Source organism: Enterocloster lavalensis (assembly GCF_046603895.1).
Taxonomy (GTDB): domain Bacteria; phylum Bacillota; class Clostridia; order Lachnospirales; family Lachnospiraceae; genus Enterocloster; species Enterocloster lavalensis.
In genome coordinates, this window is sequence record NZ_CP176637.1 from 5,413,440 (window position 1) to 5,644,125 (window position 230,686).

Genomic DNA, 230,686 nt, shown 5'->3' on the forward strand with positions numbered 1-230,686 from the left:
GGGTTGGAGCTACCGCCCGGATAAGCTGCGAGAGTTCGACCCGGAGCGCAAGATAACCAGGAAAACCTATGTGTATGCGTTCTATGAGGATAATGTGCAGGAGGTGAACCGTGCCCGCGAGGAGCTGGAGAAGGCCATTTTAGAGGCCATTGGACTGAGCGACGACCATTTCCTGAAGCTGCAGGAGAGCAGAAAGCTAAAAGAGTTCATTGAGAAGGCCCAGGAGGTACTGGACCGCGAGCCCAAGGCCACAATCGGCCAGCTGGAAGACGCACTGGAGGATTTAAAGAAAGACACCGCACCCTACAGGGAGTTGCTGGAGGAACGCTATGACGATTACCACCACATCCAGGAGGATGGAAACAAGGGTGGAAGCGGAGGCGGCGGAGGCGGCGGAAGGGGAACCAAAAAGGCCCCGTTTAACGATACCGCTCCCAAGAGCTACCTGGTAGGGACAAACGGAACCTGGGTGGAAACCACAGGTGCCAATGGCGAGAAGCAGTATCAGTTCCGTCTGAACGGAGGAAATATTCTGAGAGGAATGTGGGCCAGGCTGGAGTACCCGGAGACAGGCCAGACCGGCGATGCCGGATGGTACAGATTTGACGGCGACGGAAACATGCAGTCGGGCTGGATCTGCGACGAGATGGGGAAATGGTATTACTGCAACACGGAGAAGGAGGGGAATTACGGAAGGATGGCCACGGGCTGGAAGCAGGATCAGGGTGACGGACACTGGTATTACCTGGATCCCGTAAGCGGGGAGATGGCCCTGGGCTGGAAACAGATGGACGGAAAATGGTATTACTTCTCACCTGTAGGCGGAGGAACATATACCTATGACCCCACAAAGGGAAAATGGATCTTTGGCGGGGGAAATGGACGCCCCTTAGGCTCCATGTATCAGAATGAAGTGACGCCGGACGGTTATTCTGTAGGTCCTGACGGCGCATGGATTCAGTAGGAGGAACCTGATGATAAAGAAAATAAATATGAAATCAAAGCTGGCAGGCATGCTGGCGGCAGCCATGGTAATATCCATGGCTGCCCCGGGATACCAGGCATACGCGATTGGTTATGGGGAAACTTCTAAGCTCAAGTTCGATCCCCAGGATGGCCCGGGTATGTCTAAGTCCAGCTACAGTACCGTGGCGGTGGGAGGCGCTGTGGAACAGGGCGTATTTACAGCCACCGGAAAGGCGGGCCACGCCCTGACCAGTTCCGTAAATTTTGCCGGAATTCCACAGGATACCTTTGGCTCGGGACCCAGACCTAAGGTGCCGGACTTTGATGGTGTTACCTGGGATGGATTCACCTTTGACGGTTGGTACGCGGCCTCAGGCAAGAAGGTTAAAACGCTTCCCTATGCCTTTCCCTATGAGGCTTCAACCACATATAAAGCGGTGTGGAGAGGAAATGACAATACGGCCTTTGACTTTTGGGTGGAGCATTACCGGGATTTCAACCCTGTAAGGGGGGAGGCATCGGACAGCAGCGGCTGGCCGGCTGATTACGACGACCCGGACCTCAGAAAATTTTATGAGACAAGCTGGAAAAGTCAACAGATGGCGAATAATCCCATATCGGCAACCTACCGCAGGGACATTCCGGGTTATAAGTTTAAATCCGTCCTTATAAAGAACAACAAGGTGCGTAAATTTGATGAACCACTGGGCGGGGGTACCATGGCCGAAGGCGGCGCAAGCATCAACAGCATGACACACGCCGTAAAGGGAAACATGCCCAATGATCACCTTACTGTTGCCTACCGGTATGAGCCGGATACAACCAAGAAATTCCCGATCACAATCAGGTATGTGGACAAGAGCGGGAATCAGATAAAAGCGCCGGACACCATAACGCTTCCGGTGGAGGCTGATTACACCATTGACCCACCTGCGATCACCTCCTATCTGCCGGAGTCCGTAGCCCTGACAAAGGCAGGGGTGACGGATCTGGATGGAAGAGGGATTATATCCGCAGTGGACGCAGGCTGTTCCGTAACCCCCTCGAATGGTGAAAACACCCACGTCACGGGCAAGATGCCGAACCAGGGGATTGAGTTTACCTACAAGTATAAGGACGACGATAACTTTGAAATTAAGCTTCAGGTAATTTATACGGATAACCATTCGAACTCAATGGAGGAAGCGGCAGGGCTAGAGGATGTGAACCAGATTGTAACTCCCAACACCCAGTATACAATTTCGGTGCCGGATCTGGAAGGATATGTTTATCCGCCCAATATCGTATGGGATCCGTCGCTGACCGTAAACTTTAACAAAGATGCACAGGAGCTTACGGTGACATCCGGCCTTCTGAGCGGAGCCATTAAAATTACCTATAACGAGGATCTTTCGGATACCGGTTACTGGGCCAAGGTAGAATTTTATAACGGACAAAACGGTTCCTTTGGAGAGAGCCCTTCCCCCAAATTTATAAAAAAGGCGGGAGGAATCACTCTGGCTCAGGTGACGGAAGGAATTGAATTAAATCCATCCCCCCACTACAGAGCGGACGGATGGTACGAGGCCACCTCCAATGGAAGCGATAAGCAGGGACCTAAGCTGTCAGAGGACATGGTGATCAACAGATCCATTAAGCTGTACGCTAACTTTGTGGAACAGGAAGGGGACTGGTTTGACTTGAAATTTGTAGCCGGCGACCATGGTTCCATATCGGGTAACAAGACAATGCATGTTGTAAAAAATACTTCGTGGACGGACCTGGATCTTCCTGACTGCACCCCGGAGGCGTACTACCAGTTTGACGGATGGTTTGATGAGATGGGAAACAGGGTGCTGGCCTCTCAGACCATTATGTCAGACCAGACTTTTACCGCCAGATTCGTACCTATCGGTGTAACGGATGACGGGATACCTGCCATGCCGGATGCATACGGCTCTGTGAACAGCGGCGGCAGCGGAAACGTGACGGTTGCAGGCGTAAACGAGGACAGAAGGTATGCGCTTACGAACATGGACCGTGAAGTTCTGGAAATCAAACCGGGAACTCAGTTAAAGAACAGCGGATTTACAGGATTAAAGCCCTGTACCAGCTATTACGTATATGAACTGCTTATGACAGCCAATCCCTTGCCGGGAGCAGTCTTGCCGGATCATGTGGATCCGGACACATGCAGCCCGCCTACCCGGGTAACGGTCCCGGCACTGGGGAACAACTACAAGGTAATGGATGGGGCGGACGGAACGATGCAGGTGATGATTAATCCTGCGGATTCCACAACCTTATATGCCATCCTGACCATGGAAGGAGATGTGGTCGACGTACCCGGCGCTGACGGGGAGGGATGGGTGACGCCGTCAGGCGCTCCCGGACAGGCAGTCCTTGGCGGACTGGAAGGAAACCAGCTTTATGTGGTAGTCGCAAAACAGCCGGGAGAGGATATTCAGGCGGCGGACAAGCTTCTTTTGGGGACCCAGGTCTCCGTTGTGGGCAGCGCCCAGGCTGCTGAGGAGTATACCATCACACTGACAAACGGGGGCTTTATTACAAAGATAATGAGGCGTGGTATTTCCATCGACTTTGACGATACGGCTACGGCTGTGGTGAGGGCGGGGGACAAGATTACGTTTGACACGGATCCTGTGGACAGCCAGGGCCGGACCTTTAAGCAGTGGAGCGGATTGATCGGTAAATTCACACTGGAGGACAAGACAAGAAGGAACCCAACCATTACCATGCCGGAGGGGAATCTGGTGATTCAGGCCGATTACAGTATGGCGGCTTCCTCCGCAACACCGGGAAATGCGTTTATTGACTATTCCCCGAAAAATGGTTCTGTGGCCCTTGACTTATCGTCGGATTTGCGTTCAGATTTGATTGACGGACTTACAGGCAACAGCAGCGATCAGGACGCCCTGGTAAATGGTATTGACGTGGGATATACTGTAAAATTCAACCAGCGCCCTCCAAAGGCGTCGGAATCCAATGCAGTCATGCAAGAAGTAGGGGACGAGGCCGTTAAAGTGCCCTGGACCCTGACCTCCTCTCTTACAAGGCAGGTGGGAGGCACCAACAAGGATATACCCACCGGAGTAAACACAACCCCGGATATCCGGGTGTACGCTTCCCTTGACCGCAGTATGCATGGATATATTGATTACCAGCTTTGGCGGCTGGAGAATCTGGACGACAATCCCGTATGTACATTTGTAGAAATGGAACCGGATCCCAATGATGAGGACTCGGGTTTTTCGGGAGTGGTATCCTTTGACGCCAATGTGGGGAGCACCTACGTTCTCACTTATCTGAAAGCTTACGGGGTGAAGATCATAGACCCCAAACGGGCTGCGCAGCATATGGTGAAGGTGAAAACCGATACTCCTCTGGAGGATGCGGACGGGTTCCTGGACCTGCCGATTTTTGAGGATTACACGGATCCCATAACCAATATCGTCTATGAATACAGAGGACTGGGAAGGACGCCTTCCTCCTCGAATGAATACGATGTTACGGATCCGGTGACAAAGAACATGACCCTTTATGTCCTTTACAGTCCTGCCGATGATTCGGAGTGGCAGGAAGCAAGGCAGAAGCTGATGGGCCAGATTACAATCGCCCAGGCTCTGAAGGACGGCCCAACTGTCAGCGAGGAGGAGCGGGAGGCATTAGGAGATGCCATTGATATTGCTATTGAAGTGGTGAACCGGGTATACCGGCCAACCGTGGATGAGATGAACGACACCTATGATATGCTGAAGGATCTGGTGGACTCCATTACCTCCGGAGGAGATAATCCCGATCATCCGGACAACCCGGACCAGCCGGATAACCCGGACACACCGGATCCCCCCGATAAACCCGATAAGCCGGATCATCCCGGCGGAGGCGGAGGCGGGGGGGGAGGGGGAGGCTCTACCCGCGGTACCGGAGGCAGCAGCCGGGTTTTGGGACCGGGCTTCAGCTTTAACGACTACAGAACCTATGGCGCCGGAACAGAGGGCTCCTGGCAGACTGTGGGCGGGGACCCCACCAAGTGGCAGTTCATCCTGAGGAGCAAAACACCGGTGAAGGACCAGTGGGCCAACGTAAAATACGGTGAGGCCGGACAGGCCTGCACCTATCATTTTAATGAAGAAGGCATCATGGATTACGGCTGGTATATGGATGCCCAGGGAGAATGGTATTACCTGAATGAAGAACCGGGACCAGACTTTGGGCGTATGATTGTGGGCTGGTATTTCGATGCAAAGGCGAATAAGTGGTATTATCTGAACGAATTTACCGGTGGAATGGCAACGGGATGGCAGAAACTGGGAAAGGACTGGTACTACCTTAACCCGACCTCCCGGGAAGGACGGCCCATGGGGACTTTATATGTAAATGAGATAACCCCGGACGGGTACCCGGTAGATGAAAACGGGAAATGGATCAGGGAGACACCGTAAACGCCGGCAAAGTGCAGGAACGGAACAAAAGGGGGCGTCGGAAAGCCCAGGCTTTGAGGGCGCCCTCTTATCAATTCGTTGTGAGGCCTGAAAGGATGATGGTATGTTGGAGGAAATGAATCCGGGCGGCTATGCGGGAGATTTCATATATCAGGACCGGGCCAGCGTCTTGCTGGTATGCATCAATGGCTGCCATGAGGATATGCTCTATGGAAATATTGTAAGCTACTACCTTGCGGAACCTGTATATTTTAAAGGAACCAGCCAGCTTATTCTGGGAATTGACCAGATATGCGAGACAGTGGGTGCGCCCATGAGAACGGTGGAACCGCGTTTTCTGAGCGCCATGACGGAAAATCAATACAGGGAGCTGTCAAAGATACAAAAACCGATTAATTCGCGCGACGCGGCGGAGTGTATTGCCCCTTATGCGTCAAAGGCAAAGGAAATCGTGATAATCCAGGTTTTATTCCGGCAGAACGCCTCCATGCAGGGCCGTATTCACTGCACCTATACCGGGAGGACGTTCATGTCTTTTCGCAGTGCCCTGGAGCTTATAAGGATGCTGGAGGAGATAGGCGCAAACCTGCAGGGAAAAGAGCGGACGAAAAATACCGTTGAGAAAGAGGAGTTGCAGAATGTGTAATCAATGTGAAGGGAGGAGGGGGAGAGAAACGGTTATGTGTGATATCTGTCAGGCCCTGCTCAGGGAACGGGAGGAGGAGACTTTGAACGTGATGGTTTCCAAAACCAGTGAATCCCATCTTGAGGATGCAAGAAGGATGTACAGGAATAGTGAATTTTGGGAAAGAGTCTTGATTATAGGCGCGACTGTAGTTATCCTGATTCTTCTTATGATTTATTTTCTTTGGAAGTAAGAAAAGGAGAAACTATGAAAAAAACGGATACCGGAATACCGGACCGCGCCGTGACCGGCATGGACCGGAACCTGTATACTGCGTGGCAGGCCATCAATTCCGGGATGGCGGGAAGCTTTTCAGTGGTGATTCTGGCAGTGTTTCCTTTGGTGTACCGGGATTACTACTTTGATATATTAAACCACAAAACGGAATTTTATTATAAATCGGTGTTGATATTTGCCGCTGTATTTGTACTGGTCAATGCGGTCATTGCATTTTTGGCGGCGTACCTCAATCGGGGAGCGGTACGCTTAGGCGGGCCGCGCCTTAAAGCCGCCGATTGGGCGATGCTTGCGTTTGTGTCGGCCGCCATTCTGTCAACTATTCAATCCGATTATGCGGAAGCTGCCCTTTGGGGAGGCGAGGGACGGTTTTCGGGGCTGATTCTCATTGCAGCCTATGGCTTCACCTACTTTGCCATAAGCAGGAATCTGAAGCTGAGGCAGTGGTATCTGGATCTGTTTCTGGGGGCGGGAATGCTGGCCTGCATCATGGGGATTTTGCAATATTTTAAAATGGATCCCCTTGGCTTTAAACGGCAGATGGACCCGGTTCAGTATCCCATGTTTACTTCCACCATTGGAAATATCAATACTTATACGTCCTACATCGCGATGGTGGTGGGAATGTCCGCGGTTTTGTTTTATCTGGAACGCGGAAGAGTAAGGAAAATCTGTTATTTGTTTTCCTTTATCATATCACTGTTTGCTCTGATTACCGGCATAAGCGATAATGCCTACCTGGCCCTTCTGGCCCTGCTTGCGATATTTCCCTTCTATGGGTTTAAAACCGTGAAGGGAGTAAGGGACTATTGCCTGATGGTGGCGGTCCTGTGTTCAGAGTTTTGGCTCATTGACTGGATAATCCGTACCTGGCCGGGAAGTACGCTGGAAATCAGCGGCCTGTTCCAGGTCATATCCGGTTTTCCCGGCCTTGCGTATATAGCGGCAGGGTTATGGATCCTGTGTGCGGGCCTGTATCTGACCCCGCACCGTCTGCTGCCGGAGCGTTTTCTTCGGGGAAAATACGGTGGAGGAAGGTGGATATGGGCGCTGGTCCTGGGTGTTGCTCTCCTGGGGGCATCCGTTGCCCTTTACGATGTGAACGTCCTGGGGAACGGGGAACGCTATGGCGGTCTGGCAGCTTACCTACGGATTAACGACGACTGGGGAACCCATAGGTGGTACAACTGGAGGATCGGTATGGAAAGTTTCCGACAGTTTCCCCTGATACATAAACTGTTCGGCTCGGGGCCGGACACCTACGGGATCATTACCATAAACGGTTATTATGACGAGATGGTGAACCGGTACGGCGAAATATTTGACAATGCGCATAACGAATATCTGCAGTATCTGGTCACCATGGGCGCTGTGGGTTTGGCTGCTTATGTGTCCCTTATGGTCCTGGCGGTCAGGGAAATGATCCGGAATGCCAAAGAAAAGCCTTATGTGATGGCAATAGTATTTGCCGTGATCTGCTACGGAGCCCAGGCGGCGGTAAACATCAGCGTTCCCATTGTGACGCCGGTTATGATGACCTTGCTGATGATGGGAGTATCGCCCGGGAGCGGTAGGAAGAGGGCGTAAAGAGAGCCGCGAAGCGAAGGAGAATTCGTTTCGCGGCTCTCTTTTTGGAGGCGGCGGGCCGTTGGCGCAGCCTGCGGCCGCTTCCGTCATCTCTCCAGGTTCTTCCCAGAGAATCCCAACGGCAGCAGCTCCGCCAGCGTAAACTCTTTCCAGGTCTTATCCCCCTTGCACAGCAGGACGAGGAAGTGGTCGGGATCGCAGAATTCCATCAATACCTGGCGGCAGACGCCGCAGGGAGGCGCAAAGTCCCTGGGCGGCTCTAAACCGGGGCCGCCTGCGATGGCGATGGCTTCAAAATCCAGAATGCCCTCGGAAACGGCCTTAAACACGGCGGTCCGCTCCGCGCAGTTGGTGGGGGTGTAGGAAGCGTTTTCGATGTTGCAGCCGGTGATGATCCGGCCGTCCTTTGCCAGTAGGGCGGCCCCGACCCGGAAACCGGAGTAGGGGACGTATGAAAATCTGCGGGCTTCCAGGGCTTTTTCCACTAAAATCTCTTTATCGCGCCCGGTCATACCTGTTCACCGTCCTGTCTGATCAAAATCCGAACCGCTTCCACCGCTGTTTTGATTGCGGATTCCGTGTCGTGCACAATGGGGTTCTCCAGACCGGCCTTGTCGCGCTCCTGGTTGCCCACCACCAGGAAGGTGGAACCGGCGCGGACGCGCAGGTAGGAGGCCACGATGAACAGGGCGGCGGACTCCATCTCCGACGCTTTGCAGCCGAGCCGCAACCACGCCTCCCACTTGTTCATCAGCTCATAGCTCACCGGCTTTGTCTCCGGTTCGTGCTGTCCGTAAAATGCGTCCTTGCACTGGACAACTCCTGCGTGCCAGGAATAGCCGTTCTTTTTGGCCGCCTGGATCAGGGCGTTGGTCACTTCCAGATCCGCTACCGCCGGAAATTCGATGGGCGCGTACTCCTTGCTGGTGCCCTCCATACGGATGGCTCCGGTGGCGATCACAACGTCGCCGCCCTTCACTTCCATGTCCATGCCGCCGCAGGTGCCGATGCGCAGAAAGGTGTCCGCGCCGCAGCGGACCAGCTCCTCCATGGCGATGGAGGCGGAGGGACCGCCGATGCCTGTGGAGGTCACGCTGACCTTTACGCCGTCCAGATATCCGGTGTAGGTCACATACTCCCGGCTGTCCGCCACCAGCCTGGCGTCGTCAAAGTAGGCGGCGATTTTGGCGCAGCGCTTGGGATCGCCCGGCATGATCACGTAGCGGCCCACGTCTCCCTGTCTGATCTGCAAATGATACTGTAATCCGATATCTCCCGAATAATTCTGCATGGCTGTCTCTCCTTTTTGGTTTAAATGGTTGAATCACTGTAATTGTAGTTTCCGGCCCGTCCCGACAAATCGCGCGGGCGGCCGCATTTTGTTTAAATGCAGCGGGCTGCTGGCGCAGCCTGCGCACACTTGCTCTTATCTTGTATGGTAACATTGAACTTGTCTAAAATCAATTAGGAAATCTACACAGTATTTTACCGGGATATTTGTGCAAAATATTGAAATATAGGCGATGAGACACCAGAATAAACGGCTGAAACTGCCGGATAACGCGGCATAAAATTATACAAGTTGAGAATAATTCGAAAGACAAGTCTAAAAAATACATAGCACCTGTCTTTTTTTGCCCTAAAACACTTGTATTTATCCCGCAGGTTGTATAAACTTAGACGTAGGTATGAGGAGGAGTGAATATGGCGTACGAGGCGAACAGGAAAAAGGAGACACGGTTGAAGCATGTGCGGGTTTACGATCAATTATACAGGCTGATTCAGGAGGGAGTGTTTCCCGCCGGAAGCCAGCTGCCCTCGGAGCCGGTGTTAGCCGGGCAGCTGTCGGTGAGCCGTATGACGCTGCGGCGGGCTCTGGCCTTACTCCAGGAGGATCATCTGGTCAAAAATATCCGAGGCAAGGGGAACTTTATCTGCGCGCCCTCCAGCTGCACGCCGCCCTTTGAGACGGGGAAGGCGCGCCATCCGATCTACAGCTGCTGCGCGCAGCCCTTCGGGGAGGTGGAGCTGGAATTTCGCATCGAGCCGCCCACGGAGGCCATTACCCAGAGCCTGGGGCAGAAGTCCGCGGCCGTGGTGATCGCGGACCGCTGGTACCGCCAGGGGGACACGGTGTCCGCCTACTCTCTGAGCTTTATTCCCATCGAGGTGATTGCCGGGCAGGGGCTGGACTTAAACCGGGAGCAGGAATTAAAAACGTTTCTGGAGACAGCGGTCTACAGCGGGGAATACGGCAGCGCCTGCGCCCTGACCTACACCACCACAGGGAATTTTACCGCCGTGAAATATGTGTTGTCCCACGATTCCGCCTTTATTCTGGTCCAGGAGACAATCTACGGCCGTGAGCGGCAGATTCTGGTGAGCAGCAAACACTATATCCCGGTGGAATTGTTTGAGGTCCATCTGGTATCGGGGGAGGTGTAGGGCAAAGAGAGAAGGGCCGCGTCCGGGAGGGCCTGTTGTGTAAAACCGCCGCGTCCCCGGTTGCGGAACCGCTCAGCCGCCCCCGTTAAAAACCGCTTGCGCTTTCCTTCTTCCCGAACTATAATGGAGTAAAAAGTGTTGTAAGCGCTTACACAAACGGCCTCCGCCCAGCCTGCCCGCCGCGCACCAAATGGCAGCCTGGGATACCGTTTGGTGCGCGGCGAGGAGAATGCAGACAATGGCAGCCGTAAACATGACGGAGGGGAGTATCCCCCGGCATTTAATCAACTATTCCCTGCCCCTGATTGCGGGGAACCTGTTCCAGCTCACCTACAATGTGGTGGACTCCATCATTGCCGGCCGCTTTATCGGCAAGGAGGCCCTGGCGGCGGAGGGAACCGCCAACCCGGTGATGAGCATCGTGATCCTGGGGATTTCCGGTATCTGTATGGGCGCATCTGTGCTGATGAGCGAGTTTTTCGGGGCGGGAGAGTACGGGAAGCTGAAGCGGGAGATGTCCACCACGGTGATCTTCGGCTGCTATTTCTCCCTGGCCGTGGCTGTCCTGGGCGTGCTGCTGGCAAAGCCCCTGCTGGCCGCGCTGAACGTGCCGGAGGAACTGCTGGACATGGCGTCCACCTACCTGCGAATCATTTTTCTGGGCGCGCCCTTCACTTATTTCTATAACGCGGTGTCCTCGGCGTTAAAGAGCGTGGGGGACTCCCGGACGCCCTTAAAATTTCTGGCGTTTTCCGCAGTATTAAACGCGGTGCTGGACCTGATTTTCATCGGCTGGCTGGGTTTTGGCATCGTCTGCTCCGCCACCACCACGGTGATCGCCGAGGCGGCCTCGGCCCTTCTATGCATCGGTTATGTTTACCGGAAGATTCCCATGCTGCAGCTGCGTTGGGGGGAATTCCGTATGGACGCCGGTCTGCTGCGCCAGACTCTGCGCTACGGCAGCGTGACCGCGCTGCAGCAGTCCTGCCAGCCCATCGGTAAGCTGTTGATCCAGGGAGCCATCAATCCCCTGGGCGTGGATATGATCGCCGCCTTCAACGCCGTAAACCGGGTGGACGACTACGCGTTTACGCCGGAGCAGAGCATCTCCCACGGCATCACCACCTTTGTGGCTCAGAACCGGGGCGCGAAGAAAACGGGCCGCATTCAGAAAGGCTTCGCCTGCGGGCTGCTCCTGGAGGCATGCTATTGGGTGTTCATTTTCACGGTGATCACGCTGGTGCGGGAGCCGGTGATGCGCCTGTTCGTCACCGAGGGCAACGAGGCGATTGTGGCCCTGGGCAGCAACTATCTGGCGCTGATGGCATTTTTCTACCTGTTTCCGGCCTTCACCAACGGAATCCAGGGATTTTTCCGGGGGATGGGAAATATGAGCATCACCCTGCTCGGCACCTTCACGCAGACCAGCATCCGGGTGATTTTCGTGTACCTTCTGACGCCGCGGATGGGGATGCAGGGCGCGGCCTGGGCCTGCGCGGTGGGGTGGAGCATGATGCTGCTCCTGGAGGTTCCCTACTACGTGTGGTTTATGCGCAGGCGGAGCGGGGAGGCGGAAAAACGGTGATATGACCTGCAAACCGCTAGATCGAGGAATCTTAAAAATTTGGAAACTGTTGCAAATGCCATAGTAAAAGCAACCGTATTATGATACAATAAGAAAACAAAACAGGTATTGCCTGCCACCCGCCAGACGGCCGGAGGCACGGTGAAATGGACCAACATTAGAAAATTCGAGGAGGTATGCAGATGTACGCAGAATTTGATGATACATTGGTGACGGGAGATGAGATGATCGATTCCCAGCACAGGGAGCTGATCGGCAAGATCAACGATCTTTTGAGAAGCTGTGAGGAGAACGCGAACCTGAGAGCTGCGGTGCAGATGTTGAACTATCTGGCGGATTACACGGAATTCCACTTTGGGGAAGAGGAAAAGCTCCAGGAGAAGATCGGCTATCCGGGCATCGCAGAGCACAAGGCAAAGCACGAGGAGCTGCGCAAGACCGTGGAGGAGCTTCACGGAATGCTGGAGGACCAGGAAGGCCCCACGCCGGAATTTGTGGAGCAGGTCAATAAGAACGTGACCGAATGGCTCTACTACCACATAAAGACCTTTGACCGGTCAGTGGCGGAGTACAAATTTATGAGAGATAACGGAGACCGTCTGTAACGGACGCTCTCCCCAAACGCAGGCAGCAGGACCGAAAGGCCCTGCTGTTTTACATTGTGTCCTCCGGAGACTCCCCTTCGCGGATCCGGGCGGCGGTTTGCGCATCCAGGAGACTTCGCAGCTCCTTCAGCAGCGGGTGGAAGGCAAAGTAAGACTTTCCATATTCCAAATTGAAGCCGTAATCGAAATCCGGCGGATTCTTCCCCTGATTGTGCTGCAAAATGGTCTCCGCCTTGTCCAGGGCCTTGACCAGCCGCGCCTCCTCTGTGGCGTTGACGTTGTATTCCTGCCACAGCGCCAGAAGATCGTCCCTCTGGCCGTCCGGCAGCAGCGAGAGCACACGCCGCACATCCCGCTCCTCATCCATATGTTTTTGAGTCTCGTCCGGGTGTGTGGCGGCGGAAATGTCGCCGATGTAGAGCTCGCCCAGGTCGTGGACCAGACACATCATCAGCGCCTTTTCCACATCCACGTGGAAGGACGGGGCCAGAAGTCCCACAAGCAGCGCCAGCCGCCAGGAGTGCTCGGCCGTGCTTTCACGCCGCCCGTCCGAGGTCCAGGCCTCCCGGGTAACGGATTTCAGCCGCTCCGCCTGACGGATAAATGCAATCTGTTTTTCCAGTGTGTCCATTTCATTCTCCCTGTTCTGTCTCATTTGGCGCGCAGCTGCATGACAAACTGTTCCACCGCCTGTTCGATGGTCTGGCAGGGCAGACCGTTGTTTTTGATGCCGTTTTTTTCGATGGCGATCACATGGAAAACGTAGTTGTTCACCGGCACATAGTCCATCTCGATCAGCATGTTGGCCTCCAGATCCTGAAGCAGAACGGCCGTGGTCTGGGTGCTGTTGATATGGCTTTGGATTTCGGATAAATACTTCAGGCAGTCCGTCTCCCGCTCAAACGCCTCGGACAGTTCGCCCAGGCGTCTGTCCCGGTCGGCTGCCGTACATTTTGTATAATGCCACATAAGTCATTCCTCCAATTCTTCTGTGATGGGCAGGCACTGCCCGCTTTGGGCCTGAACCTGCCGGGGTCGGGGGTTACATCCGCGCGGCCAGGTCAATCCGGCGGTGGATCGATCCGGCCAAGTGCCGCAGCTCTTCCAGGTCGGATTTCTTGCAGGGGAACAGGACGTAACAGTCGCTTTCAAGGTCCAGGGCGGCGGCGCAGATTTCCCGGGCGCTCCATTTTCCGTCGAGGATACGGCACCACTGGGGGATATCCCCATCCTCGTCAAACCACTCCCGTTCCAGGGAAAGCCGGTTGGCGGCCATTCCGGCCAGCTTCCCCATAAAATGCAGGAAATCCCCCAGCTCATCCTTCCAATCGCGCTCGCACACCCAGCCGCGGCTCTCCAGAATATCCACCAGCCCCAGCCACTGGATCAGCTCCAAGTCGTCCGAGTCCTCGATTCCGCGCTCCTCATACCGGTCAATGTGAACTTCAAAATATCGTTTGGGGTCGGAAACACATTCCGCGGCCTCGCCCATGACCTCCTGGTCGCCGTCGGAGATCAGGCGGGCGATTTCCAGAATCGGCTGGCGGTACCGGGCCTCCCCGCCCCCGGCCGGTTTCCGGGACTCCGCTTTCTCCAGCTTGCGGAACCGGTCTAAAAATCCCATGAAAGTTCCTCCGTTTCATTTCGCATTTCCTTAAGTATACCAGAAGCCCGGAAAAAAATACAGCACTGAATCCGCTGTCTGCGGTTTCAGTGCCGTAAGGGTTGCTGTTCACAAGGAATATCCCGCGAGGTGTTTTTTGTGAGTGGAGCGCAGCGGAAGTCACAGAAAACCCGAGGGCTGCGGCGCGAAACGGCGTTTTTTGCCGTTTCTGTGCATCGCGTAGCGCGTTACTGGGCACGGAGTGAACAGTAACCCGTAAGGGCCGGCGCCTTCATGCGGCGTCAGCGTGTGGATAAGCGGTTATTGGATCTGTTTCAGCACCTTTTCGCTGGCCCAGCCGGTGGCCGTGCGGCTGTCGTCCAGGTACAGCTCATACCACACGGAATCCATCTGCTGCCAGTTGCCGGTGCCCGTCAGCTGCCGGCCCTGGGGGGCCTGGGCCACCACCTCATGGCCGGTGCCCGGGCCGGAGCGGATGTTGGCGGCGGAGGCGGTGATCTCAAACAGGGGCAGGGCGGCCTCCGTGTTTTCGGTCTCGGCTTTGGTTTCGGCAAAGGTGGCGGAGGTCTCCTTGGCCGCTGTTTTCCGCTCCGAATCCTGTTTCATCTCCCAAAGGATTTGGCGCAGCTTCCAGGACAGGCCGCCGGATAAGTCACGGGCGTACAGGAACACGCCGGTGAACAGCACCGCGTTGATCAGGACCGCCAGAAGCATGCGGGTGAGGGTGAAAATCCTGCGCCGCTCAAGACGGTTTTTAAACTGCCGTTTGAACTGGTTTAGGATTATCCAGAAGGTGCGCTCGATGCCTTTCCAGTCAAATTCCTTGCGCAGCTTGGTGGCGGAATCCCACAGGCAGCAGACGCCCAGAATCACGGGCAGGACGATCACGGCCGCTATGAAAAACAGGGTGACCGCCATTTCAAGGGCGGCGGGCATCCCCATGCCGGCGCAGAGGAGGGCAGTAAACTCCCGGAGGCTGAACCGAGACCAGGACGGCAGCTCATAGCCCACGAACCGGAAGGTGGCCCGGGCCAGCCAGAGAACGGCCGGAACGGCGGCGGGTATTGCGATGTAGCGCAGGTTCCAGACGACTAACTTCACAAGCTCAAACACCCCAAAGGTCAGATAGACGGGCAGGTAGGCCAGGAAAAACAGCGGCATAAAGCACGGCGGCAGCGGCTCGGTCTTTTCACGGCCCAGAATCCGGTCCACCTTGTCAAGGAACTTCTGGCGTCCCTGTTTCCGCTCTGCGTCTTTCATCATTTTCCGGATTCCGTTGTCGTAGATTCCGAACTTGGAATACATGGGAAGAAAGTAGGAGAGGAGGAAATCGTACTGGTCCCGGAAGCCGTACTCCCGCTGGGCCACGCTGGCCAGATCGGCGATGGTGCGTTCCCTGGCCTCCACGATCTCATACATGTAGGGGGTGAGGTTCGGGAACTTGACTAACAGCTTGAACTCCTTAAAATTGTAAAATACATCGTTTTGATCCAGCAGTTCATCCAGCTTGTTGTACAGGTCCAGAACCGGCGTATATTCCTGCCCGCCGTCCAGGCGCAGGCCGGAAGCCTTTTCGCGCCCCGCCTTCACCAAAGTGCGGAGGGACTCGATGTCCCTGCAATTTTCCAGATCCAGGAAGCGGTAAAGGCTTTCCGACACGCCGGGGAAATGCACGGCTGTGGTTCCAATGGCTGCGGCTTTTGTCAGGTAAGCCTGACATTTGCGGATTCCCAGCAGGGTGGAGCGGTCGAACTGGTCCGCAACCAGCGCGCTTTTCTTTTTCTTTTCGTCCCGCTCATCCTCCCCGCCGTCCGCGCCGCGGGCGTCCAGCTTGGAAACCTTGAATTCGGTTTTGAGCATTTCCAGGATGGGCTGCCTGGACTTGCGCTGTTCCGGGAAATATTCGAAGAAGAAATCGATTTCCTGCCTGCGGATGCGCCGGGTTTTGCCCACGATGCCGAAGAATTCCCTGGCAAAGTCCAGGGAAGCGTCCCCGGTCCCGTCCCCGCTTTTCTGATAATAGGCGTACAGGGCTTTGCGCAGGGCGGGGTCCCGCAGCACGGCCTCATACCGGTCCGCGGCTTCCAGATGTTTCCTGGCCTGTGCGGCCTTGTCCTCCCTGGGACTGTTTAAAAACTGGTTCCAGCTTTTGCGTTTTTTCGCAAAGGCCTGTTCCAGCTCCTGGTCCGTCACGCCTGGACCGCTGATTTTGTAAAGGGAAAACAGGTTGAGTGTTTCGATGTCAATCCCGTACTTCCGTTTGATTTGTTCTCTGATATCGGCCATTTTAACGCGTTACCTCCTCCCGGACTGTTTTGCCATGATTCCCAGCATACCGTTAAACAGGCTCATGGACAGCTCTCCCAGCAGATCGGACAAAAACATGACGGCGGCGCAGGCCAGCGCAATCAGCAAATAGGCGAGGGAGCCGATTAGGGAGGCGAAGAACGCCGCCAGGCCCAGGGACAGGACCCAGAGGCCGAGGGAGAGCAAAAGCAGAAGAATATTGGCCCTGTGAATCAGCTCGATCACCATGCTGGCCAGGATAAACACCGCCAGACAGATGAGAGCCGTGCAGATCAGGATCACGCCGTACCGGACCACGATATCCAGAAATGCCTCCACCAGGGTGGTGACGACTTTCAACACCATTCCGACGGTCAGGGCGGTTACCGCGGCCAGGCAGCAGATAAACACAAGCAGACAGATCATTCCGTTTTCCTCCTTATTCCACGGTGGTCTCAGCGGTCCTGCGCACCGCCGTGATCCGCTCGTCCTCCGTCATCTGGTTGGAGAGGTCGAAGGTGGTCTCCAGCTTGCTGTGGCGGCACAGCTCCTCGGCCATCACGTGCAGAATCCCGGAATTGTCCAGAGCCAGCATAACCGTGATCTCCGTCCCCTTGGGCACCCGCTCGTTGAAGCGCATGTGGATCGTGGTGATGGGTTCGCGGTCCCCCAGGGGAAGAGTGGGCTCCATGCTTCTGGTCTCAAAGATGGGAAGCTCCGCTCCGGTCTGATTGTTCTGGCCGGTCCAGAAGGAGCGGGTGGTGGTGGCGGGCAGCTTGTCGTTGCTCATAAGCATGTTGCAGATGACCAGATCGTCGTCCTCGTTGTAGGCGCTGATGCCGTAGGTGCGGGAGAGCACGTTTGTGATGTTCATTTTTATGGCCCCGTATCCGGAGGTGGAGAGAGCGAATTTTTTGTCCAGAGCGCCGCCGGTCTTTAAATTCTCCTCGGTCAGCTCTTTTACGGTTTTACCGGTTTTCTGGGATTCCTCCAGCAGAAAATCGCTGTACTGTTTTTCGTTGCGGGCGTAGATGGCGGCTCCTTTGGCCACGGCCTCGTCGGGGTCCTGGAGCACCGGGGTAATGTGATAGTCCGCCTCGATCATTTTCGCCACCTGGGGCATCCGCGAGGAGCCGCCCACCAGCAGGATCTTGTCGATTTTCTCCTGGGGGCAGCCCTTCTGGGCGGCGTTTTTTAACACCTCGTCCAGCAGGTTTTTGGTCCGGCTGAGCAGGTCGTGGGTCAGTTCCTCATAGCGCTCGCGGGTCAGCTCCTCGCGGAAGCGCCCGCCGCTGCCGTTGACGGAAATGTTCACCTTTTCCCGGGCGGTCAGGGATTTCTTCCAGGTCTCTACATCCACGTACAGGGCGGCCACGGCGTCCGGATCCTCGGACAAGTCCTCGCCATTTTCCTCCTCATAGCGCTCCGTCACATAATCCATCAGCGTCTCATCCCAGTCCTTGCCCCCCAGGGTGTCGTCGCCTCCGGTGCAGACCACGGAAATATCGCTGCCGTTTATGTCCATCACCGTGATGTCAAAGGTGCCGCCGCCTAAGTCGTATACCAGCACGGTCTCATGTTTGGCGCTGCCCGCCGCGCCGTAGCTGATGGCCGCGGCCGTGGGTTCGTTGATGATGTTGAGCACGTTTAAGCCCGCCAGCTCCCCGGCGGTCTTGGTGGCCTGGCGCTCGTTCATGCCGAAGTAGGCGGGGCAGGTGATCACCACGTCCCGGACCTCCTGACCCTCTAAGATCACGCCGGTCTGGATCAGCTCGTCGTTGGCGTCCTTTACCAGCTTTTTTAAGATATAAGCGGAGATTTCCGGAGCGCTGTAGGTGATCCCGGCCAGCGTGACCTTGTCGTTCTCCTTACCCATTTTGCGCTTGATGAACTGGACGGTCCGGTCCGGGTCCACCTCGATGGAGCGCTTGGCTTCCATGCCCACCACCACGTTGTCTGCGGATTCCACCATGACCACGGAGGGGGTGGTGTGGTCCCCGTCGCTGTTCTTTATGACCACCGGTTTGCCGTACTCGTCCATGTAGGCGATGCAGGAATAAGTGGTTCCAAGGTCAATTCCAAAAACGTAATTCATCATCATATTCTCCCTTCAATCTCTGGTTATCGGTCGTAATTTTTCGGTTGTAATTCATCGGTTGTATGCCGGCGGCGTTCCGGCTGTGCAACGTCGGGGCTGCGGAAGGCGCCGGAGTATGCGGTCCATGCGGGGCCGCTGGTTTCAGCTCGTATCATGAGGGCGGTCCGCATCCGCCGGTTACTGGAAACGGTACACGGTCACGTGCTCGGGGATCAGCACCTTATCCCCCTTGGCGTAACCCGGGGACAGGCTGGCCTTCACCCTGCGGTCCAGTTCGGGGCTGTCTGCGGATACCACGTTCATGGCCCGGTGCCGCCCGCCGTCAAAGGGCTGGCCCGGCTGGGTGGTAAAGGGTTCGATGTTCTGGCGTTCCAGCAGGTCCAGAATGTCCTCGTCCAGGTAGGTGAATTCTTCCCGCAGCTTTTCGGCGTCAAGTTCAGCCCACTGCGGGGAGCTTTGGCGCTTCAGCAGCCGGCCCCGCAGCCCGATCAACTCCTTCATCGCCTGTTCCACCAGGCGGGCTGGCTGGTCTTGTTTGTAAGTCTCCAGCTCCTGGTGTAGGCGGTCGATCAGCTGGTCCTTCCGCTTAAGTTGGTTTTCGATGAGCTGCGCGGTCATCTGGCACTGCTCCCGGGTGTTTAAGAGGATTTCGTTCAGGCTTAAAAGCTCCTCCTGGGTGAGGTCGTCCGGGATTAAATTCATCTCGTTTTGGTTGGTCATATGAAACTCTCCTTTCAGGTCCTTTTTTGATTTCTGATTACAAGACGAATGGACGGGGCGTCCGGTTTTAAAATCATTTTATTTTTTTCGATTTTTTATTTTTCTTGTTCATTATACGCGGATATTCATACATATTCAACCGGAAATTTATGCAGAAAAAGGGGACGCGGGTGGGGTATGAAGTTGCGTTCGTGAAAATCAAGAGAGCGGAGGTGGAGGTTCCAGGTTCCCGCCTCAGACTCTTCGAACCGCTCCAAATGTCACTTCCACTTCCCTGACTCTCATCCACTGCGTTTTTATACCCGCTGGCGCTTCACGACTGAGGAGAAAATAGAAAAAGAAAACCCCGGTATTGCTGTTGTGCATTAAGGCAAACAACAATACCGGGGAACTCGAGTATCCCGTTGGTTTTGTTTGGAAAAGGCGACGACTGTGCGTATCAGCAAAGATCATCGGTCTGAAATCCTTTTTTCGATAAGGTTAAACGTTATGAACATACGATTGGGGGATATCGTTCAATCACTCATTAACCAGCCGTTTTAACTGCCATTTCCCGCTCCTCACCCGCAGGAAGGAGAAGATGGACCCAACGCCCCAGCCGATGGGAATGGACCACCAGATGGCGCTGGAACCGATAAAGTGGGCCAGGAGGTAGGCGATGGCCACGCGGGAGACCAGGTTGGACATGGAGCTGAGCATGAATGCGCCCATGTCGCCTGCGCCGCGCAGCAGGCCGTTGCCCACAAAGAGAAAGCCCATCAGTATGTAAAAGACGGAGACGGTTTTCATGTAGCTGAGGCCGTAGCTCATGGCGCTGCCCTCGGCGCCCTGGTTGAGGAACAGGCCCAGCAGCTGGGGGCCGAAGAGATAGATGATGGCCGTGATGATCAGGGAGAAGATGAATACCATAAACATACAGGCCTTGTAGCCCTGGTGTACCCGGTCGTCCCGGCGGGCGCCGATATTCTGGGCCGTGTAGCTGGACATGGCGTTGGAAAAGTTCATGTTGGGCAGCATGGCCAGGGTGTCAATCTTGGTGGCGGCGGTGTAACCGGCCACAAAGACCTTGCCGTAGGAGTTGACCAGACCCTGCATGAACATCATGCTTAGGGACACGATGGACTGCTGCAGCATGGAGGGGATGCCGATCTTGGCGATCCGTCTGGCCGCGGGCATCTCAAAGAAGGTGAACTTTAAGCCCCGCTTGGCCTCCTCGTTTTCCATGCGCACCAGGCGGCGCACCAGCACGAAGAAGGAGATGAACGCGCACAGGCCCTGGGCGATCAGGGTGGCCCAGGCTACGCCGGCCACGCCCATGTTGAACTTGATCACAAAGAGCAGGTCCAGGACGATGTTGGTCAGCGCGGATACCATCAGAAAACGCAGGGGCGTGTTGCTGTCGCCCAGGGCGTTGTAGATGCCGTTTAAGGAATTGTAGAGAAACAGGAACACCGCACCGCCGAAATAAATCCGCAGATAGGCCAGGGAGTCGGGCATAATGTCCTTGGCGGTGCCCAGCAGGTTGAGCAGGGGCTCGGCTGCCAGCTCGCCTAACCCCATGATCACCAGCCCGACCACGCCCAGGGAGATGAGGGCGGTGGACACTGTGATCTTCATCTCGCGGATCTGCCCGGCTCCGAAGAGCTGGGAGATGACCACCGTACATCCCATGGACAGACCGGCGGCCACGGCCACGGCGAGAAAGACCACGGGAAAGGAGGAACCTACCGCGGCCAGGGCGTCCTCGCCCACAAAGCGGCCCACAACCATGGAGTCCACCATGTTGTAGAGCTGCTGAAACAGATTTCCCACCACCATGGGCAGTGCGAAGAAAAACAGCAATTTGAGGGGATTGCCCTCGGTGAGATTTTTAACCATTTAAACATCCTCCGTTCTTGCGTCGATACTCGGCGGCGTTTTCCGCCATCCGTTTGATGAAATCCTGATACAGATCTTGTTCCTCTGCGGTGAATCCGGTGTAACAGATATTGTCCCATTTCCGGTAAATTTCCTCGATGTTTTTGACCATCTCCACTCCGGCTTCCGACAGGGATAACAGCTTCTGACGGCGGTTTTTCTCGTTCACCTGGCGGCATACCAGGCCTTTTTCCTCCAGCAGGGACACCGCTCTGGCGATGCGGCCCTTGTCCAGATTCATCATGTAACCCAGCTCTTCCTGGCTCATGCACTTGTCCTTGATCAGAGGCAGAAGCCGGCCCTCCAGCGACAGCAGCCCGTACTTCTCCAGCTCTTCCCGGATATAGTACAGTTCGCAGCGCCGGTAAATTCCTAAATAGCGGTTCATATTCCCTCCTATGCCAAAATGTTGCTTTATGCAACAGTTGTGTTTCCCAACCATTATAAGGGCGCGGGAAACAGTTGTCAATGTCGGCTTTGCATCTTTTGGAATACAATATCTAAGGACGCGTATACAAATATTGGGTTTTGCTGGAATCAAGCTTGTATTTTATGAGCGAATCAAGTATGATTAGAATAGTGAAATTTTGAGAATCGGCACGGAGGGCTGTCGACAGAGGAGCGCTTATGGGGAAGAAAATACTGATAGTAGACGATGCGATGTTTATGCGGAAGATGATCCGCAAGATCCTGGAGGAGGACGGCTATACGGATCTGGAGGAAGCCCGGGACGGGGAAGCCGCCCTGGAACTTTTCGAGCCCTTTGACCCGGATCTGGTGCTGTTAGATATCACCATGCCGGGCAAGTCCGGCCTGGAGGTGTTGGAAGAACTTCTGGCCAGGCGTCCCCAGACGAAGGTGGTCATGTGCTCGGCCGTGGGCCAGGAGTCGACGGTGCAGCAGGCATTGACGCTGGGCGCGCTGGATTTCATCGTAAAGCCGTTCAAACCGGATGAGTTCAAGCGCACGGTGGCGCATTACCTGCGGTGAGTGCGGCGGACGGGGGCATTACATGAGAGAATTTATTAGAAATCTGAAAATTGGAAAAAAGCTGACTATCTCCTTTGGCATCGTCATTCTGCTCTGCGGTGTGACCATGGTGATGACGATTGTCAGCCTGCGGAGCATTTCCCGCAGAATGGAGCGCCTTTACAGCGAACCCTTCGCCAATGTCCAGACCTCCCAGGAGCTGATCGGGAACCTGCAGTCCGTGGGGAAATACCTGATTATGCTGGTGGCCACGGACGGAGTGGTGGATGAGGAGTATTATTATAATGAAATCCAGTCCCTGATCCGGCAGGAGGATGAAGGGCTTTCCCGCCTGAGCACCGGCTATGTCAGCGGACCGGAGAAGGTACGGGAGCTGGAGGAACAGTTTGCACTGTTAACCGGCCCCAGGGACGAGGTTTTGAGGCTGTGGCGCGAGGGGAAGGAGCAGGAGGCCATGAGCCGGTACACCGCCGACTATGCGCCCCAGTCCAGCCAGGTCCGGGAAGTTCTGGCGGAGGTGGTCAAGCTCTCGATCCAGGACGCCCAGGGCAGTCTGGACCGCTCGAAGGAGATCAACGAGGGCATTATTGTTGCGGTGTGCGCCGCGTCCGTTGGAATCATCGCCATCTCCGTGGCGTTGTGTATGCTGCTCACCCGGAGCGTCACCCACCCCATCAACGAGGTGAGGCGGGCGGCGGAATCCATCGCCGGGGGGCAGCTGGCCATAGACTTGCAGTATACGTCCGGGAATGAGCTGGGCTTGCTTGCGGGGGATATCCGCAGCACCGCGGCCGCGCTGGAGTCCTATGTGTCGGAGATCCGGCGGGGGATGGCCGCGCTGGGGGCGGGGCATTTGAATTACCGCCGCCAGGTGGAGTTTAAAGGCGATTTTGTGGCCATGGGCAATGCTCTGGACGAGATCAGCTGTCTGCTGCGGGAGTCTATCCAGCAGATCAGCGCCAGCGCTACCCAGGTATCGGGGGGCGCCGCCCAGGTGTCCACCGGAGCGCAGACTTTGGCCCAGGGCGCTTCGGAGCAGGCGGGTTCCATCCAGGAGCTGGCGGCCAGGATCAATGAGATCGCGGACGGCGTTCAGCACAACGCCGACAGCGCGGTTCTCTCCAGCCAGGTAGCCGGCCAGGTGGGCGACAGCCTGAGGGAGTGCAGCAAGCAGATGGAGGAGGCGCTGGAGGCCATCCGCGCCATCCGCCGCAACTCCGATGAGATCAACAGCATTGTGTCGGAGATCGAGGATATCGCCTTTCGGACCAATATCCTGTCCCTCAACGCCTCGGTGGAGGCGGCCAGGGCAGGGGAGGCGGGCCGCGGGTTCGCCGTGGTGGCCAGCGAGGTCAGACGCCTTGCGGCGAAGGCCTCAGACGCCGCGAAGATGACGGCTGGACTGGTTGAGAAGAATTCTGTTGCGGTGGATTTAGGGCTGGAGGCGGTGGATGCCACGGCCAACACCCTGGGCGGTTCCGTGGAGAGCGCGGGGCAGGTGATCGGGATGATGACGAAGATATCTGGTCTCTCCGTGCAGCAGGCGGAGTCGATCAACCAGATCCGCAGGAGCGTGGAGGCGATCTCCGAGATCGTTCAGGGGAATTCCGCCACGTCCGAGGAGAGCGCCGCCGCCAGCGAGGAGCTGTCGGCCCAGGCGGGAATATTAAGGGAATTAGTAGAAAAATTTGAAATATAGCGGTCAAAAACCTGGCCGCACTGCGCGTCGGCAGGAGATTAACGGAGGTTTTGATGATGGAAGCAAATGACAATCGGATTGTTCTGGTGGTGGATGACAGCATGCTGATCTGCAAGCAGATTATATCCGCGCTAAAGGACCGGGGACCCCTGGTTTATGAAGCCCACAACGGTGATGAGGCATTGGAGATGGTGAGGCAGTATCAGCCGGACCTGATTCTTCTGGATGTGGTTCTCCCGGACACGGACGGCTACGAGCTGTTCAACAAGCTCAAGGCGGCGGGACAGGAGAACACGGTGATTATTTTCCTCACCTCCAAGGATACGGATGAGGATGTGATGCGGGGATTCTCCATGGGAGCGGGTGATTACATCAAAAAGCCCTTCGGCAAGGCGGAGCTGCAGTCCCGCGTGGCTGCGCACCTCAAGGCCAAGGAGATGAAGGATGAGCTGAAGCGCCAGAACAAGGAGCTGCGCTCCGACATGGAGAAGCTCAATTACATGGCTTTTCGGGACGGCCTGACCGGGCTGTACAACCGGCGCTACGTGGTAGGCGATCTTCTGGAGGATATACGGGGATTCCAGCAGGGCGAGCAGACCTGCAATGTGATGATCCTGGCGGATATCGATGATTTCAAAAAGGTTAACGATACCTACGGACACGAGGCGGGGGACCGGGCGCTGGTCTGCATCGCCCACATTCTGGAAGGCCATTGCCGCAAGCACAAGGTGGTGCGCTGGGGCGGTGAGGAATTCCTGATCGTGCTGTTGAACGTGACGAGGAACGAGGCGTTTGAAATCAGTGAACAGATCCGGCGGGAGGTGCAGAATTTCCCGATTTTCTACAATGGAATTGAGTTCCGCTGCACCCTCACCCTGGGCTTACACGCATACCAGGATCAGGAGGGAATCGAGGAGAGCATAGACCGCGCGGACAAAGCGCTTTACCGGGGAAAACGAAGCGGCAAGAACCGCAGCGTCTGGTATGAGAATATGATGGGCTGATAGGGGAAGCATATGGGGTATTTTGACGCGGATGCGCAGGAGATGCTGGATGTGTACCTGCTGGAGACACACCAGCTGATCGGCCAGTTGGCCGACGTGCTCCTGGAAACAGAAAAAAACGGCGTTTTTACCGGGGATGATATCCACAACATTTTCCGGGTGATGCATACAATTAAAAGCTCATCAGCGATGATGGGATTAAGCGGCCTGTCCTCCCTGGCTCACAAGCTGGAGGACTTGTTTGCGTTTTACCGGGAGATGGGGGGACGGATCGACCAGGCGGAGGCAGCGTTGTTTGATCTGCTGTTCGCAGCTTCGGATTTCGTGGAGCAGGAGCTGGAGGTCATGACCCGCCAGGACTACCGGCCCGCGGATACGCAGGTGCTGGAAGCCAGGGCCACGGAGTATCTGGAGCGTATCCGGAGTGCGTCCGCTGTAGACGGCGCGCCGGGCAGCAAAGAGACGGAGGAAAACCCGGAGGCGGAGGGGGATAAAGCGCGCAGCGAGGCGCCGGTGCCCGGAGAGCTTATGAACCGGGGCGGTACTGTGGTGCGCCTGCGCCTGGAGCCGGAGTGTCGGATGGAGAATGTCCGCGTATTCATGCTGGTGAGGCAGATTTCAGGTCTGTGCGGCCAGGTGGAGACATTTCCGAGGGACATTGAGCGGTCCGAGGCGACGGTGGATTACATCAAGGAAAACGGCGCCTTTATCCGTTTTGAGACGGATAAGCGGGACGAGGTTCTGGAAACGTTAAAGAACGGCCTGTTTGTGGAGAGCTGCAAGGTGGAGTGGGAAGCGCCTTTGCCGGAAGCGGAGAAAAAGGCGGAGACTCCGGCTGCGGAAAGCGGCAGGGAGGCGGAGTTCCTCAGCGTGTGCACGGAGCGGCTGGACCAGCTGCAGAGCCTGGCCGGAGAGATGATGATTCAGATGCTGTTGCTGGATGAGGCGCTGGATCAGAGCGGACTTCTGGAGGTCAAGGAGGGCATCGCCCACCAGATCAACCGGCTGGTGACCCAGGTGGAGCGCACGGTTATGACGATCCGCATGGTTCCGGTGGAGCGGATTGTGCCCAAGCTGCGGCGTATCCTGAGAGATATTTGCAGGGACCAGAAAAAAGAGGTGGAGCTGGTGGTGAACTGCGGGGATATCGAGGCAGACACCGGCGTGGTGGACATTATCTCTGAAGCCATGATGCATATGCTGCGCAACGCGGTGGACCACGGCATCGAAGCGCCGGAGGAGCGGGCCGCGGCGGGAAAGGACCGGAAGGGCAAGATCACTTTCACCGTGGAGAGTACGGTGGGAGAGCTGATCGTTTCCCTGGAGGACGACGGCTGCGGCATCGATATAGAGCGCGTGCGGGAACAGGCGCGGGCCAAGGGCCTGTTCGTGCGGCCGGAGGAGACTTACGACCGGCAGGAGGTAATCGGCATGATCCTCTGCCCGGGTTTTACCACCAGCGACGCGGTGACGGAATACTCCGGCCGCGGCGTGGGATTGGACGTGGTGAAAAATATTCTGGAGGGCGTGGGCGGCAATCTGTACATTCAGAGCGAGCGCGGTAACGGAACCTGTTTCACCCTGACCATGCCCCTGACCCTGGCGAACATGGAATGCGTCCGCTTCAAGGTGGGCGATTACCGGATGTCCGTGCCGGCCCGGCAGGTTTTCCAGTTTCTGGATTATGGCGCGAGCCGGGATTCGGTGCGTTTGATGGGGGAGCGGGAGTACATTCTGTACCAGAACCGCATGGTGCCGTTTATCGATCTGCGCAAGCTTTATTGCCTGGGCGGCGAGGCTCCGGAGAACTCCATCGTCATCTACGTGCAGGGGAAAAACCGGGAAGGCTGTATTCTGGCCGACTCCCTTTACGAGCAGAAGCGTATCGTGATCAAGCAGCTCCCAGCCCTGTTCGGCATCGATTTCCGGCGGAATACCGGAGTCAGCGGGTGCAGCATCATGGGAGACGGAAAGATCTGCGCCGCCCTGGATGTAGAGATTCTGATCAGCCGGTACGAGAAGGAGGGCGCGTATGCAAGCAGACTATGAGCGGGAACTTCTGGGATTTACGGGCAGGGAGCGGAATTACGCGGTGGAGCTTTCCTATGTGGAGGAAATCTGCTTTGACATCAAGATCTCCAAGATTCCCTGCCTGCCCCACTACTTTATCGGGATGTTCCACTACCGCGGCGCCATTCTTCCCGTGGCGCAGCTGGAGGAGCAGAGTAAAGACGAACAAAAACGCCAGGTTCTTCTGGTGCTCAGCTGCAACGGATACCGGCTGGGAGTGGTGATCCCCGGCGATCCCTACGTGATCTCATTTGAAGAGCTGAAACGGATCGAGCATCCGGAACAGCCGGAATTTGAAGGCGTCTGGAAGGTGCAGGATATTTTGAGAGCCGGGCGCGGGCTGACGTTTTTGCTGGACGTGGAGAAAACGGTGGAGGCAATGGTGATCTACAAATAAGGCTGCAGACAGGAGATGAAGAGTTATTTTGCGACAGACAGGCTCAGACATGATCGATGGAGGAATATTCCGCTCTATCTTGTTCTTTTCAATCCCACTGCTGATTGGGAATTTTTTCCAACAGCTGTACAATACAGTGGATTCCTATGTGGTGGGAAATTTTGTAAATACTAACGCCCTGGCGGCGGTGGGGGCGTCCACGCCGGTGATCAACATGCTGGTGGGGTTCTTTATGGGACTGTCCACCGGCGCGGGGGTCGTGATCTCGCAGTTTTACGGGGCGCGGCGCACCGGTGATATGCAGAGGGCGGTGCACAGCTCCCTGGCGCTCACCGGAGTTTTGAGCATCGGATTTACGCTGGCCGGCATGTTATTTACCGGGCCTCTTCTGAGGGGGATCGGGGTGCCGGCGGAGGTTCTGCCGCACTCATCCCTGTATCTGATGATCTATTTCGGCGGCATCACATTTTCTCTCTTTTACAATATGGGGGCCGGGATTCTGCGGGCGGTGGGCGATTCCACTCATCCGCTGATCTATCTGGCCGTGGCCAGCATTGTGAACATTATTCTGGATTTCCTGTTTGTCTGCGGCTTCCACATGGGCATCGCGGGGGTGGCCATCGCCACCATCATCGCCCAGGCGGTCAGCTCGGCCATGGTCATGGCCAAACTCATGCGCTCTCAGGAGGAATACCGGGTGGAGCTGCGCAAAATACGCTTCAACCGCAAGATGACCCTGCGCATCGTCTCCATCGGGTTTCCGGCCGCGCTGCAGCAGAGCATCACATCCTTCTCCAACGTGATTGTACAGTCCTACATCAACCGGTTCGGGGCGGCCGCCATCGCAGGGTATTCCACCACTCTGAGAATCGACGGATTTCTTCAGCTGCCGCTGCAGAGCTTTAACATGGCCATCACCACGTTTGTGGGCCAGAACATCGGAGCCCGCCAATACAAGCGGGTAAAGAAGGGGATCCGGGCCGCCTGGCTGATGAGCTCCGCGATCATTCTGGTGGGAGCGGTCTGCATGTTCTTCGGCGCGGGCTTCATGGTCAGAATTTTCACCAAGGACGCCCAGGTAATCGCCAACGGCACCGCCATGCTGCGCATTTTCTCAGCCGCCTACATCGTGCTGCCGGTGGTCCAGATTCTCAACGGGGCCCTGCGCGGCGCGGGCCTCTCCAAGGTGCCCATGTTCTTCATGCTGGGCTGCTTTGTGGTGCTGCGCCAGATCTACCTGGCCATCGCGGTGCCCAGAACCAACGATCTGTTGGTGGTGATCGCCGGCTGGCCGCTGACCTGGGTGGTGTGCGCCATTGGGATGTTCTGTTATTATAAGAAAGCGAACTGGCTTCCGAAGGAAGCGGAGTAACGAAAAAGGCATAATCTGCAGGTCGGGAGGATTTGCGGGTTATGCCTTTTTGGACGTGAGCCGGGGGGAGGTGCAGCCTAAAAATTGCGGCGTTTACCGGAGTTTTGGGCGTGCGTTATCCCTGGCCGGAGACCTCGTCCCTGTAAGCCTGAATGGAGTCCCAGACTCCGTCTAAGGCCGCGATTGTCTTGCAGTAGAGTTCATATTTCCGGTCGTAGACAACCGAGCGGGCCTTGTCCGGCATTGCGGTCCGGGATATGTGGCACATGGCCCGGGCTGCGGATTTTACGTCGGGATAATCCCCGCAGGCCGCTGCGCCCAACACTGCGCAGCCCAGGGCGCCGGTCTCTCCGGCAGCGACGCTCTCCACCGGCAGCTTCATCACGTCCGCGAACATCTGCGTCCAGACGGGGGAACGGGCCGCGCCGCCGGCCAGGCGGATGGACACGGGAGGCTCCTGCCTGGTTTTGAGGAGCTTTTCCAAATGCCAGCGGTGGGAGAAAGCCACCCCCTCGTAAACGCTCCGCAGCAGATGGTTTCTGGTGTGGGAGTGATTGATCCCCACAAAGCTGCCGCAGGCGTTGGGATGCACGTTGCTGCCCATGAGGAAGGGGAGGTACACGGGACAGAATTCATGGACCGGAATTTCCTCCACCCAGCGGTTCATGGTCTCGTAGAGGCTGAGACCCGTTTTGGCGCACGCTTGGCGCAGCTCCGGGAGCAGATTTTTTATGAACCACTCATTGTTGCCTGCGGAAGTGGGACTGCATTCTTCCACAAGGTAGTATCCCGGCAGGCAGAACAGGGAGTTCATCAGCACGTTGCCGTCGGTGATCGGCGCAGTTCCAATATACTCATTGATGCTCCAGGTTCCGGCGATCATACAGAGTCGTCTGGGATCGGTGAGCCCCACGCCCAGCGCGCAGGCGTCGATGTCAAAAGCGCCGCCAGCCACAGGCGTTCCCTCGGAAAGCCCGGTTTTTTCCGCGGCCTCTTTTGTGATATAGCCGCAGATATCCGTGGAATTGCGTAGCAGCGGCAGTTTGTCCGCGCATTGGGAAAGTCCGAACAGGGCCAGCAGTTCTCCGTCGTACTCTCCGGTGTGCAGATTCATCAGATTACAGCCGGAGTAGTCCGTACGCTCCGCAAATGCCTCCCCGGTGAGGCGGAAACGCACGTAGTCCTTGCAGGCGAAGATCCAGCGGGTATTTTCCAGGACTTCCGGCTCATGTTCCCTGAGCCAGGCCAGCAGGGAAACCGGCTGGCTGCTGAGAATGTGCTGGCAGGAACGCTGGAAAACCGATTGCGCCGTGCCGTCCCGCTCCCATTCCAGAGGATAGCGCCAGGCGCGGTTGTCCGTGGAAATGATGCCGTTTCGGGCAGGGCGGCCGTCTGTTCCCCACAAATACAGGCCTTTGCCGTGGCCGCAGACCGAGGCGCAGCGGATGTCCGTTCCGGACAGTCCGGCCTTTTCCAGGGCCTCACGGATCACCCGGCAGTTGGCCTCCCACATCTCATCCATATCCCGCTCCGTGAAACCGGGCCTGGGAATCAACATGGCGGTGTCCATCCCCGCCGAGGCGATTTCCAGGCCGTTTTCATCGAAAATGGCGGCTTTGGTGGAAGTGCCGCCGTTGTCCAGTCCCAGATAATATTTCATGATTCGTCCTTTCCGCATCGTGATGGGCTGCCTGTGCGGCCCGGCGTCTCCGCTCACGATCCATTGTCACCAGCCGGTTGGATTACCATAAGGGGTACGTTTCCCGGATGATACCCTGTTAAAAGCGGCCTGGGTGATGATAAGTGATACGTTTTTTGATTATATTATGTCACCAGCGGTCAGGCTGATGATAAGTGATACGTTTCCATATTATATCAAAAACGATTATATCAAAAACGCGGGAGGTTGTATAGTGGGCCGCTTCCGGCGGTCCGCCGCCGGTACTGGATCGGAATATAATGAAAATTGCCAAAGCGGGCCTAAGTTTATATTGATCCGGTTCCGATTTCATTGTATCCTGTTAGGTAGATAACAGGCGGTGATGGAAAATATGGCGCGTGTGAGAAAGGCAGAGGAATGAAGGATGGAACCAGGTGATAAAATCGCTATTGTAGGCTGTTCAAACGGCCGTCCGCCGGAGAGCCGGGAGGCGATCCGGCAGTTGAAAAACGTGCTGGAGGAGATGGGGCTGCGTCCGGTGTTTAGCGAGTACCTATACGCGGGGCGGTCTGTGGTCAGCGGCACCGGAGCGCAGCGGGCGGGCGCGCTGATGGACTTTTACCGGGACCCGGAGATCAAAGCGATCTTTGACATTTCCGGAGGGGATGTGGCAAATGAGATCCTGCCGTACCTGGACTTTGAAGTCATCGCACGGAGCGGAAAGCAATTCTGGGGTTACAGCGACTTAACGGTGATTCTCAACGCCATCTACGCCAAAACCGGGAACCCCTCTGTGCTGTATCAGATCCGGAATCTGGTCCGCGGCCAGGGGCGCTCCCGATGCGGAGAGTTTGCCAAGGCTGTTCTGGGACAGGAGCAGACGTTTTTTGAACTCCCATGCACCTTTGTCCGGGGAAGCCGGATGGAAGGCGTGGTTGTGGGCGGAAATATCCGCTGCTTCCTGAAGCTGGCGGGAACGGAATTTTTCCCGGAGCTGGAGGGCCGGATTTTGCTGCTGGAGGCGTTTAAAGGCGACGAGGCGCAGATTCGGACCTATCTCTGCCATCTGAAGCTGCTCGGGGCCTTTGACCGGGTTTCCGGCATTCTGCTTGGCACGTTCACGAAAATGGAGGAGGCAGGGCATCTGCCGGATCTGCTGGCCATGGTGAGCGAATACGCCGGGAATTTGCCGGTGGCCAGGACGGACCTGATCGGCCACGGCGCGGACGCACGGGGGATTGTGATCGGGGAGTACCGCGTGTTTGAAGCATAACCGCGGTAATCGCCTGTAGGCTGCGCCTGCGGACCATTACATTCAGCAATCGCCCCCAGGCTGCGCCTTTGGCCCATTACATTCAGCAATCGCCTCCAGGCTGCGCCTGCGGACCATTACATGCAATAAAACCTCCGGCCCGGAGAGAATTCTCTTTGGGCCGGAGGTCTTTTTTGTTTCCTTTTGCGCGCCGGACTGCAGGCAGGGCCCGCGTTCTACCGACTACCGCGAATAATGCTTCTCGATCAGGGCGATTCCCTGGTATAGTACCACGGACATGAGGCAGAGGACCACGATGGCGGTGACGACCATGGTCATGGCAAATACCTGGCTTCCATACGTGATCAAATACCCCAGCCCCGCTCTTGCGGAGAGGAATTCTCCGATGATCACGCCTACCAGACACAGGCCGATGTTCACCTTCATGTTGCTGATGATGAGCGGCAGGGAGCCGGGCAGGAGGACTTTTAAGAGCACATCCCTGCGGCTTCCGCCCAGGGAATAGATCAGCTTCACCTGCTCCCCGTCCATCTGGGAGAAGCCGGTGTGCAGGGTCAAGATGGAGCCGAACAGGGCCACGGAGATGGCCGCCACGATGATCGTGCGCATGTTGTTGCCCAGCCACACGATGAGCAGGGGAGCCAGGGCGGACTTGGGCAGGCTGTTGAGCATGACCAGGAAGGGTTCCAGGATCTCGGACAGGCTGCGGCTGCACCAGAGCATCAGGGCCACGGCCAGGCCGACCGCCACTACGAGGGCGAAGCTGACCACGGTTTCAAGCAGCGTCACGCCGGTGTGGAGAAACAGGCTTCCGTCCGCCGCCATGCCGAGCAGACATTTGGCGATCATGGAGGGGCTGCTGAAGATAAAGCTGTTGATCCAGCCGAAGTCCGCGGCCAGCTCCCAGAGCGCTAACAGCAGTACCAGCAGCATGAAGCGGACGATGACCACCTGCCTGCGGTGGCGGATTTCTTTTGCAATAAATTCCTGTTGGGCCAGAGAAGGGCGCAATTCAGTCATTTTCTTTCAGCTCCTTCCATACCAGATTAAAATAGTTGGAAAATTCCGGGCAGTTCCGCCGGTCCAGCGGGCTGGTGCAGCCGCTGTCGAAGGTGATCGGCAGGATTGCCTTCACCTTGCCGGGCCGGGAGGACAGAACCACGATGCGGTCCGCCACGGAAATGGCCTCGGACAGGTCATGAGTCACCAGGATGGCGGTTTTGTGGGCTCTGCGGATGATGGAGCTGATATCGTCACAGACCGACAACCGGGTCTGGTAGTCCAGGGCGGAAAACGGTTCGTCCAGGAGCAGAAGCTCCGGTTTTAAGGCCAGCGTCCGGATCAGGGCGGCTCTCTGGCGCATGCCGCCGGACAGCTCCGAGGGGTAGGCATTTTCGAAACCGCCCAATCCGTAGGTATTGATCATTGCCTGAAGTTCATGCTTGGCAGGTTCGTCCAATCGCTTTTGAATTTCAAGGCCCAGTGATACGTTGGAAAATATGGTGCGCCATTCGAACAGGTGGTCCTTCTGAAGCATGTAGCCGATGGCGGAGGCGTCCCGGGTAAGGGGGGTTCCGTCCAGAAGAATGGCCCCAGAGTCAGGCGTGGTGAGCCCGCACAGCATAGTCAGCAGCGTGGACTTTCCACAGCCCGAAGGTCCCACAATGGCCAGGAACTCACCGGTGTCTACGGTGAAGGATATATCAGAAAGGGCCAGCGTCTCACCATCTAACGAGTGATAAGAATAGCTGACCCCGCTCACTTCCAGTTTGGGAATCATAGGGGAAGCTCCTTTCAGATAAGAAATCATTTGCTTGATTTATTATATGACAGGGGATTTGAACCGTTCCACGGCGGCAGGCCCTGTGAAGCTTTTTTAGCGCATGGGGAAGGGAGCCCATTTGACAGCGACAATCGCCCGCAGGCCGCGCTAACGGCCCATTGCATTCAAAAAAACAGGGACAGATTCCGGGATCTGTCCCTGTTGTAAGTGTAAAGTCAAATCTGCCTCCCGGTGACTGGGACCGGTAAAATGGCGGATTGTGCCCGCCCCATCAATACCAGGTTACGGGCGTAGGTCTTGCGGAATCGAAAATGTCCCTGGCGTCGAACAGGTCGCTCAGACGCTTTTTCGCGGGATCCTCCTGAACGGTGTCCTGATACAGGCGGTAGCCGTCCAGATTCCGCCTGGCCATACGGAAGTAGTTGGTGCCCTTCTGCATCCAGTAGGGGGTGCTGGCGTCCACATTGCAGAAATAGCGGAAACCTTTGGACTCCAGATACTTGAACCTGGGATTGTCCTCGGTGTAGGCGTGGAAATCCGCGATGTCGTTGCCGAAGGGGTAGAGGATGATGTCCGTGGGCCCGATGAGGGATTCCACCTCGGCTTCCCAGCGGTCCGTGTCGTGCCGGAAGCGCTCATCCTCGATGGCAAAGCCGTTGAAGGACTTTTCAGGGTTGGTGCTGACACCCAGCTTCAGGTGACCGAAGCTGTGGGAGGCCAGCTCCCAGCCGTTATCCCGAAGCGCCTGGGCCACCTTGGCGGCCTGTTCCCGGTCCGCCTCATAGGTGGGACTGTCGCTGTAGTTGGATGCGGTGCGGTACCCCAGGATCCCCTGGTAGCCTGTGAGGGCGATAACGGCTCTGGCGCCCCGGTAGGAGAAATCCGGGTGCTCCTGGATGAAGTCCTCCAGCAGGGGAACCAGATCGTAGGAACCGGTGGACACGGTGCCATCGTCCAGCGTCAGCTCACAGGTGGGCTTTCCGTCCTCGCCGATTACCATGCGGGTGGCGAAGCCGTCGTCCAGCATATAGTCGTAATAGCACACGTCGTCCTGGGACATAACAAAGGGCTTTTTGCCCTCCGGCAGCATGATCTTGCCGTAGACGAAGCGGGGATTTCCATTCTCATCAGGCTCTTCGTAGGCCACGTCATGGAGGCGCACCAGCACGTAACCGCGCTCGTACATGGCGTTCAAAATGCGCTTAAACTCATCCGCTGTGGTCATCACGGAGTTGTAGCCCTTGGAATCTGCATCCCCGTCAAAGGCCTTGGCCGTGTCCATGATCAGGGTGTGGAAGAAAACGTGGGTGATCTGGGTGTGATCCGCCTCCACCATCGTGTCCTTGGTGGCCAGATAGCCGCTTATGGCCTCCTGACCGCGGGGGTCCGAGGAAGCGGCGGGATCGCTCTCCACCAGGGCTACGGCCCCGTCGTAGTCGTAACCGGCGGCCAGCCGGTCGGCCTGGGCGATCAGCCGGTCCACCTCATCCAGCGCCGGCTCTGTGGGCTGCGTGACTTCCGTGTTGGGGGCAGTGCCGGCGGTGGCCGAGGCGATCACCTCCGTGTCCTTGGGCGGCCCGCTCTTTTTATGGAACAGAAAACGGCTTACGGCGAAGATACATCCGCCGATCAAAACCGTCAGCACAAACAGTACGATAAAAGTGGGAAGATGCCGGCTGAATCTGCTGCGGCGCCGGCGGGATACTCTGCGTCTATAGTCATTTTTACTCATCATTACAACCTCAACTCATAACTTCATTCTTTATGCATGATCCTTAGTATACTTTGTCGTCAACCGCAGGTTCGCGATAAGGGTTACGTTTCCTTAATATACTTTGTCGTCAACCGCAGGTTGACGATAAGACCTACGTTTCCTTAGTATAACATAAAATATGAAAAGATGGTACATCATTCAGACAAAATTTGCGGGAAAATGACATTGGGAAAAAATAGAAACCTTTTCGTTGAATTAAGGGGCGGAACGTGGTATCTTATTGATATCACATGAGAGCGTGTCCCCAAATTCATTCCCGCCGTCCGGCGGAAGTGACGTTTCAGGCCCGCTTCAGGAAAAGGAGAGTTGACTTAAATTATGGAAGAGATGATGAGAGATCCGAATTGCGCGTACTGCATGCAGGGAGATTTGGTGGCCAAATTTGCCTACCCCGTAGGTCCCATGGATACGGGGTTTCTGTATGTGTTTAAGGAGCAGAGCAAAAGAGGCCGCGTGGTGCTGGCCCACAACAAGCATGTGGGCGAGCTGATCGAGCTGACGGATGAGGAGCGGAACGCATTTTTTGCCGATGTGGCCAAGGTGGCGAGAGCGGTTCACGCCGTGTTCCACCCGGACAAGGTGAACTATGGCGCTTACGGCGACACCGGACATCACCTGCATTTCCACATCGTGCCCAAGTACAAGGGCGGCGAGGAGTGGGGCGGCACCTTTGAGATGAACAGCGGCCGCACCATTCTCACCGACGCGGAGTACGAGGAGATGGCAGAAGCCCTGCGCAAGGCTCTGGCAGAGCTGTAATTCCGGCCGTTTCCGGGCAGGAGACGCATACTTTCACGGCTTCCGGCGTAAATTTGGTAGTAGAATGAATTTTCGCAGGAGATGCCATGAAAGGAATATGTACGCTGATACTGGCCGCACTGCTGGTCTTGCAGCCGGCGGCCGCAAATGTCGTGTGGGCGCGTGAAGTCAGGCTGGAAATGGGGAATGAGGACGGCAGCCGGATGAAGGCTGTGGCTGCCGCGGCGGATGCCGCAGGAGCACAGGTCCAGGGTGGGCCGGCTGCCGCCGACACCCCTGGCCAGGATGCGGGCGACGCTATAATGGCCGACGCCCCTGGCCAGGAGCCGGGAGATGCCGCGATGGCCGGCACCCCTGGCCCGGATGCCGGCGACGCTGTAATGGCCGACACCTCCGGCCAGGAGCCGGGCGACGCTGTAATGGCCGACACCTCCGGCCAGGAGCCGGGAGACGCTGTAATGGCCGATACCTCCGGCCAGGAGCCGGGAGACGCCGTGATGGCTGCTGCCCCGGCCGCCGCGGTGGAGGTGCAAGCGCCCTCGGCCCTGCTGATGGAGGCCAGCACCGGGCAGGTGATCTACGAGAAGGATGCGGACCAGAAGCGCAGCCCGGCCAGCATCACGAAGATCATGACCCTGATCCTTATTTTCGACGCCCTGGAGTCGGGCAAGATCAAGATGACCGACGAGGTGGTGACCAGCGCCTACGCCAAATCCATGGGCGGCTCCCAGGTATTTCTGGAGGAGGGCGAGAAGCAGACCGTGGAGACGCTGATCAAGTGTATCATCATCGCCTCGGGAAACGACGCCTCGGTTACCATGGCGGAATACATAGGGGGCACGGAACAGGAGTTCGTGCGCATGATGAACGAACGGGCCGCTGGTCTGGGCATGACCAACACCCACTTTGTGGACTGCTGCGGCCTGACCGATTCCCCGGACCATGTGACCACGGCCCGGGATATCGCGATCATGTCCCGGGAGCTGATCAACCGGTATCCGCAGATTCACAATTACTCCACCATCTGGATGGAGAACATTACCCACGTGACCAAACAGGGGACCAAGGAATTTGGACTGTCCAACACCAACAAGTTGTTGAAAATGGCAACCAATTTCACGGTGACAGGCCTGAAAACCGGCTCCACCTCCCTGGCAAAATACTGTCTGTCCGCCACGGCGGAGAAGGACGGCGTGCGGCTGATCGCCGTGGTCATGGCGGCCCCGGACTTTAAGGCCCGGTTTGCCGACGCCCAGACCATGCTGAATTACGGTTACGCCAACTGCCGCCTCTACGAGGACAAAGAGATGCTGCCGCTGCCGCAGATGGCCGTCACGGGCGGCGTTGCCGATCAGGTTCCACTGTATTATGAAGGAAGCTTTTCCTATCTGAGCTTAAGCGGCGAGGATCTGGACCAGGTGGAGAAGAATCTGGTGCTGGAGGAGTCGCTGCCCGCTCCGGTGACAAAGGGCCAGGCCGCCGGTGTGATCACCTACACGTTGGGAGGAAAGAAGCTGGGCGAGGTCCGGGTGCTGGCCGCCGCCGACGTGGAGGAAGCGGGATATATGGATTACTTAAAGAAGCTGGCGGGGGCGTGGCTGGGAACGGCCGGATGGTTGCCGCAGGCGTCAGATTAGGGAGAAAGAGAACGATGAAACACTACATTATCGTAAAGTTTAACCAGGAGGGAAAACAGCGGGAGAATCTGGTTCAAGAGATCGAAGCGCTGTTTCGGGAATCCGTGGATATAAAAGGGGTTCACGGGGTGTCCGTGCACACCTCGGTGATTGACTTGCCCAACCGGTACGACCTTATGATCTGCGTTGAGATGGAGCGAGAGTCCCTCCGCCTGTTCGACGATTCGGAGATCCATCTAAAATGGAAGGCCGGATATGCGCAATATTTGGAGTCTAAAACAATATTTGATTGTGATTAGGGTTCGGAGCGCGCGGTCCGTGAGACATTTTTACGGGAATCCTCCTGAATTTCGTGCACAATGATGTTTTTTATCTTTTTGACTCAAAAAAGTTGACAAATCCTTAACGTTTTTCTATAATGGGTTCCATGTTAAAGGATTGACAGGATTAAAAAGGATTGAAGAAATGATGAGGGAGCGCCGGTGCTTGCAGCCGGCGCTCCCTCGGCGTTTCCGGTATGCTTGGGCACAATGGGGTGTGTTTTGTTTGAAGCTGCGGCGGAGAACAGAGCGCACCCTTTGTTGTTGAAAAAGGCGAACCGCGGGCAGTGCCTGCGGGGGACCGCACATAAAACCAAAAGGAACAGGAGGAGACAATTATGAGTTTTTCGGCAGTCAACACAATCTGGGTTCTGGTAGGGGCGGCGCTGGTGTTTTTCATGCAGGCTGGATTTGCAATGGTGGAGACCGGTTTTACCAGAGCCAAAAACGCAGGGAACATTATCATGAAGAACCTGATGGATTTCGCCATCGGCACGCCGCTTTTCTGGCTCATGGGCTTTGGCCTGATGTTCGGCGGAACGGGAGCGCTGATCGGAGGCTTTGACCCGCTGGTTCTGGGGGATTATACCCAGGTGCTTCCGGAGGGGGTGCCGTTGCCGGCGTTTTTGATTTTCCAGACCGTATTCTGCGCCACGGCTGCAACCATCGTGTCCGGAGCCATGGCGGAGCGCACAAAATTCATTTCCTATTGCATCTACAGCGCGGCCATCAGCCTGTTCATTTACCCGGTTTCCGGTCACTGGATCTGGGGCGGCGGCTGGCTGGCGCAGATGGGATTTCACGATTTTGCCGGATCCACTGCGGTTCATATGTGCGGCGGCGTGGCGGCCTTTGTGGGAGCGAAGATCCTGGGGCCGCGTATTGGCAAATACGGCGCGGACGGCAGCTCTAAGGCGATCCTGGGCCACAGCCTGACGCTGGGGGCCCTGGGGGTATTCATTCTGTGGTTCTGCTGGTTTGGTTTCAACGGATGTTCCACGGTCTCCATGACCGGGGACGAGACCATCTACTCTGCGGGTAATATTTTCGTAACCACCAACCTGGCGGCCGCTACGGCCACGGTGGCCACCATGGTCATTACCTGGATCCGCTACAAAAAGCCGGATGTGTCCATGACCCTGAACGGTTCCCTGGCGGGCCTGGTGGCTATCACTGCGGGCTGCGACCTGGTAAATCCCATGGGCGCGTTTTTCATCGGCCTGGCTGCGGCTTTTGTGGTGGTGTTCGGCATCGAGTTTGTGGATAAAATCCTGAAGGTGGACGATCCGGTGGGCGCGGTGGGCGTTCACGGGCTGTGCGGCGCGGTGGGAACCATCCTGACCGGGGTGTTTGCGGTAAACGGCGGGCTGGCCTATGGAGGCGGTTTCCATATGGTGTCTGTGCAGCTTCTGGGCGTGGCCGCGGTGATCGCCTGGGTGGCCGTGACCATGACCGTGGTATTCAGCGTGCTCAAGCATACCATCGGCCTGCGGGCCAGCGCCGAGGAGGAGACCAGAGGTTTGGATGTGACGGAGCACAACCTGGCCAGCTCCTATGCGGATTTTATGCCCATGGTGTTTACCGGGGCAGAGTCAGGAGAGGCAGAGAAGCCGGTATCAGTGGAAAAGGCGGTGACGGTGGAACACTTCCCGGAGGAGACGCCGCAAGCTGGGGATCAGACAGAAAAGGCGGCCAGGGCTGCGGAGCTGACCAAGGTGGTGATGATATTCAACCAGGAGCGCTTTGTGCCTCTGAAGGAGGAACTGACCAGGATCGGCGTTTCCGGCATGACCATTACTCAGGTGATGGGGGGCGGAACTCAGAAGGGCCACACCAACTATTATCGGGGCGTCAAAATCGAGGAGGTGGCGCTGCTGCCCAAAATCAAGCTGGAGGTCGTGGTCAGCAAGGTCCCGGTTCGGGACGTGATCGATACGGCCAAACGTGTGCTCTACACCGGCCGTATCGGGGACGGAAAGATTTTCGTGTATGATGTGAGAAACGTGGTGAAGGTGCGGACCGGGGAGGAGGGCTACGACGCGCTGCAGGGCGAGTAAGGACGGCCGGAGCGGACTAAGCTGAATATTTTTCGATCTATAATAAAGCTGGAGATTCAAAAGCGGAACACCGCTTCCAATGAATTTCCGGCTTTTCAATTCTGCGCGCCTGATTCCCGACAAGCTGTGCAAGCGTTACGGTACACTCCGTTCCCAGTAACACGCTTCGCGATGCACAGAAACGGCAAAAAACGCCGTTTCGCGCCGCTTTCCTCGGGTTTTCTGTGACTTCCGCTGCGCTCCACTCACAAAAAACGCCTCGCGGGATATTACCTGTGAACAGTAACGTGCAAGCCCCCTCTCTGGGACAAATTGGGAGAAAGTGCTGACTTTAGAGCCGGTTCATGGTAAAATGGAAGGGAGTTTTAGGAAAATGACCGGCCGGATGCTTAGAGCGCGAGGGGGAAATTTGTATGAGAGAACTGGTTTGGGGGAAGACGCTGCGGTCGCGGCTGATCCGCTACAACTTCTTTATAATCTGCGTCATCGCCATTTTTGTCAGCGTGTGCAGCTATATTACGGCCAGCCGGAAGACGCTGGAGGTGGCGAAGAATTCGCTGCAGCATCACGTGGAGAGCATCTCCTACCGGTATCATCTGGCCTATGAGGAGATGATCAATATTGTCCTCAACTGCACGGAGCGCAAGACCTTTAACCTGGGAGAAATTGGAAGAGGACTGACGCCGGGGGCCAGGAAGAAGGGGCTGGATTACGCGGAGCTGATCAAGGATTACTGTGCGATCACGGAATATGGGGATTATATTGTGAAGCTGTCCGTGTTTGACGACCGGGGCGGCATGGTGCAGACGGGCTCTTCCTTTGGCAGCACGGATGACGCCCGGGGGATTCTGGAAAGCGGCTGGCTGGACCGGGAGCTGGACAAGACCATGGACAGCTATGAGCTGGATCTGGTGGAATCGCCCTTTTTCCAGCACGAGGGGCAGGTGCTTCCAATCGCCAGGACGCTGACCGGGAGCCGGACGAATCCGGGCGGCTGGGTGGTGCTGTGCCTGTCCACGGACCTGTTTCAGGATGTGCTGAGAGATACCACCGGGGGCCAGGAGGCCGTGGTGGTGACCAACAGCGGCAAACGGATCGCCTCACTCTATGAGCCGGAGGACCACCGGGCGGAAAATGACCGGGTAATTCGGGAATTGCAGCAGTCCGGGCAGGACAAGGGGCTTGTGGAAATGCGGCTGCACGGCAAAAACAGCCTGGTGGCCTTTGAGAAATACGGGCGCAGCGGAATTATGGTCTACGAGACCATCACCCTGGACAGCCTGAAAAACGACCGGATCATGATGATCCAGACCGTGATTATCATGTTTACGGCCTGCCTGATTTTCGGATTTATCCTGTCCGTGCTGATCACAAACCAGATCAAAAAGCCCATCGACCGGCTGGTGCGGCACATCGGAGACGTGGCCGCCGGGGACTTCACCCGGGACCCGGACATCGAGGGGGAGGACGAGATCGGCACCGTAGGCAAGGTGGTCAACGACATGTCAGAGCAGATCGACACCCTGATGGCGGAGCGGCTGGAGGTGGAGAAGGAGAAGGGGGATTTGGAGCTGAAAATGCTTCAGGCCCAGATCAATCCCCATTTTCTGTATAACACCCTGGATTCCATCCGCTGGATCGCCGTGATACAGAAGAGCAGCGGGATCGTCAAGATGGTGACGGCGCTGTCCGGGCTGTTGAAAAACATGGCAAAGGGATTTAACGAGAAGGTGACGTTCCGGAAGGAACTGGATTTCCTCAACGATTATGTTACCATTGAAAAGGTAAAGTATGTGGAGCTGTTTGACCTGGTGGTTCAGGTGGACGAGCCGGAGCTTTACGAGGCGTTGGTGATCAAGCTCACCCTGCAGCCCCTGGTGGAAAATGCGATTTTCAACGGCATTGAGCCGGGAGGCAAGCATGGAACCATCCTGATCCACGCATACAGGGACGGGGAGGACTTTGTCATCCGGGTGAGGGACGACGGCGTCGGCATCCCCAGGGAGAAGATGGCCACCATCCTGAATAATACGGAGAAAGTGAAGGGCAGCTCCATGAGCGGAATCGGCCTGCCAAATGTGGACCGGCGCATCAAGCTTAACTATGGCGATGAATACGGACTTACCATAGAGAGCGAGGAAGGCGGCTTTACGGAGATAACCATCCGGATGCCGCTGGAATTCGCGGCCGGCTAAGCCCGGCCCGCGCGGATAAGAACGCGGAGCCCGGCCCACGCGGTCCGGAACCGCCCGGTCCATGCGGCCTGGAACTGCAGACCCGACTCATGCGGCCCGGAACCGCAGACCCGGCCCATGCGAACCGAAACCGCGGAGCCCGGCTCACGCGGCCTGGAACCGCCCGGCCCGCACAGCCATAGAAACAGATGAAACAGGTAAGGGGAAAAGACATATGTATCGTGTGATGATCGTGGACGACGAGCCGCTTATTCTGGCGGGAATCGCGTCCCTGCTGGATTGGAAGGAATACGGATGCGAGATTGCCGGGAAGGCGGCCAACGGGCAGCAGGCGTTAAAGCTAATGGAGGAGCAGAAGCCGGACATTGTGATTACGGATATCAAGATGCCCGGAATGGACGGCATCGGTTTTATGAAGGCCGTGAAGGAGCGGGGCTGGGACGATGTGAGCTTCATCCTGCTGACCAATCTGGAGGAATTCAGCCTGGCCCGGCAGGCCTTGTCTCTGGGCGCGGTGGAGTACCTGGTGAAAATGGAGCTGACGGAGGAAAAGCTGGCGGACAGCTTACGGCTTGCCATGGAGCGGCGGGAGTTAAAGCGCAAGGCGGATACGGCCGGAACGGCGGGGACCGTTTCAAGGGAGGAAGCGTTAAAGGGATATATCGAGGGGCTGCTGGCGGGCGACGGCGGCAGCATGGAAGATGGGACCGGCGGCCGGGACGGGGAGTTCGATTCCTTTCTGCGGGAACCGGTATTGGCCATCGTCAGCTTTAATTACGGATACGAGGGATTTTCCGCTGATTTTACAAAGGAGGACCAGAAGAAGGTCATTTCCTTTGCGGAAAATATTATCGGACAGATGGTGAAGGGGTATTTTGACCACAGCTGTCTGGTGCGCCGGGAGCTGAACAGCCTGGTGCTGGTGGTGTCCACGGAGGGGATTGAAGATTACCGGGAGCAGATCCGCAGCCTGGGGGAGAAGATCCTGTCCGTGGTGAAGGACTATTTCGAGGTGTCCGTTTCCGTGGCTGTCAGCAGCAAGAAGGAGAGTATGGGCGAGTTCGGGGCCCTGCTGTACGAGGCCATGAGCGCCACCAACCACTACTTTTACCACTCCCTGGACCCGGTGGTGTTTTATTCCGGGGAATGCGAGACCAGCGCCAGGCACACGGGGAGCTTCCACATCGGATTCCTGAAAAAGGATCTGTCCCAGGCCGTGGCCTTAAACGACAGCGCGCGGCTGGAGGAGATACTGGACCAGGTGGCCTGCCTGTTAAGGGAGAACAACCCCTCCAGGCAGCAGGCGGTCAACGCCTGCGCCAACCTGTATTTCTTCCTGTCCTCCTTCTTTGAGGACGGGGAGGAGCCGGACTTTCCGTACGAGGTCAATATCATGGAAAAGCTGGGGCGGCTGGGGACCCTGGGCCAGATCATCCAGTGGATTAACTGGTTCAAGGAGGCGGTTTCCGCCATTCTGGAGCGCCGCAGGGATACCCGGGTGGACAAGATCGCGGAGATGGTCCGGGAGTACGTGATGGAGCACTACAAGGAGCGCATCACCCTGGGGCAGGCGGCGGAGGCGCTGAACATCAGCCAGGGGTATTTGAGCACCGCCTTTAAAAAGCAGTCGGGGGAATCCTTTACCAGCTATGTGTCCGCAATCAAGATCGAGAAGGCCAAGGAGCTGATCGCCGGGCATCAGTACATGATGTACGAGATATCGGATTTGCTGGGCTTTGACACGCCCTTTTATTTCAGCAAGGTGTTCAAAAAGGTCACCGGCATGTCGCCCAAGGAGTATGAGGCCCAGTGCCTGAAACAGAAAAAAGTGTAAAAATATGAAAATTTTATATAAAAAAATAAAATCCACCTGAAAATATTGCAAAAACCATGAAACGGGTCGATTCGGTTTTAATGCCGGTTCTGGTATAGTTATATCAGAATTTGAAACTGCAAATTTTAAAGGAGGGTCTTATTATGAGATTAAAGAAAACAGTGGCATTGGCGCTGGTAACGGCTATGGCGGCGACCATGACGGCAGGCTGCGGCGGCGGTTCATCCGACAAGGGATCTGCGGCTCCCGAGACCACAGCGGCGGGCAGCGAGGCTGCGGGAAGTGAAGCAGCGGAGAGCAAGGAGACCACGGCGGCCGCTTCCGGAGAGAAGCAGAAGCTGACCGTGTCTGTGTGGGACAACGACGCGACGCCCCAGTTCTCTTCCGTGACAAAGGCATTTATGGAGAAATATCCGGATGTTGAGGTTGAGTTCATCGACGCTCCGTCCGACGAGTACAACAACAAGGTGACGGTTATGCTGGCCGGTGGAGATTCCGATCCGGATGTCATTTTTGTAAAGGGCACTGAGAACCAGGTGACCATGAAGGACAAGAACCAGATCCTGAACCTGGATGAGTATATCGCCAAGGACGGCATCGACCTGACCATGTACAACGGCGTTGCGGATCAGTTAAAGATGGACGGCAGCAGCTACACCCTTCCCTTCCGCAAAGACTGGTATATGCTGTACTACAACAAGGATCTGTTCGACAAGGCCGGCGTTGAGTATCCCTCCGCTGACATGACCTGGGATGAGTACGAGGCGCTGGCTAAGAAGATGACCAGCGGCGAGGGCAGCGAGAAGGTATACGGAAGCCACAACCACACCTGGCAGGCGCTGGTAGCCAACTGGGCCGTTCAGGATGGCAAGAACACCCTGATGAGCGAGGACTACAGCTTCTTAAAGCCCTACTATGAGCAGGCGCTGCGGATGCAGGACGAGGGCGTTGTACAGAGCTACGCCAACTTAAAGACCGGCAGCATCCACTACATCAGCGTGTTTGAGCAGCAGCAGTGCGCAATGCTTCCCATGGGTTCCTGGTTCATCGGAACGCTGATTCAGGACAAGGAAGCCGGAAAGTATGACTTCAACTGGGGCGTAACCACCATTCCTCATCCGGCGGACACTCAGGCGGGAGCCACCGTTGGTTCCACCACGCCCGTAGCCATCAACGCCAAGACCGATGTTCCTGATCTGGCCTGGGAGTATGTGAAGTTCGTAACCGGTGAAGAGGGCGCCATGGTACTGGCCGACAACGGAATCTTCCCGGCGGCAGAATCGGATGAAATCAGCAGCAAGCTTGCGGCAATCCCCGGATTCCCCGAGGACGGCCAGGCTGCCCTTAAGACCACCAGCTGGGTTCTGGACCGTCCGCTGGATGCCAAGATGGCGGCTGTGAGAAAGGTGCTGGAGGAAGAGCATGACCTGATCATGATCGGCGAGGAGGATGTGGATACCGGTATCGCCAACATGAACCAGAGAGCTCAGGAAGCCAGAGAAGATTAATTCATTAAACCATAAGCGATTAAGATAACAAGCAAAGAGCGTCTGATTAACGTGTCAACGAGGGTTGGACGCTCTTTTTGCGCCTTAAAATAAGGAAAATGGTGATCAGAATGACGGGAAAACAGAAAAAAGCATTGAAGAGGAATATCATTGGTTACTCTTTCATCCTTCCCAATTTTATCGGATACTTTATATTTATTTTCGTCCCGGTTATATTGACCTTCGTCCTGTGCGTGATGAAGTGGGACGGCTCCAGCGCGCCCCTGGAGTTTGTGGGGCTTCAGAACTTTGCCAAATTGTTCCGCGACAGCGGATTTCGCATATCGGTGAAGAATACGCTGTACTACGCGGTGTTCACTGTTCCCTTAACCATGGTGGCGTCCCTGCTGATCGCAGTGCTGCTCAACTCCAAGATCAGGGGCATCGTGGTGTACCGCACCGCATTTTTCTTCCCTTACGTTGCCTCCCTGGTGGCGGTGGGCGCTGTGTGGAACATGCTGTTCCAGCCAGAATTCGGCCCCATCAATGAGTTCCTCAAATTCATCGGCGTCGCCAATCCGCCCAAGTGGTGCGCTTCCACGGACTGGGCCATGACGGTGATCATCATCGTCAGCGTGTGGAAATACATGGGGTATTACATGGTGGTGTATCTGGCGGCCCTCCAGGGCATTTCCCAGGATCTGTACGAGGCGGCCAGCATCGACGGAGCCACCGGCTTTAAAAAGTTCCGCTACATCACCATTCCCATGCTGACACCCACCACCTTTTTCGTCATCATCATGATGACCATCCAGTGCTTTAAGGTATTCGACCTGATTTACGTCATGACCGGAGGCGGTCCCGGCCGGTCTACCAACGTGCTGGTAAACCATATCTACAACGCGGCCTTTGTGGACTTCAAGTTCGGCTACGCCAGCGCCAGCGCCCTTGTGCTCTTTGCCATCGTGCTCGTGGTGACGGTGATTCAGTTCAGAGGCGAGAAGAAGTTCACGGACTATGTATAGGAGGGGCATGAGATGGAAACGAGAACGGTAAAAAGTAAAATATTCATCTATACGCTGCTGACCGCCATGGCGGTATTGGTGGTCATCCCCTTCGGGTGGATGCTTCTGGCCTCCGTAAAGACCAGCAACGAGGTGTTCAGCATCCCCATGAAGCTGTTTCCCAAGGAATTTCAGTGGGTGAACTACCAGACGATCTGGGATAAGATTCCGCTGTTAACCTTCTTTAAAAATACCTTCAAGATCGCAGTGTGCACCACCGCGCTCCAGGTGCTGACCAGCTGTTTTGCGGCTTACGGCTTTTCCAAGGTGGAGTTTAAGGGAAGGGATTTCCTGTTTCTGGTGTCGGTCACCACCTTTGCGGTGCCCTGGCAGGCCTACATGGTGCCCCAGTTCGCACTGATCTCCAGAATGGGGCTCACGGATTCCCATCTGGGACTGATCCTGATGCAGGCGTTTTCCGGCTTCGGCGTGTTCCTGATCCGGCAGTTCATGATCGGTATCCCCAACGAGCTTTTGGAGGCGGCCAGGATCGACGGGCTGACCGAATACGGGATTTTCGGCAAGATTGCGCTGCCTTTGGTAAAACCGGGCATCGCCACGCTGGTTATTTTTACATTTGTAAATATCTGGAATGACTTTATGGGGCCGTTGATCTACTTAAACAGCACCAAATTAAAGACCATCCAGCTGGGCATCCGCATGTTCATCTCCCAGTACGGGGCGGATTACGCCCTGATCATGGCGGCCTCCGTCTGCTCCCTGATCCCGGTGCTGATCGTGTTTATGGTATGCCAGAAATGGTTTGTGGAAGGAATTACGGCCGGAGGCGTGAAAGGCTGATAAAGAGGAGGGCACAGATGGAGATGCAGAAGATCGATATGAAGTGGTGCGCCCGGTATTGCAGGGAATTCTGGCCGGAGGAGTGCGCCCACATCCTGCGGATTGCAGACGATGCGGTAGAACAGCGCTTTCTGTTCGACCTGCCCTGGGATATGGAGCAGACCGCGGAGGCCGTGGAGTTTGCGGGGGACATTGACTGGCAGTATATGCCCAAGGGCGATCCGGAATTTATCTACCAGTTCAACCGCCACCGGTACTGGATCTGTCTGGGCCAGGCTTACGCTCTGACCGGAGATGAGAAGTACGCCGCGTGTTTTGTGGGACAGCTGACATCCTGGCTGGAGGAAAATCCCATAAATCCGGGGACGGTCAAAACCACCTGGCGCACCATCGAGGCCGGAATCCGGGGAGAAAACTGGGTGAAGGCCATGGAATACTTCCGGGACTGTCCGGTGGTGACGGAGGAGGTGCGGGAGCGGTTTCTGCACGGACTGCACCTGCACGGGCAGTATCTCCTGGACTGCAGGGTGCCCTTCAGCGATAAGAGCAACTGGGGCGTGCTGGAGAACCACGGCCTGTTCGACATCGGCGCGTATCTCATGGAGCACGGCAAAGACGGCCGGGGCGGCAGCTTAAGCGCCGGAACGGGTCTGGCGGAGGCCGGGGAAACGTACGTGGCGGAGGCCCTGGTGCGCCTGGAACGGGAGCTTGCCATCCAGGTTATGGACGACGGGGTTCACTGGGAGCAGTCTCCCATGTACCACAACGAGGTGCTGCGCTGCGTGCTGGAGGTGCTGCGGATGGCAAAACGCCGGGGAATCAGCCTGCCGCCCGCCCTCACCGGACAGGCCCGGGCTATGGCCTTAGCGGACCTGGCCTGGATGAAGCCGGACAGGACCCAGCCCTGCGGCGGGGACAGCGACCGGACGGACCTGCGGGACGTGTTCACCCTGGCGGCCTGGCTGTTAAAGGACGAGGAGCTGCGTTTTGCGGGATATGAGCGCCTGGATTTCGACAGCGTCTGGGACCTGGGGGAGGAGGCTGCCCTGGAGTATCGGAGTATGAAGTCCAAAGCGCCGGAACGGCTCTTTTACCCCATGGAGCAGAGCGGAAACTGGTGCCTGCGGTCCGGCTGGGGCTGGGATGGGGACTATCTGCATTTTAAATGCGGTTCCCTGGGAGGCGGACACGGCCACTTTGACAAGCTCCACGTGGATCTTTGCGTGGCCGGGGAGGACGTGCTCATCGATTCCGGCCGCTACACCTACGTGGACGGAAGCCTGCGCAGGCAGCTCAAATCCTCCTGCGCCCACAATGTGCCGGTGGTGGACTGGCAGGAATACACCCAGTGCGCGGGTTCCTGGGAGGTGAAGGGGCGGACGGCGCCCGCTGCCCGGGACTGGTGCAAAAAGGGGCCGTATACATTTTTACAGGGCTCCCATCTGGGGTATCTGCCAGCCGGAGTTCTGGTAAACCGCAGGCTCCTCTCCATCGGCTCCCGGATCCATGTGATTGCGGATGAGTTCTACGGGGCCGGAACCCATGTGTGCGGCCAGGTGTTCCATCTGAACCCGGCCGGAAGCGTGGAACTGGGGGAGGACGGCTTCCTCTACCGCGGAGCCAGGGCGGAAACCGCGTTTTACCGGTTAAAACCGTCCGAGGGCGGAGGAGCGGAGGGAATGGAGCTGGAGGAGACGCCGGTTTCATTTCACTACAACCAGCTGGAATACGCGCCCTGCGTCAGCCTGTGGAGGGAAGCGCCTCTGTTTGTCTCCATGATCACGGTGGCCGCCGGATACGAGGCGGGCGATCCCAATCCCTACACGGTGGAGCGGGTGCCGGTCACAGCCCCTGTCACGGGCAGACAGCTCGGGGACGGGGAAGCGGAGGGACTGCGGATCCGGGACGGCAGGCATTCCTGGCTGATCATCCTGAACCATCTGGAAACGGGTGCGGACGGCGAGTACATCGGCGCGGACGGCCATTACGGCCTGGGGCGCGTGATGGTTCTGGACGAGGCAGAGCCGGGAAGCCGGTTGACCGTTCTCCAGTGGTAACATGCGCATATAGTAAAGGAGCGGACAATGCAGACAAAGGACAGTTTAAAGACTTATAAAATCATGGAAAAGGGGGAGGCCGGGGCCTGCCTGGACCTGGCGGTGGATCTGGTGCGGGAAAATTTAAAGACCTTCACCCACTGTTTTCCGGACTCCAACAGCCGGAACAATTTCTATCCCCAGAGCGACAACCGGGAGTGGACCACAGGATTTTGGACCGGGGAAATATGGCTGGCCTACGAGCGGACCGGCGAGGCTGTTTTCCGGGAAGCCGGAACCATACAGGCGGAATCGTTCTTAAAGCGCATCCGGGAGCGGGTGGATGTGGACAACCACGACATGGGATTTCTCTACACCCCCTCCTGCGTGGCGGCCTACCGTCTGACGGGCAATGAGACCGCCAGAGAGGCCGCGCTGCTGGCGGCGGACAACTTGATGGGGAGATTCCAGGAAAAGGGACAGTTTTTCCAGGCGTGGGGCCAGCTGGGAGCCAGGGACAATTACCGCCTGATCATCGACTGCCTTCTCAACATGCCGCTGCTGTTCTGGGCCAGCGAGACCACCGGGGACAAACGGTACCGGGAAAAGGCAGAGGCCCACATCCGGACGGCCATGAACTGCGTGATCCGGCCGGACCACAGCACCTACCACACGTATTTCTTCGACCCGGAAACCGGGGCGCCCGTGAAGGGCGTCACCCACCAGGGCAACCGGGACGGCTCCGCCTGGAGCCGCGGCCAGGCCTGGGGGATCTACGGAAGCGCATTGAGCTACCGGATCGAGAAAAATGCAGCGTACATGGATGTGTTCCGGAAGGTGACGGACTATTTCCTGGCGCATCTGCCGTCGGATCTGATTCCCTACTGGGATTTCGATTTTGACGACGGAAGCGGGGAGCCGAGGGATTCCTCCTCCGCTGCCATCGCCGCCTGCGGAATGCTGGAGATGGCGAAGTTCATGGAGGCGGAGGAAGCCGCTTACTACCGGGATATGGCCGGGCGTCTGGTGAAAGCGCTCAGCGAGCGGTGCGCGGTCAAGTGCTCCGGCGAGTCCAACGGCCTTCTCCTTCACGGTACCTACGCCAGAGCCAGCGCCGGGAACCCCTGCACGGACCGGGGCGTGGACGAGTGCAACACATGGGGAGATTACTTCTATATGGAAGCGCTCACAAGGCTTGTGACGGATTGGGAACCCTATTGGTATTAGTTTTTAACGTCTCTGTCATTGCACAGCAGCGGTTGGTATGATAAAATGGAAGAAACAGGAAGGCCGTCCCGGTGTCCCGGGGCGGCTTTTTCGAAATTCAGGGCTCTTAAGCCCGGGAAAACGGCGGGGAAGGAATCATGAAAGCAGTTGTGTTTCAAGGCGTGGGAGAGATCGGGCTGGAGGAACGGCCGATGCCCGTATTACAGGAGCCGGGGGATGCGCTGGTGCGCGTTACCCTGACCACCATCTGCTCCAGCGATATCCACATCAAACATGGGGCAGTGCCCAGGGCGGTTCCGGGAGTGATTCTGGGCCATGAGTTTGTGGGCGTTGTGGAGCAGGTGGGCGCGGGCGTTTGCCGCTTCCGGCCGGGAGACCGGGTTGCGGTGAACGTGGAAACCTTCTGCGGGGAGTGCTTTTACTGCCGCCGGGGTTATGTGAACAACTGCGCCGATCCCCAGGGCGGATGGTCCCTGGGCTGCCGGATCGACGGCGGCCAGGCCGAGTACGTGCGCATCCCCTACGCGGACAACGGACTGATGGCGATCCCGGACAGCGTGACCGACGAGGCGGCCCTGTTTACCGGGGATTTACTTTCCACCGGCTACTGGGGAGCCGGGCTTGGGGAGATTCGCAAGGGGGACACGGTGGCGGTGATCGGCGCGGGTCCCACCGGGCTGTGCGCCATGATGTGCGCGAAGCTGTACGAGCCCGCCCACATCGTCGCCGTGGACGTGGATCCCGAAAGGCTTCGGCTGGCCCGGGAGAACGGCCTGGCGGACGTGGTTTTAAACCCCTTGGAGTGCGATGTGAAGCCGGAGATTCTGGCGCTTACCGGCGGCCGGGGCGCGGACTGCGTGATGGAGGCCGCAGGCGGAGAGCGGACCTTTGAAATGGCCTGGCAGATCGCCCGCCCCAACGCGGTGGTCTGCGTGATCGCCATGTACGAGGAGGACCAAAGCCTGCCGCTGCCGCAGATGTACGGTAAAAACCTGGTCTTTAAGACCGGAGGGGTGGACGGCTGCCGTTGTAGGGAGATCATGGAGCTGATCGCGGAGGGCAGGCTTGACACCGGCTGTCTGATCACCCACCGCACGGATCTGGACCACATTTTGGAAGCATACCGGGTGTTTGAGGAGAAGCGGGACAACGTGGTCAAGTACGCGGTGAGCGTGGGCCGTCATTGGGACCAGAACCGCCGCCCCTGACGGCGGTCTGACATAAATGCAGTACGGAAACTGAACATTGGGGAAAAGGAGGTTGGGATTTATGAACAGAGTGATTACAATCAGCCGCCAGTATGGCAGCGGAGGACGGGAGTTGGGGGAGAAGCTGGCAGCGCGTTTGGGGATTCCCTTCTACGACAAGGAGCTGGTGGGTATGATCGCCAGGGAGGGAAAGATCGAGACTGCGGTGCTGGAGGCTTACGACGAGGTGGAGCCGGATCTGGACAATTATTCGCTGCGGGACGTGCCGCCGGATTACCAGATCGCCATGACCCAGAAGCTGTACGCAGCCCAGTGCCGCGTGATTCTGGATCTGGCGGCCAAAGGTCCCTGCGTGATCGTCGGGCGCTGCGCGGATGCCATTCTGCCGGACGCCGTTCATCTCTTTATCTACGCCGGAATGGACCGGCGCAGGGAGCGGATCGCCGGGCTTCACCCGGAGCTCTCCGGGGATCAGGTGGAGAAACGGATCATTTCCGTGGACCGCAAGCGCAAGGCCTACCACGAATACTATTCCACCAAGGACTGGGGGGAGATGGAGGGGTACGACCTCTGTCTGAACACCGGCAGAACCGGAGTGGACGGCTGCCTGGAGGCGGCGCTGGCTTATATGGAACATGTGAAAGACTGATGAGCGGATGGGCGGCCCTGCCCCGCAGCTGGGGGGATTGGGGCCGCCCAAACTGAATGGAATGGCCTGCCGATTGTTTCGGCGGGCCATTGTTGGGATGCAGTGGGCCGTTGGCGGACCATTCGTTGAATGCAATGGGTCTCTGCGGCCCATTGTTTGACAAACGGCCTAAGGAACCCTATAATGGGTGTTATAGCGCCACAATCGTTTATCAAAAGTGAGGTACGGCAGATGGACCGAAATCGAAAAAAGCATAAGTTTTCCCTGCCGGTGACCGTCACGGTCGGTATTGCCCTGGCGCTGGTGTTCTATCTGGCGCTGTCCTACTTTCTGGGGGGCTACCGAAGCGATATCTATGACCGCATCATCGACTCCAATATCTCCGCGCTCAAGGAGACGACCAGCACACTGATTTCCAAAACTACAGAAGGTTTTGACCACTGCCGGCACGAGATACGCGTGCTGGGCATCGGCATGTCCGAGGAGCTGAAGGAGAACGGCTTTACGGCCGCGGACGAGATCAGCCCGGACGACCGCAATTACATCCGGGATTTCAACCAGATCTCGGTCTTTGACTACTGTGTTCTGTTAAATGAATCCGGCCGGGGAATCTACAGCCAGGGCAGTTATATCAAGCCCATCAACCTCTACTCCAGCCAGGCGTATGTGGACTGTATTTCCAGCCCGGACGGATCGGCCATCAGCTTTATCTCAGATCCCTTCAGCGCCTCCGGCAAGGATGTGGTGGCATTTTCCTGCCGCGCAGGCTCCGTGATTCTGATCGGTATCTACAGCCAGGATTCGTTTGAAGCACTGTACGACTCCGCCATTTTCGGGGACAACGCCTCCTATATGATCACCACGGATTCCGGCCTGATGCTCTCCAGCACCCATGTGTCAAAGGAGGTGGAGGAATCCCTGAACCTGTTCGCGTATTTCCGGGAAAATCCAAAAAACGCCGGTTTTTTCACGCCGGACGCCCAGGGCAAGAGCGGTTATGAACAGGTGCTCTCCGACTTTCAAGCGCAGCAAAGCGGCAGCGCGGAGCTGTATTTCGGGGAAGCGCGCTACGAACTCGTCTACGCGCCCATCCCCCAGACCGGCTGGAATTTCATTTCCTGCGTCTCCTACGACTACATCACCGCGGACGCGGCCCGGATCAACCAGAAAACCATTGAACTGACCATGTTTATCATTGTGCTGATGCTGGGGATGTTTGGGGTGATCGTGGTCATGCTGGTGTTCGTGGTGCGCGCCAACGCCTCACGGGAGGCTGTGCGCAGGGACCGGCTGTTCAATCTGATGACCCGCTATGTGCCCAATGTGATTGTCATTGCGGACAGCGGGACGGGCGCCATCGAGTACGCCTCCCGCAACACGGAAAAGGTGCTGGGGATTGAAGATACATTTGACAATATCATCGACGAGAGAACCCTGGGCTGCGTGGCTCCCCGGGACCGCCAGGCGGTTCTGGAGCTGGTGCGGGAGGTCCGCGAGGGCAGGAAGAGCAGCGGCAGTCTGAGCATGCATTTTACGCGGCCGGACACGCAGGCGGATATCATTCTGGCTCTGAACGCCTACCGGATCGCAGAGCAGGACAGCAGCCAGAGCTTTATCACCCTGACGCTGGAGGACATCACGGAAAGCGTGCAGTCGCGCAGGCGTCTGGAGGAAGCCCTGTTAAACGAGGAGCGCGCGGGCGCCGCCAAGAGCACCTTTTTGGCCAGCATGAGCCACGACATCCGCACGCCCTTAAACGCGGTGATCGGCCTGACCAATCTGGCCCTCTGTTCGCCAAATGACAGCAAAAAGGTGATGGAGTGCCTGCAGAAGATCGCCAACTCCTCCCAGCTGCTGCTGGGGCTGATCAACGACGTGTTGGATATGTCCAAAATTGAGTCCGGCAAAATGCAGCTGGCCGAGACGGAGTTCGAGCTGGGCGAGTGGCTGGCAGGCGTGGTGACGGTGACTCAGTCCCAGACCAGCGTGCGCGGACAGCATTTTGACGTGAACGCCTGGAACATTACCCATGAGCTTCTGTGCGGCGATACAGTGCGCCTTGGCCAGGTGCTCACCAATGTGCTGGGCAACGCGGTGAAGTTTACGCCCAAAGGCGGGGAAATCTACCTTGAAATCACGGAAATGCCCTCTCCGGATCCGGCGTCCGCCCGTTTTGTGTTCCGGGTCAGCGACACGGGCGTGGGCATGAGCCGGGAATATTTGAGCCATATTTTTGAAATGTTCACCCGGGAACAGAACGCCTACAGCCAGGGCGTCCAGGGCACGGGTCTGGGTATGGCCATCACGAAGCGGATCGTGGATCTCATGGGCGGCTCCATCCATGTGGAGAGCGAGCCCGGCAAGGGGACCACATTTACGGTGGAAATCTCCGTCCGGCTGAGCAGCCGTCAGATTCCGCTGGCCGCAGGCTGCCGTATGTTAGTGATCGGCGAGCCGGGCAGCGAGGAAAAATGCGTGGACGCGGTGCGCAAGCTGAGCGAAATCGGCGTGGACGCCGTCTGCAAGGTGGGGTACGCGGACGCAGTGGCCCTGGCGGCAGAGCAGCGGGAGGCGGGGAGGCCGTTTGCCCTGGCTTTTATCCCCTATAAGCTGCTTCGGTTCGACCGGACCCTGAGCGGCGACCGCCTGCGGACGGAGTTGGGCGGGGACACGCGGCTGCTTCTGGGGCTGAAGCCCGACGAACAGGAGCTGTGCGGGCAGATGAAGCGGGAAGAATTTACCCAGACAATCCCGCTGCCGCTCTTCCGAATGAGCCTTTACCGGAAGATCACCGCTCTGATGGGCCAGAGCGAGGACGCAGCCGGAAGCCTGAGCGGGGAATTGAGCGGCCTGCGCCTGCTGCTGGTGGAGGACAATGCGATGAATATGGAGATCGCCGTGGAGATGCTCACAGGCCACCTGGGAGCGCAGGTGGACAAAGCCCGCAACGGCGAAGAGGGCTGCGCGGCGTTTCTCCAGGCGCCGGAACACACCTACGACGTGATCCTGATGGATCTGCAGATGCCGGTTCTGGGAGGTCTGGATGCGGCCCGCAGAATACGGGGGAGCAGCCATCCCCAGGCGGCGGACATTCCCATCATCGCCCTGACGGCAAATGCCTTTGAGGAGGACCGGAGGGAAGCGCTGGCGGCAGGGATGAACGGCTTTGTGTCAAAGCCCATCGACTTTACCGTTCTGACCCGGGAAATAAACCGGGTCCGGAGGGAAGGGCGTCCCCTGCATCTGCTGCTGGCCGAGGACAATGAAGTCAGCCGGGAAATCGCCGTAGAGCTGATTCGGATGGACGGGCAGACCGTGGAGGCGGTGGAAAACGGCAGCCAGGCCTTAAGCGCCTACCTGAGCGCTCCCGATCACACTTATGACGCCATTTTGCTGGACCTGCACATGCCGGTGATGGACGGCTTTGAGGCCGCGGCCGCGATCCGGGGCAGCGGGAAACCCAGCGCCGCAGCGGTTCCGGTCATCGCGCTGACAGCCAGCAGCGAAGACGAAGTGCGCGGGGAGGCCGCCCGGGCGGGATTCGGGGCGGTTCTTTCAAAACCCATCGACATGGAAAAGCTGCGGGGTTTGCTGCTCTGACGGGCGCGGGCTAGGAATAAGGAAACGGACGCAGTGAGAGAGGAAGGTACAGTATGAGAAAACGGGTTGGAACCGGCGTTCTGCTGGCGCTGCTTGTGACGGTGGCGGCCGGGTGCGCGAAAGCCCCGGATGTTACGGAGACAAACCCGCAACATCAGAGTGGGGCCGGGCTGAACGAGACGCCGGTGACGCTTCATGTATACAATACCCTGGGGGAAACGGTCAGTATGGAGCGGGCGGAGGAGTATATCCGCCGCACCATGCCAAACGTGACCATTGAGAGCACCTACGAAATCGCCCCCAAGATGGAGAACGCCCAGCTGGCGGCGGTGCGCGGGGGAGGCGGGCCTGAAATTCTCTACACCCAGGACTATTACACTTACGTGCAGAACGGTTATCTGAAGGATCTGACCTCCGAGCCGTTTTTAAAGAATTATATGATCAGCGCCCTGAGCGATGCGGAGGTGGGCGGAAAGGTTTATGCGCTGCCGGTGGGCAACGGGTATATCTCCGGTCTGATGGTCAATCAGCGGCTTTTGACGGAGCTGGGCCATGAGCTTCCGCGGACTCAGGACGAGTTCGCCGCGCTCTGCGGCAGGCTTCAGGAGAGCAGGGAGGAGACCGGGGTGAGGGCTTACGCCTTTGGGATGCTCTACGATGAGAGGGCGGCTCTGGGGGCCATGCCGTTTTTTCTGGACGCGTACACGGACAGCGCTTATGTGCAGTGGCTGAGCCAGTACCGGCGCGATCCATCGGCGGTTTCCTTTCAGGATCCGGCCTTCGTCCGGGTGTTGCGGGAGCTTGAGGAGCTGAAGGCGATGGGGCTGTGCCAGAGCAGCGATTTTCTGACCAGCGATTCCCAGAATCTGCAGGAGGTAATCCGGGGGGACGCGCTGATGTGCTCGGTCAGCTATGTGGATTTTGCCGTCCGGTTCGAGGATAAGCTCACCGAAGTGAACGGCGTTCCCAGCTTCCGGGTGGCGAAGGACGGGCGGCAGATCTATGTGCCTGCGGAAGATTTTGTGTTTATCCCCTATATGGGGAAAACCCGCGGGGAAAGCTGGCTGGCCACCAACGGGGACTGGTATCTGGGGATTAACGCCAACGTCACCGACGAGGCCACCCTGCAGGCCAGCCGCCTGTATCTGGAGTACGTGGCCTCCACGGAGTTTGCGCCGGAGTATTACAGCGCCTCGGTTCCGGCCGGAGCCACCACCTATTACCGCCGGGACGACGCCCTGGAATACAGCTTTTTTCAGGAACGGCACCCGGAGGTTTACCAGTGCCTGACGGAAAACTCCGTGATCAAAACCCCGTACCAGTTTTACGGCTCAAGTCTTTTCACCTTCGCACTGCGCCATTCTCTCTGTGACCAGAAATATTACGCGGGGTTAAGCGGCGGTTCCGCCTACAAGGACATTGGGGCGGCGGAGGACATACTGGCCGTGCTGGAGGATTACCGGATTACGGGACAAAATCCGTACGAGGTGCCGGACCGGGTGGTGGGGTACACGGAAAAGGAATACGGATACGTTCGCATTTTCTCGCGCTCCAACGAATCGGCGCTGGGGAATCTGCTGGCCGATGCGATGCGCGAGTACACGGGCGCGGATCTTGCCGTTGTCAACGCCGGAGCGCTGACGGCGGGGCTGGAGGCGGGGGAGATCACCGAGTCCGACCTGGCCACGGCCATGCTCTACGGCCTGAGCAACCACGTGGTTACCGTGCGCTGCAAGGGAGCCAACCTCATTTCCATTCTGTCCACCAACAACCTGGTAAGCACGGTGCGGGCGGACCAGTCCGGCGTATACGGGGGGATGGTGATTCCCTCCGGCTTTACCTACACCATCGCCTACGAGCCGGTGGATGAGAGCGGGTACGGCGCAGGGGCGCAGATTCGTGATGTGCGCCTGGCAAACGGGGAACCGCTGGACCCAGAGGCATGGTACACGGTCACGACCACGGACTATGAGCTTGGGGGAAGGGACCTATGGGAGGCCTTCACCCTCATCCCGGCGGAAAAGCCCGGGAAGCTGCCGGACGGCATCGCCATCTACCGGACGTTCGACCCGGAGAGCGGGGCAGCCAGCCGGATGTTCGATCTGAACCTGGACACCTACGAGGAGCAGTACCGCCAGATCACGGACTGGGCCGTCGAACAGCCCAACATCATCGACGCGGTCATCGCCTACATTGAGCGCCACAGCGAAAACGGAGTTTTGGTCCCGGTCACAACCGACGGGCGGATCCGGATTGAGAATATGCCGGAGAGGCTGGATGTGGAGAAGAATGGGGTGGAGTTGAGGTGAGGAAAAGGAATTTGAACTGCATGTGACAGAGTTTTGGGGCGGACACGTAATATAAAACGCGTCCGCCCCTGTTTCTTGTAACAATTACCGTTATTTTACAAATAGAGACCGGTTGGTATTGGTAAACAGTTCGTGTCCGTTTTCTGTTATCACCAGGGTGTCCTCCAGATTGTAGGAGTTATATTTTGTGCTGTAATAAGGAGTTTCAAAGCAGAATACCATGCCGGGCTTTAATACCGTCTCGTTGTCCGGGCTCAGCATCGGGAACTCTTCGGTGGGACCAAGGCTTATGCTGTGCCCACAGTGTCCTCTCACATACTGGGGCAGCGCGCCTTCCACACAAACCTTCATGACCGTGTGGAATACATCGCACAGTCTTGTTCCCGGAACCATTCGGGCGATTCCGGCATCCCGCGCCGCCAGCAATGTGTCAAAAATGGCCTGCCGCTCCGGTGCGACTTTATTGCCTACCGCATACGTTCTGCCCAGATCGGACAGATAGCCGTAGAGGTTGATTCCGCCGTCCAGCCGGACGATATCCCCGTCCTCCAGCGGACGTTCCCTGGAAATGGCGCTTGCCCAGAATCCGGTTCCGGGGGGGTGTGCCTGGTATGCGTAGACGATCTCATGGCCGCCGGTAAATTCCCAGGCGCTTTGATGCCACATTTTATTTAAATCGGCTTCCGTCATGCCGGTTTCGGTGCGCTCCATCACATAATTCATCATCTTCTCGGCAATCTGGGCGGAACAGCGGAGAATGTCAATTTCCCAGGGGGTTTTGATGGATCTGACCTTTATCATCAGCCCGCTGGCATCCACCAGATTTTCCGTCCCCAGGTAGTCCTGTAAAAACAGGTATTTGTCATAGGGAATGTGCCCGGCTTCGATGCCCACTTTTCCGCCGTCCCGGTACTGTCGGGCTGCATCTGCCGCAAGGCGGTACGTTTTGTAGGCGTCGGGCTGAACATCCTTTTTTTTCTCATTGGGATTGATGTAATCTTCAATGAAAATCCAGGTAGGGTATCCGATGATTTCCACGGTTCCTTTTGTCTGCTCCTCGGCTCCGCCCTGGGAAAACTGGCCCACTACAAGATGAACCTTGCCGGTTCGGTTTACCACTGCAATGTCGGTTCCGGCCGGATTAGATCCATTGTACATGAAGGGAGACAAATAGCCGGTGGCGTAGTAAACATTCTGAGGAGTGGTGAGAATCAGCGAATCCAGGCCCTGTTCTTCCATGGCGGCCTGAAGCTTATTTTGAAATTCTTCCTGATTTCTGGTTTCTGAAAAACGTTGCATATTGATCCCCTTTCCTTGTGGTTCCGTGATTTTTATATGACAGCCTCCGCATGGCGTGAGGCGTGGCAGCACAGGTTGACCGCCACTGGAATACTGGCTATATGGGTGGGAAAATACTCGATATTGACGGCCAGGGCGGTGGTACGGCCTCCTAATCCCCCAGGACCGATTCCGGAATCATTGATCCGCTCAAGGGCTTCCCGCTCCAGACCGGCGTAGCGCGGATCCGGATGGCAGGTTCCCACACCGCGGATCGTCGCCTTCTTGGCCAGTAGAGCCGCCTTGTCCATACTGCCGCCCACGCATACGCCCACGATCACCGGGGGACAGGCGTTGGGACCAGCCAGTTGAACGGTCTCTAAAATGAAGTCCAACACGCCAGCCACCCCTTCGGCCGGAGTCATCATCCGGATTCTGCTCATGTTTTCACTTCCGAATCCTTTCGCGCTGGCAGTGATACGGATCCGGTCTCCGGGAACGATGTCCGTATAGATGATGGCGGGCGTGTTGTCCCGGGTATTTTTCCGGTCAAAGAGCGGATCGTCCACCACGGACTTGCGCAGATATCCTTGGGTATAAGCGCTTCTCACGCCTTCGTTGATGGCTTCCTCATAATGACCGCCGGTGATGTGCACATCCTGGCCGACCTGAGCGAAAATAAAGGCCATTCCGGTATCCTGGCAGATTGCCATCCGCTCGGCTGCGGCAATCCGGTTGTTATTTGCAATATCACGCAGGACTTGACAGCCGATGGGCGACTCCTCGTTTTTTAATGCCTGTTCAACCGTCCTGGATATGTCGTCGCCGATCTCATAATTTGCCTTCAGAAATAAATCACGCACCACTTCTTTAATTTGATCTGCACATACTTCCCGAACCATATGCCTTCCCTCTCCACATCTCGTCTATCTTACATTTAATTCGCGTTTGTACTGTTCCTGACCGGTCACATACAGATTGGCGCCCTTTGAGTCGATGGCGACAATCGCAGGAAAATCCTTAACCACCAGCCGTCGCAGCGCCTCCGGGCCCAAATCTGCATATGCTACGATTTCCTGGCTGACAATGGTTTTGGAGATCAGAGCAGCGGCGCCTCCTGTGGTGACCAGATATACGGCTTTAAACTGTTTCATGGCTTTAATCACGTCATCGGAACGCCGCCCTTTGCCGATCATTACCTTCAGTCCCAGTTCCAGCAGCTGGGGAGAATAGGCGTCCATCCGGTAACTGCTGGTAGGTCCGGCGGAGCCGCACATTTTTCCAAGAGGAGTGGGGGCCGGTCCCATATAGTAGATGGCCTGATTGCGCACGTCGACCGGCAGCGGTTCTCCGGCCGCCAGGGCCTGAATCATCCGTTTATGCGCAGCATCCCTGCCCACGTAGATGGTGCCGTTCACCAGCACCCGCGTTCCGGCCCTTAAGGTTTCAATGACAGAATCATCTGTGACAGGCAGGTTTAAGCGAATGATTTTTTCCATGTCCGCACCCTCCGTTTCCAAGTGTTAGTCAAATCTTATCACAGATTGAAGAATTATAAAAATACGGATTCTGAATAGAAACTATATGGTTTTTAATTAGCTTTCCGGAGGGGAGATTTCTGAAAAAACCATACAATATTATTATAGCTTGTATTTAATTCGTGTATTTTTATTGGCATTTTTTCTGTGTTATACTGATCTCATTCGAAGTGAATCACAGTAACATCAAACGGTATTCTCAGGAAAGGAATCTGCTTATGAACCCAAATCAGGAAAGAATCGAATCACTCGTCTACAAAACGGTTCTGCGTGCATGTACGGAAATTTCGGAGGACGTGCTGCAGATACTGGAACAAGCATATGTGCGGGAGACAAACCCTACTGCGCAGAGTATACTGGCGGCTATGCTGGACAACGTCCGAATCGCTGGGGAGAAGGACAAAGGGATCTGCCAGTCTCCGGGATATCCCACCAGCTGGTTGTCTTTTGGCGATGTCAATATGCCTCTTGGCGTGGCTTGCGCCGTGGAGCGGGCCGTGGTGGATGCCACAAAGAAAGGATATCTCCGCCCCAGTCTGGTAGATGCGGTGACACGGCATAACGACGGCACCAACACGGGCCTGGGCATACCCAATATTGAATATGAGTACAATCCCGGGCAAACATACATCGATTTTATCATCAGCTTCAAAGGATGCGGGGCAGAGCTGGGCAACGCCATGCAAATCATGCCGCCGGCTAAATTCGGTAAAAACTTTTCTGGTCTGAAACGCTTTATTGTGGAAACGGCTCTGGCTGCAGGCGGGAAGCCCTGTACTCCTTTTGGAATCGGCGTGGGTCTGGGCGGTCAGATGGATATTGCCGCAAAGCTGAGCAGAAAGGCGATCAGCTGCAGGCGATGGGACGATACGAATCCGGACCCGGTTCTGGCTGGGTGGGAAGAGGAACTGAAGGAGGCGATCAACAGTCTTGGAGTGGGCGCTGCGGGAATCGGCGGGGATACTTGCTGCCTGGCGGTAAAGATCGCCAAGGCACATACCCACACGGCAGTTCAGCCCATTGCCATCAATTTCCACTGTTGGGTCGCAAGGCGGGCTGGATTCCGATTGTACGACGACGGCCGTCTGGAAAAATTACTGTGAGGGAGGGACAGGAATGGAAAAGAAACGTTTAACCACACCGCTGAGTGAAGAAGATGTGCGCAGTTTGGAGGTCGGGGATGTTGTATATCTCTCCGGCAGTATGCTGACATGCCGGGATATGGGACATCTACGGTTGAAAGAACTGTGTTCCCAGGGGGCTGCGCTGCCGAAGGATATTCACGGCGCCGTACTGTTCCATGCCGGACCGGTAGCGTTAAAAGACGAGGCGGGGGATTGGTATGTGGATATCGTGGGACCGACTACCAGCATCCGAATGGAGGCCTATGCCGATTTCGTGGGCGGTCTGGGAGTGCGCGCTTTGATCGGAAAAGGCGGGATGGCTGAAGATACGGAAAGAGCCTGCGCACAGTACGGATACGTTTATTTCCAGGCCGCGCCAGGCTGCGCCGCTAAACTGGCGGAGGGAATCCGGAAGGTCAACGACGTAAACTGGATTGAGCTGGGAATCCCGGAGGCGATGTGGGATCTTGAAGCCGATTGTTTCGGTCCTCTGGTGGTGGGGATTGACACGAAAGGCAACAGTATCTACCGGAATATCAGGGAGAAGGGCAGAGAGCAGATCAACAGGCTGTACCCGTCTGAAGGCTGACGGAAGAGACGAAAAAGGAGGTCCAGGTGATCGATTCATCTGTGGCCTCCCTTTTTCGGTTAAATCAGATAATTGGCCGGATCCGGCGGCGGTAAAACTCCCAGTTGATCTTCCAGAGCGGCGCCTATTTGATAGAGCAACGCCTCGTCGCCCCATCGTCCGATGATCTGGACGGCACAGGGAAGGCTGTCGCTGTTCATACCGCAGGGAACCGAAAGGGCCGGGATTCCCAGATAATTGCAGAACCAGGTGTATCTCGAATACATAGGATGGATGGCGTGGTTTCTGCCGTTCAGTTCGATGTGGTCCTGCCCCAGGGCGCAGGGGAACACCGGAATTGTGGGAGTGAGCATAAAATCGCAGCCCTCCATAAGTTCTGAGAATAATTGTTCAAACTTGTCTTTCAATTCCACGGACCGGTAATACTCCTCCGCGGAGACGTGCCCGGCTTTCAGGCGCTTATAAGTTTCCGGGTCCAGCGCGTCCGGGTGGTTGTCGATCACCTGCCGGTTATTGTACTGGTTGCCCGCCATGAAGATGATCTGATGAGCCGTCCAATAATCCGACAGATCGGGAAGCGCCGCCTCTTTGACGCGCACTCCCTCTGTGCGCAGAATTTCTAAGACCGAGAGAAACTCCTTGGCGATCAGCGGATCGGTATCTGTCAGACAGAAGTCCAAGGGAGCCAAAACACTCATGCCGCGCAGGGGCGTTCCGATCAGGCGGGAGAAGTCCTCTGCGGGCCTGTTCAGGGAATATTTGTGGCGGGGATCATATCCACCGGCACAGGACAGTACGGCGGCGTTGTCGTCCACCGTGCGGGTCAGAGGCCCAAGGTGGTCGCACAGGTGGCTGGCGGAAGCGGTCCCGTAGTAGCTGATGCGCCCGTGAGTGGGCTTTATGCCCACAACTCCGGAGCAGGCGGAGGGAATGCGGATGGAACCGCCCTGATCCGTTCCAATGGAAAAGGTGGAGAGGCCTGCGGCCACGGAGGCGCCCGACCCACCGCTGGAGCCACCGGCAATGTGGCGCGGATTTCTGGGATTGCGCACTGGGCCAAAGCTGGACACCTCGTTGGTGGGCCCCATGGCCAGCTGAGACGTGTTGGTCTTGCCCATGAGTACGGCTCCGGCGGCTGTAAGCCGTTCCACCACGGCAGAATCCTCCGAAGCGATATTGTCGTAATAGGCCTCGCACGCCAGGGTGGTGGGTGTGTGAGCGACATTGATCAGATCCTTCACATTATAAGGAATTCCGGTCAGAAGCGTGGCCGGGGCTTTGGACATAAAGATCGCTTCTGCGCGCCTGGCCTCCGCCAGCGCGCGCTCCGGGGTGAAACGGATGAAGAAATTGATGTGCGGCTGGGAGGCCTCTGCCGCGCGCAGCAAATACGCTGTGACTTCCACCGGCGACAGTTCCCTGCTTTGGTACAGCTGGTGCAGCTGCCGGATCGTACAGGACAACAAGAAATTGTATTCCTCACATTGCTTAGGCATTTCCATATCCCCTTTTCATGATTGATAAGGCCAGTATATCACAGCGTTGGGTATAAAAAAATTATGAGTATTTTATATTTGCTATAATGATATTTATATATCAGATTGCTCCAAGCCATTGATTTCGCTGAACATGTTTCTGGAGAAATCCAGGAATGTTTCCGCCATGGCTGATAATTTACGTCCCTTAAGATAGGCGAAACTGCGGTCGATGGACAGGGGAGAGTCCCCCACGGGGCAGCAGCAGTAGCCTTCTTTTCCATAGTCGTACCGAAGGGAGGAGGGGACCACAGCTACCGCCACGCCAGCCTCCATCCACATCAGCGTGGCCACCCGGGTGGTGCTGACACAGAAAAAGCTGGGGGTCAGTCCTTCCTTCACAAACGCGTTGGTGAGGATTTTGCGGAAGCCTTTCGAGATACTGAGGGGAACATCCTTCAACATGGAGATGGGGATTTTTTTCAAATCAGGCGCAAGCCAGGGATTTTCTCTGGGGTAAACTGCGACCATCTGTTCGGAGAGCGTGAGGGCGGAACTGAGAGTGGGATAGTCGCTTCCCGACGCCCGGATAATGCCGACTTCTATGATTCCGTTATTTAACAGCTCCACCAGCTGTGCGGCGTTGACCTCGAACAGCTCATAGGTGATTTCCGGGTACTGTTTGTTGAACGCCAACAGGAGATTGGTGATGTAAGCATCCGGCAGAGCCGGGGACATACCCAGCCAGAGCGTCCCCTTTTGACCCTGAACGCAGGAGGCGATCTCCTTTTGGGTGGTGTCCAGAAGCGTGAGGATGGATTTACTGCGGTTATAGAGAATCTTTCCCTCGTCCGTCAGATCCACGGAACGGGCATTGCGGATCAGAAGTTTTGTGTTATAAAGGGTTTCCAGCGTCTTGACCTGATTGCTGAGCGCGGGCTGGGCAATCATCAGTTTTCGTGAGGCGGCGGAAAAATTGCCGCTGTCGACGATTTCAACAAAATTTTTGTAGTATTCCAGATTCATAATATTACACCTCTATTTATACTGTGGTCACTAAATAGACTATATAGTAAAACTATATAAAAATCAATATAGAAACTATGCAAAACCAATATTTTTATTATAAATTTGTCCATGATATAATGCAATTAGCTCAAAAAAAGTTGAAGCAGGGGGATAAATTGTGAGAATTGTGAGAGAGGCGGTGGCTGGAACACTGGAGTCAAGCGATGTTCTGGTACGGGTTGAACCCTGTGATCACTGTCTGGAGATTGTGATTGAATCACCTGTAAGACGGCAGTTTTATGAGGACATAAAAAAGGTTGTGGATCTGACGCTGGCTGACTTTTCCGTGACAAAGGGCCGGATTTGTCTCAATGACAGGGGGGCGCTGGACTGCGTGATCGCGGCCAGGCTGGAGACCGCCATATTGCGGGGAGGTGAGAGGCAATGAGACGTACCATGTTGTTTCTGCCGGGCAACGCTCCCAATATGCTGATAAACGGTGATATGCTGGGAGCGGATAGTGTCATTTTGGATTTGGAGGATTCTGTGGATCCGGGGCAGAAGGATGCAGCACGGGCGCTGGTGCGCAATGTGCTGAATCAAAAGCTCTACCGCAAATCCGAGGTGATTGTGCGGATCAATCCGTTGGATTCGGAATTTTGGCGGGAGGATATCGAAGCGGTCGTGCCCAGCCACCCCAGCTTGCTCATGCCTTCCAAGGTGGGGAGCGCGGAGGATATCAGGGAATTGGACGTGTTTATCACACAGGTTGAACAAAAATGCGGGGTAAAAACCGGGATGATCGGATTGCTGCCGCTTTTGGAGACCGCGGAAGGGATTGAAAATGCCCGTGAGATCGCATTGAGCAGCCAAAGGATCGTCGGGCTGTTCCTGGGCGGAGAGGATCTGACGGCAGATCTGCATGCCAGGAGGACCAAAGAGGGCGGTGAGATTTTTTATGCCAGAAGCAGGATCGTCTGCGCAGCCAGGGCCTGCCGGATCGAGGCTTATGACACGCCGTTTACGGATGTGAACGATGAGGAGGGAGTGCGGCGGGATGCGCAGCTGGCCCGGGATCTGGGCTTTATTGGGAAGGCAGCGATCTCTCCGAGGCATGTGGATATTATCAACGAAGTCTTTACCCCGTCTGAGGCGGAAATCGATTACGCTCACCAGATTCTTGAGGCCATCGCGGAGGGCGGCAGACTGGGAAAGGGGGCTGTTTCCCTACACGGGAAAATGATCGATGCGCCGGTGGTTAAGCGGGCAATGCAGATTGTGGAGATGGAAAACGCAATGGCTGGAGGTGGTTTGGTTGACTAAGAGAGTGGAGACAATCGGGCAGGCTGTCGTCCTGGCGGGACTGCGGGACGGAATGAGGATTTCTTTCCACCATCATCTGCGGAATGGAGATTACGTTCTCAACCGCGTGATGGAGGCAGCCGCTTCTCTGGGGATTAAGAACCTGACGGTAAATGCAAGTTCTCTGTTCGACATCCATGAGCCTCTGATCGGTCATATCCGAAACCGTACGGTAACCGGGCTGGAGGTTAATTATATGACAGGCCCGGTGGCCAGGGCGGTGTCGGAGGGGATTCTGGACCAGCCGGTGATATTCCGAAGCCACGGAGGCAGGGCGGGCGATATGGATAACGGCACGCTCAACGTGGATATTGCGTTTATTGCGGCTCCCTGTGCGGATGAGATGGGGAATTGCAGCGGAAAATACGGCCCATCGGCCTGTGGGTCTCTGGGATACGCATGTTCGGATGCAGTCCACGCGAAAAAGGTTGTGGTGATTACGGACCATTTGGTTCCCTATCCGCTGCAGGATGCGTCAATCCAGGAGGGATTTGTGGATTACGTGGTGTGTATCGACCGGATTGGGGATGCCTCCCGGATTGTCTCAGGGACGACCAGGATCACCAGAGATCCCGTGGGCCTGAAAATTGCAAGGCTTGCGGCGCAGGTAATTATTCATTCGGGGCATCTGAAGGACGGTTTCTCCTTTCAGACCGGAGCGGGTGGAATTTCCCTGGCAGTGGCAAAAGATGTGCGGGAGGCGATGATCCGTGGCCATATCAGAGGCAGTTTCTGTATGGGCGGGATCACAGAGTATCTGGTGCGTATGATGGAGGAAGGCCTGTTCAGCACCATTCTGGATGTTCAGTGCTTTGATATGGGAGCGGTAAAATCGCTCCGCGAGAATCCGGGGCATCAGGAGATATCAGCCAGCCGGTATGCCAGCCCGGCCATGAAAAGCTGCGCGGCGGATCATTTGGACGTGGTCGTCCTGGGCGCAACCCAGATTGATCTGGGGTTTAATGTCAACGTGCACACGGATTCCAACGGGTATATCATCGGAGGCTCCGGCGGGCACTGCGACACCGCGGCGGGAGCTAAGATGACGGTGATCGTAGCGCCCCTTATAAGAGCCAGGATTCCGCTGATCGTCGAGAATGTATTGTGCCGGTCCACGCCGGGGCACACCGTCGACGTGTTGATAACCCAGTGCGGCATCGCGGTAAACCCCAACAATCCCGATTTAAGAGAACGGCTTTTGCGCGCGGGCCTTCCGGTGACTTCTATTGAAAAACTGAAGGAAACAGCGGAAGAAATGTGCGGAAGACCTAAGCTCATCCGGGGAGAGGGGCGCGTAGTGGCGGAAGTCTTATACCGCGACGGCAGCCGTATGGATGAAATCCATATGGTGCAGCGCTGTTGAGAAGAGAGCAGGAGGAAAGGGCAATGGGATTTAATTTCGATGAGATTGTGGACAGAAGCGCGGCCAGCTGCACCTACAGCAGTAAATGGGAGCGGTACAGCGGACGATTTGCGGAATTTGACATCGACGAGGAGAATTCGCTTCCGATGTGGGTGGCGGATATGGATTTCAAATGCATCCCGGAGGTGACGGAGGCCCTGCACCGGCGGGTGGAGCATGGGATATTCGGCTATTCCAACGAGAATACCAACGACGTGTTCCGGGAGGCGGCCAGAGAGTGGTTTTCCAGGCGGTACGGCTGGGAGTGCCCGGCAGAGTGGATGCTGTACTCCATGGGAGTAGTCACCGCAATCAACAACGTGATCCAGGAGTTCACCCGGGAGGGGGAAGGCGTGATCATCCAATCCCCGGTGTACTATCCATTTGCGGCAGGGCCGAAGAACAATCACCGTCGGGTAGTTGAAAATCCGTTGATTGAGGAAAACGGCGACTACAGGATGGACTATGAGAATCTGGAGCAGTTGGCAAAGGATCCCAACAACACGCTGATGATTTTGTGCAGCCCTCATAACCCGGTGGGGCGGGTATGGAAGAAATTGGAATTATTCCAGGCATTGGAGATTTGCTATAATAATGGGGTGATAGTATTTTGCGATGAGATTCACGGCGATCTCATCATGCCCGGGCAACAGTTCTGTACCTGCGGAAAATTTCCTGAGTTTTACAGTCAAATGATTCTGGCCCACAGTCCCAGCAAGACCTTCAATCTTGCCGGTCTCACCTCGGCGCTGCTCACCGTACCCGATGATCAGAACCGGAAACGCCTGGCACACCGCATCTACGACATCAACCGGATTCCGTCCACTCAGAATTTCGGGCCGGTGGCAGGGGCCGCAGCGTATAATCATGGCGACGCGTTTGTGGATGAGGTGATGAAGTACATATATGGCAATGTGGAATTTGCCAGGGAATATCTGGCGAAACACCTGCCGCAGATCAAAATCGTTCCGCCCCAGGGAACCTATCTGATTTGGTTTGATTTCCGGGGCACAGGATTGCAGGAGGAAGAAATATACCGCCGGGTGCTGGAACAGGCCAGAGTGATCGGGGACATTGGAAGATGGTTCGGCGAAAATGGGGGAGGTTTTGTGCGGTTCAACTACGCATGTCCTCGGGCTTATGTAAAAGAACAGCTGGAGCGTCTGCGCACGGCGTTTTGAGATGCCGGACGGAGTGGGAGAAAAACTATACGATTTTATTATAAATGATATCAAATAATGGTATTTTTATTCTCAAGTTAGAGGGTTTATAATGTGAATATCAATAAAAATTTAGAATTTAACAAGAATTGATGATTGTTGTTATAAAATCAGCTGAATTTTTTGTCGGAAACTGATTTTATAATGCAAGGATGGGAGGTCTCTGTGCTTGAAGTAAACAAAGTCGACATGTTTTTCGGCGGTCTGGTCGCCCTCAAAAGTGTCAACATGACGGTCCCCAAGGGAGAGATACACGGTTTGATCGGCCCCAACGGGTCGGGAAAAACCACGCTGATCAACGTGATCACCGGCTTCTACGCTCCTACTGCGGGGGAAGTGATCTTCAACGGCAAAAAGATCAGCGGCCTTGCGCCTAATGTGATCAGCTTAAGCGGGCTGGGGCGGACGTTCCAAAACGTCAATCTTTTCCCTGAGATGACGGCTCTTGAAAATGTGATGACCGGTTATTGCGTCCGCACGGGCTACAATCTGGCCTCGGCCATATTTGAGACCAGGCGGTTCAAGCGGGAGGAGCAGGAGGCATACGAGGAAGCGGAAAGACAGCTGGAATTTGTGGGTCTGATTGGAGAACGGGATACGCTGGCCAAGAATCTACCCTACGGGAAACGCAGGCTGTTGGAGATCGCCAGGCTTCTGGCTACCGATCCGCAGCTGGTACTCCTGGATGAGCCGGTGGCCGGTATGAATGAGCAGGAGAGTGAGGAGGTAGCCCAGCTGGTGCACAAGATGCGCCAGGAGGACAACCGGACAATCCTTCTGATCGAGCATCACATGAAATTTGTGATGAGCCTCTGCGACCAGCTGACGGTACTCAGCTCCGGCTCTGTGATTGCCGAAGGACGGCCCGAGAGCATACAGAACAACGAGGAAGTGATTGCATGCTATCTGGGGAAGAGGAGGTAAGCCGATGCTGGAGATTAAAAATATAACCTGTTATTACGGGGTTATATGCGCGTTGAAGGATGTGACCATCACGATTCCAGATGATGGAATCTATGCGATTATCGGCGCCAACGGGGCAGGCAAATCCACCCTTATCAATTCCATCGCCGGTCTTGTCACGCCGGTGTCCGGGTCCATTGTGTTTGACGGGAAGGAGATCACCTCCATCCCCACCAAGGACGTTATTCGGACGGGCATCGCCTTGTGCCCGGAGGGAAGGCGGATTTTTAAGAATATTTCCGTGTATGAAAACCTGGTGGGCGGCGCTTACATCATGAAAGATAAAAAGCGCATTGAGGAGAATGTCAACTATGTGTATGAGCTGTTTCCGCGGCTGAAGGAGCGCCACCGGCAGCTGGCCGGGACCTTGTCGGGAGGGGAACAGCAGATGTTGGCCATGGGGCGGGCTCTGATGACGGATCCCAAGCTCCTGCTGCTGGACGAGCCTTCTATGGGGCTTGCGCCGAACCTGATTGATTTCACCTTTGAGACCATGGTCCGAATCCACAGAGAGCGGCATATTCCGTCCCTGGTGGTGGAGCAGAACTCGGAGATGGCGCTGTCGGTTGCGAACTACGCATATGTGCTGGAAGTCGGCAGACTGACGCTGGAGGGAACCGGGGAGGAACTTCTGGCCAGCGATGAGGTAAAGAATAAGTATCTGGGGGCATAGTGGGATTGTTTCCTGCCTGGGGCAGCGAACATACAACAAAAGCGTACAAGGAGAAGAAAACTATGAAAAAAAGAAGATGTTTGGCAGTTCTTTTATCAGTGGCAATGATCGCCGCCATGACCGGTTGTGGGAAACAGAGCGGGGGAACAGAGGCAAAAAGCGAGGCCCAGGGCAGTTCGGGCGCGGGTGAGACGTCAAAACAGGAAGAAACCTCAGGAGGGTCCTTCAGCGGAAAGCTTTACATCGGCAGTATTGACCCCATGACCGGCGGGGCTGCAAGCTACGGCCAGGAGAAGATCCAGGGGGAGACTCTGGCGGTGGAGGAGATCAACGCAGCGGGTGGAATCCTGGGGATGGAAGTGGTTCTGATTTCCGAGGACAGCGCCTCTCAGGCGGCTCAGGCGGCAACCGTTGCAACAAAGCTGATCACACAGAATGAGGTGGTGGCGATTCAGGGGGCGCAGACCAGCTCGGAGACCATGGCGATACTGGATATCCTGGCAGAGTATGGGGTACCTGCCGTGTGTCCGGCCACATCACCGAAAATCGGAGCTTCGGGAAATGCGTTTATCAACCGGTGTTCCCCGGACGACGGATTACAGGTGGAAGCGCTGATCAAATATGCGGGTGAATCTCTGAAGCTGAACAAGATTGGAGTGTTGTATTCCAACGACGACTATGGAAAGGGCGGCTATGATTCGGCAGTGGCCTGCGCGGACAAATACGGCGTGGAGCTGGTCAGCGATTCATTTATGGGCGATGATCAGAACTTTTCCGCTCAGCTCACCAAGATCAAGGATGCGGGCTGCGAGGCAATTCTGATGTGGTGCCAGCCCACACCGGCTTCCCTGATCATGAAGCAGGCCAACGATATGGGATGGTCTCCCCAGTATCTCTGCGGGCCTGGCGTCAACGATCCCAGATTGTTTGAGCTGAGCAACGGTCTGTGTGACAAGGCGATCCTTTCCACCAGCTTTTACGCCGACAATCCCGACGAATATGTATCTGCCTGGGTGGAACGGTACCGCCAGCGCTGGAATATGGAACCTTCCCTGACTGCGTCCCTGGGTTACGACGGAATGATGATCATCTTTAAGGGCATTGAGGCGGCCGGAAGCGCGGAGCCAAAAGCCATCGCAGAGGGAATCCGCACGCTGAAGGATTTCCAGACCTTAAAAGGCATGGCGTCCGTGGATGCGGCCACGGGTAATCTCCAGAGCCCGGTGTATCTGGTAACTGCGAATAATGAAAGCCGTACATATGATTATTTCGATACGGTTAAAATTGATTAATTGTATGGTTCGTACAGCCCACAGCATATGCCGCTGGGCTGTACGGGTATACGGGGCAATCAACACATTGCGAGGTGGAGTATGGGGTTATTGATTTTACAGCTGGTCAACGGCATCACTTACGGTATGTTTTACGGGCTTGCCGCCCTGGGCTTGTCCATGGTATTCAAAGCCTTGGGTTACATGAACTTTGCCCACTCGGACACGATCATGATTGGCGCGATCCTGCTGTTCTGTTTTATGTCGTATTTCAGCATCCCATATTGGGCGGCCTTTCTGCTGACCCTTTTCATTACCATGCTGTACGGCATATTGACTGAGAAAATCCTTTTTATCCGGTTCAGAAAAACATCGCCCATCACGTTTATGCTGGTCTCGATGTCGCTGTCCACAGTTGTCAAGAATGTGGCGCTGCTGCTGTTCGGCGCGTTCCCTCATGGACTGGATTTCAAATTTACCGATGCATCCTTTGAGATCGCCGGAACAAGAATCTCCTTAAACAACTTTGTGATTTTTGTAATCATAATCCTGATCCTGGTGATTCTGCAGCTGTTCTTCGTCAAGACAAGGTTCGGGCTGGCGATCCGCATGGCCCAGGAAAGTCCGGAGACGGCTGCCGCTATGGGAGTCAACGTGCTGGCCACACGCGCCGCCACCTTTGCCATCTCGGCAGGGCTGGGCTGCGTGTCTGGTATGCTGATCGGGCCCATGTATACCATCTCCGCGGAGCTGGGGGCGCAGGTATCGTTAAAAGCGTTTATCGCGGCAGTAATTGGAGGCCTGGGAAACTTTGTGGGCGCAATTTTCGGAGGTGTCCTGGTGGGAATAGTGGAATGTCTGGGGGCGACCTACATTTCCTCAGGGTATAAAGACATTATCGTATACACAGCGGGGATTGTGGTGTTAGGATTCTTCCCGTACGGCATATTCCGAAGAGTTAAGACAAAGCATTGACGGGGAGGGATACATGATGAAATTTTTGAAGGATCGCGGGATGCGCAAAAACATGATCAGAGCCATATTTCTGATCGCCTTTATTATGGTATGCCTCTCCAGCAGCTATTACACAATCATTGGAGTACAATGCCTGATCAACGCCATTGCCGTGCTGGGCCTGGTTCTGGTATCCGGCTATACGCGCCAGATCCATCTGGGCCAGGCTGCCTTCATCGGACTGGGCGCATATACATCAGCGGTGCTGATGTCCAAGGTGGGCATGAATTTCTGGCTGACGATTCCCTGCGCCCTCCTTCTATCCATGCTGGTGGGAGTTCTTCTGGGGATCCCTACTCTGAAATTGCGGGAGGGACCATACCTGGCAATGGTGACTCAGATTTTCGGCGAAATTATCTTTGTGCTGCTGATTAACATGGAAGGAGTGACGGGAGGCTCTTACGGACTGGCAGGATTTGGAAAACCGTCAATCGGTTCATTTAAAATCGACACCAAGGTAAAGCTGTTGTTTTTGACGACAATCTTTTTTATCATCTGTTTTTTCGTCACTGCCCGGGTTACCAGGTCAAAATACGGACGTTTTTTCATATCGATCCGCGAATCCCAGGAGGCGGCGCTGTCTGTTGGTGTGAATACCACAAAATTCAAACTGCTGGCCTTTGTGATCTGTTCCGCGCTGGGCGGACTGGCAGGTGTGTTCTATTCCCAGTGTCTGGGATTTTTAAGTCCGGAGCAGTTTCGCTGGAACATTTCGCTGACGCTGATTTCAATGGCTATTATCGGTGGAATCGGCGATATCGACGGAGGCGTGCTGGGCGCGATTGTATTGACCTTTCTGCCTGAGCTGCTGCGGGATTTCTCGGCGCAGTGGCGCATGATTACCTATGGCGTTCTGTTGATTCTGGTGCTGACGTTCCTTCCGGACGGCGTGATCTCGCTGATCGGTAAGAAACCATTAGAGATCAAAAAAATGCTGAAGGAGCGCACGGAGCTGCTGTTTACCGATGAGCGGGCTAAGAGAAGAAAACAGCTGAAAAAGACAATTCGAACATAATATCAGAATATGAAAATGGTAAGGACCCGGCCCCGGGCGGCGCAGACGAACATGCGCCGTCCCGGACCGGGGCTTTTTTAACAGTCATCCCGGCCACATCAAAACACAAACTTTACAAATCCCCGCGTTTTCGTTAATATTACACTATAAGGAAGCCACCCCACAATTTATAACCTATTTGCGGCCTCCAAAAAGGAGAGGGAATGGACAAAATTGAACAGAAAATCGTAGATTTAATCGAGCGGCATAAAGATGAGATTATCGCCATCGGAAGAGATATCTGGAACGAACCTGAGCTTGGATACAAGGAATATCAGACGTCCGGAAAGTTCTGCCGGTATCTGGAAAAGTTTGGAATCGAAGCGGAAACCGGGCTGGCTATCACGGGGGCTAAGGGTTATTTAAAGGGAGCCGGCGCACCTGGGCCCACCGTAGCTCTGATCGGGGAAATGGACGCCCTGCCTATGGCGGACAGTCCCTACGCCGGGCATGAGACAGGGGCGGCCCACTGCTGTGGGCACAATGCGCAGATGGCGGGTATGATGGGCGCGCTGTATGCGCTCTGCGACGCCCAGGTGCAGGAGGCCATGGACGGCAACGTGGTGTTTTTCGCGGTGCCGGCCGAGGAATTTGTGGAGATGGAGTTCAAACACGGGCTGATGGAGGAGGGGAAGATCGCCTTCGGAGGAGGAAAATCAGAGCTGATCCGGGTGGGAGCCTTTGACGACATCGACGTTGCGGTGGGACATCACATTGCGCCCGGTATTTCCCTGGCGCTGTCCAATCACCGGTCCAACGGTTTTATGAGTAAGATCGTCCGCTTTCACGGGATACCGGCCCATGCGGCGGAAGCGCCCTGGAGCGGGGTGGACGCGCTGAGCGCGGCGGCCCTGGGAATCCAGGCAGTCAACGCCCAGCGGGAATTTTTCCGGGATCAGGACACCGTGCGGGTGCACGGCTTTATCTCCAAGGGCGGGGAGGCCATGAACGTGATCGCGGACAATGTGACCATGGAATATTCCGTGCGGGCCAACAATATTCCGGCCATTCTGGACGCCAGCCGCAAATTCGACCGCGCCATGCGTTCCGGCGCGGTGGCCACCGGCTGCGGCGCGGAAATCATTACGATGCCGGGGTATCTGCCCGTTATGCCGGCCGGAGATACCCGGGCCGTCGAGGAGGCCATTACGGCTGCGGCGGGCAGCTATGAGGTGGCAAAGCACGATCCGGGCATCGTCATGGGCGGCTCCACGGATTTCGGCGAGGTGTCGCAGATTCTTCCGCTGCTGCAGTTCAACACGGGCGGCTACACCCACGAGCTGCATAATAAAGAGATGCATCCCACCGACGAGTATCTGGCTTATGTGGTGACCGCCAAGGTATTTGCCCTCACGGCGTACAACCTGCTGAAAAACAATGGCGCATATGCCAGGGCGCTGATAAAACAGCATGAGGCGGTTCTCACAAAGGAGTCTTATATCCAATATATGGAAAAACACAGTCGGGTGGAGACGATTCCGATGGAGCCGGTTGTGATGGAATAACGTATGTGATGGAATAACGTTTGTGCGCCGGACGGCAGGTTTCCGGACCGCCGTTGACAGGGTTTTGTGCAGCCCCGGATTCAGATTCCGTTGGCCTGGGGATCGGGGATCGTCAGCACGGTCCGCAGCCGGGAGAGATCCGTCCGGGGAGAATCAATCAGTGGGGAAAAATGGGAGGAACAACCATATGGGATTTAACGAAAAAGTGCACGCGTATATCGCGGCGAAGTTTTATGTGTATCTGACGGAAGCCTTTGGAGAGCGGGGGAAAATGGCGTTTATCCATGCCACCCAGTATTACGCGGAGCAGCGCGGGCGCCGGATGGCCCAGCGGGCGATCCGGGACGGCAAGGAGCTGACGCCCGCCAATTATTACCGCTATGGAGAATGGGTGGGCACGGAGGATATGAAAGCGGAAGGCTGCGGCAATGCCATGACCTACCAGTCCTACCGGCCGGAGGCGGTGATGCACATCACCCAATGCCCCTGGTGCGCCCAGTTTAAGGAGATGGGATTAAACGCCACGGCAGGCGCGGAATATTGCAGACACCTGGACAATTCCATTGTCCGGGGCTTCAACCCCTATCTGACCTACGAGGTGGATCAGACCCTGCAGACCGCCGATTACTGTATTCACAGGATGAAGGACGTGGATTTTGACGGGGACACGGATTTGAGCAAAAAGCCGGAAAATCTGAGAGATTTTGAATACCACTGCGCCCATTCCTACTGGGCTTACAGCGAGGTGGCCGCTGCCATTTTTAAAAGCGGGGGAGAGGCTGTGAGCAATAACGTGATGGCGGATTTTGCACAGGATTACGGCAGGGAGATGGCGGATATTCTGGCCGGATACCGCTACACCAATTTCAACGTATGCGATTAGGAAATCGTATAACAAATCCCCAAAGAGCACAGACTGTTCTCTGGGGATTTGTCTTTGCTGCCCCGCCGCGTGTGAAAATCGCGGCGCTGTGGCCGGGGCGCAAGCCGGATTCCCACAGCCCGGACCTGCCTGAGGATGTGGCGCTTCGGAGAAAACCGGATATCTGTGAGGAGAGATCGTATGATGAAGAAAAACGCAAAACTGTGGTTGGCTGTGGTGGTTGGGGCCACTGTGCTCGCCCTGTCCGCCTGCAGGGCGAAAACCCCCGCCCCGCAATCCGCGCAGAACTCCGGCGCAGGTAGTTTTGCCGCCGGGGAAGGCCGGGAAAATACCGGTTCACCGACGGTGGGTCCCGAAGCTCCGGACCGTCTATCGACAGCTGGTCCCGCGGCCCAGGATCGTCCGTCGTCTGCCGCCCAGGCCAATCCCCCGTCCGCCGCTCCGGCCGTGGAGGGACAGGCTGCGAAGTCCCGGCTGCGCCCCCGCCTGGAGGACGACTATTACGAGTACGTCAACTGGGATATTCTCAGCAAGACACGGATTCCGGGGGATTCCAGCTCCTGGAGTTATCTCTACCAGCTGAACCAGGACGCCTATGGGACGCTGGATCAACTGTTAAAGGAGACTGTAAAGAAGCGCCCTTCCCTGGAAATGGGATCCACGGAGCAGAAGATCGCGGACTTTTATCGGACTGCGCTGGACGAGGACGCCCGCGCCGCGGCCGGGCTCGGCGGTCTGGCCCATTATCTGGACTCCGTCCGCAGTGCCGCCACTATTTCCCAATATCTGGAAAGCCTGTCCAGACTCCGCCGGGACCTGGGGCTGACCAGCTTGATCAACGTCCAGAAAACCGAGGATCTGCGCGATTCCAGCAAGTATGTGTACTGCTTTTTTCAGCCGGACCTGGGACCGGGGAAGGAGACTCTGGAGGACGGGACTATGGGATCGTTTCTGGACGAATACCAGAGTTATATCGGGCGGGTGATGGAGTACAGCGGCATGGAGCCGGGGGACGCGAAAAAGGCTGCGTCTGAAATTCTGGCGTTTCAGCGGGAACTGGCCGCGGCCACCCTGCCGCTGAGCCGCAGGCAGGACCCGGATGTCTATTACAATCCGTACACCGCAGCCCAGCTGCAGCAGCTTTTGTCAAATGTGGACGTACCGGCTTACCTGGACGCCCTGGGAATCGCAGGCCGGGACTTTTACGTGGTGACGGATGTGAAGGCGCTAAAAGCCTGCAATGACTGGCTCACCGAAGATCACCTGGAGCTGCTGAAAAATTACACCGTGTTCTGCCTGTTGAGCGATATGAGCCTGTATCTGACGCCGCAGATGCAAGACAACGCCCTGGCCTGGCACAATTTTCAGAACGGAATCGCGGAGATGAAGGACGTGGACAAGCTGGCGGGCGAGATGACGCAGTCCATGTTCGGCTTTGAGTTCGGCCGCCTGTATGCGGAACAATGCTTTTCCGAGCAGGACAAGGAAAATGTGACCGCCATGATCCGGCAGATTCTGGCCGCATACAAGAAACGGATACTGGCCCTGGATTGGATGGGGGATCAGACCAAGGCCAACGCGGTGAAAAAGCTGGATTCCATGACGCTCAAGGTGGGATATCCCGACCATTTTACGGACGTCCACGCTACGGCCAGGATCACCCCGCCGGAGGAGGGCGGGACGCTGATCGGCAACGTCCTGGCGCTTATGCGCGCGGAGACGACCTTCGACCTGGAGGAAGGGAAAAAGCCGGTGGACAAGGAAAAATGGGCCATGACGCCCCAGACGGTCAACGCATACTACAATCCCTCGGGCAATGAAATTGTATTTCCGGCGGGAATCCTGCAGGAGCCGTTTTACAGTCCCGAGGCAGATCTGGCCACCGACATGGGCGGGATCGGCATGGTGATCGCCCACGAGATCAGCCACGCATTCGATTCCTCCGGGGCCATGTACGACGAGAAGGGAAATTACAAGATGTGGTGGACCAAAGAGGACCTGGAGAATTTCCGGGTCCTGGCCGGGAAGGTGGCGGACTATTACGACGGACAGGAGGGATTTGAGGGCCGTTTTGTAAACGGTGAGCAGACGCTGGGGGAGAACATCGCGGATTTGGGAAGCCTTTCCTGCGTCACCTCCATTGTGGGGGACGACACGGACGGACTGCGGGCGCTGTTCACCCGGTTTGCCACCATCTGGGCCTCCAAATATACGGGCGAGGCCATGATCCGGCGGCTGAACACGGATGTGCACTCCCCGGCAAAAGTCCGGGTCAACGCGGTTCTGCGCAACACCGACGCATTTTATCTGGCCTATCCTCAGCTCAGGGAGGGGGACAAAATGTATCTCGCGCCGGAACAGCGGGTTGGAATCTGGTAGAAAAAGGTTATCCGACCCGGTACGAGGCGTACTTTTTGTCAAATGTAAGGGGCCACCGCCGCAGCCTGCTGGCGTTGGCCGCCTAACGGCCCCGACGCTTAGGGGTGCGGTATTTAATAGTATTAAAAAGATATTAAGTATCTAAAAGGAACCTATCCCACTTGAAAGTGCGTTCTTCCCTCAAAGGCTGTACCGATCTATAATACAGTCATAGGAAACGGCCGTTCCTGACGGTAAAAGGTTTGAATAAAAATTGATTTGAGGGAAAGGATTGAAACTTTATGAAAAAAGTGATAGAATTTTTGCAGGCAAATCCGGTGCAGTATCTGGCTACCGTGGGCAGGGATGGGAAGGCAAAGTGCCGCCCGTTTATGTTCTGCTTTGAGAAGGACGGGAAGCTCTGGTTCTGTACCAACAGCCAAAAGGACGTTTATCAGGATATGCAGGCCAACCCGCAGGTGGAGGTGAGCGTGTCCGACGCCGGTTTCGCCTGGCTGCGCCTGCACGGCAAAGCGGTGTTTGAGAACAACATGAAGGTGAAGGAAGCCTGCATGGCCAACCCGATTGTAAAGGGGCAGTACGCCAGGGCGGACAATCCGATTTTCCAGGTGTTTTATCTGGAAGATCCCCACGGCGTGATCGCTGATTTCTCCGGCAATCCGCCCTATGAATTCTGATCTGAAATTACATAAACACAATCTCTTTGGGGCAGGTGAAATTCCTGACCGGTGGTGACAGTCCACGAGCGGCGGCCAATGGCTGCGGTTGATCCGGTGAGATTCCGGAACCGACGGTATAGTCCGGATGGGAAAAGAGGAAAAACGGCAATCGATGCCGCAGCGTTGTGTCTGGATGTCAGGCCGCAAGCGCAGGCGGCGTATTTGGCGGCATTCCGGCCCGGGAGATGAGATCCCGGGTCTTTTTGTCGTATGCAATGGGCCGGGGGGTCAAACATGAAGGAGGCGTCAAGATGAAACAAACATGCCAAGCTGCAGCGCGGGAAGCGCTTGCAGAGAAAACAGCAGCAAAGAGCAGGGCCGGAGGCATCGCAGTCAGGCCCCTGGTTTTGAGCGCGTTTATGGGAGCCGTCAGCGCGGTGCTGATGGCAATGGAATTTCCGGTGCCGCTGGCGCCGGGATTTGTGAAAATGGACTTTTCCGACCTGCCGGTGATTCTGGGGGGATTTATCATGGGGCCGCTGGCTGGAATGCGGATCATCGCGGTGAAGATCGGCCTGAGCTTTCTGCTGAAAGGCACCGTCACCATGGGCGTTGGGGAGCTGGCGAATATGATCGGCAGCGTCAGCTACATGCTGCCCGCCGTGCTTTTGTACCGCAGGTGGCACACCCGCAGGGGAGCGGCCCTCTCCCTGGCCGCGGCCACAGCCTGCGCGGCCGCCTCGGCCCTGCTTTACAACCTGTTCCTGATCTTTCCGGTCTATGCCCGGCTGTACGGAATGAGCATGGACAGCATCGTGGCCATGGCAAGGGCCACCTCCCCGTGGGTGACGGACCTGTTTTCCATGATGCTGTTCTCCATGCTGCCCTTCAACCTGTTTAAATACGCCAGTGTCTCCGTCATTGCGTTTCTTGTCTACAAGCGGTTGAGACGGCTGTTAAAGGGCTGGTCGGACTGAGGTCAGTTGATTTTCTTTTTGTAGCCGTCGCCCCAGGCCACCATGCTGTCCAAAATGGGCTTTAAGCTGTAGCCGGTCTCCGTCAGGGTGTATTCCACCCGGGGCGGTACCTCGGCATAGACTGTTCGGTTGACCAGCCCGGCGGCCTCCATGGCCCGCAGGTGGCTGGTCAGGACCTTTTGGGTGATCCCGGTGACCGAGCGCATGAGTTCATTAAAGCGCTTGGTGCCGGTCAGCAGGTCCCGGATGATCAGCACCTTCCACTTGTCGCCGATCAGCTGCAGGGTGATTTCCACGGGGCAGTCCGGCATTTTCCTGGTATTCGTTTCCATCGGTCCAACACCTCCTTGGTATCTAAATAACTGTTTAAGACTATTATATACCACTACGGGACGGCTGGCAAGCTTAACAGTATACTTTTGATACTATGCCACTTTTCAGTGCGTAATTTACGGGAAAGAGCGGCGGCGCTAAAATGGGATAAGGGATATGGATTCAGGAAAGGATGAAGCGTTATGGAGACCAGAGATTATCTGAGGATTTTAAAAGAGGAGATTCATTCCACCGTGTTCGCCACCGTGGACGAGGATGGGCTGCCTGTGACCCGGGTGATCGATATTATGCTTGTGGATGAGAACAGCCTGTATTTTATCACGGCCAAAGGGAAAGAGTTTTACCGGCAGCTGATGAAACAGCGCTATGTGGCGATTAGCGGCATGACCGGCGGCGAGGGTTCTATGGAGAAAAAAGCGGTGTCCGTCCGCGGCCGGGTGGCGAATATGGGAGGCTGCCTGCTGGATCAGGTCTTTGAGGAAAATCCCTATATGGCGGAGATTTACCCCACCTGCGAGAGCCGCCGGGCGCTGGAGGTGTTCCGGCTGTACGAGGGCCGGGGAGAGTATTTCGACTTATCCGCCAAGCCCATTATCCGCCGAAGCTTCCGTTTGGGGGAGGGGGATGTGCAGGGACAGCAGCAGGAGGGCTATCACATCACAGCGGACTGCGATGGCTGCGGCCTCTGTCTGTCCCAATGTCCCCAGAACTGCATCGACAGCAGCCGGACGCCCTTTAAAATCCAGGCAGAGCACTGTCTGCACTGCGGAAACTGCGTGGAAATCTGCCCGCGAGGGGCGGCCAGGGGAGGAGTTAAATGAACGGGAAGGTGGAGCTGATCCGGGAAAAGCTGCAAGAGGCGCAGGCGGTGGTGATTGGGGCCGGCGCAGGTCTTTCCGCCGCGGCGGGGCTCACCTACGGGGGAGAGCGGTTCCGGCGGTATTTCGGGGATTTTATCCGCAAATATGGAATGACGGACATGTATTCCGCCGGTTTCTACCCTTTTGAGACCCAGGAGGAGAAATGGGCTTACTGGAGCCGCCATATTTATTACAACCGCTACGACCAGCCGGCGGGAAACGCCTATCTGGATCTGTACCGCCTGGCGCGGGACAAAGAATATTTTGTGTTGACTACCAATGTGGATCACCAGTTCTGGCTGGCCGGGTTTGACAGCCGGCGGATTTTTGCCACCCAGGGGGACTACGGGCTGTTTCAGTGCGCCAGGGCCTGTCATAAAACGCTGTACGGCAACGAGGCTCAGGTCCGGGAGATGGTGGCCCGCCAGAAGGATTGCAGGATTCCAACGGAGCTGGTGCCAAAATGCCCGGTCTGCGGAGGAAGGATGGAAGTAAATCTCCGCTGTGACGGAAATTTTGTGGAGGACGGGGCCTGGGAGCAGGCGGCGTTGCGTTACCAGAACTTTTTACAGGAAAATAAAAGGCGCAGGGTGGTGTTTCTGGAGCTTGGGGTGGGGATGAACACCCCCGGCATCATCAAGTTTCCGTTCTGGCAGATGACCGCCCGGTGGCCCCAGGCGTTTTACATCTGCGTAAATCTGGACCAGGCCTGGGCGCCGGAAGAAATCCGGGACCGCTCCCTGTGCCTGAACGGGGATATGGGGCCGGTTCTGGAGGCGCTGGCGGGAAGGAGGAAAATGGGATGACACAGAAGGAACGGCGGCTTTTTCTCATTCGTTCACTGCTGGAGGAGCAACCGCAATACCGGAAATTGGAAATACCGGGAGACGAAGAGGAGCAGAAACGCCTTTTGCGCTCCCTGATGAACCTGCGCCGTCCGTCCCCGGCCCAGCCGGAGTTTCTGGATGTGCAGGACGCATATCTGAAGGAGGAAACGCTGCGCCGGGGGATTGTGGACTGCCGGAATCTGGCTCCGGCGGGGGCGGAGGGCGTGAAGCGGCGGCTGTTTCTCTGGCAGGGGGACATCACCAGACTGAAAGCCGACGCCATTGTGAACGCGGCCAACGAGGCCCTGCTGGGTTGTTTTATCCCCTGCCACTCCTGCATCGACAACATCATCCACACCTGCGCCGGAGTCCAGCTGCGGCTGGCCTGCGACCGCCTGATGCGGGAGCAGGGGCGCCCCGAGTCCACGGGCCGGGCGAAAATCACGCCTGCCTTCAATCTGCCCAGCCGTTATGTGCTGCACACCGTGGGGCCTGTGATTTCGGGGCCGCTGCGGGAGCAGGACTGCCGTCTGCTGGCGGGCTGTTATTCGTCCTGCCTGGAGCTGGCCGCGAAAAACGGCCTGAGATCCGTTGCGTTCTGCTGTATCTCCACCGGCGTGTTCCGCTTTCCGCAGGAGAAGGCCGCCGAAATCGCGGTGGAGACGGTGAAACGGTTCCTGGAACAGGACGATACGGTCGGGCAGGTGATTTTCAACGTGTTCACGGACCGGGATCTGGAGCTTTACAGGAGACAGCTGGAAAAGTGAGAAATTTAACGAACCAGGCCGCGCAGGCGCGGCGGTCTGGGCGGCGGACGGTTGTTTTAGCGGCCGATCCGCCGGTATCATGCCGCCGGTGGCGCGCCGCCCGTCCGGCGCGCCCTAATGGATTCAACAAAAGGTCCGCCCGGCCTGCCGGATCAGTAGGCGAAAAGCTCCTGGCCAGGCGGCTTTCACGCTGCCTGGCCCAACCGCTGCAAGTAATTGTGGCGGTTTTTTTGCGCCCTTGCGGAAGAAAATTATAAAAATTTACGAAAGTGTTGGGAGTCCGACAGACATCATCCGCAAAGCCTGTTATAATTTTAACTAGCAAAAGGAAACGAGGTGGAGAGAATGAAAGCGGAGGAACCGAAATTAAAGTTCTGGGGAAGTCCGGCGTTCGCCATGCTGCCATTTGGGCTGTACATACTCCTGGGCGGCATATTTTCGGTGGGATATCACTATTATTCAATGAAGGGCCTGATCTTTGCGGCTGTGATCTCCCTGCTGGCCGGATTTTTCGTCTGCAGGAACAAAGGGAAGTATTGGGACTCCGTGGTTCACGGTCTGGCTCAGTACGGGAATTCCAGGCTGATCTTCATTTTCCTGATCATCGGCATTTTCTCAAAAATGATGAACACCGGCAAGATCGGAAACGGCTTCATCTGGCTGAGCTTAAACCTGGGGATCCGGGGAAGCGCCTTCGTGGTGTTCAGCTTCCTGGCTTCGGCGGTGATCTCCATGGGTGCGGGCGCGCCCATTGCGGCGCTGTTCGCGGTGATTCCCATTTTCTATCCGCCGGGGATCCTTCTGGGAGCCAGCCCGGCCATGCTGACCGGAGCGCTGATCAGCGGTATTTTCTTCGGGGACGCCTTATCCCCCAGCTCCCAGGTGATCAACACTACGGTGATGATCCAGCACGACAAGGCCACGGGGAAGCCGGCTGAACTTCTGGCCACCCTGCGTCAGAGAACGCCCTACATATTGTTAGCCGGGGCGGCGGCCATCGTGATTTTCTTTATCTTCGGCGCACGGGGCGGCACCATGGGGGATATGGCTCAGATCGAGGCGTTCTCCCAGGCAAAGGGTTTGCTCATGCTGATTCCCATCGCGGTACTGTTAGCCATCTGCTTTAAGACCAGCAACCTGTTTGTGGGATTGTCCTTCGCTATCGTGACCGGTCTGGTTGTGGGCCTTTTGGGCGGACTGTTCACATTTTCCGATATCGTGTCCATCGACTATGCCACGTCTGGACTTAAGGGAATGATCTTCGAGGGCATATACGGCATGCTGGACGTGGCGGTGTCCACCATCCTGCTGTACGGCCTCATCGCGGTGGCGGTGGACGGCGGAATGCTGGAGAAGTGTTGCAACTGGATTCTGTCCCGAAAATTCACCAGCACCAAGCGGGGAGCCGAGGCCGTGCTCATGGCCGGAACCATTGTGATCAACATTCTGCTGGCGGGCTGCGTGCTTCCGTCCATCCTGATGTTCGGGGACATGGCGGACCGGATCGGGCAGGAGAGCGGAATTCCGCCGGAGCGCAGAAGCATTCTCCTGACGGCAAACGCAACCAACTTCAGCTCCATTATCCCCATTAACAGCGCTTTTGTCATGGGGAGCGTAACTATTATCAACGAGATGGTGCAGAATCACAGCTATCTGCCCCATGTGACGCCTTTTGAAATTTTCTGCTGCTCCTTCTACTGCCTGATTCTCACGGGAATCTGCGTGTTCTGGGTGGCCACGGGAATCGGCCGGGAGCCGGGGGAACGTAAAAAGCTGGATAAAATAACGGCAACCAATCATGTTTAAGCTTTTTATAGATAGGAGATGGAATTTATGGATTCAATTTATGATCTGATCATCGTCGGAGGCGGCCCAGCCGGTCTGTCGGCGGCCATCTACGCAGGAAGGTCTGAGCGGCAGACCCTGCTCTTTGAGAAGGGAAGCTACGGCGGACGCATCAACGATACCTACGAGATCCGCAACTATCCGGGCACCATCGTGGACACCGGCCAGCACCTGATGGAGAGGTTCCGGGAGCACGCGGCCAGTCATCCCACAGTGGAGTTAAAGCGGACTACGGTGACAAGCATCCGCAAGGAAGGCGACCTGTTTGTGGTAAGCACCAAGCGCAGAGGGGATTTTAAGGCCCACAGCGTGGTCCTGGACCTGGGCACCCGTCCCAGAGAGCTGGGAATCAAGGGCGAGCAGGAGTTTACCGGCCACGGCGTGGCTTACTGCGCCACCTGCGACGCGGAATTTTTCAAGGGCAAGGAGATTTTCGTCCTGGGCGCAGGGGATCAGGCCATCGAGGAGTCGGATTACCTGACCGGCTTCGCCTCCAAGGTGACCATCATCGTGCTCCACGAGAAGGGACATCTGGACTGCAACGAGGTGGCGGCGGAACACGCTTACAAGAACCCCAAGATCGATTTTGTGTGGAGCTCCACCGTGCAGGAGATTAAGGGCGGCGACCACGTGGAATCCCTGGTGCTTAAGAATGTGGACACCGGCGAGATCCGGGAGGTGAAGGCCGATGGGCTGTTCTTCTTCGTGGGTATGGTTCCCCAGACCGAGATGGTTCGCGACATGGTGGAATGCGACCACAGCGGCTACATAAAGGTCAATGAGAAGATGGAGACAAATGTACCCGGCCTGTACGCGGTGGGCGACTGTACCCAGACCTTCCTGCGCCAGGTGATCACCTCGGCGGCGGACGGCGCGGTTGCGGCCGTGGCCTCGGAGCGGTATGTGAAGGAATTAAACCAGATTCAGGATATTTTAAGTCCCGATTCGGGAAATGTGGCGTTTTTGTTCTACAACCCCTACAGCAACGAGGAGATTCAGACGGTGGGTGAGCTGGAGAAGAAGCTGGCCGGAGACTGGAAGATTTACCGCCAGGACATCACCCGGCAGAACCTGCTGTACCAGAATCTGAAGGTGGAGAAAACCGTGTCCGCGGCATTTTACCGGAACGGCGTGCTGGAAGAGGTGAAGGCGGCGGAGAACTGTTAAGCGCGCTGCCGCCGGTCTTAGAAGCCGGAATATGAAGTTGTGTAAACGGTCCGGTGCCAAACGGCCGGGCCGTCCGGAAGCTGAAAATCAAATTGATTTTAAATTTAACATATTAAAGATAGTTCAGGAGGATATGAATTATGGGACAACCACTTGTTTTTCCACACGGAGTTACAATTTACAACCCTGAGAAATGCTGGAGCGGGTACACCATCGTTCCGCTGATCAACGACGGCGTGCTGCTGTTCGACATGAACGGAAATGAAGTCCGCCGCTGGAACATGCACGCTATGCCGCCCAAACTGCTGCCCGGCGGGTATGTGATGGGCCTTTCCGGTTACCGTCATCCCGATTACGGCATGCAGGACGGCGTGAATTTGATGGAGATCGACTACGACGGCAACATTGTGTGGGAATTCGACCATTTTGAAAATATCGACGATCCGGGACGGGATCACCGCTGGATGGCACGCCAGCACCACGACTATCAGAGAGAGGGCAATCCGGTTGGTTACTACGTGCCCGGCATGGACGCCAAGCCTCTGGAGGGCAACACCTTAATCCTGGTGCACCAGACCATCCGCAACCCGAAGATTTCCGACAAGAAGCTGCTGGACGACGCCATGATCGAAGTGGACTGGGAGGGAAATATCCTCTGGAAATGGTCCATCAGCGAGCATTTTGACGAGCTGGGCTTTGACGAGGCCGCCAAGAACGTGCTCTTCCGCGATCCCAACATGCGCTCCTCCGACGGAGGCGTGGGCGACTACCTGCATGTGAACTGCATGAGCTACTTAGGGCCGAACAAGTGGTACGACCAGGGCGACATGCGCTTTAAACCTGAGAACATTATCTTTGACTGCCGCGAGGCCAACATCCTGGCGATCCTGGACAAGGAGACCGGCAAGATCGTATGGCGCATCGGACCGGACTTCAACGCCACGCCGGAGCTTAAGAAGCTGGGCTGGATTATCGGCCAGCATCATTTCCACATGATCCCCAAGGGGCTTCCGGGCGAAGGAAACCTGATGGTATTCGACAACGGCGGCTGGGGCGGCTACGGTGTTCCCAACCCGGCGGCACCCATCGGCGCGAAGAACGCCCACAGGGATTACAGCCGCGTGCTGGAGTTCAACCCCATCACTCTGGAGATTGTCTGGAAGGTGACACCCAAGGAGCTGGGCCACGCGATCCCCACGGACGCCAGCAAGTTCTACAGCCCCTACGTCAGCAGCGCACAGCGCCTGCCCAACGGCAACACCCTGATCACCGAGGGCTCCGACGGCCGTCTGATCGAGGTGACGCCGGACCACGAGATCGTATGGGAGTGGATTTCCCCGTACTACACCCACAACGAGAAGGGTCCGAAGAACAATATGATTTACCGGGCTTACCGCTATCCCTACAGCTATGTGCCCCAGGAGCCGACCCCTGTGGAGGTGGAAATCAAGCCCATCGACAACGTGACCTACCGCGTTCCCGGCGCAGGCGCCTTCGGAGCGAAAAAAGTGATTGATATTCCCGGAACTTTGCCGTATTATCAAGATGTAGCCCTCTGTGTTGCCACGGACGACGAGGAGGATGTAACCAAGCGTGAGAAGGTGTTCCAGGTTGATACCTCCTTCTTCAAGCCGGTATCCATCTCCACCTGGAACGACGAGGTGCTGAAGGTGAAAGACAAACCGGTGCTGGTGCTCTTCGGAGCGGAGCGCTGCACACATTGCAAGGCCCTGCATCCGGTTTTGGAGGAGGCGCTGAAGGAAGAGTATGAGGGACAGTACGAGATCCGCTACGTGGACGTGGACGCCAACCAGGATCTGGTGGACACCTGCCATATCGGAGGAATCCCGGTGGTGGCGATCTTCAAGAACGGAGAGGAAGTACAGCGGTTCAACGGCGAAAAGGACTACGACGACCTTTGCGACATTCTGGATAAGCCGCTGGCATAAGATTGAGATAAGGAAATGAGTTAGAGGCGAAGAGGAGCTGTTTTTGACAGCCCCTCTTTGTGGCACGTTCAGGGAGGTTTTTGTATGCATGATTATTTTACAATAACTGGGAATTCCTGCAGGATTCCCTTTGCGGATCTGTGCAGGAGAGATGCCAGATACCAGTCCTATTTTACAAAAAAGGAGTATCAGGGCTCCCAGTGCATTCACCCGCAGGGGACGAAGATCAACCATTTCGGTATCGTGGTGTCCGGAATCCTGAAAGCGGTGGACAATACCCTGGACGGGACGGAGATGTGCCACGCTTATTTTGAACCCAAGGACATTTTCCCGGAATTCCTCTACTTTTCCGGGGAGCGCTATTACACGTATTCGCTGTACGCGGAGAAGAAATCCACGGTGATTTGGGTGCCGGTCTACGCGATGGAGGAGATGCTTTCCAAGGACCAGCAGCTGATGTACGCGCTGCTGCTTTACATATCCCAGCGGGGGCTGAAAAACCAGCTGTACCTCCACTGCCTCAATTACCAGACCATCCGGGAGAGGGTGGCCTATTGGATCGTGGGCATGAACAATCTGACTCCCAACGAGGCGGTTCATATGCCCTGTTCCCAGGCTGTGCTGGCCAACATGCTTCACGTGAGCCGGGCTTCCCTGAACCAGGAGCTGAAGCTGATGGAGAAGGAAGGCTTTTTTAAGATTGTGAAGAAGGAGATGCGCGAGGTGGACATGGGGCGGTTAAACGAGCTGCTGTGAAGGGGGAGGTACAAATGACGATTAAAGAGGTAAGCGAACAGTACGATATTTCAGCGGACACCCTGCGTTATTACGAGCGCATCGGGCTGATTCCGCCGGTGCCCAGGACGCAGAGCGGGGTCCGGGATTACGACGAGGCATCCTGCCGCTGGGTGAATCTGATGAAGTGCTTCCGCAAGGCGGGCGTCCAGATCGAGGCGCTGATCGAGTATGTGGCGCTGTTTCGGGAGGGGGACCACACCGAGGCGGCCCGCAAGGCGATTTTGGTGGAGCAGCGGGAGCAGCTGGTGAAGCGCATGGCTCAGATGCAGGAGTCCCTGGACCTGTTGAACCAGAAAATTGAGAACTATGAGCGGGGCATCGTGCAGGTGGAGCGGCAGATGAAGCGGTAGGGCAAAAAGAAAATCAAAATACAGTGTTTTGATTGAAAAAAGTCAGAAAAAAGTTATGATTTTATTGCATTTTTCAGGTATTATAGAAAGAAAAGGGAAGGAGAAGGCAACGTATGAGAGGGATAAAAGGCGCGGTCGCCTGCCTGCTCGCGGCGGCATTGACCGCGGCGCTGCCATTTTCGGCAATGGCGGCCAACGGAACCAAGATCACCAGCATTTCCCTGCGCATCGAGTCGCATATCACGGCGGGGGACAGCAGTTCGGATGTGCGCGTGACCACCAATTCCAGCCGTTACGATGTGGATGAGGTGGAGGTCACCAACGAGCCGAAGGACGAGTGGGAGGGCCGGGATAAACCCAAGCTGAAGGTCACCCTGACGGCGGGGGACCGGTACTATTTTCCGTCCAGCGGCCTGACCAAGAGCGACGTGAGCTTGAGTGGGGACGACGGCAAGGTGACTTCCGTCAGCAGGTCCGGCTCCTACACGTTCTACGTCAACATCACCCTGGATGCGCTGGACGACGAAAACGACTATGACCTGTACGTGGACGGCCTGGAATGGGACGAATCCGACGGAACCGCCTACTGGGACGACGCCGAGGACGCCAAGCGGTACGAGGTGCGCCTTTACCGGGGCGGCAATTCGGTCACGTCCGTCGTTTCCACTTCCGATACCAGCTATGATTTTTCCAGTCATTTCACCCAGAGCGGATACTATTATTTCCGGGTGCGCGGCGTATACAACGCCTCCAACAAGGGCAGCTGGGAGGAGTCGGATGAGCGGTATGTGAGCTCGTCGGAGGCGTCGGACATCCGGCGCAACGCAAGGAACACCTCCAGCAGCCCAACAAGCTCCACAAGCCCCAGCACTTCCGGCGGCCCGGGAGTTTACTCGGGGGCGTGGCTGAGGGACGACGTGGGCTGGTGGTACTGCAACGCGGATAAGAGCTATACCAAAAACAACTGGCAGTATATCAATAACTACTGGTATTTCTTCGATGAGCGGGGATATATGAAAACCGGATGGATTCTCTGGAATGGGAAATGGTATTACTGTTGCGAGAATGGGGAGATGCTGCACGACACGACAACGCCGGATGGGTATTATGTGGGGAGTGATGGGGCGTGGGTGCAGTGATTGACAGATGATTCATAGAGTATATGCTGAAGAAAGCGCAAAATCAATATAGTCTTGACACATATTAGACAGCGGTGGTATGATTATATCAGCAGAGAAAAGATGTTGTGTGCATTGCAACACAAGCGAATCCCCGAAGAGCGGCAACCCTTCGGGGATTCTTTTTCCTTTTAGGGAGGGAATATCCCTGGCTAGCTGTTGAGCGTTACTTTCTGTCTAGCCATTTGCCGATGTAATAGCAAGTCACACCGGCCAGGCCTTGTTACATTTGCTTCAGGTGTTTCTGAATGGGGAGCTCAGACAGCAGGCGTAAGCATTGCGGTTATATCGCTGCTTTATAGGACCACACATAATCAAACATCATAAGTCAACCATAAAAAAGATAAAAGGAGGTACCCCCATGAAAGCACTATTAATCAACGGCAGCCCCAACCAGCTGGGCTGCACCTACACCGCCCTCAGCGAGGTGGAGCGCATTCTGAATGAAAACGGTATCCAGTCGGAGATTCTGTACCTGGGGAAGATGCCGGTGGCGGGCTGTATCGCCTGCGGGACCTGCGAGCGCACGGGGCGCTGCGCCTTTGACGATTTGGTCAACCAGGTGGCGGGGCGGCTGGACGAGTTCGACGCCATCGTGGTGGGCTCGCCGGTGTATTACGCCGGACCGTCGGGCCAGCTGACGGCCTTCCTTGACCGCCTGTTTTACAGCGCAGGAGGGCGCATGGCGGGAAAGCTGGGAGCCAGCGTGGTGTCCTGCCGCAGAGGAGGCGCCACCACGGCCTTTGACCGGCTGAACAAGTATTTCACCATCAGCAACATGCCGGTGGTGTCGTCTCAGTATTGGAACCAGGTCCACGGTAACGAGCCCGGGGAGGTGGAGCAGGACCTGGAGGGCCTTCAGACCATGCGCACCCTGGCCCTGAACATGGTCTGGCTGCTCAAATGCATCGAAGCCGGCAGGAAGTGCGGCGTACCGGCGCCGGAGTATGAGCCGAATGAGTGGACGAATTTTATCCGGTAATTATGAAACGCCCCTTTTGGGGGAATGCACAGGGAAATGTAAATGCACAGGGAAATGTACAGAACAGGCGCGGGGAATCATCCCTGCGCCTGTTTTACCGTGCGCCCATTTTACCGTGCGCCTGTTTTACCGTACGCCCATTTCGCCTGCGCCGGTCTGACACCCGCCGGAGCGCGAAACAAAAACCGCTCCTTCATGCGATCGCAGCCAAAATACCCCCCTCCGATGACTCCCGAAGGCCGCGTTTACACTTCCGAAATAATCCTGCACAGCTTAGAGTAAGTTGCCCGGATATCCGCGTCCAGGGAGGCGTCGGTTATGATACCGGTAACCTGGTTGAGGTCGGATATCTTGTAGGCGGATATCCGGTTGAATTTTGCGGGCTCGCACAGGTAATACACCTCCGAGCTGTTTTTCATCACCGCACTTTTGCTGTTGGCCTCGATGTCGCTGGAGGTGGACAGGCCGAATTCCAGGTCGATGCCGTTGGCGCCCAGAAACGCCTGGGTAAAATGCAGCTTGGAAATCTGTTCCAGGCTGGTCATTCCCTCGATGGTGCGCGCGCTTTTGATGTAATTGCCGCCGATAATCACCAGGTTGTAATCGCTGTGCTGGGACAGCGCGTTCATTACGTCCAGGGAATTGGTCACCACTGTCAGGTTGGCCGACGTGAGGCGCTGGGCCATCAGATTGGTGGAGGTGCTGGTTCCCAGAAAGATGGTGTTGCCCGGGCGCACCAGGGAGGCCGCAACCCGCGCCATCTCCTTTTTCTCGCTCAGATAAAAATTCTTTTTTTCATTGTAAAAGTAATCCTTGTTTGCCGCTCCCTGCAATATGGCGCCGCCATGGGTCCGCTTGATGAAGCCGGAGTTCTCCAGGGACGTCAGATCGCGGCGGATTGTGGACTCCGAGACATTGTACTTCCTCGCGAGCACGGACACGGATACCTTTCCGTCCGACTGGATTTTATTTAGAATGGATATCTTTCTCTCTTCTTCAAACATACTGATCTCCCATCCGCCGCCGCTGCCTGCGGCACTAATCGTAATCAAATTCTCCCGGGAAACAAAACGGCCGGCAGCGTATTTCCGCCCCTGGATATACTTATATTACCAGAAATGAGCACAAATGGCAATATCATGCTTGATTAAATGATTAAATGAGCACTAAAAACTTGAAAACACGCGCGCGTTATGGTAATATATCCTCGTAATCGATAGTAAATGAGCAAAAACAAGCATGCAGGAGGGTGGAAGTTATGAGTAAGAAAATTGTTGCAATCACAGCTTGTCCCACAGGAATCGCCCACACATATATGGCCGCGGAAAAGCTGCGGAACGTGGGAAAGGAACTGGGCTATGAGGTGCGGGTGGAGACGCAGGGTACGACCGGGGCCCAGGACGCGCTGACCGCCCGGGAGATCGCGGAGGCGGACGGCATCATACTGGCGGTTGACAAGGAGATCGACGAGAGCCGGTTTGCGGGGAAAGCGGTGCTCAAGGTCAATGTGGGCCAGGCGATCCGGGAGCCGCAGAAGATCATGGAAGATGCGTTAAATGGGATCGGAACCGTTGTGGTGGCAGGGGAAAACGCTGCGGCGGCGGAGACGGCGGGCAGCCAGGGATCCCTGGCAAACAAGGGATTCAGAAGCGTTTATAAACATGTGATGGCCGGCGTCTCCTACATGCTCCCGGTGGTGGTGGCAGGCGGTATTCTGACGGCGATTTCCTTTGCCTTCGGAATCTACGCGTTTCAGGAGGAGGGGAGCCTGGCGTGGGCCTTTTATCAGATCGGAGCGGCGGGGGCGCTGGGGCTTATGGTTCCCGTGCTGTCCGCGTACATCGCCCACTCTATCGCGGATAAAGCCGGTTTTGCGGCCGGTCTTGTGGGCGGCTGGCTGGCCGGACAGGTGGGAGCCGGGTTTATCGGCGGTATTCTGGCGGGCTTTGGGGCCGGTTATCTGACGCTGTTTTTGAGCCGGAAGCTGCCGTTTCCCAGAAGTCTTCAGGGTGTGAAGGATATTCTGGTAATTCCGATTTTGTCAACCGCCGTTGTGGGCCTGATGATGATCTATGTGATCGGAACGCCGATCAGCGCCATGCAGGCGGGGATTACGTCCTTCCTCACCAGCATGAGCGGCAGCAGCATCGCGGTGCTGGGAATTATATTCGGGCTGTTGTACTGGGATCTGGGCGGACCGTTCTCAAAGGTTCTCTATGCCTTTGCCATCGGCATGGTGGCGGAAGGCGTATATGAGCCCATGGCGGCGGTTATGGTCTGCGGAATGGTTCCGCCCCTTGGAATCGCACTGGCGACCTTCGTGCGCCCGGCGCTGTGGAACCAGGACCAGCGGGAAGCGGGAAAAGCGGCTCTGTTTCTGGGATTGAGCTATATTACGGAGGGAGCGATCCCCTTTGCCACGGAAAATCCCAAGGTGATTCTGCCGGCCTGCATGGCGGGCGGAGCGGTGGGCGCAATGGTGTCCATGGCGCTGAAGGCGGGGATCATGGCGCCCCACGGCGGCATTTTCCTGTTGTTTATTCCCAATGCAATCACAAACGCGGTTGCGTTTCTGGCGGCTCTGGCAGCCGGTTCCGTGGTCACTGCGGTGTTGATCATCCTGATGAAGAGCGTCAGAACCGGAAATGCCGGGTGATCCGGCGAGGCCGCGGCGGGAAGGCCCCGGCAAACTGTAGGAAAGGACAGGAATCATGAGCGGTAAAGGAAAAAATGATAAAAGCGTGGCAGAAATTGTGGAGGTAAGCAAAAAAATCCCCTGCTGCAAACCGTTGGTGGAGCAGATCGAAATTATGGAAGCGTACACGGACGCGTTTATCAAATACAGCGGGCAGTCGGCGGCGCGCAGGGAGATCGAGTGCATGAAGGTTTTATTTCCACGGATGTTCCGCCCGATGGAACCGGAGGACCTCATAGTGGGAAGGAGCGACGTGCTGCCCATCGGCTTCGGCTGCGTGACCTCGGTGGGCGGGGTGGGCCATTACTGCGTGTTCAGCAAAATGGAGCAGCTGCGAAAGAGCACGGAGGACCGGACTCTGATTGAACGCCTGAACCGGCTGGAACGGTTTTGGGATGAGAACGACACCAGAAGCCTGTTTTACAATGAAACGCTGACGGAAAACACCATCGGAAAATTCGTGGACGCCAAGTATCCGGCCGTGATCACGGCCCGGTTGAGCGGAACTTACCTGGATTACCCGAAGCTGATCCGCCTGGGAATCCCCGGCCTGGAGCAGGAGATTCGGGAAAACCTGGAGCGGGAGACGGAGGAGGAAAAACGGGACCTGTACGAGTGCTTTTTAGAATGCCTTGGGATTCTGCGCGATTCCATCGCATTTCACAGGGACATGTGCAGAGAGGAGAAGGACCGCGCGGCGGATTCCGGGCGCAGGCGGCAGCTGCAGGTACTGGAGGGCGCGCTGGAACACATTCTGACGGACCGGCCGGAAACCATGGTGGAGGGGATGGAGCTGGCCTGGATCTATTCCCTGCTGGCCGGTGTGGTCAATTACGGCCGCATCGACGACTATCTGGGCGATTTGCTGAAGCGCGACCTGGACCGCGGGCTGTACACCGGGGAGGAGGCTGTGGCTTATATCTGCTCCTTCTTTAAACTGATGGAGGCCCGCAGGACCAACGTCAACGGACGCGTGGTTCTGGGGGGAAAGGGCAGGAAGCATACGCAGGCAAAGGATTTGTTCTGCAAGCTGGCCATCCGGGCCCTGATGATCAACCGGGACATTGAACCGCAGTTTACCCTGAGAATTTACCAGGGCATGGACCGGGAGGTGTACGATCTGGCCATCGAGGCCATCTCCACGGGCTGCACCTACCCGCTTCTCTACAACGACGACGTGAACATTCCCTCGGCCGGGAAGGCCCTTCGGGTGGATTCACAGACGGCGGAGGACTACGTGCCCTTTGGCTGCGGCGAGTTTGTTATCTCTGGACAGAGCATTGGAACGCCCAATGTGCTGTTGAATCTGCTGAAAATCCTGAATATTTCCCTGAACGGCGGCATTGATCCCTGGGATGGGAAGGACAAGAGCGGGGGCCTGACCCTCCTTCCGCCGGAGAAAATGGACACGTTTGACGACGTCTGGAAGCAGTACGCCGCATTGCTTGATTATTACGTGGAACGGACGGCCAGGGCGCACCGGTATTCCTACGATTTTATGAACGGCCGGATGAAATTTTTGTTCACCTCCCTTTTGATCCGCGACTGTATTGCCAGAGGGAAGGCGGTGCTGGACGGGGGCGCCGGATATCTGGGGGGAACCCTGGAAACGTACGGGAATATCAATGCCGCCGATTCCCTCACCGCCGTCAAATACTGGGTGTTTGACAAGAAAAAATACACGCTGCGCCAAATTGTGGACGCCGCAGGCAAAAACTTTGAGGGGGAGGAGCTGCTACGGCGGGATCTGCTGTCCGCGCCGAAATATGGAAATGACGACCCATACGCGGACGACATCGCGGTCCTGCTCCACGAGTATATCTGCCGCAAGGTAAGCGACCAGGCAAAACCCAACGGGTTTCACTCCTACAATGTGGTGGTGATCAACAACCAGGTGAACACGGAGTGGGGGCGTATGACCAGCGCGTCGGCGGACGGACGGCTGAACGCCATGTACATGAATAATGGAAATAATCCCCAGGGCGGAGCCGACAAAAACGGGCCCACGGCCATGCTCAACAGCCTGGTGAAGCTGCGAACCGATATTCACGCCGGTTCCGTCCAGAATATGAAGTTCAGCCGCTCCATGTTCGCGCAGAAGCGGGATTTGGTCAACGCGCTGTTAAAGACATATTTCCGCAAGGGGGGCGGGCAGATCATGATCTCGGTGGTGAGCAGGGGGGAGCTGGAGGACGCGTACCAAAACCCGGAGAAGTATCCCAATCTGCTGGTTCGGGTGGGGGGCTTCAGCGCCAAGTTTGTGAATCTGGAAAAGGACGTGCAGCGGGAGGTGATCTCCCGGACACTGAATTAGGAGCGTGCCGGTCATGGGGATTGTGTTTGATATACAGCGGTTTTGCGTAAATGACGGCCCCGGAATCCGCACGGTGGTATTTTTGAAGGGATGTCCGTTAAAATGCCTGTGGTGCCATAACCCGGAATCCAACTCCATCAAACGGCAGCTGTACTGCGAGTGGAACCGCTGCGCCCACTGCGGAACCTGCGCGGCTGTCTGCGGGCAGCGCGTCCATGAGATGGATCACGGGGTTCACCGCCTCCGTTTTTCCGACTGCATGCTGTGCGGGGCGTGCCTGGAGATTTGCCCCCAGGGCGCGCTGGGGATATATGGAAGAGAGAGGTCCGCCGGGGAGGTTGTGGCCGAGGTGATGAAGGACTGCGACTATTATGAGGACTCGGGGGGCGGAGTGACCATCAGCGGAGGGGAGCCCATGGCCCAGGCGGACTACGCCCGGGAGCTGTGCAGGGCCCTTAAGGGAGCTGGGCTTCACGTCTGCATGGAGACCAGCGGCTTCGCGCCCTGGGAGGCGTACCAAAGGCTTTTGCCCGATGTGGACCTGTTTCTGTTCGACTACAAGGCCACAGGGGAGGAGCTTCACCGGCGTCTGACCGGCGTGGGCCAGAGCCTGATTCTCGCGAATCTGCGGCTGCTTCTGGAAGCGGGGAAAAACGTGCGGCTGCGCTGTCCGGTTATACCCGGCTACAACCTTTCGGAGGAGCATCTGCGGGCCATCGCCAGCCTGAGCCGGTCGGGCGTCTCCGCCGTCGACCTGATCCCCTACCACGATATGGGGAAGGGAAAGGCGAAAAATATCGGTTCCGACCTGTATTTGAGCGATGTGCGGACTCCTGAGCAGGCGGAGGTGGAGCGCTGGATCGACGGGATCGTCCGGTACGGCGGAGTTCGGATATTTCAGGCGTGACGGCGCTGGGGGAGGTTTTTAACATCTGGTTTCCAGCGCCTGAAAAAATGAAAAAACCATTTGACTTAGAGTGCACTCCAAGGTGTAAGATACCGGATAGAAACGAGAAACACACCCACCAAGGAGGTATAAATGGAAAAGTCAAAGGTATATTTCACACCGGAAATCACGCCCCAGGCCCTGGTCCGCATTTACCGGGCCATGGGTGCGGAGCTGAAGGGGAGCGTGGCGGTAAAGATTTCCACCGGCGAGCCGGGCGGCCATAACTTTTTAAATCCCAACCTGATCAAGGACCTGGTGCAGGAGTTAAAGGGCACCATCGTGGAGTGCAACACGGCCTACGAGGGCAGGCGCAATACCTCGGAGGCCCACTGGCATACCATGGAGGAGCACGGGTTCACGGCCATCGCGCCCTGCGACCTCCTGGACGAGGAGGGGGACATGGCGCTCCCGGTGGAGGGCGGTAAGCATCTGCGGGAGAACTACGTGGGAACCCATCTCAAGGAGTACGGCTCCATGCTGATGCTCAGCCATTTCAAGGGGCACGCCATGGGCGGTTTTGGCGGCGCTCTCAAAAATATGTCCATCGGCGTGGCTTCCGCCCGCGGCAAGGTCTGGATTCATAATTCCGCCGCCAGCCTGTCCTTCGATGACGTTTTCGCCGCGGACCACGACTCCTTCCTGGAGTCCATGGCGGACGCGGACAAGGCGGTGATGGACTTTATGGGCCGGGAGAACATCGCCTACATCAATGTGGCCAACAACCTGTCCGTGGACTGCGACTGCGACGCCCATCCCCACGACCCGGAGATGGCGGACATCGGCATTTTCGCCTCCTTAGACCCGGTGGCCCTGGATCAGGCCTGCGTGGACGCGGTTTACAATTCCCCGGACAGCGGCAAGGCGGCGCTCATTGAACGGATGGAGAGCCGTAACGGCATCCACACGGTGGAGGCGGCCCAGGCCCTGGGGCTGGGGCGGCGGGAATACGAGCTGGTGGCGCTGGACTGATCAAATTCTTTGCAGACTGCCAGAACTGTTAACGGAACTATAACGGAACGATATAAAAACCGGCACTTGTATCTCAGAATCGTTTGCTGTATAATATTCCCACATGTAAAAAGTAAAGAGGGATAATACGTGACGACACTGACGAAACGAGAGATATTGCGGGCGTTTTCCGAGCTGGCTTCGGAAAAGCCCGTGGATAAAATAACGGTAAAGGAGATCACCGATCAATGCCAGATCTCCAGAAACACGTTTTATTACCACTATCAGGACGTGTACGAGGTGCTGGAGGAGTATTTACGTCTGGAGTCCCAGCGTATGGTGGAACGGCTTGAGAAGGATTTGGGCAGCTGCAATCCGGAGGAGTTCATCGTGCGGGGGCTGGACAGTATGATCAGCCACAGAGCGCTGTTTTACAACCTGAACCAGTCCTCCGGCAGCGAGGTCAAGCGGTACATGGATCAGGCCGTTTCCGTGATCTTCGAGCGTCTGGTGGATATCCTGTCCGAGGGAATTCCGGCCACGGAGGAGGACAAGGCGCTGATCAGCCGTTTTTACCAGTACGCAATCAAGGGCTTTATAATGGAGTGGCTGGAGAGCGGGGAGAAGCCGCCCATACAGCGGACCCTGCACCGCCTGAACGTCATTTTCGGAGATGATGTGACGGAGGCGTTAAAGCGCAGCGTGGAACAGCCGGAGTAATATAGCCCGCGGCGGGATGCGGGAAACAAATTTGGGCAAATAGGGGCCCGGTGCACAAAACTTGTGCACCGGGCCCCTATTTGTCTATTGTCTGTTAGACAAATCAAACTATAATGTATGATTATGACTGCCCGCAATGGCACGCCATGCAGAGGAGGTGAGACAGTGTGCCGACACAGAAATTTTTAAATCTGAGCAGCTGCAAACAGAAGATGATTTTGGAGGCCATGCGCGATGCATTTCTCAGTGGACCCTACATAGAGATCACGGTGAGCGGGCTGATCCGCCGGGCCGGTATCTCACGGGCCAGCTTTTACACGTATTTTGACGGGAAGGACGATATGTTTTCCTGTATGCTGAGGACGATGGAGCGGGAGGTGGAGGAGATGCTGCTGGATTCCTTCCGCAGTCAGAAGGGAATCTTTAACGACAGCATGGAGCGGCTGTTCCGTTTGCTGACGGAAAATGATGTGGGACGGATGTATTCACAGGTCGGCAGGCATATTCTGGAGGATGAGGGCTGCAGACCGGCCTTCGTACAGGTGGAACAGGAATATTACCGGGCGGGAAAGTGGAAGAGCCGGGGCCGGGCCTGTTTTGAGGTTCTGGACCGCGCCCTCTATCCGCGGTTGGATGAAGATGGGCTGGCCTGTGCGTTGGACATGGGGATGTCGATACTATACAAGGCGGTGCTGCTGTATTTTGACCAATGCTCCGGGCTTTTAAAGCTGGAGAAAGCGGTGGAAAAGCAGCTTGGCATATTGGAACAGGGAATCAGGGCGTAGGAAGCATAGCCCGGACAGAAAGGAAGATGAGTGTGATGAAGAAGAAAACGATATTGATTGCGGGAGCGGTCGTCCTGCTGGCGGCCGGAGGGATTTTCTTCCGCGTGATGAAAGGAATGGAAAAACCGGCGGAGTACGAGACGCGCCCCACGGTGTCCGCAGAGGTTCCCCAGACCGGGGATATTGTTTTGTACACGGATTTGACGGGCACGGTGGAGCCCCAGTCCCGGGCGGCGGTCATGCCGAAAATCGGCGGCGAGGTGCTGGAGGTGTATTTCCAGGCCGGAGATCAGGTTCAGGCAGGGCAGGCGTTGTTAAAGATCGATTCCGACGCGCTGACCTCCTTAAAGCTTCAGATGGAGTCGGCAAAGGTGGCGGCCGACGAGGCGGCCCGGGAGTACGGGCGGATTGAGCCGCTCTACGCCGGAGGTTACGCGTCCCAGCAGTCCATGGAACAGGCCAGGGACGGGGCTGAGAGCGCCCGGCTGGCATACGAGGCCGCCAAACACCAGTATGATCTGCAGCTGGAGTACACTTCGGTGACCGCTCCCATAAGCGGCACGGTGGAGACACGGAATGTGGAACCCCACGACCATGTTTCCACCGGCACTGAGGTCTGCGTGATCTCAGCCGGGGACCGGGTGCAGGTGGAGTTTGGCATCACGGAGAAAACCAGGTCCAATCTGGCGGCCGGGGACACGGTTGCGATCTCGAAAAACGGCACGGACTACAGCGGCCGGGTGACGGAGATCGGTTCCATGGTGAATCCGTCCACCGGGCTGTACGACGTGAAGGCGGAGGTGGACCAGGCGGACGGCCTGACGAGCGGCACCAAGGTCAAATTGACCGCGGTGATCGACCAGGCCCGGGGCGTGATGACGGTGCCGGTGGACGCGGTGAACTACGCGGCGGGCCAGCCGTTTGTGTACTGCTATGAGGACGGCGTGGCGAAAAAGACGATGATTCTTGGCGGAATCTACGATTCTAAGCGTATGGAAGTGAAGTCGGGACTTCAGCCGGACAGCCAGGTGATCACCAGCTGGAGCAACGAGCTGGTGGACGGAGCAAACGTCCTTCTGGAAGAAGCGCAGCAGGAAGCAGGTGAGTAGGGATGGTAAATATCACAAAATTTGCGGTGAAGCGGCCGGTGACCATTGTGCTGTGCCTGATTACCATCGCTTACTTCGGACTTCAATCCCTTCTGGGAACCAAGATTGAGCTGACCCCGGAGATGGAGCTGCCCATGCTGGTGGTGGGCACCGTGTACGCGGGCGCAAGCCCGGACGACATCAACGATCTGATCACCATGAAGCAGGAGGACGCCATCTCGTCCCTCGACGGGGTGGACACGGTTCAGTCCTTTTCCCAGGAAAATGTGGCCGTCGTGCTGGTGCAGTACAAGTACGGCACCAACATCGACACCGCCTACATTAACCTGAAAAAAGCCATCGACGGAATCCGCAGCCAGATGCCGGACGACATTGAGGAGCCGAATATCCTGGAAATGGATATGAACGCCCAGCCGGTGGTCACTCTGGCGGTCAGCGGCCAGGTGGACGAAAACCTGTATACATATGTGGACAACAATATTGTGCCGCAGTTTGAGAAGCTGAGCTCCGTGGGCGAGGTGTCCTTGTCAGGCGGCCAGGAAAGCTACATCCGGGTGGAACTGATCCCGGAGAAAATGGCGCAGTACCATCTGAGCATGTCCGCGGTGGCGCAGATCGTGGGAGCCGCGGACTTCACCATACCGGCCGGAGACGTCCACGTGGGCCGGCAGGACTTGGACGTCAGCGTGGGAAACGACTACGATGACGCAGAGAGCCTTAAGTCCATCGCAATCCCCCTGGCGGGCGGGGACGTGATCCATCTCTCGGATGTGGCCAACGTGTACAGCGCCGTCAAGGACGCGGATTCCATCGGGCGCTACAACGGGGACGACGTCATTTCCCTGGGAATCAAAAAGCAGCAGAGCGCCACGGCCATCGACGTTTCCAGGGAGGTTATGAAACAGATTGAAGCCATACAGGTGACCAACCCGGGAATCCACATCACGGTGATCAATGATTCCAGCGAGATGATCGAGGAGTCCATTTCCAATGTGTTCCAGACCATGATCGTGGCGGTTCTGCTGTCCATGCTGATTCTGTGGCTGTTTTACGGGGATCTGAGGGCGTCCGTGATCGTGGGAACGTCCATCCCCATCTCCATCGTTCTGGCGCTGATCGCCATGAGCGCCATGGGATTTTCCCTGAACGTGATTTCCCTGACCTCCCTGGTGCTGGGCGTCGGCATGATGGTGGATAACTCCATCAACGTGCTGGACGGCTGTTTCAGGGCCAAGGAGAAGATGAACTTTTACGACGCCGCCATCGAGGGCAGCCGCACTATGATCGGCGCCATCACAGGCGGCACGGTGACCACCTGCGTGGTATTTTTGCCTCTGGCGCTCCTTTCCGGCCTGTCGGGGCAGCTGTTCAAGCAGCTGGGCTTTACCATTGTATTCTGTATGATCGCCTCCCTGTTCTCCGCGGTGAGCATCGTGCCTCTGTGCTTTTACCAGTGGCATCCAAAGGAAAATGACCGGGCGCCGGTAAACGGGATGGTGAAATCCATGCAGAGCTGGTACCGCAGCCACATGCCGTCCATTATTCCCAGGACGAAGCTGGTGTTGGGAACCAGCGTGCTGTTTTTGGTTCTGGCGCTTCTCATGGCCTCCCGGCTGAACATGGATCTGATGTCCAGCGTGGACGAGGGCATCGTGCAGATGACGGTCAAGACCAAACCGGGCCTGTCCGTGGAGGCCATCAATGAGACGCTCTCCGGGCTGGAAGAGATGGTGATGAGCGAGGAGGACGTGGACCATTACCTGGTGACCTACGGCTCCAGCGGCCTGAGCATGGGCGGAAGCAGCGACGTTACCCTGAGCGCGTATCTGAAGGACGACCGGAAATTGTCCACCGACCAGGTGATCGACAAGTGGCGGCGTGAGACGGAGCGCTACAAAGATATGTCTGTGACCCTGAAACAGGGCAGCACCACCAGCTCCGGCTCCATGAGCAGCGGCGATCAGATCGAGATCGATTTGCAGAGCACGGATTATCAGGCCTTAAAGGCCGCTGCCAACGACCTGACGGAACAGCTGCGGCAGCGCCGGGACGTGATGCAGGTTCATTCCTCGGTGGAAAACGCGGCCCCGGTGGTCAAGGTGGACATCGACCCTGTATCCGCCCAGGCGGAAGGGCTGACGCCCGCGGGCATCGGTTCGGCGATCTACAGCAATTTGAGCGGCATCAAGGCGTCCACCATCCGTGTGAACGGCGAGGACGTGGACATCAAGGTGGAGTATGCCAAGGACCGGTACGACACCATCGATAAATTGCAGGGAATGATGATCAACACGGCCTCTGGCACGGCCCTTCCCCTGGAGGACCTGGCGCAGATCCGCTATGAGGACAGCCCGCAGCAGATTTCCCGCAAGGATAAACAGTACCAGGTGTCCATCACCATGGAACCCCAGGCCGAATACAAGAAAACTGCGGAAAAGGATGTGAAAAAGTTCGTGTCCCAGTGGAAAATGCCGCCTGAGGTGGAATTGGCGGCCAACTCCCTGGACGAGATGATGGGCGAGGAGCTGGGCGCTCTGGGAGGCGCTCTGGTGACGGGCGTGTTCCTGATCTTTATCGTCATGGCAATTCAGTTCGAGTCGCCCAAGTTCTCCCTGATGGTGATGACCACCATCCCTTTCAGTCTGATCGGCTCCTTCGGCCTTTTGTACCTGGCGGGCAGCCCCATCAGCATGGTTTCCATGCTTGGCTTCCTGATGTTGGTGGGCACGGTGGTGAACAACGGCATCCTCTACGTGGAGACGGTGAACCAGATGCTGCCGGAGATGCCCCTTGACCAGGCGCTGGTGGAGGCGGGAGCCATCCGAATGCGCCCCATCCTGATGACCACGCTGACCACGGTGATCTCCATGGTGCCCAACGCCCTGGCCTACGGCAAGGCGGGCAAGATGATGCAGGGCCTGGCGCTGGTGGACGTGGGCGGCCTGCTGGCGGCAACGGTATTGACGCTGATCCTGCTGCCCACCTACTATAAGCTGGTGTATAATCTGGGCAGACGGAGCCTGGGCGGCGAGGGAGTGATTATGGCGGATTAAGGGATTAAATATAGAAACGGCAATCGCCCGAATGGGAACTGCCCGGATTTCCGGTTATGAGAGAAATCCGGGCAGTTTTTGGGTGAATTGCAGGGGCGGGACTTCTGTAAATTGCCGGATACTGATATAATTAAGGAAACATATCACTTATCATCAGCCTGACGGCTGGTGATAACGTATGATTTACGGAAACAGTCCGATTTGTCCGTGGCCCTGACCGTGTTGCGGGTGGGGACCGAGTGTCTAAACTGAGTGTTTTCTGCAAAAAAGTAGTTGACTTGGAGTGCACTTCAAGGAGTATTCTGGTGGTTGAGGCAAATGGACAGCGCGCGGGTGAAGGCCTTTGGCGGCGTTTCGCCGGGCGCGTGAAACGAGAGAGGAGCAGTGAAAGATGAATTACAGGGCATTGGGAAATACCGGCCTGCTGGTGGGAGAGATCGGCATGGGCTGCGAGGGCCTTGCGGGCGGGGAGGAGCACATCCGGGAAATGTTCGCGGCGGCCAGGGCCATGGGGGTCAATTATCTGGATTTCTACACCGCGGACCCGGAGGTGCGCAGCGGCGTGGGCCGGGTGCTTAAGGAGGTTCCGGGGCATTTTGTGCTGCAGGGCCATCTCTGTTCGGTCTGGCAGAACGGCCAGTACAAGCGGACCCGGGAGATCCGGGAGGTGAGGGAGGGATTTGCCGACCTGATGGAACGGCTGGACGTGCCCAGCCTGGATGTGGGCATGATCCACTATGTGGACTCCATGGAAGACTGGCAGGCGATTCTGGAGGGGCCGGTGGGGGCCTTCGCACGGGAACTGAAACAGAGCGGAAGAATCCACCACATCGGCCTGAGCAGCCACAATCCCCAGGTGGCCCTTGCGGCGGTGGAGAGCGGTTTGATCGAAGTGCTGATGTTCAGCATCAACCCCTGCTACGACCTGCAGCCCGCCGGGGAGGACTGCGAGGCGCTGTGGAGCGAAGCCAATTATGAGAAACAGCTGATTAATATGAACCCGGACCGCCAGGCCCTCTATGAGACCTGCAACCGCCTGGGCGTAGGCATCACGGTGATGAAGGCCTTCGGAGGCGGGGACCTGCTGGACGAAAAGCTGTCCCCGGCGGGGAAGGCGCTGACCGCTTACCAGTGCCTGCACTACTGTCTGACCCGCCCGGGGGTAGCCACCGTGCTGGCCGGGGCAAGGACGCCGGCAGAGCTGGTGAAGAGCGCGGGCTATTCGGACGCGTCCGAGGCGGAGAAGGATTTTGCCCCGGCATTTGCCGGGTTTCCGAAAATCCGCTGGGAGGGCCACTGCATGTACTGCGGCCACTGCGCGCCCTGTCCCAAGGGCATCGACGTGGCAATGGTGACAAAATTCTTAAATCTCTGCAAAGCCCAGGGACATATGCCGGAGACTGTCCGGGAACACTACAGGGTGTTGGAGCACAAGGCATCCGAGTGCACCGCCTGCGGGGCCTGTGAGACCCGCTGCCCGTTCCAGGTGCCGGTGCGGGAAAATATGCGCCAGGTGGCGGAGTTGTTTCAGGACATAGAGTAAGGCGGAGCGATCCGCGGGATGAGGGAGACGGATGATGAGAGCAATGTTTCTTGGCGCGCTTTTGGGAGGTTCGGCGGCGGTCGGCATCTATTTTTACTTCTATTTTAAACGCGTTATCTCCTGGTGGAGGAAGAAGCCCGCGGACCGGACGGCCGTGCTGTGGGCCGCTGCCCTGGGGGCGGTGAGCGCCTTTAAGGTGTTCCAGGTGTGGAATACCTGGGCCATGGTGGTGATGCACCTGTTCGGCTTCGCCCTGTGCCTGGACCTGGTAAACGCCCTGATCCGGCTTGCAAAGCGCGGCGGACGGAGGTGGGAGAGGGTTTACCGCTGTGGTCTGGTCCCGTTTCTCTGCACGGCCCTTCTGATGGGCTACGGCTACTGGAACATTCACCGGGTGGTGCGCACGGATTACCGGGTGGAGACGGAAAAACCGATCCGCGCCCAGGGCTACAGAATCGCGCTGGTGAGCGACCTGCACTTCGGCACCACCATGGACGGACGGGATCTGGCCGGATACGCCGGGGAGATCGAGGCAGCCGGTCCGGATCTGCTGGTATTGTGCGGGGATATCGTGGACGAGGCGACCACCCGGGAGGAGATGGAGGAGGCCATGGCGGTGCTGGGGGCGGTTAAATGTCCCCTTGGGGTCTATTTTGTCCGGGGAAACCACGACCGGGCCAGCTACACCCGCACGCCCAATTTCACAGCGGAGGAGTTGGAACATGCAATCCGCGGCGCGGGGATCACCATTTTGACGGACCGGCGGGTACAGGCGGCGGAGGATCTGACCCTGATCGGGCGGGACGACCGATCCAGGCCCGTGGATGGGCGGCGCAGAGGGCTTGAGGAGCTTCTGGACGGAGCGGACCGGAGCAGCTTTCTGCTGTTGCTGGATCACCAGCCAAGCGAGCTCGAGGCGGCGGACCGTGCGGGGTATGATCTACTGCTCTCCGGGCACACCCACGCCGGCCAGATCTGGCCCACGGGACTGATCAGCCAGGCCGCGGGTATCGTGGAACTGAATTACGGGCAGCGGAAGCTGGACCACCTCCAGGTGATTGTCTCCTCGGGCATCGGGGGCTGGGGATACCCCATACGGACCAGCCGCCACTGCGAATACGTGATCATTTCCGTGGAGGGGAACAAGGCGGAGTGACGGTGGACGGGAGGCCTGGAAAATGATCCGGGATTGTTATGCAATATTTGGAAATAGACTTTAAAAATAGCTCAGACTGTGGTAATATCCCGTCTTTGACAGTTTGTAAATAAAAAAACTGCTGTAACCCCTTTGTTTATGGGCTTTACGGCAGTTTGTTTCCTTGTTTTATTATATAGTAATGTTTGTAGAACTGTGAATTTTTCTTAAAACACTGATACTATAAGGCTTGAGAGATTGAATGATCATGAATCAATCTCTTATGAAAATAAGTATACCACAAATTTAGAAATATCCAAGAAGTTCTAACATTACTATATATCAAAACGAAATGTTTGACACAGAAAACATAGGTTATATAAGGGGTTGAAAGACTTTTTTATTAATGCAACTGTCAAACTCCCGGCCTGGAAAATGATCCGGGATTGTTATGCAATATTTGGAAATAGACTTTAAAAATAGCTCAGACTGTGGTAATATACACATATTATGTAGATAAAAGAGGAGATACACAGATGAGAAAGAGAAGCATGACAATTCTGGCAGCCGCAGCTCTGGCAGCCAGCCTGACAGTTGGCGGCTGCGGCTCAAAATCCCCGGAAGCGGGCGGAAAGTTCGGAGGAGAAAAGGATTTGACCCTGGCCCCGTCCACCGAGGCTGAGACGGAGGCGGAAACAGAGCCGGAGCTGGACGAGGAGACCATGGACTTAATCAAGTACAATGTTTACATTGAGCTGAACAATGATATCCTGGAAGTCCTCAACAACATCGACTACTATTTTGTCGTAGTGGGAGACGGGGAGGAATTCGCGCTGCTGCCGGATACCGGACTTACCTACGGCTACCGCATCGTGGGCCTGAACACGGAGACGCTGGATATGGCCCTGGAGCTTGCGGACATGGAGCCCTCCTACGGGGATATGGATGCCATGGTCAAGGAGATGGCTGATCCGCTGCGCAAGCTGATGGAGTCCTTCAGCGAGATCAGCAGAATGCACGGAGCATACGCGGACAACCAGTACGCGAAACCCAAGGAGCTGCATCCGGTGATTCTGGAAGCAGCCATGGAATTTGGCCCCATCGCCTATGACTACTACGACGCGGTGACGGTATTTGCCAACGAGCGGGCGGAGCAGTTCCGCGAGGAGCTTAAGGGCGAGGGACACATGATCCAGTATTACGCCAGCAACAACATCGACCTGACCCGGAAGATCATTAATGTAATTGAAGAGCAGGGCGTGTGGGACGAGAACATCACCGACATGGATCTGACTGAGGTCCGTCCTCTGTACGACGAATTGGCGGCTTCTGTTGAGGAATTCAACACAGTTTGTGCGGACAACGACCAGCTGATCAAGGAGTCCCTCAGCAACTCCAAGCCCTTTGATCTGCTGTTTGACAAGCAGCTTCAGGCCATCGAGTGGATGATCCAGCAGGTGGAGAGCGGAAAGCCCATTGAGGACGTTTCCCTGGAGCCCTTGGGTTCCATCTCCCATGTGATCAACACCATGAACGAGTGCGTTGACCGGTACAATTCGGTGTTTGGGGATTAAGGGATTCTGAACGAATAATTAAAATGTTTGCGGCGGGAACGCCGCCCGGGTACTGCGGGGGACGCAGGCGGGCGGGGTTCCTGTTTTTTGTGCAGGCAATACAATACAGACACAGCTCACGGTCTGCTGATTTCCTCATCTGTGTCCGCGGTGGTTCCCAACCCGACCGTTTTTAGTTACGGGTTCTTTTCATCTAATCAACCGGGTGACAGGCGGAAGCGCGATGCATAGCAGACTGATGAGTCCAAGAACCACGGGAATGGGTTTTGTAAATATTTCCCAGAAACTGTCGTAGAGTTGATAAATACGGATCAGATTTTCGTCGGCCAGGCTGCCCAGCATCAGCCCAAGCAGAAGTGGCATGACTGGAAAATCCTGCTTTTTCATAACCCATCCCACGCACCCAGCACCCAGAAGAAGAGTACAGTCGAATAGCGCGTTACGGTTGGCGAAGGAGCCGACTACCGTCATCACGAGAATACAGGGCGCTAAATAATTCAACGGCAGTTTCAGCAGCTTTGCTCCCAGCACACAGAGGATTCCTCCCACAATGAGCATTACGAATTGCTGGCAGAACAGCGAGGAGATGGCCGTGTAAATTACGTCTTGATGGTCGATAAACAGCTTTGGACCCGGCGACCAACCCTGGACGATCAGAGCGCCCAACAACATTGCGGTGGTGCCGCTACCAGGGATGCCGAGCACGAACATAGTCGCCAGAGCACCGCCCTCTGCTGCATTGTTGGCGGTCTCACAGGATACAATACCTTCCGGTATACCGGTGCCGTACTGTTCGCGCTTTTTTGACCATTGCTTTGACTGGTTGTAGGTGATGAGACCAGCGATGGAGGCTCCGGCCGCGGGCATGATACCTACAATGACACCGGCGACAGAACAGACCAGGGCCTGCAAAAGATGCCGGAAGGTCTCCGCGCAGCCTCCCCAGAGCTTCTGGAAGCTGCCTGTCCGCTGGGTCTGAGGGTCTATTTGTTTGGCCATGATCACGGGATTGGCGGCTAGGGCGAATACCTCGGGCAGCGCGACCAGACCAATTAAGGCGGGAGTAAGAGGAACTCCGTCTAACAGATACATACTGTTTAAGGTGCCCCGCGGAACCCCGGAAACACTGACGCCCACGGTTCCTAAAAGAACGCCGCACAGCCCGGAAAAAATGGCCTTGAAGGGGTTGTTAGCCAGACTTCCCACCACGCTGAGGCCGAAAATCATTACCATAAACATTTCGGCGGAACTGAATTTTAACGCGATTGCGGCCAGGGGTTTGCACAGAACCAGAAGAAACAGGCAGCCCACGATTCCGCCGATGACAGAACTCATAAGAGCCAGCCCCAGGGCACGCTCGGACTGGCCTTTGCGATGCATGGGATACCCGTCCAGAGTTGTCATAATATTGGACGGGGCGCCAGGGGTTTTGATCAGAATCGCGGTAACGGCCCCGCCAAACAGACCGCCGGTATAGATGGAAAGCATAAATACAAGAGCGGTCAGGGGCGGCATGCCGAACGAGAAGGGCAGCATCAGAGCGATGGCCATGGCACCGGTCAGACCAGGAAGAAAACCGAACAGCAGGCCCAGACTTACACCTGCGAACATATAAGCCAAATACTGAAATTGTAACACAATGCTGAAACCGGAAAGGAATGCTTCCATATTATGACCTCCTTATATTCCGATGAATCCGCGGGGCAGAGGTACAAGCAAAACTATTTTAAATATGACAAGAATTGCCCCGGTAACAAGTACCGCAATGAGGGCGGAGACCAGTTTGTTCTTGCTCTGGGTGAACATGAAGCCTGAAAAAAGGAAAATTGCAGTGGAGAGGGTAAAACCGATGTATTTCAGCGCCAGAATATAGGCAGCGGTGCCGCCGATGCATACTAAAATTTTCCGAAATTCCCGGTTACTGCTTAAGGCATCTGTCAAAACGGTCTCCTCATGTTCCGTGTCGGCCTTCTCTTTGTTCCAAACGCGTATATCCGAGATACAGACAAATATATAAACGATGCACAGCAGGACATAGACCGGTTTGATCAGAGCGGCGGCGTCCACACTTTTGTTCAGCACATCGCAGAGGTAGATGCCGCCCAGAATCAGGGCAGCCGTGGGCAGGAACAATTTCATCAGAAGTTTATACATGGCTTCACCATACCTTTCAGGGGACACTCTCAAGCCTGTCTGCCCAAAGCCGGCGGAAACGTTCATCCGCCGGCGATCTCCATGCAGATCAGTTTACAGCCATCATAGCATCGAGATACTGGGTTGTTAGTTCGTGAATCTGCATATTCAGCTCGGCACTGTATTCCGGACCTTTCCAGGACATAAATTCTTCCAGGTTGGACGCCTTCAGCGCGGCCAGATATTCAGGATCGGAGTAAACCTTCTCAAGGCTGTCGCAGAGCAACTGATAGTATTCCGGATATTTTTCCGCGAATTCTCTTTTCACCGCTATGAAACGGAAGGTACCCATGAAGGGGGCTTCGTCGCCCAGCAGTTCAGATAGCAGCGGCGTGTCGGGGAACAGAGCATTGCGTTCATCTCCGCAGGTACAAAGGACATTGTAATAATCCGCATAGCTGATAGCGGCCTCCATCTGGCCGCAGGCAAAATCCACCTCCTTGGCCAGGACTGCGGTATGCAGATCATTGCCACCGCTGTAGTTGACCGTCTTTACATCCCATCCGTAGTGATCGATCAGCAGCGCGGCTACCACTGCAGCGCCGCCGCCTGCGTTAACGCCGAAACGGTATTTTCCTGGATTGGCTAATACATCCTGATTGAGCGCTTCGAAAGAGTCCCACTTGTCATTCAGGCAGACGATACAGGAGGGATCGATTTCCGTGAAGTTGAGGATCGTAAAATCGTCGATACCGTAGGTTGCATTTTGGGCCAGGATTGTGCTGGACAGATAGGTTTGAGCCGAACACATGACGATCATGTCGTCCACATTGGATTCATGGACGTAGGTCATACCAACCTGGCCGTTGGAGCCATCGTGGTTTTCAAGATTGATGGGGACACCCAGATATTTAGACCAGTATTGCGCTAATAACCGGCAGTTTACGTCCATTGCTCCGCCGGCCTTGAAGGTAATGACCAAGGTCATGTTTTTCTGGGGCCAGGCGGCAGACTCCGCTGGGGGTTCAGTCTGGTTTTCACCGGAGGTCTGGGCGGGAGTTTCTGTTGCTGGGGTGTCAGAGGAGCCGGAAGATTGATCGGAAATGTTTCCGCCGGCACAGGCTGCGCAGGAAAAAGCCAACAGTATACTGAGTAAAAGAGCTATTACTTTTTTCATAACCGTTCTCCTTATGATTATGCTCGATTAACCGGTAGGGATGCAACACGCTATTTGTATTCGCTGATTTTTAAGGGAGCGCCAGCCTGGAAGCGGTACATATCGGCACAGGCCATATCCGCGTAAAATAACACAATTCCTTCCAATGTGGCGGGGATCATTCTGGAATGGGAGGTGTGGGCGACCAGGGAGGCGACGATATCGGTGGACAGACCATATTTTTGTCCGTAATAACCGCTGAAAAAGCCATGCTGGATTGTTTTGCCGATTTTATTTTTGGCAGAGAGATTATCCGGAGCCGGATCATACTCCATCACCTTACAGACATCGTGCAGCAGGCCTTCAACCAGTGCAGTGTCTTTATCAAAATCGGCGCCGCAGTTTTCTTTCAGAACGGTCAGAATTGCTACGGTGGCCTGGGTCACTGCGCGGGTGTGATGGACCAGCTTGGCACCGGGGCACAGGGAGTTGAACTTGATATTGTCCATGTCTTCCCAGTTGCTGGAGTCCACCGCCTCTTGCCAGATGGAGCAGACCTTTTCGCGGAGTTCCTCATTTTTTATGTCGTTAATTTCTGGCAGCAGTTCTACAATATGTTCATATTTCACTTTTGTCATTGCGCTCCTCCTTCATCTGTAAGTTCCAGCATCACCAGTGGACCGTGGAACTGTGCTCCATAAACGTCATGGTCCTGAAAGTCACCAGAAGCAGTTTTTCGGGGAAATGAAAATTTGATTGCCCGGGCCAGGGGCAAAGTGTAACGGTGGACGGATTCGACTGGTACATCATAAATGGTTGAAATCAGCTCCGGCGTCAGTTTCCCGGAGGCGAGGACCATTTGATAGTTTTCTTCTGTTTCAAACAGGATATCAATAGTCAGTACGAACGGACCAGCGTTTTTGGACCGGATCATTTTGGCGAGCTCATATAGCTTCATGACAAATCCCTCCTTTTCACAGCAGTTCGTACCGAATCCGGCACAGCTCCAACGGGTCATCCACATCCAGCACGTGATTCAGTGCAAAACGGTAGGCTTCTCCGGCCTCCATTGCTGGAGGAGAGAAGGGGAATGCAAACTGGCTCTGATGTCCGGACCACTCTTTGATGGAAACGTGCAAAATATTGTGCCAGACACAGTTGATTATGGCAATGGCATCGTCCTTTGTTTTTCCGATTACCTCCCACAGAACACCCACAGGACCGGCCTCTGGCTGACCATATACGATATAGCGGAGTTTGTATTGATCAGGCTTCAGGCCTAAACTGGACTCTGCCTTAGCCAGATTTTTTTCATAGCAGGAACGCAGAAAGTGATCCAGCTGTTTTAAAATCAGCGGGTCATGGATTCCACCGATTACAGCGGTGCGGTATCCGATTTGTTCGACAGCTTCCAGCTTGATGGTGTACTGGCTGGCCGGCCTGAATACGCTGCCGGTAATGCGTACTCTGCGGGAGGTTTCCGCTTGGTAGACGGCGTTTGTCACATCCAGGCTGCCACTGGGTTCCGCCATCACAAAGGGGTTGCTGTTTTCATACAGAGAATGCGCCACGCAGCTGACCGGAGTACAGGCCATAACCGGATTAGGCGGTTCAATACTGATGGAGTCCCGGCGAACCCAGGCCATCATGCAATCCGGATAGGGGCGATGTTCTGCGCAGGCAGCCCCGCATTCCAATATTTTTGCCGCGTGCCAGGCCCCGCCGCCACCCAATCCTTCCCGGATCGGGAGGGCTGCGTAGATTGAAGTGTCGCTGGACCGTCCTGCAATAACAACCTGTGCGCCTTCGTCCAGCGCTTTGATAAATGGCTCTGCCCCAATCACTCCCACACAGCGGGACAATCGATTTACATCCTCTGATCGGAACTCAGGCGCGCCTTCCAGGGGGTGGAAACGCCCACGGCGTATGTAATCGGCCAGCTGTTCATTGTTGATTTCTGTTTTGATTTCTGCGACCTTAAAATGTAGGTGTTCTTCCAGAGCGATTTCCCGGACCAGTTCCATGGTCCAGTCTACGTGGGGATCGCCGCCTGACGTTCCCGCGGACCCCAGAAGAACCGGAATATGGTTTTCGATGCCTCCTTTGATTAGCAGCCGCAGATCCCTCTTTGCCGCCCGCTTGGAAGTGCGCGGTATTCCGGCACCCAGGTAGTAAGGGCCTGGGTCGCTGGAGCCAGCATCGCAGCCAATCACATCCGGTTTCATGGAAAGCGCATGGAAAAAGGTCTCTTCCTTGAAACCGCTGCCCAGCATTCCGGTGGCAGACAGTATGCAAACTTCATCTTTCATGTTCTATCGTTCTCCTTGTGTAGTAATGCCCTCCCGGATCCTTCGGACGACGGGAATTTGTATTTGGATGAAATCGTATTGAAGCGCGCAACAATTCTTAATTTAATAATACACTTGCGCTGAAAAAAAGGGAATGTTAGAATGTTTATAGGGTAATTAAAACTTTTTTATTATTGTGGGATGAGGGGGCATAATTGTTAGAAAAATCCCCCTATTGATTTAAAACAGATGACAAATAGAACGTGATTCGATTGTATCGTAGATGAGGGGGATTATGGACATCAAAGATTGGGAGTTACTGAAGGTGTTGGCGGAAGTAAAGAGCATGAGTCAGGCAGCGGAGAAAACATATCTTTCCCAGCCGGCGGTGCTCTACCGGATCAATCGCATGGAGCAGGAGATGGAGGTGACGTTGTTTCAGCGTAACAACAAGGGAATCAGGCTGACCAGCGCGGGGCTGCGGTTGCTGTCCTTTGCTGATCGGATGCTTCTGCAGAATACGCAGATTCGCACCTATGTCCGACGCCCTGACCAGATGGTTTGCGGAGAGATACAGATCAGCGCGGCATCGACGGCAATTAACAATTTCCTGCCGTCGTTGATGAAACACTTCGGAACCCGCTACCCGGACGTCACGTTCCTGGTGAACTGTGGCCTGAATGATGAGATTATTCACCGGTTGAATCAGCAGGAGATAAGCCTGGCTATGGTGAGAGGGGATTTTCAGTGGGAAGGTGGAGTGGTTCCGATATACCGGGAACCGTTGATGATCATCTCTTCAAAGCCGATTGATGAAGAGACGTTGGTGGATGACCCCATTATTTTTTATCATCAGACCGGTCATATCACAACTGTAATTAACGAATGGTACCGGGGGCGCTACGGAGTGTCGCCCCGGATGAAACTTCATACAGATCATGGACCAATGAATTGTTTGAGCATGGTGAAAGAAGGGCTGGGCTGGGCGATTGTTCCGGCGCTTCATTTGAAAAAAGAAAAGACGTTATATCGGAAAATTCTAAAGGATCAGAACGGTGAACCTTATATTCACCCTACACGACTCCTTTATTATCCATACATACGGGACTTTGATATCTATGATGCATTGATTTCTTTTGCGGAAACCTTTTTTTCAGAGGAAAGGACGGACCGGGACTGGGTGGGGGACCCGGAGGCAGCCGGAGAAAAATAACAAAACCAGTTGCTGAAACCTTCCCATTTCAGTATAATTAAGGGAAACTACCGGGGCGATGGCGGCCGGCTGACCGGAAGGTCCGCGGCCGGCTCAAAGCCTTCGGGGACAACGGAAAGACGGAGTGAAGGAAAATGCCGAGAAAAATCACCATGGCCGATATTGCCGACATGGCGGGAGTCACCAAGAGTACGGTGTCCCGCTATTTTAACGGAGGATATGTGAAGGAGTCCACCAGGGAGCGGATTCAGGAGATCACGCGGGAGTACAACTACGAGCCCAATGCGTTTGCGCGCCTGAAAGCCAGAGAGAGCAATGTGATCGGGGTGGTGGTTCCCACGCTCAACTCCAAGGTGACCAGCCGGGTGGTGACCAGCATCGGCCGGTATCTGCGGGGACAGGGGTACGAGACGCTGATCAAGGACTCGGACCACAGCCCGGAGCTGGAGCTGAAAAATATGCAGCGGCTGATGACGCTGAACGTGGACGGCATTCTGGTCAGCGCCATCACCATCACGCCGGAGCTGCGGGAAGCCATTGAGAGCTGTCCGGTGCCGGTGGTGGTGCTGGCGCAGGAGTATCCCCAGGGAACCGTGGTGGTGGCCGACGACTACGGCGCAGGCAGGGCCATGGGCGCCTACGTGGGGCGGACCGGACCAAGGCGGGTGGGCTATCTGGGAGTGGAGGAGTCCGACCTGGCGGTGGGAATCAGCCGGCGGCAGGGGGTTTTGGACGGATTGCGGGAGCAGGGCGATCCGGAGGTGGTCGCGCTTCAGGGGGATTACAGCTACGAGAGCGGCCAGCGCATGGCCGAGGAGGTCCTGAAGAATGGGCCGGTGGACGCCATGATCTGCGCCACGGACCGTCTGGCCTTCGGCGCATATCTGGTGCTGGAGCGGCACGGTCTGCGGGTGCCCGAGGATGTGTCGGTGGCCGGGTTCGGAGGCTACGACGAGAGCGCGCTGTTAAAGCCTCCGCTGACTACGCTGAAATTTGACTCCTACGCCATGGGTTATCTGGGGGCGGAAACCGTATTGAAGATGATCCGGGGGGAACCGGTGCCCAAAAAACAGATCGTGGATTACACGTTTATTGAGGGAAAAAGCGTGAGGGAGAGGTAGATTCCCGGGGAAAAATGGAGCGGTACGGGGCAATACGGGAGAAACAACCGGTAGAACAGTAGGAAAACAGTCAAACCGCACGCCTGTTGGAGAAGAAACGGTGGGAAATAGAATAATCAGCGCTGATTTTGGATAGAATGCACAAAAAACAGCGCTGATTTTTTACATACGAATATGGCACCGGTGCCATAAAAAATATTGACAAAATGCCAGCAAAGTTATAATATCTAAGTATGGAACCGATACCGGAAATGTTTGAAAGGGGAAGGGAAAATCATGGATTATGCAAAAATTGCCAGCCAGGTGATCGAGCTCTCAGGTGGGAAGGGAAATATCCGCTCCGTGGCGCACTGTGCCACACGGCTGCGTCTGCAGCTGAGGAACAACGATCTTCGGAACGAGGAGGCCATCAGCGATGTGGAGGGGGTCAAGGGCGTGTTTCTGACACAGTCCCAATTCCAGATCATTTTTGGGGCGGGCCTTGTGAATCTGATCTGCGACGAGGTGCAAAAGCAGCTGGGAACCGTGCAGGAGAGCCGGGAGGAAGAACCGGAGGAGAAGGGGAACGCGGTGCAGCGGTTTATCAAGATGCTCAGCGACATTTTTGTCCCCATCATCCCGGCCATTGTGGCGGGCGGTCTGCTGATGGGATTGAACAACCTGCTGACCTCCCCGTTAATCGGAGGGCAATCCCTGATCGAGCTTTACCCCCAGTGGCAGGGGCTGGCCTCGGCAATCAACACCTTTGCCAACGCGCCCTTTACGTTCCTGCCCGTGCTGATCGGCTTCAGCGCCACGAAGAAGTTCGGCGGGAACCCGTTTCTGGGCGCGGCGATGGGTATGATCATGGTCCATCCCGACCTGCTGAATGCTTACCAGATCGGAGTGGCACAGGCGCCGGTCTGGAATATCTTCGGATTTGAGATCGCGGCCATCGGCTACCAGGGAACCGTGTTGCCGGTGTTGGCGGTGGCCTGGATTCTGGCAACCATTGAGAAACGGCTGCACAAGGTGACGCCCACCTGGCTGGACAATCTGACCACGCCGCTGCTGTCCATTTTGATCACTTCCTTTATGACATTTATCTTTGTAGGCCCCATCCTGCGTCAGGCCGGAAACCTGCTGGCAGCGGGGATCACCTGGACCTACAACACGCTGGGCCCGGTGGGCGGCGCGCTGTTCGGCTTCGTCTATGCGCCCATCACCATGACCGGCATGCATCACAGCTTTATTGCCATTGAAACCCAGCTTCTGGCGAACAGCGCCCAGACCGGCGGCAGCTTTATCTTCTCCACCGCCAGCATGAACAACGTGGCCCAGGGCGCGGCGGTGCTGGCCGTGCTGCTGATGACAAAGAATGAAAAGATCAAGTCCATCTGTTCCGCCTTCGGCATTTCCGCCCTGTTGGGAATTACGGAACCCGCCATGTTCGGTGTGACGCTGAAATTAAAGTATCCCTTCTATGCGGCTATGACCGGCTCCGCGGTGGGCAGCGCCTACCTGGCGGGAACCAGGACTCTGGCTCAGGCCCTGGGGGCGGCCGGACTGCCCGGCTTTATCTCCATGAAGCCGGACCACTATCTGAATTTTGCCATCGGCCTGGCGCTGTCCATGGCGGTATCCTTTGGGCTGACTATCGTGTTCTGGAAAAAATTCGGGCTGGAGCGGCAGGACGGAACCGGGAAACAGGCGGTGCGGGAGACTGGAACGGAAGGCGCGGCGGCAGTGGTCGAGGCGGAAGGCGCAGCTATTGCAGAGCGCGCGGTTGAACCGGAGTCACCAGCGGGACCGGAGCGCACCCCGGCGCAGTTCTACTCCCCCATGAACGGGCGCATTCTGCCGGTATCCCAGTCCGCGGACGAGATGTTCGCTTCCCGGGCGTTGGGCGACGGCATCGCGGTGGACCCGGCGGACGGATTGGTGTGCGCGCCCTGCGACGGCACGGTGACGATGATTTTTCCCACCGGGCATGCTATGGGGATCGCCTCCGACTCCGGGTTTGAGGTGCTGATCCACGCCGGGATCGACACGGTCAAGCTGAACGGCGAGGGATTTGAAGTGTTTGTGGAGCAGGGAAAGCATGTGAAGAAGGGCGACAGACTGCTGCGCATGGATCTGGATTTTATCCGCAGTCAGGGATTAAACCCTCAGACCATGATGATTTTCACGGAGGGAGCGGCGCTCGGGGTGGAGGTATTCCCCGCGGAGAGCGGCGGAGTGGACCACAGGGCAGTAGAAGTCAGACGAAAATAGCGGTGGGAGGAATTGGTTGTGAAGAAATATCAGAAGGTATACCGGGAAATGTATGAACAGTGGCACCGGGAGAATCAGGCGTACCGGGAGCAGGTGGCGGCGGATGAGAACCGTCTGGCCTACCACCTGATGCCGGAAACCGGGTGGCTCAACGACCCCAACGGGCTGTGCCAGGTGAACGGAGTTTACCACATTTACTACCAATACACGCCCTTTGAACCCACCGGAGAATTGAAGCTGTGGGGCCATTGCACCACGCGGGATTTTGTGCATTACCGGCAGTGTGAACCCGCGGTGTATCCGGACCAGGATTTTGACGCCCACGGCGTGTACTCCGGCTCCGCTTTCGTGGAAAACGGGCTGATCCACTATTTTTACACCGGAAATGTGAAATATTTCGACCGGGACGACTACGATTATATTCTCACCGGCCGCGGCAGCAACACGATCCACATGACGAGCCGGGATGGTTTCCATTTTTCGGAAAAAGAACTGCTGCTGACGAACTGGGACTATCCGGCGGATATGAGCGGGCATGTGCGGGATCCCAAGGTGATCCGGCGCGCAGACGGGTATTATATGGTGCTGGGCGCCCGGGATATAGCAGGGAAAGGGCTGGTGCTGGTATACCGGTCCGAGGATTTGACCAGCTGGCAATACCATGGCCGGATCACCACCCGGGAAGCCTTCGGTTATATGTGGGAGTGCCCGGACCTGTTTGTCCTGGACGGCAAGCTCTGCCTGATCTGCTGTCCCCAGGGCGTGCCGCAGCGGGGCGTGGATTTTGCCAATGTGCATCAGTGCACGGCGGTTATGCTGGATTACGATTTCGCGCCGGGGGAGTATATTCTGGAAGATATGGCGAAGGTTCGAATGGTGGATCGGGGCTTTGATTTCTACGCGCCCCAGACCTTTGAGGACGAAAGTGGGCGGCGCATCCTGATCGGCTGGATGGGAATTCCGGACCCGGATTATACCAACCCCACCGTGGAGGCTGGTTGGCAGCATGCGCTGACGCTGCCAAGGGAGCTGCATATAGCGGACGGCCGGTTGGTCCAGACGCCCTTAAAGGAGCTTCAGGCGCTGAGGCGAAACCGCCGTGTCCTGGAGGCGGAGAGCCTGAATCAGGCAGGTGAGCGCGGTCTGGTTTACGAGCTGGAGGCGGAGTTTGACCATTGCCGTTCCATGACCATGACGCTGCGCAACGGTGTGACTCTGGAGTGGAAGGAGGGGCTGCTGACCCTGGACCTGGGGGCCTGCGGCAGCGGAAGGACCAGCCGCAGCGTGGAGCTTGACCGCCTGGATCATTTGCAGATATTCTCCGACACCTCGTCCCTGGAAGTGTTTGTGAACGGAGGCAGTGAGGTATTCACCACGCGGGTTTACGGCCGTGAGGGTGGCATCCGCCTGGAAGGCTGCGGCGCCCGGGTGACGCTGTACGATCTGGAAGGGTTTTGCTGGTGCTGATGTGAGGAAGCCGGGCGGCGATGAGGGGAACCCTTTGCGCAGTCCGGCTTTTACGGTCGGCCTCCTTCGGGCCGGCCTTCCCGGGTCCGGTCTCCGTAGGTCCGTCCGCCCAAAATCCTGTGATTGACACACTTTTGCCCGGGTGTTATACTCAGATTCAGAACAAAACAAGACACGCGGATCGATCGGGAGGTGAATCAGGAATGTTCCAGTTGGAAGATTGCATTGCCTATATTACGAGCAGGGGGGCCAAGACCCTGGCGGAACGCCTGGAGGACCGGTTTACCGGCAGCGGGGTCAGCCGGGTGCAGTGGATCGCCATGTATTACGTGGACCGGTGCCCGTCCATTACCCAGAAGCAGCTGGCGGAGCGGATGAACTCAAAGGAATCCACGGTGGTACGCCTTCTGGACCGGATGGAGAAGGAGAACATGGTGCGCAGGGTCTGCTGCCAGGACGACCGGCGGGTCCGGTATCTGGAGATGACGCCGGAGGGCAGGGAGCTTTACGAAAAGCTGTCCCAGCGGGCGGAACAGTTCAAGGACGACGCCATCCGGGGGATCAGTGAGGAGAAGCTGGAGGTATTCAAAGAAGTTCTGAATCAAATGCTTGCCAACACGGAAGAGGGTTGACAGACCGCGTTTTCCGTGTTATATTATTATCATAATACTTGTATTGCTAATTATTAGTGTTACAAGAAAATGCAAAATTCGATTTGGAGGGCTAAAACATGAAAGATGTAAGAACAATGCTGAATGATTTTGTCGGCGGTCTGGGGAAACTGGGCGAAACCAATGAGGCGCATGTCCAGGCGTTTATGAATCTGCTGGGAACCAACTACGCGGAGGGCGCTCTTTCGGTTAAGACAAAAGAGCTGATCAGCGTGGCCATCGGCGCGTACAACCGCTGCGAATACTGCATCGTTTATCATGTGTACAAAGCGTACGAGGCAGGAGCCACCAGGGAAGAGATTATCGAGGCTGCCATGATCGCAGTTGCATTCGGCGGCGGACCCAGCATGGCGTATTCCGTTACCACTCTGATGGATGCGGTCAATGAGTTCGAGCACGATTTTGATTGAAGGTAATCGGGGAATTTGAGGACAGAGGACGGCTGTGCGGGAGGGACTTTCGCGGCCGTCCTTTTTCCCTGTCGCGGGGAACAAAACGGCGCCGGTATTGTGCCGGTTCAGATATCCGGCATTGTACGCAAACACAACATTTGGAGGGAAGAAGATGGATTTACAATTTAAGGCCGCAGACGGCAGTAAGCGCTATAAGATTACGAAAATTTATGTGCCGGAGGGCGGAAGCTTTCAGGCCGGAGCGCCTCTTTTGAAAGCGGAGAGCGGGAAAATGAACACGGTGGTCAAAGCGGAACGGGCGGGAACGCTGAAAAAGCTTCTGGTGAAGGAGGGACAGGAGATCGGCAGCGGGGAGATTTTTGCCCAGGCGGAGTACGCGGCCGGAACTCCTGCGGCAGGCGGCCAGCCTGATACGACCAGCGTTTCCGCGGCGGGCAGCCAACGTGATACGGCCGGGACTTCTGCGGCGGGCGGCCAGCGTGATTCGGCCGGAACTTCCGCGGCCGCCAGCCAGCGCGACGCGGCCAAGGCTTCCTCGAATCCCGCCCTCTCCCTGTTCGGCAAAAAAGAGGAACTGTCCTGCGAGATCGCCGTGGTGGGCGCGGGCCCGGGCGGTTACGAGGCGGCCATCTACGCGGCCAAGCAGGGCAAGGACGTGATCCTCATCGAGAAAAGCAAGGTTGGGGGAACCTGTCTGAACGTGGGCTGCATTCCCACCAAGGCCATTGTCAACAGCGCGGAAAAATACCACATGCTTTCCGGCCTGGAGGACATCGGCGTGAGCTGCGGCCAGGCATCCTTTGACATGCACCGGGTGATTGACCACAAAAACCAGGTGGTGGAGCAGCTGCGGGGCGGAATTGAGTCGCTGCTGGAGGCGAACGGTGTGCGTCTGGTCCGGGGAACGGCGGCATTTCAGGAACCTAAGGAACTGTTGGTGTCCCAGGGATTAAACCGCACAACGGTCAAGGCACAGCATGTGATCATTGCCACCGGCTCGCGCATCGCGGACCTTCCCATCCCGGGCATCCACGGCCGCAATGTGCTCAATTCCACCACGGCGCTGGATCTGGAGGAGAATTTCGATTCCATCGCTATCGTGGGAGGCGGCGTAATCGGAATGGAATTTGCCGGAATTTACGCATCCCTGGGCAAGCGGGTTCATGTGCTGGAGTATGAGAAGCAGATTCTGCCCACCACGGACCCGGATCTGGTGGAGGTGCTGACGGAGGATTTGAAGGGCCAGGTGGACATCCGCACCGGAGTCCGGGTTCAGGAGATTCGCGAGAGCGAGAATGGGCAGTTCATTGTGGCGTTTGAGTCCGTCAGCCGCACGAAATATCTGGTTGCAGACAAGGTGCTGGTTGCGGTTGGCCGCTCGGCCAATTTGGACGGCCTGAAGCTGGAGAAGGCCGGGGTGGAGCTGACGGAAAATAAACGCTCCATCGCGGTGAATGGCTCCATGGAGACCAGCGTTCCCGGAATTTACGCCATCGGAGACGTCACCGGGAAAATCCAGCTGGCCCACGCGGCTTCCCACCAGGGGCTGGTTGCGGTGGACTGCATTTTGGGAAAAAACAGGTCCATGGAGTATGATTTCATCCCCTCAGTGATCTTCTCCAGAGTGGAGATCGCCACAGTGGGGCGGACGGAGCGGGAGTTAAAACAGGCAGGTATCGCCTGTAACGTGAGCCGCTTCCCCTTCGCGGCCAACGGCAAGGCCCTGACCATGGAGGAGGGCCGGGGATTTGTCAAACTGATCGCCCGGGAGGAGGACGGAAAGCTGGTGGGCGCCGCCGTGGCCGGGCCGGATGCCAGCAATCTGATCTCCGTTCTGACGCTGGCGCTCACAAACGGCCTGACCCCGGAGGCGATCATTTCCACCGTATTTCCCCATCCCACGCTGGGCGAGGTGATCCACGAGGCGGCGCTGGGGCTCACGGTGGGAGCCATCCATTACCATGAATAGGCTGGTGGTCTCCATCACCGGCCAGGTGTACAAAAACCTGGCGCTGGAGGAGGCGCTGCTGCGGGAGCTGAAGGAAGGGCAGTGCGGTCTTTATCTGTGGGTCAACGACCCCTCGGTGATCCTGGGAAATAACCAGTGCGCCTACCTGGAGTGCAGTCCCGGACTCTGCCGCAGCCGCAAAATCGTGGTGGCCAGACGGCGGTCAGGAGGCGGGGCGGTCTATCACGACCGGGGCAATCTGAATTTTACCTTCTTCTACTGGCCGGGGCAGGCGGGGGAGGAAGAATTTCGGGAGCTGGCCCGCAGCGCCATTGAAGCGCTGGCGGGGCGTCCCGTGAAATCCTCTGGCAACGACTTCCTCATTGACGGGAAAAAGATCAGCGGCATGGCAGGTTACGAGGAGGACGGCAGAAGGCTTTTGCACGGCACGGTTCTGGTAAATGCAGACATGGAGGCAATGAGTCAGGCGCTCACCGTAAGCGCCAAAAAGCTGCGCTCCAACGGGGTGGACTCGGTGAGAAAACGGGTGGCGAACCTGACGGAATTTGCTCCCGGGATATCTGTGAGCCAGGTCCGCGAAAAAATGGCAAGGTCATTTTCCGAGACCTGGGGGCCGGTGGAAACCGTGCGGTTCGGGGAGGAGGAAATGCCCGGGGATTTTCTGGCTTACGCTGCCGCGGACTGGATTTACGGTGAGAGCCCGGACTGCGAGATGGTGATGGAAGCCGCTTCGGGAGCAGGGATTTACCAGCTGGTATTCCGTGTGGAGGGAGAGCGCATAAGCGAGGCCCGGCTGTACTCCGACGCGGAGGCCCGCGAGAACCACAGCGGCTTTGAACGGGAACTGGCCAGGGCGGTTTACGAGGAGACACAGTTGAAAGAACGGCTGGAGCGGTATGTGAGCGCGCTGGCCGCAGCGGGATCGGAATCTGGAAATCTTCAGGGAGGCCGACGCGTTTGAGTATGACGGACCGGCCGGCAGATCACACGAAACGGTCTGTCAAGACCATAAAAACCAGAGAAAATGGAGATGGCATCGGAGAAATCCGGTGCCATTTGTGTTGGAGGAAATGGGCCATCGGCGGTTACTGTTCACAGGCAATATCCCGCGAGGTGTTTTTTGTGAGTGGAGCGCAGCGGAAGTCACAGAAAACCCGAGGATAGCGGCGCGAAACGGCGTTTTTTGCCGTTTCTGTGCATCGCGAAGCGTGTTACTGGGAACGGAGTGTACAGTAACCATCGGCGTAACCTTCAAGCGGTTGTTGGCCTGGCCCTTGACATGAGTACGATATCGGACTATAATGAGTACGAAATCGGATTAAGCCCGAAAAGAGCGCAGGGAGGGAACGGATTTGGAGGAGAGACAACAAAATGACGTCAATGAGTTCAACCGGCTGTACAAGGAGATGGACGACCTTTACCACGATATCGCGCTGAAGCTGGGGCTGTCGGACAGCGCCCTCACAATTTTTTACGCGATCTGTGAGCTGGGGGACGGCTGCCTGCAGAAGGATATCTGCAGCCAGTCCTTCTGCAGCAAGCAGACCATCAACTCGTCGATCCGCAAGCTGGAGCGGGAGGGAACCGTGTACTTAAAGCGCGGAAAGGGCAAAAACATGCACATCTATCTGACGGAGCAGGGCCGGGAATTTGTGGAGAACAAGGTTCGCCCGGCCATCGGGATGGAGGTCCAGGCGTTTCTGGAGCTGACGCCAAAGGAGCGGGGCGAGCTTCTGCGCCTGACCGGGAAGTACCTGGAACATTTCCGGGAGCTGGAGCGGCGGATGTGAGCCCGCCCGGCCGGAAAAAAACGGAATTTGACTGACATTGGAGGACTTTTTATGAAAACCGTACTGCGGTTCCTGAAACCGTATAAACGATTGTGCGTTCTGACCCTTTTAACCATGCTGGTGGACGCCGCGGGGGCGCTTCTGATCCCAACGCTGACGGCGGATATGATCAATATCGGCGTGAGCGGAGGCGATCTGCACTTTATTGTCCAGCGGGGGCTGGCCATGGTGGCGGTCACCGTGCTGGCCGGGGTGGCCACTCTGTTTGGAAGCTGGCTGTGCGCGGATTTATCCGCCAAAGTGGGTAAGGATATGCGAAACGCTGTCTACGATAAATCCCTGGCTTTCTCTGCCTATGATTTCGAGCAGTTTGGAACCGGGTCCATGATTGCCAGGACCTTGAACGACGTCAACATTATCCAGCAGTCCATTGTCTGGTGTATTCAGATGGTGATCCCGGTGCCTGCTCTGTGCACCATGGGAATCGTCATGGCCTTTGCCATCGACGCCACCATGGGATATCTGCTGATCGCCGTGACGGCCCTGATCATTGTGCTGGCGGTTCTGGTGACGCGGAAGGCCTCCGTGATTTTCGAGAGCCTTCAGAGCTTTCTGGACCGGATGAACGTGGTGCTGCGGGAAAATATCACCGGCGTGCGGGTGATCCGGGCGTTCAACAAGGAGCGCAGGGAGGAGGCGCGCATCCGCAGAACCTTCGAGCAGTACGCGGAGTCCTCCATCCAGGCCAACCGGCTGTTCGTGGGGCTGGACAGCACGGCGTTTTTTATGATCAACCTGTGTATTGTGGCCATACTCTGGATCGGCGGCAACCGCATCGGGGCCGGTTATATGGAGATCGGAGATATCACCGCCCTGATCGAATATGCGATTCTCATTCTCTACTATATTATTATGGCGCAGATGGTTATTATCCTGCTGCCCAGAGCGCGGGTCTGCCTGCGCAGGATGGAGGAGGTTCTGTCCAGGAAGCCGGAGATTCGCGACGGGGAGGTCCCCCTGCTGCCGGACCTGGGGCGGGAGGACGCGGTGGTGGCGTTTGATCATGTTTCCTTCCGCTTTGCGGACGCGGACGAGGATACCCTGGGCGGACTGACCTTTACCTGCCTGCGGGGACAGACCACCGCCATCATCGGGGGGACCGGGAGCGGGAAATCCACCATTGCCAAACTGATTCTGCGGTTCCACGACGTGACCTCCGGCGAACTGCGGTTCGACGGGCGGGACGTGCGCGCTATGACTCAGAATGAGCTGCGCAGGCGCATCGCCTATATCCCGCAGAAGGCGTGGCTGTTTTCCGGGACCATCGCGGATAACCTGCGCGATGGACGGGAGGAAGCGCGGGAGTCCGAGATGCTTCACGCTCTTAAGGTGGCTCAGGCCGGTTTTGTGGAGGAGCTGCCGGAGGGGCTGAACGCCCATGTGGCCCAGGGCGGGACGAACTTTTCGGGAGGTCAGAAGCAGCGCCTCTCCATCGCCAGAGCGCTGATGAAACAGGCGGATTTGTATATTTTCGACGACAGCTTTTCCGCTCTGGATTTTAAAACGGACGCGGCGCTGAGAAAGGCCCTTGCCGCGGAGACCGGGGACGCCGCGGTGCTGATTATCGCCCAGCGGATCAGCACGATTTTGAATGCGGATAAAATCATCGTGCTGGACAACGGGCGCGTGGTGGGGATGGGCAGCCATGCCGGGCTGATGGAGAACTGCCCGGTTTACCGGGATATTGCCAGGTCGCAGATGAAAGGAGATGAGCGGGATGCAGGATGAGCAGAATATACCTTACGAGGACGACTACGCCTACGAGATGCCGGACCACGCAGGTAAAACAATCCGGCGGCTTTGGCGATCCGTGAGCGATCAGCACGGCCGGCTTGCGGTGGTGCTGGTGTCGGTCGCATTTTACACCCTGCTCTCCATCTATGCGCCGTTCTACAGCGTCCGAATCGTGGACTTTTTGTGGAACGGCATCCGAAGCGCCCATGCCCAGGGAACGGTGTTCCGGGTGAGCTGGGAGCAGGGCGGGAGGGAGATTGCGGTTCTGTTGGCCGTCTACACGGCTACGGCAGGGCTTTATACCCTGCAGAGCTTTCTCATGTCCAGCTTTGCGGAGCGGTTGAGCCTGAGGCTTCGGACCGAGATCAGCGAGAAAATAAACCGTCTGCCCCTGGTGTATTTCGACAACCACAGGACGGGCGAGGTGATGAGCCGGGCGGTTAACGACCTGGATAAGATGTCAGAGGCGCTGCAGACCGGCCTGTTAAGGCTGTTCACCGCGGCGGGCATGGTGGCCGGTTCCCTGGTGGTTATGTTTCAGATGCAGGTCTGGCTGACGCTTATTTTCCTGTTTTTCATGGGGCTGGCGCTGCTGTCCACCAAGCTGTTTGCGGCCAAAACCCTGCAGCTGGCGGCCCGGCGGCAGCAGTGTGTGAGCAATGTGACGGCGCGGGTGGAGGAAGCGTACAGCGGCCGCGTGATCATCAAGGCGTTTGGCCGGGAGCAGAACAGCTCCCGGGAGATTCACAGGGCCACGGAGGAGCTGGCCGAAGTCTCCCGTAAGGCGGATTTTCTGGTAAATGCCATCAACCCGGCCATCCGCCTGGTGAACCGGCTGGGACAGGTGCTGATCGCGGTGACGGCGGGAAAGCTCCTGATCGACGGGGCGCTCAGCGTGGGTACATTCCAGGCGTTTTTCCAGTACGTGAACCAGTCCGCGGAGCCGCTGACCGAGGGGGCCTACATGGTCAACTCCATGCAGTCGGCCCTGGCTTCGGTGGAGCGCATTTACGCGCTGTTAGATGAGCCAGAGATCGGGGCGGAGCCGGAGACGGCGGCGCTGACCGGGCGCACGGAAGGAAGAGTCGAGTTTCGCAACGTGAGGTTCGGCTACACGCCGGAGCGGGTGCTGATGAAGGATATCAGCTTTACCGCCCATCCGGGCCAGAAGATTGCGGTGGTGGGCAGCACCGGAGCGGGAAAGACCACGTTAATCAACCTGCTTATGCGGTTTTACGAGGTGGACGGCGGGACGATCCTGCTGGACGGCGTGGACACGAAAACCATGTCCAGGCCCTGGCTGCGCAGCCATTTCGGCATGGTTTTGCAGGACACCTGGCTTTTTGAGGGAACCATTGCCGAAAATATCGCTTACGGCAAGCCGGATGCCACCCGGGAGGAGATCGTGGCCGCGGCCAAGGCGGCCCGGGTGGACTTTTTCGTGCGGACCATGCCCAAGGGTTACGATACGGTTCTGGGTAATGACACGGAGAATATTTCCGTGGGCCAGCGCCAGCTCCTGACCATCGCCCGGGTGGTGCTCAGCAACCCGGCGCTGTTGATTCTGGACGAGGCCACCTCCAGCGTGGACACCAGGACGGAGATGGAGATCAACCGGGCGATGAACGCCCTGATGGAGAACCGGACCAGCTTTGTGATCGCCCACCGGCTGTCCACTATCGTGGACGCGGACCTGATCCTGGTGATGGAGAACGGCAATATTATTGAGCAGGGAAAGCACTGGGAGTTGGTTAAAGCCAATGGACCGTACGCCCAGCTTTACTACAGCCAGTTCGCTTAAGACAATTTTATAGAAACCGCCCGGAACGGGCGGCTGAGGCAGGGGAATAACGCGGAGGCGGGAACCCCTGCTTTTTTGAATGTAATGGTCCATTGGCGCAGCCTGCGGGCGATTGTCGTGGAAGTCAATGCCGGGGCGGCTGTTTTGTCTGCCGGCCGGTTCGCGTTTGCTGCGGCGCAGAAGCGTTGTAAAAGGGGTTATCGTTCTGGTCAGACGGCCGCCCTGACCGCTCGCTGCCGCCGTTTCGTCACGGTGGAGAAGAGCAGAATGGGGATACCGGCTGCCAGCGCGCACCGCACGGCCAGAATCGGACTTAAGGGGCAGAAGGACAGGGAGTGGATGTAGTATTCCGGAAGGAATCCGGCCAGGACCCGCAGGTGGCCGGAGTAGCAGAACACATCCACCAGAATGTCCTCCGTCATGAGGCAGAAAATGCCAAGGATTGTGGCGGCGGCCCGGTTTTTGACCGGAACGGCCAGGGCGGAGAACACGGCCGCATAGGACCAGTGGAGCAGGATCTGCAATACCAGGCGGCACAACAGGTCCAGGAGGGAGAGTATGCCGGGGCCGAACAGCAGGAAAAAGCCTGCGCCACAGAGCAGCACGTAGAGCATGATCATGGCGGCGGTATGTATGCACACCAGCCGGAATGCGCTCCAGGGCCGCGCCCGTCCGGCGCCGGAGGATGCAGAGCGCACCGCCAGGAGGCAGGTAAACAGGGAGAGCAGATGAGGCGGCGCTCCCACCGCACGGACCGCGTCGGCGCCGGATGGGGTGAAGCCGAACATGAGCTCCGGGCTGACTCCGATCCCCCCGATCACCGGGCCTTTCGCCAGGTGGAAAAAGACGTGGACGGTGGACAGCGCGTAGATCAGTACCGCGGCGTATGGGAGAAGGGGAAGACCGCGGGGCCGCCTGGGAGCGCCGGTGCGGCAGAGGGCGGCCCGGGCCTCCTGCTCCCTGCGCATGTCACATCCGGCCGCCGCGGTCAGGATTCCCGCGGCCACGGCTGCGGGCAGGCTGTGGCGGAAATGGATGGCGGACAAAAAGAGAACCACGGATTCGTCCTGGAGCGCCATGGTGACGGCGGTGTAGGCCATATAACCGGCGAAGAGGGAGGACACCGCCGGAACCTCCTCCATCATCCGCGCCACCAGCCCGCTTCCCCAGAAGAGGGCGGGAAGGCAGAGGAGCAGGGAAAACGCGGCCGTCAAAAAGCCCTGGCTGTCCGGGACGCGGCCGCCCTCGGAGAGCACGGAGAGCACCGCGATGGCGTTTTCCATGGCCATGGTCAGGTCGGAGGCCAGGATGGAGACGGCCGCAAGCCGGGTTCTGCCGGCACAGGAGCAGGGGATTGCGGGGGCGGGGGCGGCAGAGGGGGAGTTCGCGGCGTTGGAGCCTGTTGTTCCGGCGGCGCATACTGAGGTCCCGCAGCAGGCTCCGTCCTTCAACATCTGCCAGGTGACGTAGAGCATGGCCGCGCCGCCCAGAAGGCGCAGGTGCAGCCATGAGATGTCCAACAGCCGTCCGGCGGCCCAGATGAAGGCCAGGGTGAACACCGGGGCCAGGCCGATTCCCAGCCTGCGCATGATTGCCGCCTGCCTGTCCGGCAGCCCACGGGTGGCCATGGCGATCACGCCCACGTTGTCGCAGGAGACGGCCAGATTGATCAGTACGATTTGCAGAAACACGGACAAGATATACCTCCAGCCAAGGGGATTTTGAAGCTGCGGCTCCCACCTGAGGGGTGAAAAGTGCGGCGGTTCAGGTATTGCCGAATCGCAGGGCACGCAGACCGAAAATACGCCTTAGAATAATACTCACAATCATTGTATGCGCGCCGCCCCCCAGACCATGCCCTTCTTGACATTTTATGCCCTCCCATTGTACTATTACAGGGAATAACGGGCGCTTGTCCGGGAATGCGGGTGGATACAGATGACAGACAGACGAAAAAAGAGACTTCCCTTACAAACCGTATATTACACCTCCTTTCTGGGCCTGGTGGTGGTGCCCATCGTGGTGGTGCTGATCATCTCGCTGACGGTCTTAAACCAGGTGTTCAGCACCCAGGCTGTGGAGAATATCAACCGGGCCCAGGAGGCCGTGGCCTCGGAGCTGGAATCCGACATCGAGCAGATTTCCATGCGCCTGTCCCACATGGTCTACGCCAATGACAACGAGCTGCTCTCCATCGCCGCGGCGGTGGACACGGAGGACGCGGACAGCCGCTATGAAAACCAGCAGCGGCTGAACGAGGCGGCCAGCTACGCCACGGAGCCGGTGAAGGACATCGTGGCCGTGGCATTTTATATGAAGGACGACAGCAAGATCTTTTTCAAAAATGAAATCCTGCTGCCTCTGGAGGAGATGCGCCGGGAAAAATGGTATCAGACCGCGGTGGCGGGGCCGGACCGGGTGGTGGTCGGCAGCTACGATACCAACGATACCAGGCTCTACTCCGGCGGCACGCGGGACTCCTTTGTGCTGGTGGCGGCCCTGAGCCCTGACGTGCGTCTGGACCGCTCTGAGAAAATCGAGACCGTGACCTTCTTCCAGGCCACCGGGGCCTCCGACAAAATCAAGTCCTACAATACGGGTTATGGCCAGAAGAAAAATAAGATCGGCTACACCCGAATCGTGGACGGGTCGGGAAATGTGGTCTACCAGCCGGAGGGGATTCCGGACGGAGCCATGGTGGAGAAGGGCCACACCAGGGTGCTTACGCCCCTGGCGGTCTACGGGAACGACTGGTATGTGGAGAGCTATGTGCGCACCGCGGACCTCACCTCCGACTACTGGAGCGTGGCCGGGCTGTTGCTGCTGGCCACAACGGTGGTGCTCACGCTGTTCACCGTGTTCTCCCGGTATTTCCTCAAACGAATCATTCAGCCGGTACAGCAGATGAGCCGTGGACTGCGCCAGGTGGAGGAGGGCGTGCTGGACGTCCATCTGACGCCGGCCGGGCAGTACGAGGTTCGGGCCATGATCCACTCCTTCAACGCCATGGTGCGCAGGCTGAAGGCCCTGATCGCGGACTACGAGGAGCGGGTGAGACAGGGAGCCAAGACCATGCCGGACTATCTACACGCCCTGGTGCGCGGCGAGATAAGCCCCGGCGAGGTCCGGTCCCAGGCGGCGGAATTTTTCTCCGAACGCTACCTGCTGATGGTTGTGACCGTGGGAAAATGCGAGGCCAGGGAGGGCGCAGCCTCCCGCCTGCCTGTTGAGCTGGCCCAGGGCTTTGACACCATCCCGCGATTCGCCTCCCGCTGTACGCTGGCCGCGCTCACGCCGTATTGTTTTCTGGTGTATTACCGGATCCGGGAGGAGGATTTTTCCGGCGCGCTCCACGATCTGGTGCGCGATATGAAGCGCTTCGCAAAGTCCAAAACAGGCGCGGAGCTTTCGTTCTGCCTCGGCCGCGCGCAGTCGGACTGCCTGAAATTTGCAGAGCAGCTGGAGGAGGTTATGGACCTGCATGACCTGTACATGCTGAAAGGCGAGGGGAGCGTGCTGGATTTCAACCAGTGCTTTGACCAATGCGGGCAGATTGCGCGCCTCGCCCCCGAGTTCGCCGCCCTTGCGGCCGCCCTTTACATTGCGGATGAAAAAACGATTTCCCAGGAAAAGGAAATCCTTTTCCGACAGTTCCAGTCCCTGGACATGGAGGAGGCGGGCAACCGGGTTTTGGCCGTGATTCTGGCCACAGCCCGGCAGTTCTCCGGGGCAAATGCCGACTTTTTTGAGATTTTCGGGGAGAAGATCGACTACTTTGAGAAGATCGGCCGCATCGGCGACGGGCGCAGCCTCAGGCTGTGGGTGACCAATTACTGCTCCTGGGTGGCGGATTACAGCCGTGGACGGCTGGACGTGTCCCGGGCCGACGCGGTCACGCGGGCCAAGCACTATGTGATTGAGCACTACCAGAACCCCTCCCTGACCCTGAAGGAGGTAGCGGACTATGTGGACTTAAGCGAGAAATATTTCACCACCAAATTCACCAAGGAGTGCGGGGAGACGTTTCTGTCCTACCTGACCGGCCTGCGCATCCAGAAGGCCAAAGAGCTGATCAAGACCACCACCTTCAAAATGTACGAGATCGCGGAGATGGTGGGCTACAACAACCCGGAGCATTTTAACCGTACCTTCCGCAAGCTGACGGGCATGAGCCCGGCTCAGTACCGGAAAGCGCCGGTGGAGGAAGAGAGAGGAGATTAGACTGTGAAGCTGGAGAAAATACATCATGTTGCGATTATCGCGTCGGATTATGAGGCGTCGAGACGTTTTTACACGGAGGTTTTAGGGCTTCCGGTGATCCGGGAGAACTACCGGCCGGAGCGGGGGGATTACAAGGTGGACTTGAAGCTGGGGGACTGTGAGCTGGAGCTCTTCTGCGTTTCCGGAGCGCCAGAGCGGCCCTCTTACCCGGAGGCCCGCGGGCTGCGGCACCTGGCGTTTCAGGTGGAGGAGATCGAGAAGGTGATTGAGGAGCTGGAGGCGAAGGGCGTGGAGGTGGAGCCGGTGCGGATAGACGAGTTTACCGGGAAGAAGATGACGTTTTTCAGGGACCCGGACGGGCTGCCGCTGGAGCTGCATGAGTAGGTGCGCGGTGCGCCGCTGACCGTGAACAGACGTGTGGGAGAGATCGGAATATCCGGCACAAAAGGGGAAATCCGCAAAAAACATACGAAATCACCGGTTTTTCTGACGAATGATCAAGTTTATAAATCCCCCGAATCTGAAAATAAGACAAGAAAAAAGAACAAAAAGCATGGAAAGCGCTGGAAAAAGCCGCTATACTGGCCTCATCGATCCAATCGATCAAAATTTTATATGGGAGGTTCAGAAAATGAAAAAAAGATGGATTGCAGCGGCAATGGCGTGCACGATGACAGCTTCCTTATTAGCAGGGTGTTCATCCGGTTCCGGTCAGACGGAGGCGGGTACACAGGCGGAGAGCGCAAAGACGGAGGCGGGAAGCGAGGCCGCGGGCGATACGGCGGCTGCCAAGAGCGAAGATCTCTCCGGCACGATTACCTTTACAATATGGGATAACAACTTAAACGATTTTATTGAACAGAACGATATGGTGGGCAAGTTCCAGGAGACCTATCCCAACGCGGATATCGAGGTGGAGAAGATCAAGGACGACAGCGAGTATTGGAACGCCATGAAGATGCGCGCTTCCGCCAACCAGCTCCCGGACGTGATGTTCAATAAGACCTTCACTCTCTCCCGGTTCAAGGATTATCTGGTGGATCTGTCCGACACGGAGGCGGCCAAAAACAATGAACTGGCGGCCGGGTATGCGGTGAACGGAAAGATTCTGGGAATCCCCATGACCTCCGGTTATGAGTACGTGTATTATTGGAAAGACATGTTCCAGGAGGCAGGGGTGGAAGTGCCCACGACCTGGCCGGAATTTGTGGAAGTGGCGAAAAAACTTCAGGACTATTATGGAAAAGACAACCCTGACTTTATGGCGATTGCCTGCGGATTAAAGGACGAGTGGCCGGACTACCCGTTTATGGAGTTCATGCCCGCTCTGGAGTCCGGAAACGGACAGAACTGGAATTCCATGGCCACCCAGGATGCGCCCTTTGCCGAGGGAACGGACATCAACAAGGCCTATCATAAGGTAAATGAGCTGTTTACCTCCGGCGCTTTAGGCAAGGATCCCCTGGGACTGAGCAAGGATCAGGTGACAACCCTCTTCTCCGCCAAGGAAGCCGCGATCACCGCACTGGGCGACTGGGGACTTCAGGACATTCAGTCCGGCGCTGAGGACACATCCCAGCTTGGCACCTTCTACCTGCCCACCAGAGACAGCGAGTCCGACCCCTACAACGTGATCGTTCAGGGCGATTCCTTCATGGGCGTGACCACTCACTCCCAGAATCCTGAGCTGGCCAAGGCATTTGTGGAGTGGTTCTACTCCGACGCCTGGTATCCGGATTATATCAACTACGTTTCCAGCTCCTCCTCCATGACCAATTTCCCCAAGGAGAAGGATCCGATTCTGGCCCAGGCCGACGAACTGTGCCCCGACATGAACCTGGTAATGTATGACGGCGGCGGAGACGACTTTACGGCGATCCAGAATGAGACCAGTTTTGACTACAAGAAGCTGGGCGCTCAGATGCTGACCAACGGATTCGACCTGCAGAAAACCCTGGATGAGCTGAACACCAAGTGGGCGGCTGCCAGACAGAAGCTGGGAATCCAGTAAAAGCAACGTCAAAACATAAAAGAAGAGCTGCCGGAAACGGCAGCTCCCGCTTTATAGAGAGGGAGTTGGATGTGAGTACACTTTCAAAAAAACGGACGCATTTTATCATTCTGTCGCTGGTGATCCCCATGGCGCTGCTGATCGGCTTTGTGGTGGTCCCGGCCGTGGACCTGATCCGCATGAGCTTTACCGACTGGGACGGGCTGGCGAGCAGCAGTAAATTTATTGGACTGGAAAATTATGTAAGAATGTTTCAAAACCCGGACCTTTGGCTGTCCCTGAAAAACAACGCGGTGTATTTCTTCGTGCATCTGCTGATGATTCCGGTGGAGCTGGCCTTCGCGGTGCTGCTCACCAGCAAGCTTCGGGCTGCGAAGTTTTACAAAACCATGGTGTTCATGCCTTACATCATCAACGGCGTGGCCATTTCCTATGCGTTTTCTTACTTTTTCTCACCCATCAACGGCGCCTTTGACGCGATTTTAGGAGCGGCGCACCTGGATTTTCTGGTCCGCAACTGGCTGTCCGACGAGCGGATCGTAAACTTCGTGCTGGCCAGCGTCTCGCTGTGGCGTTTCTCCGGCTACCACGTGATCCTGTTTATGGCAGCGCTTCAGTCCCTGCCCCAGGATGTGGAGGAAGCGGCGCGGGTGGACGGCGCGGGAGCCTGGCATCTGTTCAAATACATCCAGGTCCCGGCCATCATGTTGATGGTGGACTTCGTACTCTTTGACAACATCCGCGGCGCGCTCCAGGTGTTCGACATTCCCTTTGTCATGACCTCGGGCGGCCCCGGCTACGCTTCCAGCACCTTCACACTGTACACCATCAACACGGCATTCACCTACAGCAACTTCGGTCTGGCCTCCACCATGGCGGTGGCGATCATGGTGCTGATCGTGCTCATTTACCTGATCCAGAACAAGATCATTCACGGAATCATACTGAAAGGACGGGAGTAAGCGGATTATGAAAAAGAAGACGATGGCGCAGATTCTGAAACAGATCATCTGCCTGTGTATGGTGGCCGTGGTGATGGCGCCCATTCTGCTGACGCTGTTCGCGGCGCTGAAAAACAAGGTGGATATGGTGAAAACCTCCCCCTTAAGCCTCCCGGCCCTGGACCGGCTGACCTTTGACAATTTCCAAAAAGTGTTCTCCAACAAATATCTGATGGTGGGCTTCAAAAATACCGGCATCATCCTGGTGGTGTCCCTGATTTTCAACGTGCTCTTCGGCACCATGACGGCGTTTATCATCGAGCGGTTCAATTTCCGCGGGAAAAAGATCATCATCGCCCTGTTTTTCATCGGCATGCTGATCCCCTCCTTTGTGACGGAGATCGCCAGATTCAAAATTATCAACGGGCTTCACCTTTATAATACCCTGGGCGCGCCCATTGTGATCTACGTGGCCTCGGACCTGATGCAGCTCTACATCTACCGGCAGTTTATTTCCACCCTGCCCGTGTCCCTGGATGAGTCGGCGCTGCTGGACGGCTGCTCCTACTTCGGCCTGTTTACGCGGATTATTTTCCCGCTGTTGGCTCCGGCCACGGCTACGGTCTGCATTATCAAGGCCATCAACATTATCAACGACATGTACATTCCCTATCTGTACATGCCGAAAAACAAGCTTCGGACCCTGACCACCTTCCTGATGGACTATTCCAACGCCCAGAAGGGATCCTGGCAGACGCTGGCGGCCGGAATCATTATCATCATGCTGCCCACGGTCCTGATCTATCTGTTTTTCCAGAAATACATCCTGGCCGGAGTGGCGGCCGGAGCTGTGAAAGAATAGCGAGGAGGAATGTTTATGCAGGCAGATATCAGATGGCTGGACGACCCGCAGGTATTTGCGGTAAACCGGCTCCCGGCTCACTCGGACCATCGGTTTTACGGCTCAATGGAGGATTGCCGCCGGAAAACATGCGGACTGACCCAGTCCCTGAACGGAACCTGGCGCTTTCAGTGGTCGAAAAGCGCCGGGACCTGTCCGGCGGAATTTTACCGGGAGGACTTTGATACCACGGGTTTTGAGTCCATCCAGGTTCCGGGGCATATGGAGTTGGCCGGTTACGACCGGATTCACTACATCAATACCATGTACCCCTGGGAGGGCCACCTTTACCGGCGGCCCGCCTGGTCCCTGCCGGGAGCCGGAGGGGAGGCCATGGAGGGGCAGTTTTCCAAAGCGGAGTACAACCCGGTGGGTTCCTACATCCGGGAGTTTGAGCTGGATGAGGGCCTGAAGGGAAAGCGGGTCTGCATTTCCTTTGAAGGCGTGGAGCAGGCTCTCTTCCTGTGGCTCAACGGACAGTTCGTCGGTTATGCGGAGGACAGCTTCACCCCATCGGACTTTGACCTAACCCCCTATATCCGGGACGGGAAAAATGTGCTGGCCGCCCAGGTGCACAAGCGCTCCACCGCGGCCTACCTGGAGGACCAGGACTTTTTCCGGTTCTCCGGCATTTTCCGGGATGTGACATTGTACGCCAAGCCGGAGGTCCATGTGGAGGACATGTGGGCCAGGGCGGAGGTGGTGGAGGACTGCCGGAGGGGTTCATTTTCCCTGGACCTGCGTCTTTCCCGGGGAAATGATTCCGGCCCGGATTCGGAGAACGGCGAATACCCTGGTTATTCAGTCCGCTGGTCGCTCTTTGACGGGGACGGCCGGGCGGTGGCGCGGGACGAGGCCCCTGCGGCGGGCAGCCTCCGGTTCGGCCCTGTGGCGGTGGAGGACGTGCGTCTGTGGGACCACCACAACCCGCGCCTGTACCACCTGGAAATCACGGTGCTGGGGCCGGACGGCTCCGAGGTGGAGGCGGTGCCCTACGACGTGGGTTTCCGGCGCATCGAGATCCGGGATCAGGTGATCCGCCTCAACGGCAAGCGTCTGATCATCAACGGCGTGAACCGGCATGAGTGGAACGCCAGGACCGGCCGGGTCATCGGCATGGAGGACATGATCCGGGACATGGAGATTTTGAAGGCCAACCACATCAACAGCGTGCGCACCTGCCATTACCCGGATCAGATTCCCTGGTATTACATGTGCGATACCTGCGGAATCTACCTGATGGCGGAGACAAACCTGGAATCCCACGGCTCCTGGCAGAAAATGGGAGCGGTGGAGCCCAGCTGGAACGTGCCGGGCAGCCTGCCCCAGTGGCGGGAGGCGGTGATGGACCGGGCTAGGTCCAACTTCGAGGTCTTTAAGAATCACACGTCCGTATTGTTCTGGTCCCTGGGAAATGAGTCCTACGCGGGGGATAACCTTCTGGCAATGCAGCGGTTTTTCAAGGAGGCCGATCCGGGAAGGCCGGTGCACTACGAGGGCGTTTTCCACAACCGGGCCTATGAGGACGGGATTTCCGACATGGAGAGCCAGATGTACGCCCCGCCTGAGCGGATGGAGGCCTACCTGAGAAACCGGCCGAAAAAGCCCTTTATTCTCTGCGAGTACATGCACGACATGGGTAATTCTCTGGGTGGCTTCAAGTCCTACATGGACCTGCTGGACCGTTACGAGATGTACCAGGGCGGCTATATCTGGGATTTTATCGATCAGGCGCTGTTTGTGAAGGATGAGGTTACCGGGCGGGAGGTGCTGCGCTACGGCGGCGACTTTGACGACCGGCCCTCGGACTATGAGTTTTCCGGAAATGGGATCGTGTTTGCGGACCGGACTCCCAAGCCCGCGATGCAGGAGGTGAGGTATTATTATGGCTTGTACGACTGAACATGGGCCAAAAACGATGCGGGTGGTCTACGGGGATGTGACCCTGGGACTTCACGGCGAGGGTTTTGACTATATTTTTTCCCACAGCGCGGGCGGCCCGGTGTCCATGGTACTGGACGGCCGGGAATGGCTGTACCGCGCGCCCAGGCCCACCTTCTGGCGGGCCACCACGGACAATGACAGAGGAAACGGCTTTTCTTTTACATCTGCCATGTGGATGGGGGCCGATCTCTTTGTGGAGACAGTGGAAACACGGGTATTTGCGGATGGACGGCGGGAGACGGCGGTGATTGCGCCGGATAACAACCGGCATCGTGGGGATGTGCCCGCCTGCGAGGTGCGGGTGGAATACACCTACCGGACGTCCACTGTGCCAAGGACCACGGTGGACGTGGGTTACACTGTGAGCGCGGACGGCGCGGTGCGGGTGGACGTTCTCTACCATGGGGCCAAAGGGCTGCCGGAGCTGCCGGTGTTCGGACTGCGCTTTATCATGCCAACGGCGGCGGAAGGTTACGCCTACCAGGGGCTTTCCGGGGAAACCTACCCGGACCGCATGGCCGGTGGCGTGAGAGGATACTATGAGGTGAAGGGGCTTCCGGTGACGCCCTACCTGGTTCCCCAGGACTGCGGCGTGCATATGGAGACGGAAGCCCTGACCGTGACCCGGAGGACGGTGCTGGCAAACGAGAGGGCGGGACAAAAGCCGTCTGTGACGGACGGAGAACATGGCAGCGGGAGGTTTTCCATGAAATTTTCTATGGTGGACCGGCCATTTGCATTTTCCTGCCTGCCCTACACGGCGCTGGAGCTGGAGAGCGCCACCCATCAGGAGGAGCTGCCCCCGGCCAGACGGACGGTGGTGTGCATCCTGGGCGCGGTGCGCGGCGTGGGAGGAATCGACAGCTGGGGAAGCGATGTGGAGAAGGACTATCACATCAACGGGGAAATGGATATTGCATTTGCGTTTCGTTTGGAGCGGGCGTAGAAGATGCGGGAGAACAGGGCCGGCGGAGAGATCTGCCGGCCCTGGTTTTGTGGTTGGGGAGAGAATCGTTAGCCCCGGCTCTGAGGCGGCGGCGGGAATCACCGATCCCGGCCATGACGCCGCGACTTCCCCGGAATCCGCCCCCAAAGCGACTGTGAAACTTAAAGAAAACGTAAGAAACGCCGGACACGAATACGCTATACTAGAAGAAAACGGACCGGCTTGTCCGGCAGAAATCAGGAGGGAAATGCTATGTTGATTGTGACCACAGAGAGCGTAAACGGCGGCAGATTCGAGCAGCTGGGGCTGGTGCGGGGTTCCAGCATCATGACGGTGCACGCGGGGAAGGACATCATGAACAGTTTTAAGACGCTGGTGGGAGGAGAGCTGACCTCCTACAACGAGATGATGGAGAACGCCCGGGGCCTGGCCACCCAGCGCATGATCGAGCAGGCTCAGTCCATGGGCGCGGACGCCATTGTGGCGGCGCGCTACAACAGCAGCTCCGTGGCCCAGGGCGCGGCAGAGGTGATGGCTTACGGCACCGCGGTGCGGTTTGTATAGGAGGGGAAAAGAGATGAAAACTATTGGCCTGATCGGAGGAATGAGCTGGGAGAGCACGGTGACCTACTACCAGCTGATCAATGAGGCGGTGAAGAAGAGTCTGGGCGGGCTGCACTCGGCAAAAATTCTGCTCTACAGCGTGGATTTTCAGGAGATCGAGGAGTGCCAGACCCGGGGCGACTGGGAGAAGAGCGCCCGGATTCTGGGGGACGCGGCCAAGGGGCTGGAGGGCGCGGGGGCGGATTGTATTGTAATCTGCACCAATACCATGCACAAGGTGGCGCCTCAGATTGGGGAACGGGTCTCCATTCCGATTCTGCATATCGCGGAGGCCACGGCGGAGGCGTTGATCGACAGTGGAATCACTCGGGTGCTCCTGCTGGGCACGCGCTACACCATGCAGCAGGATTTTTATAAGGAAAAGCTGGTGGAGCGGGGCATCGAGGTGATGGTTCCCGGGGACGAGGACATGGAAATTGTGAACCGGATCATTTTCGGGGAGCTGTGCCTGGGGGTGATCTCGGAGGAGTCCAGGAAGGAATATCTGCGGATTATTGAGGAACAGAAGGGACGGGGCGCGCAGGGCGTGATCCTGGGATGTACGGAGATCGGGCTTCTGATCAGCCAGGCGGACACGGAGCTGCCGGTGTTTGATACGACGCAGATTCATGCGGGGCGGGCGGCGGAGTGGGCGGTAACGGAGTAGAACGGGAGAGTCTATGGTGCTAAAAAAGCAGTGGGAATATAAGATAAAAGGTCTCAGGCAGGCGATCGTCTCGGCGGATGGCGTTTTGATGGACGGCCAGCTGTATTTTGCACTGTGTTACCGCAAAGGATCATTTTTTGAAAGCCGGTTGATCTGCTTCAATATCAAAGAACGGGAACCGGAGGTTCTGTTTGAGAGGCCCCATGTGATCCGCAGCATGGGGGATGCCCTGGCGGGGAAATTTTATTTTAACGCGTTTAGCGGCATGATGTATTGCATTGACGGGGCGGATGGCAGGGTGATCTGGGAAACGGGCCTGGGAGACGGAAATCCGGACTGGCATATATGCGTGGACGGCGGCAGATTGTACGCCTATAACCGCGCGATGTACTGTCTGGATCGGGAGACAGGGGAAATTCTCTGGCGCAGCGGACAAAGGTCCGAACACGCCAACTGTCATATTTTGATCCGCGGGGACCGTCTTTACCACGGAGTCAGCTGCGGTCCGGTGTACTGCATGGAGAAGAGCACCGGAAACATGATCTGGCAGTATGGGGAAAAGCAGTATGTGAGGTCCTGCGCCCTTCTCGACGACCGCACGCTGATGGCCTGCACCGCAGGCGGCAGTATTCTGATTCTGGATGCGGCGGACGGAGGCCTTCTCTCGGAGGTGAAAACCGGCGGCGCCCTCTATATGGAGCCGTTGATCCATGAGGGCGTTGTTTACCTGGGAAATGACGACGGGGATATGATTTGCTGGGAGATCGGAGCGGACAGGGGACTTGTGGAGCGCTTCCGATATCAGGCGGACGGAAAGGTCAGTACACCGGCCGTACTTGACGGTGAAGCGCTGTGGTTTGGGACGGAGGACGGGTATCTCTATTGTCTGGATGCTGGGAGAGGGCAAGAGAGGATGAAAAAGAAGAAGGTCTCCGCTACGCCGCGATGTATGTTCCTTTATGGGGAGGAACTGGTGGTTTTGAGCGATAAGGGGCAGGTGGAGTGTTTTAGTAAGTAGTGGGGTGATGTTAGATGCGTATCCCGGAAAATAGGGCGGTTGGCTGTAAAGTCGACTGCCCTATTAATAATGAAACTCGTTCATGTGTTTAGGGAGTCAGACCCAGACAAATTCCACCGGTATCCGCATTTCACGGTAATACTGTTCAAATGAATCATTGTGGGAGATCAGAATCAGGGCGATGCCGTGATGGAGGCAATATTGTGCTACCCGTTCCGTAAGAACGGACACTAGCTCTGGGTCCAGAGCGCTTGTGGGCTCGTCCAGCATCAGAATGTCCGGCTCTCTGAGCAACACCCGGGCCAGTCCGATACGTTGTCTCTGGCCGCCGGAGATATTTTCGCCATTCTGCGTGATCTGGAAGTCCAGGCCCTTGGAGGCTACAAATTCTTCCAGGCAGGCAGTGTGGAGAACTTTTTCCAGCGCCTGGGGGTCGTAGACTTCCCCCAGGGTGATATTTTCCAGAACCGTGTCCTGGAAAATGCAGGGCTGCTGCTGGGCTTGCAGCACATGCTGATAGTAGAGCCTGGGAGGTATGGTTTCTACCGGAATGCCGTTGTATTCCATGGATACAGGCTGTTCCTGGGTGCTGTAAAAGCGGGAGATCAGATTGAATAAGCTGGTTTTTCCCTTCCCGCTCTCGCCCTTGACGATGACCGGTTTTCCCTTTCTTACCACGAAATCAACGTGTCTGAGAATGGTTTTGCCGTCCTGAAAGGCATAAGAGTCCGAGTGGAAGGAAAAGGATTCCATAGACTCCAGCGTCTTTGTAGCGTAATCGGTGGGGCTGGCCTGCAAAACCGGCAGTATTTTACTCTGCATGGCCAGTGCCTGCCTGCGCAGGTTCAGAAAATCTGGGATCGTCAATACTGGCTCTTGCAGGTTTTCCGCAAGGGCAAAGACGGCGATCATGCTGCCGATGGTATATTGTTGCTGTAGTATCAAAATTACGCCGATCAGAATGCTCAGTACGGGCAGAGCGGTAGTCAGCACCGCATAGATGGATGTGAAAACGGAATAATATTGAGAGATGCCCCTGCTGTGCCGGCAGGTGTTGCGGTCGATAAAATCCACCAGCTGGTCCCGGAAAAAGGGCTCCTTTTTTAATTGCTTGATATCCCTGATTCCGTTCAAATAGTCGATGATTTTGCGGTTCATTTCCGTATTGGATACCTGCAGGTCATAGGTTTTGGCGCTGATAATTTTGCTGATATACTGAGTGATACAAAAGCAGAGCAGAATTGCCAGGAAAATGACTGCGGCAATGAGAACACTGTACCGCAGCATAATCACAAAGGCAAATACCATCGTCACCACGTTGCCGGTCACTGTGATAATGCCTATGCTTTTCCAGTCGGAAATGAACTTGCTGTCGTCTTTGACCATGCTCAGCACAGCGGAAGACACGTATTTTTCGTGGAACGCGCAATCTTTTTCCAGAGCCAGGCCGAACAGACTTTTGATCAGAGTGTAATGGCTGTTATATTGAAGATTTCGGAAAAAATACTGAAATACACAGTTGATCAGGAAAAACAAGAGAATCAGTAGCGCGCAGAGCTTGAGATACCGCTGCGTACCGGCGGGATTGTCCGGGGAAATGCTGTCGATGGTCCTCTGCACTTGGATGAGCAGAGTGAATTTGGCGGAGATCATAGCCAGGAAGAGAAGCTCTGTGAGCAGCTGCATCTTTTTAAGCGGTTTGAAGATTTCGTTGATCTTGGGATGGAAATGCGAGTTGTTTTGATTTGGCATGGCCTGTCCTCCTGAATTCAATTCCATTTATTATAACACATAAACTGAGTTTGAGATAAATTTTAAAAGAATATAAAAAAATGAATGAATTCTGATGCCTTCTTTAAGCAGGCAAGATTTAATTTATGTATTTTCTGATATTTCCGTGCTGGCATATTAGTCAGTCAGCATATAGAGAGGATCAGTGCCAACCAGACAAAAATTTAGAGTCATATATAGGGCTGCTGGGGCTATCTTTTAAAAGTCATGTTAATCAATTTTGTCTTGGTAGAAGGAAAAACAAAAGGGCCAGCCGGTTATCGCGAGATGTCGTGATAACCGGTTGACCCTTTTTGCTTTAAACATTAAATAATAAATTTCAATTCACCGGTAATGAATACCGTTCTTATATTATATAAAAGAATACAAAATTAGTCAAATTAAAAACATTAAATAATAAGAACATATTTACAAAATTATATATCTGTGGTACTATACAGATAACGAAACATAAGGAAGGAGGAAATTCAAATGCTCAACAAACGATACGAGTGGGCTTTTGAGGTCGCAGGCCCTGCGGCCTGCTACGCACGTCCAGATGCGGGCTCGTCCCCCATCAGCTCCCCAGTCCCCCCTCGCTCAGCGATCATAGGTATGATGACCTGCGTCGCCTTCAGCCGAGAAGCATATTTCTGGCCAGAGCGCATAGAACTGTGCACTCCCCCAGTGTACCACAGGTACACGCAAAACTATAACGGACCACTCCGCAAGTCCCAGGCGCCATTTCAAATCATGGCGACCGTACTGATCAACGTGGATTACAAGATATACGGCACCGTGAAGGGATATGCCCCGCCCACCGCATTACATAATCCGATGCATCAACTCAGGGACGTGTTCATGCGCCGGTTGAAGAGCGGCCTTTTCTATCGGACTCCGTCGCTGGGCCTTTCAGAATTCATCCCCTCCTACTTTGGGCCCCTGCGGGACGACACGCAGGTGGACCGGACCATCAATTTGGAGATACCATCGCTGCTGGACACGATGTTCGACCGGCCCACATACGGACAGCTGTCTCCAACATTCATGCAGAATGTGAAAATAGTGGAGGGGGTGCTGCATTTTGCTGAATGAATTGTATCAACTCTCAAATCTGCTGGGGAGACAGGGATTACTGCCTCATGCGAGCACCCACCGCGATGTGCACAAGATGGCCAAATGCGAATGCCTCTGCATTTATTTGGACCGGGATGGAAAACCGTCCATCAATGATTTATTTGGCAAAGAGCAGACATCCAGGCTATGGCTGCACAGCCATGGAAATCATGACCGTTTTCCCGCGATTAAAGTGCAGAAACCGCTTCTGCCGGAACATATTTCCGCCTCATTTGATGAAGCAGCCTGGAAGAAAGCGGACTGTGAGAAAAAGCGGCAAATGCTGTTGGAGCTGGATTACACGGCCGGCAATCCCAAGAGCGACGATATCCAAGTAAAGCCATGGACGCTAGAGCAGATGAGGCCGGTTCTGGAAGACCGGGATGATATCTGCCTGGAAAGCGTGCGCCGCCTCTTGAACCGCTTTCCGAGGAAGGGAAATGTGCCGGAGTTTTATGATAATTTCCGCCGGGCTATTTACGACAATCTTTGGAGAGAAGAGCGCTTTATTGACTTCTTCAAAAAACTCCTGGTGGGAAGCTTTGACTCAAAGAAACGTCAATACACCTCGCTCTGCGCCTGCTATTTTGATATAGAAGATGACGAGCTGGACTATAAGGTGGCAGATCCCGATACGGGAAATGCGCTGGTTCAGCTGCTGCTGAAAGCGCAGGGAACCCCGGAAGAGACTGCGGAGGCGTCCGGGAAAATGATGGGAATATCCGCGCTTTCCGGGACGAGGATGGCGCTGGTCCGGGATAAATATCCCAACCCGGCGTTTCAGGTGATCGGACCCTCTTATCTGTACTCCAACAATACAGGAGCATACCCTTGTCTTTCCCGCTATAATCTGGAGAGAACGGGGGCTTTTCCCGCAGGGGAAGAGCAGGTGCGTAGAATGAATGACGCCCTGGGGTTCTTGATGAAGGAAGAGCGCAGAGGAAAGACCTGGACCAGCTTCTGGGGAACTTCGTCAAAGACACCGCTGCTGCTGTTGGCCTGGTTGGAGAGTGATCCCAGCGGAGAAATAGACCTGGCGGATGCATTTGCGAACAACGGGGGAAGCAGTGTGTATGAAGATACATGCAAAAAGGTATTGGACATGCTGCGGAACAAATTAAGTGCGAATCGGAAGGACCCAGTCCATTTACAGCTGTTTGAAACCCTGGACAAAGGGCGCAAGCAGATCGTCTACAGCCGCACTATGACAGTCGAACAGGTCTATGAAAATGTAGCGGGGTGGATGAAGGCGGCTGAAAACATCCCATCCGTAAAATTTAATGTGAAATGGAAAAATAAGGATGGAAAACAGGTTCATTTTGTCCGCCCATGGTGCCCGGGGCCGGGTGCGATCAGCAGTGTATTGAGGACGCAGTACCGGACACAAAACAGCGGCAACATTGGACGAATGCAGGACAGAAGATCTTGTACGATAACCGAGGAGGAGGTATACCGCCTGTTTCTTCCCGATACCTACGGAGGCCGAAGAGATGCGAAATTGATTGAGACCTGTATGAAGGAAACGCTGCGGACCAGCGGAGAACTTCTGCTGGATGCGTTCCGGTTTCAAAGAGTCGCCTCCAAGGGACACCCATTCACGAAGGAAATGCTGTGGAGGGCCTGCGTTGCCCTGGAATTGTTGGGAATTCTCCTTTACAAGAAGGGGATCAGAAAGGAGGACTATATGAAAAGCAAAATGTTCCTTTTGGGGAGGCTGATGGGACTTGCAGACTGCCTCCACAGAAATTACTGTATCATAGAGCGCAATAAAGAAACGCTTAAGACGCATACAAAACCGATTCCGGGACAGTTGATGGGCAGCGCGGTTTATCAGACAGCGCTGCAAAGGCCCAAGGAAGCTTTGAAAATGCTATTCGGGAAAATGCAGATTTATATCAACTGGGCCTCGGCAAATCCAGACAGCCAGAGCGGATGGATTATCAAAAAGATATCGGAGACATTTAAAGAGATTGAGGTGGACGGCATTTCCCTGCCCGAAAGACCGACTCTCGATGAGCAGGTGGAGCTGATTGTCGGATATGGAAGCGAACTTTCATTTCCCAGAGAAACATATTATAAAAATACTGTGGACCAAGAAAAAAGTCAGGAGGAGGAAGCATGATGGAGAGAGAACTGCACAGAGGAACTGGTTTACTTTGGATTGAAACGATCAACTCGAACCCCAATGGAAATCCCGATCAGGACAGCGAACCGAGGCAGCGCAGTGATGAGCGTGGGGAAATTTCCCCGGTGTCTTTCAAACACAAAGTCCGGGAACTGGTTGCGTACAAAGAGGGGCCGATCTGGAAGGAAATCAGCGCTGAATTGGGGATCGAGCCGTCGGAGATGGGGCACTATGACATTCTTGAGCAAAAAGAGACCAAGCGGTCAGAGGTAAAAAGGCTCTCTTCACAGGAGTTTCTGGACCGTTACTGGGACGCCCGTGTGTTTGGTTCTACATTTTTGGAGGGAAAGATAAAGGATGAGGCCATTGCAGCTGATAATCCGCAGGCTGGGACATTCATCCATACCGGCGTGGTGCAGTTTGGGCTGGGACTTTCGCTTTCCCCCATTGAAGTCGAGCGTCTCACCACAACGAAGGTTTTGCCGGCAGAGGAGGGGAAGGGAAAGGGTATGGCGCCTCTGGCATTCCGCGTCGTGCCCTATGGGCTGTATCTCATGCCATTTTTTGTAAATGCAACCATGGCGGGAAAGACGCAGTGCACATATAGGGATATTCAGCTGCTGCTGCGCATGATCCCTTATGCCTATGAGGCCACCGCTTCCTACATCAGACCTCAGGTCAACATCCGCCACGCTTATTATGTGGAACACGCAAAGGCCAGGGGATGTTACAATGACTTTAAGATTATTGAGGCGCTGACACCTGATCTGCTGATACCGGCGGATGCGGTCGCCCGTAGTATCAAAGACTACGATGTGGAGGCGGTGGAACAGCGGATTGCGCGGTTGAATCAGGAAATGAAAGGAAAAGCGGGGCCGGTCATTGATCTGATGGAGGTATAGGGTGAAATATCTTGCTCACAGTAAGGCATACTGCGGTTATGATCAGTCATATGGAGAACACATTTGGGGTGTGTATCAATGGGTGCAGCATACTTTGTCAAAATGGAAGGCATTTTTGCCGGAAGATATCTACCGCCGGGTGGAGAGATGGCTGCTGTTGACGCTGAAATTCCATGATCTGGGAAAACTTGAGGATCAGAATCAGGCCCGTTTACACGATGAAACTTATTGCGGAAGGCTTCCATATCCTCATCAGTATGCCGGAACAAGGTATTTGTATCATATTTATGGGGATATGTTTGGAGCGATGCTGATTTACGGACATCATCGCCCGGGGCTGCCGAATTGGGGAGCGGAGAGAATAAACAGCACGCCGTTTTGCAGCGCATTCACGAAAAATGAGGAAGAGCGGACAGCGCTTCAAACATATACGGACAATATCATCGACAAGCTCCTGAGCGCACACCTTGAGGCAACGGGGAGAGACGCGGTGGAATTTGAAAAAATGAAAGACCGCCCCGCCTCTTCCCAGGAGGTAAGAATGATGCTTTCCTGCCTGGTAAATGCCGATTGGAACGATACCGCCGGGAAAGGCTTTAACCCCGACGAAACTCTGCCGCAATGGGAGACTTTTTTGAAGCGGCTGGACAGCTATGTGGCCAGACTTCAGAATAAAGTGAGTTCGGAGGAAAATGAAGACAGACGGATATTAAATGATCTGCGTACAGAATTCTATCAGGAGTGCCGAGCACATTTTCCTGTAGATCAGAGGGCGGCGGTCTACAACGGTGACGCCTGCGTGGGTACAGGAAAGACAACTGCATTTCTCGCTTTGGCGCTCCGGCTGGCGGAAAAGAATCAGCTGAGACATGTTTTTCTTATTTCACCCATGATCGCGCTCCTCGAACATGTGGAACAGGTTGTCAGGAAGGCAGTTGCTCCCGATGAGCAACAGGGGAACGAAACGGTGTCGGTTGTCCACTCCAGAGCGGAATACCATACTCCGCAGCTTCGTGAGCTGGCAAATTCATGGGAGACGCCGTTTATTCTGACCACGGCAGTGGCCTTTTACGAGACATTGGCGGCCAATGAACCGGCGCATCTGAAAAAGCTTCATGAATTGCCGGGCTCGGTGATCATCTTAGATGAATTTCACGCCTCGGCTCCCGCGGAATGCCTCCCGGTTATTTGGAAATGGCTGGGGGAACTGTGTAGGGATTGGGGATGCTCTGTGATCCTATCCTCCGGCACGATGGTTCATTTTTGGGAAAATGAACGGTTTAAAAGGTTATTTGGAAAGAATGAACCATTTCCCATTCCAAAGCCCATTTTATCGGAAGAATTGCAAAGAAAAATGGAGGAGATGGACCGGAAACGGGTTCAAAAACGGCTCTCGCCCGAGGATTTAGAACAATGCCGGTTTTCCAAAATTGGCGACTTGTTGGATTTTGCGTTGGCCCATGAAGGGCCAAGGGTGATTTTGGCGGAGACAAGAGAGGCGGCGGCAAGAATTGCGTTTGAATTGAAGCAGCGCGGCAAACAAGTCTCTCATTTATCCAATGCGTTTACGCCCGAGGATTGCGAAAGGAAATTGCAGGAGATCGAAGCAGTGCTCGGGCGGTCTGAAGCGGATGCGGAAAAAAATGACTGGACTATGGTCGCAACGACTTATGCGGCAATGGGGCTTGATCTTTCATTCAGGAATGGATTCTGCCAGGTTTTATCATGCGATATTTATTTGCAGCTGCTTGGAAGGATCAGCCGTAACCAGGAGTATCCAGATGTCGGCTTATGGGCATTTGAGCTGTTTGATTCCAAACTGCCGGAAAATAGAGGGATAGGAGCCGGCAAGGGTGTCTGGCGGGAAATCATCCGCAATAAATACGGCGACACCCCGGTCTGGAGTCTGCCGCCGTCCCAATTAGCGTCTTATGCATTCCGAGAAGAATCAAAGCGAAGGCCCGGGCTGGCAGAACGGCAACGATTTTTTCTGGAAAAGGAAGGTGCGTTTGAGTTCAGTACCATGGCACAGGATTTCAAGATAATTTCAAATGAATCTCAGGCGCTGGCTGTCGTTGACCCGAAGCTGGTAAGGGCAATACGGGCTGGGGCGTACTGTGACAGGGCAGAGCTTCAGAGAAAGAGCGTATCACTTTATAAGAGTCAGGTTACGCATCTGGAATTGTCACCGATTGTAAATGGTGAAGACTTATATGTGTTCCCGCCAGGGCAGTATGATGCGGAACTTTTAGGGTGTTTTGTAAATGTTATTGGAAAAAATTAGGGCGACGCGGGAAAGATGCCGGTGCGAATGCCGAGTGAACATGAATTTGCTGGGGGATTCGCACCAGGGTAATGAACAAAATGGGGAGATGGTGTTGATTTATTGAAGGGGGTGAAGGGGAGAATTGAGAATAGGTGGGGTAGATTTGGTGAAATTATATAAAATATGGTGAAGAATTTGTGAAGTATTGCTGTGTTCAGCCGCGTGGCGGCTGTGAATTAAAATATTGACTCGGGAATCCCCTCTATCGGCTATGAGGGTGTTCAGCCGCGTGGCGGCTGTGAATTAAAATAAATCCGATATGCAGGGGTCCACAAATTATGCATGTGTTCAGCCGCGTGGCGGCTGTGAATTAAAATCGGTTGGCCCGGGTGGGAGGGAAAATCTATGAGGGTGTTCAGCCGCGTGGCGGCTGTGAATTAAAATGACGAGGCGTGGAGAAGCGGAAACACTGGAACTAGGTGTTCAGCCGCGTGGCGGCTGTGAATTAAAATAGTCAAAGACCGTATTTTCCAGCAAGCCATAACACGTGTTCAGCCGCGTGGCGGCTGTGAATTAAAATGCAACTATGAAGGCTGAGGGTGTTACCTTTTCGTGTTCAGCCGCGTGGCGGCTGTGAATTAAAATTTTTCGGTGTACAGCTCGATATCGAGCTGGTTGGTGTTCAGCCGCGTGGCGGCTGTGAATTAAAATATCCTCATAATTCTTAATCTCGCAAGTATCTTTGTGTTCAGCCGCGTGGCGGCTGTGAATTAAAATATTTCGTAGCCGCTCCACCTCCGCCTCCTCCGCCAGCGGTGTTCAGCCGCGTGGCGGCTGTGAATTAAAATACCACAATCAGCAACTGAGCGCAAACGCGGCAGTGGTGTTCAGCCGCGTGGCGGCTGTGAATTAAAATACGATCCCATAGGATTCTATATCGGCACAGTATGTGTTCAGCCGCGTGGCGGCTGTGAATTAAAATATCATAATACTCGCTGGTATAATCCCTGGCGTCGTGTTCAGCCGCGTGGCGGCTGTGAATTAAAATTCTTTCATTCAGTTTCCCCGCTTTCCGGCCCATATGTGTTCAGCCGCGTGGCGGCTGTGAATTAAAATACTGGTCTGTTTCATCCCAGTATCACCATCCACCGTGTTCAGCCGCGTGGCGGCTGTGAATTAAAATGTCATTCTTGCGTTGGTAAGATAGCGGTCATTCTGTGTTCAGCCGCGTGGCGGCTGTGAATTAAAATGTAGAATTTCTGGTAGTTAAGAATGTGGAAGGCTGGTGTTCAGCCGCGTGGCGGCTGTGAATTAAAATACCATATAAATTGTTAAGATATAGCTTTGCAAGCGTGTTCAGCCGCGTGGCGGCTGTGAATTAAAATACTTCTTCGTTGATTGAGGTATATGTTCGGTCGAGTGTTCAGCCGCGTGGCGGCTGTGAATTAAAATACCAGAGAATCCATTTTCTATGATTGGTATGCCGGTGTTCAGCCGCGTGGCGGCTGTGAATTAAAATGATTGCCAAAAGGAAGGTGATAATATGGCAAACCAGTGTTCAGCCGCGTGGCGGCTGTGAATTAAAATTGCCCAATCATCACAAGGTTTTTCTTTCAGGTAGTGTTCAGCCGCGTGGCGGCTGTGAATTAAAATATCTTTGATGGCGAAAATTTCCGGGTTGACGCTGGTGTTCAGCCGCGTGGCGGCTGTGAATTAAAATGTAATTAATACTTATCCTCCCCTTTTTGATCGGCGTGTTCAGCCGCGTGGCGGCTGTGAATTAAAATACTTCATAAGGCAGACGCTGCATTGCTACAAAACGTGTTCAGCCGCGTGGCGGCTGTGAATTAAAATTCCAATCTGGCACGGCCTATGGATAACTACCAGGTGTTCAGCCGCGTGGCGGCTGTGAATTAAAATACAGACCTGTCGGCGGACTTGGTGCATTGCTCCGGTGTTCAGCCGCGTGGCGGCTGTGAATTAAAATGCGCAAGTGCTGCGCTCTCCGCCGCCGCTGACGCAGTGTTCAGCCGCGTGGCGGCTGTGAATTAAAATATTCCAGAAGGGAGAATTGATGAGAAGAGCGAGTGTGTTCAGCCGCGTGGCGGCTGTGAATTAAAATATGCCGGCGGCAGATACCGTCACATCGCACCATGTGTTCAGCCGCGTGGCGGCTGTGAATTAAAATACTTGCCATCGGACACCCCACGCAGCCCACGCGAGTGTTCAGCCGCGTGGCGGCTGTGAATTAAAATAATAATGCAAATTGTGGACGGGAAAAGTATATTGTGTTCAGCCGCGTGGCGGCTGTGAATTAAAATGACGAGGAGATGGCGCGCATGGATGATGCAGCTGGTGTTCAGCCGCGTGGCGGCTGTGAATTAAAATATGTTATATCTATCGCCAGATCCACCGGCACCGCCGTGTTCAGCCGCGTGGCGGTTGTGAATTAAAATGCCTCAGGCGGACGTGGAGATGTGGACCAGCATGAGTGTTCAGCCGCGTAGAAATTGTGAATTAAAATAAGTGGGTCCGCAGCAGATGTATCGCGGTCGGTGGTGTGCATAGCAGTTGTGAACTAAAATCATCAGACCGGCCATCGAATATCGGAGATGGTGGCGAGGTCCGATCGCATAGCGGTATGTTTTTATAATGCAACTAACAAAAGAGAGTCCTCAACGCCATGAACTGGCTGCGAGGGCTCTCTTTTTGGAAATTTATGCCTGGGTAGGCGATACAGCCGACGTTTCCGGCGACGATTCAATCGGAAAGCATGTTCCCGCGCGGAACACAAACCCATACTCTGCCGCGGAACCGTTCTCCCAAGTGCAGTTTACACGGAATCCGCGGTAAAAGCCCTCTGGATTGATGGTGGAGCTGAGATACACCACGGGGTTTTCTTCCAGGGTGAATTCCGCTTTGCCGTCGATGCATTCCAACGTGGTGTGGACATAGGTCCGTTCGCCAAACTGGGAGGTTCCGTCTTTTTGCAGAATAATGTCGGTCAGCTCTACGGAATCGGGCTGCGAGCCATCCTCAAAGGAAAGGACCATCTGTCCGCCGTACTCCACATAGGGGATTTCTTTGGTGCGCTGCGCCAGGTCGGACAGAGGATCGGCTCCACAGGCGATGATGGACTGGGCGGTACCATCGGGCTGGGGAATCGTGAGAGTGTACCCGCCGGACTGTGTAGGGATTTCAGCGACAGCGGTGCCGTCCTGATAAATGACGCTCAGAGTGGGCAGGTCGCTTTCCGACGTGGGGGCACTGTGCGGAGAAGAGGGGGCGCCGGTCTCCTCGGAAGCCGTTTTTTCAAGCGCTTTTGTGGTTGCGGCTTCTGCTGTCCGTTCTGCGCTGGTCGAAGTCTGCGGCACCGCCGCAGTTGTGGTTCCGGCAGCCACCGTGGTTTCTGTCGCCGCCGTGGTTTCTGTCGCCGCTGTGGTTTCTGCCGCTACCGTGGTTCCAGCCGCCGCCGGCACGGAGGGAGAACCGGCGGCTCCCGCACAGCCGGAGGCGTTGAGAATGAACAGCAGGGCAAAAATGGATGAGGCCGCTCGCAGGCCTTTGATTGATATAGGTTTCATGGGATTGACTCCTTCTGTTGTTGTGAAAACACGCGGGGTTTCTGCTTTTATCATATCATGCCCGGCCTCACTTTGTTTTGCGGGAATCTTGTTATATCATTAAGTTTCGCTTACAGTTTGGACGGCAATCGGCCCGACCGCGGATAAAGCGGCGTTATTCTGGAAATCCTGAGAGAAGAATCCAATTTCGGGAGGTGCGGTGCGGGTGAATGACAAGGAGTATGTGTTCGAGGCGGAAATCCAAAAGGTACCGGATATGGACGGGGCTTATGTGGAGATTCCCTTTGACGTGCGTAAAGAGTTTGGGAAGGGCAGAGTGAAGGTGCACGCCTGGTTTGACGGGACGGCCTACGACGGCAGCCTGGTGCGGATGAAAACGCCGGGGCACATTCTGGGCGTGCGGAAGGATATCCGGGCCGCCATCGGCAAACAGCCCGGAGATATGGTGCGGGTAGTGCTGCGGGAGCGGGAATAATGGGAGCAAACCGGCAGCCTTACCTGTCACTTAAACTTAAACTTCAACTGGTCGAACACCTCGTCCGGCAATCCGGCTCCGGGATGCTCCACCGCGGCGGCAGCTACCAGGTTAGCGGTGCGGACCGAATCCTCCAGGGACATTCCGCGCATTCCGCATGCGATAACCGTCCCGACGTGGCTGTCCCCGGCTCCGTTGGCATCTACCTGGCGCGCCGGGCGGGAAGGAATGTGGCGCCAGCAGCCTGAGCGGTGGCAGACCAGAGCGCCGTCCGCTCCCAGGGTTACAATCACATGGTTTCCGGTGCGGTGGCAGATGATCTGTGCAGCATGCACGGTATCCTCATCTGGTGCCTCCGTCCGATCACCATCAACCCTGGCCATCATCTCCGCGCATACCTTTGCCTCCTGCCCATTCAAATGCACCACCGGCGACAGATTCCACATCCGCTCAAGCTTTTCTTGCCCGATCTCCCCGATCCGCGGCCCCGGCGCGAAATACAGCGCCTTTGGCGGGTTGGCTTCCAGGTAATCCAGAATCACCTCCCCGGTGTCCTCCTCCAGTTCCAGGCCGCAGACATAGACCGGCCCCAGCTCTTTCGGGTCCAGCAGGTCGAACCACTGGGGTTTAAAACGGTACTCAGCGCCGTGGAGTGCCGCGAAGGTCCGCTCGCCCGTAGACTCCACAAAGCAGTAGCAGCAGCCGTTTTCCTCCTCCGGGCATGGAATCAGCAACGGAATCTCCTTTTCCCGCAGCCTGCTGCGCACGAAATCTCCGTAAATTCCGCTGCCCACCGGTGAGAAGAGGTGGTAAGGCAGGCCGAAGCGGCGCAGCATCTCCGAGACATTGAAGGCGCAGCCGCCCAGGGTCATGGACTGGCTGCTGATATTGATATCCTGACCCGTGTGGGGCAGGCGGGGAAGGTAAATTGTGACGTCGGCCACAGTGGAGCCGATGATCAGTGCAGGTTTCATGACGTTATCCCTCCGTTTCACGAGCGGTTTTTCACCTGGTTTGCCCTTTCATCATAGCCCGGAAAGGCCGTGGATGCAACAAAAAGCAATCGCATTGGACCGGTCCGGCACTATTTCTGAAAGAATTTTCAGAAATTTTTTGCTGACAGAAAGCCGTGGATTCTGTATAATAAACGCAAAAGCGCAGAGAATGGCGCTAATAATAATTTCCAAAAGGAGGAATGATTTTATTATGGAGAGCGACCCTCTATCGGGCGGTATTGCATTCCAACTGTTGTTTCTGGTGTTTCTGACGGCGGTCAACGCGTTCTTCGCGGGAGCGGAGATGGCGGTGGTTTCGGTGAACAAGAACAAGATTCACCGTCTGGCGGAGCAGGGCGATAAACGCGCTGCGCTGATTGAACGCCTGATGAAAGACTCGACTGTATTTCTGTCCACCATCCAGGTGGCGATCACATTTGCCGGATTCTTTTCCAGCGCCTCGGCGGCCACGGGTATTTCCCAGGTGCTGGGCGTGCGGATGCTGGAGTGGGGGATTCCCTACAGCCAGACCATTGCCGGCGTGTGCGTCACCATTGTGCTGGCCTACTTCAACCTGGTGTTCGGCGAACTGGTGCCCAAGCGCATCGCGCTGCAGAAGGCGGAAACCTTCAGCCTGTTCTGCGTGCGTCCGATCTTCATGATCTCCCGGGTGCTAAATCCCTTTATCCGGCTGTTATCCCTATCCACCAGCGGCTTTTTAAAGCTCATCGGCATGCACAGCGAGACGCTGGAGGCCGAGGTGTCCGAGGAGGAGATCAAGTCCATGCTGGAGACGGGCAGCGAGACCGGCGTGTTCAACGAGATCGAGAAGGAGATGATCACGTCCATTTTCTCCTTTGACGACAAGCGGGCCAAGGAGGTGATGGTTCCGCGACAGGACATGGTTGCCATCAATCTGGAAGATCCGATGGAGGAATACATCGACGGAATTTTAAAGAGCATGCATTCCAAAATACCCGTTTACGAGGGGGAAATTGATAATATTGTGGGCATTCTGTCCATGAAGGATTTTGTGATCTGCGCCAAGGATCAGTCCTTCAGCCAGGTGGAGATCCGGACGCTGTTAAAGGAACCGTTTTTTGTTCCGGAAAACCGCAGGACGGACGCTCTGTTCCGGGAAATGCAGAAAAATAAGGTGAAGATCGCCATCCTGGTGGATGAGTACGGCGGAGTGTCGGGAATGGTCACGCTGGAGGACCTGATCGAGGAGATCGTAGGCGAGATCCAGGAGGAATATGAGACCGAGGAGCCGGATATTGTGGTCCTGGAGCCCCATAAAATGTTCCGGGTGCTGGGCAGCGCGCAGATCTATGACCTGGAGGAGGAACTTCATCTGCACATTGAGAGCTACTGCGACACGCTGTCCGGTTATCTGATCGAACAACTGGGCTACATCCCGGAATCCGGGGAGCTGCCCTTAACGGTGGTGACGCCGGAGGCGGAGTACGAAATTCTGGACCAGGAGGACCGGGTCATCGGCCATGTGCGGCTGACCCTGACGGGCTCCGGGCCGGAACATCGATAAATTGCTTGTATACCAATTCAAGGGAGGAGATTAAAAAATGGAGTTTTTATTAGACGGTATCATGGCGGTGCTGGGGCCGGGCGGCTGGAAAATGATCGCAATGTACATTGTGGGAATTGCCCTCATTGTCCTGGCGGTCAAGAAGGAGTATGAGCCTTCCCTGCTGCTGCCTCTGGGCTTCGGCGCGATTCTGGTGAATCTGCCCTATTCCGGCGTAATCGATCAGCTGGTACAGAACAAGGTGGAGGCAGCGGGGATTATCCAGTGGCTCTTTGAGGTGGGGATCGAGGCCTCCGAGGCCATGCCCATTCTGCTGTTCATCGGCATCGGCGCGATGATCGATTTCGGGCCCCTGCTCAGCCAGCCGGTGCTGTTTTTGTTCGGAGCAGCCGCTCAGTTCGGTATCTTCGCGGCGATTCTGATCGCCTGCCTGATGGGCTTTGACTTAAAGGACGCGGCCTCCATCGGAATCATCGGCGCTGCGGACGGCCCCACCTCCATCCTGGTTTCCCAGGTGCTGGGCTCCAACTACATGGGCCCAATCGCGGTGGCCGCCTACTCCTACATGGCCCTGGTGCCCATTATCCAGCCCTTTGCAATCAAGCTGGTGACCACGAAAAAGGAGCGCTGCATCCACATGCAGTACAATCCCGGTGACGTGAGCCGCGGCATGAGAATCGCATTTCCCATCGCGGTTACCATCATCGTGGGCTTCATCTCCCCGCAGTCCGTGGCGCTGGTGGGATTCCTGATGTTCGGAAACCTGCTGCGTGAGTGCGGCGTGCTCCACTCCCTGAGCCAGGCGGCCCAGAACGAGCTGGCCAATATCATTACCCTGCTGTTAGGCATCACCATCTCCTTCAGCATGAGGGCCGAGCAGTTTGTGAACCCGGCCACCCTGATGATCATGGCACTGGGCCTGGTGGCCTTTGTGTTCGACACCATCGGCGGCGTGCTCTTTGCCAAGGTGGTCAACGTGTTCTTAAAGATGGCAGGCAAGCCCCCGGTGAACCCCATGATCGGCGGCTGCGGCATTTCCGCCTTCCCCATGTCCTCCCGCGTGGTGCAGAAGATGGCGGCGGAAGCGGAGCCCGGAAATATTATCCTGATGCAGGCGGCGGGAACCAACGTGTCCGGTCAGGTTGCCTCCGTAATCGCAGGCGGCCTTGTCATCAGCATTGTAACTCAGTACCTGTAAGCCCGGCGTGAGGAGGAAATGATATGAATATGACAAATGTGGAAATCGCCCTGGAGATTATGGGCAAGGGTATGGTCGGAATTTTTGCCGCCATCTTTATCATCATGATCGCAGTGATTTTGATGGGGAAAATTGCAAATAAAAAGAAATAAGAGTTTGATCTGATTTCAGACTGAGGACCCGGGGTCCGGCGTTGTTTTCTATGCGCCGGGCCCTTTTTGCCTGCCGCCGGCTGCCCGCGGAAATCTTGACACGTTTTTTAAAACGCGCTATACTATGAAAATCTTAAAATGGCGCTGCAATGGGCCGGGACGGAGGACGAGGGATGTTTAAGGGAAAGCCGGTAATCGGGGTCATGCCCCTGTTGGATGAGGAGCGGGACAGCTACTGGATGCTGCCCGGGTACATGAAAGGTCTGGAGGAGCAGGGGGCAATACCCTTAATGCCACCGCTCACCGGAAATGCGGACATGCTGGATTATTTCCTGGAGAGCTGCGACGGATTTATCCTGACCGGCGGACAGGACGTTTCCCCGGCTCTGTACGGGCAGGAGTCGTCCGAACGCTGCGGGATTGTATCCGGACTGCGGGACCGCATGGACGCGTACATTCTGCGCGGGGCTGTGCAGCGGGACAAGGCGGTGCTGGGCATCTGCCGGGGACATCAGCTGATGAACGCGGTGTTTGGCGGGACTCTTTACCAGGACCTGCCCTCGGAAGCTCCCTCGGAGGTGGAGCACCGCATGAAACCGCCCTATGACCGCTGCGCCCACATGGTAAAGCTGCTTCCCGGCGCTCCTTTGCACGCGCTGCTTGGCCGGGAGGATTTGCCGGTCAACAGCTGCCACCACCAGGCCGTGAAGGAGCTGGCAGGGCCTTTTAAGGCCATGGCGGTGGCAACGGACGGCCTGATCGAGGGGATTTACATGCCGGACCGCCGGTTTGTTTGGGGCGTTCAGTGGCATCCCGAGTTCTCATACCGGAGCAGCCGGGAGAACCGGGACATCCTTGGCGCGCTGGTGGAAGCCGCCAAAAGACGTTAAAAATCCAGCCGGAGGAGCTGCGTGAAGCTCTCCGGCTGGATTTTTAATTGTATACAATGGACCTCTGGCGCAGCCTGGTGCCCATTGTTTGAGGATGGAGAGGTAATGCTACATGACAAGTTAGACGTTGAACCGGAACAGAACGACGTCCCCGTCTTTCATCACGTATTCCTTGCCCTCGGAGCGGACCAGGCCTTTTTCTTTGGCGGCGGTCATGCTGCCGCAGGACATCAGGTCGTCGTAGGCGACTACCTCGGCGCGGATGAAGCCGCGTTCGAAGTCGCTGTGAATCTTGCCGGCGGCCTGGGGGGCTTTGGTGCCCACTTTGATGGTCCAGGCGCGGCTTTCCTGGGGACCGGCGGTGAGGTAGCTGATCAGGCCCAGGAGGCGGTAGCTGGCTGCGATGAGTTTTTCCAGGCCGGACTCGGTGATTCCTAAGTCCTCCAGGAACATTTTCTTCTCGTCCTCGTCCAGCTCGGCGATCTCCTGCTCGATCTCGGCGCAGATGACGAATACTTCGCAGCCGTTCTCGGAGGCGAATTCACGGACCGCGTTCACGTACGGGTTGTTGGCCGCGTCGTCGGCCAGGTCGCTCTCAGCCACGTTGGCGGCGAAGATCACGGGCTTGCCGGTCAGCAGGTTTAAGCTGGCGATGAATTCGTTGTCGTCCTCGTCGTCGGGGGTGAAGCTGCGGGCCAGCTTGCCGTCCTCCAAGTGAGCTTTGATGGCTTTTAACAGGGCAACTTCCTTCGCCAGATCCTTGTTGTTGAAGGCGCCCTTGGACTGCTTGGAGATGCGACGCTCCAGAATCTCAATGTCGGAGAAGATCAGCTCCAGATTGATGGTCTCGATGTCACGCAGGGGGTCTACGCTGCCGTCCACGTGGATGACGTTGGGATCGTCGAAGCAGCGGACTACGTGGACGATGGCGTCCACCTCGCGGATGTTGGAGAGGAACTGGTTGCCCAGGCCCTCGCCCTTGGAAGCGCCCTTTACCAGACCGGCGATGTCCACGAATTCGATCACGGCGGGGGTGGTCTTGGCGGAATCGTACATGGCGGTCAGCTTGTCGAGGCGGGCGTCCGGAACCGGAACGACGCCTACGTTGGGATCGATGGTGCAGAACGGGTAGTTGGCGGATTCGGCGCCGGCTTTTGTCAATGAATTAAACAGGGTACTCTTACCTACGTTGGGGAGTCCTACAATTCCTAATTTCATGTGATTACCTTCCTATCTTATTGTACTCAGTGATACAGCTTTATTATCATAGCATAAAATAAATGGAAAGAAAAGCCCCAATCCAGGGGGTTTTGAGGGATGGCGGGGGTATTGCGGGGGCGCGCCGTCCGGCTTTTTGACGGGGCTTTCCGCCACAATTTACCCGCCGTCCGGGCTTTTGCGGGAAATATGATTGCTTTTTGCGTTGGTTCGCTGTAAAATGGGAAAGAATCTCATTGGCAGTGAAAGGAGTATATGAATTTATGAATGGAGCAGATTTGAGTTTTGTCAATCTGGGTATTACCATAGACCACCTGCGCAACAGCGTGACGATTTTTGGGTTCCGCATCGCATTTTACGGAATCATCATTGGGCTGGGGATGCTGGCGGGTATCTGCGTTGCCTTGTCCGACGCCAAGCGGAGGGGGCAGGACCCGGACATGTACCTGGACTTCGCACTGTACGCCATTATCATTTCCATCATTGGTGCGAGAGCCTACTATGTGATTTTTGACTGGGACAATTATAAGGACAACCTGCTGCAGATTTTTAACCTGCGTGCGGGCGGCCTGGCCATCTACGGCGGCGTCATCGGCGCGGCCCTGACCCTGATCGTGTTCACCAAGGTGCGCAAGCAGTCCTTTTTCTCCATGGCGGACAGCGGCGTTCTGGGACTGATCACCGGTCAGATCATCGGACGGTGGGGGAATTTTTTCAACTGCGAGGCCTTCGGCGGCTTCACGGACAACCTGCTGGCCATGCGCATCAAGATGAGTCTGGTGAATCCTTCCATGATCTCCCAGGAACTGGTGGACAAGCAGATCGTGGAGAACGGAGTGGCTTACATCCAGGTTCACCCCACTTTTTTCTACGAGTCCATGTGGAATCTGGGCGTGCTGGCCTTTATGCTGTGGTATCGAAAGCGCAAGAAGTTTGAAGGTGAAATGCTCTGGATCTATTTCCTGGGCTACGGCCTTGGACGGGTGTGGATCGAAGGACTGCGCACGGACCAGTTAAAGCTCCCGGGCACGGGGATGGCCGTGTCCCAGCTCCTCTCCGCGGCGCTGGTCTGCGTGGCTGCGGCCGTGATTGTGACCCGCCACCGGAAGCTGAAGGCGGAAAAAGAGAACATGCGGACGGAACCCTAAGTCGCCGGTCCAAAACCCTTTCCCCCACCTTTCCCCCACTTTGGGGACTGTGTGGGGGAGACTTATTTTTCCATCCCAAAAGTGGGGGGAACTCCCACTTTTTTGGCCGGAGTGGGGGCCGGGTGGGAGCGGGGGAAAACCCAATATCGTCCAGGGAAAAACTGGATAAGACCTACATCTAGTATATTTTTTTGAGAATTTCCCATATTTAGAAGCAGTTGCAAAACTCCTTGCAGCTGCTTTATTTTTTTTTACTTTTTCTTTAAAAATCCTTGCCATTTCCCAGAATCTGTACTATTATGGACATACAAGTGGTAGAAAGTGGTGCAAAGTGGTAGAGGATGGTTGTTAAGTGGATGAAGTGGGGGTTTCGGATTATCCCCCACGGCCCATCCGCGTACCGCGGTGATGTACGGCAGGTGATGAGCTATGTTCATGGGTGAGTACAATCATACAGTTGACTCGAAGGGGCGCTTGATCGTTCCCTCGAAGTTCAGAGAGCAGTTGGGCGATGAATTCGTTGTGACGAAGGGCCTGGACAACTGCCTTTTTGTGTATGAGAATTCCGAGTGGGCAAAACTGGAAGAAAAGCTCCGCACCTTACCCCTTACAAACACCGCCGCCCGTAAGTTTTCACGTTTCCTGCTCGCAGGAGCTACCACCTGTGAAGTGGACAAGCAGGGCAGAATTCTGCTGCCGGCCATCCTCAGGGAGTTCGCCGGCATCGAGAAGGATTCCGTGCTGGTCGGAGTCGGCAGCCGCATCGAAATCTGGAGCAAGGAACGGTGGCTGGAAGCCAATACGTTTGACGATATGGAAGAGATTGCGGAGCATATGGAAGGTTTGGGAATCTGATGGAAGAGTTGAAATTTGGACATACATCGGTGCTCCTGTATGAGACGGTGGGAAGCCTGAATATTATCCCCGGCGGCTGTTATGTGGACGGCACCCTGGGCGGAGGCGGACATGCTCTGGAGGTTCTGAAGCGCCTGGGACACGGGCGTCTGATCGGCATCGACCAGGACGAGGACGCGATCCGCGCGGCGGGGCAGCGCCTGAAGGCCTTTGCGGACAAGGTGACCATTGTGCGGGACAATTACCGGAACATCCGCTCCGTGCTGGAACAACTGGGCGTTGAGAAGGTGGACGGGATTTACCTGGACCTGGGCGTTTCCTCCTATCAGCTGGACACGCCGGAGCGGGGCTTTACCTACCGCGAGGACGCGCCGCTGGACATGCGCATGGACCAGAGAAATGACCGGACCGCCGCGGACATTGTGAACGGCTATGGAGAGATGGAGCTGTACCGCATCATCCGCGATTACGGCGAGGACCGTTTTGCAAAGAACATTGCCAAGCATATCGTGAGGGCTAGGGAGAACGCGCCCATTGAGACGACCGGGGAGCTGGCCGAGATCATAAAGGCCGCCATACCGGCCAAAGTCCGGGCCACAGGCGGACACCCCGCCAAGCGCACGTTCCAGGCCATCCGCATCGAGCTCAACCAGGAACTGACCGTGCTGGAACAGTCCATCGACACCATGATCGATCTGTTGAATCCCAGCGGAAGGCTGAGCATCATCACGTTCCACTCCCTGGAGGACCGCATCGTCAAGAAGCGTTTTCGGGAAATGGAACACCCGTGCATCTGCCCGCCGGATTTTCCGGTCTGTGTGTGCGGACGTGTGAGCAAGGGGCGGGTTATCACCCGCAAGCCCATTCTTCCCTCTGAGGAGGAATTGGAGGTAAACAGCCGCTCCAAGAGCGCAAAATTGAGGGTTTTCGAGCGGGCGTAAAGGGCGTCCGTTCGTACAAAGGATAAAGTTGTAGGATTTTTTAAGGATTTTCGGATTTTCAAAAAGGGAGGAGGAAAGGTGTTATGGCTGCCAGAACACAGGCGTCCAGGGGACGCAATTACAGACAGATGAACCGTCAGGCTGCAGTTTCCTACAGGGACGGATATGTACACGGATCGGCTGCCCCGAAGCTGGAACCGGCCTACGAGCCGGACAAAAGACAGCCCAGGCGCAAGCCTAAGAATGCGAACAGCGTGCGCAGCAACCAGAGGATTCGCCGCAACCAGGAAAAAGCACTGCATATGGATCTTCCGTATGTGATCATGTTGACCGTCGCGTCGCTTTGCACCTTATACCTCTGTGTGAACTATCTGCATCTGCAGTCCTCCATCACGGGGCGGATGCATGCCATTGAACGGATGGAAGCGGACCTGGAGAAACAGCGCTCGGAGAACGACGCGCTGGAGACGGCCATCAATACCAGCGTGGATCTAAACCAGATTTATGAGATCGCCACCAAGGAGCTGGGGATGGTTTACGCCAACAAGAACCAGGTTCTGTTATTCGACAAGTCAGAAAGTGAGTATGTAAGACAGTATGAGGACATCCCGGAATACTAATTCAGGCAACCGGGGCGGCGGCCCTTACGGCGGCCCCCCCGGACCAAAGAATAAGAAACGTTCCGATAAAAAGGTATTTCAAAAATACATGCAGGAAAAGCTGGCAATCACTGTTTTGGTGATTACGCTGGCTTTATTTGCATTAGTAATGGTGCTTTACCGGATTATCAGGGACAACAATGAGCAGTATAACAAGATCGTGCTGTCCCAGAGGCAGCAGCAGTACGACAGCCGCATGATCCCATACCGCCGCGGGGATATCGTGGACCGCAACGGCACCTACATTGCCAAGAGCGAGAAGGTGTACAATCTGATCATCGACCCGGTGCAGATTCTCTACGACAAGGACCATTACCTGCAGCCCACCATCGACGCGCTGGTGCAGACCTTCGGTTACGACGCGGCGGAGCTGCAGAACCTGATCGAGGAGCGCAGCAAAAGTCCTTATGTGCGCTACAGCAAGGGCAGGCAGCTGAGTTACGATCAGAAGGCGGCTTTCGAACAACTTCAGAAGGACACCAACGCGGCGTTCAAAGCCAGCAAGGACGACAACGAGTCCAAAAAGCGGGTCAAGGGGATCTGGTTTGAGGACGAGTACCGCCGGGTATACCCATACAATTCCATGGGCTGCAATGTCATCGGCTTTTCCGGCGGGGACGGCAGCACGGGCACCGGGGGCATTGAACAGTTTTACAACGACCAGCTCACCGGCACCAACGGCCGGGAGTACGGCTACCTGGACGAGAACGCCAATTTAGAGGGCGTGATCAAACCGGCGGTCAACGGCAGGACCGTAGTGTCCACCATTGACGTCAATATCCAGAACATTCTTCAGAAATACATCGACGAGTGGCAGACCACCGTGGGCAGCAATGTGACGGCTGCTATTGTCATGAACCCCAACAACGGGGAGGTGCTGGCCATGGGCAGCACCCGCACTTTTGATCTGAACAATCCCAGGGAGCTGAACGGCTACACGGACGAGGAGCTTCTGGAGCTGGGGAAAAAGGAGGCCGTGTCCGTCTACAAGCGGGAACACGGCGGGGAGAAGATCACCGAGGACCAGGTTCTGGACTACTACAGCCGGGAGGACGTGATCAGCTACGGCACCCAGGTGGCCTGGAACCAGATCTGGAGAAATTTCTGTGTCAGCGATACCTACGAGCCGGGTTCCCCCTCCAAGATCTTCACGGTGGCCGCCGGGCTGGAGGAGGGCGTGCTGAAGGGCAACGAGTCCTTTGAGTGCACGGGCTTCAAACATGTGGCGGACCGGGATATTTACTGCGTGAAGCGGACCGGACACGGCTGGCTGAATGTACAGGAATCCCTGATGCAGTCCTGTAACGTGTGCCTGATGGATATGGCGGCCATGATCGGCGTGGACCGTTTCACCAAATACCAGGCGATTTTCGGCTTCGGCGACAAGACGGGCATCGACCTGCCCGGCGAGGCGGACACCAGCGGTCTGGTCTACCACGCGGACAACATGGGCCCCACCGAGCTGGCTACCAGCTCCTTCGGACAGGGCTTTAACTGCACCATGGTACAGATGGCCGCGGCCTACTGCTCCGTGATCAACGGCGGCTCCTACTACGAGCCCCACGTGGTGAAGCAGATTTTAAATGAACAGGGCTCCGTTGTGGAGCGCAAGGAGCCGGTGCTGGTGCGGGAAACCGTTTCCCAGTCCACCGCCAATTTCCTGAAACAGACCATGTTTGAGACCGTGGAAAATGGTACCGGCGGCGCCGCTGCGGTGGCCGGTTACGAGGTGGGCGGCAAGACGGGAACCGCCGAGCGTCTGCCCCGAAAGGACAAGAACTATCTGGTAAGTTTCGCGGGCTTCGCGCCGGTGGAGGATCCCCAGGTGTTCGTCTACGTGGTCATCGACGTGCCCAACTATCCGCCCGGGCCGCAGCAGGCCCACAGCTCCTATGCCAGCGCCATTTTCTCCAAGATTATGACGGAGACTCTTCCTTATTTAAATGTATTCCCCACCCAGGATCTGCCGGATGAGGAGAACGTGCAGGGCAATCTGCCCGAGTCGGAAGGCATCAATGTGGGCGAAAACGGAGAGGAGGGGGAGAGCGGGAGCGCGCTGGAGCCTGAGACCAAACAGTACGAGACCGACGAGTTTGTGGAGGGCGGCGAGGAGGCGGGCAGCGGGCTGCCCGACAATGTCCCGGTGTCCGATGAATCCGAAAGCGGGAGCGTGATTCCCGCAGGGGCTCAGACACGCCCGTCCGGGCAAGGGGAGGATTCAAACCGGTCCACCACGGCGGCGGACCCGGGGCGGGCTACGACGGCGGCGAATTCAAACCGCACGACAGCGGCGGACCCGGGACGCGCCACGACGGCGGCGAATTCCGGCCGGACCACAGCGGCGGACCCGGGACGCGCCACGACGGCGGCAAATACCGGCCGGACCACGGCGGCGGACCCGGACCGTCCCACGGCCGCCTCCAGACCTGCAGAGGGCCGGCCGGAAGGAACCGAAAGCCCGGCTGCAAACGGTCCCGGGGATTGACGGCCTGTTTTCGCCCGTCCAACCGAAATGTATCATAAAACTGCGGCTGTTCCAATATATTATTAACAATGATGGACGCCGGAGCAGCCGATATGTATACCAATCTTACCAGCCACCGAAAACGTACAGCCGTCCTGGGACTACTGATCAGCCTTGCGATGATCGTCCTCACAGGACGGCTTGGCTATCTCATGCTGTTCTGTTCCGAACACTACAGCCAGATGGCGGAGGATTTACACCAGAGAGAGCGGACGATCAAGGCGGCCAGGGGGCGCATCATCGATGCCAACGGCGTGGTGATCGCCGACAACCGCACGGTCTGCACCATCTCCGTCATCCACAGCCAGATCACGGACCCGGAGCTGGTGGTCTCCACCCTCTGCGACAAGCTGGGTCTGGACCGGGAGCTGGTGCAGAAGAAAGTGGAAAAACGCAGCTCCAGGGAGATCATCAAGACAAATGTGGATAAGCCCCTTGGGGACGCCATTCGGGACTGCAAGCTGAACGGGGTCAAGGTGGATGAGGATTACAAGCGCTATTACCCCTACGACAGCCTGGCCTCCAAGGTCCTGGGCTTCACAGGAGGAGACAACCAGGGCATCATCGGCCTGGAGGTCAAATACGAGCCCTACTTAAAAGGGCGCAACGGAACCATTCTCACCATGACCGACGCCCGCGGCGTGGAACTGGAAAATGCGGCCGAGGACCGCATCGAACCCATTGCGGGCAACGACCTGCGGGTGAGCCTGGATGTGAATATTCAGAAATACGCCGAGCAGCTGGCCTACCAGGTGCTGGAGAAAAAGAACGCCAAGGCCGTATCCATTATCGTCATGAACCCGCAGAACGGGGAGATCATGGCCATGGTAAACGCGCCGGAGTTCAATTTGAACGATCCCTTCACCCTGGACCAGAACCTGCGGAGTGAAGCCCTGCGGCAGCAGGCGGCGGAGCGGAGTCCGAACCTGGACGCGGCGGGCAGGCAGGACCTGCTGAATAAAATGTGGCGGAACCGCTGCATCAACGATACCTACGAGCCTGGCTCCACCTTCAAGATCATCACGGCGGCCGCAGGTCTGGAGGCGGGGGTGGTGAAGCTGACCGACCAGTTTTCCTGCCCGGGCTTCCGGGTGGTGGACGACCGGAAAATCCGCTGCCACAAGGTGGGCGGCCACGGTGGGGAGACCTTTTTGCAGGGCGCGATGAACTCCTGCAACCCGGTATTCATCGACGTGGGGCTGCGGCTGGGCGTGGACAATTACTACAAGTATTTCACCCAGTTCGGCTTAAAGGGCAAGACCGGAATCGATCTGCCGGGAGAGGCGGCCACCATCATGCACAAAAAGGAAAATATGGGAAATGTGGAGCTGGCCACCGTAGCCTTCGGCCAGTCCTTCCAGATCACGCCCATGCAGTTAGTGACCACGGCGGCCTCCATCGTCAACGGCGGCAACCGGGTGACGCCCCATTTTGGGGTGGAGGCGGTGAGCGCGGACGGAACCGCGGTGCACAAATTCACCTACCCGGTGAAGGAGGGCATCGTGTCCCCGGAAACCAGCGAGACCATGCGCTTTATCCTGGAACAGGTGGTGGCCGAGGGCAGCGGCAAGAAAGCCAAGGTGGAGGGATTTCGCATCGGCGGCAAAACCGCCACCTCGGAAAAACTTCCCAGAAGTTTAAAAAAATACATTTCCTCGTTCCTGGGCTTCGCGCCGGCCAACGATCCCAAGGTCATTGCGCTCATCACCATCGACGAGCCGGAGGGCATTTACTACGGAGGAACCATAGCAGCTCCGGTGGTCGGAGATCTGTTTAAGAATATATTGCCGTATCTGGGAATACCGGCAGAGGAGGAAGAATCTGTCTCGCCCTCCCCAAACGGTAGTTGATTATTCCCGGAAAAAGACGTATACTATTTACTGTGGCGAACCAGGCTGAGTTTCCGAAAATTTCCAGATCGGACAGCCAAAGAGACACAAAATCTGACCATACATATGAAATTGAGGTGCCCCTATATGATTCATGAAACCATACTTGCAATTATTATCGCATTTGCCATAAGCGCGCTGCTGTGTCCCATTATCATACCCTTTCTGCACAAGCTGAAATTTGGCCAGCAGGTGCGTGACGATGGTCCCCAGGCCCATCTGAAGAAGCAGGGAACGCCCACCATGGGCGGCCTGATCATTCTCACCAGTATTATCATCACGTCCTTGTTCTATGTTTCCCGCTATCCCAAGGTGATCCCCGTGCTGTTCATGACGGTGGGCTTCGGGATCATCGGGTTTCTGGACGATTATATCAAGATCGTGATGAAGCGTTCCGAGGGTTTAAAGCCCATGCAGAAGCTGGTGGGACAGTTTGTGATCACGGGGATTTTCGCCTGGTATGTGGTGAACAGCGGCGAGGTGGGGACGGATATGCTGATCCCCTTCACCGGCGGTTTTGATCACGGGAAGTTTCTGCACCTGGGTATCCTGTTTGTGCCAGCCCTGTTTTTTATCGTGCTGGGCACGGACAACGGCGTGAATTTCACTGACGGCCTGGATGGACTGTGCACCAGCGTGACCATTCTGGTAGCCACCTTCCTGACCATTGTGGCCATCGGGGAGAACGCGGGGATCAGTCCCATCACCGGAGCGGTGGTGGGGAGCCTGCTGGGTTTTCTGTTGTTTAACGTATACCCGGCAAAGGTGTTTATGGGGGATACGGGATCGCTGGCCCTGGGCGGATTTGTCTCGGCCACGGTGTTTATGATGCGCATGCCCCTGTTTCTCCCGATTATCGGCTTCATCTATTTTGTGGAGGTGCTGTCGGTGATCATCCAGGTGACTTATTTTAAAAAGACGGGCGGTAAGCGTATTTTCCGCATGGCTCCGATCCACCACCATTTTGAGCTGGGCGGCTGGTCGGAAACGCGGGTGGTGGCGGTGTTTGCCATCGTGACCGCGATCCTTTGCCTGTTGGCGTATTTGGGGCTGTAGAGAAGGTTAGGAGGTTGAACAAATGAACCAGAGTCAGAAAGTATTAGTTGCGGGAACCGGAATCAGCGGTATCGCGGCAGCCAAGCTTATTCTGGACAAGGGCGGAGAAGTGGTGCTTTACGACGGCAATGCCGGCCTGAACCCGGAAGAGGTGAAGGCCAAGATAGGGGATAACGCCAAGCTGAGCCTGGTGCTGGGGGAGATCAAGCGCAGCGACCTGCTGGGCGTGGAGCTCTGCGTGATCAGTCCCGGGATTCCCCTGGACAGTCCGTTTGTGGCAGTGGTGGACGAGGCGAAGATTCCCATCATCGGGGAGCTGGAGCTGGCCTACCAGAGCAGCCTTGGGCGGCTTTTGGCCATCACGGGCACCAACGGCAAGACCACGACCACGGCGCTGACCGGCGAGATTTTGAAGGCCCAGTTCGAGGACGTGTACGTGGTGGGGAATATCGGCGAGCCCTACACCGCAAAGGTGGAGACCATGACCGCGGAGAGCGTCACCGTGGCGGAGGTGTCCAGCTTCCAGCTGGAGACGATCCTGGACTTCCGTCCGGAGGTCAGCGCGATCTTAAACATCACGCCGGACCATTTAAACCGCCACAAGACCATGGAGAACTACATTCAGATCAAGGAAGCCATCACCTTAAACCAGACGGAGGAGGACGCCGTGGTGTTAAACTACGACGATCCGGTGCTGCGGGAATTCGGGGAGAGCGGGGAGTTAAAACCCAGAGTGATCTGGTTTTCCAGCCGGGAGAAGCTGAAGGACGGCTTCTGTATGAACGGAGACACCATCGTGTACTGCAAGAGCGGCCGGGAGACTCCGGTGATCAACGTGCACAGCATGCACCTTCTGGGACGCCACAACTATGAGAACGTCATGGCTGCGGCCGCTATGAGTATGCAGATGGGCGTGCCCCTTGAGAAGATCACCCAGGTGATCCGGGACTTCCGCCCGGTGGAGCACCGGATCGAGTTCGTGCGGGAGCGGACCGGGGTCAAGTATTACAACGACTCCAAGGGAACCAACCCGGACGCGGCGATCCAGGCGTTAAGGGCCATGCCCGGTCCCACCATCCTGATCGCGGGGGGATACGACAAGAACAGCGAGTACGACGACTGGGTGGCGGAATTTGAGGGCAAGGTGCGTTATCTGATCCTCATCGGCCAGACCCGGGATAAGATCGCGGCCTGTGCGAAAAAGCACGGATTCACGGAGATTATGTACGCGGAGGATCTGCCCGAGGCGGTGCAGGTCAGCGCGGTGTACGCGGACACGGGAGATTATGTATTGCTGAGCCCCGCCTGTGCCAGCTGGGATATGTTCAAGAGCTTTGAGGAGCGGGGCGAGATTTTTAAAGAGTGCGTTATGAATTTATAAGAGTCAGGCGCTACACAACCGTCGAGGGGAGGTAGTTATACATGGCGAAGAAAAAGAAAAGGCCCTCGGCAGTGGGATATCAGGAACAGGTTCAGGGGCAGGGCAGGCCGCAAGGCCGGCCCGCGTCCGGGACCGCACAGAGGATGCAGCAGGAGCAGGCATACGAACAGCCGAGAAAGAAAAAGAAAGTCCGGCATTTTTATGACTACAGCCTGCTGTTCTGCATCATTTTTTTAACAGCCTTCGGGCTGGTGATGATCTACAGCGCCAGCGCCTACACGGCGCAGCTGGAGTACAAGGGAAACGCGGCGTATTTTATGATGCGCCAGGCCAAGATCGCGGCGGGCGGATTCGTCCTGATGATCATCATTTCCAAGATGGATTATCATTTCTTCGGCAAGTTCGCGCTGCCCGCCTACGGCATGTCTTACATATTGATGATCGCGGTGAGCCTTGTGGGTAAAGAGGTAAACGGCAAACGGCGCTGGCTGGGAGTGGGACCGTTGAGCTTTCAGCCCACGGAGTTCGTTAAGATCGCGCTGATCGTTATGCTGGCGGCGCTGATCACGGAGCTGGGAAGCAATATCAACAAATGGAAAAATATGGGATTCATTATGCTCCTGACCATCCCCATCGCCGGAATTGTGGCCGGGAACAACTTGAGCTCCGGTATCATTATCTTCGGAATCGCCTTTGTGATGCTGTTTGTGGCCTGCAAGGTGAAATGGCCCTTCTTCACGGCCGGAGCCCTGGGCCTGGGCGTGCTGGCGGGGGCAGGTCCCATCGGCCTTGCCTTAAATAAAATCGGCCTTCTGCAGGACTATCAGTTCCGCAGGATCGAGGCATGGCTGAACCCGGAATCCGATCCCACGGACAAGGGCTTCCAGGTGCTTCAGGGCCTGTACGCCATCGGCACCGGCGGCCTGACCGGCCAGGGGCTGGGCGAGAGTATCCAGAAACTGGGTTTCCTTCCCGAGGCGCAGAACGACATGATTTTCTCCATTATCTGCGAGGAATTGGGATTATTTGGAGCAATTTCCGTTATTTTGATCTTTCTTTTTATGATTTACCGGTTTATGCTGATAGCCGGGAATGCGCCGGATCTGTTCGGCGCGCTGCTGGTGGTGGGAGTGATGGGCCATATCGCCATCCAGGTGATTTTAAACATCGCCGTTGTGACCAACACCATTCCCAATACGGGAATCACCCTGCCTTTCATCAGTTACGGGGGCACGTCGGTCTTGTTTTTGATGATGGAAATGGGCATGGTTTTGAGTGTGTCCAACCAAATACGATTGGAAAAATAACGGATTTGTGCACAAGGGGGCAAATCCGGGCATATGCTGAGGGTAGAGAGAATTTGCTGCCTTAGGCGGCAGAAAGTAGGTGCCCGGTTGTCCACCATCCACATCAAAGGCCCCGCCCGCCTGTCGGGCGAGATATCCATACAAGGTTCTAAAAACGCCGTGCTGCCCATGATGGCGGCGGCGATACTGCACAAGGGAATTACGGTGCTCACCAATGTGCCCATGATACAGGACGTGGACTGCATGGTGAGCATTCTGAACTACATAGGATGCCGCTGCAACCGAAAGGGCAGCACCGTGGAGATCGACGGGACGGAGATCGAGTGCGCTCAGATTCCGGACCACTTTGTCAGCCAGATGCGCTCCTCCATCATTGTGCTGGGCGCGCTGCTTGGCCGGGTGGGGGAGGGCGAGAGCCGCTATCCCGGAGGCTGCCTCATCGGCGCCAGACCCATTGACATCCACCTCCAGGTGCTGGAATGCCTTGGAGCCAGGATTCTGGAGGAGGACGGACAGATCACGGCCAGGGCCCCGGCCGGAGGGCTGGTGGGGGCGGAGATCCGCCTGCGCTATCCCAGCGTGGGCGCCACGGAACAGGCGCTCTTAGCGGGCGTGTTGGCCAGAGGCATGACCATTGTCTACGGCGCGGCCCGGGAGCCGGAGATCGGCCAGCTCTGCGACTGCTTAAACCGCATGGGAGCCAGAGTGCGGGGGGCGGGAACCGGAATCCTGGTGATCGAGGGCGTGGAGGAACTGCGGGACAGCCGTTTCGCGGTGCGCGGCGACCGGATCGTGGCGGGGACTTACCTGAGCGCGGTCATGGCCGCCGGGGGCAAAGCCTGGTTAAAGGAGGTGCGGCCCGGGGAGCTGGAGCTGCCGTTGAATCTGATGCAGCAGGCGGGGGCCGTGATCCGGCGGGACGAGGTGCAGGAAGAGATTTTCATTTCCATGAACCAAAGGCCCGGCGGGCTTTTGCTGGAGACCGGGCCGTACCCGGCATTCCCAACGGACCTGCAGTCGCCCTTCATGGCGTTTCTTGCGGCCGGGGACGGTGAGAGCCGGATCCGGGAGCAGGTCTTTGAGGGCCGCTTCGCCACGGCGGAGGAGTTAAAACGCATGGGCGGCCGGATTTACACCGAGGGCCGGGAGGCGGTAATCCAGGGGATCTACCCCCTGATCGCCGGCCGGGTGACGGCCAGAGACCTGCGCGGCGGCGCGGCCCTGGCGGTGGCGGCCCTGGCCGCCGAGGGAGAGACCGTGATTGAGGACTGCCGCCATGTGGAGCGGGGGTATGAGGACCTGTGCCGGGATTTGCGGGCGCTGGGCGCTCAGGCGTATTGGGGATGACGGAAGCTTAAGAGCGAGATGAGGTACGTTGACCATGAAACGAAATGCAGGAAAACAAAATCTCGGAATATGGATAGCAGCGGCGGCGTTTTTAGCGGCCGCTATCCTGCTTTTGTCCGTGCACGTCACCCAGGTGACGGTTACCGGCAGCAAGCGCTACACGGATAAGCAGATGGAGGAGCTTCTGTTCCCAGGGAAATGGGACAAGAATTCCGCCTATCTCTACATTTCCAACCGCTTCAAGCCCCACCGCCAGATTCCCTTTGTGGAGGACTACAAGCTGGTGTTCCACGGCCCCACGAAGGTGGAGATCATCGTCTACGAAAAGGACATTGTGGGTTATGTCACGGACATGAGCAGCTATATGTATTTTGACAAGGACGGGATTATCGTGGAGAGCTCCGGCAACAAGCTGGAGGGGGTGCCCCTGATCACGGGCCTGGATTTCGGCCAGCTGATTCTGCACCGTCCCCTGCCGGTGAAGGACCAGACTGTGTTCCAGGACATTTTGAACCTGACCCAGCAGCTTTCGCTGCACAATATTATAGTGGACCGCATCGAGTACAACTCCCACAACAAGGCCACCCTCTACATGGGCGAGATGCAGGTGTCCCTGGGCGACGACGCAAACGTGGACAGCAAGATATCCGTGCTCAGCGATATACTGGCCGCCCATCCCCAGCTGGTCGGAATGAAGGGCGTGATTGAGCTGGAGAATTATAATGAAGAGGGGATTGGGGGAGGGATTACGTTTAAGAAGAAGTAGCTTGGGAACGGAACCAGAAGCGAAAATTTTGCAATTCTTGTAAATATTTCAAGGCCCAACCCGGCACCATCTTGTTGCGCACCCGCCAAAAATCTGTTAAAATTAGATAACGTGTTACAATTAAAGCTTCTATGGTCCGGGATATGCCGGGGATTGTAAGGCAGAGATCAAATACTGAAAAAGTCCGCCATTTTATGAAAAAAACAGTTGATATTTTTTCTAAAATCAAATATAGTATTAGGTAGACTAGAATTCAGAAGCTGATGGAATGAATATCATACCGAAGGCATATTATATATAGAAGCGGGAAGTATGGCTGACAGTGGCAGTAAGGGAATAAAAGGAGGATATCATCTTGTTAGAGATTAAGATAAATGAGTCAGAGAATGCCGCCAGAATTATTGTGGTAGGAGTAGGCGGCGCCGGAAACAATGCGGTGAACCGTATGATTGAGGAGAACATCGCAGGCGTCGAATTTATCGGCATCAATACGGACAAGCAGGCTCTTCAGTTCTGCAAAGCCCCCACTGCCATGCAGATCGGCGAGAAGCTGACCAAGGGACTCGGCGCAGGCGCCCGCCCGGACGTGGGTGAGAAAGCGGCTGAGGAGAGTTCTGAGGAGATTTCCCAGGCGTTAAAGGGAGCGGACATGGTGTTCGTGACCTGTGGTATGGGCGGCGGAACCGGTACCGGCGCGGCCCCCGTAGTTGCGAAGATTGCAAAGGATATGGGCATCCTCACCGTAGGCGTGGTGACCAAGCCCTTCCGTTTTGAGGCGAAAACCCGTATGACCAATGCCATGAACGGTATCGCCAGCTTAAAAGAGAGCGTTGACACCCTGATCGTGATCCCCAACGACCGTCTGCTGGAGATCGTGGACAGGCGTACCACCATGCCCGATGCGCTGAAGAAGGCGGATGAGGTGCTGCAGCAGGCAGTGCAGGGCATCACGGATTTGATCAATGTTCCCGGACTGATCAACCTGGACTTCGCGGATGTGCAGACCGTCATGATCGACAAGGGCATCGCCCACATCGGCATCGGCAAGGCCAAGGGCGACGACAAGGCCATCGAGGCGGTGAAGCAGGCTGTTTCCAGCCCGCTGCTTGAGACCACCATCGAGGGCGCAAGCCATGTGATTATCAACATTTCCGGCGATATCAGCCTGATCGAGGCCAACGAGGCCGCCAGCTATGTTCAGGAGTTGTCCGGAGATGATGCGAATATTATCTTTGGTGCGATGTATGATGAGAACGCACAGGATGAGGCGACCATCACGGTGATCGCCACCGGATTGGACGAGCATGAGGCCACCGCTTCTGTGGAGACCGCTATGTCCAAGTTTGCCAATTACAAGCAGCCCAAGGTTCCCACCGCGCTGGTGAAACCGCAGCCTCAGCCGCTGCACGGCGATCAGGAGGCGGCCGCCACTGCGAACCCGTACCGTCAGGCTCCCAGCTACAATACCGGGAATTACGGACAGGGAAATGCGGGCGGACAGGGTTATCAGAGACCGTCCGGGGAGAGCCAGGGACAGGGATATAATCCCGGCTACGGCAGCTCCAGATACGGACAGCAGGGCGCAGGCCAGGGAAGTGGAACTACGTTCCGGCCGGGCGCGAATAAGGAATCGATCAATATTCCGGATTTTTTGAGAAATCGGAAGTAAGAGTGGGTTAGGAATTAATTGAAGAGGGTGAAGTGGACCGCTGCGCGCTGGGAGGTGCGTGGCGGTTTTTTTGTGGTGGGGGAGGAGAAGGGACGCGCGGCAGCGGGGCGCAGGGGGATGGATTGCGGGGCGTCCTACGCGGAGCGCAGGATCTAAAGCCCGGACAGGACCAAAAAGAAGGCACCGGCTCGATTCGCGGAGAAACTCTGATGAGCTTTCTCCGCTCAACTCGCCTGAAATCGTGTTTTGGAGAACACGATTTCTCCTCCTTTTTGGCCCCGCCCGGACTTAAGATCCTGCGGTCCGCTCCGGACTGCTCCCGCAATCCATCCCCCTGCGCCCCGCTGCCGCGCTGGCGTTCTCTGGCTGAGTGGAAAGAGTGGGGGATTCCAGTTTTTTACTGCAATTTTTATGCCAAAAAAATTCGCGGGATTCGACAGGAAATGACAGGTTTTGGGAAATGGAAAATTATGGTGAGATTGAGGGCGGAAGGGCCCTTTTTTTGTGTGGTTGAGGGAAGAGGAGAGCGTGTGCTGGGATTTTTGAGGGAGGGCTTAGGGCCTTCCTTTTTGGGTTTTGTGGGAGATTTTGTCGAAATTGATCGAAAAATTTTGTGGTGGCAGGTGCCTTAATTCGACAGCATTTGCGCGTGAGAATGACTATAATGTCATTCAGAACGTTTCACAGGGAGGTGGGGCCGGAGTCGCGTGACGTATACGGTGTACATAGATGTGGTGTTTTTTGTCAATGCTGTGATGGATTTTGTGGTGTTGGCGATTTTAAACAGAATTTTGGATTCCGGCGCCGGATGGGGCAGACTTCTGTCCGGCGCGGCTGTTGGTGGGCTGTGGGCCTGCCTGGTGAGTGTTCTTCCGGGGATGCCGGTTTGGCTTCGCGGGATGGGGACTTACCTGGGGGTGAGCAGCCTGATGGTCTTTTTGGCCTTTCGGCCGGCCGGACTGAAGGCTCTGGCAAGGGCGGTGCTGGGAATGTATCTGGTGACCGCCGTTCTGTCGGGGGTGATGCTGGCGCTTTACCAGCACACCAGGGCCGGGTATTATCTGGAGCTGCTGGTCCGCGGGGAGCGGGTCATGGGGCTTCCGGCACTGGCCTGGTTTTTGGTGGCGGCGGGAGGAGCAGCGGGGGCTTACGGACTTGTAGGCCTGGGAAAGAATCTGTTACAAGGGCGGATAAAGGGCAGAAGGTATTGCAGGGTGAGGCTGGGCTTCAAGGGGAGTGAAGCCGGGCTGACCGCTCTCATCGATACCGGAAACTGCCTGAAGGAACCGGTAAGCGGCCGCCCGGTCCACGTGGTGACGGCCTCGGCGATTGCCGGGCTGTGCCCCAGGGTGGACGGGGTGATCTATGTGCCCTACCAGGCGGTAGGCACCAGCCACGGCCTTCTTCCAGCGATTTTTCTGGACTGGATGGAGGTGGAGCTGGACTACAAACGATACAGGTTTGAACGGCCTCTGGTGGCCGTCATCCGGGAATCTTTATCCCCGTCCGGGAAATACCAGATGCTGCTTCAAGAGGAACAGTGGGGAAAGGACGAGGCATCATACGACGAGTGTTCGCAACATACAGGAGGGAAATTCCATGATTATAAAAGTATCCATTCCAAACCGCTTTCAACTGAAAACCGTCCCCAGCTTTAAGACGGTGCTCATGCCCAAACAGAGCGAGGTCCATTATATCGGGGGAGCCGATATCCTGCCCGCGCCTCTGGAACCGGAGGAGGAGAGCCGGATGATCGGCATGTTGAGCGGTGAGGAGGACCAGAAGGCGAGGGCGGCGCTGATCGAACACAACCTGAGGCTGGTGGTCTATATTGCCAAGAAGTTTGATAATACCAGCGTTGGGGTGGAGGATTTGATCTCTATCGGAACCATCGGGTTGATCAAGGCGATCAATACGTTTAAGCCGGATAAAAATATTAAGCTGGCTACATATGCGTCCAGATGTATTGAAAATGAGATTTTGATGTATCTGAGACGGAACAACAAGACCCGGATGGAGGTGTCGATCGATGAGCCGCTGAATGTGGATTGGGATGGAAATGAACTCCTGTTGTCGGATATTCTGGGTACGGATGAGGACGTGATTTACCACGATATTGAGGATGAGATTGAGAAGAATCTGCTGAATAATGCCATTAGCAGGCTGAATCCCAGGGAGAGGAAGATTGTGGAGTTGAGGTATGGGTTGACCAATGAGGATGGGGAGGAGATGACGCAGAAGGAGGTTGCGGATCTGCTGGGGATCTCGCAGTCGTATATTTCACGGTTGGAGAAGAAGATTATGAAGAGGTTGAGGAAGGAGATTGTGAGGTTCGAGTAGGGGGAGAGCAATGGGTACGCGTCTGACCGTGAAAGCCCACCCCACCCGGACGCTGGGGATTGCAGGGAGTAAGAAAAGAAAAAGCTTTTTGATGGTTGATAAAAAACACCCTCCGATGGGAGGCGGCGTGTGGAAGCACGCTGCTGGGATCGGAGGGTGGTTTTGGTTAATGGGGTGGGGAGAAAATGGTACAGGAATTATTTTAGCTGTATCATGTTGTCTTTGATTTTGAACTTTCCGAAGCTTCGGATGAAGCTGGAGATGCGGCTGAAGCCGTACTGTTTTACGTCGAAGGTCGGGAAGGCTTTTTTGAGTTCGTCGTGGACGATGCTCAGGTTGTCCACGTGGCCGCCGGAGCCTTGGATGATGCGGATCAGCTCTTGTTCGATTTCAGTCTTGGAGATGCTGGCGCTCTTTTCCTGGACGAAGTAGCCGCCGTGGAGCTTGACCAGCTGGAATTCGCTGTTGTTCATGCTCTCCAGGAAGGTGGAAAGCTTGGAGTAGCCGTAGTTTCGGACGTCGAAGTCGGAGAAACGCTTGGACAGGAAGTTGCCTACCCGGGCCAGGCCGATGGGCTGGTTGACGCCGTTGTTCTCCATCAGAAGCTTGGAGATGGCTCTCTGAATCTCGTCGATGCCGGTGATGGTTTTCTGGATGGCGGCGATGTTGGCCGGGTCTTCCTTGATGGTGACCACGGGGCCGCGGCCTTTGACGTTCTCAACCACCTCGGAGGCATCCTCGGAGGAGATGATCTCTAAGAGCTTGAAGGTGTCGCAGGCGGTGCGGAAGGGCTTGGGGGTCTTCTGTTCTCCGATGCCCATGACGAACATGCCCGACTCGCGCAGGCGCTGAGCCAGCTTGGTGAAGTCGGAGTCGCTGCTTACCAGGCAGAAGCCGTCTACATTTCCCGAGTAGAGGATGTCCATGGCGTCAATGATCATGGCGGAATCCGTGGCGTTCTTGCCTGTGGTGTAACTGTACTGCTGGATGGGGTTTACCGACCAGTCCAGGAGGACGTTCTTCCAGCTGCGCTTTTCGTTGTCCGTCCAGTCGCCGTAAATGCGCTTGTAGGTGGCGATGCCCTGGTCGGAGACTTCATCAAGAATGTATTTGATATACTTTGGTGATACGTTGTCAGCGTCGATCAATACTGCAAATCTGCGGTCGTTCTGTTCCATAATTTGTGTTCTCTCTTCATAAAATTTGAATGATTGGAAAAATTTTCATCCAAAGATAGTTTAACACATCCGGAACCGGCCTTCAAGGACAAACCGCGTCAGCTCAAATAAGTTTTCATGGTTTTCAGCGCATTTTTCTCCAAACGGCTGACCTGGGCCTGGCTGATGTGGATCTCCTCGGCCACCTCGGTCTGGGTTTTTCCCTCAAAGAAACGCAGGTCGATGATGTGACGCTCCCGCTCGGGCAGCCGCTTCATGGCTTCCCCCAGGGATAAGTCCTCCACCCAGTTTTCTTCCAGGTTCTTTTTGTCGCTGATCTGATCCATCACGTAGAGCGGATCGCCTCCGTCGGTGTAAACCGGCTCGTAGAGACTCACCGGGGTCTGGATGGCGTCCAGGGCGTAGGTGATGTCCTCCTTGGAAACGCCGATTTCCTGGGCGATTTCCGCCAGGGTGGGCTCCTTGGAGTTGAGGCGGGTGAGCTGCTCTCTGGCATAGATGGCTTTGTAGGCCGTGTCGCGCAGGGAACGGCTCACCCGGATGGAATTATTGTCCCTGAGATACCGCCTGACTTCTCCCAGTATCATGGGAACCGCATAGGTGGAAAATTTCACATTCTGAGTGATATCGAAATTGTCAATGGCCTTGATCAGGCCGATGCAGCCGATCTGAAACAGATCGTCGATGTTTTCCTGATTTCCGGAAAAACGCTGGATCACGCTCAACACCAGGCGCAGGTTCCCTTTGATGTACTGCTCCCTGGCTTCCTTATCGCCGTCCAAAATCCGCTTGAACAGCACCTCTTTCTCTTCATTGCTTAACAATGGCAGCTTGGCGGTATTTACGCCGCATATTTCCACTTTGTAACCCGACATGATCCTTACCTCCGCTGTTGCGATACTGGCCGCGCGGCGAAAAAAATGACAGCCGTGCGGGCCGGTTGCTATAACGGAATGATGTACGGATTGAAATGGTTTTATACGACATGGGGGCAGAAAAACTTTTCCAGTATTTTGCAAAAATAAAAAGAACCCGCAATTTTCAAGGCTTGCGGGCTCTTTTAAAAAAGTCGGAAAATTCTGTAACAGTCCGGCTTGTCAGGAAGATGAGCCGGACAAACTGCTGTAAACAGATTATTTGTTTTTCTGATAAAGGATCAGCAATCCCTTCAGCAGCAGAGCGTCGTCGCAGATGATTTTGTGACGGCACATGGGGGTGATGAAGCGGGACAGCCCTCCGGTGGCCACCACGGTGGCCGGTTGTCCCAGCTCCCGCTCCATGCGGTCGATGATCCCGTCGATCATGTCCACGTTGCCGAAAATGATCCCGGCGCGCATGCAGTCAATGGTGTTCTTGCCGATCACCCGGTCCGGCACCTCCAGACTGATGTAGGGCAGCTGGGCGGTCTTGGAGCTCAGGGAATCCAGAGATACCTTCAGTCCCGGCAGGATGATGCCGCCAATGTAGTTGCGGTGTTTGTCCACCACGCACATGGTGGTGGCGGTGCCCATGTCGATGACGATCAGGGGAAGGGGGTGCTCATGGCTGGCGGCCACCGCGTCCACAATCTGGTCGCTGCCCACGGATTTGGGGTTGTCCATGAGAATGTTCATGCCGGTTTTCATGCCGGAGCCCACCAGCAGCGGGCGGATGCCGGTGACCTTCTCCACGGCGGTTAAAATGACGGAATTTAAAGGCGGTACCACGGAGGACAGGATGGCACCCTCGATGTCCGTGACGTCGATGCCGCACATTTCCAGAATGTTTTTGAAGCTAACGGCGTACTCGGTGGCGGTACGGCTCTGGTCTGTGGTGACGCGCTCGATAAAATAGGTTTTCTTCTCGTCGATGCCGCCGATGACGGTGTTGGTATTGCCCATGTCTATGGCTAAAATCATGAGGGAACTCCTTTCAATGATTGAAAAATTATGATATCATGATGATTGTAGCATAGATGGAAATTGGATACAAGAAAAATAGTAACCGTTCAAACGGCTCATTTTCCTGGCCGGAAAAGCCGGTTGAGAAGCGACGGATGTCCATCCGGTTATCCCGCGGTCTGAACGGTTACGAAAAATGCATGAGGAGGATTGGAAATGTTGAAGGACAAAACAGTGCTTCTGGGCGTGACCGGAAGTATTGCCGCTTATAAAATCGCTTCCCTGGCCAGCATGTTGGTGAAGCAGGGGGCAAAGGTACAGGTTTTGATGACGGAAAACGCCACGAATTTTATCAATCCCATTACCTTTGAGACCCTGACCGGGCACAAATGCCTGGTGGACACCTTTGACCGGAACTTCGAGTTCAGCGTGGAGCACGTCTCCATCGCCAAGGCGGCGGACGTGGTGATGATCGCCCCGGCCTCGGCCAACGTGATCGCCAAGCTGGCCCACGGGCTGGCGGACGACATGCTGACCACCACGGTGCTGGCCTGCCGGTGTAAGAAGATCATCGCCCCGGCCATGAACACCAATATGTACGAGAACCCCATCGTCCAGGACAATTTAAAGGTCTGTGAGCGCTACGGTATGGAAGTGATCACCCCGGCCACGGGATATCTGGCCTGCGGGGACACGGGGGCCGGGAAAATGCCGGAACCGGAAGTGCTGTTTGAGTACATTGTGCGGGAAATCGCCTTCGGGAAGGACCTGGCGGGCAAGCGGGTGCTGGTGACCGCGGGGCCGACCAGGGAGTCCATTGACCCGGTGCGTTTTATCACCAACCGTTCCACCGGCAAGATGGGCTACGCGGTGGCCAGAGCCGCGGCTTACCGCGGGGCCAGGGTGACGCTGGTAACCGGCCCGGTGAATCTGAAACCGCCTATGTTTGTGGATGTGGTGCCGGTGGAGAGCGCTCGGGAAATGTTTGAGGCGGTGACCTTAAGAAGCGGGGAGATGGACATGATCGTGAAATCCGCGGCGGTGGCGGATTACCGGCCGGGCACCGTGGGTGAGGAGAAGATCAAGAAGTCCGACGGGGACATGTCCATCGCCCTGGAGCGGACAGACGATATTCTGGGCTGGCTGGGAAGCCACCGCAGGGAGGGGCAGATTCTCTGCGGCTTCTCCATGGAAACCCAGAACATGCTGGAGAACTCTGCGGCCAAGCTGGAGAAAAAACACGTGGACATGATCGTGGCCAACAATCTGAAGGTTTCCGGTGCCGGGTTCGGCACGGACACCAACGTGGTGACGTTTATCACAAAGGATGGGGCGGAGGAGCTGCCGATTCTGACCAAGGATGAGGTGGCTCACAGGCTTCTGGATCGGCTTCTGAGCCTGTAGCGCTCTGTGGCGGCCGGCCGCATGTCGCGGAGCCGCCGCGTCCTGGGCGGTTGCCTCGCCCCGAGCCACCGCCGCGCCCCGAGTTGCCGCCGCGCCTTGGGCCGTCGCCGCAGCCCGAGCTGCCGCCGCGTCCTGGGCCACCGCCGCGCCTCGAGCCACCGCTGCACCCTGGGCCGTCGCCGCGCCCCGAGCTGCCGCCGCGCCCTGGGCCACCGCCACGGCCCGAGCTGCCGCCGCGCCCTGGGCCACCGCCACGGCCCGAGCTGCCGCCACGCCCTGGGCGGTTGCTGCGCCCTGGGCCACCGCCGCGCCTCGAGCCACTGCCGCGCCCTGGGCGGTTGCCGCTCCTGTCCGTTTCGCCGCGCCATACCGCGCCGCGTCCTGGAAATACCTTGACTTTGCGAAATAATCATACTAGAATAGAATGGATATGGACGGACCAAGGCAGGACGTCCATCTTTTGAGCGAAAAACAGTATGGAGGACGAATGATTTGTCACAGACCTTAGATCAGATGAAAGAGGAAATCAACAAGCGCAGAACCTTTGCCATCATATCCCACCCCGACGCGGGTAAAACCACGTTGACGGAGAAATTTCTGCTGTACGGCGGAGCCATCAATCTGGCGGGAACGGTAAAGGGCAGAAAGGCTGCCAAGCACGCGGTGTCCGACTGGATGGACATTGAGAAGGAGAGGGGAATTTCTGTCACCTCCTCCGCCATGCAGTTCAACTACGAGGGATATTGCATCAATATTCTGGACACGCCGGGGCACCAGGACTTCTCAGAGGACACCTACCGCACCCTGATGGCCGCGGACTCCGCGGTTATGGTGATCGACGGCTCCAAGGGCGTGGAGGCCCAGACCATCAAGCTGTTCAAGGTCTGCGTCATGCGCCACATCCCCATTTTTACCTTTATCAACAAATTTGACCGCGAGGCCAGAGATCCCTATGAGCTGCTGGACGAGATCGAGGACGTGTTGGGCATTCGCACCTGTCCCGTGAACTGGCCCATCGGCTGCGGGAAGAATTTCAAGGGCGTGTACGACCGCTTTGAGCGGAAAATCACCACCTTTACCGCCGCAATGGGCGGAGCCAAGGAGGTGGAGAGCCAGGAGTACGACGTGGACTCCACGGATCTGGACGCTCTGGTGGGGCCGGTCTACTATCAGCAGCTACAGGACGACATCGAGCTGCTTGACGGGGCCAGCGACGAGCTGGACATGGAGCGGGTGCAGCGGGGCAATCTGTCCCCGGTGTTCTTCGGCTCCGCGCTGACCAACTTCGGTGTGGAGACTTTCCTGGAGCATTTCCTGAAAATGACCACGGCGCCCCTTTCCAGAAGGACCCTGGATGGGGAGATCGACCCCTTCCGCCCGGATTTCTCCGCCTTTGTGTTCAAGATCCAGGCCAACATGAACAAGGCGCACCGGGACCGCATCGCGTTCATGCGCATCTGCTCCGGCAAGTTCGAGGCGGGTATGGAGGTAAAACATGTCCAGGGCGGCCGCAAAATCCGCCTGACCCAGCCCCAGCAGCTGATGGCCCAGGACCGCAAGATTGTGGAGGAGGCCTACGCCGGGGATATTATCGGCGTGTTCGATCCGGGTATCTTTGCCATCGGCGACACCCTGTGCACGTCCAATGAAAAATTTCAGTTCGAGGGAATTCCCACCTTTGCGCCCGAGCATTTCGCCAGGGTCCGCCAGGTGGACACCATGAAGCGCAAGCAGTTTATCAAGGGCGTGAATCAGATCGCCCAGGAGGGCGCCATCCAGATTTTCCAGGAGTTCAACTCCGGCATGGAGGAGATCATTGTGGGCGTGGTGGGCGTGCTGCAGTTCGAGGTGTTGACCTACCGTCTGAAAAATGAGTACAATGTGGAGGTGGCCCTGGAAAAGCTGCCCTTCGAGTACATCCGCTGGGTGGAGAATCCCCAGGAGATCGATGTTGCCCGCATCCAGGGAACTTCCGATATGAAGCGGATCAAGGATCTGAAAGACAACCCGCTGCTGCTGTTCATCAACAGCTGGAGCGTGGGAATGGTACTGGAGCGGAATCCGGGATTAAAGCTGTCGGAATTCGGCAGAGGGTAAACCGCGCTCCGGGAATATTTTTAAAGCTTACAATGGCCCGGCGGACCTGCCGGGCCGTTGCGAAATCTCTTAAAAAGGAGGATCTATATCTGTCATGACTAAAATCGAAACCGTAAGGGCCGCCATGGTGGCGGCTATGAAGGCTCAGGACAAACCGCGCAAGAACGCTCTTTCCATGCTTCTTTCCGCGCTGAAAAACGCCGAGATCGACAAGCGTGAGCCTCTGACCGAGGATGAGGCAAACGTGGTGGTGAAAAAAGAGATCAAGCAGACCCAGGAGACTTATGACACCGCGCCTGCGGACCGTCAGGACATCCGCGACGAGGCCGCCGTGCGCCTGGCGGTATACAAGGAGTTCGCTCCGGCCGACATGTCCGCGGAACAGATCCGGGAAGTGATCGCCCAGGTTCTGGCGGAGCTGAACATCGAAGCGCCCACAGCCAAGGACAAGGGCGCCATTATGAAGGTTCTGATGCCCCGCGTAAAGGGCAAGGCCGACGGCAAGGTGGTCAACGAGACCCTGGCCTCCATGATGAAATAATTTTCCCGCCGTCTGAACTGTTACAATAATTTTCTGTTCCAGTCCCATAAATCCATTTCAAAAAGGAGAACGTCATGTATAAAAAAGAGATTGAAGAATATATCGACAGCCACCGCCAGGAGATGCTGGACGATATCTGCACCCTGTGCCGGATCAACAGTGAGAAGATGCCCTATGTGGAGGGTAAGCCTTACGGCGAAGGCCCCTTTGCGGCCTTAAACGCAGCGCTGGAGATGGCCGAGGGTTATGGATTCGCCATCACGAACTACGACAACTATGTGGGTACGGCCGACTTAAACGATAAGGAAGCCCAGCTGGACATTCTGGCTCATCTGGACGTGGTTCCGGCGGGAGAGGGTTGGACGGTGACCGAACCTTTTGAGCCGGTGGAGAAGGACGGAAAGCTCTACGGCCGCGGAACTGCCGACGACAAGGGACCGGCGGTTGCCGCAATGTACGCGATGCGTGCGGTGAAGGAGCTGGGCATTCCCCTGTCAAAGAACGTGCGCCTGATCATGGGAACGGACGAGGAGTGCGGCAGCTCCGATATCGAGCACTACTACAGCGTGGAGAAGGAAGCGCCCATGACCTTCTCGCCCGACGGAGAATTCCCGGTGGTCAACATTGAGAAGGGCCGCCTGCCCGGGCATTTTACCGCCAGTTGGGAGAAATCGGAAAAGCTTCCGCGCCTGGTCAGCTTTAAGGCCGGTGTGAAAACCAATGTGGTGCCCGGCAAGGCTCACGCCGTGGTGGAGGGCGTGGAGCTGGAGGTTCTCACGGCGACGGCTGCCCAGATGGAGCAGGAGACGGGAATTCACTTTGAGTTCGAGGAGGAGTCCGGCAAAATACACATCACCGCGGTGGGAGAGGGCGCTCACGCCTCTATGCCCTATGAAGGAAAAAATGCTTTGACCTGCCTGCTTTCCTACCTGACCCGTCTGCCCCTGGCGGAATGCGGACAGACCGAGACCTTAAAAAAGCTGCTGGGCCTTATGCCTCACGGCGAGACCGACGGCAAATCCCTGGGCGTCAAGATGGGGGATGAACTGTCCGGAGACCTGACGCTGGCGTTCAGCATGCTCACAGTGAACGGGGAGGGCCTGGACGGCGAGTTCGACAGCCGCTGCCCCATCTGCGCAAACGAGGAAAACGTGCTGAAGGTGATCCGGGAAAATATGGCAAACATCGGCGTTACTCTGCTCAATGAGGCTATGATCACGCCCCATTACGTGGACGGGGATTCCCACTTTGTGCGCACGCTGAACGCGGCATACGAGCTGTACACCGGCCTTCAGGGCGGCTGCCAGTCCATGGGCGGCGGCACCTATGTCCATGAACTGAAAAACGGCGTGGCCTTCGGCGCGGCGCTTCCCGGCACGGACAACCGGATGCACGGTGCGGATGAGTTCGCCGTGATCGACGAGCTGATGGTCAGCGCAAAGATTTTCGCCCAGGTAATTGTGGATCTTTGCAGCTAAAGAGAGCCGGAAAGAGCCATTTTTGAAAAAAAGCTTGACAAAAGGCGTCAGGCGTTGTATCTTCTTAACTAAGATAAATCCTAGTCAAACGCTATGATATCAATTCGGATCGGAGGAGACCATGAGACAGTTCAAAGCCATGCAGATGAATATGGATATGATGAACAGCATGTACATGTGCTGTGTATCCGCATGCGCCGAAAACTGAATCCGGGTTTCATCTGTATGGATTGTGAGAATTGATCAATGTCGCTTTGAACAGAATCGTGTAGATTCAGGGCCGCAAGTCTAACAAGACATGCGGCCCTTATTGAGTTTAAGGGGCCCCAGAGGGGCGGCTTGACGGGACATACGAAAGGAATGGAAGGAATGGAAGGAAACAAACAGGAGCCGATTATACGGCTGGAGGGCCTGGGAAAACAATTTTCCACCGCAAACGGCACGGTGACCGCGCTGGAGGACATTAATTTGGAGATCAAAAGCGGGGAGATCTTCGGAATCATCGGCCTCTCGGGAGCCGGAAAGAGCACGCTGGTGCGCTGTATCAATTACCTGGAGGTGCCCACCTCGGGCAAGGTGATTTTTCAGGACAAGAACCTGTCGGCTATGAGCGACAAGCAGAAGCGCCTGGCCAGACAGTCCATGGGTATGATTTTCCAGCAGTTCAACCTGCTGAGCCAGCGCAACGTGCTGCAGAACATCTGCTTCCCCATGGAGATCGCAGGTACCGGCCGGGCCGAGGCCAGAAAACGTGCGGAGGAGCTGCTGGCCCTGGTGGGGCTGGAGGAACGGGCTAAGGCCTATCCGGCCCAGCTGTCGGGAGGCCAGAAGCAGAGAGTGGCCATCGCCAGGGCCATGGCCACCAACCCCAGAGTGCTGCTGTGCGACGAGGCCACCAGCGCACTGGATCCCAACACCACCAAGTCCATTTTACAGCTTCTCAAACGGATCAACCGGGAAATGGGCGTTACGGTGATCGTGATTACCCATGAGATGGCGGTGATCGAGGCCATCTGCGACAAGGTGGCGATTATCGACCACAGCCACATCGCGGAGGTGGGGAAGGTTTCGGATATTTTCTCCGGCCCCAAGTCCGAGATCGGCCGTCAGCTGATTCTGGGCGAAGCCGGGCACACGGCTGTAAACTTCGGAAAATCCGGCCAGATCCGAATCATTTTCGACGGCCGTGAGTCCTCGGAGCCTATCATCTCCAATATGGTGCTGGCCTGCAAGGTGCCGGTGAACATCATGCATGCGGACACCCGGGATATCGAGGGTAAGGCCATGGGCCAGATGCTGATCCAGCTCCCGGAGGACGAGGCGGACGCCAACCGGATCCGGAATTACTTAAAAACCACCAGGGTGACGTTTGAGGAGGTGCGATGACATGCAGTTTGACGCGACGACAATCAATATGCTGAAGGAAGGGACCATGCAGACCATTTACATGGTGTTCATGTCCTCTCTTATTTCTTATTTAATAGGGATTCCGCTGGGAATCGCCCTGATGGTGACGGACAAGGACGGAATCCGGCCGGTGCCGCTGTTTAACAAGGTGCTGGGTCTGGCGATCAACCTGCTGCGCTCCGTACCGTTTTTGATCCTGATGATTATGGTGATCCCCTTCACACGCCTGGTGGTGGGCAAGATTATCGGCCCCAACGCGGCGGTGGTGCCGCTCATTATCGCGGCGGCCCCTTACATAGGGCGCATGGTGGAATCTTCCTTAAAGGAAGTGGACGCCGGGGTGGTGGAAGCGGCCCAGTCCATGGGGGCGTCCACCTGGCAGATCATTTGGAAGGTGCTGCTGCCGGAAGCGAAACCTTCTCTGCTGGTGGGAGCGGCCATCTCCATCACGACGATCCTGGGTTACTCGGCCATGGCGGGAGCTGTGGGAGCCGGAGGTCTGGGCGACATCGCCATCCGGTACGGTTATCACCGCTATCAGACGGACATGATGCTGGTGACCGTGGCGCTGCTGGTGATCATCGTGCAGCTGATCCAGGAAGCGTTTATGAGAACTTCCAGAAAGAGCGACAAGAGAATCCGCTGAGGGCGCAAAGGCCCCGGCTGATGATAAAAACACCCCCGAACGGGGAATCAAAAAATGAGGAGGAAACAATTATGAAGAAGAGAGCACTTGGAGCGGCACTGCTGGCGGCAGCGCTGGCGGCGGGAACACTGGCAGGCTGCGGAGGCGGCGCAAAGGAGACAACGGCGGCTTCCAGCGCGGAGACCGCTGCTGAGACCACCGCTGCGGAGGCAAATGCGGAGGAGACCACCGCAGAGGCAGCTGCGGAGACAACGGCTGCTGAGTTAAAGCCCATCGTGGTAGGCGCCAGCCCGGCTCCCCACGCGCAGATTCTGGAGGCGGCCAAGACGGTGATGGCAGCCAAGGGATATGATCTGCAGATTCAGGAGTACACCGATTATGTAATTCCCAACCAGGCGCTGGATGGCGGCGATCTGGATGCCAACTATTTCCAGCACAAGCCCTATCTGGATTCCTTTAACGAGCAGAACGGGACCAAGCTGGTGAGCGCAGGCGTGATCCACTATGAGCCCTTCGGCATTTACGCCGGCAAGACCACGGACCTGTCCGCGCTGCCGGACAAGGCGACCGTGCTGGTTCCCAACGATGTGACCAACGAGGCCAGAGCGCTGCTGCTTCTGGAGGCGCAGGGACTGTTAAAGCTGAAGGAAGGCGCAGGCCTGGAAGCCACCCGCAATGAGATTGTGGAGAATCCCAAGAACCTGGACATCGTAGAGCTGGAGGCAGCGCAGATTCCGCGTTCTCTGGCGGACTGCGACATCGCGGTTATCAACGGAAACTATGCCATTGAGTCCGGCCTGAAGGTTTCCGACGCTCTGGCTACCGAGAGCAGCGATTCCCTGGCAGCTACCACCTACGGAAATGTGGTGGCCGTGCGCGAGGGCGATGAGAACCGGGAGGACATCAAGGCGTTGATCGAGGCCCTGACCAGCCCGGAGGTGAAGGCGTTCATGGAGAGTAAATACGAGGGAGCCGTTGTTCCCATGTTCTAAAGCGGCGGGCGCATGTTTGGACGCTTCGCAGAATTGACAGTAATCGTTTTGGAAAATGCAATTCGTCGGGAAATTCCGGCGGATTGTATTTTTTTGTCAGATATGATATACTGTGAGCACTTGGCGAGATGATGTTTCGCTTGGTTGGAACATATGCAGCTGTCTCAAAACACCGCTGAGTGCGCAGAGCGGCGCGGATTTTCTGTAGCCGGCTTTCGGAGTCAGCGTATCCGGTGGACGGCGTGTTGGAAAAAGCGGGGATTTCGGTCCCTGTAAGCGAAAGGAGAAAGTTCAGATGGATTATGACAACGATAAACTGAACGGCGGCCAGGAGATATCCGGAGGGAGTCCTATTGACGGCGGCCAGGCGGATGCGCCTGCCACGTCTTTTGAGGAGACCGGGATACCGCCGGTTGTGACCGATATTCCGCCGGTTCTGGAGACATACAGTTTGGAACAGAGCGAGGCGTCCGGGGACGGAGAAGCGGAGGACGCTGCGGATGGGAAGGAAGCAGAGGCCGCTGCGGAGCCGGAGAATACTGCGGAGCATGGGGCCTGTGAGGGCGGTTCTGCGGGCGAGAATGAGGTTTGCGACGGGGAAGCGGAGAATTCCCGGCCTGAAGCTGTAAAAGACGCGGAAAGCGCTGTAGCTGGCGCTCAGCCGGGAGCCTTCGGCCAAGGGATGCAGGCAGGGACGTTTGATAATCAGAACGGGAGCCAGGGCGCAGACGGGCAGAGAGCAGATGGGCAGGGAGCCCAAAGTGGCCGGCCCGGCGGTTACACCGGATACGGACAGGGCGTTCCGGGCGGTCAGCCGGGAGCCTATGGAACGGGAGTGCGTCCTGGTCAGCCGGGAGGTTATGGCCAGGGAGTACAGTCCGGTCAGCCAGGGATGCAGCCGGGCCAGCCAGGGATGCAGCCGGGCCAGCCTGGAGGCCAGCCGGTACATCCTGGTCAGCCCGGAGCCTATGGTCAGGGAGTACAGCCGGGCCAGCCTGGAGGCCAGCCGGTACGTCCTGGTCAGCCCGGAGCCTATGGTCAGGGAGTACAGCCCGGCCAGCCGGGGAGTCAGCCGGGCCAGCCAGGGATGCAGCCGGGCCAGCCAGGGATGCAGCCGGGCCAGCCGGTGCGTCCCGGTCAGCCGGGAGCCTATGGCCAGGGAGTACAGCCGGGCCAGCCTGGAGGCCAGCCGGTACGTCCTGGTCAGCCCGGAGCCTATGGCCAGGGAGTACAGCCGGGCCAGCCTGGAGGTCAGCCCGTACGCCCCGGTCAGCCGGGAGCCTATGGTCAGGGAGCACAGCCCGGCCAGCCCGGGAATCAGCCCGGAGGCCAGCCGATGCGTCCCGGCCAACCCGGAGCCTATAACCAGGGTCCCCAGCCAGGCCAACCCGGAGCCTACAACCAGGCCCCCCAGCCTGGCCAGCCCGGAGCCTACAACCAGGCCCCCCAGCCCGGCTACAACCAACAGGGTTACAACCAACAGGGCTATAACCAGCAAGGCTACAACCAACAAGGCTACGCCCCCAACCGTTACCAGCCCTCCACCGGCGGCCCCCAGCAGGGCTATAACCAGGGGCCTCAGTATCAAATGCAGTACCAGACGGAGATCAAGGCCGCGCCCAACGGCATGGCAACCGCCTCTCTGGTGATGGGCATCCTGTCCCTGGTCTGCTGCTGGTGCGGATATGTGGGCATCGCCTTTGGTTCCCTTGGAATCATTTTCGCCCTGCTGTCCAAGCGGGATGAACCCATGAGCGGCCAGGCGAAAACCGGCCTGACGCTGTCCATCATCGGCCTGGTGCTGGCGGTGATCGCCATTGTCCTGTTCCTGCTCATGGACGCCTCCTCCCTTGTGTCGGAGGTGATCGGATCATGAAAAAAGCAGCTGAATACCGCACACAGGCGAGGAAATCCCTGCTCGGCAGATATGGCAACATCGTGCTGGCCAGACTGCTGGGATTTTTGATGATATTTGCGACCGCCATTGTGCTGGTCGTTATGGCGTCTTATACGTTGACCTATATCCTGGCTGCGTCCGGCAGACGTTTTGGCGGAGGAATCCCCTTCGGCGTGGTGTTGATGTCCATTATCATTGCTCTGCTTCTGGTGATTATGGTGGTCACGGAGGTCCTGCTGCAGGGCGGTACTCTGAAGATGGCATACAAGGCCTTTCGCGGTCAGGATATCCGGCTGGGGGATATGTTTTACGGCTTTAAGGGAAAGACGCCCTGGCATATTTTAGGGATCAACTTTGTGATCGGTCTGATTCAGGTGATTTTTATGATTCCCTATTTTGTGAGCTATATGCGGGTGCGCCTGGAGATGGACACGACCGCAACCGGGATCGCGCTGGTGGTGCTGTCCTGGCTGCTGTTTATTGTTGTTTCCATTGTCCTCTCCCTGTTTTGGGGCCTGGCGCTCTATGTGATGATCGACTGCCCGGACCTGGGAACCTTTGCCTGCCTGAAGGCCAGCGCAAAGCTGACAAAAAGGCGCAGGTGGAAGCTGTTCTGTTTCCATTTGAGCTTTATCGGCTGGCACATTCTGGGGCAGCTTTCCTTTGGAATCGGAACGTTGTGGATCATGCCCTATATCGAGTGCTCGACCTTCGGATTTTATCAGGACTTAAAAGCGGAGAAGGAGCAGCTTGGGATCAAATGGCGCCCCGATCCGGCCGGGAAAAATCCAGCCGGCGCTTCTTAATCGCCGCCCGCCCTCATATAGTACAGTGAGGAAGTATTTGAGGGCGTGAGCGAATGCGAATCAGCGAGCTGAAACAGAAGGAAGTTATCAATGTAAAGGACTGTAAGCGTCTCGGGTTTGTGGGGGACGTGGATTTTGACATGAAAACCGGCTGCATGCTGGCGATTATTGTCCCGGGACCGGGCTGCATCTGCGGCTTTCTGGGGCGGGAAAAAGAATATATCATCCCCTTCTGCGATATTTGTCAGGTAGGGGATGATATTATATTGGTGGATGTAAAACCAAAGGAGGTGTCCGAGGCGGTCAAATGCTGAGGACGCTAATGCAATCTTAATGCGGCAGATTTGAATCCCTATGGAATCTTTAACAGCTCAGGACTATGATGGAGTTATAAAAGAAAGGATCAAAAGGAGGTCTGCCATATGAAGCGCAAGGTTGTCATCCATGGAGTTGAGGAGTTTCTTATCATGTGTCTTATGGTCGTGGCGGCAGTTGGAATCCGCTATGCCATATGGCTGGTATAAATCAGAAAGAGGAGCGGTCCGGAGGCCTTCCGATGGAAAGGGAGGGAGGCTTTTCGGGCCGCTCGTTTAAAAAACATCCCCGGGTTACGGCCTGGGAGCCATAGGCGGCGCGGATCTGGTCAAGGGCCAGTTCCAGCCGCCTTAGTTTTTCCTCGCGCCCCGGCGGGAACAGAGTGAGCTGGCTGCATTCCTCCCGCACAACCCGGCTGGTGTGAACGCCCAGCTTCCGCAGCGGCGTTTTGTCCCAGGCGCGCATCAGCAGACGGCAGGCGGCCTGGTAGATGGGCTCCGTTAAGTCGGTGGGGCGGGCCAGCGTTTCCTGGCAGGAACAGCGGCTGAAATTGCAGTCCACCAGGGACAGGCTGACGCAGGAAATTTTCGCCTGGTCGGCGCGAATCCGGGCGCTGACCGTCTCGCTCAAAAAGAGCAGGAACTGGCGGGCCTGTTCGGGGCTGCCCACGTCCATGGGCATGGTCATGCTGTTGCCAAAGCCCTTGTTCCGGTCCAGGGGAATCAGATAGGGGGAGGTGTCAAAACCGTTGGCGTACTCCCACAGAACCCGGCCCTGATTTTTCAAATGGGCGGTTAAAAGCGCCCGGTCGGTGCGGGCCAGCTCCCCGATGGTGCGGATTCCCAGGTTTTGCAGTTTGCGCCTGGCGGCCGGACCGGCAAAGAACAGGGAGGAGACGGGCAGAGGCCACATTTTCAGGGGGATTTCCTCGGGGAACAGGGTGTGGCAGCGGTCCGGTTTGCGGAAGTCGGAGGCCATTTTTGCCAGCAGTTTGTTGGAGGAGATGCCGATGTTGACGGTGAAACCCAGCTCCTCCCGCACCCGGCTGCGTATGGTTTCCGCGGCGGTCAGAGGGGAACCGAACAGGCGGACGCTCCGGCTCATGTCGATAAATGCCTCGTCGATGCTGTACTGGAACACATCCGGGGAGAACTGGGAGAGCAGCTCCATGAGCGCCCGGCTGCACTGGGCGTAGAGCCCGTAGTCCGGGGGCAGGATCAGCAGGCCCGGAGCGCGCCTGCGGGCTACGATCAGGGGTTCCCCGGTGCGGATCCCCAGGGCCTTGGCGGGCAGGCTCCCCGCCAGCACGATGCCGTGCCGGGAGCTCTCGTCCCCGCCGATCACGGCGGGAATCCGGCGGATGTCCTGGGGATTTCCGTCCACCAGGCGTTTCGCCGCGGTCCAGCTTAAATAGGCGCTGTTCACATCGATGTGGAAATAGACGCCGCTCATAGGAGGCGGTACAGGCACCAGCGGTGCCGGGAAATGTGGTAGCGCAGCTCGGCCAGACGGCTTTGCTCCTGGGAGCCGATGCGGCAAATGTAGGAGATCATGGGCTGGCCTGCGGGCTTGATTTCCTTGTCCGAGAGAATCTGCAGGACGGAAAATACCTGCAGGGCGTGATCCTCCTCCAGGCGGAGCCGGTAAGGCCGCAGTCTGCCGTCCGCCCCGCAGGAGGAAATCACATCCACCGGCATGTTGAGAATGGGATCAGATTGTTCCATAAGGGCTGATCCTCCTTTCCTGTGTGATTGTTTAAATTTATTGTACAGAACATGTGTTCGAAAAACAAGAGGGAAAAATTGGCAAGTATTAATAAGTATTAAATAAAAAACAAGAAAATTTCTTTATTATTTTCCTGAATTACGATATGATAGTGGGGAGGCTAATTGGAAGGAGACAAGAATGAACGTATTGAGGTCGATTAGAGAACATGAGCCCCTTTCCAGAAATGCCAGGTTTGCCCTGCTGGCCCTGGTCCCCATCTATTTTATTGTGGCAGGAATGGTGATTCAGCCGGTGAATGAGATCATCCCCGGCATCATCAATATTTTTCGGGAACCGGATTTCCTGATTACGGACTATTTTCTGGTAGGCGGCATCGGAGCCGCGCTGATCAACGCAGGTATTCTGACCCTGATCAGCATTGGAATTATCTATTATCTCGGCAAGGAGATGGATGGACACACCATCACTTCCTGCTGCCTGATGTTTGGATTTTCACTGTTTGGAAAAAATCTGCTGAATATCTGGACAATCCTGTTTGGCGTATATCTCTACGCTCACTACCATAAAACCGCGCCTTCGCGCTACATTTACATTGGACTGTACGGGACCAGCCTGTCGCCCATCATCACCCAGGTGATGCAGATCGACAGCGTCGCCGTGCCCCTGCGCTTTGTCATGTGCATTGTGGTGGGCGTGGTCATCGGCTTTGTGCTGCCGCCCTTAGCCACCCATGTCCATTACGCCCACAAGGGATACTCCCTTTACAACGTGGGGTTTGCCTCCGGGATTATCGCCACGGTGATTGTCTCTCTGCTCAAATCCTTTGGCATTGAAACCAAAGCCAGACAGATTTGGGCCACCGGGTACGACCACCTGTTTCTTGTGCTGCTGTCCATCCTGTTCGGCGGCATGATTCTGGCCGGAGCGCTGGCGCGGGGGAAGGAGATATGGGCTTCCTACCGGCGGATTCTGCGGACCTCCGGCGTGTCCGGAACCGATTATCTGGCCGACGAGGGCGGAGCCTCCACCATCTTTAACATGGGCGTGAACGGGCTGTTCGCCACCCTGTTCGTGCTGGCGGTGGGCGGATCGCTGAACGGCCCCACCATCGGCGGTATTTTCACCATCGTAGGCTTCAGCGCCACGGGAAAACATCTGCGCAACATCGCCCCGATTATGATGGGAGTGGTGTTGGCCAGTATGACGAAATACTGGAACATTTCCGATCCGTCCCCCATGCTGGCGCTGCTGTTCTCCACCACGCTTGCGCCCATTGCCGGGGAGTTCGGCGTGATCGCAGGTCTGGTGGCCGGATACCTTCACTCCTCGGTGGCTCTGAACGTGGGAATCGTTTACGGGGGAATGAACCTGTACAACAACGGTTTTGCCGGAGGTATCGTGGCCATTTTCATGGTGCCGGTGATTCAGTCGGTGCGAGACCGGAGAGCCCGCGCACGGGGTGGAATTTCGCTGTAAGGTCCGGGACGGCTTTGGGCCGGAACCTGCCTGGTGAACGCAAATTAAAAATGAATCGAAAACGCTTCACAGCCGCCGCCGGGCGGCTGTGGTACGGGCATTTGGAATCCGCGGGTTTAGGCCTTTGTATCTGCGGACTTCAGATGCCTTTTTGTGTGGAAAAACGGCTTTAAAAGAGGGCCGGGTGAAAACGATAAAGTTGGAGGAAGCAAATGGAACAAGGAGTGGGAAAGGCATTTGGAAAATATGTGGCGTTCAATGTGATGGGCGCTTTGGGACTGTCCTGCTATATTTTGGCGGACACCTATTTTGTGGCGGCGGGAGCCGGAGCGGAGGGGCTGGCGGCCTTAAACCTGGCGATCCCGGTGTACAGCTTTATCAACGGTCTGGGACTGATGACGGGCATGGGCGGAGCCACCGCCTTCGCCATCGCGGGCGGACGGGCGGACGAAGGAAAAAAGCGGACAATTTTTACCCAGGTGGCATGCGTGGACCTGGTGATCTCCCTGTTGTTTTCCGCCGGAGGAATGCTTTTTGCCACCCCGCTGTCCGCAGCCCTGGGGGCGGACAGCCAGGTGTTGGAGAAAACCTCGGTGTACCTGCGGATTCTCATGATATTTGCGCCCATGTTTATGTTCAACAACCTGTTGGTGTGTTTTGTGCGCAATGACGGAAATCCAAAGCGTTCCATGGCGGCCATGGTGCTGGGAAGCCTGTCCAACATCGTGCTGGATTACGTGTTCATCATGGTGTTTCACTGGGGAATGTTCGGGGCCGCGGTAGCCACGGGGATTGCGCCCATTGTGAGCATGGCGGTTCTGTCCGGTCATCTGCGAAACGGCCGATGCGGTTTCGGGCTGCAACGGGGACGGCTTCGGCCCCGCCTGATGGCGGAGTGCGCGGCCCTGGGCATGTCCTCCCTGATCGTGGAGGTATCCGCGGGGGTGGTGATGATCGTATTCAACGGTCTGGCTGCCGCGGCTGCGGGAAACACGGGGATCGCCGCCTACGGCGTGCTGGCCAATCTGGCGCTGGTGATCACCTCCATTTTCACGGGAATCGGCCAGGGAATCCAGCCCATTCTCAGCCGCTTTTACGGGGAGGGAAATAAACCGGCAATGAACCAGATTTACGGTCTGGCCATCGCCGCCTCCGCCGCGTTCGCCCTGGGGATTTACGCGGTCTGCGCCGTGTTTGCCCGCCCGGTGGTTGGGGCGTTCAACCATCAGGGGGACCTGGTGCTGGAGGCCATAGCGGTGCGGGGGTTGAGAATCTATTTTGCGGGATTTCTCTTTGCCGGGGTCAACGTGGTGACGGCTGCATTTTTCAGCTCGGTTTCACAGCCGGGCCGGTCCTTCGCCGTGTCCATGCTGCGCGGTTTTGTGGTGATCCTGCCCATGGCGTTTGTCCTGGCCGCGGCTCTGGGCCTGGATGGCGTCTGGCTGTCCATGCCCGCGTCGGAACTGGTGGTGGCGGTATTCTGTTTGATTTTGTATGTGTGGGGGAAAAATAAACGCAGGCGGTGACAGCGGCCTGCCGTATCAAAAAGGGGGCCCGAAAGGCCCCTTGAACGGAGGAGTGGCCGTCGGGATGCACGCCCGGCGGCCGGTTTGTGAGAAAAAGTTGTATGAAAAGCATTCGCTTTAACGTTTTCTAATATAAGCCGGAAATGTGATGAATTTGTGGAGAAAATATGAAAATTCTGTGTTGTCCTTAGGATGGCCGTTCGGACGGCTAATCGTTCTGACCGGAAAAGAGTGCAGAAAATGCTTGACGGGACCGGTAAATGTGCGTTATACTTGTCAGCGCAAAGGGAATGAGGTTCTCCCGTGGCGCAAGCCAGAGCCGCTTGTAAGGCAGATTATGAGCTGATGACTTCTGTGATGATTTTGATCGCAGGGGCATTGGCTTTTTTTGTTGCCCTGCGGAGAGGAGAGAAAAAATGTTATTGAGTCTTGCTGTGATTTTTTTGTGTGGAATGGGAATGGGGGCTGTTTTCAGGCGGTTGAACCTGCCGCAGCTTCTGGGGATGCTGCTGACCGGAATTCTGCTGGGTCCGTATGCGCTTAATCTGCTGGACGGCTCCATCCTGTCCATCTCGGCGGATCTGAGGCAGATTGCGCTGATCATTATCCTGACCAGGGCAGGTCTGAATCTGGATGTGGCAGATTTGAAGAAGGTGGGAAGGGCGGCGGTGCTGATGTGCTTTGTGCCGGCCTCCTTCGAGATTCTGGGAATGCTGGCGCTGGCGCCGCGGATTCTGGGGATCAGCCTGCTGGACGCGGCGATTATGGGCACGGTGGTGGGCGCCGTGTCGCCGGCGGTGATTGTGCCGAAAATGCTGAAGCTGATGGATGAGCGGTACGGCACAAGGGAGAGTATCCCCAGTTGATTATGGCGGGGGCGTCTGTGGACGACGTGTTTGTGATCGTGCTGTTCACCTCCTTCACTGGCCTGGCCCAGGGAGGGACCGCTTCCGCTCTGGATCTGATGCGGATTCCCACCTCCATCGTCCTGGGGCTGGCGGCGGGAGCGGTCTGCGGCCTGCTGCTGGCGCTGGCCTTCCGGAAGATCCACATGCGCGACAGCGCCAAGGTGATCATTATCCTGAGTATTTCCTTCCTGCTGGTGACGCTGGAGCACTCCCTGAGCGGAGCGCTGGGCTTCTCCGGCCTGCTGGCGGTCATGGGCATGGGCATCGCCCTGCAGCGGCGCAGGGGGGAGGTGGCGGCCAGGCTGTCCGCCAAATACTCCAAACTCTGGGTGGCCGCGGAGCTGCTGCTGTTCGTGTTGGTGGGAGCCACGGTGGACGTGGGCTACGCGCTGGCCTCCGGGGGAGCCGCGGTGCTCCTGATCTTCGGCGTGCTGGTGTTTCGGATGGCCGGAGTGTTCCTGTGCCTGTTGGGCACCAGTCTGGACCGCAGGGAACGGCTGTTCTGCATGATCGCCTACATGCCGAAGGCTACGGTTCAGGCGGCGATCGGGGCCATCCCGCTGTCCATGGGGCTGGCCTGCGGACAGATTGTCCTCACGGTGGCGGTGCTCTCCATTTTGATCACCGCGCCGCTGGGCTCCTTCCTGATTGAGCGGACTTATAAAAAACTGTTGAAGCCCCAGTAGGGGCGGGCGGTAGGAGGCGGGACCGCTTGATGATTGAAGGCGGGTGAGGCCGCCCGGCGGCCTGCTTGGGGTGACGTCCCTCCGCCTACAGGCTTTTGTGCAGCAGTTCCAGCACGCCCCTCAGTTCCTCCACTCCGATCTGCCCCGGAGCGGAGGCCTGACCGGCAGAACCGAAGGTCAGGGCGGAGCCGAAGATTTCGCCCGACAGGCGGCTGATCACGCCCATTCCGGCCATGGACATGGTGACGACGGGGCGGGTAAAGCGGGTCCGTGCCTGGGAAGTGGCGGAAAGAAGCGTCAGCACATCCTCCGGGCTCTGGGGCATGACGGCGATCTTTAAAATATCGCCCCCGCTCTGTTCCATCCGCTCCAGGATGTCCAGCATGGCGGAAAGCTCCGGTGTGCGGGAAAAGTTGTGGTGGGAGAGGATCACCTTCACCCCGCGGTCGTGGGAGTGAGGGATGAGGTCCGCCAGAAAACCGGCTCCGGCGGCCAGCTCCACGTCCACCAGGTCCGCACAGCCGCTGTCCACGGCGCTGCGGACCAGATTTTCGTAGTGCCCCGGGCCGGTCTTTTCACAGGCGCCTCCCTCGGCAAAGGTGCGGAAGGTGGCGAGCAGCGGCTTGTCCCCCAGAGCCTCCCGCAGACCGGCGAGCAGGCGGCGGGTCTCATCCAGATCAAAACGTCCGTCAAACCAGTCCAGACGCCATTCCACCAGGTCAACAGGCAGTCCGGCGAAACGCCGCGCCTCCTTCAGGATGGCGTCGCCGGAGGGAGCGACGATGGGGACGCAGATTTTGGGGATCCCTTCGCCGATGGTTATATTTTTCACATGTACGGTATTCATAGCTGACAAGGTCCTTTCCGGCGGGGAGGGCCCGCCGATGATGCGATATTTGTAAACAGATTTTGTTTACCGCTATTACTATATTAAAAAAAGCGCGGTCTGTCCAGTGAGAAGGCAGTAATTGTAAAATCTTCTTGCACATCCCCGTTTCCTGGGTTAAAATAAATTCAATCAGAGAGATCAGGCCCCCCGCCAGTGGCAAACGGCGGGAGTACAAGGAGGTATAAAGGATGAAATGCCCATACTGCAATGAGGCAGATACAAAGGTAATCGATTCCAGACCCGCGGAGGACAACAGCTCCATCCGCAGACGCCGCCAGTGTGAGCGCTGCGGAAAGCGTTTCACTACCTATGAGAAGCTGGAGACCATGCCGCTCATGGTGATCAAGAAGGACAATTCACGGGAGGCCTACGACCGCTCCAAAATCGAGGCGGGGATTATCCAGTCCTGCCACAAGCGGCCCGTGTCCACCCAGCAGATCAACTCCGTGATCGACGAGATCGAGAACCGCGTTTTTAATATGGAAGAGAAGGAAGTGCCCACCTCGGTGATCGGCGAGCTGGTCATGGATAAATTAAAGGAGCTGGACGAGGTGGCCTATGTCCGTTTCGCTTCCGTTTACCGGGAGTTTAAGGACGTGAACACATTTATGGAGGAGCTGGCCAAGCTTCTGAAACAATAGTGGGAGACAGACAATCTATGCTGGAACAATTTTATCCCCGCCTGTACCTGGATTCCGCTTACGAGGTCCCCTATGGGGACTTCCGGGCGGAGGGGTACAGGGGGGTGATTTTTGACATTGACAACACTCTGGTGCCCCACGACGCGCCGGCGGACGCCCGGGCTTTGGAGCTGTTTGACCGCCTGCGGGCCCTGGGGATGAGCACCTGCCTTTTGTCCAACAACAAGGAGCCCCGGGTAAAGTCCTTTGCCGGGCAGGTGAACAGTATTTACCTGTATAAGGGCGGCAAGCCGTCCCGGCGGGGTTATCTGGCAGCCATGGAGCGGATGGGGACCACCACGGAAAACACCTTGTTTGTGGGGGATCAGCTGTTCACCGACGTGTACGGCGCCAACCGGACCGGACTTTACAGCGTTCTGGTGAAACCCATCAATCCCAAAGAGGAGATTCAGATCGTGCTCAAGCGCTACCTGGAGAAGCCGGTGCTGTGGTCCTACGCAAGACATCTGAAGAAAACTGGAGAGAAAAGAGACTGGAAGCGATGAATGGTAAGACGAGAGTATGCGGCGTGATCGGGTGCCCGGTGGAGCACTCCATGTCGCCGCAGATGCACAACTTTTATGCGGAGCGGACCGGACTGAATCTGGCTTACGTTCCGTTCCGCGTGGAACCCCAGGCAGTGGGGGACGCCGTGAAGGGGGCTTACGCCCTAAACCTGCTGGGCCTCAATGTGACGGTGCCCCACAAGCAGCGGGTGATGGAGTATCTGGTGGAGATCGACGAGGACGCCAGGGCCATCGGAGCGGTGAATACGCTGGTGCGGATGGAGGGCGGCTATAAGGGCTACAACACCGACGCCGCCGGTTTGAAGCGGGCCATGGACCGGGCCGGCATCGCCATCCGGGGCCAGCGCTGCCTGCTGCTGGGCGCGGGCGGAGCCGCCAAGGCCGCCGCCTATCTGCTGGCCAGGGAGGGAGCGGATGAGGTGTTCCTGCTGAACCGGAATCTGGACCGGGCGGCGCAGCTGGCCGGCTGTGTCAACGGATTGACGGGCAGGGACGTGATCCGTCCCATGGCCCTGGCGGATTACGGCCGGCTTCCGGGGACGGGAAGGGATTTCCTGTGCATCCAGTCCACCAGCGTTGGCATGCATCCGGACACGGACCGTGCCGTGATCGAGGATGAGGCGTTTTATGGGCGGATTCATACGGGAGTGGATATTGTATACACTCCCAGCGAGACCAAATTCATGAGGCTGGTGAGAGCTTCCGGCGGCAGCGCCGTGGGCGGCCTGGACATGCTGCTCTACCAGGGGATCATCGCCTACGAGCTGTGGAATCCTGGAACCGTAGTAGACGAGGAGACGGCCTCCATTGCCAGGCAGATGCTTCTGGACCAGCTGGAGCCGGGCAGAGGGAAAAGCGTGGTCCTGATCGGCTTTATGGGCGCGGGCAAGACCAGCGTGGCGGACCGCTATGCGGCGGACTACGGGCTGGCGGTGGTGGATACGGACCAGCGCATCGAGGAGATGGCCGGGATGCCCATTAAGGACATTTTCGCCTCCCAGGGCGAGGAGGCCTTCCGGGCCCTGGAGACGGAGATGCTGCGGGCGCTGCTGAAGGAGAACGAAACCAGGGTGATCTCCGTGGGCGGCGGGCTTCCGCTGCGGGAGGAAAACCGGGAGCTGTTAAAACAGCTGGGAACCGTGGTGCTTTTGGACGTGTCCGTAGACACGGTGCTGGAGCGCCTGGGGCGGGACGTGTCCTCGCGGCCCATGCTGAGGGGGGATGACGTGCGCGCCCGTGTGGAGGAGCTTATGGCCTTCCGCCGCCCCGTTTACCGGGAGACATGCCACCGGATGGTGGATGTAAACGGGCGGACCGTGGAGGAAATCGCCGCGGAAATCCACAAAATATGTCAATGAATAAAAAAGGGCTTGAAAATACAGCATACATAGTATAAAATAATAAAGATTAGAGACATTGAACGAGTTGAGGAGGAATATCTTTATGATATCAGCAGGAGATTTTAGAAACGGTGTTACGCTGGAGATTGACGGACAGGTTGTACAGATTATGGAATTCCAGCACGTTAAGCCCGGAAAAGGCGCTGCTTTCGTGCGCACGAAATTGAAAAACGTAATCAACGGCGGCGTGGTAGAGCGCACCTTCCGTCCCACCGAGAAATTCCCGGCTGCAAGAATCGACAGAGTGGACATGCAGTATCTGTATGCTGACGGCGAGCTGTTTAACTTCATGAACCAGGAGACCTATGATCAGGTTGCCCTGAACAAGGACATCATCGGCGACGCCTTAAAGTTTGTGAAGGAGAACGAAGTATGTAAGGTTTGCTCTTACAACGGCAATGTGTTTTCCGTAGAGCCCCCGCTGTTCGTAGAGCTGGAGATCACCGATACGGAGCCCGGCTTTAAGGGTGACACTGCAACCGGCGCCAACAAGCCCGCCACCGTGGAGACCGGCGCGCAGGTAAACGTTCCGCTGTTTGTGGAGACCGGCGACAAGATCAAGATCGACACCAGAACCGGTGAGTATCTGTCCCGCGTTTAATCCGCAGAATTCCTGATAGACGTATTAACTTGCTCCGGCGCGCTTCCGGAGCAGTTTTTTTGTTACTGTTCACAGGTGATCGTTTAACTTGAAAAGGAGATATGTCGTGAAAAAGATTCTGGATCTGATGGAAGGACAGCTGAGGGCCGCGTTTTCGGCCTGCGGCTACGATGAAACCTTCGCCAAGGTGGTTCTGTCCAACCGGCCGGACCTGTGCGAATACCAGTGCAACGGCTCCATGGCGGCGGCCAAGGCATACCGCAAAAAGCCCATCGACATCGCAAACGGCGTGGTGGAGCAGCTGGGCGACGGCCAGGGTATGTTTTCCATGGTGCAGGCCGTGATGCCGGGATTTATCAATTTAAAGCTCTCGGGACAGTTCCTGGCGGACTACATGAAGGGGATGGCCGCTGGTGAGAAGCTGGGCCTGGAGAAGCCGGAAAAGCCGGAGACCATTATTGTGGACTACGGCGGGGCCAATGTGGCCAAGCCGCTGCACGTGGGCCATCTGCGCGCGGCCGTGATCGGCGAGAGCATCAAGCGCCTGGGCAATTTCCTGGGCCACCACATGATCGGCGACGTGCATCTGGGCGACTGGGGCCTGCAGATGGGCCTGATCATCGAGGAGCTTCGGGACCGCAAGCCGGAGCTGGTCTATTTTGACGAGAGCTACACCGGGGAGTACCCTGAGGAGGCGCCCTTCACCATCGGCGAGCTGGAGGAGATTTACCCCGCGGCCAGCGCCAAGTCCAAGGAGGACGAGGCCTTTAAGGAGCGGGCCCACCAGGCGACCTTAAAGCTTCAGAACGGTTATGCGCCGTTTCGGGCTATCTGGAACCACATTATCAGGGTTTCCGTTACGGACCTGAAGAAGAATTACAGCAATTTGAACGTGACCTTTGACCTCTGGAAAGGGGAGAGCGACGCGGAGCCCTACATTCCCAGGCTGATCAATCTGCTCACGGAAAAGGGGTTGGCCTACGAGAGCCAGGGAGCCCTGGTGGTGGACGTGGCCGAGGAGACGGACACCAAGGAGATTCCGCCCTGTCTGGTGCGCAAGTCCGACGGCGCGGCCCTCTACGCCACCTCGGATTTGGGAACCATTATCCAGCGCGAGGAGGATTTCCATCCGGACCGGTATATTTACGTGGTGGACAAGCGCCAGGACATGCATTTTGTCCAGGTGTTCCGGGTGGCGAAAAAGGCCGGAATTGTGGAGCAGGACGTGCCCATGATTTTCCTGGGCTTCGGCACCATGAACGGCAAGGACGGCAAGCCCTTCAAGACCAGGGAGGGCGGCGTTATGCGCCTGGAGCGCCTGATCTCGGATATCGACGAGGCGGTGTACCAGCGGATTATGGAAAGCGAGAGGCGTTCCATGACCGAGGAGGAGGCCAGGGCGGCTTCCACCATCATCGGGCTGGCGGCGCTCAAGTACGGCGACCTCTCCAACCAGGCGTCCAAGGATTACATTTTCGACGTGGAGCGGTTCAGTTCTTTTGAGGGTAATACCGGCCCCTACATTCTCTACACCATCGTGCGCATCAAGTCCATTCTGAACAAGTACCGGGAGGACGGCGGACAGGTGGACGAGACGGCTGAAACCAAGGTGATTCTGCCCCCCGCGGGCGAGACGGAGAAGGCGCTGATGCTCCTTCTGACCCGGTACAGCGAGGTGCTGGAGAACAGCTTTGCGGAGACCGCTCCACACAAGATCTGCCAGTATGTGTTCGAGCTGGCAAACGCATTCAACAGCTTTTATCACGAGACGAAAATCCTGTCCGAGGGGGATGAGGCCAGAAAAGACAGCTATATCGGCCTGATCACGCTCGCCAGACGGGTTCTGGAAGCCTGCATCGACGTGCTGGGCTTTGAGGCGCCGGACCGCATGTAAGAGAGGTCCCACGGCATGCCGGAGGAGCGTTGATTTCATGGAAGTCATAAAAATGCAGACCAACAACTTCTGGAAGGGAGAGGTTGGTGTGAGGGGCCTGGTTGAGGACCAGGCCCAGACCTACAATGTGAGTTTGTATGTCAAGGGTGGCCGGGTGAAAGACTACTCTTGTTCCTGCGCGGAGGGGAATTCCTACAAGGGCATGTGTGCCCACGGGAAAGCCCTTTTCGCGTATTATGAGGACTATGCAAAACGGGCCGGGCAGCCTCCGGTGCACACCTCCCAGGAAGTCCACACCATGATCCGGGAGTACACGAACCGGCAGGTGTCCCGGATTATGGCGGCGGAGGAGGCGGAAAAGGCGGATCTGGTGCCTGTGCTGCTGCTGTCCGCCCGGCGGGTACAGCTGGAGTTCAAGGTGGGCAGGGAACGGTATTATCTGGTGAAGGATCTGACCGCCTTCGCCCAGGCGGTGCGGGAGAATTCCTACGTGGAGTACAGCAAGACCTTTGGATTCCACCACTGCGCCGCCGCCTTCACGCCGGAGAGCAGGGGGCTTCTGGCGCTGGTGATGGAGCTGGCGGAGCTTGTGAAGCCCCAGAGGGAAGCGGAGCTGGCCCCGGTGCACCGGGACCGCTTTTTCGATTTGGTGATGGACCGGATAATCGAGGTCCAGCTGCCGGGCGGGACCAAAACCCGCCTGCGGGTGGAGCGCAGAGATCCCAGGCTGCAGCTGACCGCCCGGAGGTACGGCAGGGACGGAATCAAGGTCAGCTTTGACGGCGTTCTGGATGGGGAGGAGCCCCGGCGGATTGCGGCGGGATTTGGCGGGGAGCAGCACCTTTACCTGGCGCAGGGAGAATGGCTCTGCCAGTGCAGCCGGGATTTCACCCAGGCGATGCAGCCCTTTCTGGAGCAGATCAACCGGGAGGGCAGCCGGACGCTGTTGGTGGGGGAGAAGGACATTCCCCTGTTTTACGCCCGGGTGCTAAAGAGCATCGCCCCCTACGCCGCGGTGCGGGCGGAGGATGTGGACTGGAAGTCCTACGAGCCTCAGCCGCTGCGCGCGCAGTTTAAGTTTGACAGCCGCGGTTTAAAGGAGCTGCTGATGGAACCATGCCTGTCCTACGGGGATTTCACCTTCCACCCGGTGGAGGATGAAAATCTGCCCCGGTCCGTCTGCCGCGACGTGCCCGGAGAGTTTAAGATCAGCCAGGTGATCAACCGGTATTTCCGTTACAAGGAGCCGGACGGCATCCGGCTGGTGATCCGGGACGACGAGGAGGCGGTGTACCGCCTGCTGACCGAGGGGATCGAGGAGTTTCGGAAGCTGGGCGAGGTGATGATCAGCGAGGAGCTGAAGCAGTGGAAGGTGCTTGCCCCGCCCAAGGTCAGCGTGGGTGTTTCCGTGAACAAGGGCTGGCTGAACCTGACGGTGGATACCGGCGGCCTCTCCGACCAGGAACTGGCGAAGATCCTTGCCGCCTACAGCCAGAAGAAAAAATATTACCGCTTAAAGAGCGGAGAGTTTTTACAGTTGGGAGAGGGGGGCCTGTACACGGTGGCCCGCCTGGCAAAGGAGCTGGGGATCAGCCGGAAGGAACTGCAGTCCCGGGCGATCAGCCTGCCCGCCTACCGGGCCATGTACCTGGACAGCGTGCTGAAGGAGGGGCCGGGGGTGGCCTACTACCGGGATCAGCTCATGAAAGCCCTGGTCCGCGGCCTGCGTTCCGTGGAGGATAGCGACTATCCGGTGCCGGAACGCCTGCAGGGCGTGCTGCGGGAGTACCAGAAAACCGGATTTCACTGGCTTAAGACCCTGGATGTCAATGGGTTTGGTGGCATCCTGGCCGACGACATGGGCCTGGGAAAAACGATCCAGACCATCGCCCTTCTGGAGGACGCGTACGGCGGGGAGCAGAAGGAGCAGGAGCCGTCGCTGATTGTGTGCCCGGCCTCCCTGGTCTACAACTGGGAGCACGAGATCCGCAAGTTTGCGCCGGATTTAACGATCCGTTCCGTGGTGGGAAACGCCGGGGAGCGGGAGGAGATTCTCCGGGAGGCGTGCGCCGCTCCGGAGGGGACCTCTGTGTTTATCACCTCCTACGACCTGCTGAAGCGGGACGTGGAGCAATACGGGGAGCTGCATTTCCGGTTCCAGATCATCGACGAGGCCCAGTATATCAAAAATGCCGCGACCCAGAGCGCCAGGGCGGTGAAGGCGGTGAACGCCGGCACCCGCTTTGCGCTGACCGGGACTCCGGTGGAGAACCGGCTGGGCGAGCTGTGGAGCATCTTCGACTACCTGATGCCAGGATTCCTGTTTGGAGCCCAGCATTTCCGCAAGGAGTACGAGCTTCCCATTGTCCGGGACCAGGACGGGGTGGCTCTGGAACGCCTGCGCCGCATCACCGGACCGTTTATCCTTCGAAGGGTGAAAAAGGACGTGCTGCGGGAACTGCCCGACAAGCTGGAGACCGTGGTCTATTCCCGAATGGAGGAGGAGCAGAAGAACCTCTACGCGGCGGGAGCTGCCAAACTCAAGGAGCGCCTGGACCGCAGCGAGGGAGAAGGGCTGGGCGAGGAGCGCTTCCAGGTGTTGGCGGACTTGACCAGGCTGCGCCAGATTTGCTGTGATCCACGGCTGTGCTATGAGAATTACAAGGGCGGCTCGGCAAAGCTTGAGACCTGCATGGACCTGGTGCGCCGGGGCGTAGAGGGGGAACACAAGATTCTGCTGTTTTCCCAGTTCACATCCATGCTGGAGCTGATCGAGAACCGCTTAAACCAGGAGGGAATCGCCAGCTACAAGCTGACCGGAGCCACCTCCAAGGAGGAGCGGATGCGCCTGGTGGGCGAGTTCGCGTCGGATGCAACGCCGGTGTTTTTGATCTCCCTGAAGGCCGGAGGCACGGGACTAAACCTGACGGCGGCGGACATCGTGATCCACTACGATCCCTGGTGGAATGTGGCGGCCCAGAACCAGGCTACGGACCGGAGCCACCGCATCGGCCAGGACAAGCAGGTGACGGTGTTCAAGCTGATCGCCAGGAATACGGTGGAGGAGAATATTCTGACCCTGCAGGAATCCAAGAGCAGGCTGTCGGACCAGGTGATTACCGGGGACGGCGGCAGCTTCGGCGGTCTGACGCGGGAGGATATTCTGCGGATATTGGCATAGGGCGCGGGAGCGCGTTATAATATGGAAGGAGCAGTAACATGGAGCGGTATCGCAATTATATCAGGCCGTATCTGGCGGCGTTTATCGCAGGCCCGATCCTGATGCTGACGGAGGTGGCGGGGGAGATCGCCCTGCCCAAGATGATGTCGCTTATCATCAACAATGGGGTGGCGAACCACGATGTGGGTTATATTCTGCGCATCGGGGCGGCCATGATCGGCTTCGCCATGCTCATGCTGCTTGGCGGCGTGGGGGGAACCTTCTGCGCGGCAAAGGCCTCAGTCAGCTTCTCGGCAGACCTGCGGAAGGATCTGTTTCACAAGGTCCAGCAGTTCTCGTTTAAAAATATCGACGATTTCAGCACCGGTTCCCTGGTGACCCGCCTGACCAACGACGTGCAGCAGGTGCAGATGGTGGTGCGAATGGCACTGGTGATGATGTTTCGGGCGCCGGGAATGTTTGTGGGGGCCTTGATCATGGCCTTTACTATGAACGCCCGGCTGGCTCTCGTGATTCTGGTGGTGATTCCGCTGCTGTCCGTGGGCATCGGGCTGGTGTTAAAGACTGCGTTCCCCCGTTTTACGGTGATGCAGAAGGCCATTGACCAGCTGAACTCCGGCGTGCAGGAGGCTCTGACCAATGTGCGGGTGATCAAGTCCTTTGTGCGGGAGGATTTTGAGGAACAGAAATTTGAGGAAAACAACAAGCGCCTGAAGGACATGAGCCTGCGGGCGATGAATGTGGTGATTGTAACCATGCCCATGATGACGCTGGCAATGAACGTGACCATGCTGGCCGTGGTGTGGTACGGCGGAAATATGATCATCGGGGGCACCATGCAGGTGGGGGATTTAAGCGCGTTCACCACCTACATTGTGCAGATTCTCATGTCCTTAATGATGCTGGCCATGATCTTTCTCCAGGCTTCCCGGGCCATGGCGTCCCTGAAGCGGATCAACGAGGTCCTGGACGTGGACATCGATCTGACCGACGAGGAGGCAAAGCAGAAGGATCTGACGGTGAGCCGGGGGCTGGTGGAGTTTCGGAATGTGAGCTTCGGTTACGGAAAGCGGCAGAATGAGGCGGTGCTCCACGACATCAGCTTCACTGCAAAACCCGGCCAGACCATCGGCATCATCGGCTCCACGGGCAGCGGAAAGACCAGCCTGGTGCAGCTGATTCCACGGCTTTACGACGTCACGGCCGGGCAGGTGCTGGTGGACGGCGTGGACGTGCGGGAGTATTCCCTGAAGCATTTGCGGGACGGCGTGGCTATGGTACTGCAGAAAAATGTGCTGTTCTCCGGAACCATCGAGGACAATCTGCGCTGGGGCGGCGAGGAAGCCACCCGGGAGGAGATCCGGGCCGCGGCAGACAGCGCCCAGGCGGACGGCTTTGTCACCTCCTTTGCCAAGGGGTATGACACGGAGATGGGCCAGGGCGGCGTCAATGTTTCCGGCGGGCAGAAGCAGCGCCTCTGTATCGCAAGAGCGCTGCTCAAGCAGCCCAAAATCCTGATTCTGGACGATTCCACCAGCGCGGTGGACACGGCTACGGAGGCGAAGATCCGGGAGTGCTTCCGCACGACGTTAAAGGATACCACCAAGTTCATTATCGCCCAGCGCATCGGCTCCGTGGAGGAAGCGGACCAGATTCTGGTAATGGACGAGGGGCAGATCGTGGGAATGGGAAGCCACAGGGAACTGCTGGCTTCCTGTGAGGCTTATCAGGAAATCTATTATTCCCAGAAGGACCGGAGCGGGGAGGTGAGCGCCTGATGGCAATGACTCAAAAACAAGAGGACAAATTAAGGGACCTGAAGTACCGCTATGAGAGCAAGTCTTCCGGCGCACCGGCGGCGCCCAGGCGCATGGGCCCGGGCGGCAGGCACGGCCGGGGCTTACCCGGCGGCGGCAAACCAAAGGACAGCCGCCGGACGGTGGTGCGCCTGCTGCGCTATCTGGAGGAGGACAAGGCGAAAATGGCTCTGGCCTTTGTCTGCGTGATCGCCAACACGGTCTGCATGCTGGCCGGTTCCTACATGCTGCGCCCCATCATCAACACCTATATCGCGCCGGTGAACGGCAGCCGGGGAGATATCCAGGGGCTGGCCAAGGCGCTGATCGCTCTGGGATTCGTGTTCCTGGCCGGAGTGGCGGCAAACTATTATCAGGCCAAGGTGATGCTGACCGTGGCCCAGAACGCCCTGCAAAAGATCCGTGACGACCTGTTCACGAAGATGCAGAAGCTTCCGGTGCGTTTTTATGATACCAACAGCAACGGCGATCTGATGAGCCGCTTTACCAACGATGTGGATACCATCGGACAGATGTTGAGCTCCACCCTGGTGCAGCTGTTCTCCGGGGCTTTAAGCCTGGTGGGCACCCTGGCGCTGATGATCTACACCAATATCTGGCTGACCCTGGTGACGCTGGTGATGATTCCACTGGTCATGCGGGCCGGCGGGGCGGTGGCGGGCCGGAGCCAGAAGTATTTTTCCGCCCAGCAGTCCTCCCTGGGCGCGGTCAACGGTTATGTGGAGGAGATGATCACCGGGCAGAAGGTGATCAAGGTGTTCTGCCACGAGGATACGGCGGCGGACGAGTTCGGCCTGCTCAACGAGGACCTGAAGCAGAACCAGATCCGCGCCCAGTTTTTCGGCGGGGTTATGGGGCCGGTGATGAACAACCTGAGCCAGATCAACTACACGCTCACCGCAGTTGTGGGCGGCCTGCTCTGCGTGCTGCGGGGCTTTGACGTGGGCGGACTGACCGTGTTTTTAAACTTTTCACGGCAGTTCTCCCGGCCCATCAATGAGATTTCCGCCCAGGTCAGCAACGTGTTCTCCGCCCTGGCGGGCGCGGAGCGGGTGTTCGCGGTGATGGACGAGGAGCCGGAGCCCGCGGACGGACCCGGGGCCGTGGTGCTGGAGCCCATAAAGGGCCATGTGGTGCTGGACCATGTGACCTTTGGCTATGACCCGGAGAAGATCATTTTAAAGGATGTGAGCCTGTACGCAAGACCGGGGCAGAAGATCGCCTTTGTGGGCAGCACCGGCGCGGGAAAGACCACGATCACCAACCTGATCAACCGGTTTTACGACATTCAGTCCGGGGCCATCACAGTGGACGGCGTGGATATCCGGCAGATCAGCCGGGAGAACCTGCGCAAAAACATCGCCATGGTGCTTCAGGACACCCACTTATTTACCGGCACCGTGATGGAGAATATCCGCTACGGCAGGCTGGACGCCACGGACGAGGAGGTGGTTCAGGCTGCGAAAACAGCCTCCGCCGATTCCTTTATCCGCCGTTTGCCGGATGGGTACAACACCATGCTGGAGGGCGACGGGGCCAATTTAAGCCAGGGCCAGCGGCAGCTGTTAAACATTGCCAGGGCGGCCATCTCCAGGGCGCCGATCCTGATTCTGGACGAGGCCACCAGCTCGGTGGACACCCGCACGGAGAAACACATCGAGCACGGCATGGACCGTTTGATGGCGGACCGCACCACCTTTGTCATCGCCCACCGCCTCTCCACCGTGCGCAATGCCAACGCCATCATGGTGCTGGCATTGCGCACGGCGAGATCATTGAGCGGGGTGACCACGATGAGCTTTTGAAGCTGAAGGGGCGGTATTACGAGCTGTATACGGGGCTGAAGGAGCTGGATTAGGCGGCCTGTGAGTCTGGGATTATGCGGAAAAGCCGGAAAATAGTGGTATACCACATGGGGCTTTCCGCGGCGCCCTGGGCGGATTTTTCTAAGAAATTGTTCAAATTCCCTCCGGAAAAGGGGGATGACCGGCGGAATGACGGCCGGATACATCCTGGAAAATGATGGTATACCACCTGCCGGACGGCCTGGCTCCCATTTTGGGATACCGCCGGACTCTGTTAAAAAGGCGTAAAAATGCCGAAAAATCGTTAATTTATAGGCAAAGTCGGTTTGTGGGAGCGGAGCGGGAGGAAGCGCCCTGACTCCCGGAGATTCGACTGGGAAAATAAGGGAACACTGCGCACATTGTATTTTTTGAGATACAGTGTGTCGAATGTTGGAAATTGAATAAAAAACTTTGACAATTTCAGACAAAAATGGGGCTGATTTTGCAATTTAGTAAATAATTAACGACATAATTAAAAAAATAACGATGTGAAATGAATTGTATACAATTTTAAATTGTGGTATACTATGAAAGCATGTATACACAACAGTAACGATTCAGCCGTGCGTCAGTTTGCGCGGACTCAGGTTTTCTGCCAGCAGGAATGTGATACGGATATCACCGATGTCACCCAAAACTGTTGCACAGCTGAATCGTTACGGAAAATTATTGAAGAAAGAGGGTTAGAATTCCATGGGTTTGGCAACTTTTAAGGGCGGCATCCACCCCTACGAGGGCAAGGAACTGTCAGAGAACAAACCGGTTCAGGTTCTGGAACCTAAGGGCGAGCTGGTTTATCCCATGTCCCAGCACATCGGGGCCCCGGCGAAGCCTCTGGTCGCGGTAGGAGACCATGTCCTGGCTGGCCAGAAGATCGGAGAAGCGGGCGGGTTCATTTCCGCCAATGTGATCGCTTCCGTATCCGGTACTGTGAAAAAGATCGAACCGAGGCGTATGGCGAATGGCGCGATGGTGCCTTCCATTATCGTGGAGAACGACGGGGAGTACAAAGGGATCGAGGGTCTTGGGGAAGACCGTGATCCGTCCGGGCTCTCCAAGCAGGAGATCCGCGACATCGTAAAGGAAGCGGGTATCGTGGGACTGGGCGGCGCGGGCTTCCCGACTCACGTAAAGCTGACTCCCAAGGATGAGAACGCAATCGAGTACATATTGGTGAACGGCGCGGAGTGCGAGCCATATCTGACCAGCGATTACCGCATGATGATCGAGGAGCCGGAGAAGATCGTGGGCGGCCTGAAGGTGATCCTTCAGCTGTTCGACAACGCCAAGGGCGTGATCGGCATCGAGAACAACAAACCCGAGGCCATCGCAAAGCTGACGGAGATGGTCAAGGATGAGCCGCGCATCACGGTGTGCCCCTTAAAGACCAAGTACCCCCAGGGCGGTGAGCGTTCCCTGATCTACGCCATCACCGGCCGGAAGGTGAATTCCTCCATGCTGCCCGCCGACGCAGGCTGTATCGTGGACAATATCGACACCGTGATCGCCATCTACATGGCGGTCTGTAAACGCACGCCCCTGATGCGCAAGATCATCACTGTGACCGGGGATGCGGTGACGGATCCCAGAAACTTTAACGTGAAGCTGGGAACCAACTACCAGGAGCTGATCGAGGCTGCGGGCGGCTTCAAGACCGAGCCGGAGAAGATTCTGTCCGGCGGCCCCATGATGGGCCAGGCGCTGTTCGATCTGGACATCCCGGTGAGCAAGACCAGCTCCGCGCTGACCTGCTTTACCAAAGACCAGGTGGCGGCCATGGAGCCGACTCCCTGTATCCGCTGCGGCAAGTGCGTCAGCGTGTGCCCCAGCAAGATTATTCCGGTTATGATGATGGAAGCCGCGCTGCACAACGACTGCGAGAAGTTCGAAAAGCTGAACGGCATGGAGTGCATGGAGTGCGGAAGCTGCACCTATGTATGTCCCGCGAAGCGCCCGCTGACGCAGGCCTTTAAGGATATGCGGCGTACCGTCGCGGCAAACCGCAGGAAGAAAGGGTAGGAGGGGACAACTGTCATGAGTAAATTATTAAACGTATCATCATCCCCGCATGTGAGAAGCAGTGAGACCACCCAGAGCATTATGATGGACGTGGCGATCGCCATGATTCCCGCAGCCGCTTTTGGCGTGTTCCACTTCGGCTTCTATGCGTTGCTTGTGTTACTTGTAACCGTTGCGGCCTGTGTCCTCAGCGAGTACATATTCGAAAAGTATATGAAGAAGCCCATCACCGTGCGCGACATGAGCGCGGTTGTGACCGGCATGATCCTGGCGCTCAATATGCCCCCGGAGATTCCGCTGTGGATTCCCGCCCTGGGCGGCGTGTTCGCCATCATCGTGGTGAAGCAGCTCTACGGCGGCCTGGGCCAGAACTTTATGAACCCGGCGCTGGCAGCCAGATGCTTTTTGCTCATCTCCTTTGCGGGCAAGATGACGGACTTCACCAGCAAGAAGGGCAGCACCTTCCAGTTTGACGGCATTTCCAGCGCCACCCCCCTGGCTACCTTAAAGAGCGGCGGCGTGGTGGACGTACCGGCCATGTTTACCGGTAATATCGCCGGAACCATCGGCGAGGTGTCCGTGATCGCACTGCTTCTGGGCGCGGCTTACATGCTGGTCAAGAAGGTTATCACCATCCGGATCCCGGCGGCCTACATCATCACCTTTGTGATCTTTATCGTGCTGTTCGGCGGACATGGTCTGGACTTTAACTTTATCGCGGCTCACCTGTGCGGCGGCGGCCTGATCTTCGGCGCGTTCTTTATGGCCACCGACTATGTGACCAGCCCCATCACCCCCAGAGGACAGATTGCCTTCGGCGTGCTCCTGGGCGTGCTCACCGGACTGTTCCGTCTCTTCGGCGGCTCCGCGGAGGGCGTGTCCTACGCCATCATCATCAGCAACATCCTGGTTCCGCTGATTGAGAAGGTAACCCTTCCCAAGGCATTCGGAAAGGAGGGCAAGTAATATGAGCAAGTCAGGATTTATGAAAGACGCAGTGATTCTGTTTGCAATCACCCTGATTTCCGGCTTTCTGCTGGGCGGCGTATATCAGCTGACCAAGAAGCCCATTGAGATTGCCACCATTAAAGCCAACAACAAGGCATACAAGGCCGTTTTTAACGAGGCCGAGACCTTTGACCCGGACGACAGTCTGACCGCGGCCGTGGAAGCCTGCAATACGGCGCTGGCCACCATGAACTACGGAAACGTAGCCGTGGACACGGTGCTTAAGGCCAACGACGCGAACAAGAACCAGCTGGGTTACGTGATCGTGGCGCACTCCAACGACAGCTACGGCGGCGAGGTGAAAATCTCCGTGGGTATGAAGGAGGACGGCACCGTCACCGGCATCGAGTTTTTGACCATCAGCGATACTCCCGGACTGGGCTTAAAGGCCAAGGAAGACGATTTCAAGAACCAGTACGCGGGCAAGAACGCGGAGGCCCTGACGGTAAAGAAGGGCGGCGGCGCAGGCGAGACCGAGATCAACGCCATCAGCGGCGCGACCATCACGTCCAGCGCGGTGACCAATGCGGTGAACGCTGCGTTATATTTTGTGCATAACTGTATCAATCAGTAGGAGGTGGGAAAATGAACAAATGTACAGAACGTTTATATAACGGTATTGTGAAAGAAAACCCAACCTTCGTGTTGATGCTTGGCATGTGTCCGACCCTGGCGGTTACGACCTCCGCGATCAACGGCCTGGGCATGGGACTTTCCACTACCGTAGTTTTACTGTTTTCCAATATGATTATTTCCGCGATGCGTAAGATTATCCCGGACCGCGTGCGTATTCCGGCTTACATCGTAATCGTGGCGTCCCTGGTTACCATCGTTCAGCTGCTGCTCCAGGCCTATGTGGATTTCCTGTACGCGGCTCTGGGCATTTACATTCCTTTGATCGTGGTAAACTGTATCATCCTGGGCCGCGCGGAGTCCTACGCGTCCAAGAACGACGCCGTTTCCTCCACGTTTGACGGAATCGGCATGGGTCTTGGTTTCACCGTGGCCCTGACCTGTATCGGACTGGTCCGCGAGCTTTTAGGCTCCGGCGCCGTGTTCGGCAAGGTGCTGATCCCCGAGGATTTCCACATCGCCATCTTTGTTTTGGCTCCCGGCGCATTCTTCGTGCTGGCGATCCTAACCGCGCTTCAGAACAAGTTCAAAGCGCCGTCCGCAACCAACGGTTCCGTGCCCCAGTCCAAGCTGGCCTGCGGCGGAAACTGCTCCACCTGTACCGGTAGTTCCTGCATGGCAAACCATGAGATTCTGGACACCAGAAAGCGTCAGGCGGAGGAAGAGGCTCTGGCTAAGAAGAAAGCGGCCCTGGCCAAGAAGGAAGCGGAACTGAAGGCGGCGACAGCCAAGAAGGAAGATTAAGGAGGGTGGATAGATGAAAGAATTATTGTTAGTTGCCATTGGATCCGCTCTGGTCAATAACGTGGTTTTAAGCCAGTTCCTGGGGCTTTGTCCGTTCCTCGGCGTTTCCAAGAAGGTAGAGACTTCGGCAGGTATGGGCGCGGCCGTTATCTTCGTTATCACCATCGCGTCGTTTGTGACCAGCGTGATTTACAAATTCATCCTGGCCAACGAGCACTTCATCATCAACGGAAAACCGGTGGATCTGGCATTTCTTCAGACCATCGTGTTCATCCTGGTGATTGCGGCTCTGGTTCAGTTTGTAGAGATGTTTTTGAAAAAGTCCATGCCCTCCCTGTATGAGGCGCTGGGCGTGTACCTGCCCCTGATTACCACCAACTGCGCGGTGCTGGGCGTGGCTCTGACCAACGTACAGAAGGGTTACGACATTCTGACGAGTGTTGTGAACGGCGTGGGTATCTCCGTGGGCTTCACCATTGCGATTATCATGCTGGCCGGCATCCGCGAGAAGATCGAGCACAACGACGTGCCGTACTCATTCCAGGGTTCTCCCATCGTTCTGATTACCTCGGGACTTATGGCAATCGCATTTTTCGGATTTTCCGGATTAATTTAGAAGGAGGAGAAGGAAAATGGTTACAGGCATTATTTTAGCGGCAGCGGTCGTCGGTATTCTGGGCATTCTGATCGGAATATTCTTAGGCGTTGCCAGCGAGAAGTTTAAAGTGGAAGTGGACGAGAGAGAGATTCTGGTCCGCAACGAGCTGCCGGGCAACAACTGCGGCGGCTGCGGATACGCGGGCTGTGACGCCCTGGCCAAGGCCATCGCGGCGGGCCAGGCCGACGTGGGCGCATGTCCGGTGGGCGGCGCTTCCGCGGCGGAGAAGATCGGCGCCATCATGGGCGTGGCCGGCGGAGCCGCCGACAAGAAGGTGGCCTTCGTCAAGTGCTCCGGCACCTGCGACAAGACCAAGGTGCAGTACAACTACTACGGCGTGGACGACTGCCAGAAGGTTTCCGTGGTACCGGGAGCCGGGGAAAAGGCCTGCGCTTACGGATGTATGGGCTACGGCTCCTGCGTGAAGGCCTGCGCCTTTGACGCCATCCACGTGGTGGACGGCGTGGCCGTGGTGGATAAGGAGAAGTGCGTTGCCTGCGGCAAATGCGTGGCTTCCTGTCCCAACCACCTGATCGAGCTGGTGCCCTACAAGGCCGAGCACCTGGTGCGCTGCAACTCCCACGACAAGGGCAAGGACGTGAAAGCGGCCTGCGCGGCCGGCTGTATCGGCTGTACGCTCTGCACCAAGCAGTGCGAGTTCGACGCCATTCATATGGAGAATAACCTGGCTGTGATTGATTACGAGAAGTGCACCAACTGCGGGAAGTGCGCGGTGAAGTGTCCGGCGAAGGTGATTTTGTAGGAGTGGAAGTTTAGAGATAGCGATGGTATGTTTAGGCTATTTCTGAATGAGAAAAATAAAGATGCTGTCTAATCGAGAGTTTGATGATTAGGCAGCATTTTTGATATTATATTAGGAATCAGAGTGACTTCTTTAAACCGTTGGCTGGCGCTGGCGGTTTGTTTTATTTTCTTTCATTAATAATCGAAGATGCTTTGTATCGCATCGGTGATGTTGATAATATCATGATAATTAATACGATCCAGCTTTTTAAAACCTCTCACTTTGAGATCCAGCAGTTTCATCTGTTCGCACAGAACAAAACCGTCCACATTTTTCGCTGCGATTTTTATATGCAATGGATCTGGGATGGTGGATTTCACAACTGGGCACACAATAGCTACTTCGGCAGCGTTGAAAAAATTCTTACTGACTATAAGGACGGGCCCCTTGATTTTTTCAATCGATAAGATATCTCCCTGTTCAATCGGCAGCATAGTCCTCTACCACCCTTCCCGGCCGATTGGTTCACCCCATTCAAATTCATCGTAGGGTCCCAGCTTTCCACCAAATTCTTCGGCCCGTTCTTCAAGCGTGCGGTGTTTGAACATTTTTTTCAGTATAATGTTGCCGTCTACTACTTCGATGTCTAAAAAGTCATTATTCTGAATTCCGGCTAAGGTCAGAAGCTCTTTGGACAGGCGGATTCCCTGACTGTTTCCCCACGGTTTTACCTGTGTAATCATATAAATGCCTCCTTTCAGTATATACAAAGTATATCCTAAAAAGTTCTTGTAATCAATACATAGATTCAAAATTGAGTGTGTTTCGTTTAGGAACAAAATGATGAGGATAAGTTCTAATTTAGAATGGGCAATAAAAAGTGTTTTGACATGAAACGAAAATGAGATATCATTCGATTGCATTTCCCTGAAATTCTCTTTAAAATAATAGATATTTCAGATGGGAGGTATTTGATTATGTATGTTCCGCCAACCGTAAAACCTTTATGTCCGCCGGAGGAAAAGCCGCGGTTTGAAGATGTGGCCTATGCGACCGTCAAGCTGGATGATGGGCAGGATTATACCCTGAAACTGGATATTTACCAGTCTGCCGGGCAGGATAAGCCCGGCCCCTGTATCATCTATATTTTTGGCGGCGGCTTTATGTGGGGAGAGTATAAGCAGGTTACGCAGAAGGCGGTTTACTGCCGTGACCTGGTCCGTTTGACCAGGGAGGGCTACACCGTGGTGTGCCCGGACTACCGGCTGGTGAGCCAGTCCATTTTTCCGGCGTGTATCAACGACGTCAAGGGTGTGGTGCGTTTTCTGAAGGCAAACGGGGAGAAGTATCACATTGATCCTGAACGCATCGGCGCTCTGGGCAACTCGGCGGGGGGCTGCCTGGCGTCTATGCTGGCATTTAGCTCGAAATGTGAGGCGCTGGAAGGGGATGTGGGCGGCAACCTGGAGTATGACAGCTCCATCAAGGCTGCGGCAATCTTTTATGCTCCCGCGGACCTTTGCCAGAGCATCCGCACCAGCGCCGCGGCTCTGGACGGCCCGCCCAAGGATCTGACCGGCACGGAGATTGAAAATGTGGGCAATGACAAGGCGAATATTATTCCGGCCCTGATTGTGGGCTACACCGGCCCGGGGAGGAGCCTGCACACGCTGAACCAGGTGCTGGAGAGCAATGATCCCAGCCACCCGGACTGGCATTTTATCGAGCTGACAAAGCTGTGCAGCCCCATTACCCATGTGAGCGCGGACTGCCCGCCGGTGGTCATTTTCCAGGGCGCGCGGGACCAAATCGTGGACCCGGAGCAGAGCGAGCTTTTGTACCACGCGCTGGCGAAGGCGGGGGCGGACGCCACCTTTGTGGCTTATTCCGGCGGCGGACACGGCCCTTCCCTGGGGGAGGAGATCGACCAGTTCGCCTACAGTTTTTTGAAAAACAGGCTGTGATGGGAGGGCTGGATACGTGAACGAGGGGAACGGATTTTACATGTATGTCTCCACAAGGGCCTGCTATGACCCGGCTAAGACTATTTTTATTTTTGCGCCAGGGGAGGAGGCGGGGGATATGACGTCGGCGGAGGGGTTCGCCGTCCGGTCGGGCTGGCAGGCGCTGGCTGAGTACGACGGGGCGGTGCTGATCCTTCCGCTGGCTCCGATGGGGTGGAAGGCAGAAGCGGCCGACCTTCCGGGGCAGATTTACGATCGGATTCGGGGCGGAGTGGAGAGCCGCAACGGAAAGAGCCTGTTCGGGCGGGGCGGGAAGATTTGGTGCTGGGAGACCATGATTTATCTGGCTGGATACGGCGACGGAGCGGTGTTTGCCGGAAACTGCCTGGTGGCGGAGCCGGGGCGGTTTGCGGCCGCGGCTCTGATTGGGGGAGCGCCGGAGGACTATTCGGCCGGGAAGAAGCGCTCGGGTCATTGGATGGTGCCGGAGATTGGCAGTGATTATGGGGTGAGAAACGACCAGATTCCCTGCAGCCTTTGGCTGATTGGGGCGCAGAAGGAGGAGACCAGACGGGCCTTGGATTACTTCGGGGTCTCGGGCGGGCTTGGGTGGGAGCCGAAGCAGATTTCCATGGGGATGTGCACGGCGGCCTGTTATGAAAATGAGGCAAACCCGGCTCAGCGGCTGATGGTTTCGGAGGGGACGGAGGTTTCTGGTATGGCCCTGGCCCACACTATTCTGGACGCGTATTTTGACCGCACCGTCCGCTGGAAAACGGGGCCGGACGGGACGCTGGCACTTCACCTGGGGCGGACGGAGTTTTATCAGTCTAACCGGTTTATCCACCGCTCTGTGACGGTGGGGTGTCTGGAGTATGCATATTCGGTGCATTTACCTGAGGGATGTTCTGCGGAGGACGTGAGGGGATTGCCGCTGCTGTTCAGCGTTCACGGCAGGGGAGAGCCTGCCTGGCTCTTTGCCGAGAAGAATGGCTGGGACGTGCTGGCGGATGAGACCCGGGCATTTGTTCTGGTCTGCCCGGATTCGCCGGGGAATATCTGGCAGCTGGAGCGGGACGGGCTGGCCTTTGAAGCGATGATTGCGCAGATTTGCGGGGATTACGGGCTGGACCGCACCAGGGTGTATCTGACCGGATTTTCCAATGGCGGCGCGATCACCCGGGAGGTTGGGACTACATGGCCGGAGCTGTTCGCAGCTATCGCGCCGTTTAACGCGCCCGTAAATGCGCCGGGGCTGGTGGCGGCGGAGGTTGTGAACCCGGTGTTTCTGTCGTCCGGGTATGAGCTGCCCTACTGGGTATGCGTTGGGGACAGGGACCCCGCCGCAGGGACGGATGTGGACGGACAGCTGGAGGTGATGCTGGCGGCGAATCGTTGGGCGGGGGGTTCTGAAGAGAGGACGGCGGTTCGCTGTGGGGGCAGTTCTGAAGAGAAGGCGGTTCGCTGTGGGGGCCGTTCTGAAGAGAAGGCAGCCGTTTGCTGCGGGGGCCGTTCGGAAGAGAAGGCGGTTCGCTGTGGGGGCAGTTCTGAAGAGAGGACGGCCGTTTGCTGTGAAGGCTGTTCTAAAAAGGACCGCGCCGTTCGCGATGAAGGCTGTTTTAAAGAAAGTTCCGCTGTTTGCTGTGAGGGCCGTCCTGAAGAGGGGGCCGCCGTTTGCTGTGAGATCCATTCTGAAGAGAGGGCAGCCGTTCGCAGTGAGGGCCAATCTAAAGAAGGCCACACCATTCGCCGTGAGGCCCATTCCAAAGAGTGCCGCGCCCTCCCTACCCATTTCCTCCCTGATGAAATCCGCACCGTCGACAACTACTACACTACCTCCCAGGGCTACCTCCAGGGGGACCGGTTCAAAACCCTGGTCTACCACGGCCCGGACGGGCTGCCCCGGGTGGCGTTCACCATAATGAAAAACATGCCCCACGGGGCTATCCCCGAGCAGAGCCGGGCCGCCTGGGAGTTCCTGCGGCATTTCCGCCGCCCGGCAGGGAGCAGGCAGGTAGAGTACCTGACGGATTAGGGAATAGCTTGCTTTAAGGGACGCCCCGCAATGCCCGGAGAATCCCTCGGTACGCCAGGCGGGAAGGAATTTTTACACACCACAAACCTGCCGGGCCACTCCCTATTTCTCCTCATTCAGATACCGCCACAAGGTCGTCCTCCCGATCCCCAGCCGTTTCGCAGCCAGTGTCTGGTTGCCGCCGCACTGGGAGAGGACGACCTTTACAATTTCCCGGGTCATCTCGTTTAGGGACCGGTTGTAGTCGAAGAAGTCGGCTGTGGTGGGGACGTACTGGCGCTTTTCCTTCTCGATGGCCTCGTACACCGTGTCCCGCTGGATATACGCGGTGGAGGTGAGCATCACCAGCTCCGCCAGCACCCGTTTCAGCTGCATGAAATTGTCCGGCCACTGGTAGCTCATCAGCAGGGACAGGGCCTCGGGCGTGAAGCCCACGATCTGTTTGGACATCTCCACATTCATGGCGTTGAGGTACAGGTTGCTGGAGCTCTGGATATCATCGGTCAGCTCCCTCAGCGGCGGCATGTAGATGGTGGTGCAGGGCAGATAGTCGATAAAGCTTCTGGAGGGGTCCGGGGAATCCCGCTCCAGAGTCTGGGAGCAGGAGAGGATGATCCGGTTGCGCTTGTGGGCCCCGGTGTCCACCAGAAAGGACAGAAGCCGCTCCTGCTGGTTTTTGGACAGGGCCTGGATATTGCTGATGAAAATGGTGTTGTTTTTGTCGTTCAGCGGCGAATTGTAGTTGCTGATCACATAATTCCAGGTCCGCTCGTTGAGGATTTGGCAGTCGATGGTAATATAGGGATATTTCTGCATGGAGCTTTCCAGATAGAGCTTGGCCGCCAGCTGGTTTTTCCCCGAGCCCCGCTCCCCCAGAATCATCACCGGAAGGGTATTCTGGTTGATCAGCCGGATTTTCTCCTCCATCAGCCTGGCGCTGGAGGTCAGGGAATAGAAACTGCTGGAGTACATCACTGAGACCTGGGTATAATTGGAAAATCGGATGCCGTGCTTGCTCCCGCCCACCGGGAAGGGGTTCTGCTCCAGGCAGAAAATGCAGCAGGGTTCCCCCAGGAAATCCGCCTCCTCCGCCGTGATGGAGTACAGGTCATTTTCAATCATGTGAAATGCCTTGGCGGACATGGAATGGGGGGATTCCATCAGTTTTTTCAGATACCCGGTGACGGCCGTGATATTCTTCTCATTGTAGGTGGAGAACAGAATGGTTCCATCCTGCTTCATAATAATGGTTTTCATGCCCTGCATGTCCAGGGCCTTTGTGAACAGGCGGCTTCTGGCTTTGGTCTCCGCCACGGCCCGGCACATGTTGACGGAATACTCGATGGCGATATCGATGCTCTCCGGCCCGGACAGGATCAGGATCGGCTCCATGCCGGCCTCCCGTGCCATCATCTCGGTGATCACGTCGCAGAGAATGAAATTGCAGCCCCCGGCCTTCAGCTTCCTCAGCACAGGGCCCAGCTCCTCCGGGCTGTGGATGGTGACGATGTTCATGCGGTAATTCATCATCTCGCACAGGACGCGGGCGGGCTGGGTGACGGTGGGATAACCCACCACGGCGTAGGCTTCGGTGAGATTCCCCACCAGCAGGATCGCCCGCAGAATATCGTTGATGTTCAAAGTGATCTCGATAACCGGGATGGTGGCCACCGGACGGATCAGCTCCGCGGTTCCGCCCCGGGAGATCAGGATATCAAAGCCCTCGTCCATGTGCTGCAGGGCCAGCTGAACCCCGTCCTCCAGGTTCCCCGTGTAGACCACCATCTCGATCTCTTCATATTTCGCTGCTTCCGCGACCATGGCATTTCTCAAATTCTCGTAAGGCGCAATTCCCAGTATGCGGTATTTCTTTTCCATATGATTTAATTCCCCTCTCCTGTATGCCTTCTGAATTCCTGTAAAACTGTTTCATTATGAAAATATAATATCATAAAATAGAAATAAAAACAATAACGTTTCAAAAAAGAACAAAAATCCCTATGTTTTTATTTGAAACTCGCGTCAAAAAGCGCTATTCTATAACCACAGAGAGAAACCAAGACACATGTTTCAAATCAAAACATATCGCAGACTGGCGGGAGGTGAGACATTGGTTGAATTGATGATCATTGCGGACGATTTCACAGGCGCTCTGGATTCGGGGGTGCATTTCGCGGAGAAAGGAATCCGCACCAGAGTGATTGTCAGCATGGAAAATGACAGAAGCTGGGAGGAGGGCCTTCGGTCCGGGGAGACCACGGTGCTGGTGGTGGACGCGGAGACCAGGCACGCTTCGCCGGAGCAGGCAGGGCGCAAGATAGACGCCATCGTGTCGGACGGCAAAAAAGCGGGAATCCCTTATATTTATAAGAAAACAGACTCAGCCCTCCGGGGAAACATCGGAAGCGAGCTGGAGGCGGCCCTGAAAGCGTCGGGGGAACAGGTTTTAAGCTTCGTGCCCGCCCTGCCCCGGATGAACCGGATCACCAAAGGCGGGAAACACTATATCGACGGTCTACCGGTCAGCCAAAGTGTATTCGGGAACGATCCCTTCGAGCCGGTCACCCGGGACAATGTAGCGGAAATCATCGGTTTGCAGAGCAGGATCCCCGTAATCATTGCAGAGGACCCGGAACAGCTGAGCGGCAGAGAATCCGGCATTGTGGTATACGACGCCTTGAGCGAAGCGGACATCGAGCGGATCGGCGCCAAGCTGGCCGCATCGGGACAGAGCCGCCTGCTGGCAGGCTGCGCGGGGTTCGCCTCCATTTTGCCGGAGCTTTTGGGCCTGGAACGCAGGGAACCGGAGGCGGCCACGCTGGAGAACAGGCTGTTCGTGATCTGCGGCAGCGTGAACCCCATCACGAAAAAGCAGCTGGATCGGGGGGAACAGGTAGGATTCCCAAGATTTTACATAAGACCGGAGGAAAAGCTGGATCGGGAATTCTGGAGATCGGGAGCCGGAGACCGGCGGGTCCGGCAGATAACGGAAGCTGGAAACGGCAGAGACTGCGTTATCCTGGACACCAACGACCGGGAGGGGACGCCGGACACCCTGGAGTACGCCAGAGGGCTTGGCATGGACACCGAAGCGGTGCGACAGAGAATCCCGGAAACCCTGGGAATCATTTTAAAACAAATGCTGGATGCCGGGCTTGACGCCGTCTGGCTGGTCACCGGCGGGGACACGCTGCTGGGATTCATGAAGGAGATCGGGCAGTGGGAGCTTAAGCCCATCCGGCAGATTCGCCCGGGCTGCGTGCTGACGAAGCTGGATTACAACGGCCGGGAATATCACATGATCACAAAATCAGGCGGCTTCGGGGATGAAAACCTGCTGCCGGAGCTGACGGAAGAATTAAAAGGAAAACAGAAAGGCGAGGAAAATGGGATATCAGATTAAAATTCCTTCCTGCGTATATTCAGGAATGGGAAGCATTGAGGATGTTCAGACAATCTTAAAACAGGAGTCCGCCAAAAAGGCCCTGGTATTCACCGACAAGGGAGTGGCCGGAGCGGGGCTTTTAGACAAGCTGCTGGCCGTGCTGGAGCGCTGCGGCGTGGACTATCAGGTGTTCGACGAGCTGAAGCCGGAACCCGCCTACGGCGACGTGGAGGCGGTGGTGGAGCAGATGAACCGGGAAAACGGCGACATTATCATCGCCATCGGCGGCGGCAGCGTCATGGACGCGGCCAAGCTCTGTTCCCTGTTAAAAGGCTCCGATTACAAGGTAAAGGACCTGCTGGACAATCCGCTTTTAGCGTCCAAGCAGCTGAAAACCGTGATGATCCCCACCACCTGCGGCACCGGCTCCGAGGCCACCTGCAATGCCATCGTGGCCATCCCGGAGGAGCAGTCCAAAAAGGGCATTGTGAACGCGGAAATGATACCGGATTACGTGATCCTGGACGCGCAGATGATCGCCGGGCTGCCCGCCTCCATCGTGGCCGCCACCGGCGTGGACGCCCTGGCCCATGTGGTAGAGTGCTACACCTCGAAGAAAGCGACCCCGTTAAGCGACACCTACGCCGCGGCGGGCGCGAAGCTGATTTTCCGCAACATTGAGCGGGCTTACGAAAATCCCTCCGACATGGAGGCGAAGAACAACCTGCTGCTGGGCGCGTTTTACGGCGGCGTGGCCATCACCGGAAGCGGCACCACCGCGGTTCACGCCCTGAGCTATCCCCTGGGCGGCAAGTACCACATCCCCCACGGCGTGTCCAACGCCATACTGTTTGCCCATGTGATGGCGTTCAACAAGGACGCCTGCGCAGAACGGCTGGCGCAGCTCTGCGACGCGGTGTACCCGGAACAGTCGGCGGGGAGCGGGGAGGAAAAGGCGGATTACATGATCGGGCGGATCGCCGCAATCGTGAAGAACACCAACATCCCCACGAATCTGGAAGCCTTCGGCGTCAAAATGGAAGATCTGGACTTCCTGGTGGACGCGGGGAGCAGGCAGCAGAGGCTTCTGGTCAACAACATGAAGGAATTGAGCCTTGAAGACATTCGTTCCATCTATTTGAACGTGCTGAAGGAGGATTAAAACGTGACAGAGATCAAAGGAATTATCGCGGCAATGCAGACTGCCATGCATGAGGATGGCAGCATCAACGAGGCGGAGCTCCGCAGACAGATCAACCGGCAGATCGACGCGGGAGTGGACGCGGTGTTCTGCCTGGGCACCAACGGCGAGTTTTACATCATGTCCGCCGAGGAAAAAATCCGGGTGATGGAGATTTTCGTGGACGAGGTAAAGGGCCGGGTTCCGGTGTACGCGGGCACCGGGTGCATCAGCACCGAGGAGACCGTGGCATTGTCCAGAAAGGCCCAGGAGATCGGCGTGGACGTGCTCTCCGTCATCACCCCCTATTTCGCGGCCATCAGCCAGGAAGAGCTGTACCAGCACTACGCCCAGGTGGCGCAGGCGGTGGACCTTCCGGTGGTAATGTACAACATCCCGGCCAGAACCGGTGCGTCCCTGGCTCCGGCCACCGTGAAGCGCCTGGCGGGCGAATTTAAAAATATCGCAGGCGTCAAGGATTCCAGCGGCAACTTCAACAACATTCTCCAGTACATCCAGGAAACCGAGGGTTTGGATTTCGCAGTTCTCTCCGGCAACGACGCCCTGATTCTCTGGACCTTGTTGGCAGGCGGCAAGGGCGGAATCACCGCGATCGCCAACATCCTTCCCACGGTTATGGTGGATATCTACCAGAGCTATCTGCGGGGGGACATGGAGGGCGCGAAGAAGGCCCAGAACGCCATTTCCAAAATCAGGGAATGCTTCAAATACGGCAACCCCAACTCCGTTGTCAAGTGCGCCACCAACCTGATCGGACAGCCGGTGGGGCCCTGCAGAAAGCCCTTCGGCATTTTACCCCAGGAGGCGGTGGAGGCGATCCAAAGGACCATCGACACCTACTACGGGGAGTACAAAAATAAGTGACAGTCCAGGAAAGGAGAACGGCAGTTATGAAAATAATCGGTATTACCATGGGTGATCCGGCCAGCATCGGCCCGGAGATCACCGCGAAGGCATTGTCGGACCCGGCGGTCTATGAGCGCTGCAAGCCGCTTGTGGTGGGAGATGCAGCGGTGATGGAGGAGGCATTAAAGATTACCGGCCTCTCCGGCAAGCTGAAAATCCATAAGATCGGGGATGTCAGCGAAGCGCTGTACGAATACGGCATCATCGACGTCTACGACATGGGGATGGTGGACATGAAGGAGCTGAAGCGGGGAGAAGTCTCCGCCATGGCCGGAAACGCAGCCTTCCAGTATGTGAAGAAGGTCATTGAGCTGGCCATGGACGGCCAGGTGGACGCCACGGTGACCAACGCGCTGAACAAGGAAGCCATGAACCTGGCGGGGCACCATTACTCCGGCCACACCGAGATTTACGCGGACTACACCGGCACAAAGAAATACACCATGATGCTGGCCCACGAGAACCTGAGAGTGGTCCATGTGTCCACCCACGTTTCCCTCAGGGAAGCCTGCGACCGGGTGAAGAAGGACCGCGTTCTGGAGGTGATCCGCATCGCCCACCAGGCATGCCGTAAGCTGGGAATCCCGGAGCCGAAAATCGGCGTGGCGGGCCTCAACCCCCACAGCGGAGAGAACGGCATGTTCGGAAGGGAAGAGATCGAGGAGATCACCCCTGCCATCCAGGAGGCCAGAGCCGAGGGAATCCTGGCGGACGGACCGGTTCCGCCGGACACCATTTTCTCCAAAGCCAGGGGCGGCTGGTACGACATTGTGGTGGCCATGTACCACGACCAGGGGCACATTCCCTTAAAGGTGGTGGGATTTGTATACAATCATGAAGCACAGAAATGGGACGCGGTAGCCGGAGTGAATATCACCCTGGGCCTGCCCATCATCCGGGCCTCTGTGGACCACGGAACCGCATTTGACCAGGCGGGCACGGGCCTTGCCAGCGAGCTGAGTTTGATCAACGCCATGGATTACGCCATCCGCATGGCTGAAACCAAAGAATAATACCGTAAAAAAGGAAGGGGAACGATTATGGAATACGCAAAATTGCCAGGGTTGACACCGGACGGAACGATGTATTGGAACGAGGAAATGGGGACTGTGGAGGCGGTTCTCCCGCCGGGGGGCTACAAGACCGCCCACGGGCCGGGGCTTTTGGAGCTGGAAAACGGGGATATGCTCTGCGTCTGGTTCGCAGGTTCATTTGAGGGGAACGCGGACGTGAACGTGATCTGCGCCCGCCTGAAAAAGGGAGCGGACCGGTGGGAGGAGCCGGTTCTGGTATCCCATGATCCCGAGCGGAGCGAGCAGAACCCGTCCCTTTTCGCAGGGCCGGACGGAAAGGTCTGGGCCATGTACACCTCCCAGCTTTCCAGAGTGGAGGGCAAGGACAACATGCAGTTCACATCCGTGATCCGCTGCCAGAAGAGCGCGGACGGGGGCGAGACCTGGAGCGATTACGAGACCGTATTCCCGGAGGAGGGAAGCTTCTGCCGCCAGCCCATCCAGGTGCTCTCCAACGGACGCTGGATCTTCGGAAACTGGATCTGCACGGACTCCGAGCTGGGGCTCACCGGCGATCCCACCGCCTTCCGCATCTCCGACGATCAGGGTAAGACCTGGAAAATGGTGGATATGCCTGAGAGTAACGGCGCGGTTCACGCCAACGTGGTGGAGCTGGAGCCGGGTCACCTGGCAGCCTTCATGAGAAGCCGCGCGGCGGACAATATCTACCGCAGCGAGTCCCTGGACTACGGCGACACCTGGACCAAGCCGGTTCCCACGGTTCTGCCCAACAACAACTCCAGCATCAGCGCGGTGAAGCTTGCCAGCGGAAGAATCGCCGTGGCCTACAATCCCACCTGCACGCCCTGTCCCACGCCGGGCATCGCTTCCTAGCCGGGCCTGCGCTGCCCCGTAGCCGTGGCGCTGTCCGAGGACGGCGGCCTCACATTCCCCATGATCCGCTATATGGAGCGGGGCGAGGGCTACATGGGAGACGAGAACAAGACCAACAACCGGCAGTATGAATACCCCTATATCATGCAGGGCAGGGACGGCAGGCTCCACCTGGCATTTGCCTACAAGGACCGCCTCAGCGTGAAATATATGAGCTTTACGGAAGAGGACGTCATGGGCAAAAAGCGCGAGACGGTAGGACTCTACAATCCGACCTCAGCCAAGGTCCAGTGAGAAGGAGGAAAATGAAATGACAATCCAAATGATTCTTGCCCTTGCAATACTGGTGATCATGATCGGGCTGATCATGTTCGACGTGCTCCCCTTCGGCGCGCCGCCCCTTCTGGCCTGTATGCTGCTGGTGGTAACGGGACTGTCCACCGTGCCCGAGGCATTTGCCGGATTCACAAACTCCAGCGTGATCATGATCGCCAGCTTCATGGTGGTGCTGGCGGGCGTGCAGAAGACCAGGGCCATGGATAAGGTAAAGGAAGCCCTGATCGCCCTGGTAAACAGAGGCGGCTACAAGAGCTACGCCCTGCTGGTGATCGTGGTCATGGTGGGCGCCAGCCTGGTGGGCGGCGGAAATACCGGCTACTATGTGCTGATTCTGTCCCTGATTTCCACCATCCCCTACACCAAGAAAATGCCCACCTCCAAGCTGATGATGCCTCTGGGTTTCGCCACCAACCATCCGCTGATCCGCATCAACGTGGCCCTCTATTACGGCGTGGTGAGCTCTGTTCTGGAGACGGCGGGCTTTATGGAGCCGGTATCCATGATCAAGTTCTCGGCGGTGAACTTCGCCATGGCCGTGGCCTTCCTGGCCTGGTCCCTGGTGGCCTATAGACTGCTTCCCGACCATCCCATCGCGGCGGCCGAGGAGGATGCCCACGAGAAGATCGAGAAGACAAAAGCGGTTCCCATGGAGCCCTGGAAAGAAAAAGTAACCGTTGTGGCCTTCGTGGTTAGCGTGGTGGGCATGATGCTCATCAACACCCTGGGCAACATGGCCTATGTGATTCCCGGCCTGTCCGCCATGGCGTTGCTCTTCATGAAGGTGGTTGATTTTAAGGAGTTCCGCGAGAACATGTTCGCTCCGGTAATCCTGATGATGGCGGGCGTCATCGGTGTGGCCGACGCCCTGGCCAATTCCGGCTTCACGGCCATGATCGGCGAAGCCATCGCAACCGCCCTGGGCACCAGCGTGGCGCCCCTTCTGGTCATCATCCTGTTCGCGCTGCTGACCAGTACCTGCGCAACTTTCACCGGTTCCAACATGGGCTCCGTGTACATATTCGCACCCATCGCCATCGCGGCCTGCATGAGCCTGGGCCTCAATCCCACCGCAGCCGCGGCAGCGGTGGTGGTATCGGGATGGCAGGGCGGCTACATGCCCATCGACGGTATGCCCGCCATGATCATGGGTATGGGCAAATACAAGCTGCCGGAATTCTGGAAATTCACGGTGCCCATGTATCTGATCCGCATCATCGCGCTGAGCGTGGCGGCGGCTGTGA

190 protein-coding genes, 2 pseudogenes, 1 CRISPR repeat array and 2 riboswitches (2 of these 195 only partly in view) are annotated in these 230,686 nt (G+C 56.5%); of the genes and pseudogenes, 150 read left to right on the plus strand and 42 right to left on the minus strand.

Annotation, left to right across the window (positions count from 1 at the left end):
• From ACK2JC_RS24360 to ACK2JC_RS24375, 4 genes are all read left to right on the plus strand, one after another.
• Positions 1-964, plus strand: the 3' portion of a protein-coding gene (locus ACK2JC_RS24360) for an InlB B-repeat-containing protein (protein WP_411337956.1). The gene continues 5,312 nt to the left of window position 1, outside the view; 964 of the gene's 6,276 nt are visible here — the last part of the coding sequence; the start codon falls outside the window, past its left edge; its stop codon occupies positions 962-964.
• A 10-nt stretch (positions 965-974) separates the two neighbouring features.
• A complete protein-coding gene (locus ACK2JC_RS24365; RefSeq protein WP_411337958.1) occupies positions 975-5,411 on the plus strand; it encodes an InlB B-repeat-containing protein in 4,437 nt (1,478 codons plus the stop codon).
• A 103-nt stretch (positions 5,412-5,514) separates the two neighbouring features.
• Positions 5,515-6,057 (plus strand): hypothetical protein, encoded by a 543-nt coding sequence (locus ACK2JC_RS24370; protein WP_320938467.1) that lies wholly within the window; start codon positions 5,515-5,517, stop codon positions 6,055-6,057.
• Positions 6,058-6,303: 246 nt separating this feature from the next.
• Positions 6,304-7,920 (plus strand): O-antigen ligase family protein, encoded by a 1,617-nt coding sequence (locus ACK2JC_RS24375; protein ID WP_368270926.1) that lies wholly within the window; start codon positions 6,304-6,306, stop codon positions 7,918-7,920.
• 86 nt (positions 7,921-8,006) lie between these two features.
• Here the strand turns inward: ACK2JC_RS24375 and ACK2JC_RS24380 are convergent, their stop codons facing one another.
• Together ACK2JC_RS24380 and udp are read right to left on the minus strand one after the other, a co-directional pair.
• Positions 8,007-8,432: a cytidine deaminase gene (locus ACK2JC_RS24380; protein WP_320938469.1), complete on the minus strand. Its 426-nt coding sequence runs from the start codon at positions 8,430-8,432 to the stop codon at positions 8,007-8,009.
• A complete protein-coding gene (udp, locus tag ACK2JC_RS24385; protein ID WP_227168428.1) occupies positions 8,429-9,211 on the minus strand; it encodes a uridine phosphorylase in 783 nt (260 codons plus the stop codon). Before udp ends, ACK2JC_RS24380 begins: the two co-directional genes overlap by 4 nt.
• A gap of 413 nt (positions 9,212-9,624) precedes the next feature.
• Between udp and ACK2JC_RS24390 the strand changes: the two genes are divergently transcribed.
• The 3 genes from ACK2JC_RS24390 (at position 9,625) to ACK2JC_RS24400 (ending at position 12,555) form a co-directional block, all read left to right on the plus strand.
• Positions 9,625-10,365 carry a GntR family transcriptional regulator gene (locus tag ACK2JC_RS24390; protein ID WP_118756158.1) on the plus strand — a complete coding sequence of 247 codons (741 nt, stop codon included), beginning with the start codon at positions 9,625-9,627 and terminating at the stop codon, positions 10,363-10,365.
• A 238-nt stretch (positions 10,366-10,603) separates the two neighbouring features.
• Positions 10,604-11,950: an MATE family efflux transporter gene (locus ACK2JC_RS24395; RefSeq protein WP_092367325.1), complete on the plus strand. Its 1,347-nt coding sequence runs from the start codon at positions 10,604-10,606 to the stop codon at positions 11,948-11,950.
• 182 nt (positions 11,951-12,132) lie between these two features.
• Entirely contained in the window at positions 12,133-12,555 is a 423-nt protein-coding gene (locus ACK2JC_RS24400; RefSeq protein ID WP_092367322.1) for a bacteriohemerythrin, read from the plus strand.
• A 49-nt stretch (positions 12,556-12,604) separates the two neighbouring features.
• Here ACK2JC_RS24400 and ACK2JC_RS24405 read toward each other — a convergent pair whose 3' ends face one another.
• The 9 genes from ACK2JC_RS24405 to ACK2JC_RS24445 form a co-directional block, all read right to left on the minus strand.
• Positions 12,605-13,186, minus strand: coding sequence for an HD domain-containing protein (locus tag ACK2JC_RS24405; RefSeq protein ID WP_320938470.1), 582 nt, complete (start codon positions 13,184-13,186; stop codon positions 12,605-12,607).
• Positions 13,187-13,206: 20 nt separating this feature from the next.
• Positions 13,207-13,524: a hypothetical protein gene (locus ACK2JC_RS24410; protein WP_320938471.1), complete on the minus strand. Its 318-nt coding sequence runs from the start codon at positions 13,522-13,524 to the stop codon at positions 13,207-13,209.
• A gap of 73 nt (positions 13,525-13,597) precedes the next feature.
• On the minus strand, positions 13,598-14,179 hold the full coding sequence (locus ACK2JC_RS24415) for a DUF6630 family protein (RefSeq protein WP_320938472.1): 582 nt from the start codon (positions 14,177-14,179) through the stop codon (positions 13,598-13,600).
• 300 nt (positions 14,180-14,479) lie between these two features.
• Positions 14,480-16,465: an SH3 domain-containing protein gene (locus ACK2JC_RS24420; protein WP_320938473.1), complete on the minus strand. Its 1,986-nt coding sequence runs from the start codon at positions 16,463-16,465 to the stop codon at positions 14,480-14,482.
• A gap of 9 nt (positions 16,466-16,474) precedes the next feature.
• Complete coding sequence (locus tag ACK2JC_RS24425; RefSeq protein WP_320938474.1) at positions 16,475-16,891, minus strand: hypothetical protein; 417 nt, start codon at positions 16,889-16,891, stop codon at positions 16,475-16,477.
• A gap of 13 nt (positions 16,892-16,904) precedes the next feature.
• Complete coding sequence (locus tag ACK2JC_RS24430) at positions 16,905-18,566, minus strand: Hsp70 family protein (RefSeq protein ID WP_368270927.1); 1,662 nt, start codon at positions 18,564-18,566, stop codon at positions 16,905-16,907.
• Between the two features lie 174 nt (positions 18,567-18,740).
• Positions 18,741-19,283 carry a nucleotide exchange factor GrpE gene (gene grpE / locus ACK2JC_RS24435; RefSeq protein WP_320938476.1) on the minus strand — a complete coding sequence of 181 codons (543 nt, stop codon included), beginning with the start codon at positions 19,281-19,283 and terminating at the stop codon, positions 18,741-18,743.
• A gap of 519 nt (positions 19,284-19,802) precedes the next feature.
• Positions 19,803-21,161 (minus strand): MATE family efflux transporter, encoded by a 1,359-nt coding sequence (locus ACK2JC_RS24440; RefSeq protein WP_320938477.1) that lies wholly within the window; start codon positions 21,159-21,161, stop codon positions 19,803-19,805.
• Positions 21,154-21,588, minus strand: coding sequence for a MarR family winged helix-turn-helix transcriptional regulator (locus tag ACK2JC_RS24445; RefSeq protein ID WP_118756147.1), 435 nt, complete (start codon positions 21,586-21,588; stop codon positions 21,154-21,156). The genes ACK2JC_RS24440 and ACK2JC_RS24445 overlap by 8 nt, the downstream gene beginning before the upstream one ends.
• 239 nt (positions 21,589-21,827) lie before the next feature.
• Here ACK2JC_RS24445 and ACK2JC_RS24450 point away from each other — a divergent pair, with 239 nt between their 5' ends.
• From ACK2JC_RS24450 to ACK2JC_RS24475, 6 genes are read left to right on the plus strand one after another with little or no spacing between them, the layout of a single operon-like run.
• Entirely contained in the window at positions 21,828-22,190 is a 363-nt protein-coding gene (locus tag ACK2JC_RS24450) for a response regulator (protein WP_092367277.1), read from the plus strand.
• Between the two features lie 22 nt (positions 22,191-22,212).
• Positions 22,213-23,889, plus strand: coding sequence for a methyl-accepting chemotaxis protein (locus ACK2JC_RS24455; protein ID WP_320938478.1), 1,677 nt, complete (start codon positions 22,213-22,215; stop codon positions 23,887-23,889).
• Positions 23,890-23,945: 56 nt separating this feature from the next.
• Positions 23,946-24,893, plus strand: coding sequence for a diguanylate cyclase (locus ACK2JC_RS24460; RefSeq protein WP_276948866.1), 948 nt, complete (start codon positions 23,946-23,948; stop codon positions 24,891-24,893).
• Between the two features lie 12 nt (positions 24,894-24,905).
• Entirely contained in the window at positions 24,906-26,942 is a 2,037-nt protein-coding gene (locus tag ACK2JC_RS24465) for an ATP-binding protein (RefSeq protein ID WP_368270928.1), read from the plus strand.
• The gene (locus tag ACK2JC_RS24470) at positions 26,926-27,360 is read left to right on the plus strand and encodes a chemotaxis protein CheW (protein ID WP_166434460.1); all 435 of its coding nucleotides are present in this window, start codon (positions 26,926-26,928) and stop codon (positions 27,358-27,360) included. The genes ACK2JC_RS24465 and ACK2JC_RS24470 overlap by 17 nt, the downstream gene beginning before the upstream one ends.
• Positions 27,361-27,409: 49 nt before the next feature.
• Positions 27,410-28,732 carry an MATE family efflux transporter gene (locus ACK2JC_RS24475; RefSeq protein WP_092367265.1) on the plus strand — a complete coding sequence of 441 codons (1,323 nt, stop codon included), beginning with the start codon at positions 27,410-27,412 and terminating at the stop codon, positions 28,730-28,732.
• A 115-nt stretch (positions 28,733-28,847) separates the two neighbouring features.
• On the opposite strand, the gene ACK2JC_RS24480 is transcribed toward ACK2JC_RS24475, so the two are convergent.
• On the minus strand, positions 28,848-30,392 hold the full coding sequence (locus tag ACK2JC_RS24480; RefSeq protein ID WP_320938480.1) for an FGGY-family carbohydrate kinase: 1,545 nt from the start codon (positions 30,390-30,392) through the stop codon (positions 28,848-28,850).
• Between the two features lie 424 nt (positions 30,393-30,816).
• Between ACK2JC_RS24480 and ACK2JC_RS24485 the strand changes: the two genes are divergently transcribed.
• Positions 30,817-31,665 carry a S66 peptidase family protein gene (locus ACK2JC_RS24485; RefSeq protein ID WP_320938481.1) on the plus strand — a complete coding sequence of 283 codons (849 nt, stop codon included), beginning with the start codon at positions 30,817-30,819 and terminating at the stop codon, positions 31,663-31,665.
• A 222-nt stretch (positions 31,666-31,887) separates the two neighbouring features.
• Here the strand turns inward: ACK2JC_RS24485 and ACK2JC_RS24490 are convergent, their stop codons facing one another.
• The 3 genes from ACK2JC_RS24490 to ACK2JC_RS24500 form a co-directional block, all read right to left on the minus strand.
• Positions 31,888-32,685, minus strand: coding sequence for an ABC transporter permease (locus ACK2JC_RS24490; RefSeq protein ID WP_007713679.1), 798 nt, complete (start codon positions 32,683-32,685; stop codon positions 31,888-31,890).
• Positions 32,678-33,445, minus strand: coding sequence for an ABC transporter ATP-binding protein (locus ACK2JC_RS24495; protein ID WP_320938482.1), 768 nt, complete (start codon positions 33,443-33,445; stop codon positions 32,678-32,680). The genes ACK2JC_RS24490 and ACK2JC_RS24495 overlap by 8 nt, the downstream gene beginning before the upstream one ends.
• A 274-nt stretch (positions 33,446-33,719) precedes the next feature.
• Positions 33,720-35,180, minus strand: a complete 1,461-nt coding sequence (locus tag ACK2JC_RS24500; RefSeq protein ID WP_320938486.1) for a polysaccharide deacetylase — start codon at positions 35,178-35,180, stop codon at positions 33,720-33,722.
• Between the two features lie 360 nt (positions 35,181-35,540).
• Here ACK2JC_RS24500 and ACK2JC_RS24505 point away from each other — a divergent pair, with 360 nt between their 5' ends.
• The 15 genes from ACK2JC_RS24505 to ACK2JC_RS24575 all read left to right on the plus strand — a co-directional run bounded on the left by ACK2JC_RS24505 (position 35,541) and on the right by ACK2JC_RS24575 (position 58,405).
• The gene (locus ACK2JC_RS24505; protein ID WP_007720094.1) at positions 35,541-35,981 is read left to right on the plus strand and encodes an HIT family protein; all 441 of its coding nucleotides are present in this window, start codon (positions 35,541-35,543) and stop codon (positions 35,979-35,981) included.
• A 341-nt stretch (positions 35,982-36,322) separates the two neighbouring features.
• Positions 36,323-37,618: a D-alanyl-D-alanine carboxypeptidase family protein gene (locus ACK2JC_RS24510; protein ID WP_411338531.1), complete on the plus strand. Its 1,296-nt coding sequence runs from the start codon at positions 36,323-36,325 to the stop codon at positions 37,616-37,618.
• A 14-nt stretch (positions 37,619-37,632) separates the two neighbouring features.
• Positions 37,633-37,917: a hypothetical protein gene (locus ACK2JC_RS24515; protein WP_320938484.1), complete on the plus strand. Its 285-nt coding sequence runs from the start codon at positions 37,633-37,635 to the stop codon at positions 37,915-37,917.
• A 359-nt stretch (positions 37,918-38,276) separates the two neighbouring features.
• Positions 38,277-39,995, plus strand: a complete 1,719-nt coding sequence (locus tag ACK2JC_RS24520; RefSeq protein ID WP_368270930.1) for an ammonium transporter — start codon at positions 38,277-38,279, stop codon at positions 39,993-39,995.
• Between the two features lie 413 nt (positions 39,996-40,408).
• A complete protein-coding gene (locus ACK2JC_RS24525; RefSeq protein WP_320936821.1) occupies positions 40,409-42,190 on the plus strand; it encodes a sensor histidine kinase in 1,782 nt (593 codons plus the stop codon).
• 214 nt (positions 42,191-42,404) lie between these two features.
• Positions 42,405-44,024 carry a response regulator gene (locus tag ACK2JC_RS24530; RefSeq protein WP_368270931.1) on the plus strand — a complete coding sequence of 540 codons (1,620 nt, stop codon included), beginning with the start codon at positions 42,405-42,407 and terminating at the stop codon, positions 44,022-44,024.
• Positions 44,025-44,167: 143 nt separating this feature from the next.
• Positions 44,168-45,532 carry a sugar ABC transporter substrate-binding protein gene (locus ACK2JC_RS24535; protein WP_320936819.1) on the plus strand — a complete coding sequence of 455 codons (1,365 nt, stop codon included), beginning with the start codon at positions 44,168-44,170 and terminating at the stop codon, positions 45,530-45,532.
• Between the two features lie 110 nt (positions 45,533-45,642).
• Positions 45,643-46,536, plus strand: a complete 894-nt coding sequence (locus ACK2JC_RS24540) for a carbohydrate ABC transporter permease (protein ID WP_182481704.1) — start codon at positions 45,643-45,645, stop codon at positions 46,534-46,536.
• Positions 46,537-46,548: 12 nt separating this feature from the next.
• Positions 46,549-47,376 carry a carbohydrate ABC transporter permease gene (locus ACK2JC_RS24545; RefSeq protein WP_118757084.1) on the plus strand — a complete coding sequence of 276 codons (828 nt, stop codon included), beginning with the start codon at positions 46,549-46,551 and terminating at the stop codon, positions 47,374-47,376.
• A 17-nt stretch (positions 47,377-47,393) separates the two neighbouring features.
• Positions 47,394-49,433, plus strand: coding sequence for an alginate lyase family protein (locus ACK2JC_RS24550; protein WP_320936818.1), 2,040 nt, complete (start codon positions 47,394-47,396; stop codon positions 49,431-49,433).
• Positions 49,434-49,460: 27 nt separating this feature from the next.
• Positions 49,461-50,639 carry a glycoside hydrolase family 88 protein gene (locus tag ACK2JC_RS24555; protein ID WP_092369060.1) on the plus strand — a complete coding sequence of 393 codons (1,179 nt, stop codon included), beginning with the start codon at positions 49,461-49,463 and terminating at the stop codon, positions 50,637-50,639.
• A 137-nt stretch (positions 50,640-50,776) separates the two neighbouring features.
• The gene (locus ACK2JC_RS24560; protein ID WP_320936817.1) at positions 50,777-51,847 is read left to right on the plus strand and encodes an alcohol dehydrogenase; all 1,071 of its coding nucleotides are present in this window, start codon (positions 50,777-50,779) and stop codon (positions 51,845-51,847) included.
• A gap of 61 nt (positions 51,848-51,908) precedes the next feature.
• Entirely contained in the window at positions 51,909-52,496 is a 588-nt protein-coding gene (locus ACK2JC_RS24565; RefSeq protein WP_007713647.1) for an AAA family ATPase, read from the plus strand.
• A gap of 231 nt (positions 52,497-52,727) precedes the next feature.
• On the plus strand, positions 52,728-56,096 hold the full coding sequence (locus ACK2JC_RS24570) for a response regulator (RefSeq protein ID WP_368270932.1): 3,369 nt from the start codon (positions 52,728-52,730) through the stop codon (positions 56,094-56,096).
• 53 nt (positions 56,097-56,149) lie between these two features.
• The gene (locus ACK2JC_RS24575; RefSeq protein ID WP_320936815.1) at positions 56,150-58,405 is read left to right on the plus strand and encodes an extracellular solute-binding protein; all 2,256 of its coding nucleotides are present in this window, start codon (positions 56,150-56,152) and stop codon (positions 58,403-58,405) included.
• A gap of 90 nt (positions 58,406-58,495) precedes the next feature.
• Here ACK2JC_RS24575 and ACK2JC_RS24580 read toward each other — a convergent pair whose 3' ends face one another.
• The 3 genes from ACK2JC_RS24580 to ACK2JC_RS24590 are packed head-to-tail and all read right to left on the minus strand — an operon-like array spanning position 58,496 to position 61,182.
• On the minus strand, positions 58,496-59,704 hold the full coding sequence (locus ACK2JC_RS24580) for a M24 family metallopeptidase (RefSeq protein ID WP_368270933.1): 1,209 nt from the start codon (positions 59,702-59,704) through the stop codon (positions 58,496-58,498).
• A gap of 32 nt (positions 59,705-59,736) precedes the next feature.
• A complete protein-coding gene (locus ACK2JC_RS24585) occupies positions 59,737-60,585 on the minus strand; it encodes a fumarate hydratase (RefSeq protein WP_309472138.1) in 849 nt (282 codons plus the stop codon).
• 24 nt (positions 60,586-60,609) lie between these two features.
• Positions 60,610-61,182 carry a Fe-S-containing hydro-lyase gene (locus ACK2JC_RS24590; protein ID WP_320936814.1) on the minus strand — a complete coding sequence of 191 codons (573 nt, stop codon included), beginning with the start codon at positions 61,180-61,182 and terminating at the stop codon, positions 60,610-60,612.
• Between the two features lie 257 nt (positions 61,183-61,439).
• Here ACK2JC_RS24590 and ACK2JC_RS24595 point away from each other — a divergent pair, with 257 nt between their 5' ends.
• Together ACK2JC_RS24595 and ACK2JC_RS24600 are read left to right on the plus strand one after the other, a co-directional pair.
• Entirely contained in the window at positions 61,440-62,324 is an 885-nt protein-coding gene (locus ACK2JC_RS24595) for a fumarate hydratase (RefSeq protein WP_320936813.1), read from the plus strand.
• A gap of 13 nt (positions 62,325-62,337) precedes the next feature.
• Positions 62,338-62,934: a FumA C-terminus/TtdB family hydratase beta subunit gene (locus ACK2JC_RS24600; protein WP_320936812.1), complete on the plus strand. Its 597-nt coding sequence runs from the start codon at positions 62,338-62,340 to the stop codon at positions 62,932-62,934.
• A 59-nt stretch (positions 62,935-62,993) separates the two neighbouring features.
• Here the strand turns inward: ACK2JC_RS24600 and ACK2JC_RS24605 are convergent, their stop codons facing one another.
• Together ACK2JC_RS24605 and ACK2JC_RS24610 are read right to left on the minus strand one after the other, a co-directional pair.
• Positions 62,994-64,430: an amidase gene (locus ACK2JC_RS24605; RefSeq protein ID WP_411337971.1), complete on the minus strand. Its 1,437-nt coding sequence runs from the start codon at positions 64,428-64,430 to the stop codon at positions 62,994-62,996.
• Between the two features lie 93 nt (positions 64,431-64,523).
• Positions 64,524-65,435: a LysR family transcriptional regulator gene (locus ACK2JC_RS24610; RefSeq protein WP_320936810.1), complete on the minus strand. Its 912-nt coding sequence runs from the start codon at positions 65,433-65,435 to the stop codon at positions 64,524-64,526.
• Between the two features lie 160 nt (positions 65,436-65,595).
• Between ACK2JC_RS24610 and citD the strand changes: the two genes are divergently transcribed.
• From citD to ACK2JC_RS24680, 14 genes are all read left to right on the plus strand, one after another.
• Positions 65,596-65,865 carry a citrate lyase acyl carrier protein gene (citD, locus tag ACK2JC_RS24615; RefSeq protein ID WP_320936809.1) on the plus strand — a complete coding sequence of 90 codons (270 nt, stop codon included), beginning with the start codon at positions 65,596-65,598 and terminating at the stop codon, positions 65,863-65,865.
• The gene (locus ACK2JC_RS24620) at positions 65,862-66,740 is read left to right on the plus strand and encodes an HpcH/HpaI aldolase/citrate lyase family protein (RefSeq protein WP_320936808.1); all 879 of its coding nucleotides are present in this window, start codon (positions 65,862-65,864) and stop codon (positions 66,738-66,740) included. Before citD ends, ACK2JC_RS24620 begins: the two co-directional genes overlap by 4 nt.
• Positions 66,733-68,142 carry a citrate lyase subunit alpha gene (gene citF, locus ACK2JC_RS24625; protein ID WP_331681232.1) on the plus strand — a complete coding sequence of 470 codons (1,410 nt, stop codon included), beginning with the start codon at positions 66,733-66,735 and terminating at the stop codon, positions 68,140-68,142. The genes ACK2JC_RS24620 and citF overlap by 8 nt, the downstream gene beginning before the upstream one ends.
• 23 nt (positions 68,143-68,165) lie before the next feature.
• Positions 68,166-69,362 carry a MalY/PatB family protein gene (locus tag ACK2JC_RS24630; protein WP_320936807.1) on the plus strand — a complete coding sequence of 399 codons (1,197 nt, stop codon included), beginning with the start codon at positions 68,166-68,168 and terminating at the stop codon, positions 69,360-69,362.
• Positions 69,363-69,566: 204 nt separating this feature from the next.
• Positions 69,567-70,325, plus strand: coding sequence for an ABC transporter ATP-binding protein (locus ACK2JC_RS24635; RefSeq protein ID WP_320936806.1), 759 nt, complete (start codon positions 69,567-69,569; stop codon positions 70,323-70,325).
• Positions 70,326-70,329: 4 nt separating this feature from the next.
• Positions 70,330-71,037, plus strand: coding sequence for an ABC transporter ATP-binding protein (locus ACK2JC_RS24640; protein ID WP_092369107.1), 708 nt, complete (start codon positions 70,330-70,332; stop codon positions 71,035-71,037).
• Positions 71,038-71,099: 62 nt separating this feature from the next.
• Positions 71,100-72,329: an ABC transporter substrate-binding protein gene (locus tag ACK2JC_RS24645; RefSeq protein ID WP_320936805.1), complete on the plus strand. Its 1,230-nt coding sequence runs from the start codon at positions 71,100-71,102 to the stop codon at positions 72,327-72,329.
• An 81-nt stretch (positions 72,330-72,410) separates the two neighbouring features.
• Positions 72,411-73,283: a branched-chain amino acid ABC transporter permease gene (locus tag ACK2JC_RS24650; protein WP_166434458.1), complete on the plus strand. Its 873-nt coding sequence runs from the start codon at positions 72,411-72,413 to the stop codon at positions 73,281-73,283.
• A 13-nt stretch (positions 73,284-73,296) separates the two neighbouring features.
• Positions 73,297-74,337: a branched-chain amino acid ABC transporter permease gene (locus ACK2JC_RS24655; RefSeq protein ID WP_320936804.1), complete on the plus strand. Its 1,041-nt coding sequence runs from the start codon at positions 73,297-73,299 to the stop codon at positions 74,335-74,337.
• A 203-nt stretch (positions 74,338-74,540) separates the two neighbouring features.
• Positions 74,541-75,881, plus strand: coding sequence for an amidohydrolase (locus tag ACK2JC_RS24660; RefSeq protein WP_320936803.1), 1,341 nt, complete (start codon positions 74,541-74,543; stop codon positions 75,879-75,881).
• A gap of 187 nt (positions 75,882-76,068) precedes the next feature.
• On the plus strand, positions 76,069-76,764 hold the full coding sequence (locus tag ACK2JC_RS24665) for an L-2-amino-thiazoline-4-carboxylic acid hydrolase (RefSeq protein WP_092369121.1): 696 nt from the start codon (positions 76,069-76,071) through the stop codon (positions 76,762-76,764).
• A gap of 180 nt (positions 76,765-76,944) precedes the next feature.
• Positions 76,945-79,143: a M13 family metallopeptidase gene (locus ACK2JC_RS24670; protein ID WP_320936802.1), complete on the plus strand. Its 2,199-nt coding sequence runs from the start codon at positions 76,945-76,947 to the stop codon at positions 79,141-79,143.
• A 281-nt stretch (positions 79,144-79,424) separates the two neighbouring features.
• The gene (locus tag ACK2JC_RS24675; protein WP_320936801.1) at positions 79,425-79,820 is read left to right on the plus strand and encodes a pyridoxamine 5'-phosphate oxidase family protein; all 396 of its coding nucleotides are present in this window, start codon (positions 79,425-79,427) and stop codon (positions 79,818-79,820) included.
• 18 nt (positions 79,821-79,838) lie between these two features.
• Positions 79,839-79,963, plus strand: a riboswitch (FMN riboswitch).
• Between the two features lie 150 nt (positions 79,964-80,113).
• Entirely contained in the window at positions 80,114-80,779 is a 666-nt protein-coding gene (locus ACK2JC_RS24680; RefSeq protein WP_320936800.1) for an ECF transporter S component, read from the plus strand.
• A gap of 2 nt (positions 80,780-80,781) precedes the next feature.
• Here the strand turns inward: ACK2JC_RS24680 and ACK2JC_RS24685 are convergent, their stop codons facing one another.
• Positions 80,782-81,111, minus strand: a complete 330-nt coding sequence (locus ACK2JC_RS24685; protein WP_320936799.1) for a helix-turn-helix domain-containing protein — start codon at positions 81,109-81,111, stop codon at positions 80,782-80,784.
• 183 nt (positions 81,112-81,294) lie between these two features.
• Here ACK2JC_RS24685 and ACK2JC_RS24690 point away from each other — a divergent pair, with 183 nt between their 5' ends.
• From ACK2JC_RS24690 to ACK2JC_RS24735, 10 genes are all read left to right on the plus strand, one after another.
• Positions 81,295-81,933, plus strand: a complete 639-nt coding sequence (locus ACK2JC_RS24690; protein WP_320936798.1) for a 4Fe-4S binding protein — start codon at positions 81,295-81,297, stop codon at positions 81,931-81,933.
• On the plus strand, positions 81,930-82,778 hold the full coding sequence (locus ACK2JC_RS24695; protein ID WP_320936797.1) for a Sir2 silent information regulator family NAD-dependent deacetylase: 849 nt from the start codon (positions 81,930-81,932) through the stop codon (positions 82,776-82,778). The genes ACK2JC_RS24690 and ACK2JC_RS24695 overlap by 4 nt, the downstream gene beginning before the upstream one ends.
• Positions 82,775-83,566 (plus strand): protein-ADP-ribose hydrolase, encoded by a 792-nt coding sequence (locus tag ACK2JC_RS24700; protein WP_320936796.1) that lies wholly within the window; start codon positions 82,775-82,777, stop codon positions 83,564-83,566. The genes ACK2JC_RS24695 and ACK2JC_RS24700 overlap by 4 nt, the downstream gene beginning before the upstream one ends.
• 345 nt (positions 83,567-83,911) lie before the next feature.
• A complete protein-coding gene (locus tag ACK2JC_RS24705; RefSeq protein WP_320936795.1) occupies positions 83,912-85,372 on the plus strand; it encodes a Na+/H+ antiporter NhaC family protein in 1,461 nt (486 codons plus the stop codon).
• A 27-nt stretch (positions 85,373-85,399) separates the two neighbouring features.
• Positions 85,400-86,578 carry an NAD(P)/FAD-dependent oxidoreductase gene (locus ACK2JC_RS24710; protein WP_320936794.1) on the plus strand — a complete coding sequence of 393 codons (1,179 nt, stop codon included), beginning with the start codon at positions 85,400-85,402 and terminating at the stop codon, positions 86,576-86,578.
• Between the two features lie 140 nt (positions 86,579-86,718).
• The gene (locus tag ACK2JC_RS24715) at positions 86,719-88,527 is read left to right on the plus strand and encodes an aryl-sulfate sulfotransferase (RefSeq protein WP_320936793.1); all 1,809 of its coding nucleotides are present in this window, start codon (positions 86,719-86,721) and stop codon (positions 88,525-88,527) included.
• A gap of 84 nt (positions 88,528-88,611) precedes the next feature.
• The gene (locus ACK2JC_RS24720) at positions 88,612-89,283 is read left to right on the plus strand and encodes a Crp/Fnr family transcriptional regulator (RefSeq protein ID WP_320936792.1); all 672 of its coding nucleotides are present in this window, start codon (positions 88,612-88,614) and stop codon (positions 89,281-89,283) included.
• A 14-nt stretch (positions 89,284-89,297) separates the two neighbouring features.
• Entirely contained in the window at positions 89,298-89,675 is a 378-nt protein-coding gene (locus ACK2JC_RS24725) for a MerR family transcriptional regulator (protein WP_320936791.1), read from the plus strand.
• Positions 89,676-89,788: 113 nt separating this feature from the next.
• Positions 89,789-90,814 (plus strand): hypothetical protein, encoded by a 1,026-nt coding sequence (locus tag ACK2JC_RS24730; protein ID WP_320936790.1) that lies wholly within the window; start codon positions 89,789-89,791, stop codon positions 90,812-90,814.
• A gap of 400 nt (positions 90,815-91,214) precedes the next feature.
• A complete protein-coding gene (locus ACK2JC_RS24735; protein WP_320936789.1) occupies positions 91,215-91,835 on the plus strand; it encodes a flavodoxin family protein in 621 nt (206 codons plus the stop codon).
• A gap of 245 nt (positions 91,836-92,080) precedes the next feature.
• Here the strand turns inward: ACK2JC_RS24735 and ACK2JC_RS24740 are convergent, their stop codons facing one another.
• Positions 92,081-92,839 carry a DeoR/GlpR family DNA-binding transcription regulator gene (locus ACK2JC_RS24740; RefSeq protein ID WP_320936788.1) on the minus strand — a complete coding sequence of 253 codons (759 nt, stop codon included), beginning with the start codon at positions 92,837-92,839 and terminating at the stop codon, positions 92,081-92,083.
• 254 nt (positions 92,840-93,093) lie between these two features.
• On the opposite strand from ACK2JC_RS24740, the gene ACK2JC_RS24745 reads away from it, so the two are divergent.
• From ACK2JC_RS24745 to ACK2JC_RS24795, 11 genes are all read left to right on the plus strand, one after another.
• Complete coding sequence (locus tag ACK2JC_RS24745; RefSeq protein WP_320936787.1) at positions 93,094-94,491, plus strand: fructose-specific PTS transporter subunit EIIC; 1,398 nt, start codon at positions 93,094-93,096, stop codon at positions 94,489-94,491.
• A 55-nt stretch (positions 94,492-94,546) separates the two neighbouring features.
• The gene (locus ACK2JC_RS24750) at positions 94,547-96,844 is read left to right on the plus strand and encodes a pyruvate formate lyase family protein (RefSeq protein WP_320936786.1); all 2,298 of its coding nucleotides are present in this window, start codon (positions 94,547-94,549) and stop codon (positions 96,842-96,844) included.
• 13 nt (positions 96,845-96,857) lie between these two features.
• Positions 96,858-97,751: a glycyl-radical enzyme activating protein gene (locus ACK2JC_RS24755; RefSeq protein ID WP_320936785.1), complete on the plus strand. Its 894-nt coding sequence runs from the start codon at positions 96,858-96,860 to the stop codon at positions 97,749-97,751.
• A 132-nt stretch (positions 97,752-97,883) separates the two neighbouring features.
• Positions 97,884-98,762 (plus strand): DUF362 domain-containing protein, encoded by an 879-nt coding sequence (locus tag ACK2JC_RS24760; protein ID WP_320936784.1) that lies wholly within the window; start codon positions 97,884-97,886, stop codon positions 98,760-98,762.
• Positions 98,763-98,891: 129 nt separating this feature from the next.
• Complete coding sequence (locus ACK2JC_RS24765) at positions 98,892-99,461, plus strand: TetR-like C-terminal domain-containing protein (protein WP_320936783.1); 570 nt, start codon at positions 98,892-98,894, stop codon at positions 99,459-99,461.
• Positions 99,462-99,628: 167 nt separating this feature from the next.
• Positions 99,629-100,246: a TetR/AcrR family transcriptional regulator gene (locus ACK2JC_RS24770; protein ID WP_320936782.1), complete on the plus strand. Its 618-nt coding sequence runs from the start codon at positions 99,629-99,631 to the stop codon at positions 100,244-100,246.
• Positions 100,247-100,281: 35 nt separating this feature from the next.
• Positions 100,282-101,355 carry an efflux RND transporter periplasmic adaptor subunit gene (locus ACK2JC_RS24775; protein WP_227170703.1) on the plus strand — a complete coding sequence of 358 codons (1,074 nt, stop codon included), beginning with the start codon at positions 100,282-100,284 and terminating at the stop codon, positions 101,353-101,355.
• Positions 101,356-101,357: 2 nt separating this feature from the next.
• Positions 101,358-104,408 (plus strand): efflux RND transporter permease subunit, encoded by a 3,051-nt coding sequence (locus ACK2JC_RS24780; RefSeq protein WP_320936781.1) that lies wholly within the window; start codon positions 101,358-101,360, stop codon positions 104,406-104,408.
• A gap of 391 nt (positions 104,409-104,799) precedes the next feature.
• Positions 104,800-105,951, plus strand: coding sequence for an aldo/keto reductase (locus ACK2JC_RS24785; protein WP_320936780.1), 1,152 nt, complete (start codon positions 104,800-104,802; stop codon positions 105,949-105,951).
• A 31-nt stretch (positions 105,952-105,982) separates the two neighbouring features.
• Entirely contained in the window at positions 105,983-107,107 is a 1,125-nt protein-coding gene (locus ACK2JC_RS24790; RefSeq protein WP_320936779.1) for a metallophosphoesterase, read from the plus strand.
• Between the two features lie 515 nt (positions 107,108-107,622).
• Positions 107,623-108,660 (plus strand): DUF3829 domain-containing protein, encoded by a 1,038-nt coding sequence (locus ACK2JC_RS24795; protein ID WP_092371259.1) that lies wholly within the window; start codon positions 107,623-107,625, stop codon positions 108,658-108,660.
• A 189-nt stretch (positions 108,661-108,849) separates the two neighbouring features.
• Here the strand turns inward: ACK2JC_RS24795 and ACK2JC_RS24800 are convergent, their stop codons facing one another.
• The 6 genes from ACK2JC_RS24800 to ACK2JC_RS24825 form a co-directional block, all read right to left on the minus strand.
• Positions 108,850-110,328 carry a tripartite tricarboxylate transporter permease gene (locus ACK2JC_RS24800; RefSeq protein ID WP_320936778.1) on the minus strand — a complete coding sequence of 493 codons (1,479 nt, stop codon included), beginning with the start codon at positions 110,326-110,328 and terminating at the stop codon, positions 108,850-108,852.
• 12 nt (positions 110,329-110,340) lie between these two features.
• Complete coding sequence (locus ACK2JC_RS24805) at positions 110,341-110,814, minus strand: tripartite tricarboxylate transporter TctB family protein (protein WP_320936777.1); 474 nt, start codon at positions 110,812-110,814, stop codon at positions 110,341-110,343.
• Between the two features lie 88 nt (positions 110,815-110,902).
• A complete protein-coding gene (locus tag ACK2JC_RS24810; RefSeq protein WP_368271456.1) occupies positions 110,903-111,970 on the minus strand; it encodes a Bug family tripartite tricarboxylate transporter substrate binding protein in 1,068 nt (355 codons plus the stop codon).
• 50 nt (positions 111,971-112,020) lie between these two features.
• Positions 112,021-112,587, minus strand: coding sequence for an HD domain-containing protein (locus tag ACK2JC_RS24815; RefSeq protein ID WP_320937844.1), 567 nt, complete (start codon positions 112,585-112,587; stop codon positions 112,021-112,023).
• A complete protein-coding gene (locus tag ACK2JC_RS24820; RefSeq protein WP_320937843.1) occupies positions 112,584-112,907 on the minus strand; it encodes a DUF4387 domain-containing protein in 324 nt (107 codons plus the stop codon). The genes ACK2JC_RS24815 and ACK2JC_RS24820 overlap by 4 nt, the downstream gene beginning before the upstream one ends.
• Before the next feature lie 16 nt (positions 112,908-112,923).
• Positions 112,924-114,258, minus strand: coding sequence for an acyclic terpene utilization AtuA family protein (locus tag ACK2JC_RS24825; protein ID WP_320937842.1), 1,335 nt, complete (start codon positions 114,256-114,258; stop codon positions 112,924-112,926).
• Positions 114,259-114,532: 274 nt separating this feature from the next.
• Between ACK2JC_RS24825 and ACK2JC_RS24830 the strand changes: the two genes are divergently transcribed.
• The 11 genes from ACK2JC_RS24830 to ACK2JC_RS24880 all read left to right on the plus strand — a co-directional run bounded on the left by ACK2JC_RS24830 (position 114,533) and on the right by ACK2JC_RS24880 (position 128,729).
• The gene (locus tag ACK2JC_RS24830; RefSeq protein ID WP_368271455.1) at positions 114,533-115,450 is read left to right on the plus strand and encodes a LysR family transcriptional regulator; all 918 of its coding nucleotides are present in this window, start codon (positions 114,533-114,535) and stop codon (positions 115,448-115,450) included.
• 134 nt (positions 115,451-115,584) lie between these two features.
• Positions 115,585-116,571, plus strand: coding sequence for a LacI family DNA-binding transcriptional regulator (locus ACK2JC_RS24835; protein WP_320937840.1), 987 nt, complete (start codon positions 115,585-115,587; stop codon positions 116,569-116,571).
• A gap of 276 nt (positions 116,572-116,847) precedes the next feature.
• Entirely contained in the window at positions 116,848-118,824 is a 1,977-nt protein-coding gene (locus tag ACK2JC_RS24840; protein ID WP_411337988.1) for a sucrose-specific PTS transporter subunit IIBC, read from the plus strand.
• An 18-nt stretch (positions 118,825-118,842) separates the two neighbouring features.
• Positions 118,843-120,291, plus strand: a complete 1,449-nt coding sequence (locus tag ACK2JC_RS24845) for a glycoside hydrolase family 32 protein (RefSeq protein ID WP_320937838.1) — start codon at positions 118,843-118,845, stop codon at positions 120,289-120,291.
• A gap of 203 nt (positions 120,292-120,494) precedes the next feature.
• Positions 120,495-120,923 carry a MarR family winged helix-turn-helix transcriptional regulator gene (locus tag ACK2JC_RS24850; protein ID WP_166435104.1) on the plus strand — a complete coding sequence of 143 codons (429 nt, stop codon included), beginning with the start codon at positions 120,495-120,497 and terminating at the stop codon, positions 120,921-120,923.
• 98 nt (positions 120,924-121,021) lie between these two features.
• Complete coding sequence (locus ACK2JC_RS24855; RefSeq protein ID WP_007713540.1) at positions 121,022-121,372, plus strand: carboxymuconolactone decarboxylase family protein; 351 nt, start codon at positions 121,022-121,024, stop codon at positions 121,370-121,372.
• Positions 121,373-121,526: 154 nt separating this feature from the next.
• Positions 121,527-123,344 (plus strand): dihydrolipoyl dehydrogenase, encoded by a 1,818-nt coding sequence (gene lpdA / locus ACK2JC_RS24860; protein ID WP_368271454.1) that lies wholly within the window; start codon positions 121,527-121,529, stop codon positions 123,342-123,344.
• On the plus strand, positions 123,337-124,305 hold the full coding sequence (locus tag ACK2JC_RS24865) for a lipoate--protein ligase (RefSeq protein WP_320937836.1): 969 nt from the start codon (positions 123,337-123,339) through the stop codon (positions 124,303-124,305). Before lpdA ends, ACK2JC_RS24865 begins: the two co-directional genes overlap by 8 nt.
• Positions 124,306-124,696: 391 nt before the next feature.
• Positions 124,697-125,134, plus strand: coding sequence for a MarR family winged helix-turn-helix transcriptional regulator (locus tag ACK2JC_RS24870; RefSeq protein ID WP_092371273.1), 438 nt, complete (start codon positions 124,697-124,699; stop codon positions 125,132-125,134).
• A 51-nt stretch (positions 125,135-125,185) separates the two neighbouring features.
• The gene (locus ACK2JC_RS24875; RefSeq protein WP_320937835.1) at positions 125,186-126,922 is read left to right on the plus strand and encodes an ABC transporter ATP-binding protein; all 1,737 of its coding nucleotides are present in this window, start codon (positions 125,186-125,188) and stop codon (positions 126,920-126,922) included.
• Positions 126,912-128,729, plus strand: a complete 1,818-nt coding sequence (locus tag ACK2JC_RS24880) for an ABC transporter ATP-binding protein (protein WP_331681279.1) — start codon at positions 126,912-126,914, stop codon at positions 128,727-128,729. The genes ACK2JC_RS24875 and ACK2JC_RS24880 overlap by 11 nt, the downstream gene beginning before the upstream one ends.
• Positions 128,730-128,938: 209 nt before the next feature.
• Here ACK2JC_RS24880 and ACK2JC_RS24885 read toward each other — a convergent pair whose 3' ends face one another.
• Entirely contained in the window at positions 128,939-130,420 is a 1,482-nt protein-coding gene (locus ACK2JC_RS24885; protein ID WP_320937833.1) for a TerC family protein, read from the minus strand.
• A gap of 247 nt (positions 130,421-130,667) precedes the next feature.
• Here ACK2JC_RS24885 and ACK2JC_RS24890 point away from each other — a divergent pair, with 247 nt between their 5' ends.
• The 10 genes from ACK2JC_RS24890 to ACK2JC_RS24935 all read left to right on the plus strand — a co-directional run bounded on the left by ACK2JC_RS24890 (position 130,668) and on the right by ACK2JC_RS24935 (position 141,981).
• Positions 130,668-132,950, plus strand: a complete 2,283-nt coding sequence (locus ACK2JC_RS24890; RefSeq protein ID WP_320937832.1) for a helix-turn-helix domain-containing protein — start codon at positions 130,668-130,670, stop codon at positions 132,948-132,950.
• 3 nt (positions 132,951-132,953) lie between these two features.
• A complete protein-coding gene (locus ACK2JC_RS24895) occupies positions 132,954-133,334 on the plus strand; it encodes a VOC family protein (RefSeq protein WP_227170839.1) in 381 nt (126 codons plus the stop codon).
• Between the two features lie 247 nt (positions 133,335-133,581).
• A complete protein-coding gene (locus tag ACK2JC_RS24900) occupies positions 133,582-134,961 on the plus strand; it encodes an ABC transporter substrate-binding protein (protein ID WP_107434938.1) in 1,380 nt (459 codons plus the stop codon).
• 128 nt (positions 134,962-135,089) lie between these two features.
• Positions 135,090-135,923 carry a carbohydrate ABC transporter permease gene (locus ACK2JC_RS24905; protein WP_007713470.1) on the plus strand — a complete coding sequence of 278 codons (834 nt, stop codon included), beginning with the start codon at positions 135,090-135,092 and terminating at the stop codon, positions 135,921-135,923.
• A gap of 7 nt (positions 135,924-135,930) precedes the next feature.
• Complete coding sequence (locus ACK2JC_RS24910; protein ID WP_092371287.1) at positions 135,931-136,764, plus strand: carbohydrate ABC transporter permease; 834 nt, start codon at positions 135,931-135,933, stop codon at positions 136,762-136,764.
• A gap of 15 nt (positions 136,765-136,779) precedes the next feature.
• Positions 136,780-138,705 carry a glycoside hydrolase family 2 TIM barrel-domain containing protein gene (locus ACK2JC_RS24915; protein ID WP_368271452.1) on the plus strand — a complete coding sequence of 642 codons (1,926 nt, stop codon included), beginning with the start codon at positions 136,780-136,782 and terminating at the stop codon, positions 138,703-138,705.
• The gene (locus ACK2JC_RS24920) at positions 138,689-139,693 is read left to right on the plus strand and encodes a beta-galactosidase small subunit (RefSeq protein ID WP_320937830.1); all 1,005 of its coding nucleotides are present in this window, start codon (positions 138,689-138,691) and stop codon (positions 139,691-139,693) included. Before ACK2JC_RS24915 ends, ACK2JC_RS24920 begins: the two co-directional genes overlap by 17 nt.
• 252 nt (positions 139,694-139,945) lie before the next feature.
• A complete protein-coding gene (locus ACK2JC_RS24925) occupies positions 139,946-140,257 on the plus strand; it encodes a YbjQ family protein (RefSeq protein ID WP_007713451.1) in 312 nt (103 codons plus the stop codon).
• Between the two features lie 13 nt (positions 140,258-140,270).
• Positions 140,271-140,963 (plus strand): aspartate/glutamate racemase family protein, encoded by a 693-nt coding sequence (locus ACK2JC_RS24930; protein WP_320937829.1) that lies wholly within the window; start codon positions 140,271-140,273, stop codon positions 140,961-140,963.
• Positions 140,964-140,976: 13 nt separating this feature from the next.
• Positions 140,977-141,981: a PQQ-binding-like beta-propeller repeat protein gene (locus ACK2JC_RS24935; RefSeq protein ID WP_320937828.1), complete on the plus strand. Its 1,005-nt coding sequence runs from the start codon at positions 140,977-140,979 to the stop codon at positions 141,979-141,981.
• Positions 141,982-142,077: 96 nt separating this feature from the next.
• Here the strand turns inward: ACK2JC_RS24935 and ACK2JC_RS24940 are convergent, their stop codons facing one another.
• Positions 142,078-143,733 (minus strand): ABC transporter ATP-binding protein, encoded by a 1,656-nt coding sequence (locus tag ACK2JC_RS24940; protein WP_320937827.1) that lies wholly within the window; start codon positions 143,731-143,733, stop codon positions 142,078-142,080.
• A 510-nt stretch (positions 143,734-144,243) separates the two neighbouring features.
• On the opposite strand from ACK2JC_RS24940, the gene cas5 reads away from it, so the two are divergent.
• From cas5 to ACK2JC_RS24960, 4 genes are read left to right on the plus strand one after another with little or no spacing between them, the layout of a single operon-like run.
• On the plus strand, positions 144,244-144,846 hold the full coding sequence (gene cas5 / locus ACK2JC_RS24945) for a CRISPR-associated protein Cas5 (RefSeq protein ID WP_320937826.1): 603 nt from the start codon (positions 144,244-144,246) through the stop codon (positions 144,844-144,846).
• The gene (locus tag ACK2JC_RS24950) at positions 144,836-146,989 is read left to right on the plus strand and encodes a hypothetical protein (RefSeq protein WP_320937825.1); all 2,154 of its coding nucleotides are present in this window, start codon (positions 144,836-144,838) and stop codon (positions 146,987-146,989) included. Before cas5 ends, ACK2JC_RS24950 begins: the two co-directional genes overlap by 11 nt.
• Positions 146,986-147,894, plus strand: coding sequence for a type I CRISPR-associated protein Cas7 (locus ACK2JC_RS24955; protein ID WP_092360994.1), 909 nt, complete (start codon positions 146,986-146,988; stop codon positions 147,892-147,894). Before ACK2JC_RS24950 ends, ACK2JC_RS24955 begins: the two co-directional genes overlap by 4 nt.
• Position 147,895: 1 nt before the next feature.
• A complete protein-coding gene (locus ACK2JC_RS24960) occupies positions 147,896-150,178 on the plus strand; it encodes a CRISPR-associated endonuclease Cas3'' (RefSeq protein WP_320937824.1) in 2,283 nt (760 codons plus the stop codon).
• Positions 150,179-150,370: 192 nt separating this feature from the next.
• Positions 150,371-152,684: direct repeats of the CRISPR family, unit length 33 nt; unit sequence GTGTTCAGCCGCGTGGCGGCTGTGAATTAAAAT.
• Positions 152,685-152,877: 193 nt separating this feature from the next.
• Here ACK2JC_RS24960 and ACK2JC_RS24965 read toward each other — a convergent pair.
• Entirely contained in the window at positions 152,878-153,744 is an 867-nt protein-coding gene (locus tag ACK2JC_RS24965; RefSeq protein ID WP_320937823.1) for a hypothetical protein, read from the minus strand.
• A 205-nt stretch (positions 153,745-153,949) separates the two neighbouring features.
• Between ACK2JC_RS24965 and ACK2JC_RS24970 the strand changes: the two genes are divergently transcribed.
• Positions 153,950-154,219, plus strand: a complete 270-nt coding sequence (locus ACK2JC_RS24970) for a DUF1905 domain-containing protein (RefSeq protein WP_320937822.1) — start codon at positions 153,950-153,952, stop codon at positions 154,217-154,219.
• 26 nt (positions 154,220-154,245) lie between these two features.
• Here the strand turns inward: ACK2JC_RS24970 and ACK2JC_RS24975 are convergent, their stop codons facing one another.
• The gene (locus ACK2JC_RS24975) at positions 154,246-155,193 is read right to left on the minus strand and encodes a PfkB family carbohydrate kinase (protein WP_320937821.1); all 948 of its coding nucleotides are present in this window, start codon (positions 155,191-155,193) and stop codon (positions 154,246-154,248) included.
• A gap of 232 nt (positions 155,194-155,425) precedes the next feature.
• Between ACK2JC_RS24975 and ACK2JC_RS24980 the strand changes: the two genes are divergently transcribed.
• From ACK2JC_RS24980 to ACK2JC_RS24995, 4 genes are all read left to right on the plus strand, one after another.
• The gene (locus tag ACK2JC_RS24980) at positions 155,426-156,760 is read left to right on the plus strand and encodes a hemolysin family protein (protein ID WP_107434927.1); all 1,335 of its coding nucleotides are present in this window, start codon (positions 155,426-155,428) and stop codon (positions 156,758-156,760) included.
• Between the two features lie 37 nt (positions 156,761-156,797).
• Positions 156,798-157,958, plus strand: a complete 1,161-nt coding sequence (locus ACK2JC_RS24985) for a sodium ion-translocating decarboxylase subunit beta (protein WP_007713410.1) — start codon at positions 156,798-156,800, stop codon at positions 157,956-157,958.
• A 23-nt stretch (positions 157,959-157,981) separates the two neighbouring features.
• Positions 157,982-158,110, plus strand: a complete 129-nt coding sequence (locus ACK2JC_RS24990) for a hypothetical protein (protein ID WP_007713408.1) — start codon at positions 157,982-157,984, stop codon at positions 158,108-158,110.
• A 173-nt stretch (positions 158,111-158,283) separates the two neighbouring features.
• Entirely contained in the window at positions 158,284-159,000 is a 717-nt protein-coding gene (locus ACK2JC_RS24995) for a gamma-glutamyl-gamma-aminobutyrate hydrolase family protein (RefSeq protein WP_368272147.1), read from the plus strand.
• A 120-nt stretch (positions 159,001-159,120) separates the two neighbouring features.
• Here the strand turns inward: ACK2JC_RS24995 and ychF are convergent, their stop codons facing one another.
• On the minus strand, positions 159,121-160,218 hold the full coding sequence (ychF, locus tag ACK2JC_RS25000) for a redox-regulated ATPase YchF (RefSeq protein WP_320937819.1): 1,098 nt from the start codon (positions 160,216-160,218) through the stop codon (positions 159,121-159,123).
• Positions 160,219-160,481: 263 nt separating this feature from the next.
• Between ychF and lgt the strand changes: the two genes are divergently transcribed.
• The 17 genes from lgt to ACK2JC_RS25085 all read left to right on the plus strand — a co-directional run bounded on the left by lgt (position 160,482) and on the right by ACK2JC_RS25085 (position 178,326).
• Positions 160,482-161,366: a prolipoprotein diacylglyceryl transferase gene (gene lgt, locus ACK2JC_RS25005; protein ID WP_107434921.1), complete on the plus strand. Its 885-nt coding sequence runs from the start codon at positions 160,482-160,484 to the stop codon at positions 161,364-161,366.
• A gap of 429 nt (positions 161,367-161,795) precedes the next feature.
• Positions 161,796-162,221: a division/cell wall cluster transcriptional repressor MraZ gene (gene mraZ / locus ACK2JC_RS25010; protein ID WP_007713388.1), complete on the plus strand. Its 426-nt coding sequence runs from the start codon at positions 161,796-161,798 to the stop codon at positions 162,219-162,221.
• The gene (rsmH, locus tag ACK2JC_RS25015) at positions 162,221-163,162 is read left to right on the plus strand and encodes a 16S rRNA (cytosine(1402)-N(4))-methyltransferase RsmH (protein WP_182481711.1); all 942 of its coding nucleotides are present in this window, start codon (positions 162,221-162,223) and stop codon (positions 163,160-163,162) included. Before mraZ ends, rsmH begins: the two co-directional genes overlap by 1 nt.
• Positions 163,163-163,245: 83 nt before the next feature.
• Positions 163,246-163,782 (plus strand): cell division protein FtsL, encoded by a 537-nt coding sequence (locus ACK2JC_RS25020; RefSeq protein ID WP_092361007.1) that lies wholly within the window; start codon positions 163,246-163,248, stop codon positions 163,780-163,782.
• Positions 163,760-166,306 carry a penicillin-binding transpeptidase domain-containing protein gene (locus ACK2JC_RS25025; RefSeq protein ID WP_411338001.1) on the plus strand — a complete coding sequence of 849 codons (2,547 nt, stop codon included), beginning with the start codon at positions 163,760-163,762 and terminating at the stop codon, positions 166,304-166,306. The genes ACK2JC_RS25020 and ACK2JC_RS25025 overlap by 23 nt, the downstream gene beginning before the upstream one ends.
• Before the next feature lie 92 nt (positions 166,307-166,398).
• On the plus strand, positions 166,399-168,195 hold the full coding sequence (locus ACK2JC_RS25030) for a peptidoglycan D,D-transpeptidase FtsI family protein (protein ID WP_276855028.1): 1,797 nt from the start codon (positions 166,399-166,401) through the stop codon (positions 168,193-168,195).
• Positions 168,196-168,321: 126 nt separating this feature from the next.
• Positions 168,322-169,290, plus strand: a complete 969-nt coding sequence (gene mraY / locus ACK2JC_RS25035) for a phospho-N-acetylmuramoyl-pentapeptide-transferase (protein ID WP_007713367.1) — start codon at positions 168,322-168,324, stop codon at positions 169,288-169,290.
• A gap of 22 nt (positions 169,291-169,312) precedes the next feature.
• Positions 169,313-170,671 (plus strand): UDP-N-acetylmuramoyl-L-alanine--D-glutamate ligase, encoded by a 1,359-nt coding sequence (murD, locus tag ACK2JC_RS25040; protein WP_320937816.1) that lies wholly within the window; start codon positions 169,313-169,315, stop codon positions 170,669-170,671.
• 41 nt (positions 170,672-170,712) lie between these two features.
• A complete protein-coding gene (locus ACK2JC_RS25045; RefSeq protein ID WP_330391336.1) occupies positions 170,713-171,978 on the plus strand; it encodes an FtsW/RodA/SpoVE family cell cycle protein in 1,266 nt (421 codons plus the stop codon).
• An 87-nt stretch (positions 171,979-172,065) separates the two neighbouring features.
• Complete coding sequence (gene murA, locus ACK2JC_RS25050) at positions 172,066-173,325, plus strand: UDP-N-acetylglucosamine 1-carboxyvinyltransferase (RefSeq protein ID WP_107434917.1); 1,260 nt, start codon at positions 172,066-172,068, stop codon at positions 173,323-173,325.
• A gap of 34 nt (positions 173,326-173,359) precedes the next feature.
• The gene (locus tag ACK2JC_RS25055; RefSeq protein WP_092361011.1) at positions 173,360-174,091 is read left to right on the plus strand and encodes a cell division protein FtsQ/DivIB; all 732 of its coding nucleotides are present in this window, start codon (positions 173,360-173,362) and stop codon (positions 174,089-174,091) included.
• Positions 174,092-174,446: 355 nt separating this feature from the next.
• A complete protein-coding gene (gene ftsZ, locus ACK2JC_RS25060; RefSeq protein ID WP_320937815.1) occupies positions 174,447-175,760 on the plus strand; it encodes a cell division protein FtsZ in 1,314 nt (437 codons plus the stop codon).
• A gap of 27 nt (positions 175,761-175,787) precedes the next feature.
• A complete protein-coding gene (locus ACK2JC_RS25065) occupies positions 175,788-175,916 on the plus strand; it encodes a hypothetical protein (protein ID WP_368271090.1) in 129 nt (42 codons plus the stop codon).
• A gap of 53 nt (positions 175,917-175,969) precedes the next feature.
• Positions 175,970-176,392 carry a hypothetical protein gene (locus ACK2JC_RS25070; RefSeq protein ID WP_368271089.1) on the plus strand — a complete coding sequence of 141 codons (423 nt, stop codon included), beginning with the start codon at positions 175,970-175,972 and terminating at the stop codon, positions 176,390-176,392.
• 75 nt (positions 176,393-176,467) lie between these two features.
• Entirely contained in the window at positions 176,468-177,418 is a 951-nt protein-coding gene (locus ACK2JC_RS25075; protein ID WP_227170546.1) for a sigma-E processing peptidase SpoIIGA, read from the plus strand.
• Positions 177,360-178,100: an RNA polymerase sporulation sigma factor SigE gene (sigE, locus tag ACK2JC_RS25080; protein ID WP_024735063.1), complete on the plus strand. Its 741-nt coding sequence runs from the start codon at positions 177,360-177,362 to the stop codon at positions 178,098-178,100. Before ACK2JC_RS25075 ends, sigE begins: the two co-directional genes overlap by 59 nt.
• A 10-nt stretch (positions 178,101-178,110) precedes the next feature.
• On the plus strand, positions 178,111-178,326 hold the full coding sequence (locus ACK2JC_RS25085) for a hypothetical protein (protein ID WP_368271088.1): 216 nt from the start codon (positions 178,111-178,113) through the stop codon (positions 178,324-178,326).
• Here the strand turns inward: ACK2JC_RS25085 and ACK2JC_RS25090 are convergent.
• The 3 genes from ACK2JC_RS25090 to ACK2JC_RS25100 form a co-directional block, all read right to left on the minus strand.
• Positions 178,298-179,278 carry an NYN domain-containing protein gene (locus tag ACK2JC_RS25090; RefSeq protein WP_024735062.1) on the minus strand — a complete coding sequence of 327 codons (981 nt, stop codon included), beginning with the start codon at positions 179,276-179,278 and terminating at the stop codon, positions 178,298-178,300. The genes ACK2JC_RS25085 and ACK2JC_RS25090 overlap by 29 nt on opposite strands.
• 98 nt (positions 179,279-179,376) lie before the next feature.
• Positions 179,377-180,153, minus strand: coding sequence for an RNA polymerase sporulation sigma factor SigG (gene sigG / locus ACK2JC_RS25095; protein ID WP_007713353.1), 777 nt, complete (start codon positions 180,151-180,153; stop codon positions 179,377-179,379).
• A gap of 258 nt (positions 180,154-180,411) precedes the next feature.
• Complete coding sequence (locus ACK2JC_RS25100) at positions 180,412-181,176, minus strand: type III pantothenate kinase (RefSeq protein WP_320937813.1); 765 nt, start codon at positions 181,174-181,176, stop codon at positions 180,412-180,414.
• A gap of 198 nt (positions 181,177-181,374) precedes the next feature.
• Between ACK2JC_RS25100 and coaBC the strand changes: the two genes are divergently transcribed.
• The 11 genes from coaBC (at position 181,375) to ACK2JC_RS25155 (ending at position 192,740) form a co-directional block, all read left to right on the plus strand.
• Positions 181,375-182,562 (plus strand): bifunctional phosphopantothenoylcysteine decarboxylase/phosphopantothenate--cysteine ligase CoaBC, encoded by a 1,188-nt coding sequence (coaBC, locus tag ACK2JC_RS25105; RefSeq protein ID WP_320937812.1) that lies wholly within the window; start codon positions 181,375-181,377, stop codon positions 182,560-182,562.
• Positions 182,563-183,054: 492 nt separating this feature from the next.
• A complete protein-coding gene (locus ACK2JC_RS25110; protein WP_320936430.1) occupies positions 183,055-184,659 on the plus strand; it encodes a peptide chain release factor 3 in 1,605 nt (534 codons plus the stop codon).
• Positions 184,660-184,753: 94 nt separating this feature from the next.
• On the plus strand, positions 184,754-185,200 hold the full coding sequence (locus ACK2JC_RS25115) for a GatB/YqeY domain-containing protein (protein WP_092361023.1): 447 nt from the start codon (positions 184,754-184,756) through the stop codon (positions 185,198-185,200).
• 74 nt (positions 185,201-185,274) lie between these two features.
• Positions 185,275-186,678, plus strand: a complete 1,404-nt coding sequence (gene pepV, locus ACK2JC_RS25120; protein WP_320936431.1) for a dipeptidase PepV — start codon at positions 185,275-185,277, stop codon at positions 186,676-186,678.
• A gap of 369 nt (positions 186,679-187,047) precedes the next feature.
• Positions 187,048-188,064: a methionine ABC transporter ATP-binding protein gene (locus ACK2JC_RS25125; protein ID WP_107435706.1), complete on the plus strand. Its 1,017-nt coding sequence runs from the start codon at positions 187,048-187,050 to the stop codon at positions 188,062-188,064.
• 1 nt (position 188,065) lies between these two features.
• Positions 188,066-188,731: a methionine ABC transporter permease gene (locus tag ACK2JC_RS25130; protein WP_007713315.1), complete on the plus strand. Its 666-nt coding sequence runs from the start codon at positions 188,066-188,068 to the stop codon at positions 188,729-188,731.
• A 71-nt stretch (positions 188,732-188,802) separates the two neighbouring features.
• Complete coding sequence (locus ACK2JC_RS25135; protein WP_092361026.1) at positions 188,803-189,723, plus strand: MetQ/NlpA family ABC transporter substrate-binding protein; 921 nt, start codon at positions 188,803-188,805, stop codon at positions 189,721-189,723.
• Positions 189,724-190,421: 698 nt separating this feature from the next.
• Complete coding sequence (locus ACK2JC_RS25140) at positions 190,422-191,372, plus strand: hypothetical protein (protein ID WP_368271087.1); 951 nt, start codon at positions 190,422-190,424, stop codon at positions 191,370-191,372.
• Positions 191,312-191,599: a DUF4190 domain-containing protein gene (locus ACK2JC_RS25145; protein WP_092361028.1), complete on the plus strand. Its 288-nt coding sequence runs from the start codon at positions 191,312-191,314 to the stop codon at positions 191,597-191,599. Before ACK2JC_RS25140 ends, ACK2JC_RS25145 begins: the two co-directional genes overlap by 61 nt.
• Complete coding sequence (locus ACK2JC_RS25150) at positions 191,596-192,426, plus strand: DUF975 family protein (RefSeq protein WP_320936434.1); 831 nt, start codon at positions 191,596-191,598, stop codon at positions 192,424-192,426. The genes ACK2JC_RS25145 and ACK2JC_RS25150 overlap by 4 nt, the downstream gene beginning before the upstream one ends.
• 53 nt (positions 192,427-192,479) lie before the next feature.
• A complete protein-coding gene (locus ACK2JC_RS25155) occupies positions 192,480-192,740 on the plus strand; it encodes a YlmC/YmxH family sporulation protein (RefSeq protein WP_007713304.1) in 261 nt (86 codons plus the stop codon).
• Positions 192,741-192,951: 211 nt separating this feature from the next.
• Here ACK2JC_RS25155 and ACK2JC_RS25160 read toward each other — a convergent pair whose 3' ends face one another.
• Positions 192,952-194,193 (minus strand): DNA polymerase IV, encoded by a 1,242-nt coding sequence (locus ACK2JC_RS25160; RefSeq protein WP_302326367.1) that lies wholly within the window; start codon positions 194,191-194,193, stop codon positions 192,952-192,954.
• On the minus strand, positions 194,190-194,465 hold the full coding sequence (locus tag ACK2JC_RS25165; RefSeq protein WP_092361031.1) for a hypothetical protein: 276 nt from the start codon (positions 194,463-194,465) through the stop codon (positions 194,190-194,192). Before ACK2JC_RS25165 ends, ACK2JC_RS25160 begins: the two co-directional genes overlap by 4 nt.
• Before the next feature lie 181 nt (positions 194,466-194,646).
• On the opposite strand from ACK2JC_RS25165, the gene ACK2JC_RS25170 reads away from it, so the two are divergent.
• From ACK2JC_RS25170 to ACK2JC_RS25180, 3 genes and pseudogenes are all read left to right on the plus strand, one after another.
• A complete protein-coding gene (locus tag ACK2JC_RS25170) occupies positions 194,647-195,945 on the plus strand; it encodes a DUF1576 domain-containing protein (protein WP_092361032.1) in 1,299 nt (432 codons plus the stop codon).
• 212 nt (positions 195,946-196,157) lie between these two features.
• The gene (locus tag ACK2JC_RS25175) at positions 196,158-197,471 is read left to right on the plus strand and encodes an MATE family efflux transporter (protein ID WP_368271086.1); all 1,314 of its coding nucleotides are present in this window, start codon (positions 196,158-196,160) and stop codon (positions 197,469-197,471) included.
• A 277-nt stretch (positions 197,472-197,748) separates the two neighbouring features.
• A riboswitch (Fluoride riboswitch) is annotated at positions 197,749-197,833 on the plus strand.
• Between the two features lie 54 nt (positions 197,834-197,887).
• Positions 197,888-199,065, plus strand: a pseudogene (locus tag ACK2JC_RS25180) (cation:proton antiporter).
• Between the two features lie 85 nt (positions 199,066-199,150).
• Here the strand turns inward: ACK2JC_RS25180 and aroD are convergent.
• Positions 199,151-199,912, minus strand: a complete 762-nt coding sequence (gene aroD / locus ACK2JC_RS25185; protein WP_320936436.1) for a type I 3-dehydroquinate dehydratase — start codon at positions 199,910-199,912, stop codon at positions 199,151-199,153.
• Positions 199,913-200,142: 230 nt separating this feature from the next.
• Here aroD and nrdR point away from each other — a divergent pair, with 230 nt between their 5' ends.
• The 14 genes and pseudogenes from nrdR (at position 200,143) to ACK2JC_RS25255 (ending at position 217,726) form a co-directional block, all read left to right on the plus strand.
• Positions 200,143-200,595, plus strand: a complete 453-nt coding sequence (gene nrdR, locus ACK2JC_RS25190) for a transcriptional regulator NrdR (RefSeq protein ID WP_007713286.1) — start codon at positions 200,143-200,145, stop codon at positions 200,593-200,595.
• Positions 200,596-200,612: 17 nt separating this feature from the next.
• Positions 200,613-201,140: a YqeG family HAD IIIA-type phosphatase gene (locus ACK2JC_RS25195; RefSeq protein ID WP_118754196.1), complete on the plus strand. Its 528-nt coding sequence runs from the start codon at positions 200,613-200,615 to the stop codon at positions 201,138-201,140.
• Positions 201,137-202,519: a shikimate dehydrogenase gene (gene aroE, locus ACK2JC_RS25200; protein ID WP_320936437.1), complete on the plus strand. Its 1,383-nt coding sequence runs from the start codon at positions 201,137-201,139 to the stop codon at positions 202,517-202,519. Before ACK2JC_RS25195 ends, aroE begins: the two co-directional genes overlap by 4 nt.
• Before the next feature lie 85 nt (positions 202,520-202,604).
• On the plus strand, positions 202,605-203,162 hold the full coding sequence (efp, locus tag ACK2JC_RS25205; RefSeq protein WP_007713280.1) for an elongation factor P: 558 nt from the start codon (positions 202,605-202,607) through the stop codon (positions 203,160-203,162).
• A 106-nt stretch (positions 203,163-203,268) separates the two neighbouring features.
• The gene (argS, locus tag ACK2JC_RS25210; RefSeq protein ID WP_118754194.1) at positions 203,269-205,056 is read left to right on the plus strand and encodes an arginine--tRNA ligase; all 1,788 of its coding nucleotides are present in this window, start codon (positions 203,269-203,271) and stop codon (positions 205,054-205,056) included.
• 37 nt (positions 205,057-205,093) lie between these two features.
• On the plus strand, positions 205,094-208,237 hold the full coding sequence (locus ACK2JC_RS25215; protein ID WP_320936438.1) for a DEAD/DEAH box helicase: 3,144 nt from the start codon (positions 205,094-205,096) through the stop codon (positions 208,235-208,237).
• Positions 208,238-208,275: 38 nt separating this feature from the next.
• Positions 208,276-210,015 (plus strand): ABC transporter ATP-binding protein, encoded by a 1,740-nt coding sequence (locus tag ACK2JC_RS25220; RefSeq protein WP_107435679.1) that lies wholly within the window; start codon positions 208,276-208,278, stop codon positions 210,013-210,015.
• Positions 210,016-210,107: 92 nt separating this feature from the next.
• Positions 210,108-211,912: pseudogene (locus ACK2JC_RS25225) on the plus strand (ABC transporter ATP-binding protein).
• 682 nt (positions 211,913-212,594) lie between these two features.
• Positions 212,595-213,920, plus strand: a complete 1,326-nt coding sequence (rsxC, locus tag ACK2JC_RS25230) for an electron transport complex subunit RsxC (RefSeq protein ID WP_007713263.1) — start codon at positions 212,595-212,597, stop codon at positions 213,918-213,920.
• 15 nt (positions 213,921-213,935) lie between these two features.
• Positions 213,936-214,886, plus strand: a complete 951-nt coding sequence (locus tag ACK2JC_RS25235) for an RnfABCDGE type electron transport complex subunit D (RefSeq protein WP_024735041.1) — start codon at positions 213,936-213,938, stop codon at positions 214,884-214,886.
• 1 nt (position 214,887) lies between these two features.
• Entirely contained in the window at positions 214,888-215,502 is a 615-nt protein-coding gene (locus ACK2JC_RS25240) for an FMN-binding protein (RefSeq protein WP_092361051.1), read from the plus strand.
• An 11-nt stretch (positions 215,503-215,513) separates the two neighbouring features.
• Complete coding sequence (gene rsxE / locus ACK2JC_RS25245; protein ID WP_007713257.1) at positions 215,514-216,305, plus strand: electron transport complex subunit RsxE; 792 nt, start codon at positions 215,514-215,516, stop codon at positions 216,303-216,305.
• 13 nt (positions 216,306-216,318) lie between these two features.
• Entirely contained in the window at positions 216,319-216,921 is a 603-nt protein-coding gene (locus ACK2JC_RS25250) for an electron transport complex protein RnfA (protein WP_007713256.1), read from the plus strand.
• A 16-nt stretch (positions 216,922-216,937) separates the two neighbouring features.
• Complete coding sequence (locus ACK2JC_RS25255) at positions 216,938-217,726, plus strand: RnfABCDGE type electron transport complex subunit B (RefSeq protein WP_007713255.1); 789 nt, start codon at positions 216,938-216,940, stop codon at positions 217,724-217,726.
• A gap of 176 nt (positions 217,727-217,902) precedes the next feature.
• Here the strand turns inward: ACK2JC_RS25255 and ACK2JC_RS25260 are convergent, their stop codons facing one another.
• Both ACK2JC_RS25260 and ACK2JC_RS25265 read right to left on the minus strand, forming a co-directional pair.
• Entirely contained in the window at positions 217,903-218,202 is a 300-nt protein-coding gene (locus ACK2JC_RS25260) for a type II toxin-antitoxin system PemK/MazF family toxin (RefSeq protein WP_227170558.1), read from the minus strand.
• Positions 218,203-218,208: 6 nt separating this feature from the next.
• Positions 218,209-218,451: an AbrB/MazE/SpoVT family DNA-binding domain-containing protein gene (locus ACK2JC_RS25265; protein WP_320936439.1), complete on the minus strand. Its 243-nt coding sequence runs from the start codon at positions 218,449-218,451 to the stop codon at positions 218,209-218,211.
• 234 nt (positions 218,452-218,685) lie between these two features.
• Between ACK2JC_RS25265 and ACK2JC_RS25270 the strand changes: the two genes are divergently transcribed.
• Positions 218,686-219,672: an alpha/beta hydrolase gene (locus ACK2JC_RS25270; RefSeq protein ID WP_276951335.1), complete on the plus strand. Its 987-nt coding sequence runs from the start codon at positions 218,686-218,688 to the stop codon at positions 219,670-219,672.
• Positions 219,673-219,688: 16 nt separating this feature from the next.
• A complete protein-coding gene (locus ACK2JC_RS25275) occupies positions 219,689-221,707 on the plus strand; it encodes a PHB depolymerase family esterase (protein WP_320936440.1) in 2,019 nt (672 codons plus the stop codon).
• Positions 221,708-221,809: 102 nt separating this feature from the next.
• Here the strand turns inward: ACK2JC_RS25275 and ACK2JC_RS25280 are convergent, their stop codons facing one another.
• Complete coding sequence (locus ACK2JC_RS25280) at positions 221,810-223,585, minus strand: sigma-54-dependent transcriptional regulator (RefSeq protein ID WP_320936441.1); 1,776 nt, start codon at positions 223,583-223,585, stop codon at positions 221,810-221,812.
• 232 nt (positions 223,586-223,817) lie between these two features.
• Between ACK2JC_RS25280 and ACK2JC_RS25285 the strand changes: the two genes are divergently transcribed.
• The 7 genes in view from ACK2JC_RS25285 to ACK2JC_RS25315 are tightly spaced (at most 60 nt apart) and all read left to right on the plus strand, a layout consistent with a single transcriptional unit that may run on beyond the window.
• A complete protein-coding gene (locus ACK2JC_RS25285; protein ID WP_320936442.1) occupies positions 223,818-225,110 on the plus strand; it encodes a four-carbon acid sugar kinase family protein in 1,293 nt (430 codons plus the stop codon).
• Positions 225,094-226,254: an iron-containing alcohol dehydrogenase gene (locus ACK2JC_RS25290; RefSeq protein WP_227170562.1), complete on the plus strand. Its 1,161-nt coding sequence runs from the start codon at positions 225,094-225,096 to the stop codon at positions 226,252-226,254. Before ACK2JC_RS25285 ends, ACK2JC_RS25290 begins: the two co-directional genes overlap by 17 nt.
• A 3-nt stretch (positions 226,255-226,257) precedes the next feature.
• Positions 226,258-227,157 (plus strand): 4-hydroxy-tetrahydrodipicolinate synthase, encoded by a 900-nt coding sequence (gene dapA, locus ACK2JC_RS25295; protein ID WP_320936443.1) that lies wholly within the window; start codon positions 226,258-226,260, stop codon positions 227,155-227,157.
• A gap of 47 nt (positions 227,158-227,204) precedes the next feature.
• Positions 227,205-228,212: a 4-hydroxythreonine-4-phosphate dehydrogenase PdxA gene (gene pdxA, locus ACK2JC_RS25300; RefSeq protein ID WP_118754233.1), complete on the plus strand. Its 1,008-nt coding sequence runs from the start codon at positions 227,205-227,207 to the stop codon at positions 228,210-228,212.
• Between the two features lie 27 nt (positions 228,213-228,239).
• Entirely contained in the window at positions 228,240-229,106 is an 867-nt protein-coding gene (locus ACK2JC_RS25305) for an exo-alpha-sialidase (protein WP_368272037.1), read from the plus strand.
• A gap of 60 nt (positions 229,107-229,166) precedes the next feature.
• Positions 229,167-229,400, plus strand: coding sequence for a hypothetical protein (locus tag ACK2JC_RS25310; RefSeq protein WP_368274722.1), 234 nt, complete (start codon positions 229,167-229,169; stop codon positions 229,398-229,400).
• Between the two features lie 16 nt (positions 229,401-229,416).
• A protein-coding gene (locus ACK2JC_RS25315) for an SLC13 family permease (RefSeq protein ID WP_320936444.1) crosses the window boundary here: on the plus strand, positions 229,417-230,686 show its 5' portion. The gene runs 14 nt beyond the window's last position; only the first 1,270 of its 1,284 coding nucleotides appear in the window; its start codon is at positions 229,417-229,419; the stop codon falls past the right edge of the window.

Coding starts and splice junctions, on each gene's coding strand:
- ACK2JC_RS24740 (WP_320936788.1), bottom strand. CDS start 92,839: ATGTTTGAAGAAGAGAGAAAGATATCCATTCTAAATAAAATCCAGTCG.
- ACK2JC_RS24480 (WP_320938480.1), bottom strand. CDS start 30,392: ATGAAATATTATCTGGGACTGGACAACGGCGGCACTTCCACCAAAGCC.
- ACK2JC_RS24670 (WP_320936802.1), top strand. CDS start 76,945: ATGATGAAGAAAAACGCAAAACTGTGGTTGGCTGTGGTGGTTGGGGCC.
- ACK2JC_RS24980 (WP_107434927.1), top strand. CDS start 155,426: ATGGAGAGCGACCCTCTATCGGGCGGTATTGCATTCCAACTGTTGTTT.
- ACK2JC_RS24685 (WP_320936799.1), bottom strand. CDS start 81,111: ATGGAAACGAATACCAGGAAAATGCCGGACTGCCCCGTGGAAATCACC.
- ACK2JC_RS24565 (WP_007713647.1), top strand. CDS start 51,909: ATGAACAGAGTGATTACAATCAGCCGCCAGTATGGCAGCGGAGGACGG.
- ACK2JC_RS24595 (WP_320936813.1), top strand. CDS start 61,440: ATGAACCCAAATCAGGAAAGAATCGAATCACTCGTCTACAAAACGGTT.
- ACK2JC_RS24700 (WP_320936796.1), top strand. CDS start 82,775: ATGACACAGAAGGAACGGCGGCTTTTTCTCATTCGTTCACTGCTGGAG.
- ACK2JC_RS25125 (WP_107435706.1), top strand. CDS start 187,048: ATGGAAGGAAACAAACAGGAGCCGATTATACGGCTGGAGGGCCTGGGA.
- ACK2JC_RS24430 (WP_368270927.1), bottom strand. CDS start 18,566: ATGATGATGAATTACGTTTTTGGAATTGACCTTGGAACCACTTATTCC.
- ACK2JC_RS24500 (WP_320938486.1), bottom strand. CDS start 35,180: ATGAGTAAAAATGACTATAGACGCAGAGTATCCCGCCGGCGCCGCAGC.
- ACK2JC_RS24370 (WP_320938467.1), top strand. CDS start 5,515: ATGTTGGAGGAAATGAATCCGGGCGGCTATGCGGGAGATTTCATATAT.
- ACK2JC_RS24585 (WP_309472138.1), bottom strand. CDS start 60,585: ATGGTTCGGGAAGTATGTGCAGATCAAATTAAAGAAGTGGTGCGTGAT.
- ACK2JC_RS24545 (WP_118757084.1), top strand. CDS start 46,549: ATGGAAACGAGAACGGTAAAAAGTAAAATATTCATCTATACGCTGCTG.
- ACK2JC_RS25160 (WP_302326367.1), bottom strand. CDS start 194,193: ATGAGCGGCGTCTATTTCCACATCGATGTGAACAGCGCCTATTTAAGC.
- ACK2JC_RS24985 (WP_007713410.1), top strand. CDS start 156,798: ATGGAGTTTTTATTAGACGGTATCATGGCGGTGCTGGGGCCGGGCGGC.
- ACK2JC_RS24450 (WP_092367277.1), top strand. CDS start 21,828: ATGGGGAAGAAAATACTGATAGTAGACGATGCGATGTTTATGCGGAAG.
- ACK2JC_RS25195 (WP_118754196.1), top strand. CDS start 200,613: ATGCTGGAACAATTTTATCCCCGCCTGTACCTGGATTCCGCTTACGAG.
- ACK2JC_RS24680 (WP_320936800.1), top strand. CDS start 80,114: ATGAAACAAACATGCCAAGCTGCAGCGCGGGAAGCGCTTGCAGAGAAA.
- ACK2JC_RS24775 (WP_227170703.1), top strand. CDS start 100,282: ATGAAGAAGAAAACGATATTGATTGCGGGAGCGGTCGTCCTGCTGGCG.
- ACK2JC_RS25220 (WP_107435679.1), top strand. CDS start 208,276: ATGGAGCGGTATCGCAATTATATCAGGCCGTATCTGGCGGCGTTTATC.
- ACK2JC_RS25135 (WP_092361026.1), top strand. CDS start 188,803: ATGAAGAAGAGAGCACTTGGAGCGGCACTGCTGGCGGCAGCGCTGGCG.
- ACK2JC_RS24810 (WP_368271456.1), bottom strand. CDS start 111,970: ATGAAAAAAGTAATAGCTCTTTTACTCAGTATACTGTTGGCTTTTTCC.
- ACK2JC_RS24795 (WP_092371259.1), top strand. CDS start 107,623: ATGAGAAAGAGAAGCATGACAATTCTGGCAGCCGCAGCTCTGGCAGCC.
- ACK2JC_RS24780 (WP_320936781.1), top strand. CDS start 101,358: ATGGTAAATATCACAAAATTTGCGGTGAAGCGGCCGGTGACCATTGTG.
- ACK2JC_RS25150 (WP_320936434.1), top strand. CDS start 191,596: ATGAAAAAAGCAGCTGAATACCGCACACAGGCGAGGAAATCCCTGCTC.
- ACK2JC_RS24915 (WP_368271452.1), top strand. CDS start 136,780: ATGCAGGCAGATATCAGATGGCTGGACGACCCGCAGGTATTTGCGGTA.
- ACK2JC_RS24910 (WP_092371287.1), top strand. CDS start 135,931: ATGAAAAAGAAGACGATGGCGCAGATTCTGAAACAGATCATCTGCCTG.
- ACK2JC_RS25215 (WP_320936438.1), top strand. CDS start 205,094: ATGGAAGTCATAAAAATGCAGACCAACAACTTCTGGAAGGGAGAGGTT.
- ACK2JC_RS24750 (WP_320936786.1), top strand. CDS start 94,547: ATGAGCGGTAAAGGAAAAAATGATAAAAGCGTGGCAGAAATTGTGGAG.
- ACK2JC_RS25305 (WP_368272037.1), top strand. CDS start 228,240: ATGGAATACGCAAAATTGCCAGGGTTGACACCGGACGGAACGATGTAT.
- ACK2JC_RS24900 (WP_107434938.1), top strand. CDS start 133,582: ATGAAAAAAAGATGGATTGCAGCGGCAATGGCGTGCACGATGACAGCT.
- ACK2JC_RS24880 (WP_331681279.1), top strand. CDS start 126,912: ATGCAGGATGAGCAGAATATACCTTACGAGGACGACTACGCCTACGAG.
- ACK2JC_RS24990 (WP_007713408.1), top strand. CDS start 157,982: ATGAATATGACAAATGTGGAAATCGCCCTGGAGATTATGGGCAAGGGT.
- sigE (WP_024735063.1), top strand. CDS start 177,360: ATGATTATAAAAGTATCCATTCCAAACCGCTTTCAACTGAAAACCGTC.
- ACK2JC_RS24840 (WP_411337988.1), top strand. CDS start 116,848: ATGGATTATGCAAAAATTGCCAGCCAGGTGATCGAGCTCTCAGGTGGG.
- ACK2JC_RS24690 (WP_320936798.1), top strand. CDS start 81,295: ATGGAGACCAGAGATTATCTGAGGATTTTAAAAGAGGAGATTCATTCC.
- ACK2JC_RS24400 (WP_092367322.1), top strand. CDS start 12,133: ATGTACGCAGAATTTGATGATACATTGGTGACGGGAGATGAGATGATC.
- ACK2JC_RS24510 (WP_411338531.1), top strand. CDS start 36,323: ATGGCCGGCACCCCTGGCCCGGATGCCGGCGACGCTGTAATGGCCGAC.
- ACK2JC_RS24710 (WP_320936794.1), top strand. CDS start 85,400: ATGGATTCAATTTATGATCTGATCATCGTCGGAGGCGGCCCAGCCGGT.
- lpdA (WP_368271454.1), top strand. CDS start 121,527: ATGGATTTACAATTTAAGGCCGCAGACGGCAGTAAGCGCTATAAGATT.
- ACK2JC_RS24825 (WP_320937842.1), bottom strand. CDS start 114,258: ATGAAAGATGAAGTTTGCATACTGTCTGCCACCGGAATGCTGGGCAGC.
- ACK2JC_RS24930 (WP_320937829.1), top strand. CDS start 140,271: ATGAAAACTATTGGCCTGATCGGAGGAATGAGCTGGGAGAGCACGGTG.
- ACK2JC_RS24470 (WP_166434460.1), top strand. CDS start 26,926: ATGCAAGCAGACTATGAGCGGGAACTTCTGGGATTTACGGGCAGGGAG.
- coaBC (WP_320937812.1), top strand. CDS start 181,375: ATGTTGAAGGACAAAACAGTGCTTCTGGGCGTGACCGGAAGTATTGCC.
- ACK2JC_RS25240 (WP_092361051.1), top strand. CDS start 214,888: ATGAGCAAGTCAGGATTTATGAAAGACGCAGTGATTCTGTTTGCAATC.
- pepV (WP_320936431.1), top strand. CDS start 185,275: ATGTATAAAAAAGAGATTGAAGAATATATCGACAGCCACCGCCAGGAG.
- ACK2JC_RS24395 (WP_092367325.1), top strand. CDS start 10,604: ATGGCAGCCGTAAACATGACGGAGGGGAGTATCCCCCGGCATTTAATC.
- ACK2JC_RS24505 (WP_007720094.1), top strand. CDS start 35,541: ATGGAAGAGATGATGAGAGATCCGAATTGCGCGTACTGCATGCAGGGA.
- ACK2JC_RS25030 (WP_276855028.1), top strand. CDS start 166,399: ATGTATACCAATCTTACCAGCCACCGAAAACGTACAGCCGTCCTGGGA.
- ACK2JC_RS25290 (WP_227170562.1), top strand. CDS start 225,094: ATGGGATATCAGATTAAAATTCCTTCCTGCGTATATTCAGGAATGGGA.
- ACK2JC_RS24570 (WP_368270932.1), top strand. CDS start 52,728: ATGGACCGAAATCGAAAAAAGCATAAGTTTTCCCTGCCGGTGACCGTC.
- ACK2JC_RS24665 (WP_092369121.1), top strand. CDS start 76,069: ATGGGATTTAACGAAAAAGTGCACGCGTATATCGCGGCGAAGTTTTAT.
- rsmH (WP_182481711.1), top strand. CDS start 162,221: ATGGAAGAGTTGAAATTTGGACATACATCGGTGCTCCTGTATGAGACG.
- udp (WP_227168428.1), bottom strand. CDS start 9,211: ATGCAGAATTATTCGGGAGATATCGGATTACAGTATCATTTGCAGATC.
- sigG (WP_007713353.1), bottom strand. CDS start 180,153: ATGTCGGGTTACAAAGTGGAAATATGCGGCGTAAATACCGCCAAGCTG.
- ACK2JC_RS24620 (WP_320936808.1), top strand. CDS start 65,862: ATGAGACGTACCATGTTGTTTCTGCCGGGCAACGCTCCCAATATGCTG.
- cas5 (WP_320937826.1), top strand. CDS start 144,244: ATGCTCAACAAACGATACGAGTGGGCTTTTGAGGTCGCAGGCCCTGCG.
- ACK2JC_RS24955 (WP_092360994.1), top strand. CDS start 146,986: ATGATGGAGAGAGAACTGCACAGAGGAACTGGTTTACTTTGGATTGAA.
- ACK2JC_RS24520 (WP_368270930.1), top strand. CDS start 38,277: ATGAGTTTTTCGGCAGTCAACACAATCTGGGTTCTGGTAGGGGCGGCG.
- ACK2JC_RS24925 (WP_007713451.1), top strand. CDS start 139,946: ATGTTGATTGTGACCACAGAGAGCGTAAACGGCGGCAGATTCGAGCAG.
- ACK2JC_RS25025 (WP_411338001.1), top strand. CDS start 163,760: ATGAGGACATCCCGGAATACTAATTCAGGCAACCGGGGCGGCGGCCCT.
- ACK2JC_RS24415 (WP_320938472.1), bottom strand. CDS start 14,179: ATGGGATTTTTAGACCGGTTCCGCAAGCTGGAGAAAGCGGAGTCCCGG.
- ACK2JC_RS24735 (WP_320936789.1), top strand. CDS start 91,215: ATGAAAGCACTATTAATCAACGGCAGCCCCAACCAGCTGGGCTGCACC.
- ACK2JC_RS24530 (WP_368270931.1), top strand. CDS start 42,405: ATGTATCGTGTGATGATCGTGGACGACGAGCCGCTTATTCTGGCGGGA.
- ACK2JC_RS24940 (WP_320937827.1), bottom strand. CDS start 143,733: ATGCCAAATCAAAACAACTCGCATTTCCATCCCAAGATCAACGAAATC.
- ACK2JC_RS24560 (WP_320936817.1), top strand. CDS start 50,777: ATGAAAGCAGTTGTGTTTCAAGGCGTGGGAGAGATCGGGCTGGAGGAA.
- ACK2JC_RS24640 (WP_092369107.1), top strand. CDS start 70,330: ATGCTGGAGATTAAAAATATAACCTGTTATTACGGGGTTATATGCGCG.
- ACK2JC_RS24805 (WP_320936777.1), bottom strand. CDS start 110,814: ATGTATAAACTTCTGATGAAATTGTTCCTGCCCACGGCTGCCCTGATT.
- ACK2JC_RS24730 (WP_320936790.1), top strand. CDS start 89,789: ATGAGAGGGATAAAAGGCGCGGTCGCCTGCCTGCTCGCGGCGGCATTG.
- ACK2JC_RS25045 (WP_330391336.1), top strand. CDS start 170,713: ATGGCGAAGAAAAAGAAAAGGCCCTCGGCAGTGGGATATCAGGAACAG.
- mraY (WP_007713367.1), top strand. CDS start 168,322: ATGATTCATGAAACCATACTTGCAATTATTATCGCATTTGCCATAAGC.
- ACK2JC_RS24390 (WP_118756158.1), top strand. CDS start 9,625: ATGGCGTACGAGGCGAACAGGAAAAAGGAGACACGGTTGAAGCATGTG.
- aroE (WP_320936437.1), top strand. CDS start 201,137: ATGAATGGTAAGACGAGAGTATGCGGCGTGATCGGGTGCCCGGTGGAG.
- ACK2JC_RS24460 (WP_276948866.1), top strand. CDS start 23,946: ATGGAAGCAAATGACAATCGGATTGTTCTGGTGGTGGATGACAGCATG.
- ACK2JC_RS25260 (WP_227170558.1), bottom strand. CDS start 218,202: ATGCTGCCGATTGAACAGGGAGATATCTTATCGATTGAAAAAATCAAG.
- ACK2JC_RS24875 (WP_320937835.1), top strand. CDS start 125,186: ATGAAAACCGTACTGCGGTTCCTGAAACCGTATAAACGATTGTGCGTT.
- ACK2JC_RS24420 (WP_320938473.1), bottom strand. CDS start 16,465: ATGGCCGATATCAGAGAACAAATCAAACGGAAGTACGGGATTGACATC.
- ACK2JC_RS24605 (WP_411337971.1), bottom strand. CDS start 64,430: ATGCCTAAGCAATGTGAGGAATACAATTTCTTGTTGTCCTGTACGATC.
- ACK2JC_RS24590 (WP_320936814.1), bottom strand. CDS start 61,182: ATGGAAAAAATCATTCGCTTAAACCTGCCTGTCACAGATGATTCTGTC.
- ychF (WP_320937819.1), bottom strand. CDS start 160,218: ATGAAATTAGGAATTGTAGGACTCCCCAACGTAGGTAAGAGTACCCTG.
- ACK2JC_RS24425 (WP_320938474.1), bottom strand. CDS start 16,891: ATGATCTGTCTGCTTGTGTTTATCTGCTGCCTGGCCGCGGTAACCGCC.
- ACK2JC_RS25130 (WP_007713315.1), top strand. CDS start 188,066: ATGCAGTTTGACGCGACGACAATCAATATGCTGAAGGAAGGGACCATG.
- ACK2JC_RS24440 (WP_320938477.1), bottom strand. CDS start 21,161: ATGGTTAAAAATCTCACCGAGGGCAATCCCCTCAAATTGCTGTTTTTC.
- ACK2JC_RS24405 (WP_320938470.1), bottom strand. CDS start 13,186: ATGGACACACTGGAAAAACAGATTGCATTTATCCGTCAGGCGGAGCGG.
- ACK2JC_RS24865 (WP_320937836.1), top strand. CDS start 123,337: ATGAATAGGCTGGTGGTCTCCATCACCGGCCAGGTGTACAAAAACCTG.
- ACK2JC_RS24375 (WP_368270926.1), top strand. CDS start 6,304: ATGAAAAAAACGGATACCGGAATACCGGACCGCGCCGTGACCGGCATG.
- ACK2JC_RS25020 (WP_092361007.1), top strand. CDS start 163,246: ATGGCTGCCAGAACACAGGCGTCCAGGGGACGCAATTACAGACAGATG.
- ACK2JC_RS24890 (WP_320937832.1), top strand. CDS start 130,668: ATGACAGACAGACGAAAAAAGAGACTTCCCTTACAAACCGTATATTAC.
- ACK2JC_RS24905 (WP_007713470.1), top strand. CDS start 135,090: ATGGCGCTGCTGATCGGCTTTGTGGTGGTCCCGGCCGTGGACCTGATC.
- ACK2JC_RS24745 (WP_320936787.1), top strand. CDS start 93,094: ATGAGTAAGAAAATTGTTGCAATCACAGCTTGTCCCACAGGAATCGCC.
- ACK2JC_RS25165 (WP_092361031.1), bottom strand. CDS start 194,465: ATGGAACAATCTGATCCCATTCTCAACATGCCGGTGGATGTGATTTCC.
- ACK2JC_RS24580 (WP_368270933.1), bottom strand. CDS start 59,704: ATGCAACGTTTTTCAGAAACCAGAAATCAGGAAGAATTTCAAAATAAG.
- ACK2JC_RS25255 (WP_007713255.1), top strand. CDS start 216,938: ATGGTTACAGGCATTATTTTAGCGGCAGCGGTCGTCGGTATTCTGGGC.
- ACK2JC_RS25235 (WP_024735041.1), top strand. CDS start 213,936: ATGAGTAAATTATTAAACGTATCATCATCCCCGCATGTGAGAAGCAGT.
- ACK2JC_RS24630 (WP_320936807.1), top strand. CDS start 68,166: ATGGGATTTAATTTCGATGAGATTGTGGACAGAAGCGCGGCCAGCTGC.
- ACK2JC_RS24475 (WP_092367265.1), top strand. CDS start 27,410: ATGATCGATGGAGGAATATTCCGCTCTATCTTGTTCTTTTCAATCCCA.
- ACK2JC_RS24515 (WP_320938484.1), top strand. CDS start 37,633: ATGAAACACTACATTATCGTAAAGTTTAACCAGGAGGGAAAACAGCGG.
- ACK2JC_RS24610 (WP_320936810.1), bottom strand. CDS start 65,435: ATGAATCTGGAATACTACAAAAATTTTGTTGAAATCGTCGACAGCGGC.
- ACK2JC_RS25115 (WP_092361023.1), top strand. CDS start 184,754: ATGACTAAAATCGAAACCGTAAGGGCCGCCATGGTGGCGGCTATGAAG.
- ACK2JC_RS24705 (WP_320936795.1), top strand. CDS start 83,912: ATGAAAGCGGAGGAACCGAAATTAAAGTTCTGGGGAAGTCCGGCGTTC.
- ACK2JC_RS25280 (WP_320936441.1), bottom strand. CDS start 223,585: ATGGAAAAGAAATACCGCATACTGGGAATTGCGCCTTACGAGAATTTG.
- ACK2JC_RS25145 (WP_092361028.1), top strand. CDS start 191,312: ATGCAGTACCAGACGGAGATCAAGGCCGCGCCCAACGGCATGGCAACC.
- ACK2JC_RS24525 (WP_320936821.1), top strand. CDS start 40,409: ATGAGAGAACTGGTTTGGGGGAAGACGCTGCGGTCGCGGCTGATCCGC.
- ACK2JC_RS24535 (WP_320936819.1), top strand. CDS start 44,168: ATGAGATTAAAGAAAACAGTGGCATTGGCGCTGGTAACGGCTATGGCG.
- ACK2JC_RS24650 (WP_166434458.1), top strand. CDS start 72,411: ATGGGGTTATTGATTTTACAGCTGGTCAACGGCATCACTTACGGTATG.
- ACK2JC_RS24820 (WP_320937843.1), bottom strand. CDS start 112,907: ATGAAGCTATATGAGCTCGCCAAAATGATCCGGTCCAAAAACGCTGGT.
- ACK2JC_RS24815 (WP_320937844.1), bottom strand. CDS start 112,587: ATGACAAAAGTGAAATATGAACATATTGTAGAACTGCTGCCAGAAATT.
- ACK2JC_RS24655 (WP_320936804.1), top strand. CDS start 73,297: ATGATGAAATTTTTGAAGGATCGCGGGATGCGCAAAAACATGATCAGA.
- ACK2JC_RS24725 (WP_320936791.1), top strand. CDS start 89,298: ATGACGATTAAAGAGGTAAGCGAACAGTACGATATTTCAGCGGACACC.
- ACK2JC_RS24855 (WP_007713540.1), top strand. CDS start 121,022: ATGAAAGATGTAAGAACAATGCTGAATGATTTTGTCGGCGGTCTGGGG.
- ACK2JC_RS24785 (WP_320936780.1), top strand. CDS start 104,800: ATGAATTACAGGGCATTGGGAAATACCGGCCTGCTGGTGGGAGAGATC.
- ACK2JC_RS24720 (WP_320936792.1), top strand. CDS start 88,612: ATGCATGATTATTTTACAATAACTGGGAATTCCTGCAGGATTCCCTTT.
- ACK2JC_RS24675 (WP_320936801.1), top strand. CDS start 79,425: ATGAAAAAAGTGATAGAATTTTTGCAGGCAAATCCGGTGCAGTATCTG.
- ACK2JC_RS24975 (WP_320937821.1), bottom strand. CDS start 155,193: ATGAAACCTGCACTGATCATCGGCTCCACTGTGGCCGACGTCACAATT.
- ACK2JC_RS24490 (WP_007713679.1), bottom strand. CDS start 32,685: ATGACTGAATTGCGCCCTTCTCTGGCCCAACAGGAATTTATTGCAAAA.
- ACK2JC_RS25090 (WP_024735062.1), bottom strand. CDS start 179,278: ATGGAACAGAACGACCGCAGATTTGCAGTATTGATCGACGCTGACAAC.
- ACK2JC_RS24755 (WP_320936785.1), top strand. CDS start 96,858: ATGGGGATTGTGTTTGATATACAGCGGTTTTGCGTAAATGACGGCCCC.
- ACK2JC_RS24830 (WP_368271455.1), top strand. CDS start 114,533: ATGGACATCAAAGATTGGGAGTTACTGAAGGTGTTGGCGGAAGTAAAG.
- aroD (WP_320936436.1), bottom strand. CDS start 199,912: ATGAATACCGTACATGTGAAAAATATAACCATCGGCGAAGGGATCCCC.
- ACK2JC_RS25070 (WP_368271089.1), top strand. CDS start 175,970: ATGAGCTTTCTCCGCTCAACTCGCCTGAAATCGTGTTTTGGAGAACAC.
- pdxA (WP_118754233.1), top strand. CDS start 227,205: ATGGGTGATCCGGCCAGCATCGGCCCGGAGATCACCGCGAAGGCATTG.
- ACK2JC_RS25265 (WP_320936439.1), bottom strand. CDS start 218,451: ATGATTACACAGGTAAAACCGTGGGGAAACAGTCAGGGAATCCGCCTG.
- ACK2JC_RS24715 (WP_320936793.1), top strand. CDS start 86,719: ATGGGACAACCACTTGTTTTTCCACACGGAGTTACAATTTACAACCCT.
- ACK2JC_RS25170 (WP_092361032.1), top strand. CDS start 194,647: ATGAACGTATTGAGGTCGATTAGAGAACATGAGCCCCTTTCCAGAAAT.
- ACK2JC_RS24790 (WP_320936779.1), top strand. CDS start 105,983: ATGATGAGAGCAATGTTTCTTGGCGCGCTTTTGGGAGGTTCGGCGGCG.
- ACK2JC_RS24645 (WP_320936805.1), top strand. CDS start 71,100: ATGAAAAAAAGAAGATGTTTGGCAGTTCTTTTATCAGTGGCAATGATC.
- ACK2JC_RS24445 (WP_118756147.1), bottom strand. CDS start 21,588: ATGAACCGCTATTTAGGAATTTACCGGCGCTGCGAACTGTACTATATC.
- ACK2JC_RS24800 (WP_320936778.1), bottom strand. CDS start 110,328: ATGGAAGCATTCCTTTCCGGTTTCAGCATTGTGTTACAATTTCAGTAT.
- ACK2JC_RS25310 (WP_368274722.1), top strand. CDS start 229,167: ATGATCCGCTATATGGAGCGGGGCGAGGGCTACATGGGAGACGAGAAC.
- ACK2JC_RS24600 (WP_320936812.1), top strand. CDS start 62,338: ATGGAAAAGAAACGTTTAACCACACCGCTGAGTGAAGAAGATGTGCGC.
- ACK2JC_RS24365 (WP_411337958.1), top strand. CDS start 975: ATGATAAAGAAAATAAATATGAAATCAAAGCTGGCAGGCATGCTGGCG.
- ACK2JC_RS24540 (WP_182481704.1), top strand. CDS start 45,643: ATGACGGGAAAACAGAAAAAAGCATTGAAGAGGAATATCATTGGTTAC.
- ACK2JC_RS24995 (WP_368272147.1), top strand. CDS start 158,284: ATGTTTAAGGGAAAGCCGGTAATCGGGGTCATGCCCCTGTTGGATGAG.
- ACK2JC_RS24465 (WP_368270928.1), top strand. CDS start 24,906: ATGGGGTATTTTGACGCGGATGCGCAGGAGATGCTGGATGTGTACCTG.
- ACK2JC_RS24935 (WP_320937828.1), top strand. CDS start 140,977: ATGGTGCTAAAAAAGCAGTGGGAATATAAGATAAAAGGTCTCAGGCAG.
- ACK2JC_RS24555 (WP_092369060.1), top strand. CDS start 49,461: ATGCAGACAAAGGACAGTTTAAAGACTTATAAAATCATGGAAAAGGGG.
- ACK2JC_RS25270 (WP_276951335.1), top strand. CDS start 218,686: ATGTATGTTCCGCCAACCGTAAAACCTTTATGTCCGCCGGAGGAAAAG.
- ACK2JC_RS25155 (WP_007713304.1), top strand. CDS start 192,480: ATGCGAATCAGCGAGCTGAAACAGAAGGAAGTTATCAATGTAAAGGAC.
- ACK2JC_RS24495 (WP_320938482.1), bottom strand. CDS start 33,445: ATGATTCCCAAACTGGAAGTGAGCGGGGTCAGCTATTCTTATCACTCG.
- ACK2JC_RS24380 (WP_320938469.1), bottom strand. CDS start 8,432: ATGACCGGGCGCGATAAAGAGATTTTAGTGGAAAAAGCCCTGGAAGCC.
- ACK2JC_RS24965 (WP_320937823.1), bottom strand. CDS start 153,744: ATGAAACCTATATCAATCAAAGGCCTGCGAGCGGCCTCATCCATTTTT.
- mraZ (WP_007713388.1), top strand. CDS start 161,796: ATGTTCATGGGTGAGTACAATCATACAGTTGACTCGAAGGGGCGCTTG.
- ACK2JC_RS24835 (WP_320937840.1), top strand. CDS start 115,585: ATGCCGAGAAAAATCACCATGGCCGATATTGCCGACATGGCGGGAGTC.
- nrdR (WP_007713286.1), top strand. CDS start 200,143: ATGAAATGCCCATACTGCAATGAGGCAGATACAAAGGTAATCGATTCC.
- ACK2JC_RS25175 (WP_368271086.1), top strand. CDS start 196,158: ATGGAACAAGGAGTGGGAAAGGCATTTGGAAAATATGTGGCGTTCAAT.
- ACK2JC_RS24410 (WP_320938471.1), bottom strand. CDS start 13,524: ATGTGGCATTATACAAAATGTACGGCAGCCGACCGGGACAGACGCCTG.
- rsxC (WP_007713263.1), top strand. CDS start 212,595: ATGGGTTTGGCAACTTTTAAGGGCGGCATCCACCCCTACGAGGGCAAG.
- ACK2JC_RS25055 (WP_092361011.1), top strand. CDS start 173,360: ATGAAACGAAATGCAGGAAAACAAAATCTCGGAATATGGATAGCAGCG.
- ACK2JC_RS24575 (WP_320936815.1), top strand. CDS start 56,150: ATGAGAAAACGGGTTGGAACCGGCGTTCTGCTGGCGCTGCTTGTGACG.
- ACK2JC_RS24485 (WP_320938481.1), top strand. CDS start 30,817: ATGGAACCAGGTGATAAAATCGCTATTGTAGGCTGTTCAAACGGCCGT.
- ACK2JC_RS24695 (WP_320936797.1), top strand. CDS start 81,930: ATGAACGGGAAGGTGGAGCTGATCCGGGAAAAGCTGCAAGAGGCGCAG.
- ACK2JC_RS25250 (WP_007713256.1), top strand. CDS start 216,319: ATGAAAGAATTATTGTTAGTTGCCATTGGATCCGCTCTGGTCAATAAC.
- ACK2JC_RS24850 (WP_166435104.1), top strand. CDS start 120,495: ATGTTCCAGTTGGAAGATTGCATTGCCTATATTACGAGCAGGGGGGCC.
- ACK2JC_RS24920 (WP_320937830.1), top strand. CDS start 138,689: ATGGCTTGTACGACTGAACATGGGCCAAAAACGATGCGGGTGGTCTAC.
- grpE (WP_320938476.1), bottom strand. CDS start 19,283: ATGACCAACCAAAACGAGATGAATTTAATCCCGGACGACCTCACCCAG.
- ACK2JC_RS25100 (WP_320937813.1), bottom strand. CDS start 181,176: ATGATTTTAGCCATAGACATGGGCAATACCAACACCGTCATCGGCGGC.
- lgt (WP_107434921.1), top strand. CDS start 160,482: ATGAATGGAGCAGATTTGAGTTTTGTCAATCTGGGTATTACCATAGAC.
- rsxE (WP_007713257.1), top strand. CDS start 215,514: ATGAACAAATGTACAGAACGTTTATATAACGGTATTGTGAAAGAAAAC.
- murD (WP_320937816.1), top strand. CDS start 169,313: ATGAACCAGAGTCAGAAAGTATTAGTTGCGGGAACCGGAATCAGCGGT.
- ACK2JC_RS25085 (WP_368271088.1), top strand. CDS start 178,111: ATGGGTACGCGTCTGACCGTGAAAGCCCACCCCACCCGGACGCTGGGG.
- ACK2JC_RS24660 (WP_320936803.1), top strand. CDS start 74,541: ATGGACAAAATTGAACAGAAAATCGTAGATTTAATCGAGCGGCATAAA.
- ACK2JC_RS24550 (WP_320936818.1), top strand. CDS start 47,394: ATGGAGATGCAGAAGATCGATATGAAGTGGTGCGCCCGGTATTGCAGG.
- efp (WP_007713280.1), top strand. CDS start 202,605: ATGATATCAGCAGGAGATTTTAGAAACGGTGTTACGCTGGAGATTGAC.
- ACK2JC_RS24455 (WP_320938478.1), top strand. CDS start 22,213: ATGAGAGAATTTATTAGAAATCTGAAAATTGGAAAAAAGCTGACTATC.
- ACK2JC_RS24760 (WP_320936784.1), top strand. CDS start 97,884: ATGGAAAAGTCAAAGGTATATTTCACACCGGAAATCACGCCCCAGGCC.